The organism is Cytobacillus dafuensis, from assembly GCF_007995155.1.
Lineage (GTDB): Bacteria > Bacillota > Bacilli > Bacillales > Cytobacillaceae > Cytobacillus > Cytobacillus dafuensis.
The window spans coordinates 1,727,321-1,958,006 of sequence record NZ_CP042593.1 but is presented as its reverse complement, the minus strand read 5'-3'; the positions used below and the strand labels follow the sequence as shown (position 1 = coordinate 1,958,006).

Annotated in this window: 221 protein-coding genes, 2 tRNA genes, 1 pseudogene, 1 riboswitch and 2 other annotated features (2 of these 227 cut by a window edge); of the genes and pseudogenes, 68 read left to right on the top strand and 156 right to left on the bottom strand. The window is 35.5% G+C overall.

Going from position 1 to position 230,686, the window contains the following annotated elements; translation table 11 throughout:
- Positions 1-177, bottom strand: partial view of a patatin-like phospholipase family protein gene (locus tag FSZ17_RS09270; protein ID WP_057769618.1) — the beginning only. Its footprint begins 612 nt before the window's first position; only the first 177 of its 789 coding nucleotides appear in the window; the start codon lies at positions 175-177; its stop codon lies beyond the left edge, outside the window.
- 352 nt (positions 178-529) lie between these two features.
- On the opposite strand from FSZ17_RS09270, the gene ylbJ reads away from it, so the two are divergent.
- Positions 530-1,744 (top strand): sporulation integral membrane protein YlbJ, encoded by a 1,215-nt coding sequence (gene ylbJ / locus FSZ17_RS09265; protein ID WP_057769616.1) that lies wholly within the window; start codon positions 530-532, stop codon positions 1,742-1,744.
- A gap of 57 nt (positions 1,745-1,801) precedes the next feature.
- On the opposite strand, the gene coaD is transcribed toward ylbJ, so the two are convergent.
- The 3 genes from coaD to FSZ17_RS09250 all read right to left on the bottom strand — a co-directional run bounded on the left by coaD (position 1,802) and on the right by FSZ17_RS09250 (position 4,632).
- Positions 1,802-2,284, bottom strand: coding sequence for a pantetheine-phosphate adenylyltransferase (gene coaD / locus FSZ17_RS09260; RefSeq protein WP_057769613.1), 483 nt, complete (start codon positions 2,282-2,284; stop codon positions 1,802-1,804).
- An 11-nt stretch (positions 2,285-2,295) separates the two neighbouring features.
- Complete coding sequence (gene rsmD / locus FSZ17_RS09255; protein WP_057769611.1) at positions 2,296-2,844, bottom strand: 16S rRNA (guanine(966)-N(2))-methyltransferase RsmD; 549 nt, start codon at positions 2,842-2,844, stop codon at positions 2,296-2,298.
- 366 nt (positions 2,845-3,210) lie between these two features.
- The gene (locus tag FSZ17_RS09250) at positions 3,211-4,632 is read right to left on the bottom strand and encodes a stalk domain-containing protein (protein ID WP_057769608.1); all 1,422 of its coding nucleotides are present in this window, start codon (positions 4,630-4,632) and stop codon (positions 3,211-3,213) included.
- A 227-nt stretch (positions 4,633-4,859) separates the two neighbouring features.
- Between FSZ17_RS09250 and FSZ17_RS09245 the strand changes: the two genes are divergently transcribed.
- Positions 4,860-5,249, top strand: a complete 390-nt coding sequence (locus FSZ17_RS09245) for a DUF7147 family protein (RefSeq protein WP_057769606.1) — start codon at positions 4,860-4,862, stop codon at positions 5,247-5,249.
- A 29-nt stretch (positions 5,250-5,278) separates the two neighbouring features.
- Here FSZ17_RS09245 and FSZ17_RS09240 read toward each other — a convergent pair whose 3' ends face one another.
- The 5 genes from FSZ17_RS09240 to FSZ17_RS09220 form a co-directional block, all read right to left on the bottom strand.
- Positions 5,279-5,554 carry a YlbG family protein gene (locus tag FSZ17_RS09240; protein ID WP_057769604.1) on the bottom strand — a complete coding sequence of 92 codons (276 nt, stop codon included), beginning with the start codon at positions 5,552-5,554 and terminating at the stop codon, positions 5,279-5,281.
- Between the two features lie 150 nt (positions 5,555-5,704).
- Positions 5,705-6,148, bottom strand: coding sequence for a YlbF/YmcA family competence regulator (locus tag FSZ17_RS09235; protein ID WP_057769602.1), 444 nt, complete (start codon positions 6,146-6,148; stop codon positions 5,705-5,707).
- A 53-nt stretch (positions 6,149-6,201) separates the two neighbouring features.
- Positions 6,202-6,633, bottom strand: coding sequence for a hypothetical protein (locus FSZ17_RS09230; protein WP_057769600.1), 432 nt, complete (start codon positions 6,631-6,633; stop codon positions 6,202-6,204).
- 152 nt (positions 6,634-6,785) lie between these two features.
- Positions 6,786-7,025: a YlbE-like family protein gene (locus tag FSZ17_RS09225; protein ID WP_057769598.1), complete on the bottom strand. Its 240-nt coding sequence runs from the start codon at positions 7,023-7,025 to the stop codon at positions 6,786-6,788.
- A 21-nt stretch (positions 7,026-7,046) separates the two neighbouring features.
- Positions 7,047-7,448: a YlbD family protein gene (locus FSZ17_RS09220; RefSeq protein ID WP_057769597.1), complete on the bottom strand. Its 402-nt coding sequence runs from the start codon at positions 7,446-7,448 to the stop codon at positions 7,047-7,049.
- A gap of 166 nt (positions 7,449-7,614) precedes the next feature.
- Between FSZ17_RS09220 and FSZ17_RS09215 the strand changes: the two genes are divergently transcribed.
- Together FSZ17_RS09215 and FSZ17_RS09210 are read left to right on the top strand one after the other, a co-directional pair.
- The gene (locus tag FSZ17_RS09215) at positions 7,615-8,106 is read left to right on the top strand and encodes a PaaI family thioesterase (protein ID WP_057769595.1); all 492 of its coding nucleotides are present in this window, start codon (positions 7,615-7,617) and stop codon (positions 8,104-8,106) included.
- A gap of 15 nt (positions 8,107-8,121) precedes the next feature.
- Positions 8,122-8,478 carry a hypothetical protein gene (locus FSZ17_RS09210; RefSeq protein WP_057769594.1) on the top strand — a complete coding sequence of 119 codons (357 nt, stop codon included), beginning with the start codon at positions 8,122-8,124 and terminating at the stop codon, positions 8,476-8,478.
- A gap of 58 nt (positions 8,479-8,536) precedes the next feature.
- On the opposite strand, the gene FSZ17_RS09205 is transcribed toward FSZ17_RS09210, so the two are convergent.
- From FSZ17_RS09205 to FSZ17_RS09195, 3 genes are all read right to left on the bottom strand, one after another.
- The gene (locus FSZ17_RS09205; RefSeq protein ID WP_082625182.1) at positions 8,537-9,607 is read right to left on the bottom strand and encodes a CAP domain-containing protein; all 1,071 of its coding nucleotides are present in this window, start codon (positions 9,605-9,607) and stop codon (positions 8,537-8,539) included.
- Between the two features lie 266 nt (positions 9,608-9,873).
- Entirely contained in the window at positions 9,874-10,305 is a 432-nt protein-coding gene (locus FSZ17_RS09200; protein ID WP_057769590.1) for a CBS domain-containing protein, read from the bottom strand.
- 4 nt (positions 10,306-10,309) lie between these two features.
- Positions 10,310-10,957, bottom strand: a complete 648-nt coding sequence (locus tag FSZ17_RS09195; protein ID WP_228460310.1) for a CAP domain-containing protein — start codon at positions 10,955-10,957, stop codon at positions 10,310-10,312.
- Between the two features lie 243 nt (positions 10,958-11,200).
- On the opposite strand from FSZ17_RS09195, the gene FSZ17_RS09190 reads away from it, so the two are divergent.
- Positions 11,201-11,560 (top strand): YugN family protein, encoded by a 360-nt coding sequence (locus FSZ17_RS09190; RefSeq protein ID WP_057769587.1) that lies wholly within the window; start codon positions 11,201-11,203, stop codon positions 11,558-11,560.
- Between the two features lie 392 nt (positions 11,561-11,952).
- Here the strand turns inward: FSZ17_RS09190 and FSZ17_RS09185 are convergent, their stop codons facing one another.
- From FSZ17_RS09185 to cyoE, 7 genes are all read right to left on the bottom strand, one after another.
- A complete protein-coding gene (locus FSZ17_RS09185; protein ID WP_057769586.1) occupies positions 11,953-12,420 on the bottom strand; it encodes a DUF420 domain-containing protein in 468 nt (155 codons plus the stop codon).
- A 502-nt stretch (positions 12,421-12,922) separates the two neighbouring features.
- Positions 12,923-13,828 carry a cytochrome c oxidase assembly factor CtaG gene (ctaG, locus tag FSZ17_RS09175; protein WP_057769582.1) on the bottom strand — a complete coding sequence of 302 codons (906 nt, stop codon included), beginning with the start codon at positions 13,826-13,828 and terminating at the stop codon, positions 12,923-12,925.
- A gap of 171 nt (positions 13,829-13,999) precedes the next feature.
- Complete coding sequence (ctaF, locus tag FSZ17_RS09170; RefSeq protein WP_057769580.1) at positions 14,000-14,335, bottom strand: cytochrome c oxidase subunit IVB; 336 nt, start codon at positions 14,333-14,335, stop codon at positions 14,000-14,002.
- 4 nt (positions 14,336-14,339) lie between these two features.
- Complete coding sequence (locus FSZ17_RS09165) at positions 14,340-14,969, bottom strand: cytochrome (ubi)quinol oxidase subunit III (protein ID WP_057769577.1); 630 nt, start codon at positions 14,967-14,969, stop codon at positions 14,340-14,342.
- Positions 14,969-16,843 (bottom strand): cytochrome c oxidase subunit I, encoded by a 1,875-nt coding sequence (gene ctaD, locus FSZ17_RS09160; RefSeq protein WP_057769576.1) that lies wholly within the window; start codon positions 16,841-16,843, stop codon positions 14,969-14,971. The genes FSZ17_RS09165 and ctaD overlap by 1 nt, the downstream gene beginning before the upstream one ends.
- A gap of 26 nt (positions 16,844-16,869) precedes the next feature.
- A complete protein-coding gene (gene coxB / locus FSZ17_RS09155) occupies positions 16,870-17,943 on the bottom strand; it encodes a cytochrome c oxidase subunit II (protein ID WP_057769574.1) in 1,074 nt (357 codons plus the stop codon).
- A 238-nt stretch (positions 17,944-18,181) separates the two neighbouring features.
- Positions 18,182-19,120 carry a heme o synthase gene (cyoE, locus tag FSZ17_RS09150; RefSeq protein ID WP_057769572.1) on the bottom strand — a complete coding sequence of 313 codons (939 nt, stop codon included), beginning with the start codon at positions 19,118-19,120 and terminating at the stop codon, positions 18,182-18,184.
- A gap of 639 nt (positions 19,121-19,759) precedes the next feature.
- Between cyoE and FSZ17_RS09145 the strand changes: the two genes are divergently transcribed.
- Positions 19,760-20,737, top strand: coding sequence for a COX15/CtaA family protein (locus FSZ17_RS09145; protein WP_057769570.1), 978 nt, complete (start codon positions 19,760-19,762; stop codon positions 20,735-20,737).
- Positions 20,738-20,964: 227 nt separating this feature from the next.
- Here FSZ17_RS09145 and pyc read toward each other — a convergent pair whose 3' ends face one another.
- From pyc to glsA, 4 genes are all read right to left on the bottom strand, one after another.
- Positions 20,965-24,426, bottom strand: a complete 3,462-nt coding sequence (gene pyc, locus FSZ17_RS09140; protein ID WP_057770655.1) for a pyruvate carboxylase — start codon at positions 24,424-24,426, stop codon at positions 20,965-20,967.
- Positions 24,427-24,595: 169 nt separating this feature from the next.
- Positions 24,596-25,798 carry an FtsW/RodA/SpoVE family cell cycle protein gene (locus tag FSZ17_RS09135; protein WP_057769567.1) on the bottom strand — a complete coding sequence of 401 codons (1,203 nt, stop codon included), beginning with the start codon at positions 25,796-25,798 and terminating at the stop codon, positions 24,596-24,598.
- Between the two features lie 389 nt (positions 25,799-26,187).
- The gene (locus FSZ17_RS09130; protein WP_057769566.1) at positions 26,188-26,469 is read right to left on the bottom strand and encodes an Fpa/YlaN family protein; all 282 of its coding nucleotides are present in this window, start codon (positions 26,467-26,469) and stop codon (positions 26,188-26,190) included.
- 93 nt (positions 26,470-26,562) lie between these two features.
- Positions 26,563-27,492, bottom strand: a complete 930-nt coding sequence (gene glsA, locus FSZ17_RS09125) for a glutaminase A (RefSeq protein ID WP_057769564.1) — start codon at positions 27,490-27,492, stop codon at positions 26,563-26,565.
- A 131-nt stretch (positions 27,493-27,623) separates the two neighbouring features.
- On the opposite strand from glsA, the gene FSZ17_RS09120 reads away from it, so the two are divergent.
- Positions 27,624-28,121 carry a hypothetical protein gene (locus FSZ17_RS09120; RefSeq protein WP_057769562.1) on the top strand — a complete coding sequence of 166 codons (498 nt, stop codon included), beginning with the start codon at positions 27,624-27,626 and terminating at the stop codon, positions 28,119-28,121.
- 55 nt (positions 28,122-28,176) lie between these two features.
- On the opposite strand, the gene FSZ17_RS09115 is transcribed toward FSZ17_RS09120, so the two are convergent.
- The gene (locus FSZ17_RS09115; RefSeq protein ID WP_057769560.1) at positions 28,177-29,505 is read right to left on the bottom strand and encodes a PhoH family protein; all 1,329 of its coding nucleotides are present in this window, start codon (positions 29,503-29,505) and stop codon (positions 28,177-28,179) included.
- Between the two features lie 195 nt (positions 29,506-29,700).
- Here FSZ17_RS09115 and FSZ17_RS09110 point away from each other — a divergent pair, with 195 nt between their 5' ends.
- Complete coding sequence (locus FSZ17_RS09110; protein ID WP_057769558.1) at positions 29,701-30,297, top strand: YhcN/YlaJ family sporulation lipoprotein; 597 nt, start codon at positions 29,701-29,703, stop codon at positions 30,295-30,297.
- A gap of 48 nt (positions 30,298-30,345) precedes the next feature.
- Here the strand turns inward: FSZ17_RS09110 and FSZ17_RS09105 are convergent, their stop codons facing one another.
- Positions 30,346-30,801 (bottom strand): pyridoxamine 5'-phosphate oxidase family protein, encoded by a 456-nt coding sequence (locus tag FSZ17_RS09105; protein WP_057769556.1) that lies wholly within the window; start codon positions 30,799-30,801, stop codon positions 30,346-30,348.
- 185 nt (positions 30,802-30,986) lie between these two features.
- On the opposite strand from FSZ17_RS09105, the gene FSZ17_RS09100 reads away from it, so the two are divergent.
- Positions 30,987-31,187: a YlaI family protein gene (locus FSZ17_RS09100; protein WP_057769554.1), complete on the top strand. Its 201-nt coding sequence runs from the start codon at positions 30,987-30,989 to the stop codon at positions 31,185-31,187.
- Between the two features lie 73 nt (positions 31,188-31,260).
- Here the strand turns inward: FSZ17_RS09100 and FSZ17_RS09095 are convergent, their stop codons facing one another.
- Genes FSZ17_RS09095 through typA form a run of 3 tightly spaced genes read right to left on the bottom strand, consistent with a single transcriptional unit; the run spans position 31,261 to position 33,754 of the window.
- The gene (locus FSZ17_RS09095; RefSeq protein WP_057769552.1) at positions 31,261-31,551 is read right to left on the bottom strand and encodes a hypothetical protein; all 291 of its coding nucleotides are present in this window, start codon (positions 31,549-31,551) and stop codon (positions 31,261-31,263) included.
- A gap of 15 nt (positions 31,552-31,566) precedes the next feature.
- Complete coding sequence (locus tag FSZ17_RS09090) at positions 31,567-31,887, bottom strand: YlaH-like family protein (RefSeq protein WP_057769550.1); 321 nt, start codon at positions 31,885-31,887, stop codon at positions 31,567-31,569.
- 28 nt (positions 31,888-31,915) lie between these two features.
- The gene (gene typA, locus FSZ17_RS09085) at positions 31,916-33,754 is read right to left on the bottom strand and encodes a translational GTPase TypA (protein ID WP_057769548.1); all 1,839 of its coding nucleotides are present in this window, start codon (positions 33,752-33,754) and stop codon (positions 31,916-31,918) included.
- A 180-nt stretch (positions 33,755-33,934) separates the two neighbouring features.
- Between typA and FSZ17_RS09080 the strand changes: the two genes are divergently transcribed.
- Positions 33,935-34,120: a YlaF family protein gene (locus tag FSZ17_RS09080; protein WP_057769546.1), complete on the top strand. Its 186-nt coding sequence runs from the start codon at positions 33,935-33,937 to the stop codon at positions 34,118-34,120.
- Between the two features lie 46 nt (positions 34,121-34,166).
- Here FSZ17_RS09080 and FSZ17_RS09075 read toward each other — a convergent pair whose 3' ends face one another.
- Positions 34,167-34,967, bottom strand: coding sequence for an inositol monophosphatase family protein (locus FSZ17_RS09075; protein ID WP_057769544.1), 801 nt, complete (start codon positions 34,965-34,967; stop codon positions 34,167-34,169).
- A 416-nt stretch (positions 34,968-35,383) separates the two neighbouring features.
- On the bottom strand, positions 35,384-35,578 hold the full coding sequence (locus FSZ17_RS09070; RefSeq protein WP_057769542.1) for a hypothetical protein: 195 nt from the start codon (positions 35,576-35,578) through the stop codon (positions 35,384-35,386).
- Positions 35,579-35,781: 203 nt separating this feature from the next.
- On the opposite strand from FSZ17_RS09070, the gene FSZ17_RS09065 reads away from it, so the two are divergent.
- The gene (locus FSZ17_RS09065; RefSeq protein ID WP_057769540.1) at positions 35,782-36,402 is read left to right on the top strand and encodes a YktB family protein; all 621 of its coding nucleotides are present in this window, start codon (positions 35,782-35,784) and stop codon (positions 36,400-36,402) included.
- Between the two features lie 161 nt (positions 36,403-36,563).
- Here the strand turns inward: FSZ17_RS09065 and FSZ17_RS09060 are convergent, their stop codons facing one another.
- Complete coding sequence (locus FSZ17_RS09060) at positions 36,564-36,836, bottom strand: UPF0223 family protein (protein ID WP_057769538.1); 273 nt, start codon at positions 36,834-36,836, stop codon at positions 36,564-36,566.
- A gap of 39 nt (positions 36,837-36,875) precedes the next feature.
- Positions 36,876-37,835 carry an NAD(P)H-dependent flavin oxidoreductase gene (locus FSZ17_RS09055; RefSeq protein ID WP_057769536.1) on the bottom strand — a complete coding sequence of 320 codons (960 nt, stop codon included), beginning with the start codon at positions 37,833-37,835 and terminating at the stop codon, positions 36,876-36,878.
- A 493-nt stretch (positions 37,836-38,328) separates the two neighbouring features.
- Between FSZ17_RS09055 and FSZ17_RS09050 the strand changes: the two genes are divergently transcribed.
- Positions 38,329-39,798 carry an aminotransferase class I/II-fold pyridoxal phosphate-dependent enzyme gene (locus tag FSZ17_RS09050; RefSeq protein WP_057769534.1) on the top strand — a complete coding sequence of 490 codons (1,470 nt, stop codon included), beginning with the start codon at positions 38,329-38,331 and terminating at the stop codon, positions 39,796-39,798.
- A 188-nt stretch (positions 39,799-39,986) separates the two neighbouring features.
- On the opposite strand, the gene FSZ17_RS09045 is transcribed toward FSZ17_RS09050, so the two are convergent.
- A complete protein-coding gene (locus tag FSZ17_RS09045; protein ID WP_057769532.1) occupies positions 39,987-40,127 on the bottom strand; it encodes a GapA-binding peptide SR1P in 141 nt (46 codons plus the stop codon).
- A gap of 251 nt (positions 40,128-40,378) precedes the next feature.
- A complete protein-coding gene (locus FSZ17_RS09040) occupies positions 40,379-40,678 on the bottom strand; it encodes a DUF3055 domain-containing protein (RefSeq protein WP_057769530.1) in 300 nt (99 codons plus the stop codon).
- A 157-nt stretch (positions 40,679-40,835) separates the two neighbouring features.
- Between FSZ17_RS09040 and FSZ17_RS09035 the strand changes: the two genes are divergently transcribed.
- Positions 40,836-41,270, top strand: a complete 435-nt coding sequence (locus FSZ17_RS09035; RefSeq protein ID WP_185150711.1) for a DUF1885 family protein — start codon at positions 40,836-40,838, stop codon at positions 41,268-41,270.
- 87 nt (positions 41,271-41,357) lie between these two features.
- Positions 41,358-41,699: a hypothetical protein gene (locus FSZ17_RS09030; RefSeq protein ID WP_057769526.1), complete on the top strand. Its 342-nt coding sequence runs from the start codon at positions 41,358-41,360 to the stop codon at positions 41,697-41,699.
- Positions 41,700-41,737: 38 nt separating this feature from the next.
- Here FSZ17_RS09030 and FSZ17_RS09025 read toward each other — a convergent pair whose 3' ends face one another.
- The 6 genes from FSZ17_RS09025 to FSZ17_RS09000 all read right to left on the bottom strand — a co-directional run bounded on the left by FSZ17_RS09025 (position 41,738) and on the right by FSZ17_RS09000 (position 48,570).
- Positions 41,738-41,980, bottom strand: coding sequence for a hypothetical protein (locus FSZ17_RS09025; protein ID WP_057769524.1), 243 nt, complete (start codon positions 41,978-41,980; stop codon positions 41,738-41,740).
- A 249-nt stretch (positions 41,981-42,229) separates the two neighbouring features.
- Positions 42,230-43,639: a dihydrolipoyl dehydrogenase gene (lpdA, locus tag FSZ17_RS09020; protein WP_057769522.1), complete on the bottom strand. Its 1,410-nt coding sequence runs from the start codon at positions 43,637-43,639 to the stop codon at positions 42,230-42,232.
- A 4-nt stretch (positions 43,640-43,643) separates the two neighbouring features.
- Complete coding sequence (locus tag FSZ17_RS09015; protein WP_057769520.1) at positions 43,644-44,945, bottom strand: dihydrolipoamide acetyltransferase family protein; 1,302 nt, start codon at positions 44,943-44,945, stop codon at positions 43,644-43,646.
- Between the two features lie 136 nt (positions 44,946-45,081).
- Positions 45,082-46,059 carry an alpha-ketoacid dehydrogenase subunit beta gene (locus FSZ17_RS09010; RefSeq protein ID WP_057769518.1) on the bottom strand — a complete coding sequence of 326 codons (978 nt, stop codon included), beginning with the start codon at positions 46,057-46,059 and terminating at the stop codon, positions 45,082-45,084.
- 3 nt (positions 46,060-46,062) lie between these two features.
- Positions 46,063-47,178, bottom strand: coding sequence for a pyruvate dehydrogenase (acetyl-transferring) E1 component subunit alpha (pdhA, locus tag FSZ17_RS09005; RefSeq protein WP_057769517.1), 1,116 nt, complete (start codon positions 47,176-47,178; stop codon positions 46,063-46,065).
- A 723-nt stretch (positions 47,179-47,901) separates the two neighbouring features.
- Positions 47,902-48,570: a YkyA family protein gene (locus tag FSZ17_RS09000; protein WP_057769515.1), complete on the bottom strand. Its 669-nt coding sequence runs from the start codon at positions 48,568-48,570 to the stop codon at positions 47,902-47,904.
- Between the two features lie 227 nt (positions 48,571-48,797).
- Between FSZ17_RS09000 and FSZ17_RS08995 the strand changes: the two genes are divergently transcribed.
- Both FSZ17_RS08995 and def read left to right on the top strand, forming a co-directional pair.
- Positions 48,798-48,935, top strand: a complete 138-nt coding sequence (locus tag FSZ17_RS08995; protein ID WP_082625180.1) for a YjcZ family sporulation protein — start codon at positions 48,798-48,800, stop codon at positions 48,933-48,935.
- A gap of 206 nt (positions 48,936-49,141) precedes the next feature.
- Complete coding sequence (gene def, locus FSZ17_RS08990) at positions 49,142-49,696, top strand: peptide deformylase (RefSeq protein WP_057769513.1); 555 nt, start codon at positions 49,142-49,144, stop codon at positions 49,694-49,696.
- 141 nt (positions 49,697-49,837) lie between these two features.
- On the opposite strand, the gene FSZ17_RS08985 is transcribed toward def, so the two are convergent.
- Positions 49,838-50,608: a Cof-type HAD-IIB family hydrolase gene (locus tag FSZ17_RS08985; protein ID WP_057770653.1), complete on the bottom strand. Its 771-nt coding sequence runs from the start codon at positions 50,606-50,608 to the stop codon at positions 49,838-49,840.
- Between the two features lie 484 nt (positions 50,609-51,092).
- Between FSZ17_RS08985 and FSZ17_RS08980 the strand changes: the two genes are divergently transcribed.
- Both FSZ17_RS08980 and rnjA read left to right on the top strand, forming a co-directional pair.
- Positions 51,093-51,305: a DNA-dependent RNA polymerase subunit epsilon gene (locus tag FSZ17_RS08980; protein ID WP_057769511.1), complete on the top strand. Its 213-nt coding sequence runs from the start codon at positions 51,093-51,095 to the stop codon at positions 51,303-51,305.
- Positions 51,306-51,308: 3 nt separating this feature from the next.
- Positions 51,309-52,976, top strand: a complete 1,668-nt coding sequence (gene rnjA, locus FSZ17_RS08975) for a ribonuclease J1 (RefSeq protein WP_057769509.1) — start codon at positions 51,309-51,311, stop codon at positions 52,974-52,976.
- Between the two features lie 47 nt (positions 52,977-53,023).
- Here rnjA and FSZ17_RS08970 read toward each other — a convergent pair whose 3' ends face one another.
- The 13 genes from FSZ17_RS08970 to FSZ17_RS08905 form a co-directional block, all read right to left on the bottom strand.
- Positions 53,024-53,683, bottom strand: a complete 660-nt coding sequence (locus tag FSZ17_RS08970; RefSeq protein ID WP_057769507.1) for a potassium channel family protein — start codon at positions 53,681-53,683, stop codon at positions 53,024-53,026.
- A 96-nt stretch (positions 53,684-53,779) separates the two neighbouring features.
- Positions 53,780-55,630, bottom strand: a complete 1,851-nt coding sequence (gene asnB / locus FSZ17_RS08965) for an asparagine synthase (glutamine-hydrolyzing) (protein ID WP_057769505.1) — start codon at positions 55,628-55,630, stop codon at positions 53,780-53,782.
- A 56-nt stretch (positions 55,631-55,686) separates the two neighbouring features.
- Positions 55,687-57,024, bottom strand: a complete 1,338-nt coding sequence (gene glnA, locus FSZ17_RS08960) for a type I glutamate--ammonia ligase (RefSeq protein ID WP_057769502.1) — start codon at positions 57,022-57,024, stop codon at positions 55,687-55,689.
- 107 nt (positions 57,025-57,131) lie between these two features.
- Complete coding sequence (gene dapF / locus FSZ17_RS08955; protein ID WP_057769500.1) at positions 57,132-57,980, bottom strand: diaminopimelate epimerase; 849 nt, start codon at positions 57,978-57,980, stop codon at positions 57,132-57,134.
- A 13-nt stretch (positions 57,981-57,993) separates the two neighbouring features.
- Positions 57,994-59,232, bottom strand: coding sequence for an LL-diaminopimelate aminotransferase (locus FSZ17_RS08950; RefSeq protein WP_057769498.1), 1,239 nt, complete (start codon positions 59,230-59,232; stop codon positions 57,994-57,996).
- A 626-nt stretch (positions 59,233-59,858) separates the two neighbouring features.
- Entirely contained in the window at positions 59,859-60,647 is a 789-nt protein-coding gene (locus tag FSZ17_RS08945) for a helix-turn-helix domain-containing protein (RefSeq protein WP_057769496.1), read from the bottom strand.
- A 362-nt stretch (positions 60,648-61,009) separates the two neighbouring features.
- A complete protein-coding gene (locus tag FSZ17_RS08940; protein ID WP_057769495.1) occupies positions 61,010-62,830 on the bottom strand; it encodes an ABC transporter ATP-binding protein in 1,821 nt (606 codons plus the stop codon).
- Positions 62,831-62,841: 11 nt separating this feature from the next.
- Positions 62,842-64,596 (bottom strand): ABC transporter ATP-binding protein, encoded by a 1,755-nt coding sequence (locus FSZ17_RS08935; protein ID WP_057769493.1) that lies wholly within the window; start codon positions 64,594-64,596, stop codon positions 62,842-62,844.
- Between the two features lie 422 nt (positions 64,597-65,018).
- Positions 65,019-65,474 (bottom strand): TlpA family protein disulfide reductase, encoded by a 456-nt coding sequence (locus tag FSZ17_RS08925; RefSeq protein ID WP_057769491.1) that lies wholly within the window; start codon positions 65,472-65,474, stop codon positions 65,019-65,021.
- 90 nt (positions 65,475-65,564) lie between these two features.
- Positions 65,565-66,113 (bottom strand): peroxiredoxin, encoded by a 549-nt coding sequence (locus FSZ17_RS08920; RefSeq protein ID WP_057769488.1) that lies wholly within the window; start codon positions 66,111-66,113, stop codon positions 65,565-65,567.
- 303 nt (positions 66,114-66,416) lie between these two features.
- Complete coding sequence (locus FSZ17_RS08915; protein ID WP_057769487.1) at positions 66,417-67,322, bottom strand: transcriptional regulator CcpC; 906 nt, start codon at positions 67,320-67,322, stop codon at positions 66,417-66,419.
- Positions 67,323-67,500: 178 nt separating this feature from the next.
- Positions 67,501-67,947, bottom strand: a complete 447-nt coding sequence (gene cbpB, locus FSZ17_RS08910; RefSeq protein WP_057769486.1) for a cyclic-di-AMP-binding protein CbpB — start codon at positions 67,945-67,947, stop codon at positions 67,501-67,503.
- 842 nt (positions 67,948-68,789) lie between these two features.
- Complete coding sequence (locus FSZ17_RS08905; RefSeq protein ID WP_057773972.1) at positions 68,790-69,026, bottom strand: YkuJ family protein; 237 nt, start codon at positions 69,024-69,026, stop codon at positions 68,790-68,792.
- Between the two features lie 243 nt (positions 69,027-69,269).
- Between FSZ17_RS08905 and FSZ17_RS08900 the strand changes: the two genes are divergently transcribed.
- On the top strand, positions 69,270-69,506 hold the full coding sequence (locus FSZ17_RS08900) for a glutaredoxin family protein (RefSeq protein ID WP_057773974.1): 237 nt from the start codon (positions 69,270-69,272) through the stop codon (positions 69,504-69,506).
- A 68-nt stretch (positions 69,507-69,574) separates the two neighbouring features.
- Here FSZ17_RS08900 and FSZ17_RS08895 read toward each other — a convergent pair whose 3' ends face one another.
- From FSZ17_RS08895 to fadH, 5 genes are all read right to left on the bottom strand, one after another.
- The gene (locus FSZ17_RS08895) at positions 69,575-70,219 is read right to left on the bottom strand and encodes a DUF3993 domain-containing protein (RefSeq protein ID WP_057773976.1); all 645 of its coding nucleotides are present in this window, start codon (positions 70,217-70,219) and stop codon (positions 69,575-69,577) included.
- A gap of 484 nt (positions 70,220-70,703) precedes the next feature.
- Positions 70,704-71,921, bottom strand: a complete 1,218-nt coding sequence (locus FSZ17_RS08890) for an EAL domain-containing protein (RefSeq protein ID WP_057773977.1) — start codon at positions 71,919-71,921, stop codon at positions 70,704-70,706.
- A gap of 272 nt (positions 71,922-72,193) precedes the next feature.
- Positions 72,194-73,609 (bottom strand): aspartate ammonia-lyase, encoded by a 1,416-nt coding sequence (gene aspA / locus FSZ17_RS08885; protein ID WP_407643427.1) that lies wholly within the window; start codon positions 73,607-73,609, stop codon positions 72,194-72,196.
- 452 nt (positions 73,610-74,061) lie between these two features.
- The gene (gene lysS, locus FSZ17_RS08880) at positions 74,062-75,522 is read right to left on the bottom strand and encodes a lysine--tRNA ligase (RefSeq protein WP_057773981.1); all 1,461 of its coding nucleotides are present in this window, start codon (positions 75,520-75,522) and stop codon (positions 74,062-74,064) included.
- Between the two features lie 97 nt (positions 75,523-75,619).
- Positions 75,620-75,885: a binding site (T-box leader), on the bottom strand.
- Positions 75,886-76,127: 242 nt separating this feature from the next.
- Positions 76,128-76,892 (bottom strand): 2,4-dienoyl-CoA reductase, encoded by a 765-nt coding sequence (gene fadH, locus FSZ17_RS08875; RefSeq protein ID WP_057773982.1) that lies wholly within the window; start codon positions 76,890-76,892, stop codon positions 76,128-76,130.
- 194 nt (positions 76,893-77,086) lie between these two features.
- Here fadH and FSZ17_RS08870 point away from each other — a divergent pair, with 194 nt between their 5' ends.
- Positions 77,087-77,953, top strand: coding sequence for a metallophosphoesterase (locus FSZ17_RS08870; RefSeq protein WP_057773984.1), 867 nt, complete (start codon positions 77,087-77,089; stop codon positions 77,951-77,953).
- A gap of 99 nt (positions 77,954-78,052) precedes the next feature.
- Here the strand turns inward: FSZ17_RS08870 and FSZ17_RS08865 are convergent, their stop codons facing one another.
- Positions 78,053-80,152 (bottom strand): EAL domain-containing protein, encoded by a 2,100-nt coding sequence (locus FSZ17_RS08865; RefSeq protein WP_057773986.1) that lies wholly within the window; start codon positions 80,150-80,152, stop codon positions 78,053-78,055.
- Positions 80,153-80,454: 302 nt separating this feature from the next.
- Between FSZ17_RS08865 and FSZ17_RS08860 the strand changes: the two genes are divergently transcribed.
- A complete protein-coding gene (locus FSZ17_RS08860; protein WP_228460341.1) occupies positions 80,455-80,919 on the top strand; it encodes a YkyB family protein in 465 nt (154 codons plus the stop codon).
- Between the two features lie 55 nt (positions 80,920-80,974).
- On the opposite strand, the gene FSZ17_RS08855 is transcribed toward FSZ17_RS08860, so the two are convergent.
- From FSZ17_RS08855 to FSZ17_RS08845, 3 genes are all read right to left on the bottom strand, one after another.
- Entirely contained in the window at positions 80,975-81,880 is a 906-nt protein-coding gene (locus FSZ17_RS08855) for a chemotaxis protein (protein WP_057773990.1), read from the bottom strand.
- 491 nt (positions 81,881-82,371) lie between these two features.
- Positions 82,372-82,845: a DinB family protein gene (locus tag FSZ17_RS08850; protein ID WP_057773992.1), complete on the bottom strand. Its 474-nt coding sequence runs from the start codon at positions 82,843-82,845 to the stop codon at positions 82,372-82,374.
- A gap of 39 nt (positions 82,846-82,884) precedes the next feature.
- Entirely contained in the window at positions 82,885-83,421 is a 537-nt protein-coding gene (locus FSZ17_RS08845) for an RDD family protein (RefSeq protein ID WP_057773993.1), read from the bottom strand.
- 372 nt (positions 83,422-83,793) lie between these two features.
- Here FSZ17_RS08845 and FSZ17_RS08840 point away from each other — a divergent pair, with 372 nt between their 5' ends.
- Positions 83,794-83,997, top strand: a complete 204-nt coding sequence (locus tag FSZ17_RS08840; RefSeq protein ID WP_057773996.1) for a hypothetical protein — start codon at positions 83,794-83,796, stop codon at positions 83,995-83,997.
- A 59-nt stretch (positions 83,998-84,056) separates the two neighbouring features.
- Here FSZ17_RS08840 and FSZ17_RS23345 read toward each other — a convergent pair whose 3' ends face one another.
- The 3 genes from FSZ17_RS23345 to FSZ17_RS08830 all read right to left on the bottom strand — a co-directional run bounded on the left by FSZ17_RS23345 (position 84,057) and on the right by FSZ17_RS08830 (position 85,895).
- A complete protein-coding gene (locus tag FSZ17_RS23345; RefSeq protein ID WP_185150684.1) occupies positions 84,057-84,233 on the bottom strand; it encodes a hypothetical protein in 177 nt (58 codons plus the stop codon).
- A 59-nt stretch (positions 84,234-84,292) separates the two neighbouring features.
- The gene (locus FSZ17_RS08835) at positions 84,293-85,171 is read right to left on the bottom strand and encodes an NAD(P)-dependent oxidoreductase (RefSeq protein ID WP_082625315.1); all 879 of its coding nucleotides are present in this window, start codon (positions 85,169-85,171) and stop codon (positions 84,293-84,295) included.
- 259 nt (positions 85,172-85,430) lie between these two features.
- Positions 85,431-85,895, bottom strand: a complete 465-nt coding sequence (locus FSZ17_RS08830; RefSeq protein ID WP_057773998.1) for a hypothetical protein — start codon at positions 85,893-85,895, stop codon at positions 85,431-85,433.
- A 223-nt stretch (positions 85,896-86,118) separates the two neighbouring features.
- Here FSZ17_RS08830 and FSZ17_RS08825 point away from each other — a divergent pair, with 223 nt between their 5' ends.
- Positions 86,119-86,502 carry a PilZ domain-containing protein gene (locus FSZ17_RS08825; RefSeq protein WP_057774000.1) on the top strand — a complete coding sequence of 128 codons (384 nt, stop codon included), beginning with the start codon at positions 86,119-86,121 and terminating at the stop codon, positions 86,500-86,502.
- 145 nt (positions 86,503-86,647) lie between these two features.
- On the opposite strand, the gene FSZ17_RS08820 is transcribed toward FSZ17_RS08825, so the two are convergent.
- Both FSZ17_RS08820 and FSZ17_RS08815 read right to left on the bottom strand, forming a co-directional pair.
- Positions 86,648-87,022: a cbb3-type cytochrome c oxidase subunit I gene (locus FSZ17_RS08820; protein WP_057774002.1), complete on the bottom strand. Its 375-nt coding sequence runs from the start codon at positions 87,020-87,022 to the stop codon at positions 86,648-86,650.
- A 152-nt stretch (positions 87,023-87,174) separates the two neighbouring features.
- A complete protein-coding gene (locus FSZ17_RS08815) occupies positions 87,175-87,369 on the bottom strand; it encodes a hypothetical protein (protein WP_057774004.1) in 195 nt (64 codons plus the stop codon).
- 191 nt (positions 87,370-87,560) lie between these two features.
- Here FSZ17_RS08815 and FSZ17_RS08810 point away from each other — a divergent pair, with 191 nt between their 5' ends.
- Entirely contained in the window at positions 87,561-87,749 is a 189-nt protein-coding gene (locus FSZ17_RS08810; protein WP_057774006.1) for a YkvS family protein, read from the top strand.
- Positions 87,750-87,959: 210 nt separating this feature from the next.
- Here FSZ17_RS08810 and FSZ17_RS23685 read toward each other — a convergent pair whose 3' ends face one another.
- Positions 87,960-88,070 carry a DUF6254 family protein gene (locus FSZ17_RS23685; protein ID WP_228460309.1) on the bottom strand — a complete coding sequence of 37 codons (111 nt, stop codon included), beginning with the start codon at positions 88,068-88,070 and terminating at the stop codon, positions 87,960-87,962.
- Positions 88,071-88,224: 154 nt separating this feature from the next.
- On the opposite strand from FSZ17_RS23685, the gene FSZ17_RS08805 reads away from it, so the two are divergent.
- Positions 88,225-88,836, top strand: coding sequence for a CPBP family intramembrane glutamic endopeptidase (locus FSZ17_RS08805; protein ID WP_057774009.1), 612 nt, complete (start codon positions 88,225-88,227; stop codon positions 88,834-88,836).
- A gap of 159 nt (positions 88,837-88,995) precedes the next feature.
- Positions 88,996-89,682, top strand: a complete 687-nt coding sequence (locus tag FSZ17_RS08800) for a DUF8580 domain-containing lipoprotein (protein WP_057774010.1) — start codon at positions 88,996-88,998, stop codon at positions 89,680-89,682.
- Between the two features lie 42 nt (positions 89,683-89,724).
- Here FSZ17_RS08800 and FSZ17_RS08795 read toward each other — a convergent pair whose 3' ends face one another.
- Positions 89,725-90,768, bottom strand: a complete 1,044-nt coding sequence (locus FSZ17_RS08795) for a YkvI family membrane protein (RefSeq protein ID WP_057774012.1) — start codon at positions 90,766-90,768, stop codon at positions 89,725-89,727.
- Between the two features lie 220 nt (positions 90,769-90,988).
- On the opposite strand from FSZ17_RS08795, the gene FSZ17_RS08790 reads away from it, so the two are divergent.
- Positions 90,989-93,136, top strand: coding sequence for an ATP-dependent Clp protease ATP-binding subunit (locus tag FSZ17_RS08790; RefSeq protein WP_057774014.1), 2,148 nt, complete (start codon positions 90,989-90,991; stop codon positions 93,134-93,136).
- A 48-nt stretch (positions 93,137-93,184) separates the two neighbouring features.
- Here the strand turns inward: FSZ17_RS08790 and FSZ17_RS08785 are convergent, their stop codons facing one another.
- Together FSZ17_RS08785 and FSZ17_RS08780 are read right to left on the bottom strand one after the other, a co-directional pair.
- Positions 93,185-94,879: a M3 family oligoendopeptidase gene (locus FSZ17_RS08785; RefSeq protein WP_057774016.1), complete on the bottom strand. Its 1,695-nt coding sequence runs from the start codon at positions 94,877-94,879 to the stop codon at positions 93,185-93,187.
- Positions 94,880-95,005: 126 nt separating this feature from the next.
- Complete coding sequence (locus FSZ17_RS08780) at positions 95,006-95,455, bottom strand: MarR family winged helix-turn-helix transcriptional regulator (RefSeq protein ID WP_057774809.1); 450 nt, start codon at positions 95,453-95,455, stop codon at positions 95,006-95,008.
- A 201-nt stretch (positions 95,456-95,656) separates the two neighbouring features.
- Here FSZ17_RS08780 and FSZ17_RS08775 point away from each other — a divergent pair, with 201 nt between their 5' ends.
- Positions 95,657-97,156 (top strand): ATP-binding protein, encoded by a 1,500-nt coding sequence (locus tag FSZ17_RS08775; protein ID WP_057774017.1) that lies wholly within the window; start codon positions 95,657-95,659, stop codon positions 97,154-97,156.
- A gap of 30 nt (positions 97,157-97,186) precedes the next feature.
- Here the strand turns inward: FSZ17_RS08775 and FSZ17_RS08770 are convergent, their stop codons facing one another.
- Positions 97,187-98,176 (bottom strand): phosphotransferase enzyme family protein, encoded by a 990-nt coding sequence (locus FSZ17_RS08770; RefSeq protein WP_057774018.1) that lies wholly within the window; start codon positions 98,174-98,176, stop codon positions 97,187-97,189.
- A gap of 189 nt (positions 98,177-98,365) precedes the next feature.
- Here FSZ17_RS08770 and FSZ17_RS08765 point away from each other — a divergent pair, with 189 nt between their 5' ends.
- Together FSZ17_RS08765 and FSZ17_RS08760 are read left to right on the top strand one after the other, a co-directional pair.
- On the top strand, positions 98,366-99,598 hold the full coding sequence (locus FSZ17_RS08765; RefSeq protein ID WP_057774020.1) for an MFS transporter: 1,233 nt from the start codon (positions 98,366-98,368) through the stop codon (positions 99,596-99,598).
- Positions 99,599-100,138: 540 nt separating this feature from the next.
- Positions 100,139-100,483: a hypothetical protein gene (locus FSZ17_RS08760; protein WP_057774022.1), complete on the top strand. Its 345-nt coding sequence runs from the start codon at positions 100,139-100,141 to the stop codon at positions 100,481-100,483.
- A 186-nt stretch (positions 100,484-100,669) separates the two neighbouring features.
- On the opposite strand, the gene FSZ17_RS08755 is transcribed toward FSZ17_RS08760, so the two are convergent.
- The 8 genes from FSZ17_RS08755 to FSZ17_RS08720 form a co-directional block, all read right to left on the bottom strand.
- A complete protein-coding gene (locus FSZ17_RS08755) occupies positions 100,670-100,954 on the bottom strand; it encodes a ferredoxin family protein (protein WP_057774024.1) in 285 nt (94 codons plus the stop codon).
- Complete coding sequence (locus FSZ17_RS08750) at positions 100,954-102,249, bottom strand: FAD-dependent oxidoreductase (protein WP_057774026.1); 1,296 nt, start codon at positions 102,247-102,249, stop codon at positions 100,954-100,956. The genes FSZ17_RS08755 and FSZ17_RS08750 overlap by 1 nt, the downstream gene beginning before the upstream one ends.
- A complete protein-coding gene (locus FSZ17_RS08745) occupies positions 102,242-103,270 on the bottom strand; it encodes an electron transfer flavoprotein subunit alpha/FixB family protein (RefSeq protein WP_057774028.1) in 1,029 nt (342 codons plus the stop codon). The genes FSZ17_RS08750 and FSZ17_RS08745 overlap by 8 nt, the downstream gene beginning before the upstream one ends.
- A gap of 31 nt (positions 103,271-103,301) precedes the next feature.
- Positions 103,302-104,123: an electron transfer flavoprotein subunit beta/FixA family protein gene (locus FSZ17_RS08740; RefSeq protein ID WP_057774030.1), complete on the bottom strand. Its 822-nt coding sequence runs from the start codon at positions 104,121-104,123 to the stop codon at positions 103,302-103,304.
- Between the two features lie 472 nt (positions 104,124-104,595).
- Positions 104,596-106,440, bottom strand: a complete 1,845-nt coding sequence (locus tag FSZ17_RS08735; RefSeq protein ID WP_057774032.1) for a PAS domain S-box protein — start codon at positions 106,438-106,440, stop codon at positions 104,596-104,598.
- A gap of 181 nt (positions 106,441-106,621) precedes the next feature.
- Positions 106,622-108,418 carry a methyl-accepting chemotaxis protein gene (locus FSZ17_RS08730; protein ID WP_057774034.1) on the bottom strand — a complete coding sequence of 599 codons (1,797 nt, stop codon included), beginning with the start codon at positions 108,416-108,418 and terminating at the stop codon, positions 106,622-106,624.
- A gap of 390 nt (positions 108,419-108,808) precedes the next feature.
- Positions 108,809-111,103, bottom strand: a complete 2,295-nt coding sequence (locus FSZ17_RS08725; protein WP_057774036.1) for a thiamine pyrophosphate-dependent enzyme — start codon at positions 111,101-111,103, stop codon at positions 108,809-108,811.
- Complete coding sequence (locus FSZ17_RS08720; RefSeq protein ID WP_057774038.1) at positions 111,103-112,116, bottom strand: 2-oxoacid:acceptor oxidoreductase family protein; 1,014 nt, start codon at positions 112,114-112,116, stop codon at positions 111,103-111,105. Before FSZ17_RS08720 ends, FSZ17_RS08725 begins: the two co-directional genes overlap by 1 nt.
- 370 nt (positions 112,117-112,486) lie before the next feature.
- On the opposite strand from FSZ17_RS08720, the gene FSZ17_RS08715 reads away from it, so the two are divergent.
- Both FSZ17_RS08715 and FSZ17_RS08710 read left to right on the top strand, forming a co-directional pair.
- Positions 112,487-113,527, top strand: coding sequence for an acyltransferase family protein (locus tag FSZ17_RS08715; protein WP_057774041.1), 1,041 nt, complete (start codon positions 112,487-112,489; stop codon positions 113,525-113,527).
- Between the two features lie 94 nt (positions 113,528-113,621).
- Positions 113,622-113,695 (top strand) — tRNA-Arg (locus tag FSZ17_RS08710).
- Positions 113,696-113,954: 259 nt separating this feature from the next.
- Here the strand turns inward: FSZ17_RS08710 and FSZ17_RS23340 are convergent.
- Entirely contained in the window at positions 113,955-114,095 is a 141-nt protein-coding gene (locus FSZ17_RS23340) for a hypothetical protein (RefSeq protein ID WP_156416252.1), read from the bottom strand.
- A gap of 617 nt (positions 114,096-114,712) precedes the next feature.
- Here FSZ17_RS23340 and FSZ17_RS08705 point away from each other — a divergent pair.
- The 3 genes from FSZ17_RS08705 (at position 114,713) to FSZ17_RS08695 (ending at position 116,697) form a co-directional block, all read left to right on the top strand.
- Positions 114,713-115,222 (top strand): GNAT family N-acetyltransferase, encoded by a 510-nt coding sequence (locus FSZ17_RS08705; protein ID WP_057774042.1) that lies wholly within the window; start codon positions 114,713-114,715, stop codon positions 115,220-115,222.
- A gap of 237 nt (positions 115,223-115,459) precedes the next feature.
- Positions 115,460-115,795, top strand: coding sequence for a L,D-transpeptidase (locus FSZ17_RS08700; RefSeq protein ID WP_057774044.1), 336 nt, complete (start codon positions 115,460-115,462; stop codon positions 115,793-115,795).
- A 398-nt stretch (positions 115,796-116,193) separates the two neighbouring features.
- Positions 116,194-116,697 (top strand): GNAT family N-acetyltransferase, encoded by a 504-nt coding sequence (locus FSZ17_RS08695; RefSeq protein WP_057774045.1) that lies wholly within the window; start codon positions 116,194-116,196, stop codon positions 116,695-116,697.
- 54 nt (positions 116,698-116,751) lie between these two features.
- Here FSZ17_RS08695 and FSZ17_RS08690 read toward each other — a convergent pair whose 3' ends face one another.
- From FSZ17_RS08690 to FSZ17_RS08680, 3 genes are read right to left on the bottom strand one after another with little or no spacing between them, the layout of a single operon-like run.
- On the bottom strand, positions 116,752-117,471 hold the full coding sequence (locus FSZ17_RS08690; RefSeq protein WP_057774048.1) for a LutC/YkgG family protein: 720 nt from the start codon (positions 117,469-117,471) through the stop codon (positions 116,752-116,754).
- Positions 117,472-117,474: 3 nt separating this feature from the next.
- Complete coding sequence (locus FSZ17_RS08685; protein ID WP_057774812.1) at positions 117,475-118,899, bottom strand: LutB/LldF family L-lactate oxidation iron-sulfur protein; 1,425 nt, start codon at positions 118,897-118,899, stop codon at positions 117,475-117,477.
- 42 nt (positions 118,900-118,941) lie between these two features.
- Complete coding sequence (locus tag FSZ17_RS08680) at positions 118,942-119,658, bottom strand: (Fe-S)-binding protein (RefSeq protein WP_057774049.1); 717 nt, start codon at positions 119,656-119,658, stop codon at positions 118,942-118,944.
- Between the two features lie 204 nt (positions 119,659-119,862).
- Between FSZ17_RS08680 and FSZ17_RS08675 the strand changes: the two genes are divergently transcribed.
- Entirely contained in the window at positions 119,863-121,623 is a 1,761-nt protein-coding gene (locus FSZ17_RS08675) for a B12-binding domain-containing radical SAM protein (protein ID WP_057774051.1), read from the top strand.
- 27 nt (positions 121,624-121,650) lie between these two features.
- On the opposite strand, the gene FSZ17_RS23335 is transcribed toward FSZ17_RS08675, so the two are convergent.
- Positions 121,651-121,791: a hypothetical protein gene (locus FSZ17_RS23335; protein WP_185150681.1), complete on the bottom strand. Its 141-nt coding sequence runs from the start codon at positions 121,789-121,791 to the stop codon at positions 121,651-121,653.
- A complete protein-coding gene (locus FSZ17_RS23330; protein ID WP_185150680.1) occupies positions 121,788-121,952 on the bottom strand; it encodes a hypothetical protein in 165 nt (54 codons plus the stop codon). The genes FSZ17_RS23335 and FSZ17_RS23330 overlap by 4 nt, the downstream gene beginning before the upstream one ends.
- A gap of 170 nt (positions 121,953-122,122) precedes the next feature.
- Between FSZ17_RS23330 and FSZ17_RS08670 the strand changes: the two genes are divergently transcribed.
- Positions 122,123-122,473 (top strand): DUF3905 domain-containing protein, encoded by a 351-nt coding sequence (locus FSZ17_RS08670; protein WP_057774053.1) that lies wholly within the window; start codon positions 122,123-122,125, stop codon positions 122,471-122,473.
- A 135-nt stretch (positions 122,474-122,608) separates the two neighbouring features.
- Here FSZ17_RS08670 and FSZ17_RS08665 read toward each other — a convergent pair whose 3' ends face one another.
- A complete protein-coding gene (locus FSZ17_RS08665) occupies positions 122,609-123,976 on the bottom strand; it encodes a TrkH family potassium uptake protein (RefSeq protein ID WP_057774055.1) in 1,368 nt (455 codons plus the stop codon).
- A gap of 209 nt (positions 123,977-124,185) precedes the next feature.
- Between FSZ17_RS08665 and FSZ17_RS08660 the strand changes: the two genes are divergently transcribed.
- The gene (locus FSZ17_RS08660; RefSeq protein WP_057774058.1) at positions 124,186-124,386 is read left to right on the top strand and encodes an alpha/beta-type small acid-soluble spore protein; all 201 of its coding nucleotides are present in this window, start codon (positions 124,186-124,188) and stop codon (positions 124,384-124,386) included.
- Positions 124,387-124,433: 47 nt separating this feature from the next.
- On the opposite strand, the gene FSZ17_RS08655 is transcribed toward FSZ17_RS08660, so the two are convergent.
- The 6 genes from FSZ17_RS08655 to FSZ17_RS08630 form a co-directional block, all read right to left on the bottom strand.
- Positions 124,434-125,618, bottom strand: coding sequence for an anti-sigma factor domain-containing protein (locus FSZ17_RS08655; RefSeq protein WP_057774060.1), 1,185 nt, complete (start codon positions 125,616-125,618; stop codon positions 124,434-124,436).
- Entirely contained in the window at positions 125,615-126,361 is a 747-nt protein-coding gene (gene sigI, locus FSZ17_RS08650) for an RNA polymerase sigma factor SigI (protein WP_057774062.1), read from the bottom strand. Before sigI ends, FSZ17_RS08655 begins: the two co-directional genes overlap by 4 nt.
- A 124-nt stretch (positions 126,362-126,485) precedes the next feature.
- Positions 126,486-127,763, bottom strand: coding sequence for a DUF5667 domain-containing protein (locus tag FSZ17_RS08645; RefSeq protein ID WP_057774063.1), 1,278 nt, complete (start codon positions 127,761-127,763; stop codon positions 126,486-126,488).
- A 155-nt stretch (positions 127,764-127,918) separates the two neighbouring features.
- Positions 127,919-131,194, bottom strand: a complete 3,276-nt coding sequence (locus FSZ17_RS08640; protein WP_057774065.1) for an efflux RND transporter permease subunit — start codon at positions 131,192-131,194, stop codon at positions 127,919-127,921.
- Positions 131,195-131,461: 267 nt separating this feature from the next.
- Positions 131,462-132,859 carry a Na+/H+ antiporter NhaC gene (gene nhaC / locus FSZ17_RS08635; RefSeq protein ID WP_057774068.1) on the bottom strand — a complete coding sequence of 466 codons (1,398 nt, stop codon included), beginning with the start codon at positions 132,857-132,859 and terminating at the stop codon, positions 131,462-131,464.
- A 266-nt stretch (positions 132,860-133,125) separates the two neighbouring features.
- Positions 133,126-134,706, bottom strand: coding sequence for a peptide chain release factor 3 (locus tag FSZ17_RS08630; RefSeq protein ID WP_057774070.1), 1,581 nt, complete (start codon positions 134,704-134,706; stop codon positions 133,126-133,128).
- A gap of 271 nt (positions 134,707-134,977) precedes the next feature.
- Between FSZ17_RS08630 and FSZ17_RS08625 the strand changes: the two genes are divergently transcribed.
- Positions 134,978-135,385: a YkvA family protein gene (locus FSZ17_RS08625; RefSeq protein ID WP_228460308.1), complete on the top strand. Its 408-nt coding sequence runs from the start codon at positions 134,978-134,980 to the stop codon at positions 135,383-135,385.
- 183 nt (positions 135,386-135,568) lie between these two features.
- Here FSZ17_RS08625 and FSZ17_RS08620 read toward each other — a convergent pair whose 3' ends face one another.
- Entirely contained in the window at positions 135,569-136,168 is a 600-nt protein-coding gene (locus tag FSZ17_RS08620) for a cell wall hydrolase (protein WP_057774074.1), read from the bottom strand.
- 311 nt (positions 136,169-136,479) lie between these two features.
- On the opposite strand from FSZ17_RS08620, the gene FSZ17_RS08615 reads away from it, so the two are divergent.
- Positions 136,480-136,821, top strand: coding sequence for a hypothetical protein (locus FSZ17_RS08615; protein ID WP_057774076.1), 342 nt, complete (start codon positions 136,480-136,482; stop codon positions 136,819-136,821).
- A gap of 59 nt (positions 136,822-136,880) precedes the next feature.
- Here FSZ17_RS08615 and FSZ17_RS08610 read toward each other — a convergent pair whose 3' ends face one another.
- Both FSZ17_RS08610 and FSZ17_RS08605 read right to left on the bottom strand, forming a co-directional pair.
- Positions 136,881-137,492, bottom strand: coding sequence for a hypothetical protein (locus FSZ17_RS08610; RefSeq protein WP_057774078.1), 612 nt, complete (start codon positions 137,490-137,492; stop codon positions 136,881-136,883).
- Positions 137,476-138,003 (bottom strand): RNA polymerase sigma factor, encoded by a 528-nt coding sequence (locus FSZ17_RS08605; RefSeq protein WP_057774080.1) that lies wholly within the window; start codon positions 138,001-138,003, stop codon positions 137,476-137,478. The genes FSZ17_RS08610 and FSZ17_RS08605 overlap by 17 nt, the downstream gene beginning before the upstream one ends.
- Before the next feature lie 815 nt (positions 138,004-138,818).
- Between FSZ17_RS08605 and FSZ17_RS08600 the strand changes: the two genes are divergently transcribed.
- On the top strand, positions 138,819-143,174 hold the full coding sequence (locus FSZ17_RS08600) for a S8 family peptidase (protein ID WP_057774082.1): 4,356 nt from the start codon (positions 138,819-138,821) through the stop codon (positions 143,172-143,174).
- A gap of 141 nt (positions 143,175-143,315) precedes the next feature.
- On the opposite strand, the gene FSZ17_RS08595 is transcribed toward FSZ17_RS08600, so the two are convergent.
- The 5 genes from FSZ17_RS08595 to FSZ17_RS23900 all read right to left on the bottom strand — a co-directional run bounded on the left by FSZ17_RS08595 (position 143,316) and on the right by FSZ17_RS23900 (position 146,388).
- Positions 143,316-143,444 carry a YjcZ family sporulation protein gene (locus tag FSZ17_RS08595; protein ID WP_146846428.1) on the bottom strand — a complete coding sequence of 43 codons (129 nt, stop codon included), beginning with the start codon at positions 143,442-143,444 and terminating at the stop codon, positions 143,316-143,318.
- A gap of 38 nt (positions 143,445-143,482) precedes the next feature.
- Positions 143,483-143,596, bottom strand: coding sequence for a YjcZ family sporulation protein (locus tag FSZ17_RS08590; protein ID WP_082625316.1), 114 nt, complete (start codon positions 143,594-143,596; stop codon positions 143,483-143,485).
- 585 nt (positions 143,597-144,181) lie between these two features.
- Positions 144,182-145,711, bottom strand: coding sequence for a flotillin lipid rafts scaffold protein FloT (locus tag FSZ17_RS08585; RefSeq protein ID WP_057774086.1), 1,530 nt, complete (start codon positions 145,709-145,711; stop codon positions 144,182-144,184).
- A 15-nt stretch (positions 145,712-145,726) separates the two neighbouring features.
- Positions 145,727-146,251, bottom strand: coding sequence for an NfeD family membrane protein (locus FSZ17_RS08580; protein ID WP_057774088.1), 525 nt, complete (start codon positions 146,249-146,251; stop codon positions 145,727-145,729).
- Between the two features lie 2 nt (positions 146,252-146,253).
- The gene (locus FSZ17_RS23900) at positions 146,254-146,388 is read right to left on the bottom strand and encodes a hypothetical protein (RefSeq protein WP_267128900.1); all 135 of its coding nucleotides are present in this window, start codon (positions 146,386-146,388) and stop codon (positions 146,254-146,256) included.
- Positions 146,389-146,593: 205 nt separating this feature from the next.
- Here FSZ17_RS23900 and FSZ17_RS08575 point away from each other — a divergent pair, with 205 nt between their 5' ends.
- Positions 146,594-146,899: a hypothetical protein gene (locus FSZ17_RS08575; RefSeq protein ID WP_057774090.1), complete on the top strand. Its 306-nt coding sequence runs from the start codon at positions 146,594-146,596 to the stop codon at positions 146,897-146,899.
- 207 nt (positions 146,900-147,106) lie between these two features.
- Here the strand turns inward: FSZ17_RS08575 and FSZ17_RS08570 are convergent, their stop codons facing one another.
- Positions 147,107-147,868, bottom strand: a complete 762-nt coding sequence (locus tag FSZ17_RS08570; RefSeq protein ID WP_057774093.1) for a hypothetical protein — start codon at positions 147,866-147,868, stop codon at positions 147,107-147,109.
- 185 nt (positions 147,869-148,053) lie between these two features.
- On the opposite strand from FSZ17_RS08570, the gene FSZ17_RS08565 reads away from it, so the two are divergent.
- From FSZ17_RS08565 to FSZ17_RS08555, 3 genes are all read left to right on the top strand, one after another.
- Entirely contained in the window at positions 148,054-148,290 is a 237-nt protein-coding gene (locus FSZ17_RS08565) for a helix-turn-helix domain-containing protein (protein WP_057774815.1), read from the top strand.
- Between the two features lie 154 nt (positions 148,291-148,444).
- Entirely contained in the window at positions 148,445-148,810 is a 366-nt protein-coding gene (locus FSZ17_RS08560) for a hypothetical protein (RefSeq protein WP_057774095.1), read from the top strand.
- Positions 148,811-148,931: 121 nt separating this feature from the next.
- Entirely contained in the window at positions 148,932-149,126 is a 195-nt protein-coding gene (locus FSZ17_RS08555; protein WP_057774096.1) for an alpha/beta-type small acid-soluble spore protein, read from the top strand.
- A gap of 386 nt (positions 149,127-149,512) precedes the next feature.
- Here FSZ17_RS08555 and FSZ17_RS08550 read toward each other — a convergent pair whose 3' ends face one another.
- Positions 149,513-150,910, bottom strand: a complete 1,398-nt coding sequence (locus FSZ17_RS08550; protein ID WP_057774099.1) for an FMN-binding glutamate synthase family protein — start codon at positions 150,908-150,910, stop codon at positions 149,513-149,515.
- A 158-nt stretch (positions 150,911-151,068) separates the two neighbouring features.
- Between FSZ17_RS08550 and FSZ17_RS08545 the strand changes: the two genes are divergently transcribed.
- The 5 genes from FSZ17_RS08545 (at position 151,069) to FSZ17_RS08525 (ending at position 156,182) form a co-directional block, all read left to right on the top strand.
- Entirely contained in the window at positions 151,069-151,818 is a 750-nt protein-coding gene (locus FSZ17_RS08545; RefSeq protein ID WP_057774101.1) for a YqjF family protein, read from the top strand.
- Positions 151,819-151,969: 151 nt separating this feature from the next.
- Positions 151,970-153,508 (top strand): spore germination protein, encoded by a 1,539-nt coding sequence (locus tag FSZ17_RS08540; RefSeq protein ID WP_057774818.1) that lies wholly within the window; start codon positions 151,970-151,972, stop codon positions 153,506-153,508.
- A gap of 28 nt (positions 153,509-153,536) precedes the next feature.
- On the top strand, positions 153,537-154,748 hold the full coding sequence (locus FSZ17_RS08535; RefSeq protein WP_057774102.1) for a Ger(x)C family spore germination protein: 1,212 nt from the start codon (positions 153,537-153,539) through the stop codon (positions 154,746-154,748).
- Entirely contained in the window at positions 154,748-154,969 is a 222-nt protein-coding gene (locus tag FSZ17_RS08530; RefSeq protein WP_057774103.1) for a hypothetical protein, read from the top strand. The genes FSZ17_RS08535 and FSZ17_RS08530 overlap by 1 nt, the downstream gene beginning before the upstream one ends.
- Before the next feature lie 103 nt (positions 154,970-155,072).
- Positions 155,073-156,182 carry a GerAB/ArcD/ProY family transporter gene (locus FSZ17_RS08525; protein WP_057774105.1) on the top strand — a complete coding sequence of 370 codons (1,110 nt, stop codon included), beginning with the start codon at positions 155,073-155,075 and terminating at the stop codon, positions 156,180-156,182.
- A 141-nt stretch (positions 156,183-156,323) separates the two neighbouring features.
- On the opposite strand, the gene FSZ17_RS08520 is transcribed toward FSZ17_RS08525, so the two are convergent.
- Complete coding sequence (locus FSZ17_RS08520; RefSeq protein ID WP_322107603.1) at positions 156,324-157,463, bottom strand: amidohydrolase; 1,140 nt, start codon at positions 157,461-157,463, stop codon at positions 156,324-156,326.
- A 151-nt stretch (positions 157,464-157,614) separates the two neighbouring features.
- On the opposite strand from FSZ17_RS08520, the gene pepT reads away from it, so the two are divergent.
- Positions 157,615-158,850 carry a peptidase T gene (pepT, locus tag FSZ17_RS08515; protein ID WP_057774107.1) on the top strand — a complete coding sequence of 412 codons (1,236 nt, stop codon included), beginning with the start codon at positions 157,615-157,617 and terminating at the stop codon, positions 158,848-158,850.
- 89 nt (positions 158,851-158,939) lie between these two features.
- Here the strand turns inward: pepT and FSZ17_RS08510 are convergent, their stop codons facing one another.
- The 4 genes from FSZ17_RS08510 to FSZ17_RS08495 all read right to left on the bottom strand — a co-directional run bounded on the left by FSZ17_RS08510 (position 158,940) and on the right by FSZ17_RS08495 (position 163,594).
- Positions 158,940-160,121, bottom strand: a complete 1,182-nt coding sequence (locus tag FSZ17_RS08510; RefSeq protein WP_057774109.1) for an NAD(P)/FAD-dependent oxidoreductase — start codon at positions 160,119-160,121, stop codon at positions 158,940-158,942.
- 40 nt (positions 160,122-160,161) lie between these two features.
- Complete coding sequence (locus FSZ17_RS08505; protein ID WP_057774111.1) at positions 160,162-160,605, bottom strand: helical membrane plugin domain-containing protein; 444 nt, start codon at positions 160,603-160,605, stop codon at positions 160,162-160,164.
- 353 nt (positions 160,606-160,958) lie between these two features.
- Positions 160,959-162,245 carry an MFS transporter gene (locus FSZ17_RS08500; protein WP_057774113.1) on the bottom strand — a complete coding sequence of 429 codons (1,287 nt, stop codon included), beginning with the start codon at positions 162,243-162,245 and terminating at the stop codon, positions 160,959-160,961.
- Positions 162,245-163,594 carry an alkaline phosphatase family protein gene (locus FSZ17_RS08495; protein ID WP_057774115.1) on the bottom strand — a complete coding sequence of 450 codons (1,350 nt, stop codon included), beginning with the start codon at positions 163,592-163,594 and terminating at the stop codon, positions 162,245-162,247. Before FSZ17_RS08495 ends, FSZ17_RS08500 begins: the two co-directional genes overlap by 1 nt.
- Positions 163,595-163,783: 189 nt before the next feature.
- Here FSZ17_RS08495 and FSZ17_RS08490 point away from each other — a divergent pair, with 189 nt between their 5' ends.
- The gene (locus FSZ17_RS08490) at positions 163,784-164,608 is read left to right on the top strand and encodes an aldo/keto reductase (protein WP_057774117.1); all 825 of its coding nucleotides are present in this window, start codon (positions 163,784-163,786) and stop codon (positions 164,606-164,608) included.
- Between the two features lie 117 nt (positions 164,609-164,725).
- On the opposite strand, the gene FSZ17_RS08485 is transcribed toward FSZ17_RS08490, so the two are convergent.
- From FSZ17_RS08485 to pdxR, 6 genes and pseudogenes are all read right to left on the bottom strand, one after another.
- Positions 164,726-167,758 (bottom strand): efflux RND transporter permease subunit, encoded by a 3,033-nt coding sequence (locus tag FSZ17_RS08485; RefSeq protein WP_057774118.1) that lies wholly within the window; start codon positions 167,756-167,758, stop codon positions 164,726-164,728.
- A 528-nt stretch (positions 167,759-168,286) separates the two neighbouring features.
- A complete protein-coding gene (locus tag FSZ17_RS08480; protein ID WP_057774120.1) occupies positions 168,287-169,021 on the bottom strand; it encodes an amino acid ABC transporter ATP-binding protein in 735 nt (244 codons plus the stop codon).
- An 18-nt stretch (positions 169,022-169,039) separates the two neighbouring features.
- Positions 169,040-169,807: an amino acid ABC transporter permease gene (locus tag FSZ17_RS08475; RefSeq protein ID WP_057774122.1), complete on the bottom strand. Its 768-nt coding sequence runs from the start codon at positions 169,805-169,807 to the stop codon at positions 169,040-169,042.
- Between the two features lie 64 nt (positions 169,808-169,871).
- Positions 169,872-170,720: a transporter substrate-binding domain-containing protein gene (locus FSZ17_RS08470; RefSeq protein WP_057774124.1), complete on the bottom strand. Its 849-nt coding sequence runs from the start codon at positions 170,718-170,720 to the stop codon at positions 169,872-169,874.
- A gap of 182 nt (positions 170,721-170,902) precedes the next feature.
- Positions 170,903-171,084: riboswitch (Lysine riboswitch) on the bottom strand.
- A gap of 157 nt (positions 171,085-171,241) precedes the next feature.
- A pseudogene (locus FSZ17_RS23680) lies at positions 171,242-171,348 on the bottom strand (hypothetical protein); the annotation flags it as partial.
- Positions 171,349-171,637: 289 nt separating this feature from the next.
- The gene (gene pdxR / locus FSZ17_RS08465; RefSeq protein ID WP_057774126.1) at positions 171,638-173,095 is read right to left on the bottom strand and encodes a MocR-like pyridoxine biosynthesis transcription factor PdxR; all 1,458 of its coding nucleotides are present in this window, start codon (positions 173,093-173,095) and stop codon (positions 171,638-171,640) included.
- 782 nt (positions 173,096-173,877) lie between these two features.
- Between pdxR and qoxA the strand changes: the two genes are divergently transcribed.
- From qoxA to qoxD, 4 genes are all read left to right on the top strand, one after another.
- Positions 173,878-174,789: a cytochrome aa3 quinol oxidase subunit II gene (qoxA, locus tag FSZ17_RS08455; RefSeq protein WP_057774129.1), complete on the top strand. Its 912-nt coding sequence runs from the start codon at positions 173,878-173,880 to the stop codon at positions 174,787-174,789.
- Between the two features lie 68 nt (positions 174,790-174,857).
- Positions 174,858-176,798 (top strand): cytochrome aa3 quinol oxidase subunit I, encoded by a 1,941-nt coding sequence (qoxB, locus tag FSZ17_RS08450; protein WP_057774131.1) that lies wholly within the window; start codon positions 174,858-174,860, stop codon positions 176,796-176,798.
- Between the two features lie 3 nt (positions 176,799-176,801).
- The gene (locus FSZ17_RS08445; protein ID WP_057774133.1) at positions 176,802-177,398 is read left to right on the top strand and encodes a cytochrome (ubi)quinol oxidase subunit III; all 597 of its coding nucleotides are present in this window, start codon (positions 176,802-176,804) and stop codon (positions 177,396-177,398) included.
- 2 nt (positions 177,399-177,400) lie between these two features.
- Entirely contained in the window at positions 177,401-177,685 is a 285-nt protein-coding gene (gene qoxD / locus FSZ17_RS08440) for a cytochrome aa3 quinol oxidase subunit IV (RefSeq protein ID WP_057774135.1), read from the top strand.
- Between the two features lie 36 nt (positions 177,686-177,721).
- Here qoxD and FSZ17_RS08435 read toward each other — a convergent pair whose 3' ends face one another.
- The 7 genes from FSZ17_RS08435 to FSZ17_RS08405 all read right to left on the bottom strand — a co-directional run bounded on the left by FSZ17_RS08435 (position 177,722) and on the right by FSZ17_RS08405 (position 183,709).
- Positions 177,722-177,967, bottom strand: coding sequence for a hypothetical protein (locus FSZ17_RS08435; RefSeq protein WP_057774137.1), 246 nt, complete (start codon positions 177,965-177,967; stop codon positions 177,722-177,724).
- A gap of 223 nt (positions 177,968-178,190) precedes the next feature.
- Positions 178,191-178,262: transfer RNA gene (locus FSZ17_RS08430), tRNA-Val, on the bottom strand.
- Between the two features lie 56 nt (positions 178,263-178,318).
- Complete coding sequence (locus FSZ17_RS08425) at positions 178,319-179,023, bottom strand: hypothetical protein (protein ID WP_146846426.1); 705 nt, start codon at positions 179,021-179,023, stop codon at positions 178,319-178,321.
- A gap of 5 nt (positions 179,024-179,028) precedes the next feature.
- Positions 179,029-179,844, bottom strand: a complete 816-nt coding sequence (locus tag FSZ17_RS08420; protein WP_057774141.1) for an ATP-binding cassette domain-containing protein — start codon at positions 179,842-179,844, stop codon at positions 179,029-179,031.
- Between the two features lie 114 nt (positions 179,845-179,958).
- The gene (locus tag FSZ17_RS08415; protein WP_057774143.1) at positions 179,959-181,917 is read right to left on the bottom strand and encodes a TRAP transporter permease; all 1,959 of its coding nucleotides are present in this window, start codon (positions 181,915-181,917) and stop codon (positions 179,959-179,961) included.
- Positions 181,904-182,503: a DUF1850 domain-containing protein gene (locus FSZ17_RS08410; RefSeq protein WP_228460307.1), complete on the bottom strand. Its 600-nt coding sequence runs from the start codon at positions 182,501-182,503 to the stop codon at positions 181,904-181,906. Before FSZ17_RS08410 ends, FSZ17_RS08415 begins: the two co-directional genes overlap by 14 nt.
- A gap of 192 nt (positions 182,504-182,695) precedes the next feature.
- A complete protein-coding gene (locus FSZ17_RS08405) occupies positions 182,696-183,709 on the bottom strand; it encodes a TAXI family TRAP transporter solute-binding subunit (protein WP_057774145.1) in 1,014 nt (337 codons plus the stop codon).
- Positions 183,710-184,104: 395 nt separating this feature from the next.
- Between FSZ17_RS08405 and FSZ17_RS08400 the strand changes: the two genes are divergently transcribed.
- The 3 genes from FSZ17_RS08400 to FSZ17_RS08390 all read left to right on the top strand — a co-directional run bounded on the left by FSZ17_RS08400 (position 184,105) and on the right by FSZ17_RS08390 (position 186,071).
- The gene (locus FSZ17_RS08400; RefSeq protein WP_057774148.1) at positions 184,105-184,830 is read left to right on the top strand and encodes an alpha/beta hydrolase; all 726 of its coding nucleotides are present in this window, start codon (positions 184,105-184,107) and stop codon (positions 184,828-184,830) included.
- Between the two features lie 299 nt (positions 184,831-185,129).
- Positions 185,130-185,642, top strand: coding sequence for a YjcG family protein (locus FSZ17_RS08395; protein ID WP_057774149.1), 513 nt, complete (start codon positions 185,130-185,132; stop codon positions 185,640-185,642).
- A 6-nt stretch (positions 185,643-185,648) separates the two neighbouring features.
- Complete coding sequence (locus tag FSZ17_RS08390) at positions 185,649-186,071, top strand: GNAT family N-acetyltransferase (RefSeq protein ID WP_057774151.1); 423 nt, start codon at positions 185,649-185,651, stop codon at positions 186,069-186,071.
- A gap of 231 nt (positions 186,072-186,302) precedes the next feature.
- Here FSZ17_RS08390 and FSZ17_RS08385 read toward each other — a convergent pair whose 3' ends face one another.
- Positions 186,303-186,578 carry a hypothetical protein gene (locus tag FSZ17_RS08385; RefSeq protein ID WP_057774153.1) on the bottom strand — a complete coding sequence of 92 codons (276 nt, stop codon included), beginning with the start codon at positions 186,576-186,578 and terminating at the stop codon, positions 186,303-186,305.
- Between the two features lie 155 nt (positions 186,579-186,733).
- Here FSZ17_RS08385 and FSZ17_RS08380 point away from each other — a divergent pair, with 155 nt between their 5' ends.
- Entirely contained in the window at positions 186,734-189,031 is a 2,298-nt protein-coding gene (locus FSZ17_RS08380) for a UvrD-helicase domain-containing protein (protein ID WP_057774156.1), read from the top strand.
- A gap of 325 nt (positions 189,032-189,356) precedes the next feature.
- Here the strand turns inward: FSZ17_RS08380 and FSZ17_RS08375 are convergent, their stop codons facing one another.
- From FSZ17_RS08375 to FSZ17_RS08350, 6 genes are all read right to left on the bottom strand, one after another.
- Complete coding sequence (locus FSZ17_RS08375) at positions 189,357-189,611, bottom strand: sporulation-specific transcription regulator SpoVIF (protein WP_057774827.1); 255 nt, start codon at positions 189,609-189,611, stop codon at positions 189,357-189,359.
- Between the two features lie 149 nt (positions 189,612-189,760).
- Entirely contained in the window at positions 189,761-190,117 is a 357-nt protein-coding gene (spoVAE, locus tag FSZ17_RS08370) for a stage V sporulation protein AE (RefSeq protein ID WP_057774158.1), read from the bottom strand.
- A gap of 19 nt (positions 190,118-190,136) precedes the next feature.
- Positions 190,137-191,153 carry a stage V sporulation protein AD gene (spoVAD, locus tag FSZ17_RS08365; RefSeq protein ID WP_057774160.1) on the bottom strand — a complete coding sequence of 339 codons (1,017 nt, stop codon included), beginning with the start codon at positions 191,151-191,153 and terminating at the stop codon, positions 190,137-190,139.
- On the bottom strand, positions 191,153-191,629 hold the full coding sequence (spoVAC, locus tag FSZ17_RS08360; protein WP_057774162.1) for a stage V sporulation protein AC: 477 nt from the start codon (positions 191,627-191,629) through the stop codon (positions 191,153-191,155). The genes spoVAD and spoVAC overlap by 1 nt, the downstream gene beginning before the upstream one ends.
- Before the next feature lie 15 nt (positions 191,630-191,644).
- Positions 191,645-192,118, bottom strand: coding sequence for a sporulation protein (locus FSZ17_RS08355; RefSeq protein WP_057774164.1), 474 nt, complete (start codon positions 192,116-192,118; stop codon positions 191,645-191,647).
- A 405-nt stretch (positions 192,119-192,523) separates the two neighbouring features.
- Entirely contained in the window at positions 192,524-192,880 is a 357-nt protein-coding gene (locus tag FSZ17_RS08350; RefSeq protein ID WP_057774166.1) for a DUF1360 domain-containing protein, read from the bottom strand.
- Between the two features lie 129 nt (positions 192,881-193,009).
- Between FSZ17_RS08350 and FSZ17_RS08345 the strand changes: the two genes are divergently transcribed.
- A complete protein-coding gene (locus FSZ17_RS08345; protein WP_057774168.1) occupies positions 193,010-193,516 on the top strand; it encodes a CotY/CotZ family spore coat protein in 507 nt (168 codons plus the stop codon).
- 104 nt (positions 193,517-193,620) lie between these two features.
- Here FSZ17_RS08345 and FSZ17_RS08340 read toward each other — a convergent pair whose 3' ends face one another.
- From FSZ17_RS08340 to mgtE, 4 genes are all read right to left on the bottom strand, one after another.
- A complete protein-coding gene (locus FSZ17_RS08340; protein ID WP_057774170.1) occupies positions 193,621-194,190 on the bottom strand; it encodes a CotO family spore coat protein in 570 nt (189 codons plus the stop codon).
- A 135-nt stretch (positions 194,191-194,325) separates the two neighbouring features.
- Positions 194,326-195,096 (bottom strand): enoyl-ACP reductase FabI, encoded by a 771-nt coding sequence (gene fabI / locus FSZ17_RS08335; protein ID WP_057774172.1) that lies wholly within the window; start codon positions 195,094-195,096, stop codon positions 194,326-194,328.
- A 134-nt stretch (positions 195,097-195,230) separates the two neighbouring features.
- Entirely contained in the window at positions 195,231-197,093 is a 1,863-nt protein-coding gene (locus FSZ17_RS08330) for a monovalent cation:proton antiporter family protein (RefSeq protein WP_057774174.1), read from the bottom strand.
- A 76-nt stretch (positions 197,094-197,169) separates the two neighbouring features.
- Positions 197,170-198,513, bottom strand: coding sequence for a magnesium transporter (mgtE, locus tag FSZ17_RS08325; protein WP_407643443.1), 1,344 nt, complete (start codon positions 198,511-198,513; stop codon positions 197,170-197,172).
- 506 nt (positions 198,514-199,019) lie between these two features.
- Between mgtE and prpE the strand changes: the two genes are divergently transcribed.
- Positions 199,020-199,754 (top strand): bis(5'-nucleosyl)-tetraphosphatase PrpE, encoded by a 735-nt coding sequence (gene prpE, locus FSZ17_RS08320; RefSeq protein WP_057774178.1) that lies wholly within the window; start codon positions 199,020-199,022, stop codon positions 199,752-199,754.
- A 69-nt stretch (positions 199,755-199,823) separates the two neighbouring features.
- On the opposite strand, the gene FSZ17_RS08315 is transcribed toward prpE, so the two are convergent.
- From FSZ17_RS08315 to FSZ17_RS08300, 4 genes are all read right to left on the bottom strand, one after another.
- Positions 199,824-200,708, bottom strand: a complete 885-nt coding sequence (locus FSZ17_RS08315; RefSeq protein WP_057774179.1) for an RluA family pseudouridine synthase — start codon at positions 200,706-200,708, stop codon at positions 199,824-199,826.
- A gap of 21 nt (positions 200,709-200,729) precedes the next feature.
- A complete protein-coding gene (locus FSZ17_RS08310) occupies positions 200,730-201,524 on the bottom strand; it encodes an NAD kinase (RefSeq protein ID WP_057774181.1) in 795 nt (264 codons plus the stop codon).
- Between the two features lie 41 nt (positions 201,525-201,565).
- The gene (locus FSZ17_RS08305) at positions 201,566-202,195 is read right to left on the bottom strand and encodes a GTP diphosphokinase (protein WP_057774183.1); all 630 of its coding nucleotides are present in this window, start codon (positions 202,193-202,195) and stop codon (positions 201,566-201,568) included.
- A 97-nt stretch (positions 202,196-202,292) separates the two neighbouring features.
- On the bottom strand, positions 202,293-202,667 hold the full coding sequence (locus FSZ17_RS08300; protein WP_228460306.1) for a UPF0738 family protein: 375 nt from the start codon (positions 202,665-202,667) through the stop codon (positions 202,293-202,295).
- Positions 202,668-202,836: 169 nt separating this feature from the next.
- Between FSZ17_RS08300 and FSZ17_RS08295 the strand changes: the two genes are divergently transcribed.
- The 4 genes from FSZ17_RS08295 (at position 202,837) to FSZ17_RS08280 (ending at position 205,732) form a co-directional block, all read left to right on the top strand.
- Positions 202,837-203,427, top strand: coding sequence for a CYTH domain-containing protein (locus FSZ17_RS08295; protein WP_057774186.1), 591 nt, complete (start codon positions 202,837-202,839; stop codon positions 203,425-203,427).
- Positions 203,428-203,442: 15 nt separating this feature from the next.
- Positions 203,443-204,081, top strand: coding sequence for a lytic transglycosylase domain-containing protein (locus FSZ17_RS08290; RefSeq protein WP_057774188.1), 639 nt, complete (start codon positions 203,443-203,445; stop codon positions 204,079-204,081).
- Between the two features lie 359 nt (positions 204,082-204,440).
- Positions 204,441-204,848 (top strand): globin domain-containing protein, encoded by a 408-nt coding sequence (locus FSZ17_RS08285; protein ID WP_057774190.1) that lies wholly within the window; start codon positions 204,441-204,443, stop codon positions 204,846-204,848.
- A complete protein-coding gene (locus tag FSZ17_RS08280) occupies positions 204,845-205,732 on the top strand; it encodes a ClpXP adapter SpxH family protein (protein ID WP_057774192.1) in 888 nt (295 codons plus the stop codon). Before FSZ17_RS08285 ends, FSZ17_RS08280 begins: the two co-directional genes overlap by 4 nt.
- A 483-nt stretch (positions 205,733-206,215) precedes the next feature.
- On the opposite strand, the gene pepF is transcribed toward FSZ17_RS08280, so the two are convergent.
- From pepF to FSZ17_RS08250, 6 genes are all read right to left on the bottom strand, one after another.
- Complete coding sequence (gene pepF, locus FSZ17_RS08275; protein ID WP_057774194.1) at positions 206,216-208,033, bottom strand: oligoendopeptidase F; 1,818 nt, start codon at positions 208,031-208,033, stop codon at positions 206,216-206,218.
- A 367-nt stretch (positions 208,034-208,400) separates the two neighbouring features.
- Positions 208,401-209,594, bottom strand: coding sequence for a competence protein CoiA (locus FSZ17_RS08270; RefSeq protein WP_057774196.1), 1,194 nt, complete (start codon positions 209,592-209,594; stop codon positions 208,401-208,403).
- A gap of 352 nt (positions 209,595-209,946) precedes the next feature.
- Positions 209,947-211,464 carry a cardiolipin synthase gene (gene cls / locus FSZ17_RS08265; RefSeq protein ID WP_057774830.1) on the bottom strand — a complete coding sequence of 506 codons (1,518 nt, stop codon included), beginning with the start codon at positions 211,462-211,464 and terminating at the stop codon, positions 209,947-209,949.
- Between the two features lie 103 nt (positions 211,465-211,567).
- Complete coding sequence (mecA, locus tag FSZ17_RS08260; protein WP_057774198.1) at positions 211,568-212,233, bottom strand: adaptor protein MecA; 666 nt, start codon at positions 212,231-212,233, stop codon at positions 211,568-211,570.
- A gap of 260 nt (positions 212,234-212,493) precedes the next feature.
- The gene (gene spxA, locus FSZ17_RS08255; protein ID WP_057774200.1) at positions 212,494-212,889 is read right to left on the bottom strand and encodes a transcriptional regulator SpxA; all 396 of its coding nucleotides are present in this window, start codon (positions 212,887-212,889) and stop codon (positions 212,494-212,496) included.
- Positions 212,890-213,329: 440 nt separating this feature from the next.
- Positions 213,330-213,908: a GNAT family N-acetyltransferase gene (locus tag FSZ17_RS08250; RefSeq protein WP_057774202.1), complete on the bottom strand. Its 579-nt coding sequence runs from the start codon at positions 213,906-213,908 to the stop codon at positions 213,330-213,332.
- A 161-nt stretch (positions 213,909-214,069) separates the two neighbouring features.
- Here FSZ17_RS08250 and FSZ17_RS08245 point away from each other — a divergent pair, with 161 nt between their 5' ends.
- Entirely contained in the window at positions 214,070-214,255 is a 186-nt protein-coding gene (locus FSZ17_RS08245) for a hypothetical protein (RefSeq protein ID WP_057774204.1), read from the top strand.
- Between the two features lie 285 nt (positions 214,256-214,540).
- Here FSZ17_RS08245 and FSZ17_RS08240 read toward each other — a convergent pair whose 3' ends face one another.
- The 5 genes from FSZ17_RS08240 to FSZ17_RS08220 form a co-directional block, all read right to left on the bottom strand.
- Positions 214,541-215,476, bottom strand: a complete 936-nt coding sequence (locus FSZ17_RS08240; protein ID WP_057774205.1) for an ABC transporter ATP-binding protein — start codon at positions 215,474-215,476, stop codon at positions 214,541-214,543.
- Between the two features lie 2 nt (positions 215,477-215,478).
- The gene (locus tag FSZ17_RS08235) at positions 215,479-216,546 is read right to left on the bottom strand and encodes an ABC transporter ATP-binding protein (protein ID WP_057774207.1); all 1,068 of its coding nucleotides are present in this window, start codon (positions 216,544-216,546) and stop codon (positions 215,479-215,481) included.
- 12 nt (positions 216,547-216,558) lie between these two features.
- Positions 216,559-217,476: an ABC transporter permease gene (locus FSZ17_RS08230; protein ID WP_057774209.1), complete on the bottom strand. Its 918-nt coding sequence runs from the start codon at positions 217,474-217,476 to the stop codon at positions 216,559-216,561.
- A gap of 3 nt (positions 217,477-217,479) precedes the next feature.
- A complete protein-coding gene (locus tag FSZ17_RS08225) occupies positions 217,480-218,415 on the bottom strand; it encodes an ABC transporter permease (protein ID WP_057774211.1) in 936 nt (311 codons plus the stop codon).
- A gap of 92 nt (positions 218,416-218,507) precedes the next feature.
- Positions 218,508-220,154, bottom strand: a complete 1,647-nt coding sequence (locus tag FSZ17_RS08220; RefSeq protein WP_057774213.1) for a peptide ABC transporter substrate-binding protein — start codon at positions 220,152-220,154, stop codon at positions 218,508-218,510.
- 604 nt (positions 220,155-220,758) lie between these two features.
- Positions 220,759-220,972 (top strand) — a binding site (T-box leader).
- Positions 220,973-221,094: 122 nt separating this feature from the next.
- On the opposite strand from FSZ17_RS08220, the gene trpS reads away from it, so the two are divergent.
- Entirely contained in the window at positions 221,095-222,084 is a 990-nt protein-coding gene (trpS, locus tag FSZ17_RS08215) for a tryptophan--tRNA ligase (protein ID WP_057774215.1), read from the top strand.
- A 114-nt stretch (positions 222,085-222,198) separates the two neighbouring features.
- Here the strand turns inward: trpS and FSZ17_RS08210 are convergent, their stop codons facing one another.
- The 8 genes from FSZ17_RS08210 to fabF form a co-directional block, all read right to left on the bottom strand.
- A complete protein-coding gene (locus FSZ17_RS08210) occupies positions 222,199-222,945 on the bottom strand; it encodes a YjbA family protein (RefSeq protein WP_057774217.1) in 747 nt (248 codons plus the stop codon).
- 279 nt (positions 222,946-223,224) lie between these two features.
- Positions 223,225-224,124, bottom strand: a complete 900-nt coding sequence (gene opp4C, locus FSZ17_RS08205) for an oligopeptide ABC transporter permease (protein ID WP_057774833.1) — start codon at positions 224,122-224,124, stop codon at positions 223,225-223,227.
- Between the two features lie 28 nt (positions 224,125-224,152).
- Positions 224,153-225,103 carry an ABC transporter permease gene (locus FSZ17_RS08200; RefSeq protein WP_057774219.1) on the bottom strand — a complete coding sequence of 317 codons (951 nt, stop codon included), beginning with the start codon at positions 225,101-225,103 and terminating at the stop codon, positions 224,153-224,155.
- Positions 225,104-225,258: 155 nt separating this feature from the next.
- Positions 225,259-226,929 carry a peptide-binding protein gene (locus tag FSZ17_RS08195; RefSeq protein WP_057774221.1) on the bottom strand — a complete coding sequence of 557 codons (1,671 nt, stop codon included), beginning with the start codon at positions 226,927-226,929 and terminating at the stop codon, positions 225,259-225,261.
- A gap of 142 nt (positions 226,930-227,071) precedes the next feature.
- A complete protein-coding gene (locus FSZ17_RS08190; protein WP_057774836.1) occupies positions 227,072-228,070 on the bottom strand; it encodes an ABC transporter ATP-binding protein in 999 nt (332 codons plus the stop codon).
- A 20-nt stretch (positions 228,071-228,090) separates the two neighbouring features.
- The gene (locus tag FSZ17_RS08185; protein WP_057774223.1) at positions 228,091-229,074 is read right to left on the bottom strand and encodes an ABC transporter ATP-binding protein; all 984 of its coding nucleotides are present in this window, start codon (positions 229,072-229,074) and stop codon (positions 228,091-228,093) included.
- A gap of 321 nt (positions 229,075-229,395) precedes the next feature.
- Entirely contained in the window at positions 229,396-230,235 is an 840-nt protein-coding gene (locus FSZ17_RS08180; protein ID WP_228460305.1) for a DUF2268 domain-containing putative Zn-dependent protease, read from the bottom strand.
- A 126-nt stretch (positions 230,236-230,361) separates the two neighbouring features.
- Positions 230,362-230,686 carry the 3' end of a beta-ketoacyl-ACP synthase II gene (gene fabF, locus FSZ17_RS08175; protein WP_057774226.1) on the bottom strand. Its footprint extends 914 nt past the window's final position, so the window shows 325 of its 1,239 coding nt (coding positions 915-1,239); the start codon falls outside the window, past its right edge — the gene reads right to left on this strand; the stop codon is at positions 230,362-230,364.

Below are 230,686 nucleotides of genomic sequence, written 5' to 3'. Positions count from 1 at the left end.
AAGACGATCAATATTAAGACCTGCTCCATAAAAACAGCCGACCATTGCCCCCATACTGCTGCCAGCGATTAAATCAATTGGAATTCCTTCTTCTTTCAATATCCTAATAACCCCTAAATGAGCGAAGCCGCGAGCTCCACCTGATCCGAGTGCCAATCCTATTCTCGGCCGCTGCAAAAAGAATTCCTCCTTCCAATCCATAGTACATATTTTTTATCTGCCTATTCAAATTTTAAATAATACTCCATGTAAGTAAGTAACTAGATGTATATCTAATTGCTGATACTTTATCATGTTTCAATCTTATGGTCTATTTTAATATTCTATGAGTATATTGATTTATAGAGGACAAGGCTGACAAGTAGTGCAGATATTAATGCAGATATTAATGGCATTATTACTATTCACCTTTTTACAATATTTATTAACATATGCAGTTCGAAAATTACATAAATGGTGCATTTCATATTTATGTATTTTCGTTAAGCTGACAAAAAAGCTAGTTCATCTTTTGAGGGAGGCTTTGCCTGTGTTTCGTTCCAAATTAAAAACAATCATTCTTGCACTTTCCGTTACGATGATGGCTATTGCACTCATATCTTTTCCTCAAGAGTCAGTTGATGCTTCAATTAGAGGTTTAAATATGTGGTGGGAAATTGTATTTCCTTCCCTGCTACCTTTTTTCATCGTTTCAGAAATGCTAATTGGATTCGGAGTAGTAAGGTTTATAGGTGTTCTTCTCGAACCACTTATGCGCCCTTTATTCAGAGTTCCAGGAGTAGGAGGATTTGTCTGGGCCATGGGGATGGCATCTGGATACCCAGCAGGTGCAAAATTAACAGCAAGACTAAGACAAGAAAACCAAATAACAAAAACGGAAGCTGAACGCTTGGTTTCCTTTACAAATTGCTCTAATCCATTATTCATTTTTGGAGCTGTTTCTGTTGGCTTCTTTAATAATGCTAAACTAGGAATTATTCTTGCATTAGCTCATTATCTTGGCAATTTTACCGTAGGACTTACAATGAGATTTTATGGACAAAACAAAGGAACTATTAATCAAGGAAAAAAAAGAACACCATCTTTTAAACAAGCATTGTCAGTTCTCCACCGTACAAGAATTAATGATAATCGTCCAATTGGAAAACTGCTTGGCGATGCGGTTATGTCTTCCATTCGAACATTGCTTATGATTGGAGGATTTATTATTCTATTTTCTGTTATAAATAAATTATTATTTCACCTCGGAATTACTGCTTTTTTAGCGAGTGGATTAGAAGTTATATTATTAGCTTTTCACTTACCTGTTGAATTAAGCACCCCCTTTATTTCGGGAATTTTCGAAATAACACTTGGCAGTCAAATGACTAGCCAAGTTCAAGAAGCCACATTAATGCAGCAAGCAGTCATTACTAGTTTCATATTAGCTTTCAGTGGGTTTAGTGTTCAAGCGCAAGTAGCAAGTATACTTGCCCAAACAGATATTGATTTTAAACCATTCTTTATTGCTAGAATCTTTCATGGTTTATTTGCAGCAATCTATACAGCTATCCTCTGGAATCCAGTTTTCGAGCGTTTTTATAATTCTGAGCAGCCATCTAAGGCGATCCCTGTTTCCTTAATAGGTGAAGATTCTTGGCTGCAAAAATGGTTTGCTGTCTTGACCGAGATTGGTCCTCTTATTACAATTTTTGCATTATTAGCCTATACCATTTTACTTGCCAGGAAAGATAGCAAGTACTAACATCTGTAATTGGTTATTATAAAATAAATAAACGAGCACAAATTGTGCTCGTTCGTTTTAATCCTGAAATTTATTTTTCAATGCCTTTTCAACAGTTGGAGGCACTAGCTCAGAAATTTTACCATTATATTTAGCAACTTCTTTTACAATACTAGAGCTTAAGAAAGAGTATTGGTTATTAGTCATAATAAAAAAGGTTTCAATTGTATCATTTAATACTCGATTCATTGATGTAATTTGCATTTCATATTCAAAATCAGAAACTGCTCTAAGCCCACGAATAATGGCACTTGCTTTCACATTGCTTGCATAATCGACAAGCAAGCCTTGAAAAGATGCAACAGTAACATTTGGAATCTCCTTTGTTACATCCTTTATCAACTCTAATCTTTCGTCTACAGTGAATAGCGGATTTTTTGAAGAATTGTTTAGTACAACAACATGAATTTGATCAAAAACCTTGGCCCCTCTTCGAATGATATCTACATGTCCGTATGTAATCGGGTCAAAACTCCCAGGGCAAACCGCGATACCGCCCATAAAAATCCCCCTTAAAATTTATATATGGTAATAGCAATTATTCCATATGTCTCGTGTTTTTGTTTGAACAATTTCCCCACATTATCAGGCAACTGTATTTCAGAGCCATGCTCACAAACGATAGTACCATATTCACTAAGCAGGTTATGTTCGTTTATTATTTCGAGAAGCTTTAAAAGCTGCTGCTTTTTATAGGGAGGATCCAAAAAAATAATATCAAAAGTTAGTTCCCTTTTTATTAAAGCTTTAATCGCTCTTTCTGCTTCATTTCGATAAACTTCAACTTTTTCCTCAATTTCACAAGTTTTTGCATTTTCATGAATAGTCTGAATCGCTTTACCATCCTTATCCACAAAAATAACCTTATCTACACCCCTACTTAATGCCTCGATTCCGAGACCACCACTTCCGGCAAAAAGATCTAGTCCCATTCCACCGTCAAAATAAGGTCCAATAATATTGAAGATGGCTTCTTTCACTTTATCTGTGGTTGGCCTAGTTGAATTACCTGGTACTGCCTTTAATATTTTCCCTTTCATTGTTCCAGAAACTACTCTCATTTTAATCACCACTTACTTTAGAACAGAATCATTTTTTCCTTCCTATCCTATCATAATTATTTCCCAATCGCCAACTTGTTTTACCTCGTATTTTCCTAACTCAAACTAAAATATTTGAATTTCATAATTCGGATTCTATTGATGGAAAAAATTATCCTTAATCGTGTATATCCAAAACTATTGTGGAGATAATGTTAGTAACAGCATCTATTCGAGGATGTTGTTGCCAACCGCGGAGAAGACTTACGTTTCCCCATAAGTTCTTCCTCCGGTTTCTCCTCTCCCTTTGCCTTCTATCCTATAAATGGATATAGAAGGACCCTGCAGAATTCTGCAGGGTTTTTTAATTTCCAGCTTATTTATGTTTTACAAAGAAATATTAATTTCTTCGTTGCCTACTTCTATATTTACCTTAAATAATGTTTCAATCCACTCTTTATTCATATAAATATTACCATTTATATTTAATAATGGACTTTCTAATAAACCATAATCCTCTTCATTATAAATAAAAATGTTTTGGTTCAAAAAGAATCTATAGCTGTTTCTCCCTTTTGCTAAAAAAATCGTCTCTTTATCAGATAGAACTTGCACATCATATCCAAGAGCTTCCATTGTTTGAACAAATGGAAATAGTCTCTTTTCTTGGTCAATAACAACCTCAATCCCCTTTTCCTCTTTACCAGATACGATAACTTTTCTAAAATCATAAAAGTAGAGAGGAATAATAGAGTCTGTCCTTTCTCCATTGGATATAAAAAACTTTGATTTCCATCCTTTTAGCTCGCTTAAGTAATGATCTAATTGTTTCAGAGTTAACATTTCTGAACATTCGCTAGCTTTTTTAAAAAAAGAATTTAATTCCTCTTCAGAAAGTTTATTACCCAATTCTTCCAGTATTGCTTTACCCTTTGTAGTCTTTGCTGCTTCATTAATCGTATATGAAGTAAAAACATCTATTATCCAGTATTGGTCCTTAGAAATATCTTTAAATTTTTTCTCGAAATAATAATTGATTAATTTTTGTTTAAGTTCATCTTCATTTGTATTAGGGCTTACTATCATGATTCCTTTTCCGTTTTCTTCATGATATTGGTCAGTAAAAACAACAGAAACAAAAGGAAATCCTTTTAAGCTTTTTATTTCTTGAAAATGATTCATATTTTCTAATCCTTGGCTGCCATATAAAAAAACCTTCTCCATTTCACTCTGCTTCTTTTGAATTGGTTTAGGCTGCCAATACAAGGAAGATGGGATTCCAATTCCGTCAAAATAATAATAATCGATTAAATCCATTTCCTTGTATCCCTTTATCGGGGCACCAGCTATCCAAGTCCCTCCCCTTCTCGCCTTATCGATAATTTCTATTGAAGAGCTAGTTATAGCCAGATCAGGTATGTTTGTCACCCATTCATTTAATAAAAAGGCAGAACCATTCGTTTGTACGGGTATCGTGTATTCAAATACTAACTGATTTTGATTCGCTTTAAAGGTATTAGGATTTTCATCCCCCGAATCACATGCTTTCCCTTCTTTATCCTTACAAGACCAATGGAAAAGCGAATCCGGCTTTGAAACCTTATATTCCTTTCCTGACGTAAGCCCAATTATTTTTTGAGAAATTTGCAGTTCCTTTTCATTAGAATGAACAGTAATTTCTTGAATTGCTCTTTCCGTAGATTCATTATTTAAGTTATTTTGCTTAGAATAGGCTTTCCATTGCCATAACAACATTCCCCCAATGAATGTTGTCATGGCAATCAATACAAGTATAATTGATTTCCACATTGGCATTCACCTTCACTATCAATCTAACATTACCATATCAAATCCTTCGACAACAGTCACATAAATTTTGCAAAAACAGACAAAAAATCGCTATTTATTTACAAAATGGTGATTTTTTATATCGTTATTCCTATTTAATATGCTTCAATTTCTTCTTTGGAAATGATAAAGTATGGATGGATAGTAACATGGTATATATTTCCCTTTTTAAAAGGAGGAGCTTTTACTTGATTCAACGATTTATCGAGCTTGGGGAAGGCTATTCAGATATTTATGAATTGATTGAGATTGCAAAGTCAAACAAACATCGCCTTTCTCACATGGTGGCTTTTCACACAATCATTGAAAATAAAAATATGACTTCCCTTGCAGTCATTTTAAACCCCAATTTACCTAGTAGCTTTCAGCCACTATATGTTTGCAGGGAAGGAATTCCAAATCCCAATTTTTCACCTAATAAGAGGTATGATTTATTTGCATCTGCAGCATTAGATCTCAATAAGAAAGTTATCCAAATCGATATTAAACCATCAACACATTTTGCAGATAAAGAATTATTTTATCAATATTTAATCGGAATATTAAGACTGAACCATTATATTCCTCCTTTACAATAAAAAGATGAGAGGTTTTTCCTCTCATCTTTTTATATTCCCATTTTATAATCGTATTCTTTTGCCTTATCAGGTTTTGAATTCTCAAATTCCATTTTTAAAAATGGCTTGTAGGATGGCTCAACCATTTTAACAAATGAATAAGTACTAATTTTAGACATTATTTCGTCAGTATCAACAAGATCACAATATAAAACCACATATTTCAGTCGTTTAGAAACATAATGAACATTCCCAAATCGTCTTAACATTTTTGCCTGTTTTAATGAATAAAGCCAGACAATAATACCTTGCCGTTGACCCAGCATATTTTCTTCCCCTTCAACACAATCATTTTCATTAGTCTATCATATAAAAACAATAATTTTCAATGAACTTTAAAAAGATCATTATCAGAATAATGAGTTATATTAATATGCGGTAAAAAACAGCATGGAAAGCAATCCCATGCCATATTATTAAGAACACCCACAGCTGCCTCCAGTTCCACAGCCCCCTCCACAGCTAGATAAACTATCAAAAAAGGGATTTCCAGTTGGAACCTTTATTTGCTTTGAAACTGAGCGGCCTATTAAAATGCTCACTTCATCTAAAATACTTTGTAGTTCATTTTCAGCCTTTCTAAATTCAGCAACATGCACATCCATATCCATTTCTCTCTTTAATTCTCGGATCGATTTCATCACTGTTTTATATTCTGGATGGTATTTCCCGAATCGCTGTACTTCTTCATATTGCTCTTTTATTTTAATAAAGGAGCTTATTTTACGTTGTGTTTCATTGCTGCTCTTTAATCTATTTAAGCAATGGCGGTAATAATCCGCCTCTACTGAGTTTATTATCATATTCGCAATTTGATCAGCTGTATCTAATATTTCGAAACTTTCAGTTGTTGTAAGCAAAGTTACGCTCACCTCCAACTCTTATTTTACCATGAAACAATGGAATTCTAAAGCTATGGAATCGTTACATAAAGTTCTTTATTCATGATTGGAGATGAATTATTCCCTTTTACAACCTCTAGTTTTAAACGATGTGTCCCTGATGATAGGTCTTTAACAATGAATGCTGCCGTTGAGATTTCCTCTCTTTTTTTTCCATCAATATATAATATTATTTTTCCTTTATCTGATGAATTTGATTCTCTGAAGGATACGCCGTTTACAATACATTCAATTAGAACATCCTTCCCCGTGACTTGATGCTTCACAAAAAATCGTGAATGAATAGTAGCTGCAGTACCAATAACTGGTATTTCATTATTAAGATTAGTAAAATGAATATGTTGAGCGACAATTTTCGTTTCTGGCTTAGGCTTGTCCCTATGACAGCCCGAAACTGTCAGCAGCATGGATGAAATTATATATAAATAAGCGAAATATTTCATTTGCCATCTCTCCTTATCCGTAAAATACACTATTGTAGTAAATATTGTTTACCTTGCTTGCAAATTTTACTCAATATGAATAGATACGTTTGAATAAATATGTACATTATTAATAAATAAAAAAGCTCTCTCATATGAAGAGAAAGCTTTCGTTAAGATTTTGTATTCATTGCTTGAAACATACTCATCATCATAGAGGCCATTTGCACACCATTTGTGAACTTCTCAACCTTATGAGGTATTGTTTTCCTATAGTAATTTAATGAAGTAACTTCAAGTGCTTGAAGATCATATGGATTGCGTGACAACCTTCGATACCACTGGGGCTGCTCTCTAATAAACATCTTTAATTCTTTATTTCTTTCAAGATAATCAATAATTTCTCTTCTCATAGTTACATTTCTTCTCCTTTCCTAATCTTTGTTAAACACAAAAGGATTTGAAGGCTTCGGATCTATACTTTTTGGCTGATTGATGGGACTTCCCCCTTGAAATTGTGAAATAACTCCTTGAACTGCTGATAACGCCTTGCTTACATTTTGAATATAGCCCTGCATTTGGTTTGGATCCATTTTCTTTATTGAACCCATAATATTTGTCATCCAGTCTGATTTATTTTCTTCAGAAAGCGTTTCTTCTTGGTTCTCACTTTTGAAAGAATCCCATCTAGAGTCACCCTCTCCAAGCAAGTACCAATCTTCATATAATTCCTGCCAAGTATGCTTGCCTGATCTTACTTCTTGAATAATTTTTGGATTATTTTTGACAAACCCCTTAAATTGCTCAATAGATGGATGAAGCTTCTTCTTAGTCATTTGCTCTCTTCACCTCGGTTTGTTACAAATGCCTATAACATTTTATGAAGGTTTAGGAAAAAGGTGATATTTACTTGCTTGAACTAAAATAAAATCCCAAATTTAAAAATGGTGTTTTTAATGGTACTATTAATGCAGACTATTTCTGAAAGGTGAAATCAAAAAAATGAATAAGCATCTTAATGAGCTTTTTAAAGCGTGTATAGAAAATGCAACAGAAGAAGAATTAGAAGTACTTACTAGCGTTCTTTCTGGATTTCAAAAAAAACAAAAACAAATAAACAGTTCTTACATAGGGGGGTTACTTCATATGGAAAGAACGATTCATGATGAGATCTGTGAATTAACTGTGCCGCTTAGCCCTCTTCTTCATAATTCTTTAGGAATCGTCCATGGAGGAATGACAGCAACTGTTATTGATTCTGCCATGGGAACATTAGCTAACAGCTTGCTTCCAGACGGCTTTAGTGCTGTTACAACACAACTTAATATTCATTACTTATCTATTGGAAATGGGGAGTTTCTACAGTGTAAAGCTCATATTGATCATAAAGGAACTAAGACAATGGTCATTTCTGCAGATGTATATCGATCTGATAAAAAGAAAATAGCTCAAGCAACAGGCAGCTTCTTTATTATTAAGAAAAAAAACCAATAATTTGGTGATGTGGATATGGTTACTGCTATTGTTATTCCTTTAATTTGTATTTATTTTTTCTGGCTTAGCAAAAAGGAAATGCGTGAAAGTCATCAAAAGTGGTTACTATTAAAGAATGTTTCTGAAGAGGCAATGATTTCAGGTGAAATTGTGCATATTGGCGGACAAAAACAGAGATTTTCCTATAATCGTTTTGTTTATGTACTTGAACTAACCATCCAATCTGAACTAAAAAAATGGAAAGTAAAAAAAATAATCCCCATAGAAAAGAATTTTTCAATTCCTGATTTAAAAACAGGGGCATTCGTCCAGATTTATGGTAATTGGAAAAAAGATTATTTCGTTGTAAGCAGAATTCAAAATAAGAATTAAAATAGAGCTTGTACAATATATGTACAAGCTCATTATAGTAATATAAGAATTTATAAGATCATTCCTGCCATTTTTCAATAAAATTTTGCGTATAATGCTTTTTATACACACCAACCCCAAGGTGAGTAAATTGTTCATTTAGTAAACTTTCCCTATGGCCCTTACTATTCAGCCAGCCTTCAACCACAGCAGGTGCATCTATATAGTTTGCTGCAATGTTTTCGCCTGCAATTTGATAAAATACACTTCCTGCTTCTAAACGATCTGATAGATCACCGAATTCTTCTGATATGTGAGAGAAATTCTTACTATCAAACATATCTTTACTATGAGCTAATGCTACAGCTGCTGTTTGTTCATCCCATTCTAAAGGATTTAAATCGTTTCTCACACGGATAACATTTGTAATATCAAGTATCTGCCTTTCCTTCCCTCTCTCTACTTCTTCATCATTAATTGGTAATTCATCATTTTCCTCTAGCAAATCGCCTCTATAAACCATTTCATAAGGGTGCTGCTTTATTAAAGTTGCGGCATCTAAAAGCCTAATACTTGATAAAGTTCCACTAAATTTATCTAAGTAGAGCTGAGCAAAAATATCACCAATCTTAATAAGAGGACGAGTATTCAAATCATCCTCGGATAATTCAAATTTATAAGAGCTATTGTCATAGTCAATACTAATCGTTGTTTCAAATAAAGTGGCAGAATATATATCTGCGATTGGCTGTCCAATCTTAAAAGGAGGAATATGACTTTCTGATCCGGTAGCGTAAATAGTTACTATTTTATCATCAATTACCCCAACCTGAACATAATTATTATGACTTAATGGATAAATCCACCATTCATATCCATAAAGAGATGGGTCCTTTCTTGTCGGATTTCCCATAATATTAATTAAATGATTGGTTGACTTCCCAATAAAACTAATTAAACCTTCATCGGGCATTTTGATCGTTACCGCATTAAGCAATGAATCATTATCCTCAAGATCATTGTCCACTTTTGGATTTGAAACAACCTCATCTATTAATACTTCTTCTTTTTTCTGCGTTCCAATATTAAAGTATAGACCAATTATAAGTAAACTTGAGATACTTATTAAAATTCGAATAAGATTCCTCAGAATTCTGCCTCCTTTCTATCATTTTATTATATATATATGATCACTTCTTAATATTAGTATATCATTATCAAAATTCTTTTTAATAGAAAGAGCAGAAAATTCTAATAAGTTTTCACCTTGACATTTTAATAATAAAGTCGAAAGAACTAAATTCTACTACTTCAATTATACATAAAAAGAACACCAGGAAGGTGTTCTTTTTATGTATAATTGTATTTTCATGTCGCAAAAGATTCTAGGTTTAACGAATAACAAAACATTTTACATTAATGATGAATTTGATTGTTTGCCTCTGAAATATCTGAAAGAGCCTCTCCTGCTTTTTCATCCGTTAATTTATGAAGTGCAAAATCACCAAGTGATACGATTCCTATTAATTTCTCACCATCAACTACTGGTAAGCGCCGAATTTGATGCTTTGCCATTAGACTAGCAGCTTCATGTGCATCAGTATCTTTAGTAACGGTAATGAGATCCTTACTCATAATATCTTCAACCTTTGAAGAAGGGGGATTCTTATCTGCAACACATCGTATAACGATATCACGATCTGTTATCATTCCGACAACCTTTTCATTATCCACGATTGGAATTGCTCCAACATTTAATTCCTTCATTTTCACAGCTACTTCATACACATTATCTAATAAAGAGCAACAATCAACATCATTAGTCATAATATCTCGGATTTTATCCATTTACCTAATTTCCTCCTTCAATTCTTTGAACAATAAGAATGGTCCAATAGTGGCCGTGAATGCCACCTTCTGCATAGCCAATACCAATATGAGTAGCCATATTGTCTAATACATTTGCTTTGTTCACGGTAGAATTCATCCAAGAAAGGTGTATTTCTTCAGCAGATAAATAACCGGCCCCAATATTTTCTTTTACTTTCTTGAATGGAATCTGAAATGCCTTTAACATTAATGTAGAATCCCCATATGTTGGTGAATTATGCGAAACATATTCTTTTTTCAGCATATCAATGGATTTCTGTCTAGCAAGATAGGATAAAGTTGGGTCAATAATTAATGGCTTTAATCCATAAGTCTGTCTTTCCCTATTAGTTAGCATTAATAGCTTTTGTTCTTTCTGATTAAGAGTTATTTCTTCTCTTGAAACTTGATTACTAGGAATTATTATTGTTTGTCCCGGAAATATTAGATCTGGGTTTTTAACTTGGGGATTACTTTTAATGATACTTTCAAGATTTAAATTGTGATTTAATGCTATTTTCCAAAGTGTATCTCCTTTAATTACGAAATATGTAGACTTTGCTGAAGCACTATTTGCAATAGATAAAAACAGTAAGAAACCAATAATACATGGGACTCTCCTTTTCATCATTCCCTCCTTTTACTCTCTATATTATGGTTTCCAAAATCACTGAAAACTTGAATCCTTTTTAAATCAATATTTTTCATAAACAAAATGTTTAATAAATTTCACATAACGCGCTGCCTTTCTTTCATGAATCCGTTGCATCTTATCCTTAATTCAACTATTATTAGATTTGGATAGCTATTGTTAAGAATTCACATTATTTAACTGTTTACAGTTAATAATGGACTGTTTTTAGGAGGGACAAACATGAAATTTGAAAATACGGGGATTGAAAAGAAAAAAGCAGATTTAGTTCGATTAGATGAAGTAATGCTTTCCAAAGGGCTAGTTCGTGAAGGCCAATGGGATTATGAAAGAGTTACATATGATCGCAAATTTCAATTGAAAGAAGGCATTTACTATTTAAGAGTATTTGGCTATGCTGCTGAAGGAGAGGTAGATACTCATAAAGCAACGATTCAATTAATGACACCAGTATTAGGAAAATATTATTACCCTCATGGTGTTGAATATGGTGAGGATGAAGTTTTCCCGAAAACACTTGTAAGCCAATGTGAAAAAATTCTAGGAGAACTTAACTCAGAAATTGAAAACTTTGCGAAATAAATTAGAAAAGCGTAAGCGCCTTGCTCAGCCCCGACAAGCATAAGACAGGCCGACGGGAAAGTTGTTCTTTAACTTTCTTGGCGGACTGGCTTATGACCTCGAGGGGGTAGGCGCTGGAGCTAGACAATTCTCAAACTCGAAAAAGTTATACTTTCTTATTATAAAATACAAGCCAAGCCTAATTGAAATTCTTTAAAGGCTCGGCTTGTTTTTTTACGTATTAGAAAAACTTGGCGTTCGCCAAGTCCTTTTTGGCGAATGTCTTAGTTTTTCTTATGCGATCTTATTAGCAGATATTTAATTAAAAACACACTTTACTTTAGTACTTTAATAATCTTAAACTTTCCTATTAGCTAAAAAAGAATGCCGCTTTTTAACACGGCATCCTTTTATTAAAAACCTAAAATTGCTTTAATAAGTGAAGTTGTTTCTCCACCTTGATAGAATACATATAACAATAGATAAACTAAAACACCTGTAATTGCAGTAAAAAACCAAATAATACTAGTGATTGGTCCTAATTTTCTATGTTTAGCTAGATTGTTTTTATAGCCTGTAATTAGAGTTACAATCCCAAACACTGCTCCCGTAGTTGCTAAAGTTATATGAAAGATTAGAAAAATTGTATAAAATATTTTAATATCATCGGGTCCACCAAACGATGTGTTTCCAATAAAAACAGTTCTGCTTGCATAAATAACAAAGAATATGATAGCAAATACTGCAGCGAACATCATTGTTTTCTTATGAGCTTCTATTTTTCTTTGTCGAATCTGTCCCCATCCGATTGCAACTGTAATGGCACTTAAAACAATAAAAAATGTACTTATTGTTGGTAAAATTGGCAACGTAAAATTCATAAAATAACTCCCTCTTTCATCTATTCTCATACACATCATTTTATCGAACAATATAAAGGTGCTATAAACAAGAATGATGCACAAATTTTATTCTATTAGAGAACAATAATTTTAGCAATAAACAAAGCTCTTTTTTTGTAAATGTTCCTAAATTGTTCAAATAAAATATAAAAAATGTGATATTTTATATAGCACATCTAATTTTTGGGGGTCATAAAATAGCTATATTAAACTTTCCAGTTGATTTCCGCTGCAGGCACTTAGCGATCGCGGGCGGTCCGGAAGCCTCCTCGTCGCTATCGCTCTTGCCGGGTCTCCCTTTGACTCGCTTCTCCCGCAGGACGTTGAATAATCTCTCCCGAATAAACACCGCGCGAAGGAAATGCGAATGCATTTTCGAGGATCTCTCCTTTCGCTCCAATCAACAACAATATAGTATAATCAACTCTGAGCTTTAACACAGCTATATAAAAAAACTCATCCTTTTGGGATGAGGTTCCTATTAATCAATTGGCTGAGGATTTATTTGATACTGCTTATCAATTTCCTTCTGTTCTTCTTGTTCCTTACGATACCAGCTAAAGAATATTTTGGCTAATGCAACACCATACACTACTTCTTGAATGATTTTCATTATAATTCCGCCAAGCTGTTGATCGTATACCACCGAAAGAGAGCTGAACATTTCAGGTCCACTTAAGGTTAATCCAGAAAGCGTAGCTGCTGGAACACAAAGTTCTAAAGATTTTGACCAAGCTTCAGGATCTGAGTACGTAGCATATAGAGGAACATCTGCAAAAATGATTAATCCACAGGCCGGCAATAACAGCGCACCACCAGCAAAAATATATCCAACCTTTTTTAAGCCGTTAAAAGATTTATTTTCCTCGACCTCATTAATGAGAGGCCACCAAAAAATAATTGACATTAAAAATAATAAACTCGTATATCCTGCATGTAGATACATGTCCGTTTTTACATAGTCAAAAACTATTGGAATATGATAAATGGAGAAAATCACATTAAATAGAATCAATGCTATGATTGGTTTAGTTAGAAAAGAAAAAATCTTTTTAAATGCATTGTTTTTTAGAAGTGAACGCCAAATCCATGGGGGAATCCCTAAAATAAAAAATTGTGGAATAACTAAGCAAAGAATCGCCATTTGAATCATATGTGCATAAAACATCAGATGACCCATTAAGTCAATAGGTGAACCCTTCACAATATATAATACAATAATCCCTAAGGAAAAATAGATTCCTTGCCTAATCGTTAATGGTTCACTATTTGAAAATTTCTTTCTATACTTAACGGTTAACAGAAAAAAAACTATGAGAATCAATGATAAGACAATAAAAAATAATGGGCTCCATAATGCTCGAAAACCAAAAATTTGTATAGCCATTGCATAATCCCCCCTACTTTATTACCAAATGAATTTACATTAAAAATACTGTAAAATGCATTGAATTCATTCTATTATACACTTTTCCATGTATTGATAAGGAATTTAAATATTGCTAATATTCCGCTTACATAAAAAGAAAACCGGCTAAACAGCCGATTTTCCTATTTTTTACCACCAAATAATTGTCATATAGCAAAGAATTGTCACGAAACCAACAACTATGCCAGAGTACATGAACAATTTTGGTGCTTCGTGTCCTTCGTTGCTCATGTGCATGAAATAATAAAGCTGAAAAATTACTTGAACAACAGCAAGAATTAAAATAAACGGAACAATAAACCATCCTGAAAAACCTTCATATGCTACTGCAACGAATGCAACTAATGTTAAGAAAATCATTAAAGCAAATGAAATAACTTGATGTTTCATCTCTTCAGCATTCTTTTTACGGCGATATTCAATGTCTACCCGAGGGTTACCTGAATTTAATTGTTCATTTGTCATCAGTTTATCCCACCATTCCCATTAAATACACTACTGTAAAGATAAATACCCAAACTACGTCAATAAAGTGCCAATAAAGACTCGCAACATAAAATTTCGGAGCATTGTAAAGGTTCAATCCACGTTTACTGTTTCGAATCACTAAAGCAAGGATCCAAGCTAAACCAAAAGCAACGTGAGCCCCGTGGAATCCAACTAATGTATAGAATGCAGATCCGAATGCACTACTTTTAAATGTATGACCAAATTCATGCACATAATGATTGAACTCGTAAATTTCTAAACCTAAGAAAGATAATCCAAGCATAACTGTAATCACAAGCCATATTTGCATTTTCTTAAAATTAAAGTTTTTCATATGATACATAGCATATACACTCGTTAAAGAACTTGTTAAAAGGATCATTGTCATCGTAAAAACAAGTGGAATCTCAAATAGATCTTTAGCAAGTGGCATATCACTATTAGGAACTGAATCCTTTAAAGCAAGATAGGTTGCAAAGAGAGAGGCGAAAAGAACCGTCTCTCCTCCTAAGAATAACCAAAAACCTACAAATTTATTTTTACCCTCGAGGGTTTGTTTTTCAGGCGAAGCAGGCCATTTTTCTAATGTCATTTTTTCTTCTGCGTGCATTATGCCTTAACCCCCTTATCATTATCATCAATTAAATCTTCTTTATGAATATGATAGCCATGATCATCTCTTAGAGAACGAGCAAGCATTGAACCAAAGGTAATAGCCAATCCTAGTATTATTACTGGAATACCCCAAGTAATTCCTTCATCACCATGATACATTACACCAAATGCAGCGATAAAGAGTCCTAATGAGATCATAAAAGGAACAAATGAATTATTAGGCATATGAATATCACCTAATGGTTCAGCAGGCACCATGCCTTTTTTACCTTCCATTTTCTCGATCCAGTATGCATCAAGTCCACGAACAAGTGGTAACTGTTTAAAGTTATAAAACGGTGGTGGTGATGAGATTGCCCATTCAAGTGTACGGCCATCACCCCAAGGATCATTGCCAACCTTTTCATTTTTCACGCTTGTCATAATAATATTAATCAATAATACAATTACCCCAGCAGCCATGAATAATGCACCAATCGTACTCACAAAGTTTCCTGTATCAAGACCTTGACCAGGGAGGTATGTGAAAATACGTCTTGGCATTCCCCATAATCCAAGGAAATGCTGAATAAAGAATGTCAGATGGAATCCAATGAAAAATAATACGAATGTAATTTTTCCTAAAAATTCATTTAACATTGTTCCAAACATTTTCGGCCAATAGTAATGTGTGGCAGCAAATAAAGAGAATACAACTCCACCTACAATAACATAGTGGAAGTGAGCAACAACGAAATAAGTATCATGATATTGGTAATCTGCTGCTGCAGCTCCAAGCATAACCCCTGTTACTCCCCCCATAAGAAATGATGGGATGAAGGCAACTCCCCAAAGCATTGGCGTTGTAAATTTTATACTTCCGCCCCATAACGTAAATAGCCAGTTAAATATTTTAATACCTGTTGGGACGGCAATTGCCATCGTTGCTACTGCAAAAATAGCGTTAGCAATTGGTCCTAATCCTGTTGTAAACATATGGTGCGCCCACACCATGAATCCTAAGAAACCAATTAATACGGTCGCAAACACCATTGAAGAATATCCGAAAAGTCTTTTTCTTGAGAATACGGCAAATATCTCAGAGAAAATACCAAAAGCAGGTAAAATCAAAATATATACCTCTGGATGTCCAAATATCCAGAAAAAGTGTTCCCAAATTATTGTGTTTCCACCCATAGAAGCATCAAAGAAGTTAGAACCGAACAAACGGTCAAACATCATTAAGAAGATACTTACAGTTAATGGAGGGAAAGCAAAAAGAATTAAAGATGATGCAACGAATGTTGTCCATGTAAATAACGGCATCCGCATATAAGTCATTCCAGGAGCACGCATATTAATGATCGTAACAAGGAAGTTAATTCCTCCCATCAGCGTACCAAAACCTGAAATCTGCAACCCTAGTACATAAAAATCTATTCCGTGTCCTTCTGATGCAAGTGATAATGAAGCATATGAAGTCCAACCAGCATCTGGAGCACCGCCTAAAAACCATGAAAGGTTTAAGAATACTCCCCCAAAGAAGAATAACCAAAACCCTAAGGAGTTTAGGAAAGGGAATGCAACGTCACGCGCACCAATTTGGAGTGGCATAACAGCATTCATAAATCCTAGCAAAAGTGGCATCGCTGCCAAGAAAATCATTGTTGTTCCGTGCATGGTTAACATTTCATTGAATAAACCAGCACTAACAAAATCATTATTTGGTTTAATAAGCTGAATACGGATAATCATAGCCTCTATCCCACCAAGGATAAAGAAGAATCCACCAGCAAAAAGATAAAGGTGTGCAATTTTCTTATGATCTACAGTTGTAAGATACTCCCAAATAACTGCACCGAACCCTCTTTTTTGAGCAATGGTACTCACAATTTTACCTCCCTTTTGCAATTACACTATTTCCCTTGTACTTTTAAGCCCATTAAGTATTCTGTTAAGGCATCAAGCTGTTCTGGAGTAAGTTCACCATAAGTTCCAGACATTTTGTTTCCTGGCTTATACTTCTCAGGATCAGATAACCAATTCTTTAAATCCTGTTCAGAATGATCTAAAACACCAGCAATCTTTTCACGTTCACCAAATGTCGTTAAGTTTGGTGCTTGTCTAGCTGCTTCAGGAGTTGTGTTAGCAGGAGTAACAGCATGGCATCCGATACAGCTTTGATTAAAGATTTCTTGACCTTGACTAGCTAAATCAGAAGTTGCCTTCTTTGGTTCTTTAACACTTTGCATATCACTTACCCACTGATCAAAATCATCTCGAGAAATTGCTTTCACCTTAAAATCCATCAGGGCATGTGAAGGACCGCAAAGCTCAGCACATTTCCCATAAAACAGATTATTTACTTCATCTGATTTTTTCTCATCAAATTCTAGCCAAAATTTATTAACGTTTTCTGTATTCGTGTCCATTTTTCCACCTATTGCTGGAATCCAGAACGAATGTTTAACATCTGAAGCAATAAGGTTGAAATATACTTTTTCACCTGTTGGGACTACAAGAGTCTGGCTTGTTAGGATTTCTTCATTAGGGTATTCAAATTCCCACCAATACAGATTTGCACGTACGTTTACTACTAGTGCATCTGTTTTTCCATCAGCATTCTTCTTATCCATAGCAGAAACATCAGCAAATTTGAAAGTTGCCATAACTGTTGGAACTGCAAGAACAAGTACTAATAAAATTGGAATTACGGTCCAAATAATTTCTAATGCGTGACTTCCTTCTACTTGCTTTGGTATTTTTTCATCCTTACGACGGAATTTCACCATAACAATTATAAAAATCACTGCTACTACTGCAATTACCCCTAACATGATTGCAGTACTTAGAACCATTAAATCATATTGATCTTGTGCTACTTCGCCAGCAGGCTGTAACGTAGATAAATTCGGTTTTCCACAAGCAGAAAGAATGAGCGTCAAAATTGAAAACAAGACTAAATGACGCCATTTTGCAAGCCTTTTCATAGCTTAATCAAACCCCTCTTTCGTATAGTTTCTTTTTGCATTGTTTGATCGAAAAAATTATTTATAAATTCTTTCTAAAATTTAGGAAAAGAAAGAAATTCCTAACAAAATTCGTTATGTAGTGCAAACATTCAGTTAAATATATATATAATTCACCTATCTATTTATCTAAGGATGGACAAGGGTTGAAATATTGATTATTCTTTCCTTCACAATCGTTGCCCATCCCTTAATAAATTTAAATAAGTGTGATAATTACCATAGCTACAAACATAATCGTCAGATATTGTAGAGAGTATACAAACATTAAAGTTGCCCACTTAATATCATCATTAAATTTTCTAGCATAAATACCTGTTACAACCCACCCAATATTTAACAAAGATGCAAGAATTAAAAATGTCATTCCTAATTCAGGAAGTAAAAATGGGAGAGGGAATAATGCTGCTATCCACAAATAAATTGAAATTTTTGTTCTTCTAAACCCTTTTACAACTGGAAGCATTGGTATATTTGCAGATCGGTATTCCTCAGCCCTTCTCATAGCAAGCGCATAAAAATGTGGAGGTTGCCATGCAAACATAATTAAAAATAATGCCCAAGCCATTACATCCAGATTTGCGTCTACTGCTGCCCACCCAATAAGTGGTGGAACTGCTCCAGAAATACTACCAATAATAGTATTAGAAACATATCTCCGTTTCGACCAAATCGTATAAAGAACGATATAACTAAATACGCCAATTAACCCTATTAATGCAGCAGTTACAGTTGTTAACAGAAGAAATATCGTACCTGCTACTATTAGTAAAGCACTTAACATCGCTACTCTAATTGGAGAAACCTTTCCAGTTACTGTTGGTCTATTCTTAGTTCTTTCCATAAATGGATCAATATCACGATCAATATAATTGTTTAGCGAACATGATCCCGCGATTACTAAAGACGACCCAATCACAGTATAAAATACAACATCTAAATTATTTAAAAAGCCCTGACCTGTAAAATGAAGTGCAAGCCACAGTCCTGTGAACGTAGTAATTAGATTGGAATTTACAATCCCAATCTTAATTAAGGACAAAAAATCCTTCCACACTGTTGTCCTCGACACGTCATTTTGTAGGCTTTCATCGCTTTTTTTAATCCCAGCATTAATGAAGGCCCTTGAGTTAGACATACTATTTCCTCCTTTATCCCTTATCACAAATACGACAATAACACTAAAATCAATATAAAGCACCCTAGCTAACTATGCTATATTTGCAATAAAAAACGAAGAGTCTTTTTATAAATATTACACCGATTGAAAATAGTACACCTGTGGTTTTCTACTATTTCAATCGTAATAATACTATTAACAAAAAATATTTAAAAAACAATCTTCCTCTGTATATTAAATCACACTTTTACCTCTTTTTGTGAATTTTTTTCGAATAAATTATGAATAATTTGTGTCATAGTATTTTTTTTCTTAAAGAATTGTTGTTTTTCTGCCATAATATAAGCTATGAATGTACTATCAGTTCATCCAAACTATCTATAATTAATAATTATTTCTTTTTTCAATGTTAAGAATAGAAATTTAAAAATTTTTACAATCAAATCATTTAACACTATTGGTACAGTGAATACCATAATAATTATTGTAAAAATATTTTCTTACATAAATAATTAGAATAGAATCTCATGTTACACTGTTCTTTTCTTCTATTTTTCGATATGATGGAATCGGAATATTTAGATAGGCATTTTTATTATACAAGTCAATAAATTTGAATTACAATTTAATGAATTTTTTAGGAGAAGGTGAAAGATTTTGCAACGAACATTAAAATGGTTCGCTGTTTTTACGACAATTGGAATGTTATTCATATTGTTGGGCGGAGCACTTGTTACAAAAACTGACTCAGGAATGGGCTGTGGAAGATCCTGGCCACTGTGCAATGGGGAGTTGCTTCCAAAAGACATTACACCCGAATTAATTATTGAACTAGCTCATCGGGTTGTCTCTGGTTCTGTCGGCATTATGGTGCTAATACTTTCAATATGGACATGGCGTTCAATTGGACATATTAGAGAAACTAAGTTTTTATCCATTACCTCATTTTTATTCCTAGTCCTTCAAGGATTAATAGGAGCCGCAGCTGTAATTTGGGGGCAATCTGATTTTGTTCTTGCACTTCATTTTGGCATTTCATTAATTTCATTTGCCTCTGTACTGCTACTTACACTTCTAATATTCGAAGTTGATAAAAAATTCGATGCAGAAAAAGTAATATTGGATCAGAGAATGAAAAAGCATATAATTGGAGTTTCCATTTATAGCTATTTTGTAGTTTATACAGGTGCTCTTGTTCGTCATGTTAATGCAAGTTTAGTCTGTAGAGATTGGCCACTCTGTATAAATGGCACTTTTTCACTTCCAAGTAATATGTATGAGTGGGTACAAATGGGACATCGCGCAGCAGCAGGCTTAATTTTTATTTGGATTGGATACATTACCCTTCTTGCGATAAAGTACTATAAAAATCAAAAAGTCATTTATTGGGGATGGATTATATCCTTTATATTAGTATCTCTTCAAGTGATTGCAGGAGCTTTCATTGTTATTTCAAAATTGAATTTGTATATTGCTCTTGCCCATGCCTTTTTTATTTCATGTTTATTCGGTGTATTAAGCTACCTAATATTACTTACATCAAGAAGTAAAAAAAACGCACAATTATTAAATGAGGAAAATGAGTTAAGCGAAGAAAATAAAATACAATCCTCTCCTCCAGTTTCAGCACAGTAAAATAATGCTTAATTTCAGTTTAAACGGTAAAATGTTGAACATTTCATTAGAGAAACTAAGGCTTTCGCCAAGTCCATTTTGGAGAATGCCTTAGTTTTCTTATGCGATCTTATCAGGATATATATAGTTAAACACACACTTTACTTTAGTATTTAATAAACTTAAACTTTCTTATTAGCCTAGCAAAAAAAGTTGCAGCCTATTGCTGCAACTTTTTTATTAACCATTTATTTTGTTAATTCGATTAATAAATCTCCTGTTTGAATTGCTTCGCCGTTTGCAACAAATAAATCTTTAATTATGCCAGAGAAAGGTGCTTGGACAGTTGTTTCCATTTTCATTGCTTCTGTAATCATTAAATGATCACCTTTTTCCACTTTCTCGCCTTTCTCTACCAATATCTTTATAACAGTTCCTGGCATGGAAGCGCCAATATGATTTTCATTGTGGGGATCAGCCTTTATTTTTGAAGCAACGGTAGATTTAATGTTTTCGTCTTTGATGACAACTTCTCTCGGTTGACCATTTAATTCAAAATATACTACTCGATTGCCATCGGCTTGTGGCTGCCCGATGGAAACTAGCTTCACTATTAAAGTTTTTCCTGTTTCAATTTCTATTTCTATTTCCTCTCCTAGTCTCATTCCAAATAGGAAGGTCGGAGTATCTAAAACTGAAACATCTCCAAATTGCTCTACCGTTTTCACATATTCCATAAAAACCTTCGGATATAGAGCATATGCTAGCTTATCAAAGCTTGTCACTTGTCTTCCTAACTCTTTATAAAGCTTTTCTCCCAATTTCTCAAAATCCACATTTTGTAATAGTTCTCCAGGGCGGACAGTGATAGGTTCTTTGTTTTTCAAAATAACCTTTTGAAGCTCTTTTGGAAAGCCGCCGTATGGTTGTCCTAGATACCCTTCAAATAGCTCTACAACGGAATCTGGAAAATCAAGTGAATTTCCTTTACTAATAACATCTTCTTCCGTTAATTGATTTTGAACCATATAAAGAGCCATGTCTCCTACAACTTTTGAAGATGGAGTTACTTTAACAATATCTCCAAACATTTGGTTTACACGAGAATACATTTCCTTAACATCATCCCATTTTTCACCAAGACCTACACCCTTTGCTTGCTGCTGAAGATTGCTATATTGCCCCCCAGGCATTTCATGCTGGTATACTTCAGAATGCGGTGACATCATACCACTTTCAAAATCTTGATAAAATTTCCTGACATCTTCCCAATAATAGGATAATTGTTCTAGGGCATTAATATTAATATTTGGCTTTCGATCTGTTCCCTCTAATGCATAATATAAAGAGTTGGCACTCGGCTGTGACGTTAACCCCGCCATTGAGCTTAACGCAACATCAACGATATCTACTCCAGCCTCAATTGCTTTTGCATACGTATATATCCCATTTCCACTTGTATCATGTGTATGGAGATGGATTGGAATGTTGATCGAGTCTTTAAGCTCTGAAACTAATCGATATGCTGCTTGTGGCTTTAACAAACCGGCCATATCCTTAATCCCCAAAATATGTGCACCTTGAGCTTCGAGTTCTTTAGCCAAACTTTTATAATAATTAATATCATATTTTGTTTTTGTTGGGTCAGAAATATCACCTGTATAACAAATCGCAGCCTCTGCTATCTTCCCTGTCTGCCTAACTGCTTCAATTGCTATTTCCATTCCCTTAACCCAGTTCAAGCTATCAAAAATTCTAAAAACATCAATTCCTGCATGCGCTGACATTTCTACAAACTCTCGAATTACATTATCTGGATAGTTCTTATATCCAACTGCGTTAGAGCCTCTTAAAAGCATTTGGAAAAGAACATTTGGCATTTTTTCTCTTAAGTCAATTAGTCTTTCCCACGGATCCTCTTTTAAAAAACGATATGCGACATCAAACGTAGCTCCTCCCCACATTTCAAAGGAAAACATTTCAGGCAAAAGCTTAGCAGTAGGCTCTGCAATTTTTTTAATGTCATTTGTTCTTACTCGAGTCGCGAGTAATGACTGATGAGCATCTCGAAAGGTGGTATCTGTCAGAAGCACTTCTTTTTGTTCTTTTACCCATTTTACAAGTCCTTCTGCTCCATACTGATCAAGGATTTGTTTCGTACCATTTTGATTGTCGATAATACTATTTATTTTCGGTAATCTAGGCATGTCAAATACAGGTCTCTTTTTCTTTTCAATTCCTGGAAATCCGTTAACAGTAACATTTCCAATGTAGGAGAGCATTTTTGTTCCACGGTCTTTCCGTATAGGGAATAAGAATAATTCCGGTGTCTGATCAATAAAGGATGTATCGTATTCACCTTTTAAAAACTTTTGATGCTTAACTACATTTTCAAGAAATGGAATATTTGTTTTTATTCCACGAATTCTAAACTCCTGGAGATTTCGAACCATTTTCGAAGCAGACTGTTCAAATGTCATGGCATGTGTAGATAATTTGACAAGTAATGAATCATAGAAAGGCGTTATAACCGCGCCCTGGAAGCCATTTCCAGCATCAAGACGAACACCGAAGCCTCCACCTGAACGGTACGCCATGATCTTACCTGTATCAGGCATAAAGTTATTTAGGGGATCCTCCGTTGTAACACGAGACTGAATTGCATATCCATTCACACGGATTTTGTCTTGTGTAGGAATTCCGATCACTTCTCCATGAAGGGCATGTCCTTCGGCAACAAGGATTTGAGTTTGAACGATATCTACACCTGTTACCATTTCAGTTATTGTATGTTCTACTTGCACACGAGGGTTTACTTCAATGAAATAGTATTTATCACCAGAAACTAAAAATTCAACTGTTCCCGCATTGATATAATCCACATTTTTCATTAATCTAACTGCTGCATCACAAATAGCATCTCGTAAATTTTCCGAAATTGAAACACAAGGGGCTACTTCCACTACCTTTTGATGACGGCGTTGAACAGAACAATCCCTCTCATAGAGATGAATGATATTCCCATTTTTATCTCCAATAATTTGCACTTCTATATGCTTAGGTCTCTCAATAAACTTCTCAACATAAACCTCGTCACTTCCAAAAGCTGCTTTCGCTTCCGATTTTGCACGGTCATAAGCTTCTTTTACATCATCTAGATTTTTGACGATTCGCATTCCCCTACCGCCACCACCAAGAGAAGCTTTAATAATAATAGGGAAATCATGATTTTTACCGAAATTAATGATATCTTCTAATCCTTTAACTGGCCCATTACTTCCTGGAATAATTGGAATCTCAGCAAGCTGTGCTTGGGTTCTGGCTTTCACCTTGTCACCAAACATTTCTAAATGTCTGGATTCCGGTCCAATAAAAATAATGCCTTCTTCTTCGCATCGTTTTGCAAAATGAATATTTTCAGACAAAAATCCATAGCCTGGATGAATTGCATCAACTTCACTGTTTTTGGCAATTTGAATAATACCTTCAATGTCTAAGTAAGCATCGATCGGTTTTTTTCCTTCACCAACCAAATATGCTTCATCAGCCTTATATCGATGAAAAGCGCCGGTATCTTCCTTAGAATATATGGCTACTGTACGGATATTTAATTCTGTACATGCTCGAAATACACGGATGGCTATCTCGCCTCTGTTCGCTACTAACACTTTGTTGATGCGTCTACTCAAGAAAAAACACCTCGTCTTCATATTATTTTGATTTTTCTGGAAAATCAAGACATGCGACGGCCAGTGACGACCCGTTCGCAAAATACAATGAATCTCTCTTGTTACAATTGTCATGTCTTATATCAAATGAATAATATCATTTGATTATCCCAGGATTTCTTTATTAAAAAGCGCAGTGGAGACTGGACACTTATTTACGAGAATTATAAACTTTCCCCGAAAACGTCTGAATTTGTTCAGGTGGATCATTTTCAATATTTCTTTTATATTTTTGTTCATATTTTACAAACATAGATACATTTACGAGTATCCCCATCGCAAGTGATAGCTGCAGAAATGATGAACCCCCATAGCTTACGAATGGAAGCGGCACCCCAGTAAGCGGGATTAATCCTGATATCCCAGCAAGATTGATAAAGGTTTGAATTCCAATCATACTAGATATCCCAATTGCTAATAGACTACCAAAAGGATCTTTACATTTTAAAGCAATGTATAAGCCACGAAGGACAATATATCCAAGGAGCAGTAAAACAAAACAAACTCCAAATGCTCCAAGCTCTTCAGCAATAACTGCCATAATAAAGTCAGTATGTGCTTCAGGCAAGTAACCAAGTTTCTGAACACTATTGCCTAGCCCTAACCCTTTTAGCCCTCCAGAACCTAATGCATAATAAGAATTGACGAGATGATATCCAAATTCAGTATCAAATGGATTAGCAAATGCTTCAAATCGTCCCATTCTCACGTCAGAAAAAATTTCGTCTTTCATGATTAATAAAAGCGGTGCCACGATCAAAATTCCAATGGAACATAGCTTAAAGATATTTTTATAATTCATTCCTGATGCAAAAATGATCATAGCTGCGATCAAAAAGATAATTGCAGCTGTTCCAAAATCCGGCTGGATTGCTACCAATAAGCATACTAGAAACAAATAAACTAGTGGAGGTACAACTCCTTTATTGAACTCATTGATATATGATTGTTTCTTTGCATAAACCGCTGACAAATAGATAATGACTGTGAGCTTAACAAATTCAGCAGGCTGTAGACTTCTGCTTCCTACTTTAAACCAGCTTAATGCATTATTTGTAGCATGTCCAAATACAAAGACAGCAAATAAGCCAAATAACGAAAGAAAAACCATAGGAACGAGAATCTTGTTCCTTAACAAGGCTTTATAAGGAAAAATTGCCATGATAACAAAAGCAATTGCACCTAAAATAAGATGAACCTTTTGCTTATTATAAAAATGATCACTTTCATAGCCATATAACTGTACAGAGGTAACCATACTTGCACTAAAAATCATAATAAGCCCAAAAACTGACAATAGCGCTACTGCAATAATTAATGAATAATCATATGATTTTAAGATTTTTTTTAACATCTAGCCTCTTCCCTTAACTTCTATGTAGATTTATTTATTCGACTAAAGCATTAAAATATCCTGCACGGAAGATATAGAAAAGTTATATTAAATGTAACACACTATTTATTTAATATCCACAATTATGTCATACTAATTAATTTTATTATGACACATTATCAACTTCTCTTATTTTTTCGAACAGAATATATATGTAAATTCATTTAATAGCTAAAAAAACTCAAACAATCATTAATGAATGTTTGAGTTTTTATTTAACTGTCTAGCTATAGCGCCTCCTAAGACATACAGGACGTAATAGTGCCGACAATTCGACAAGTCTATGAAACCTTCGTTATTGATACTACTCAGGAAGAATCTTGTTCCGAAGGCTCAAGCGCTTTTTTATTTTATTTTCTTACTGACGCATCATGCAGAATAGATAACTCTTTTTCTAATTTATCTAGAATAGCCTTTCCATCCTTCTCATCAATCAAGCCGAGGCGGACAGCAAAATCTATTTCTCGAGACAATCCAAACATTTGTGTGTCAAGTACCTCTTCATATAAAGGACACTGTGGCATTGTAAGATTGTCCATCTGCACTTTAATTAATTTTAATATTTTATCAGCATCTGCCTTTAATAGGGCATTTGCTTTTTCTTTATGATCTATTATCATTTCAGAAGCCAACTTTCAATCCCCCCGATTCCGAGCGATCATCTTATCTATAAATTTTATACTTATAATAAGAAAAAAGCAAGAATAATAAGGATTTCACAGGAATTAAAAAATACTAAAATCATACTGTTGAGCAAGAATTTCAAGTAGTTTTATACCTGCTATACTATTTCCTTTTTTATCGAGTGATGGTCCAAAAATACCAATCCCGAATTTCTCGGGTACCACAGCAAGAATACCTCCTGCTACACCACTTTTAGCAGGGATCCCAACCTTAATTGCAAATTCACCAGATGCGTTGTACATTCCACATGTGACCATGAAGGTTTTACAAATTCTTGCGATATGTATCGGAATCAATCTTTCCCCAGTTTCTGGATCTAGTCCATTTAATGCAAAAACAGCACCAATTCTCGCAAGTTCAAAACAATTCATTTCAATGGCACATTGCTTCGTATAAACCATCATTAAATCCTCAATGTCTCCATCAATCACATTATGCTGTTTCATAAAATAGCAAAGTGATCGATTAAGCCAAGCTGTCTTTAGCTCTGATGTTGCAACCTCAGCGTCATAAGAAAGGTTCTTTTTATTAGATAAACATTTGACAAAACTAATGATTCGATTCCATTTTTCTGCATCGCTTTCCCCTCTTATCATATTTGTAACTGCAAGTGCTCCAGCATTTATCATCGGATTAAGCGGTTTTGAAGGTATCGAGGTTTCAAGCTTGGAAATCGAATTAAAGGGATCTCCAGTCGGCTCCATCCCGACCCTTTCAAATACATACTCAACCCCTCTATCTTGAAGGGCCAAGGCAAGAACTAACACCTTTAAAATACTTTGCAATGTAAAATTTTTCAGATAGCTTCCTGCGTATAAGCAATTATTATTGGCTTCGTAAATCGCTACTGCTAAATCATTTTTAGTTGCTTTTGCTAATGCGGGGATATAATCGGCAACCACTCCTGCCTCAGTTAAAGGACGTACCTCATCAATAATATTTTGTAAATCTTTATTTGATTGGCAAGTCAAAGAATTCCCTCCGATATATTTGTTTACAGGAATTCTAGCATGCAGAGCAATATATGACAATTCCATTAATAATCTGTATACTAAACATTGTAGTTAATGATTTTTTTGCGCCTTTTTTAGGAGGAGTTTTAATGGAAAATATTATTTCAATAAGTGGTAATGCTAAATATTCAATAACTTTAGATCCGGGAGTGTGGATTTTTGATGACCGGAGAGTTGATTTAGATTCATTTTTTAATACTAATACAGCGCAAGTTGATGAGTTAGATGAGTATACTAAGTCCATTTCTAAGCATTGGGATAGAGAAATTATGGAGGGTGCTGTATTTCCGCCGACATTAAAAACTGAAAAAAAATTCGAAAAGGAAAAGGTGTTAACAGGAACATTTGGAATTCCATTGAAACCTTTTTTACAAAACGCTGAACCAGACAAAAGCGCTGAAACACTTACAATTGTTTCAGATGATGGAGAAGAACATGTACCTCTTAGTGAAGCTAGGAGTTTTATATTAGGTTTTTCTTTGAAAGGAAAGCCTTTAAGAGAAGATGGGCCTGTCCATGTTTATTTTGGAGATGGACGTAATAAAGATAATCCAATAAAAAGGGTAAGAGCATTTATAATAAAATAATTCCGATGAAGGGCGATATTTTTTATCGCCCTTTCTTTTATCACTTAAACATCTTTTACAAAAGATCGGCAGCTAATTGTGCAAGTCCAGATCTTTCCCCTTTTATCAATTTAATATGTCCTGAAATCGTTTGATCCTTAAATCTCTCCACAACGTATGTTAACCCATTATTATAAGCATCCAAATAGGGATGATCAATTTGCTCCGGATCACCCATTAAGACAATTTTACTCCCTTCTCCGACTCGAGTAAGAATTGTTTTTACCTCGTGTTTCGTTAAATTTTGGGCTTCATCAATAATAATATATTGATCAGGTATACTTCTACCTCTAATATAGGTCAATGCTTCCACTTCAATGGAACCCATTCCTGCTAAAATCGCTTCTAATTCCCCAGGCTTCTTTGTATTAAATAAATATTCTAGATTATCAAAGATAGGCTGCATCCATGGCCTTAGCTTTTCTTCCTTTTCTCCGGGAAGAAAACCAATATCTTTTCCAACAGGAACTATCGGCCTAGCAACAAGAAGTTTTTTATAATGCCCATAGTCCTCCGTTTGCAATAGTCCTGAAGCCAAAGCGATTAATGTTTTTCCTGTACCGGCCTTACCTGTTAATGTTACTAACGGTAGGTCTTTCCTTAATAATAGCTCCATTGCAATGGTTTGCTGAACATTACGTGGCTTTATACCCCAAATTTGATCATTGTCAAAAATCAGTTTTTTTATTTTTTTTCTAGATTTATCAACAAAACCAATTGCAGATGCTGACGATCCTAGCTCATCCTTCATAATTAGAAATTGATTTGGATAAACAGTGAAGGATGAAACGTCAGACACTGGAAGCTCTCCTTTTTCGTAAAAACGGTTTAAAGCATCTTGTGATATATAGGCTTCCATAAAACCTGTATACTGATGGTCATTCTCAACGACTCTATCACTCAAAAAATCCTCGCTTAATAGACCAATGGCATCCGCTTTAACTCGAACCAGAGCATCTTTACTGACTAATATTACAGTTCGGCCATTTTCCTTTGTTTCTTCTTCCAATGAAAGATTTTTTGCTACTGCTAATATTCTGTTGTCATTTGTTTTTTCAATAAAAATATCTTGGAGCTGCTGGAATGAACGGTGGTTTAATTCAATTCGCAAGCTTCCCCCATTTTCAAGAGGGATTTTTTCATGAAGTTTGCCTGTTCCTCTAAAGCTGTCAATCAGCCGTGATACTTGTCTTGCATTCCTGCCAATCTCGTCCATATACCGTTTCTTTGAATCAACTTCTTCTAGTACAACGGCTGGAATAACCACTTCATTTTCTTCGAATGAGAAAATCGAATAAGGGTCCTGTAACAAGACGTTGGTATCTAACACATATATTTTACTCAATCTTTTGCCTCCTGCTCTTTATAGGTCTAAAAAACAGTGGAACGAATAGAACTTTGCTTAAATATATGTTTTTCGGTATAAAGATAGACGAAGTTTTGCACAATAAACGGTAAAGAACCCTTTAAAAATACTGATATTTACACAATCAATTATATGAACTGCAAATATCAGTTCAAGTTTAGGAGATGGTAAAATTTGACTAAATGGCTATCTTTAGTATTGATTGTCTTTTTAACAAGCTGTGGGCTTAATAATAATCAAGTTCAGGAAAATACAAATGAAAATGTTGTTCATGTAAAAAACAGTGCTATACAGGAAGTGGACAGAACTTCAGGACAACAAATATCAAAACGATTGGTACAGCTTGCATCAAGCATTCCAAATGTAAATGATGCTACTGCAGTTGTCTTAGGAAAGTATGCCATAGTAGGAATTGATGTTAATGCGAATCTCGAAAGATCTGAAGTCGGGTCCATTAAATATTCAGTCGCTGAAAGTTTAAAAAATGATCCTTATGGTGCAAGAGCCATCATCATAGCAGATCCTGATTTAAATGCACGACTAAGAGAAATATCAGAAGATATCCAAAACGGAAAACCGATTCAAGGTATTATGAATGAATTAGCAGATATTTCAGGGAGGCTAATGCCAGAAATACCAGCTGATATAATTGAACCAACTCCTAAAAATGCAACAGAAGAACCGAAAAAGAAATTAAATAATAAGGATGAACAAAAACTGGAAAAACAACAAGATACACAGTCTAATTATTATAAGGATAAACATGAATAATTTGTAGCTAAATAAATGCTATTCAAGTAAACGCTTAGCCCAACAGGACTAAGCGTTTTTTATAGCAGCCATTACTTGTTTATCTAAACGAGCAGCAGCTTCCTTATCATATGTTTTATCATATTGTGGTTCGGATACGATTTTTGAGCCGTAAAACATAACATCGCGAACCTCTTTTATCGCTACTTCAATAAGTGCCAACTTCAAAGGCACTCCCTCTAGTTTCTCTGCTTTAACTGAAGCATTTCCGCTAATAGAATATGTAGATTCATTCGCAATCATATTAATGACAACTTTATTATTCGCCTTTATGTTCTGAACAATTCGAGAGCGATTATCTACAGCAAAATAAATAATTTCCTCATTTTTAGCGAATACCCATGAAATTGCACTTACATTTGGACCGCCAAATTCAAAGTCAATCGTTGCTAGAGTACAAAAATGTTCCTGCTGTAGCCTATCCAATAAAGCATTGATTAATTTTGGTTCTACTTGATTTGCCATTATTATACCTCCTTTATAGAATTATCATATTATGACCGACCTTAACTTTCAACTTATTCATTTTTATTGAAAGTCAGTCGATATGAATCGTTACATAATATATAATTAAACAATAACAAGAAAAAAATGAATTTATGTTCAAAATATTTAAAAAGACTAATATTAATGATAATAGAGGTGTCAATATGAGAGTAAAATGTGTTCTATGTGATAAAATCGAATCGATTGAAGATGAGTCCCTTCAAGCAAAAAGGCTACGAAATCGCCCAATCCATACTTATATGTGCAAGGATTGCCAGGCAAGAATAACGACTAAAACCCAAAAAAGAATTGAAACCGGAAACTTTAAACTATTCCAAAGCAAAGTGAAAGAAGAGGAATGGTGATATACTTTGCGCTACAAAAAAGGCCGCTCATTTAATAATATGAGCGGCTTTTCTATATAAAACAGAAAGAATCTTAGTCTTCAGGGTAATTCACATATTTTTCAGGCTCTAAATTGATTTGATTTAACATGACTTCAATTAGCTCTCTAGGGAATCGTGATTTTTTTCTCTCCCCGTTCTGATCAAAATGAACATAGTACATGATTTCATCTTTTTCTATTTCAATATTAGATAATCGATGTTCATCAATAAGCATCGCTTCAAACATTTTTTCAGTTTCAGAAGCGGCAGTGTCGCTAGGACGTTCATCCGTAACAATTTTAATGGTTAGCCAATTGTATAAAGCATCCTGCAAAGATTTCATGAAACCATCTCCAAGTTAAATCTCTTTTCCCTCTTGCTTTTTTGACTGATGAAGACGGATTTTGTAGACTACTAAAATTAATGCAGCCACAACTAATCCTTCAGTAATCGGAAGGAACACTGCGAAAAAAGTTAATATTGTACATCCTAATAATAGAAAAAGATAAATAATTATTGATTTTCCAATTGGCAGTTTTGGTGCAAACCCTAGCTTAAAAACAATAATACATAAAACGACAATCGTTAAATAAAGAAGCCACATACCCAATGTTGAGTTTTCTTGTACTTTAAATAGAGCGGCGAAAAAAGACAGATGCTCATTTATATCAACACCCATTTTCTCCCTCCTTTTTAATGATCATTTCTTAGCTCATTTCAGCATATTTTTTCTTCTTAGCCAATCTCTCACGTTCGTTTTTATCAAGAATTTTTTTACGTAAACGGATAGATTCAGGTGTAACTTCGCAATACTCATCTTCATTTAAATATTCTAAAGCTTCCTCAAGAGTCATAATGCGAGGCTTTTTCATAGTTGTTGTTTGATCTTTCGTAGCAGACCGGACATTGGTTGCTTGTTTTACTTTTGTAATATTTACAGTAAGATCATTTTCACGATTATGCTCACCAACAACCATACCCTCATAGATCTCTGTACCTGGTTCAACGAAAATTGTTCCGCGATCCTCTACTTGCATAATACCATAAGTTGAAGCTTTACCACTCTCCATTGAGACAAGTACACCTTGGCGTCTTCCTCCAACTTGTCCCTGTGTCATTGGCTGGTAGCTATCAAACGAGTGGTTAATGATTCCGTATCCACGAGTTAAAGTTAGAAATTCAGTCGTGTATCCGATTAATCCACGTGCAGGTACATTAAAAATCAAGCGAACTTGCCCGGTTCCATTATTGATCATATCAAGCATTTCACCTTTTCGGGCGCCGATTGATTCCATAATAGCTCCTGTATGTTCCTCAGGTACATCGATTTGTACTCTCTCAACAGGTTCACAGCGTACTCCATCAATTTCCCTTACAATTACTTCTGGCTTAGAAACTTGAAGTTCATAACCTTCGCGGCGCATATTCTCAATTAAAATTGATAAATGCAATTCTCCACGTCCAGAAACAATCCATGCATCCGGGGAATCTGTATTATCAACTCGTAGACTAACGTCTGTTTGCAGTTGAGCTCGTAATCTCTCTTCAACCTTTCTGGCAGTTAAATATTTTCCTTCTCTACCAGCAAATGGACTGTTATTAACAAGGAAGGTCATTTGTAATGTTGGTTCGTCAATTCGAAGAATCGGCAATGCTTCTTGGTGTTCAACTGGACATACAGTCTCACCAACATTAATATCTTCCATGCCTGATAAAGCGATTAAATCCCCAGCACGTGCTTCTTCAATTTCTTGGCGCTTTAGTCCAAAGAACCCAAAAATTTTCGTAACACGAAATTGCTTAACTGTACCATCTAGTTTCATTAATGCGACTTGTTGTCCAACCTGAATAGTGCCTCGGAAAACTCTTCCAATCCCAATTCTACCAACATAATCATTATAATCAAGTAAAGCTACTTGGAATTGTAAAGGTTCTTCACGATTATCTACTGGAGCAGGTATATTGTTCACGATTGCATCATAAAGTGCCTGCATGTTCTCATCTTGTTTAGTTGGATCAGTACTTGCAGTACCATTAATTCCTGATGCATAAATAACTGGGAATTCTAACTGCTCCTCATTCGCTTCTAGCTCGATAAATAAATCAATTACCTCATCAATTACTTCCTCAGGTCGAGCAAAATCACGATCAATTTTGTTTACAACGACAATTGGGGTTAAATTTTGCTCTAATGCTTTTTTAAGAACGAAGCGGGTTTGTGGCATACAGCCTTCATATGCATCCACAATAAGTAATACTCCGTCAACCATCTTCATAATTCGTTCAACTTCGCCACCGAAATCAGCATGTCCTGGTGTATCAAGAATGTTAATTCTTGTATCCTTATATTGAATCGCAGTGTTTTTTGCTAAAATCGTAATTCCGCGTTCTCTTTCAATGTCATTAGAATCCATCGCACGCTCTTCTACATGCTCGTTTGATCTAAATGTCCCAGCCTGTTTCAGAAGCTGATCAACCATTGTTGTTTTACCATGATCGACGTGAGCGATAATGGCAATATTACGTATATCTTCTCTTAATTTCAAGGAAGTTCCTCCTACCTATATTTAGGGAATATTATCAAATTTAAAAATTGCTTATCTACAACTGAGATATTATAACACAAATAAAGTGGAAACCTAATAGCTTTTTGTGTAAAATAATAAAGCATTGTAAAATTTTTTTTAATTAACTTAGTACACACCCAGAATGGGAGGTTACATATTATGAAAAAAATAAAGTGGCCATTATTAGCTTTTGCGATTGCTGCTGCACTATGCATCATGGGAATCGGCATTGCTATTGCAGAAGAAAGTATGATTGGGATATTAGGATCAATTATCGCATTAGTTCTAGTGATGGGGTTTGGCTTTAAAACAAAAAAGAAAATGAGGGAAAATGGATTACTATAATAAAGAAAAAGAAAACCGTTTTTAAGCGACGGTTTTCTTTTTAACTTTACCATTTTCCATTTTTTAAATACTTTTCCAATATTTCTTGATGAAGTCCTGGCCTCGAAATGAAAACTGAATTATTTTTTAAAAGATTTAATGGTTCACCCTTCAAGGTTGTCGCCACCCCGCCTAATTCTTCTACCATAATAATTCCTGCTGCAATATCCCATGGTGCAAGACGTAAAGTAATGTAAGCATCTAGTCTGTTCGAAACAATATAAGCCATTTCCAATGCAGCAGATCCGTATGAACGTGTTCCCCGCGCATGCTTAACAAGTGGAGATAACATAGAAGGGTCAATTCGCGTATTTTCTGTAACCCATGTAGCGTTCATCCCAATTATTGCTTCTGAAACATTTACTTCCTTAAGAGGAGGAAGTAATAATTCATTCAAATATACACCATGCCCTTTTTGACAATGGTATAGCTCATTATGAACGACATCATAGATCAGACCAATTTTTCCCATTCCATCCTTATAAATACCAATAGAGATGGCAAAATTCCTTTGCTGATGAACAAAGTTCATTGTTCCGTCAATAGGGTCAATAATCCAAACAATTCCTTCGAGATTACTTAACTCATCACCGAAACCCTCTTCACCTAGAATTTTATGTTCTGGGTAAAGCTCTCTTATTTTCCCAATAAAATATTGTTCCGTTTTTTTATCAATGTCGGTCACTAAATCGTTCGCATTTGTTTTTGTTTGAATAACTAAAGTTTTACTGAAGGAATGTTTAATTTTTTCCCCAGCTTCTTTTATCCATTCCCTAGCATTCTGATTTATTTCTGACCAATTTGTCATCTTTCAGCCCTCCGAAGATACACTTAACATTCTTATTTTCCTATTATTCACAGTAAAATTCAAATTTACAATTAGATAAAGTGAAACTTCCATCAGTGGGGGGGTTTTTCATCCCCCAGTGATGGTTAGTTGAACCAATCACGCTCAAAACGCCACGTCCTGTGGCTATCGCCTGACTAGGACATCCTGTCCGTCGTCGGGCTTTTACGGGCAGTTGTCCCCCACCTATCTTCCCCGCTTCTCTCTCAATCTTGAGGTGGGGATCTTACTGCCCGTTAATGCGGGATAAACATGGCTAAAATAATAAACGAACCCCTAATTTCAACAAGGAGTTCGTTTGCTATTGGCTAAGTCTTTTATTTATATACATTTTCTGAAAGCTTTCTCCTTTTACCTCTTCATTTTAGAACAATCGATTAAAGTGCATGTAGTTTTAGCAGCTCTTGCCTAATTCCTTCAAGCTTTTGTTTACTTTTCATTTTTAAATCTTCATTTTGTTCATTCATAGCATCAAATAATGTAGCAAGTTCATAATCAAGTTCTAACCGGAGAACGGCTGTCCTTTCTCTTTCTACTTCCTTATTCTTTACTGAATTCATTAGCTGTTTCATAGATCATACACCCCTTCACCCAAAAATATAAATTAAAAATTTCTGATTATTTTTACTATATAATATGAGGAATTTAGAACATATGCAACAAATATGTGTGATTACCTAATTTTACAACTTATTTTCCATGAAAATGCAAGATTGTTTTTGTTTTTACTACCTTATGCTACAATATTTCACATAGGTTTTAGGAGGTTAATGATATGACATTTTCGGGTTTTACTCATACAGATTTTGATGTTTTTAAAATTAACGGACTTGATGAACGAATGGAGGCATTAATCACTCATATTAGGCCAAAGCTAGAAGGATTAGGACATTACTTTGCTCCAATTCTGTCCCTCGAGACTGAGGATGAAATATTTCCTCATGTAGCAAAGCATGCACGTCGGACAATAAACCCTCCTCAGGATACTTGGGTTGCCTTTGCAAGTAGCCGAAGAGGCTATAAAATGCTTCCCCATTTTCAAATTGGTTTATGGGAAACACATGTATTTATCTGGTTTGCGCTCATTTATGAGGCACCTAATAAAGAGATATTTGGTAAGGAATTAGAAGCAAATATAAATAAAATATATAAACAAACACCAAAGAATTTTGTTTGGTCAGTTGATCACACAAAACCAGAGGCATCGGTACATGGAAATTTATCAAAGGAAGAGCTTCGTTCAATGTTTGTTCGCTTACAAAAGGTAAAAAAAGCAGAAATTTTATGTGGCTTACATCTTTCAAAGGAAGATGCCATTCTTATGACACCTGAGAATTTTCTAGAACAAGCTGAATCTGTTTTTAAAACTTTATTAACGTTATACAAACTGGCCTAAATCTGTAAATAAAACCTTCTATTTGCATTAGGCTTTATTTACTTTATTTTGTTCTTCTGAGAATGAGCACCCTCCTCTATGCGTTTGCAATAGTGGGATTTTCTAATCAGGTAGGGTATAATCCCCACCTGATTAAACCAATGTAGAGAGTTCAATTTTAATCATTTCATTTTTATTGTTTTACCTGTTTCTGTCTCCTTTACAGCCTTTAAGATCCTATAAGAAGATAATCCGCTTACTTCTTCAAACTCATCACAAATCTTTCGTTCTTGAGCTTTACCTGGGACAATTTCTTTAAATCTTCTATAAGCTTCGAGAAATTTTTCTCGATCAACGCCTTTTCCATATGCCTCTTCAATTTGTTGAAAGTAATGAATGACATCAATAATTTCTTCTGTAGTCCAATCATGCTCAATCGGGTATTGGTATTCCATAATAAATCACCTCTTAATTCTTCACTTATGTAATTCACTTTAATTTGCCCACCTATTACGGATGCTTTCACTTTCAGCTATCATTCGATCAAAAAGTTCCTGAACCGTTGGGACATCTTTAATTAACCCCATAACTTGTCCTGCCCAAGCAAACCCCTCCTCCGCCTTGCCATTATGAATATAATTCTTATTAGCCTTCCCGCTAATAAAGTCTTTTAATTGTTCGTAGCCCCCATTTCCTTTCTCAATTTCTAATATTTGATCAGTCCATGAATTAGATATTACTCTTGCGGGAGCACCTATCGATCTTTTAATAACAACTGTATCATTTTCATTCCCTTCAACAAGTTGTTTTTTATAAACATCTGATGCATGGATACATTCCTTCGTAGCTATGAATCTTGTACCCATTTCAATCCCCTCAGCCCCTAAGCTTAAAGCAGCCATTAGCCCTCTTCCATCCCCAATTCCACCAGAAGCAATTACAGGGATCGAAACAGCATCTACGACTTGAGGTGTTAAAACAAAAGTACCAATATCATCTCTTCCTAAATGGCCTCCTCCTTCTTGACCGACAACCATAACCGCATCCGCACCAAGCTCTTCAGCTTTTACTGCCTGCCTTTTTGCAGCTACTAATACAAGCTTCTTAACATTTACTCCTTTTAATTGATCAAATATTGGTGCAGGATTCCCCCCAGTCATCGTGATAACAGGGACCTCTTCGTCGATGGCAACTTCTAAATAATGAGAAAAAGCTCTCCCATGCTGTCCTATTGCAAAATTTACACCATATGGTTTACTAGTCAATATTTTTACTCTTTTAATTTCTTCTCTCAATGCTTCAGGGCTTTCAAGTGACATTGCCGTTACTTGCCCTAATCCTCCAGCATTTGATACTGCAGCTGCTAAATCTGAGTAAGCGAGATGAGCAAGCCCTCCTTGAATAATTGGGTATTCGATATTTAATAATTCCGTTATCCTAGTATTCCATTTCATTTTATAGTCCTCCTCAACCATTCATCTCCTACATACTTCTATTTTAATGTTATATTTTCCTGTTTACATCTAAAACTAATAAAGTGAAACTTCCCTCAGTGGGAGTTTTTCGACGCACAGGACGTGCTAGTGCCGACGTTGCCATAGGACGTGGCGTACTTAGTCGGCTTTCATCCCTCACTGATGGTTAGTTGCGGCCCACAGGAAGTGGGTCACACAGACGATGCCACACGATGTGGCGCTTTTAGTCTGTGTTCATTTTATGGGCCAATACGGGAAGTTGATCCCCACTTAGGTTTCTTTGATTCTCTCGCAAACTTGAAGTGGGGGTCTTACTGTCCGTTAATCTGCGATAAAAATTCACTTTATTTGACGGAAAAAATTGTACTTTCGTATGTATCGAATTTTCTATGCAAGGATAAATAAAAGTGCTATAATTCAAATGTTTTATGACCTTTTTTGACAAAAAAATTTAAAGAGGTGTGGAAATAAATTGTCACAATTCGAAACACCGTTATTTAGCGGATTACTGGAACATGCAAAAAAAAATCCAATCCAATTTCATATACCTGGGCATAAAAAAGGAAACGGAATCGATCCTGAATTTAGAGAGTATATAGGAAATAATGCTCTTGCAATTGACCTTATTAATATAGGACCCCTTGATGATCTTCATCAGCCTAAGGGAATTATTAAACAGGCTCAGGATTTGGCTGCAGAAGCGTTTGGAGCAGACAGGACATTCTTCTCTGTTCAAGGAACTAGTGGAGCAATAATGACTATGGTAATGGCAGTTTGTGGTCCTGGTGAAAAAATAATCGTTCCCAGAAATGTTCATAAATCTGTTATGTCTGCTATAGTTTTTTCTGGAGCAACCCCGATCTTTATCCATCCAGAAATAGACGAAAATCTTGGAATTTCTCATGGGATAACGACTGACTCTGTAGCCAGGGCCCTTGAACAGCATCCTGATGCAAAAGGAGTTCTTGTTATTAACCCAACATATTTCGGGATTTCTGCTGATTTAAAAAAGATCGTTGAAGTTGCCCATTCCTATAATGTCCCTGTTTTAGTTGACGAGGCTCATGGAGCTCATATTCATTTTCATGATGATTTACCTATGTCAGCCATGCAAGCAGGTGCAGACTTAGCCGCAACAAGTGTTCATAAGCTTGGTGGTTCCATGACACAAAGCTCAATCTTAAATATGAAGGGAAATCTTGTTTCAGCTAAAAGAGTGCAATCCATTCTTAGCATGTTGACCACTACTTCAACATCATATTTATTGCTGGCCTCTCTAGATGTAGCAAGAAAGCGTCTCGCAACAGAAGGTAAAGAGTTAATCGACAAATCGATTATGCTTGCTCAATCCATTCGCAGACGAATTAATGAAATTGAGAATATTTATTGTGTCGGAGATGAAATATTGGAAACGGATGCTGCACATGGCTTTGATCCTACAAAATTAATAATATCAGTGAAGGATTTAGGATTAAATGGATTTGATGTAGAAAAGTGGCTCCGCGAAAACTATAATATCGAAGTTGAAATGTCCGATCTATATAATATCCTTTGCATCATTACGCCTGGAGATACAGATTATGAAGCAGATATGTTAATTAAGGCACTTACAGAGTTATCTGCTGCAAGACATGGACTCATCGAAAAGCTAGAAACACAAGTGTTATTGCCGGACATTCCAGTATTATCACTTTCTCCACGAGATGCCTTTTATGCAGAGACAGAACTTGTGCCCTTTGATGAATCTGAAGGGAGAATCATTGCTGAATTTATTATGGTATATCCTCCTGGTATCCCTATTTTCATACCTGGAGAAATCATTACACAAGAAAATCTTCGTTATATAAAAACAAATATGGATGCTGGGCTTCCTGTCCAAGGTCCTGAAGATTATGATTTTAAATTTCTTCGTGTCATAAAAGAATTCAAAGCAATAAGATAAAGAAAACTCACAATTGGCGAGCCTTGGAAAGGCGAAGACAGAGGGGTAGTTGCACTTATACTTAATTCCTAAAATCGGCAACTACGTCGAATCATTTCTGCGCTGCCAATTTATACTTTCTTAAAGTGTAAAAAGGAAAAGCCTTCCCAATTGGGAAGGCTCTTTAATATTTTATATAGAATAGAATATTATTTATTTGCTTCTCGCATATGTTTTTTATGCTCTCCATCACAGGAAGTACATTCACACTTGGAATATAAAACTGTTACTTTTTCATCCTCGAAATAATCTATCGTAGAATTACACGCTTGGCATACAATTGTACCCATCTTTCATTCTCCTTTGTATATAAAATAGCATGAAAACGCTTTAATAATCTTAATTACATAATAATATAACATAATTATTTTTTCAAGGATAAATTGTATAACCTATTAGAAACTTTATTTTCAAAATATACATATTCGACAAGTTTCTTCTTTCTTTTAGTATGACACAATAACTAAAATGCTACGAAGCTTTTATTTCTACATTATTTTTTTACACATATGTACAGCAGGCAAAATACTGCCTGCTTTAATTATTCATACTGAGTTTGAAAACTGGATCCAGGAATGGCAATTTTGAAGAATTCACATAAGTCTTCCACTTGCTTTCGATTATCCATCTTAAAGGCTTTTTGTAAATATTCTATGTCTTCGAGGTCCTTAGGATCGAGGAGTGTTGAGCGGCTAGTTTGCATACAGACGACTAGAGGTTTTCCGAAAAATAAATTGGTATAAACAATCCCAAAATCATATCTTGTTTGTTCAGTTGTAAAGCCAACGAATCGAACCTTTACATTTTCGTGCTCATCATAGAGCTTTTCAAAAAGATCCATTTGACTCCTCCTTATTTTAATATTTAGAATATTATTATAATTCACTATTTAGAATTTTACAAGGATTTTATGAAAATTCTTTGTTTAAGTTGTCATACGATTTTGATCAATGCTAGAATGGAATGGATAATATATAAGGAATATGGGGGGATGGATGATGGCAAACAATGCATACATAAAACTTGTGCCTTCATCAAATAAAGAAAGCATAACGACTGATGAAGTTAAAGAACTATTTCAATACTATAAAGAAACAACCTCAAAAACGGGTGACCAAGTTGATTGGAAGTACAATGAACCTGCCTTTCCATATGAAATAAAAGAAACACATGAGGGCAAAAATAAGTGGTTCTACCTTCATTCAAACAATGATCGTTACAATACAATTCTACTTGGAATCGATCAAGAAATAATCCGTGATGAAGATGGTTCTGAACGTCAACAATCATATATTCAATTAACTTTACCTGAAACAGCTACTTTTGGGGATAAAGGCAAAGCCAATGAATTCAGTCGATATTTAGCCAAAAAGCTACAAGGAGAACTGCACTTATTTAACGGAAGAATCATGTACTTTTATCCAAGAAAATAAAGCAGAAGAACAGCAAAGTGCTGTTCTTCTGCTTCATTTCATACTGCTATACACTTTTCAAAGAAAAATTTTATGAGGTGGATATTTTTGTTAAGAAAAAAACTGCTTATTTTTGGGATTATAAGCCTAGCAATTACTATTATGTCTCCTTTTATGTTTTATTCCTATATTGAGAAAAAACCTAATTCTCTGCAACAAAATATTACATTCGGTGGACCATTTCCTTTTGCTGAACAAATGGTTACTCTTCCTGCAGATAAAAAATTATATCCATTAGAAGTAAAATTCGAGTCTCCTTTTGAAAAGCAAACAAAATATAAAGCTACCCCTTTTCTTTTTTCTTTTATTTGCTTTTATTTATTTTTGTTTGCACTATATAGTATCGTTACGAGATTTTTCATTAGCAGAGAAATAAAAGAGCCAGAATAATGGCTCTTTTTGTCTTTTTCATCCCCTCCTACCACGAATCACCCACCCATTAAAGACATTGTAAAGTGGAATGAACCATACAAGGATAGACTTAGAGCCGTAACAAAAAATGTTTTTCTCACTGATTTCATGATGAAGTTTCCAATGATGATGGCTAAATATAAAAATACGAAAAACATCAGCACTTTAAACATTAGCTGATCATATTTTGATAACCATTCAATAAAGGTGTAGCCACTCCAAATAATAAGCTGTAGAAGAAGCACGGTATATACCTTCATGATCTCACCACCAGATTCTAAATATCCATAAAGCAAATTTCATTTGAGTCTTTAATTAGTAATTCTTAATAGTCCTGTTTTATGTAATATATGTAGAATATACCATTCTTATTTTTCAATTCTATAACAAATCTGTGACAAGCCATGTTTCCTAATTATTTATGATAAAACACTTATTAAAATGCAAAAAACTGGTTTTTCTTTTAGCAAAAAAAAAGCCCCTTTCCAATTGGAAAAGGACTTTTCATTCTACTTAACAATATGAATTGGAGTACCTAGAGCAACTTCAGCAGCTTCCATTGTAATTTCGCCTAATGTTGGATGTGCATGGATCGTCATCGCTAAGTCTTCAGCTGTCATACCTGCTTCAATAGCAAGGCCTAGCTCAGAGATCATATCAGAAGCACTTGCACCCGCAATTTGTGCACCTATGACCAAGCCATCTTCTTTTCGAGTTATGAGCTTCACGAAGCCGTCAGTTGCATCTAATGCAAGAGCACGACCGTTTGCTGCAAATGGGAATTTTGCTGCAGTCACTTCGATTCCCTCTTCCTTGGCTTGTTGCTCTGTATATCCTACAGAAGCAAGCTCAGGATCAGAGAAAACAACTGCCGGGATACCTAAATAGTCGATTTCTGAATGATGTCCAGAAATAACCTCAGCCGCAATTTTACCCTCATAGGATGCTTTATGTGCAAGCGGAGGCCCTTCAATAACATCCCCAATGGCAAAAATATTACTAATATTTGTACGACACTGCTTATCAGTTTTAATAATTCCACGATCTGTCATCTCAATTCCAACTTGCTCTAATCCAAGCTCATCGGTATTTGGACGACGGCCAACCATGACGAAAACATAATCAGCTTCAATTGACTTTTCTTCGCCTTTTACCTCATATTTTACAATAACGCCATTCTCATTTTCCTCTACACCTTTTGCAAGTGCTTTTGTAATGATTTCAGCGCCCTTTTTCTTAAGGTTTCGTTTTACAAGAGCGGACATTTGCTTTTCGAAGCCACCAAGTATTTCATCTGTACCCTCTAGGATCGTCACTTGAGTTCCAAAATTAGCATATGCTCCACCTAATTCTGTACCAATATATCCACCGCCAATGACAACAATTCTTTCAGGTATTTCCTGTAGGGAAAGAGCACCTGTCGAATCAAGAACACGTTTTGAATACTTAAATGCAGGGATTTCAATTGGTCTAGAGCCTGTAGCGATGATGGCATTTTTAAAGTTATAAGTTTGTGCTGAATTTTCATCCATAACGCGAAGTGTATTTGCATCAACAAAATAAGCTTCACCGCGGACTATTTCAACCTTATTGCCTTTTAATAATCCTTCAACACCGCCTGTTAATTTCTTTACTACTCCACTTTTCCATTCCTGAACCTTTGAAAAATCGACAGTTACATTCTCAGCTGTAATCCCGATTGAATCAGAATGCTTAGCGGTTTCATAACGGTGCCCAGCAGCAATTAATGCCTTTGATGGAATACATCCAACATTTAAACAAACACCGCCTAAATTAGCTTTTTCTACGATGGTTACTTTTTGGCCAAGCTGTGCTGCACGAATAGCAGCTACATACCCTCCAGGGCCTGAGCCTATGACAAGTGTATCAGTTTCGATCGGGAAATCTCCAACTACCATTTTTCTACGCCTCCATTAGCAAAAGTTCTGGATCGTTCAGTAAACGCTTAATATGATTCAACGCATTTTGCGCTGTAGCACCATCAATTATACGATGATCAAAGCTTAATGACAATGCAAGTACTGGTGCTGCTACAATTTCTCCATCTCTTACAATTGGCTTTTCAGCAATACGGCCAATCCCTAGTATCGCTACTTCTGGATGATTAATAACTGGAGTAAACCATTGTCCGCCTGCTGAGCCAATATTCGTGATTGTGCATGAAGCTCCTTTCATTTCTTCAGGAGCAAGCTTACCCTCACGCGCTTTCGAAGCCAATTCGTTGATTTCATTTGAAATGGCAAAAGTTGATTTTCGATCAGCATCTTTAATAACAGGAACTAGTAGACCTTTATCTGTATCTGCTGCAATTCCAATATTGTAATAATGTTTTTGGATGATTTCAGATGCAGCATCATCAATCGATGTATTCAATACTGGGAATTCACGTAAAGCACTTGTTAAAGCTTTTACCACATACGGAAGGAAAGTTAGCTTAATTCCCTTACTAGCGGCAATTTCTTTAAACTTTTTACGATGTGCTACAAGTTTAGTCACATCGATTTCATCCATTAATGTAACATGCGGGGCTGTATGTTTCGAATTTACCATCGCTTTTGCGATTGCTTTACGGATACCACTCATTTTTTCACGAGTTTCTGGATATTGCCCTTCTGGAATAGCTTTTACAGCTGCAGGTGCTGCTGTTTTTTCTTGTGGTGCACTTACTTCTTGCTCTATTGCTGTTTCCGTTTGAATTTGTGTTCCACCATTAACAAAGGCATCTATATCCTTTTTCAAAATACGGCCATTATTCCCGCTTCCTGAAATCTGCCTAATATCAATCCCTTTATCACGTGCATATTTACGAACAGAAGGCATAGCAATGATTCTGCGGTCAACATCTAAATTTGATTGCGTTTTATCCATATTACTTTCAGAAGCTTCTTCTTTTTTCTCAGGCGCTTGAGTTTGTGGTTCTTGTTGCTCCTCATGCTCGTCGCCCTTAAACTTTAGGTTTTCATATCCAGGCGCATCAAATGTAATTAGAACCTGTCCTACAGTTGCAACTGTTCCTTCTCCTACTAAAATTTCTTCTACTGTTCCTGCAACAGGCGAAGGAATTTCTACAACAGCTTTATCATTTTGTACTTCACATAAAACGTCATCTTCTTGGATCTTATCTCCTGGCTTTACAAACCATTTAACAATTTCACCTTCATGGATCCCCTCACCTATGTCAGGCAATTTAAATTGAAATGACACTTGGAATCATCCTCCTAAGCTAGACTAAATGAGAAAGGACGGAAATCGGAAAAAGAAATCGAAAAAATATAATTGATCTCCTTTCATACCCTATTCTCCGCCTTTCAACACTTTAATAAAGTTACTTTTAACCAAATTAGAAAGTTAACACTTTTTTACCTGTTTCAATAATATCCTTATAATTTGGAAGCCATACTGTTTCAGCTTGTGGGAACGCGAATACTGTGTCAGGTGCTGCCACACGAAGAACAGGAGCTTCTAGACTTAAGATTGCACGGTCATTAATTTCCGCAACTACATTAGCTGCGATTCCAGCTTGCTTTTGTGCTTCTTGTACAACAATAGCGCGACCAGTTTTTTCTACTGACGCAATGATTGTTTCGATATCAATTGGAGATACTGTACGTAAATCAATAACTTCTGCAGAATAACCTTCCTTTTCTAGCTCTTCAGCAGCTTTTAATGCTTCATGAACCATAGCTCCATAAGTAATAATTGAAAGATCAGAACCTTCTCGTTTTACTTCTGCTTTTCCAAGCGGAATAGTATATTCTCCTTCAGGTACCTCTTGACGGAAGGAGCGGTATAATTTCATATGTTCTAAGAAAATAACAGGATCATTATCTCGAATACTTGAAATTAGCAATCCTTTAGCATCATAAGGCGTTGATGGAATGACAACCTTTAATCCCGGTTGTTGTGCCATTAACCCCTCCAAACTGTCTGCGTGCATCTCAGGAGTATGTACTCCTCCACCGAACGGTGAGCGAATTGTTACTGGTGCATTGTATCTACCGCCTGAACGGTAACGCATACGAGCGAGCTGTCCAGAAATGGAATCCATGACTTCATATACAAAGCCGAAGAATTGTATTTCAGGAACAGGACGGAAGCCTTGTAAGCTAAGACCAACCGCAAGTCCACCGATTCCAGATTCAGCAAGAGGAGTATCAAATACGCGATCTTCGCCGAATTCAGTCTGAAGGCCTTCGGTTGCACGGAATACACCACCGTTTACGCCTACATCTTCACCGAATACTAATACATTCGGATCGTTTCGCAATTCTGTACGTAATGCATCAGTAATTGCTTGAATCATAGTCATTTGCGCCATGGCTTACTTCGACTCCTTTTCTTTATAAATTTCATATTGTTCTTTTAAGTTATAAGGCATTTCTTCATGCATAATTGATATTAAATCAGTTACCTTTTGCTTTGGTGTATCATCAGCCTGTTTAATTGCTACTTTAATATCTTCTTTTGCCTTTTCAATTGTTTCATTTTCCATTTCTTCATTCCAAACTCCTTTATCTTCCAAGAACTTACGGAATCGGACAAGTGGGTCTTTCTTTTCCCATTCATTATCAAGATCGGTTGTACGATAGCGAGTAGGATCATCACCAGCCATCGTATGAGGACCGTAACGATAGGTTAATGTTTCAATTAGGGTAGGACCTTCTCCATTGATTGCGCGTTCACGAGCTTCACGAACTGCAACATAAACCGCAAGCGGATCCATTCCATCAACTTGAATACCCGGAATCCCTGCTGCTACAGCTTTTTGAGCAAGTGTCTTCGCAGCTGACTGTAATGAAACAGGAGTAGATATAGCAAATCTATTATTTTGAACAATGAAAATAGCCGGAGCTTTAAAGGCACCTGCAAAGTTAATTCCTTCGTAGAAATCCCCTTGAGATGTTCCTCCGTCACCAGTATAAGTAATTGTCACTGCCTTTGCACCGCGTTTTTTCATTCCAAGTGCAACACCAGCAGCTTGAATAAATTGGGCTCCAATTATGATTTGTGGAGCAATTACATTGACACCTTCTGGAATATTTCCGCCCTCAAAATGGCCTCTTGACCAAAGAAAGGCTTGAGATAATGGCAGTCCATGCCAAATCATTTGTGGAACATCACGGTACCCAGGAAGAATGAAGTCTTCCTTTTCTAGGGCAAATTGAGAAGCCAGCTGAGATGCTTCTTGTCCTGCTGTAGGTGCATAGAAGCCTAGTCTCCCTTGTCTATTCAATGAAATTGAACGCTGATCAAGAATACGTGTATATACCATTCGACGCATTAATTCCTGTAACTGCTCATCGCTTAAATCCGGCATAGCGGATTCATTTACAACCTTACCTTCCTCATTCAGAATTTGGAATGTCTGAAATTGTTCTTCAACTCTTTCAAGCTGCATTTTGGCATCAATTTGTGCCATTTTTGTTTTAGAAGCCATGTGAATCACCCTTTCCTTTCTTTAAAAAGACGTTTATTAATATAAGTTAAGTACAAATCTATGTTGCCCAATCTTAAGTTAAAATAGAAAATCTTTATTTCATGAAATTCCCATTATAAAACGTCTGTTTTTGATTATCCATTTCTATCTTATTCTGTATCAATTAAATTTGCAACCAGATTGATACACAATCATTTGAATGATTTTAAGTTTAATCCACCAAATCCCTATCGTCAACCCCTTTATATTACGTTTTTACATCATTTTCACAATATTAATATATTTTCTCTTTTTTATAACTGTATTACAAAATACATAAAACTGTTCTATAAGAAAATGAAAATATATATAGATGTGTTATAACACATATTGAATATTCTTAATCATCATTATATTAGTAAAGTCAATTATTTTAATAAATATTAGGATATGTTAAACTTCCCTGTTGATTTCCGCCGCAGGCACTTAGCGATCGCGGGCGGTCGGGGAGCCTCCTCGTCGAAGAGCACTCCTGCGGGGTCTCCCATAAACACGCATTTCCCGTAGGACGTTGAATAATCTTCCCCTAATAAACACCGCTCGAAGGAAATACGAATGCATTTACGAGGTTCTCGTGCCTTCCGCTCCAATCAACAACAAAATAGCTTTTTTAACACTAGCTTTAACACATCAAAATATTAAATAAAAAAGAGCAACATTCATAGAGAATGTCGCTCTTTCAAATTATTCCTTTAGATTTACATCAAGCCCCGATTCTTTATAGAAGGATAATTTCATCTCGTTATATTGCTTAGTTTTATCGTTAAATTTTTCATTTGCTTCTAAAACTTTACCATATTCTTCATTTATTTTCGTAATTTGATCCTCTAACTGGTCTAATTGGATATTTTCATTTTTAAACATTGCATATAACTCTTTATCCAATTCAATTGCTTTTGAATAGTCTAGATATAATTCATCGTGAATTTTATATCTTTCAGTCATAGTTTCGTATAACTGAAGTGATTTTTCCTTAAGAGATGGATTTTTTAAGTCTTTAATGATAGGTTTTAATTCTTTAAATTCTTTTTCAGAGGCTCTAATACTTTCCTCTTCCTTCTCTATATGTTTTTTTCGTTGATCAACAATCGCGGATGCTTCATTTGATAGTTTGGTAATTTCTTCAAATTGCTTCATACCAAGAGAAATAATTTTATCATAAATTTCCTTTTCTTTTTTCTCTAATTCGACAAGAGGAACTTGCTGTGCTTCAAATGCTTCTTCAGACGCAACTACATTTTCCAGTACTTCATACATTTTTTCGACTGGTGTCTGTTGTTTTAGGCAACCTGTTAAAAATACTGCTCCAGCAATACAAACGAATAATATATAGCTTTTTCGGATTACCAACACATTGAAACCTCCTTAAATATAACAATTTTACTATATCTTTTGCTTAATCATTTGACAATACATGTGAGGTTTGTCCATTAATAAAATCTATTCAAAACACTTTTCATTTATGACTTAGGCAGAGGCCTACACAAATTAATCGATATTTACATAGGCTATATTAATCGTCCGGTACGAGACAAAATGTGAAGTGGACGATAATCTAACTTTTAGGGAGGTTATCCTTCGTGTACGGATATGGTGGATACGGATTTGGCTGTGGTTATCCAGGATTTGTAGGCGGAGCTTGCTTTGGCAGAGGCTTTGCATTAATTGTAGTATTGTTCATTCTTCTTATCATTGTTGGCTGCTCATGCTTGAGATAGGTTGTTTTCTGAGAAGGTACAAAATGTGCCTTCTCTTTTATTAACTTTTTACATATACTCTGATAGACTATTAAGAAAAGAAAAGCACTAGAGCCATGAAGTTTGACACAACTATGTAAATGCCATAGTAAAAAAATTGGAATTAACACCAAAGTTTCCAGTCTATTCTTTTATAATATATATTAATCACAGGAGTGAATGATCCAATGTTAACAATGAATGATATTATCCGTGATGGTCACCCAACACTTAGAAACGTTGCAAAGGAAGTTCCCCTTCCGCCATCAATTGAAGATATACAAATTTTAGAAAGCTTATTGGAATATGTTATTAACAGTCAAAATCCTGAGGTTGCTGAAAAATATGGTCTTCGACCTGGTATTGGTTTAGCAGCTCCGCAAATAAATGTTGCAAAAAGAATGATTGCAGTCCATTTACACGATGAAAAAGGGGTTCTTCACAGTTACGCTTTGTTTAATCCAAAAATCAAAAGTCATTCAGTCGAAAAGACCTATATATTGGCCGGAGAAGGTTGTTTATCAGTTGATGAAGCAATTCCTGGATATGTTCCAAGATATTCACGAATAACCGTTCAAGGTACAAGTATTGATGGCTCTGAAGTTAAGCTGAGATTAAAAGGCATGCTTGCAATTGTATTCCAACACGAAATTGATCATCTAAACGGAATCATGTTCTATGATCATATTAATCAAAACGACCCATTTAAGCCTATTGAAGATGCAGTACCGATTGACAGATAGGAGATTAAAGGTTGTCCCATAAGGTGTCTGGCATCCACTTAATACACTATATCTAGAATTCCACCCTCTTATTAATTCTAGATATAATTTGTGGTGCCTGACACCTTTTCTTTTGGGACAGCCCCCTTCATTTGGAAACACTTATATTAATGCTAAATCTTTTAATCCATTCCAAATTCCATCATGATCAACAGAAGTTGTTGTTCGGTTAGCTGCTTTTTTAACCACATCTAGAGCATTTCCCATAGCAACTCCAGTTCCAACCGCTTGAAGCATTTCAATATCGTTCAAGCCATCACCAAATGCATAAACGTCCTCCATATTAAAGCCAAGTCGATTGATCATCGTTTTAATTCCTTCTGCCTTTGATCCTCCAGCAGGTAAAACATCTGTTGAATACTTATGCCAGCGAATAAAATGGAAGTTCGGAAAATCCTTTCGATAAACAAAATCCTCTTTCTCTTCAAAAAATAAAAGTGCTTGAAAGATTTCATTGGTTTTATAGAAATCAGAATCTAAAGCTGGATAAGGAAATTTTAAGCTTCCGATACTTTCTTCTATTAAATCATTTTCCAAAACGGATGATTTCATTGATTTTTCATTTAAAAATACTAAAGGGTTGTTTTTCTTTTTTGAATAATTCACTAATCTCTCAACTTCCCCTGTTGGCAAAGAGTTTTTGTAAATAACTTCATTTTCAAAAACAACATATTGACCGTTAAAGCTAACAAAGGATTCAATTTCAAGCTCTTCTCGTAATCTTTCAAACATAAATGGAGCTCGGCCTGTAGCAATAGCAACATATACACCATTTTTCTTTAATTGTTCTACTGCTTTTCTTGTATTATCAGGCAGCTTTTTTTCACTATCTAATAAAGTCCCATCTATATCAAAAAATACGATTTTTTTCATTGGTAATTCCCAACCTTTCTTCATTCAGAAAACTAAGCTTAAACTTTTCTCAAAATGCTCCCCACATTATAACAGATGCTAGTACAAAATAAAAAAAACCATAATTATCCACGGAAGATTATCTCATTTCGTCATATAATAAAAATAAAAACAGTATTTATTCTTTAAACACCCCCTTGTTCGCTTTTACTTTGGACAAGTATCGTTTAAAATAGAATGTAAGGAGTTGATCCACGATGTTAAAGAAGCTAAGAAAGAAGCTTTTAAAACAGTGGAGAGATATGCTTCGAAAAAAATCAATTGCTTAAAATTCTTTTGGGCCCTTCATGCTTGAGAAGGGCTCCTTCCTTATTATCATTTGAATTACCTTAAGAAGCCCTATTTACATAAAATGTATAATTCATCTTAAATAAGAAAAAACATGAAAAACATGTTATTTTTATATATAATAGAAAAAGTTATTCGGAATAAGGAGAGATATTAGATGATATTTAAAGTTTTTTATCAAGAGTCAATCAAGGAAGTACCAGTACGGGAAAAAACACAAACAATTTATATGGAAGCAGAATCCGAAAGGGATGTACGGCTTAAATTAGCAGATAGACCATATAATATTGAGTTTATTGCAGAGCTTAAAGGGGATTTTTTAGAATTTGAAAAACAACGAGAAGACTTTAATGTATTGGAGATTAGATAAATTATGAAATTTGTTAAGAACGATCAAACAGCCGTTTTCGCCCTTGGTGGATTAGGAGAAATCGGAAAGAATACGTATGCTGTTCAATTCCAAGATGAGATCATCTTAATTGATGCTGGGATCAAATTCCCCGAGGATGAACTACTGGGAATTGATTATGTAATTCCTGACTACACTTATTTAGTAAAAAATGAAGAAAAAATTAAAGGTCTATTTATTACGCACGGACATGAAGATCACATAGGGGGAATTCCATACCTTTTACGGGAAGTAAATATCCCTATTTACGGCGGAAAACTTGCTCTCGGCTTACTTCGTAATAAATTAGAAGAACATGGTTTACTAAGACAAACGAAAATGCATGAAATAAAAGAAGATGATGTAATTAAATTTAGAAAAACATCAGTTACTTTTTTCCGAACAACGCATAGTATTCCAGATTCATATGGGATTGTTGTTAAAACTCCTCCAGGACAAATTGTGCATACAGGTGATTTTAAGTTTGATTTCACCCCTGTCGGGGAACCAGCAAACTTAACAAAAATGGCTGAGATAGGTAAGGAAGGCGTTCTTTGTTTATTGTCAGACAGTACAAATAGTGAAATCCCTGAGTTTACAATGTCGGAGCGGAGAGTCGGGGAAAGTATTCATGACATATTCCGCAAAGTCGAAGGCCGAGTTATTTTTGCTACATTTGCTTCAAATATCCATAGGCTTCAGCAAGTAACTGAAGCAGCTGTATTAAATGGCAGAAAGATTGCCGTTTTCGGCCGCAGTATGGAAGCAGCTATTAATATCGGACAAGAGCTTGGCTATATTCAGGCGCCAAAAGAAACATTTATCGAGGCCCAACAAATCAATCGCTTGCCTGCAAACCAAGTCACAATCCTTTGTACTGGAAGTCAAGGAGAGCCGATGGCAGCACTATCTAGAATTGCTAATGGAACACACCGTCAAATTCAAATCAATCCTGGGGATACGGTTGTATTTTCATCATCTCCTATTCCAGGAAATACAATTAGTGTTAGCAGAACGATTGATATGCTTTCCCGTGCAGGAGCAGAAGTTATTTATGGCAAGTTAAGTGATATTCATACATCTGGCCATGGCGGTCAGGAAGAACAAAAATTAATGCTTCGACTAATAAAGCCAAAATTCTTTATGCCAATCCACGGAGAATATAGAATGCAAAAAATGCACTCAAAATTAGCTGTAGACTGTGGTGTGATGGAAGAAAACTGCTTTATCATGGATAACGGTGAAGTGCTCGCATTAAGCGAAGATTCTGCACAAATTGCAGGTAAAATCCCTTCTGGCTCTGTTTATATTGACGGTAGCGGGATTGGTGATATCGGTAATATCGTCTTAAGAGACCGCCGTATTCTTTCTGAAGAAGGACTAGTGGTTGTTGTAGTCAGCATTAATATGAAGGATTTCAAAATCGCTGCAGGGCCTGATCTCATCTCACGTGGGTTCGTCTATATGAGAGAATCAGGAGATTTAATTAATGATGCTCAAGCACTAATTACAAAGCATTTGAGCAAAGTAATGGAAAGAAGAACAACACAATGGTCAGAAATTAAAAATGAAATCACTGATACTCTTGCTCCATTCCTATATGAAAAAACTAAACGCCGTCCAATGATTTTACCAATCATTATGGAAGTGTAAACATAAAAAAGGCTGTAAATCCCAAATGTGATTTACAGCCTTTTTAGTTATCCCATTACCTTTTTCTCAAATCGAACAATATCTACGTCTGCTCCGATGACAATTAAAATATCATTTGTTTGGATTTCTTCATGTGCAAGTGGGGAAACAATAATATCATTTCTTCTCTTTATAGCTACAATATTAATTCCATATTTCGCTCGGATGTCTAGATCGATAAGTGTATGTCCACTGAGCTTCTCATTTGCAACGATTTCAACAATACTATGCTCATCTGAAAGCTCAAGATAATCTAATACATTATTTGAGGAAATATTATGAGCAATTCTTCGGCCCATGTCTCGCTCTGGATGAACTACATGGTCTGCCCCAATTTTTCTTAAAACCTTTTCATGATAATCATTTTGAGCTTTAACAGTAATTTTATTAACTCCTAATTCCTTTAATATTAAAGTCGTTAATATACTTGCCTGAATATTATCACCAATTGCTACAATGACATGGTCAAAGTTTCTAATTCCTAGGCTTTTAATAACTGATTCATCCGTCGTATCTCCAACGACAGCATGGGAGGCAATCATAGAAAATTCATTCACGCGATCCTCATCAACATCTATTGCCATGACCTCCATGCCTTCTTCAGCAAGTGCACGGCAGATACTTCCACCAAAACGTCCAAGCCCAATCACAGCAAATTCCTTTTTCACCAATCATTCCTCCAGATAATTACAAACTAAATAATTTAGATTATATTGTATCACAATGATTGAAATAATCTAGTTCCCAGAATAGCATGCCTCATTTCAGTTGTCTATTATGTTAATATTATATTTTTCTAGCCAAGTGTTAATTTGTATGAGATGAGCAATTAGTTGAGGGCCTGTCATTAATTGACCAAACCAAGGTGCTTTAAATGAGGAACCATCTGAATTAATGATGTCTTTAATTTTTTGTTTGGATATTATTTCGAGAATCGGAGAATTTTTGTTGTCTATAACAGTATTTAACATTTCACTAACAATCTTCAAATATTTTGGGTTGTGCGTTTTAGGGTACGGACTTTTTTTCCGATATAGAACATCATTTGGAAGTATTCCTTCCAAGGATTTTCGTAATAATCCTTTTTCCCTTCCATTTAGCATTTTTAATTCCCACGGAATGTTCCAAGCATATTCAACAAGGCGATGGTCAGCAAATGGCACACGGACTTCTAAGCTAGCCCCCATACTCATTCGATCTTTTCTTTCTAAAAGAGTTGTCATAAACCAGACCATGTTTAAATAAAACATTTCCCGACGACGTGCTTCTAATCTACTTTCTTCTTCTAAATGAGGAACTTCATTGATTGTTTCTAAATATCTCCCATTCACATACCCTTTCAGATCTAGCCTCTTTTGCCATTCTGGAAGTAAAAGCTCCTCTCTCGCTTCCAGAGAATTCATCCATGGAAACATAGCATCTTCTAACGATTCCTCTTTATAAAACCAAGGATACCCTCCAAAAATCTCATCAGCACATTCACCAGACAAAGCAACTGTAAAATCCTGTTTTATTTGTTCACAGAACCATAATAAGGAGGAATCCACGTCAGCCATCCCAGGTAAATCCCTCAATAAGATTGCATCTTTTAAGTAGCTGGCTAATTGATTAGTATCTATTACTGCTGAATGATGAATGGAGCCTATATACTGACTCATTTTTTGAATCCATGGTCCATCTTGATCAGGCTGAAATGCGCTCGCCTTGAAATATTGACTATTATGCTCATAATCAATTGAGTACGTATGAAGAGAGCCTCTACTCTCCTTTTTAAAAAAATCAGAAGCTAACGCACTAATTGCACTAGAATCCACTCCTCCAGATAAAAACGTACAAACTGGGACATCTGCAATCAATTGGCGTTCCACAGCATCCTTCACAAGAAACCTTATGTGCTCAACTGTTTCTGCATACGAATGATGATGTTTTCTACTTTCAACATTCCAGTAGCGCCATATCTTCAACCCTTTTCGATCATAATGAAGTGCATGAGCAGGCCGAAGCTCTTTGATTCCTCTAAAAACACCAAGTCCAGGGGTCCTAGAAGGGCCTAGCCCAAAAATCTCCTGAAGCCCTTCTCTATCCACTTCTGACTTAATATTCGGATGTGCCAATATCGCTTTAAGTTCAGATCCAAATAGAAGTGAGCCGTCTTCTTCTTTGTAAAAAAGCGGTTTGACCCCAAGCCGATCTCTAGCAATAAAGAGCTTTTCCTTTTGCATATCCCAAACAGCAAATGCAAATATCCCATTCAAATACTCTACGCATTGCTCCCCCCACTCTATATAAGAAGTCAAAAGGACTTCCGTATCAGAATGTGATTGAAAGGAATATCCTTTTTTCACCAGTTCCTTGCGAATTTCTTCTGTATTATAAAGTTCGCCATTGTATACGATTGTGTATGTTTGCCCGTTTTTTCCTCTTGTCATGGGTTGTGCACCACCGGCAGGGTCGACAACAATAAGCCTTTTATGACCGAATATAGCATGTAAAGAGCTCCAAATATTGGATGAATCAGGCCCTCGCCTTGATAATGTATTCGTCATTTTTTCCACGATGAATTCTTTCTGAGTTAAATCTTGATGCCAACTAATCCACCCTGTTATTCCACACACGTATATCACACGCTTTCTTCATATATTTACGGAAAACAAATTTTCATGGCAAGTTTTTAATATTGTAAAATATACTGCTCACGCTCCCAAGGATGGACTTGCGTACGGAACATATCCCACTCGATTTCCTTTGCTTTTACAAAGTGATCAAACAAATGGTTTCCTAAAGCTTTCATGATTACTTCATCAGTTTTTAAATTTTCGAGCGCTTGTGCTAGTGTAGAAGGTAAATCGACAATTCCATTTTCTTCTCTCTCTTTTTTTGACATCACATATATGTTTCGATCGACAGTTTCTGGAGGAGTTAATTTATTTTTTATCCCATCTAATCCTGCTGCTAAAAGAACAGCCATTGCTAAATACGGGTTTGCAGCTGGATCCACACTGCGGACCTCAACTCTAGTACTTAAACCCCTTGATGCTGGAATACGAATAAGCGGACTTCTGTTTCTTGCGGACCAAGCAACATAACAGGGAGCTTCATAGCCTGGCACTAAACGTTTGTAGGAATTGACGGTAGGATTTGTTATAGCAGTAAAATTGGGGGCATGCTTTAAAATACCTGCAATAAATTGTCTTGCAGTCTCACTCAGTTCTAATTTCCCGTTTTTATCATAAAAAGTATTTTCCTCATTTTTGAACAAGGATAGGTTGCTGTGCATACCTGAACCATTTACACCAAATAATGGCTTTGGCATAAAAGTAGCATGCAGCCCATGTTTACGGGCAATCGTTTTTACGACCAGCTTGAAGGTTTGAATATCATCACAAGCCTTGAGGGCATTCTGATATTTAAAATCAATTTCATGCTGACCTGGGGCAACTTCATGATGGGAAGCCTCAATTTCAAAGCCCATTTCCTCCAGTTCCAGAACAATATCTCTTCGACAGTTTTCCCCTAGGTCAGTTGGGGCTAAATCAAAATATCCACCTTGATCATTCAATTCTAGCGTTGGATCTCCTTTTTCATTCAGCTTAAACAAGAAGAATTCTGGCTCTGGCCCAACATTAAAATCAGTAAAACCCTTTTCCTTCATTTCGTTTAATATTCGTTTGAGATTACTGCGAGGATCGCCTTCAAATGGAGTACCATCAGGATGGTAAATATCACATATAAAACGGGCTACTTTTCCTTTTTCTGCTGTCCATGTGAATATAACAAATGTATCTAAATCAGGATATAAGTACATATCAGACTCTTCAATTCGTACAAATCCTTCAATTGATGATCCATCAAACATCATTTTATTATCTAACGCTTTTGGCAGCTGACTTACGGGAATTTCGACATTTTTAATAATTCCAAATAAATCAGTAAACTGTAATCGAATATAACGGACATTATGTTCTTTTACCATTTGAATAATTTTCTCTGTTTTTTTTACAGCTCCCATTTTATTTTCCTCCATTTTTTAATCTGAATTTACTTATTGTTCACATTTGATTACTCGGAAAAAAGATATTACTATTCATAGTTAGGGACTAATTTTCTATTTCAATGCTATAATTGCAATTCTCCATGACAAATGTATTCGGCCCCGCCATTTTTCCATACATGATCATTATGATCCCAAGTAATCGTCAAATCTCCTCCTGGAAGGTGAACGGTTATCGGGACATTCTTATCTACTACGTTATTAATTACAGCTGCAACAACTGCTGCACAAGCACCAGTTCCGCATGCCATGGTTATTCCAGAACCTCTTTCCCAAACTCGATATTGTATCTCTTGACGGTTTATTACTTGAACAACACCTACATTCACACGTTCAGGGAATAGAGGTGAGTGTTCAATTTGTGGTCCGATCTCTTCTAAGGGAACTTCCATAACATCATCGACAATCATTATTGCGTGAGGATTCCCCATCGATAAACAAGTTAATCTATATACAGAATCTTCAATTTGAAATGGCTCATTAACGGCATAGGCTAATGGGTCTCCTGCCATAGGAATTAACCCTTTAGCCATCTGCGGCTTGCCCATGTCTACCGTTACTTGCTGGACAGTTTTCTTATCATCAAAACCCACCGTGACGGTTACAATCCCACCCAAAGTTTCAATAGTAAAACTAGGATTTGTTGTATACATATGATCAAATAGGTATTTGGCTGTACAACGCAATCCATTGCCACAGTTTTTTGCTTCCGACCCATCTGCATTAAAAATCCTCATTTTAAAGTCTGCCATTAATGATGGGCAAATCAAAATTATGCCATCTGAACCAATTCCAAAGTTAACATTTGAAACTTTTTTAGATAGCTCTGCAAAATCCAGATTCTCAAATGAATGCTCTAATAAATTTATAAAAATGTAATTATTCCCTAATCCATGCATTTTCGTGAACTCCATGTTAACACTCCTCTCAATATATAAATTTGCTCTTGCTTAATCTCGATTTGATTTCTTCTATAACATCCATTTCCGCTTGTAATCCATCCGCCTGAAATGTAACAGAAAATCTAACATATGAACCTGCATCATCCCATGGGACAGTAGAAATTAAATGTTCCTTAATTAAATAATTGCTAAATTCCTCAGCAGTATGAAAATCTGGGCCACCTACTACTGCTTTCGGTGCTTTTGTATATAAGAAAAAAGATCCTTTAGACTTTTCAGCATAAATGCCACATTCTCTTAATGCCTTTGACAATAATTCCTGCCGCCTTGAATATTTAGCAGAGGTTCGTTCCGTAACTTCAGGATGAGAGAGAGCATAAGCTGCTGCTTTTTGAATTGCCATGAATTGACCTGAATCATTATTGTCTTTTACGGTAGCAAATGCATTGATGAGCTTTGAATTTCCAGCAATAAACCCTATCCGCCATCCGGTCATATTGAAGGATTTTGATAATGAATGAAGCTCTATTCCAACGTCCTTTGCTCCTGGAACTGAGAGAAAGCTAAGCGGTTTTTCATCGTCAAAAACGAGGGCTGCATAGGCAGCATCATGGACAACAATTATTTTATTTTTCTTAGCGAATTGAACAACTTCTTCAAAAAATTCTGCATTAGCAATTGCACCTGTTGGATTATTCGGGTAATTCAAATATAGGAGCTTTGCTTTTTGTAAAACACTATTATTAATTTTATCTAGTTCTGGCAAGAATGAATTTTCTTCTGAGATTGGTAAATGAACAATTTCTCCTCCATAGTATTTTGTAAGTGTCGCTAATACTGGATAGCTAGGCGATGGCATTAGCGTAATATCACCAGGATTTATGAAGGCTGCTGGCAGCATGGCTAAAGCAGATTTCGAGCCAATCACATGGTTTATTTCAGTTTCGGGATCAAGCCCTTTTACATGGAAGACCCTTTCCATATACTTTGATGCTGCTTGATTAAATTCAATTAGCCCATTATCAGCATAAAAACGATTTTCAGGCTTATTTGCTTCTATCGCTAATATTTTTACAACTTCTTCGTCTGCCATAGAATCAGGTTCACCGACTCCTAAATCTATCAATTGAATATGTGGATTTGCGAGAATGGCTGCTCTTTTTGCCCTTTTAATTTTCTCAAATTTAAAGATTTCTTGAGTTAATCCAAAATTAGAACCTCCTATTCGATCAGCAAATAACTGTTGAATATAATCATTTGACATAATAATTCCTCCTATAATATAGCGAAGAGCTTATAGCTTCCTTTCTATCTTTAGCAAATCTTAATTAATTCTATCCCCTAATATTTTTATATTTATCGCAGATTAACGGGCAGTAAGACCCCCACTTCAAGGATCCGCGTATGCAAAGAAGAGTAAGTGGGGGGTCAACTGCCCGTAAATGCCCGTAAAAAGAACACAGACTAAAAGCGCCACATCGTGTGGCAACGTCTGCGTGACCCACTTCCTGTGGGCCGCAACTAACCATCAGTGGGGGATGAAGGCCGATTAAGAACGCCACGTCCTGTGGCAACTTCGGCACTAGCACGTCCTGTGCGTCGAAAAACCCCCACTGATGGAAGTTTCACTTTATCGAACTTTATCGCCGCTTCTTTACTCGATATAATAATTGTTTTTAATCATATCACTTTATTTTTTTATTTTATTTAGACTTTTCCTTTAAATATTTTCACTTTTCTTATACTCTTAACGATCATGATTATCCGCACACAACCTTGTATGTAAAATGTCGATGGTTTTATTTATACTCAGAAAAAGTAATAAACACAAAATCGCCAGGTAAGAATGAACCTGACGATTCGTTTAGTTTTAACTTATAATTGCATTGATTATCGAATTTGGGAGGGTTTTTTTCCTGTATATTTTTTAAATTGCCTGCTAAAAAAATGGAGACTATTATAGCCGAGGGCTTCTGCAGCCTCTGTCACTGTCATACCGGTGTAATAAAGCAAATGCTCAGCTCGTTCAATTCGCATACGAATTATATAAGAGCGAACAGTTTGACCAATAATTTGTTTAAACTTTTGAGAAAAATAGGGTGGAGAAAGATTTGCACGAGCTGCAAGACTTTCTATAGTATGTGGATCACTTGGATGCTGTTGAATATAATTAGCACTTTCCTGTATCGTTTCAAGCAAGCTGTTACTCTCATTAGACATTTGACTTTCTGGAACTTGCTCTTCTCTCAATAAATGGATCATCAATTGCTTTAAGATTAACTTTGCTTCGATTTCTGCACCAAAAGTTTTTACTAAAAACAAACGAACATAACGAGTTAATAAAGATTCAAAAATAATGCGATTTTGAACGATTCGATATTCCTGAGGTATTAATTGAGGTAATTCTTTTAGGTCAAAATGAATATATGATAGAACAAGTGGTTTTTGGGGATTATGCTTTGCAGTCGTTTCATCTCCTGGCTTAAAGAGAAAACAACTCCCTTTCTGAACATTATACGGTTTTCCATTTAAAACAACTGTTCCTTCCCCGCTCCATACATAAAATAAATCATAATTCGGAAGGGGTTTATCACGTTTTCTCCATTGCCAGTTAGGCTCACAATGAATAGTTGCAAAAGCTGGTTTCAAAATAAAATGATCTGGATTCAAATGCAGCATTTATATCCCCACTTCCATCATTCAGAATTTAATCTTATATTAATCTGAAAATGTCTTTCTAGGCAACTGTGGGATATTATTTTGAAATTATATGTAAAGGGGAGTCTCAATGTCATAAACTTGGCAAACGAGACTCCCCATTCTTATTTATCGCAGATTAACGGGCTATAAGACCCCCACTTCAAGAAGATGAGTTAAGAAAAAATTTCTAAGTGGGGGATCAACAGCCCGTAAAGGCCCGACGACGGACACGATGACCTAGTCAGGCGAAAGCCACAGGACGTGGCGTTTTGAGCGTGATTGGTTCAACTAACAATCAGTGAGGGATGAAAGACCCCCCCTCCACTGATTGAAGTTTCACTTTATCCTGCACTCAACATATTGAATTGAGCCTTTACGAGTTGAAAATATTCTCCTTGAAGGTCCATTAATTCATCATGATTTCCTTGTTCTATGATTTTACCATGGTCAAGGACAAAAATATTATCTGCTTCACGTATGGTAGATAGACGATGCGCTATGATAATAGCAGTACGGCCGTTTAATAGCGTCTTTAATGCTTTTTGGATTTTGACCTCTGTTTCAGTATCAATGCTCGCTGTCGCTTCATCAAGAATTAAGATTCGCGGGTCAGCAAGCAGTGCTCTAGCAAAGGAAAGGAGCTGTCTCTCTCCAACAGAAAGAATATTCCCTCGTTCCTCTACCTCCGTTTCATAACCGTTTGGCAGATTTTCTATAAATACATGTGCTCCAATTGCTATCGCAGCCTCCATTACTTCTTCATCACTAGCATCTGGTCGACCGAAACGTATATTGTCTTTAATGGTACCAGAAAAAATAAAGGTATCCTGTAAGACAACACTAATTTGATTTCTAAGGCTTGCTAAGGTCACATCTCGTAAATCATTCCCATCAATTTTAACCTTGCCTGCCGTTGGGTCATAAAACCTGTTAATTAAGTTCGCAATAGTCGTCTTCCCCGAACCTGTATGACCAACTAATGCAACCGTCTGCCCTGCTTGCATTTCCAAATTAATCTTGCGCAATGCTGGGCGTCTCTCATCATATGAAAATTCAACATCTTCAAAATCAATCTTTCCAATAATATTATCCAATTGGATAGCATCCTTTTTCTCATCCACATTTGGCTTTTCATCCAAGAATTCAAATATTCTTTCAGATGAGGCCATACCCATTAATAATTGATTATAAACCGTACCTAAACGAGAAATCGGCTCCCAGAACATGCCAAGATAAAAGGCGAAAGAAACAAAATAACCTATTGATATTGTTTTTTCTTGGATTAAACTTGCTCCATACCAGATTAGTACAGCTGTCCCAAGTGCATTTGTTAATTCGACTAAAGGTCTGAACATCGCGTTTTTCTGTGAGGCTATTCGCCAGCTTTCAAAATTTTCAGTGTTTATACCATCAAAAAATGTCATATTTTCTTTTTCTTGTGTAAAGGATTGAGTTACCCTTATGCCTTGAATACTTTCATTCAAATGAGAATTTAATTTAGACTGTTTTAATCGAACAAGCTGCCATGATCGCCGAATATTTCTCCTTAATGAGGTAGAAATAAAGAACATAATCGGCAATATTATCATAATGGCTAATGTCAGCTGGGGACTTAATGAGAATAATATGATAAAAATACCAACAAGAAGAATCATATCCATTAATAAATTGATGACCCCATTTGTAAATAACTCTTGGAGAGAATTAATATCATTCATGATTCGTACTAGAATGGAGCCAGCCGAGCGCTGATCAAAGAAGCGATGAGATAGTGTTTGAACATGGGTAAATAAGTGCTTTCTTAAATCATAAATAACACTTTGACCAAGGATATTCATCCATTTAATCCGAAAATAATTGGCAACATAGTTTATTAAATATAGAAATGCAATTAATGCAACTAAAATCGCAAGGAGCTTTCCATCCTTTTCAAATAGTGCCTTATCAAGGGTATATACTCCTATTAAAATCGGTATAAGTAATTTAACGCCTGTATTGAGTAAGACCATCATAATGGATAAAGGGAGGAGCCCTTTTCGATAAGGCTTCATATAGCTGAATAGCCTTAACATTTGCTTCCAGTTAAAAGGCTTTTCAATTACCTCATCCGATGAGTATTGAAACCTTGATAATACTTTGTCACTTACTGTCTTCTTTTTCATCCTTTCACCTCCTACCCTGCATGGGTTCCAATCACTCTGCCAATATCTCGATATTGAATATCGTAAATACGCTGATACGGACCGTTTTGTTTTAATAAAATATCGTGAACTCCTCTTTCGACGATATGCCCATTTTCAAGAACAAGAATTTCATCAGCATGCTTTAGTGAAGAAATCCTGTGAGCAATTATAAATGTCGTTCTTCCATGCATGACTTCCTTTAAAGACTTTTGGATTTGGAATTCTGTCTCCATATCAACAGCACTTGTCGCATCATCTAATATTAAAATACTTGGATTAATACAAAATGCTCTAGCAATGGCAATGCGCTGCTTTTGTCCTCCAGAAAGTCCCATACCTCTTTCACCAAGCATGGTGTCGTAATCATCTGGAAGCTCCATTATGAAGTCATGGGCTTGAGCTCTCTTGGCAGCATCAATGATATCTTCCATAGTTGCATTCGGTTTGCCATAAGAGATGTTTGCTTTTATGGAGGATGAGAATAAAAATGATTCTTGAAGGACAAAGCCGATATTACTTCTTAAGGAATGTAATGTAAATTCTTCGACATTTTTACCATCCATTCTTACTTCCCCATCAACAGGCTCGTAAAATCTTGTCATTACCTGAGTTAAGGAAGTTTTTCCTGAACCTGTGGATCCAATTAGTCCGATTACCTTTCCAGGATGTGCATGGAAATTAATATTATAAAGGGCATCCTTATCCTCTTCCGAATATCTGAGAGTCACATTACGAAATTCCACCTCTCCTTTTAAGCGTTCCGCTTTAATGGCTGATGGTTTATCTTCGATCTCATTTTCCGCTTCAAGAATTTCTAATAATCTTTCTCCAGATGCTTTCGATTGTGAAAATAGATTGACAATAAAACCGAGGTTCATGATTGGCCACATGATATACCAGACTAAGCTATAAAAAGCTACTAGTTCTCCTAAAAATAGGTCACCGATCATCACTAGGTATCCACCATAAGCTAATAAAAAGACCACACTTAAATTACCTAAAAATTCCATTAAAGGGAAAAACTTAGCCCATATATCAGCTGTAAATATATATTTTTCTTTGTAATCACCATTTGAATTATTGAATTTATCAATCTCGAAATCTTCTCTCGATAAGGATTTAACAGTATTGATGCCACTAATATTTTCCTGTACCTTTGTATTTAATTTTCCAAAGGATTTTCGAATACTTCTAAACGCTGGATGTACCGCTTTATCAAATTTAAAAGTAACGACTGCAAGAAAAGGTAAAGTAATTAATGTAACAATTGTTAGTGAAATGGAGTAGTAAAACATGACAGAAAAGCTAATGCCAATTAAGAGGATAAAGCGAATCAACTCGGAAAAACCTATCGATAAAAAGAAGCGAAACCCTTCGACATCAGCAGTTAATCGTGACATCAAGTCACCTGTTTTTGCCTTGTCATAATATCGGAAAGGTAAATATTGAAGTTTATTATAAAGAGCATTTCTTAGTTTATAAACAGATGTAATCCCAAAGAGATCACCGGTATATTGATGAATAAATGTCGCTACCCCTTTAATGATCATTATTCCGATAAATCCTAAAGCTAGATAAGGAATCCACTCATATTTTCCTCCGTATATTACCTCATCTATCGTAATTTGGAGAATCATTGGATAGACTACCGTTATTGCTGTTGCAATTAGTAAAAAAGCGATTGACCAAAAAAAATAACCTTTATATGGCCAATAATAAATTTTTAATTTTCTAAATATCCCCAAGCTGTTTCCCCCTTCACCCTATTGCTAAAATATTTTTTAATTTTTGGCTATGTTAAACTTCCCTGTTGATTTCCGCTGCAGGCACTTAGCGATCGCGGGCGGTCCGGAAGCCTCCTCGTCGAAGAGCGCTCCTGCGGGGTCTCCCTTTGACTCGCTCTCCCGCAGGACGTGGAATAATCTTCCCCGAATAAACACCGCACGAAGGAAATGCGAATGCATTTTCGAGGATCTCGCGCCTTCCGCTCCAATCAACAACAGAATAGTATTTTCAACACTGAGATTTAACACAGCGTAATTATTAAAGCGTAATATTAAATATAACGGTTTTCGAAATATAATTCTACCCTTTTTGTTAGAATTTTTTGTTTTTTATGAAATTTTTTCTAATGCAAAAAAAAGACCAAGCTAGGCTTGATCTTTTTTTATTCAGCTTTATTCATTTCATCTAATACACGATTTACGCGCTTTTCTAACATTTTCATACCGCTTCCACCTGCTTGGAAGTGACGAAGATTGCCATCTTTATCAAATACATAATAAGCTGGAACATATTGATTTTCAAACGCTTCATTTAGCTTATGCTCACTGTCGACGTATATTGGCTGCGAGATTTCATGCTCTGCTGCGACCTGTTTAATCAATTCAATATTAAGATCGTCCTCAGAGCGAGGCATATGAACGGCAATTACATTTAACTTATCCTTATAATCATCTCGGAATTTGTTAACCTGTGGCATTGCTTCCTTGCATAAATGACAGCTAACAGACCAGAAATGAATTAAAGTTGGCTTTTCACCTACAAGCTGCTCTCTTGTAACTTCTCCATTTAACCATTCAGTAGCGCCTGTAAGTTCAGGCATAGATTCACGTAATTTCATTATTTATCCCCCTTAAGTAAGGCTATTGTTGTAAGAATCATTACTTTAAGAAAAGACCTAACTAACGTTAGGCCTTTTCAAAAATTTTAATTATACATTTAATGTATTTTGTCCTGGTTTCCAGTTTGCAGGGCAAAGTCCACCAGTTTGAAGAGCCTGTAGAACACGTAATGTTTCATCAACGTCACGGCCAATATTGTTATGATTAACAACTGAATACATTAATTCGCCTTCTGGGCTAATGATGTATAGTCCACGAAGTGCAATACCTTCTTCTTCGATAAGGACACCATAATCGCGAGATACAATATGGTTAGTATCTGCAGCAAGTGGATATTTCAAATCACCAAGACCATTGTTCTTGCGATCAGTATTAATCCAAGCTAGGTGTGTATGAATAGTATCAGTAGATACTCCAATTACTTCTGCATCAAGGTCTTCAAACTCATCGTAACGATCTGAAAGAGCAGTGATTTCAGTTGGACATACAAATGTGAAGTCCATTGGATAGAAGAAAAGAACAGTCCACTTATCATTTTTCATATTTTCTTCAAGACTAACTTTTCCAAACTCCTTGTTTGCTAATACTGCATCCATTTCAAAACGTGGTGCTTGTTTACCTACCATACGTTCTGGCATATGTAATCCCTCCATTAACTTATTCAAATGAGAATTTATTATATAATTTCTCATTTGAGTTTTTGTTCACAAATACAATTATAGACTCATAAATATTTTAAGTCAATATTAAATTGTAATTAATTTAATTAAACATCAATTATAATTAATTAATGCTTACTTAATAAAAAGAAATCCATTACATGTTTTGCCCTTTATTTGAAAAATTTAATCAAAATAAAGCCCAGAGTTAGTAATAGTTTTTTCATTTCCAGTTTATCAAAGTAGTTATGCAGAATAAAACAATATGCTTCCTACTCTATATTAAAGTAAAGAGTCCATTCCTCTATTCTTCTCGTCGCGGATAAATTCCTTTATTAATTCAACAAAGGCCTGAACTTGCTTTAGCTGAAATGCAGATTCATACCCAAGGAGCCAGGTATCACGCTTTAGCGGGAGATTATTTTCATCTAACAATGGGATTTTAAAGATATTCTTTTCGACTCCATTTAGTGTTATTTCAGGTAAAATCGCATATCCAATTCCATTGAAAGTCATTTGCTTACATGTTTCGATCTGATCAACGACTATCGTTCTCTTAGGTGGTGTCTTGAATTTTCTTAGCCACCAGTCTTGAATTTCCTGATAATAATTTGAATCACTTTTAAACTGGATAAATGGCCTGTCCGTGTTAAGAATTTGCTCAGGACTTGTGATTTCAGTATCTACTAAGCAGAGCGGATCCTCGAATAGATGAATTTTTACCCCTTTCCAATCAGGTGTTCCTCGAATGATTCCAATATGAACATGATCCTCATATAATGTTTTTAAAATTTCACTGCTCCATCCTGTCAAAAGAGAAATTTTTGCTTGTGGGTAACGGGTTACATATTGTTTAAGTACTTGTGGCAGCCAATTTTGCCCAACAATAGAAGCAACCGCAATCTTTAATGTTCCATACACCTCAGCATTCAAAGCATGAATAGATTCTTTAACCTTTTCTTCTTTAGTAATTACTTCGTTAATAAATTTAATAACTAACTCTCCAGCAGGAGTTAATGATAGTCCCTTTTGAGAGCGGACAAACAGCTTTTCGCCCCACTCCTTTTCAATCGTTTGTAAGCGTTGTGATAATGCAGGCTGTGAGACAAACAGCCTTTCAGCAGCTTTTCTCATATTCATTTCCTGTGCTAGAACTGAAAGAAAGTGAAACTCTGAGAGAGAAGACATTCAATCCCTCCATTTTAGTCTTTTCTTTAACTATAACGTACAAATTAATAAATTTCATTTTTTATCAATTAGAAAATGCATATTCGCTTTGTTCTCATTCCCTTTAGAAAAAAAGACTCTGTCTTAATCGACAGAGCCTTTGCTTTTATTAGTGCCCCTATTCAGGGAGCAAAAGAAATTAATTTTTATTTAACTTACGTTTATGCTTATTTAACTCAATTAATACTGTCCTGCGTGTAAATATCCCTTCGAAATAACCATCCTCATTTTCAACACACAAGAAAGGATTATCAATGAGAAAAGGAATCGAATCTTGAATGGATGCATTGATATTTAATCTTGGAATTTTTCTGTTCATAACTTCTTCTACACGTTTTTTCTCAAGCTGTTCAAATTCAATTCTTTCAAGGCCTAGAATAGAGTCCATAATAATCGGGGTGCTTATTAAGCCATGAAGTTTATAATACGGATCTAGTACAGGAATGGCCGTGTAGCCACTTTTGGTTAACACTAATAAAGCATGTTCTAGATTATTGCCTACTTGAACATGTGCAACCCGTTCCGATGGTATCATAAAATTACGAATATTATTATCTAAATATTCCCCGCTGTGAAGACTAATCATCGCCGTAACTCCTCAATAGTAATATTATCTATTTTAGTTTATCACAGTTTTCGGTTCGGTGCCCATATTAACTTTTAACCCTTGCTCGTGTGAATGTCCTTCATTTCAAAATGACAATGAGGACATGTAAAAATTACATTTTGATTCGATTGGGCAGTTAAAACTAAAGAAATTTCTGTCTCGATTAAACATTGTGGACATTTTACGGTTGGTTGCATAAATTCTCACCTCAATACTTATACTTTACCATTTTTGAAGGAGAATTCATTAGAAAAACTTGGCGTTCGCCAAGTCCTTATGGCGAATGCCTTAGTTTTTCTTATGCGATCTTATTAGCAGATATTTAATTAAAAACACTCTCTTCTTTAGCACGTTAATAAACTTGAACTTTCCTATTAGCTTAGAAAAACTTGGCGTTCGCCAAGTCCTTATGGCGAATGCCTTAGTTTTTCTTATGCGATCTTATTTGCAGATATTTAATTAAAAACACTCTCTTCTTTAGCACGTTAATAAACTTGAACTTTCCTATTAGCTTAGAAAAACTTGGCGTTCGCCAAGTCCTTATGGCGAATGCCTTAGTTTTTCTTATGCGATCTTATTTGCAGATATTTAATTGAAAACACTCTCTTCTTTAGCACGTTAATAAACTTGAACTTTCCTATTAGCTTAGAAAAACTTGGCATTCGTCGAGTCCTTTGGCGAATGCCATAGTTTTTCTTATGCGATCTTATTTGCAGATATTTAATTGAAAACACACTTTACTTTAGTACGTTAATAAATTTAAACTTCCCATTAGCTTTAGCTAAAAAAAAAAAGGAACCATTACGGCTCCTATATATGTTCTATTGAATTAAATCAAATATCTCAATCGTGATCATATCGATATTGTCAAATTGATATCTTTTTGGTTTTTCCTTATCAAAATAAACTTCTAACTCAAACATTTCACTTTTTGGCTGATAAGTAACCTGACATTTCCTTTCTCCATTTACCTCGAAAAATCTTTGCATCGGCTCCCCACCGATTGATTGTTCCTGTAAATTTTTTAAGCGTGTTAATATTCCTTGAAGCTGTGACATGCTCCCTCTCCTTTCACAAAAACCTAAATTCTTAACAATAGGTTTCTCTTTTGGCATGTTTCTATCCTTAAGGATTAAATTCAGAAAATTCAACGAAAAATCCCTTTCATACCAATATTAACAGCATAAATTAATGGTGCTCTTTTGTACAAGAAAAAAATAATTAAATAAGTAATTTTTTTTGAGATTGAAATATTTTTTTCTTTTCCCTATCATAAAAAGAAGTGAAAGTGAGGAGATTACATGTTAAATATTACTATTTATACACAACCAGATTGTCCACCATGTGAAATTACAAAAAAATTCTTAACCGAATATGGATTTCATTTTGAAGTTAAAAATATTAAAACTGATGCTAAAGCGAAAAGGGATTTAGTCCATAAATATCAATCCTATTCCACCCCAACAATTGTAATTGATGAAACGGTCATTACAGGCTTTGATCTCGAAAAATTAAAAGAAGCCTTGAACATTGAATAATAAAAAAACTTGGCGATTGCCAAGTTTTTCCCATTATTGGATTTATTTAAAGATAAAACCTTTTTTAGTTAATAAAGGATATCCATAAAAAATATAGGATTCAAACGGATATAAGAATAGCCCCATATATACGGAATACTCAGAATATCTTTCTGAAAAAAACGTCCTTTGGATGATCCATTTAATGTATGTTTTAGTTTATTTATTCCATTAGATTGCTGAATAATTTGCTCAGGTATGTTATCGTAATAGATTGCAGCGACCTTCCAGCTATTATCGTTTTTTTCAAGCGATACCCCTTCATAATGGTTATTGTATGAAACGGGTCCTTCATCATTTTCGCTAAAAAACTCAATCACATATATTTTTTCATGATCCCAAACAACCTTCGTTTTATCAGAATAGGAGAAAAAGGGAATATAAAGTAGAGGGAAATCTGTCCCATAAGTAATATATCGATCATCTACTAAATGAAGATTTTCATTTAAAAAGAGTGTTTGATATTCTTTTGTTAAAAATGGAGACAATAATTCATTAATCTCTTCCATCGTTCTTGGTTGTTCACCTATATCCACCTGTGCCTGAAACGCTGCTTGTACAAAGTTTATTACCTCATTTTCATTAGAAAAATCTGATCCCGCCTTAATTTTTAACGGAAAAATCATTGATATAACAACCAAATACGACAAAAAACGAAAGACATTTTTCTTCATTTCACCCTCCCTTTCCTTTTCCTAGCTAATAATTATCATTTTACCAACAAACTATTTTGACATATAGATAATATCGTTCGTAAAATAACTGCAGATTTTGACAATAGAACTGTCATTAAATGTTGCAGAAGAAAAATATTTAAGATAAATCAACAAATTTTATCATTTTTTGATTAGAAAAGCGCAAGCGCCTTCAGAACAATCAAAGTTCAGATTGTTCTTGCGATGATTATTCGGAGGAGCTTTCCTTAATGCTCACCCCCGACAAGCATAAGACAGGTCTACAGGAAAGTTGTTCTTTAACTTTCTTGGCGGACTGACTTATGACCTCGAGGTCGACAAAAGTGCGACGTCCTGTCGCATTGTCGACACTAGTACGTCCTGTACGTCGGGGGTAGGCGCTGGAGCTAGACAATTCTCAAATTCAAAAAAGATATTCTTTATTCATATAAAAAAAAGGCCTCGAATTGAGACCTTCCATACACTATAATAAACCATCACGTTCATACAAATAGTTATAAGTTATATCCACAAACAAATAATCATTTGAGTTTAATGGATATGAAAAAGTTCGAATCGTTTCTCCTGTTTCCATATCAGTGTATAAATCAGATAGTATTCCTTTCTTTTCCTTTCTCATCTTCATAATATTTTCTAGAAAATATGGGCGCCAGCTCCAGTTTTTATGTAAATACTCGTGCTGAATTTGCCAACCACTTTCTTGTTTAAAAATATTAGCAGATTTTTGAAAACCATTTTCATCACAAATATATAAACGGAAAGCAACATCATCAAGATAGAGGGAAAGGACTTTAATTAGCTCTTCATATTCCAGTAATTTACGATTTTTGACTTGAAGATATTGATGAAGCATTTCATTAAATTCCTCTGTAACAAGGTACAATGCTTCAAGTTTCTTCTTCTCATAAGAAATAAATTGATAGCATTTATCTTTTAACTTTTCTTTCTGCACATCCCGATCTACGAAGTCCTCTGCTGGTCTATGCAAATAATAGCCTTGATAATATCTTCCCCCATTCCTCCAAGCAAATTGTAGCTGATACACCATTTCGATATTTTTAAAAAGCAAGGTAGCTCCAATCTTTCTTGCTAATAAGGATAGCGAAAATAAAATATCATGAAGTACATGTGCTGTAGCCTGAGAACGGAGCTCATTCAAATCTACCTTTAATATATTAGGTGAAATTTGGCCTATTCTATCTAATTGGCTTCTTTCATTCCCGCTATTATCAATCGCTATTTTAATACCATACGTTCGTATATAGTTTAATAAGTGATCTAATTGCTCTACATCGCCATTATAAACTCGTTCTGTTGATTCTAATACAATTCGATCTAGCTTAATACCTTTCTCTTTAAATTCATGCAATATGGCTAAAAATGATTCAGCATTATCAAACATTAATAAATCAGCATCTTTATTAATAAATAAAAGAATATCTTCCTCAAGGGATAAAGATTTTTCCAATGCTTTTTTTAACACAGTGTGATCAACTTCAAGTCTATATTCTTCCGGAATACTTTCGTCAAGAAAAAAAGGTCCTAAACTAACGATCCCATTCTCACTTCTATATCTTCCTAAAATCTCGTAGCCTATGACTCGATGTTCATCAGCACTGAATATCGGTTGAAAGAACGGAAATACATTATCCAGATCTGTAAGGATTTCCAGTGCATCCATACTCTTTTCCCTCCTGATATTTTTAGACAAGTACAAGAGCCTTTAAAACAATCTAAATTGGATTGTTTCGGAAATGAATTTCCGAGTAGTTTTTCCTTAGTGCTCAGTCTTAGGCATAGCATGAGACGAGCCTCCCAAAAATGTGTGTACATTCTTTTCTGGAAGGTTTGACCGTAATAAAAAGTAATGTTTTTTTATTCTACTATAAATAAGATACCGATATTCCTACCGGTATCTATTAATAAATTTTCAATTACGTGGCTTTTTGACTTTTACTTTTCAAGTAAAGATGCTCCTGCGATTCCTGGCTTTGTCATCTCGTACGGATCCAAAATAAGATCTAGTTCTTCTTCACTAAGAACATCGTATTGCAAACATAATTCACGAATTGACTTTCCGTTTATGATTGATTCTCTTGCTATGTCGGAAGCGACATTATAACCAATATGTGGATTTACTGCAGTTAATAAACCTACACTTTTTTCGACATAGTCTTTTAGACGATCCACATTGGCTGTAATGCCGGAAACACAGAAGTCAGTAAACACACGGAAACCATTGTTCATAATAGAAATCGATTGCAATAAATTAAATAATAGTACAGGCTCCATTACATTTAACTCGAATTGTCCAGCTTCTGATGCGAGAGAAATTGTATGATCATTTCCAATAACCTGAAAAGCAATTTGATTAATAACTTCAGGCATAACAGGGTTTACTTTTCCAGGCATTATTGATGAACCTGGCTGTCTAGATGGTAAATTGATTTCATACAATCCTGCTCTAGGGCCAGAAGCCATTAATCGAAGGTCATTAGCGATTTTCGACATATTAACCATACATATTTTCAAAGCAGCAGATACTTCAGTATATGTATCAGTATTTTGTGTTGCATCAACTAGGTTCTTTGCTGGTACAACTGGAATTCCAGAAATTTCAGCTAAATATTGAACAACTTTTTCTATATAACGAGGATCAGCATTTAGCCCTGTTCCCACTGCAGTTGCTCCCATATTAACTTCTAATAAATTTTCCTTCGAATTTTCAATTCTTTTGATATCGCGTTCAATTACATTTGTATATGCTCGAAATTCTTGACCTAATCGAATAGGTACTGCATCTTGCAAATGAGTTCTGCCCATTTTAATAACAGAATCAAACTCGATTGCCTTTTCATTGAAGGCATCCTTCATTTTATTCATTGTATTGATTAATGATTCAAGAGCTCTATATACAGCAAGATGTATTGCTGTTGGAAATGCATCATTTGTCGATTGTGCCATATTCACATCAATATTAGGATTTAAATGAAAGTATTCGCCTTTTTCTTTCCCTAATAGCTCTAACCCTCTATTCGCAATTACTTCATTCGTATTCATGTTAATCGATGTTCCTGCTCCACCTTGGATTGGATCAACAATGAAATGATCATGCCATTTTCCAGAAATAATCTCATCGGCTGCCTCACAAATTACATTTGCTTTGCCTTTATATAATCGACCAATATCAGAATTGGCAAGGGCAGCAGCTTTTTTCACAATGGCCATCGCGATGATAAAATCCTTGTTTAATTTATAGCCTGTTATGGGAAAATTCTCTACAGCTCTTAAAGTCTGTATCCCATAATATGCTTCAATAGGAACATGTTTTTCTCCTAAAAAATCCTTTTCAACTCGAAATGAACTCACCATAAACACTCCTAATTACATTAATGAATGAATGAGAAGTTAACAGCTCCCCACGGCTATAGTATACTACTAATTCTGAACTTTTTCCGTTAGTTTTTCATTTACTTATAATTTTTGAATAGTAAAAAAATACTAAAATTTTCTCAATACTTTTTCAGTTTCTTTAGTAATGAACATTAAAAAAACCCACGAAACAAGTTAAGGGGTTCCGTTTAGGGAGAGAAAACCTTGAATCACAACTGAATTAGGTATAGAAATAACAATGTAATTAGCACTGCATCTAGCACTGTATTTAAACAGTGAAAACCCCAGATCCTAATGGTTCTGGGGTTTTGAATCTGTATGAATTACTTATTCCATTAAAGGTCCCTTACGGAATAAAGGATTGTATGATCAATTAGGTAGTATTATCAGGGTTGCACATTTCCTTATGATAAGAATATATAGTGCTACTATAACTTTTTCGTTAAAGGGAATAATGTACATTCTTTAATTGAATCACTATCCGTTAGTATCATTAATAACCTTTCAATTCCAAATCCCCATCCAGAAATAGGAGGCATCCCATATTCCATAGCTGTTAAATAATCTTCATCCATCTCCATAGCTTCTAAATCCCCATTGCTTTTTAAAATGGCTTGATCTTCCAATCTTTTTCTTTGTTCAATTGGATCAACAAGTTCAGAATAAGCATTAATAATTTCTGCACCGTTTACGACTAATTGGAAACGGTCAGTAAGAGTTTGATCCCCATCATTAGCTCTAGCGAGTGGTGATAAATCAATAGGATGTTGGATTAAAAATGTTGGTTTTACAAGTTGAGGTCGGCACGTTTTTATATAAAGTAAATCAATGAAACTACCTCTTCCTATAGAATTAATTTCAGAATGATCTAGGTCAATATTTCTTTTTTTCGTTTCTTGCAATAAATCTTTTACGTTAGGATAAAGGTTTATATCTATTCCTGTTTCATTGAAAATTAAATCCCTGAAGGAGATAACTTCCCATTCAAGTGAAAAGTCAATAGTTTGTCCTTTTATTGTAATAGTCGTGGTATTAAAAGTTTGCCTTAGAATATACAATATCATCTCACGCATTAATTTCATTGTATCTTCATAATTCCAGTATGCTGCGTATCCTTCGACCATAGTAAATTCTTGAAGATGTTGAGGACTTATCCCTTCGTTCCTAAAGCACTTTGCAAATTCAAATACTTTCGTAAAACCACCTACGATTAGCCTTTTCAAATAAGTTTCCGGAGCAATCCGTAAGTTTAATTCAGTATCCAAAGAATTATGATAAGTCCTAAAAGGTTTCGCAATTGCACCCGAGGAAGTATGTTGTAACACTGGCGTTTCTACTTCCAGGAATTCTTGATCCTCAAAAAATCTACGAATCGCCCGTACCATTTTGCTCCTAGACAGTAATCGATTTTGTGTGTCTTTTGTCATCATTAAATCTAAGTAACGCTGTCTATATCGAAGTTCAATATTGCTTAAGCCGTGCCATTTTTCTGGAAGACTTCGCAATGCTTTCCCAAGAAAAACATAGCTTTCGATACGTAATGTTTTTTCTTCCGTCTTGGTAGTATACATCCGACCTGCCACGCCAATAAAATCTCCTATATCTAATAAATCATTAAATTGTTCAAACGGTATCTGGCCAACCTCATCCCTTTTTAAAAGAAGTTGTAAACTGCCTTGAATGTTTGAAATGGTAATGAAAATTAATTTGTTGAAATTTCTAATACTCATTATTCTTCCCGCTACTCGGACACCAGAAGTACCGTCTTCAAGCTGAGAGGCTTCAAAAAGTTCATAATTAGTGGAAAACCTTTCTGGGTATACTGAAATCCCCTGCGATTTTAATGTCTCTAATTTCTTAATTCTACCCTCTGTTTGTTCATTAATCATACATTTCACTCCATTCTTTTAGCTTTTTATAAGTTTATAAATTAATGGATTGTTCCTTGTAAACAACAAAAAAACTCTCACCCCCAAGATTATTCATCTTGAGGACGAGAGTTTATAGCTCCGTGGTACCACCTCAGTTTATTGATATGTCACCATATCAACCTTTTCGGGTACGGCAATTTAAATTATTGATTATACCCTATCTCTATAACGGGAGATCCCGTCGCAACATCATTAAGAAAAATCTTAAATCCGTGCGAAGCTCCAAGTCTTTTTTCATTAAGACTATTATTACTCCTTTTCACCTACCGGAGCTCTCTGAAAATAATTAATCAAAATTACTCTTCTCTTCATAGCCGATTATTACGTATTGAAAATTAAGAATATTTTACAATTAATAAATTGATAAGTCAAATTCGATTATGAATTTAATCTGACTTGTTCCACTGCCCTTTAATGGAATAACTGATATTTCCTTATTACATAAACAGCTGCAATTGTGTCCGAAAATTAAAAAACAAACCGTATGGTGTGCTCGAAGAAATTCCTCCTCTTACCTAAGATATAGAATATCTTCAATTGAATATGCCTTATCATTTTCAAAATTAGAATGGAAATTGATTCAACCATTGTCCTCCATCCATTGTAATACATTCTCCATTGATATAAGCTGCATGATTGGATAATAAAAAATAAGCTAATTCGGCTATTTCCTCTGGTTTTCCAAGTCTTCCTAATGGAACACTATTGATTGTTCGAATTGCCGCCTCTTCAGATTCCCATAGTCTATCAGCACCACCAGTACGCTCTATTGGACCAGGCGCAATAGCATTTACTCTTATTCCGTATTTTCTTCCCCATTCTACCGCTAAGGTTCTTGTCATTGACAATACACCAGCTTTTGCTGCAGCGGAATGAATGACACCAGCACCCGCATCCCATGCATATGTAGCAACCATATTAATTATACTTCCCTTAATTCCATTTTCAATCCAATATTTTCCGACTTCACTTGAGCAATAAAATGTCCCATTCAAGACAATATTTATGACCGAATTCCAACCATTTGCACTTAGTTTTTCAGCTGGACAAATAAAATTACCCGCAGCATTATTAATAAGATGATCTATACGCCCAAATGTACGAATGGTTTCTGCAACCATATGCTTAACATGCTCTATTTCTCTTACATCCATTTGAACTGTCAACACTTGTCCTGAATATGTTTCAATCTCTTTTTTTGCTTCCTCTAAGCGTTCAATTGTTCTTCCAGTTATGACGACTGATGCATTTGCTTCGGCAAAACGCTTTGCCATGTATTTTCCCATGCCGCTTGAACCGCCAGTAACAATGACAACTTTACCTTTCATGATTTTCGCCCCCTATTATGAATGACTATTCATTTCTTATTTTACCATTTTTTCGTGAATATTCGAACAATTATTTTTATTATCATAAAAAAGATTTTACTTTCATAAAAAATCTATAATACTTACCCTTCTTTTTAGGTTCAGAGTTTGATAGTATTATAAGGTATTTATTAATAGATAGGTTGGTAATAACTATGGCAAAAAAAGTGACTAGAAGATCCTTTTTAAAAAGAGTATTCGGCTCGCTTTTTACAGTGGCTGGGGTAGGAGCTGGAGGCTATTATTATGCTGGTCACATTGAGCCGATGCTTTTAGATATAAACCATCATACAATAGTTAAGAAATCAATCCCCAAAAGCTTTAATGACTTCAAAATCGTTCAGTTCAGTGATACGCATTTAGGCTTCCAGTATGATAGACAGCAATTAATTGAGCTTATCGAAAAAATAAATAAATTAAAGCCTGATATTATTTTCTTTACTGGTGATTTAATGGATGCACCAAATAAGTATCAAGAAGGAAATCAATTAATTCCTTTGCTCAAAAAACTTTATGCACCTTTCGGTAAATTTGCTATTTATGGAAATCACGATCATGGAGGATATGGATCAAATATTTATAAATCGATTATGGAACAAGCAGAGTTCAAGCTGCTGCAAAATAGCAATCAGAAAATTACACTACTAGATGGAAGTGCTATTTATATAATTGGAATTGACGACGCAATGCTTGGTAAACCTGATCTCATGACTGCATTAAATGGAGTTCCAGAAGATTCTTTCAAAATTCTCTTATCTCATGCCCCTGATTTAGCTGACGAGGCGAAAGAATTCAATATTCAGTTACAGTTAAGCGGCCATAGCCATGGAGGACAAGTAAAGATTCCATTTATCGGTGCTCTCGTTAAACCTCCATTTGCAGAAATATATCATGAAGGCTTTTACGAAATTGGAGATACACCACTGACTCTATATGTCAACAGAGGTATTGGCACCACGCGTTTGCCCTTTAGATTTCTATCTAAGCCTGAGCTAACTGTTTTTACACTATTGTCTGAATAGAGGGAAAATCAAATAATAATTATATGTAAAAATAACTGAATTTAAAAACCACATCCATTCATAGATGTGGTTTTGCTGCTTTTTATTGTATTTTTTTTATTATCTAATATAGTTTTTTTCAATTTCCTTTGCTGGTAGCGGTTTCGAGTACAAAAAACCTTGTGCTTTAAAGCAGTTAGCAGTCCTTAAAAATTTTGCCTGCTCTTCCGTTTCAACACCTTCAGCAATGACTTCCATTCCTAAGCTTTTCCCTAGATGTATGATCGTTGTTGTGATTGCTGCATCTTTTTCGTTAGATAATATATCTCTAACAAATGATTGATCAATTTTCAAAACATCAATTGGAAATTTCTTTAAATAATTCAATGATGAATAGCCCGTACCAAAATCATCAACAGATATGGATACTCCAAGTTCTTTTAATCCAGATAGAATAGGAGCTGTGTCCTTTGTATCCTGCATGGCCCCCTCAGTAATTTCAATCTCTAATAAATTTGGTTTAATACAATGTTTTTCTATGGACTGTTGAATTATACTAAGTAAACTATGTTGTTGAAATTGTTTTGGTGAGATATTAATTGCTATCCTATACTCCTCAGTTCCTTTTTCTGACCAATCGCGAATCTGTTTACATGCAGTGTCAATTACCCAATTACCAATTGGAATGATTAAACCAGTATCCTCAGCTAACGGAATAAAATCTGATGGAGGGATATTACCAATCGTAGTATTGTTCCAACGTAGCAACGCTTCAAAACTATTTATTTTCCTTGTCGTTAAATCGACCTGAGGCTGATAGTGAAGCGACAATTCTTCACGCTCAATAGCTTTTCTTAAAAGAGTTTCCAGTTCTACCACATTCTTAAATATGGAATTCATATCAGAACGGTAAAATTGGAAATGGGCTTTTCCTTTTTCTTTTACTCGGAATAATGCCTCATCTGCATTTTTGATTAGAGTCTCGGCATCCCTGCCATCGTTAGGAAACATGCTAATACCAATACTCGGTGAAATATAGTATTCTTGTGAGCTCAAATAAAATGAACTCGAAAATTTCAATAATATATTTCGAGCAAATCTACTCGCTTTTTGCCGGTCTGTTTCAGGCAGAAGGATTATGAATTCGTCTCCTCCTTGACGGTATGCTGTGCAATTGTTAGGACTAATTTCAGAAAGTCTTTCAGCCACTTTAATTAATATTTTATCACCCAAAATATGACCTAAAGTATCATTTAAATATTTAAACCGATCTAAATCAATCGAAAGGAGTGCGAATTCTCTTTTAGCATTTTTTGCTTCTGAAATATTGTCTTCCAGATCTCTCAATAAAGCTCTTCTATTTAATAACCCTGTAAGCTGGTCATGAAATGCCATAAACTTTATAGTTTCGGCATTTTTTGATTGCTCAGAAATGTCACGAATGATCACATAAATGCCAACTATTTCAGAATTAATAACAATAGGTGCTGTCTTAACATGAATAGTTATATTATTACCCTTCCTATGAGTAAATCGGCAGTCAAGAGATTCACTTGGAAAGCCATACTTTGTCTTTAGAAAAAGTTCTTTAAAATCTTCCACTTCTTGATCGGGAATTAAATCAAAGATTGAACGATTGGTCAGCTGCTTACCAGTAAAACCAGTAAATATGCTTGCAGCAGGGTTTACCTCAAGAATGATTCCTTTTAAACTAACAGTTAAAATGCCGTCTAAATTATGGTCCACTATGGAACGAAATTTTTGCTCGCTCTCCATTAAGCGTTTCTTTTCAATTAAAGTACTTGTAATATCCCTTGTGACCGAAACGACGTAGTGAACCTCATTATTTTCATTCAACACAGGAGTTAAAAATGATTCACCAACAATCTTACTACCATCAGGTAAAGAAATTTCATCAAAAAATTTCACCGTTTCTTTAGATTCAATAATTTTTTCATATTCCTTCTGTAAAGGATAAGCGATCTCGAATGGAAGAACTTCTTCAAGCGTTTTTCCGATGAAGTCAAATGTTAAATTTGCATGCTTTAATCCTGGCTCATTTGCAAATAGATAACTAAATTTTTTTCCTGCTTCAACCTTCATAATAAAGACCATATCTTTAATATGATTAAGAATAATTTCAAAGATAATTCCTTCAATCTTCTTTGATGTATGAATAATATTTAATTCAGTCGTTAATAGTTCCTGTAACTTTTCCATCTAATCATCCTTATACGAAATCAGCCCCATAAGAACTATCCCATGATATAATTTTCAAAAGGTGCTTTGAATGATTTCCAAATTTAGAGTACTTTTTACAAACAATACGTATTATTTACAAATTTCCCCTATTGTTTTTTTATTATAATATAAAATGAATAAAAAGGCATAGATTGATTGATTTATTTAACAAAAGCAAGAGGAAAATGAACTACCTCTTCTATTCTGTTTTCAATTTTGGAATAATAGGGTTATAATATTGATATACCTCAACATTTTTGAAAGGAGTCTTACTATTGAATTTGGAAAGGAACGATCATCCTCATTATCTACGCCCGACGGTTGAAAACCTCTCACAAGCAATCTTCACCGTTAATCGCCATGCAAAAACGGCGCCAAACCCAAAGTTTTTATATAAACTAAAGCAAGATGCTTTACAAAAACTGATTAAAGAAGGAAAAGCAAAAAAAGTGGGGCTTCACTTCTCAAGTAATCCGAAATTTAGTCAGCAGCAATCTGATGTTCTTGTTGAATGTGGGGACTATTTATTTCATTTACCACCTTCTAAAGCTGATTTCGAGAAATTGCCACATTTAGGAAGATTAAATGAACATGTTCGGAATCCAAAAGCCTCACTCTCCCTAAACCAAGCAAAAAAACTTTTAATGTTTTATACAGGATTAAAAGAAAACCAAGAACAACCTGAACATAAGAAACGCCAATATGAAAAACCCGTTTTTAAAAAGCTGGGAGAAAGCTATTTTTAAAACGGTTTAATGAAAAAAGCTAGATACCCTCGGGTAACTAGCTTTTTTCCATGTATTAAAGAGCAATTTTATCGATTAATAATACGAGTTCTGCTATTTCTGGTTTACTTACTTGGGCATCAGCCCCCACCATTTGTCCTTTATGTCGAAGATCGTCTGTGATTAAGGAAGAGAAAATGATTACAGGAATTTTTGATAATTCGCTATTATTCTTAATCCTTTTCGTTAAGTGATGACCATCCATTTGTGGCATCTCGATATCAGTAATAATTAGCTGCACCTCTTGCTCAATTGTCTTGCCTGACTGAACGATATTCTCCAAATAATGTAATGCATCTCGGCCATTTTCGAAAAACTCAACACTTTGAAAGCCCGCTTCCTTTAATGTATCATGTAATAATTTTCGTAATAATGGTGAGTCTTCTGCCACGACAAGTCGTTTATTTGAGCGTTCACGTTTTCCCAGCTTCTGAACCTGTTGAACATTTATTCCTGTTTCCGGATTTATCTCTACAACAATCTTTTCAAAATCCAATAATAAAATCATTTCTCCATGAAGCTTTATCACACCGATGATTTGACTTTCGGGTCCTTGGTACATCTCTGATGGCTTTTCAATCTGATCCCATGAAATTCGATGTATTTGTGTTACACTATGTACATGAAAAACAATTTTCTGCTTATTAAACTCAGCTACAATAAATTTGTCCAAATGAGGATTTTCTGATGGAGGGAAACCAAGTGCTGTTGCTACATTAACAACTGGCAATACTTCTCCTCGCAGTTCAATAATTCCTTCGACATTTTTATGTGCATGCGGTACTTGAATAATTTGGACAGGGTTGATAATTTCCTTTACCTTAATAACATTAATCCCAAACTTATTCTTCCCAATTCCAAATTCAACAATTTCTAATTCATTTGTACCACTTTCTAATAATATCCCTCTTTTTTGTTCCACTACAATTTCGCCCTTCCTATTTATGAAATGATCATATATACCTATTACTATATCATGAATGAATATTTTTGCTAAAATCATTTTGAAAGATTTGGTGAAATATTTTTAGTTATTTTATATCATACTATGATAAACTTCCCTGTTGATTTCCACTGCAGGCACTCACTTTCCGCGGGCGGTCCGGAAGCCTCCTCGTCGAAGAGCGCTCCTGCGGGGTCTCCCTTTGACTCGCTTCTCCCGCAGGACATTGAATATACTTCTTAGAATACTCACCGCACGAAGAAAATGCGTTAGCATTTTCGAGGAGTCTCGCGCCTTCCGCTCCAATCAACAACAAAATAGCATTATCAACACTGAGCTTTAACTCTTCCTAATATGAAAGAGTGTGTATTGGATAACTATTATTAAATTTAAAAAAGCAAGCGGGATGCTTGCTTTTTTATTTTCACTTTGTATTCAGAAATGTAGTAATGTCTTTACTTTCTAGTGGTTTATTTCTTCGCTGCGATTGTTTCAATAGATTGCATCACTTGTTTTTGATGGTGAATATCATGTTCTACAAAATCTTTAAAATAATCTTTAATTGATAACGCATGATCCCCAATGAAAAAGGATGTTTCGAGCTTTTCTTCTGACATTTCACTTAGCATAGACATAAATTGATTTCTGATCTTTAGCAGTTCATCAATCAATTCATCCTTTGAAACTTTCATAGCATATTCTTCTGCTTTATCATTTACCGATTGAAAGTCTGGAAACCGTTCAAGCCTTGCGCCCTCCTCGAAATAAGGAAAGCGTTTCTCTAAAGAATATTTATCCCATAAGAGAAGATGCGATATGACTGCACCTACTGACCATTTTCCTTCATCTAGAGGCTGTGACCAATTCCCATTTTCTAATTGCTTTAAGGACAGTAACCATTCAGAAAATGTCTCGTAATGGTTTCTGATTTCTTGTATTTTCATATTTCTCAAACCTCCCATTAAGGAAAATAGGTGAAAATATTAATTTTTTACAACAACTGTCCCTGCAATGAGATCATGAAGTGCTTGCTTTTTTTCTGTAAATGCCGCAATTATAAAACCGATCAGTAAGATTCCTGATAAAAAAGCTAATGATAAATATCTTCCTAATGCTCTCCAGAAAGAAATACGATTGCCGTTTAAATCCGTAACTTTTAAACCCAAAAGTTTTTTTCCAACAGTCGCCTGCCATTTTGATGAATGCAGTCCTGCATAATAAGCAATAACTCCTGCCATATTAATTAAAAATGCTATTGCAAATGCCCCCAAATATGATCCAAGTAATGCTAAAGCTTGCTCTTCAGATATATCTGCATAAGGATCTGCTAGAATTAACTCAAAAGCACCAAATGCCCCAAAAAAGAGAGTAAAAATGAGCAACGTAATGATCCCTAATGGAATTCCAAGTATAATAGAATCAATTAAATATGCTGCAAAGCGAAGCCAGAATCCACCGTATTCCTTTTTTTCTTCATAGTCCCCTTCGCCATAGGAGTTTTTCTCTAAAATTGTTTCCACTGTAATACCTCCAAAGTGTAAAAAAGTAATAAAAATATAATAAAAGCGGTAAAAAGAGTAATAAATATACGATCTTTTTACTATAAACACTTCTACTATTATACTTAATAATTTTGAATATTTAACATTACTATAATACTATTTTATTGGATTTTATGAAAAAATAAGGTAAATTTCCAGGATTGACAAATTATCATTTTTATACTTAATTTCCTAGTAAATGCGAAATAAATAATCCAATTTAAAAATGATCTTTTTGTGAACGTTTTCACAAAATGTAGACAGACTTATAAATACTGAATACAATTAAGCTGTAAACGGAAAACAATTTACGATGGGTTTCAAAATAATTTAAAGAGGTGCGATTAACCGATGAAGGGCACAGCAATCCTTTACCAGGAAAATCAAAAAGTAACCGTAATTGAAAATGTGGAATATTCTGTTTTCGAAGAGATTAAAGCTCAGTGTGGATGTAGCCATTGTAACTGTAAGATTGAAAATAAAGTAATTAACTTTGGATCCGTTTCTCCTGTTTTCTGGCATGAAGAGGAAGTTGACTGGGATTATGGATATTAAATTATAATAAATAGATTATCTAATTTATTAAAAGGTGAGCATTTTAGCTCACCTTTTTTCTATCCTTTATATTCCCCAATGTTCTTTCCAGATTTTTCTTTTTTCGCTTTATCTTTATGAATCTTATTCGTGTCGGCACTTCCGAACTCATGAGCAAATTCTGAATCCAGTACGGCCGAATCAAACCCTTTTTTATTCTTTTGTTCTGCATCATTTTTTTTCGTTCTCTTTGCCATTTGTATACCCCCTTTAATCATTCATCATTATTATTGTTTTATGGGGGCTGCGTTATTCGTTATTTTTCCCAATATTTATATAGCGCTTGTGTACCGCTATTTTCTTCGCCTGTTTCAGCAAGGTCTGTATACATTTTTTGGGCAAGAGCTAACCCCGGAGTTTCCATCCCCATATCTTTCGCCTCTTGCAGGGCAATATTCATATCTTTAATAAAATGCTTTATGTAAAATCCAGGCTCAAAATTATCGTTTATCATCCTTGGTGCCAAATTGGATAAAGACCAACTGCCAGCAGCACCTGATGAAATACTCTTGAGTACAGTTTCTGCGTTTAGTCCAGCTTTTTCAGCATATACAATCGCCTCGCAAACACCAATCATATTACTGGCGATTGCAATTTGATTACACATTTTTGTGTGCTGACCAGACCCTGGTTTACCCTGATAAACAATATTCGTTCCAAGTAGACCTAATATTGGCAACATTTCTTTGAAGCATGCTTCATCTCCCCCAACCATGATAGAGAGCTTCGCCTCTCTTGCTCCAATATCCCCACCTGAAACTGGAGCATCTAGAGCAAACATTTCTTTTTTTCTTGCTTCCTCGTGAATTTTTTTTGCAAGAGTTGGAGTTGACGTAGTCATATCAATGACATAAGTATTTTTTCTACCATTTGTAATGACCCCATTCTCGCCTAAATAGACCTCTTCAACATCAGCAGGATAACCTACCATTGTAATAATAACATTTGCCTTTTCGGCAATTTCCTTTGGAGAATTCGTCCACTCTGCTCCTTTGGCAATTAAATCTTCCGCTTTTGTTCTTGTTCGAGAATAGATAACTAATGGATACCCAGCATGAAGGAGATGTCCGGCCATACTATTCCCCATCACTCCCGTACCAATAAAACCAATGACCGTATTTTCAAGTAATTGCAACTCCAAAATCCCCTCTCAAAAATAATATTACCTACCTAAAAAATAATTCTTTCTCATAATGCAAAGAAGTCTGAATAATATCTTTAATTCTAGCACTCTTATTTATATTTTTGTATTCATTATTCTGTAATACTCAATTCTTCTTTAATGGTGATGCTCGTCATGGCAGCAAAATAAATAGAAAAACGTAGCTTTCACCAAGTTTTACGGTAAATGCATTAGTTTTTCTATGAGAAACTAGCTCACATTGATTGGTTTGTTAAAACTGTGTAGAAAAATTTGTTAAAAACGTCTTTGCAATTACTTCATTATCATTAAAAACTTCAACAGATACAGCTTCCTCATTTATAATCATGTCTTTAATTTCAAACACATGCAAATCCTTCAACAATGGAATTGGCTCCATATAGATGAAATTTTCTTTATCACTATTTACTTCAATATATTCTCCTTCAAAATTAGCATTGGCGCCGTAAATAATTTCATTTGTCCCTAGTGCAGAAGCAAGCTTCACGTTATGTATAGACACTTTAACTTTGTACATTTCCTCTCCACTTAAAATTTTGTCATTAATTTTAAACCTAAATTGAAGCTCATTGTTTTTCGTCAGCAGGGCATCAGCATATCTATCTACAATTGAATGATTTTTGCTAACTTGTATACATCCAGTTAATGATAGTGAAAATAGGATACAGTATATTACATTAGTCCTTCTACGATGCATTGTAGTTTCCTCCTTTTTCCTACCATTGCCTTTTTCTAATATTTATAAACAATTGAAAACTAAATAGAAACTTAATTTGTCTTATCTGCACCTATATGAATTGAATTTAATAGTTTTTACATTATAATAAATATATAGTTGAATTTTCCATATAAAATCTAAATTCATAAAATTCAGATAAACAAGCAAATAAATCTAATTCTATTTATTGGAGAGTATAGAAATGAGATATAAACGTGAAGAGGCATTTCGCTTCCAATTTCGGGAACCGCTTAATGGTTCCCTAAAAATAATTAGTATAAATGGTCAAAGGGAAAATTTTTTTAGCGATTCGATTGAAATTATGGATGTTAGTCCCAATGGTCTAAAATTCAAAACTCCATTAAATCTATCTATAGATGATAATAAATATTTTCTAGAGGTTACATTTATCATTGAAGGCAGAAACATTCGACTATTAGGAGTTCCAGCTTGGAAAAAAACGGAGGGTTCTTTTTTTGCCTACGGCTTTAATGGAATTAAAGATGAGTATACGAAGCAGGAAATTATTCATGCATTAAAAGAGTACTCTAAAAGGGTATACGACGAGCAAAAGAATCGGAAATAGGATAGAAATAAAGGGTTGTCCCAAAAGCAAAGATGTCAGGCACCACGAACAATATCTAGTATCAATAAGCGAGCGAGATTCTAGATAAATTGTATGATGTGGATGCCAGACACCTTTTGGGACAACCCCGTTTCTTCAGAATCGATTATTTATTTGGTTTAAGATTTTTCAATATATTATAAACAAAAATTAAAATACTGATACTAGTTATAGTAGCGCCAATGGCTGTTCCTTTTTGCATTACACCATTCTCTGTCGTGATTAAAATGGCTAAAGATAACATCATGATTGGCAAGCCAATATTATGAAGCCAGAAATGCCATTTCCCTAGTTTTGAAGCTGCAAGATTCGGAAATAAATGATAAAGTATCCCTGCTAATGTTAATGAAGTCCATCCAAGTAGATTAATGTGAACATGCACTGGTGTTAAGATATAGGAATGAGAACTTGACATATAATACCCCAGTAAAATCCCTATTGCAAAATAAATGGATGAAATTTTTATTAGTCTGATTCCCACCTTTAATCCCTCCTCTCTAAATGTCATAATGTTGTTAAAGAATATGTGCATAAAACCTCTTTTAGAATATAGGGCTTTTTCAATTTCATAAATTATTTTTATGAAGAAAAGACACTTGAGGCATTCTCAAGTGTCTTTCTATAAGGCAAATATTAACTTCTGGGATTCTCTAAATATTGGTAAATAATATCCCCTCCACGCTGTGCAATACCCCGAAAATGCCTGAAATCATCCCTCTTAACGATCACACTGCGAATTTGAAGAAAATCTGACTTTGTTACGTAGTATTCCGTCAATTCACCACTTTTTAACTTTTCAAGAATCTCTTGGAAATGCTCTTCTTCCATCTTCATACTCCTACACTAAAATATTTTTATTCATAATGATTAGTTTAAATGAATATTGCTCAAGTTGCCATAAAGTTGATAAATATAGGCAAATTCGTGAAATAATAACATATTTCTTTACGAAATATAAAATTTAGTGCAAACTGTTAGTAATCTTTTAATTTAATCTTTATAAAAAAGGAGCGAGATATTTGAAAAGGGCAGAAGTAGGAAATGTAATTGAATTTCGCGATGGATTAAAAGGTATTGTCGAAAAAGTAAACGAAAACTCTGTTATCGTCGATCTATCCTATATGGGTAATTATCGTGATCTAGATTTAGAACAAAGGACCGTTGTTAATCATAAAAACTATAAAGTTATTAAAGAATCAGTATTGTAAAAATACCCTAAACAGAAATAATAACATATAAAAAGCAGCATATCGCTGCTTTTTATATGTTATTATTCATTTTTTAAACATTACATGTAATTCCAATAAAGTGAAACTTCCATCAGTGGGGGTTGGTTTTCTTTCATCCCCCACTTAGGTTTCTTTAATCCTGTCGCAAACTTGAAGTGGGGGTCTTACTGCCCGTTAATCTGCGATAAATTATTCTTTTTCTTGAGAAAGCTCTTTTAATGATTTTACTTTTCCATGTGGGTTCTGATCCTGCTTTCTTACCGACCATGCACGCTCTTTTTCTCGTTTTGATTTTGTCACAATATCCCTCCTTTCTTTTCAAAACTTAGGATAATCAATTTTGTACATTTTATTTCAAAACAACAGGAAAGTAATTGGTAAGGAAATCTTTTCGTTACAATTCTAGAGCTCTTTTGTTAGAATAGAATTGTTTGTTAGAAAGGAGTTTATACGCTTGAAAAATTTAACAACCGATTTTCGCTTGTTAATCGGACTTTTACTCGCGCATTTACTTATGTTTTTCACTTTTCAGGATAAGGCTGTTTTTTGGTACATCTTTTCAGCTACCATGTTAATTTTAATTAGTTACTCCATACTTAATGAAGAATTGGAGGATAGATCCTCTTTTATGTCTTATATTTTGTATGGGATTCTCTCAGGATTTATACTATTTGGGGTATTTTGGATTGGTTACAATCTAATTGAATTGTTAAATCTCCCATTGATTAATAACATTTCAAAATTATATGGGCGCCTTTCACCAACTTTACTTTGGCACTACATTGTCCTTATGTTAATTATTATCCCTGGAGAAGAAATTTTTTGGCGTGGGTTTGTTCAAAAAAGAATCTTAAAATACATAAATATCCCTTCAGGAATCATTCTTTCGTCGATTTTATATGCATCAGTACATTTTTACTCGTCTCAATGGATTCTTGCTTTTGCTGCATTCGTTGCAGGCCTTTTCTGGGGATGGCTATATGCATGGAAACAAAGCATGCCACTAATCATCGTGTCTCATCTGATTTTTGATTTACTCCTATTTGTTTTCCTGCCCTTTAGTTAATAGGTACCATTTACTAAAATAGGATTTATTAATCATTTCTTATAATATGTTGAAGGTTAAAATGAGAAATGGTAATGTATGAATAATAATGTAACTCCATTTTTTTTATTTCGTCAAATTAATTACAAAGCTAATTGCAACTAAGGGAGGAATAACTAAATGAAATTATTGACAAAATGGATGCTCATTTTTGGATTACTTAGTTTAATCCTTGCAGGCTGCGGAACGAGTGAAAATGCTAATGACAAAACAAACGGATCCAAAACTGCCCAGAATGAAAATCAAGATTCGCAAAAGCACGATGAACATGAAACTGACAATGGACAAGGTGTAGAAGAAACAAATAACACGGAACAAAATAATGAGGAAAAAGGAACCGATCGGATCCTTGAACAAAATCTACAATATAAAATAAATGATGAAATGAAAGAAGAAACTGCTTTTCTAAAATCTAGCGACAATATGCCTTACTCCATGTATGTGTTACCAGGATTTGAATTAACAGCTGAGGAACCTAATAAAGATGTCCTATATCTATCAGAAAATGATCATATCTTTATGCGTATTGAACTCCTCCCTGCTGATACTGATTGGAAAACATTAGAGGATGGTACAAAGACACAGCTACAATCAGTAAATGATGATGTTCAAACAATTGAAGCACCAAGTGATGATTTCTTTAAAGACACGATCGCTATGGAAGCTAGCAATGATGAAGATGTAATAACCGCATATTTAATCAAAAGTAAGGAACAGCCAATAAAATTAACCATTTTTACGAAAAAGGATTTAAATTATAAAGATGCATTCCTGCAAATGGGAAAAACGATTTTGAAAGAAAAGTAAATTACTATAGCTAAAAAAGATCTGGCCGGTGCCAGATCTTTTTTAGTATCCCTCATCCAAAGGCTTCATCCATAGTAATACAATAAAAGCAATGCTTAAGTATCCAAATATCGGGTATAAGTAAGCTAATAATGTGCCATAATTTATTAAACTAATGAAGTAACAAATAACAAAAATGAAGCTAACCGTGATAATACTTGGGAGTGCGATATATTTCCTCACTTGTCGTTCAATTCCGAATACATTTCCAATCACAGATGTGAAAATTTCACCATATATAACGAACACATATATCCAAAAAAATGAAGAAGCAACCGTTCTCATAATTACTGCCATAGGAATTTGATAAGATTCAAGATTAGGGAGCATTACTAACGTAAAATGGCTTGAAATAAGAATAATTGTTAAAGCTCCCCCTCCCAAAATTCCTCCCCACCTAATTGTTTGATCATCCTTAATTTCAGTTGCTATTGGAACTAAAACAGCCTGAGCTAAGCTTAAATTCATAGCAGCATATGAAAATGGTGCCACAACTGCCTTCCATCCGTCTTCAGCAAATGGAATAAACAACACTTGATCTGCAAAGTTAGGGAGTGAAATAGAAATAATCATTAGAAGAATACTAAAAGCAATCATCATCGGGACAACAAATGTATTGACTGCAAAAATACCTTTTGTCCCTAATATCATAACTAAAATGGAGAGGCCGATTGTAAAAAATATTCCAGTGTATTTTGATAATCCAATTTGTTCTTCAAATACTGCTCCTGCCCCGGAAAGCATCACAGCACATACTCCAAGCAGCATCAAGAGCATTAATAGATTGATAACTGAACCAAAGAGCCTTCCAAATAAGTATTCATTCAGTTCTTGATAAGATGTTGCTTGAATTCGAGCTGCAATCCTCATTAATTTTGAACCAAGAAAAATAAATATGTAACCGCTCATTAATATTGAAATGAATCCAATAAATCCAAAGCGAGAGAAAAACTCAACTATTTCACGACCGGTTGCAAATCCAGCCCCAACTACTGTTCCTACATATACTGCAGCAATTTGAAAGGCTGCCCCCCAGTTTGTTTTCACTTGATCTCCTCCTTCCCTTTCAATATATGAATCAATTTCTAATCTAAGACGAGCTATTTATGAAGTCATGTAATATGGCTAATTTTATAAGGATAGGGATAAACCTAAATTTTCCTATAATATTTTAAACAAAACACTTGAAAGTCAAAAAAGGTCAAAGTATAATGAATTCAAAGGTCAAATATAGTCAAAGTCAAAGTAAAGTACAGGAGGTAGTAATATGCTTTGTCAAAAATGTCAACAAAAAGAAGCTAATGTACAATTGAAAGTAAATATAAACGGAAATGAAAAAAACCTTATCCTTTGTCAAAGCTGTTATCAACATGAAAAAGCAAAAATTGGTTCCTCCTTTGGTTCAAAAGGATTAACAGATATTAATCAATTTCCATTTGATGAATTATTCAAACATGTTGAATCAAGTAAGCAACCTTTTCAAAAACAATCATTTACACAAAATACTGAACATAAAAAATCTGGTGGATTTATAGATCAATTCGGCAGAAATCTAACTCAATTAGCAAGTGCTGGACTCATTGATCCTGTTATAGGAAGAGATGAGGAGGTATACCGTGTCATTGAAATTTTAAATCGAAGAAATAAAAATAACCCTGTATTAATTGGTGAACCTGGCGTAGGTAAAACAGCAATAGCCGAAGGACTTGCTACGATGATTTCAGAGGGGAAAGTACCGAAAAAGCTTCTCAATAAAGATGTTTACTTGTTAGATGTTGCTTCGCTAGTAGCAAACACTGGAATAAGAGGCCAATTTGAAGAAAGAATGAAACAATTAATAAGTGAATTACAAGAAAGAAAAAACATTATTCTATTTATTGATGAAATTCACCTTCTTGTTGGTGCTGGTTCAGCAGAAGGATCAATGGACGCAGGTAATATTCTAAAACCAGCATTAGCTAGAGGTGAACTGCAATTAGTTGGTGCAACAACTTTAAAGGAATACCGTCAAATTGAAAAAGATCCAGCACTTGAACGCCGCTTTCAGCCTGTTTATGTACAAGAGCCAACAGAAGATGAAGCTTTTGAAATTCTTAGAGGCCTAAAGTCTAAATATGAAGACTATCATGAGGTTTCTATTTCGGAAGAAGCAATTAAAGCATGTGTTCAATTATCAAGCCGTTATATCCATGATCGCTATCTCCCAGATAAAGCAATTGATTTAATGGATGAAGCGGGATCTAAAATGAATTTAAAATCAGACTATACACCTTTCGAGCAGATTAATAGCCGCTTAGAGGAAATTAGCAAACAAAAAGAAAAAGTATTAAAAGCGGAAAATTATGAAGCAGCAGCAAAGCTTCGTGAAGAAGAAATTAAGCTAGAAAAAGCACTTAACACGAATAATCTCTCTTCACGCCCTATCGTCGAAGTCCATCATATTCAAGAAATAATTGAGAAGAAAACTGGAATCCCAGTCGGCAAGCTCATTGAAAATGAGCAGGTAAAACTAAAGAATCTTGAGGCAAACCTATCTCAAAAGGTTATTGGACAAGATGAGGCTGTAGAAAAGATCGCTAAGGCCATTCGCAGAAGCAGAGCTGGACTTAAGGCGAAAAGTCGTCCAATTGGTTCATTTCTATTCGTTGGACCAACTGGTGTTGGTAAAACCGAATTATCAAAAACCCTTGCGCAAGAATTATTTGGCTCAAAAGAAGCAATGATTCGTCTTGATATGAGTGAATATATGGAAAAGCACAGTGTCTCAAAAATCATCGGCTCTCCTCCTGGGTATGTTGGCCACGAAGAAGCAGGTCAATTAACTGAAAAGGTGCGCCGTAACCCATATAGCATTATTTTGCTTGATGAAATTGAAAAGGCACACCCTGATGTTCTGCATATATTTCTACAAATCTTAGAGGATGGGCGCTTGACTGATAGCCAAGGCCGAACAATTAGCTTTAATGATACAGTCATTATTATGACAAGTAATGCAGGTGTTCAGAATAATAAAATTCACGTTGGTTTTGAAACAAATGATGTGTTGAAGGAAGCAAGCATTTTAGATTCACTTGGTTCTTTCTTTAAACCAGAGTTTTTAAACCGTTTTGATAGTATAATTGAGTTTAAATCCCTTGAAAAAGGACATTTACTTGAGATTGTCGAGATTATGCTTAATGACCTGCAAGAAAATCTATCAGGGCAAAATATGAATCTTACCATTTCTGACCAAGTAAAAGAAAAACTTGCAGAAATCGGATATCATCCAGCGTTTGGAGCTCGACCTTTAAGAAGAGTCATTCAAGATCAGCTTGAAGATAAGCTAGCAGATTTCATTATCGATCATTCAGATAATCCTGAACTACAGGCAAGATTAGAAAATGAGGAAATTATAATTAGTATGAAAAGTAAATAGTGGAACAAAAAAGGACCGGAAATGAACCGGTCCTTCCATATAAATTAATTACAAGCTCTTATCATTAACGGCGTTTAGCCAGCTTTCAATTTCTCCTACAACTGACTCAACACAGCCATCCTCAAATGGAGAAATTAAATTTGCTTTAGCAACCAATCCTGTAAATGCCTTGCTGCCTCCTAAACTGCAAAGATGCACATAATCTTTCCATGCTTCCTCTTGATTTTCTCTTGAACGCTTCCAAAATTGGAACGCGCAAATCTGTGCCAGTGTGTAATCAATATAATAAAAAGGCGAATTATAAATATGAGCTTGACGCTGCCAGAAGCCGCCATTTTCTAAATACTCATTACCATCATAGTCTTTATGCGGTAAATATTTCTTTTCTATATCTCTCCAAGCTTGTTTTCGTTCTCTAGGAGTAGCTGTAGGATTTTCATAAACCCAATGCTGGAATTCATCAACTGATACACCGTAAGGCAAGAACAATAATGCACCGCTTAGATGAGTAAACTTATATTTATCTGTATCTTCTTTAAAGAATTTTTCCATCCAAGGCCATGTAAAAAATTCCATACTCATTGAATGAATTTCACATGCTTCATAGGTTGGCCAATAATATTCAGGAATTTCATAATTGCGGCTAGAATAAACCTGGAATGCGTGTCCTGCCTCATGGGTAAGAACATCTATATCACCTGAAGTCCCATTAAAGTTTGAAAAAATAAATGGAGACTTGTAATTTTCTATGTATGAACAATAACCGCCACCTGCTTTCCCTTTCTTAGCAACAAGATCCATGAGCTGCTCATCTCGCATATAAGAGAAAAATTCCCCAGTTTCTTTTGAAAGTTCATCATACATAGTCTGACCATTTTCGATAATCCAATCCGGGCTTCCTTTAGGCACAGCATTACCAGATTTAAAATTAAAGCCTTCATCATAATATTTAAGCTGTTCGACTCCAATGCGCTCTCTTTGACGCTCCTTCAGCTTTGTTGCAATCGGAACGATAAATTCTTTTACTTGATCTCGGAAATTGGAAACCATTTCAGCATTGTAATCTGTTCGCTGCATCCGTAAATACGCTAGCTCAACAAAATTTTTGTAACCTAATTTATGAGCAATTTCAGTTCTAACTTTGACCAATTCATCATAGATTCTGTCAAGCTCATGCTCATTTTCAGCAAAAAATCCGAATCGTGCTTCACTAGCTTTTTTACGTATTTCTCTATCAGTTGACTCTGTAAAGGGTTCCATTTGTGCTAGAGTGCGTTCTTCCCCTTCAAAATCAATTTTGGCTGATGCAATTAACTTTGTATATTCAGATGAAAGCTTATTTTCATTTTGCAATAACGGTACAATCTCGGGAGAAAAGACTTTTAATTGTGCTTCCGCTAAGGCAAAAAGCTGTTTTCCCCACTTCTCCTCAAGCTCAGAGCGAAAGTCAGAATTCACAAGTGCTTCATAATATTTCGTTACAAGTCCTTCCACCTCTGGTTGAATTTCATCCATATAATCCTGTTCAGCTTTATAAAATTCATCATTTGTATCCACAGAATGGCGGATATAACAAAGATTGAACATTGTTCCTACATCATTACGCAAATCATTGATTTCATTCATAGCTGAATTCTGCTCTTCAGAAGATTTTGCATCTTTAAACTTTTCCAATGCATTTTCAAACTTCTTGCTTAAGTCTTCTAAATTTGGACGAGAATATGAATAATTTTCAAAACTCACTCCAATTCCCCCTTTTTATTAACTTCCTTTAAGGCACTTTATTATTTCGACAATAATATATATAAATCCTCTAAATAATATGACGATCCATTTGGATCGTCATATTATTAGGTATATTAATTTGAATTAGTTGATATGTCTGTTAATCTGTGATAACCCAAGTTTCTTTAACAGATTTATTGCTGTATCCTTTTCTTCCTCAGATAGCTCCGACATTAACGAATCAATTTGCTTTTCATGGTCAGGAAAGATTTCCTCGATAAAGGCTTTACCTGCTTCTGTAATTTGCCCGTAAGTAACCCTTCTATCTTTCGGACATGCTGCTCTTCTTATAAACCCTTTTTGCTCCAATTTGTCTACAACATAAGTAATACTGCCACTTGCTAACAATATTTTTCCACCAATTTGCTGTAAGGGCTGGTCTCCTTTATGATAAAGAAGCTCAAGAACTGCAAATTCAGTTGGGTTAAGCCCATATGTTTGAATAAGTTTATTAACATTCTCATTAATAGATCGGTATGATCTTGAAAGTACAATAAATAATTTTAATGATTGTTTTATTTGTTCAGAACTCACTATTATCCAATCCTTTTTTAAATATAAATTATCTTGAAATCTAAGTAAATTATAAAAAATCAATCGTTTAATGTCAATTTCCATCCTATTTCCACATTATTGGAAAATATTTTTTGTATTTTGCATATAGTAATGAGCTTCATCTGGTTTAAAATGGTATACTATATTCTAAATTAATTATCTCAAACGGAGTCAAAATTGATGAATAGTAGAAAAAGTAATTATCTTTTATATATTATCGTTGTCATCATCCCGATATTCATTGCATTTATTTACCATATGTATGATGAATTTAATCGCGATTTTAATCAGCGAAAAGAAAAAGCCATATGGATAGCCACCATACACCAAAAAAGCTGGGATCAGTTTATTTCCGAAACCGTAACAACGCTTGACATTCTCGCACTAACTGCTGAAACAGAATTAGATTCAATTGAAAAGCTTTATCCTCTCTTGAAAAAAGCCCACGGCAAAGATCCAAGATACGGGGGAATCTATTTACTTGATCCAGAAGGAAAAGTTATTACGGGTTCAAACTCTCTATTAACCAATACTAATTTATCAAACCAAGAATATATTAAGGAAATTACTCGTACAAAAGATATCGTTATTTCCAATAATCTAGAAACATTAAAAAATGGTCAAAAAGTTATTGGGATAGGAGAACCTGTTTTAAATGATGAGGGACAATTAGTATCAATCATTATCGCCCATTTAAGAATTGATTATGTACAAAACATAATGAGATTATTAACTCCAGATACAAAGCTTTCAGTTATTAATCAAAATGGATCGGTCATTATGGACATTAATATGAATGGCTCTACTAAATTCTCTCAAAAAAATTCTATCTCCTTACCATTTGATCGACTTCCATGGAGTATTAAGGTAGAAATCCCGAATAGAGATATGGGTAAAATTATAAAAACGGTTTCCCTCGTAATGGTTCGTTTTATATTTATTTGCCACATAATGTTTTTATTGATTAAGTATCTCATGCTTAGAAAACAAACAGCAAGAGAGAAAAAGGAAAATGAACTTCAGAAGCTAGAGCTTGTTGGAACTTTGGCAGCAAGTACGGCACACGAAATCCGGAATCCTTTAACAGGAATAAAAGGGTTAGTTCAGCTTTTAAGTGAAAAATATACGAATACAGACGATCAATATTATTTCTCTGTCATCAATGATGAAATAAGCAGAATAAATGAAATCGTTAGTGAGTTTCTTATACTTGGAAAACCGACAGCACAGAAAACTGAAATCATTGATACTAGAAAAATAATAATAGATTTAGAGCCACTCATTATATCAGAAGCTAATTTAAATAATGTTCAATACGAGTCATCTCTTCCATGTTCACCTATTTATGTAGATTGTACGAAAGATCAGCTGAAACAAGTACTTCTTAATATTACGAAAAATGCATTAGAATCTATGCCAGAAGGTGGCAAGCTATCCATTTCACTCATTGAACTGCCCTATAGATGCCAAATCCAAGTATCAGACACAGGTTCTGGTATTCCTGAAGGAGAAATCGAAAAAATATTCCAGCCTTTCTATACTTCTAAAGATTTAGGTACAGGACTCGGTCTCGTTGTTTGTAAAAGGATCCTTCAATCATTTGGTGGGGAAATTCAAATTGCAAGTAAAGTAAATAAGGGAACAATTGTAGATATTTTTCTACCGACTAAAGAAAAATAAATAAAAGAGCCGTTTTGGCTCTTTTATTTATTATAAATGGACGATTGGTTTTTTCTGTTCAATCCTGACTTTAATCTCTTCAAGCATTTGCTTCACGCGCTCATTTCGATCCTCAGGAGCTATTTTTTTGTTAAGAGCTGAATATAAAGTAATGTCCCTTAGCATAAGAAATAACGGCAATTGCTGCTCAATGTCCTGTGGAAGCGAATTTTCTGTTTTGTATCCTTCAATAAATGATGAATAGAAAAATTCCCCAAACTCATTTCTTCTTTCTGTTTCACTTGCTGAAAACCCAGATAAAGTTGAATAATATAGCGGAATTGCAATATCTGACACAAACCATTGGTAACAGCAATCATCAAAATCAAATACATAAATGCTTTTGCCATCATAAAAAAAGTTTCCCCAATGGATATCTGAATGAATAAGACCATAGTTATCTTTGTTTTTCCGTAATTTATTAATTTGTTCAAAAAGTTCCTTGGCATTTTGAATAGCAACTTTGTCTTCAGCAGGAAAATATTTTTCTACATCTAGTAGCTCATCCTCATTCCAATGATACCTTTCCTTGATATTTGGAGACGGTACGTATGTTTTAGTTACGGCATGCATTTTACCTATCGTTTTTCCCCAAACATAAAATAACTGTTCATTAAAAAGTTCGTCTTTTATCTTTACTTGTTCACCTGAGACTTTAGAAAAAAGAGTCGCGTAAAAAATCGACCCATCCATTGCCGAAATGGACTCCACATACTTTCCATTATTAGATTGAAATGCCATCGAGATATTTAATCTTTGACTGGACAAGTACTGGATCCAATCAATTTCTGCGAGAAGATTTTCAAGCTCCCGATGTGTGCTATGTGTCAATCGCAATATAAATGTACAATCGTTCTTATTAACCTCGTAAACATAATTCTCAAAATCCCCCAGTAATTTATACCCTTCTTCTAACGAATAAACATGTAAAAAATGATTTATTATTTCTTTCGTAAGTAATATCTCAACTGTTTTTTCCATTAGTACCCCCCAGAAAATAAATTAATCTGGTCAGCTGACCAATTTGATTGAAAAGTCTAAATTTTATCATTTTTATTGTACAATAAATGATGAATAGAAAAAACCATTTGATATCCTTCATCATCTAGTATTATATTTATTTAGTAATACTAAATTTATTAAAACATTATTTCCAAAGGAGTCCTGATAATGAGTAACACAGCAGCAGCGGCCCAGACAATTTCAAGAAGCAATGAAACGTCTTTTAAAATATTGATCATCATAGGCCTCTGTCATTTATTGAATGATTCAATCCAAGCGATTATCCCTGCAATGTTTCCAATTTTGGAAAACTCAATGGGCCTTTCCTTCACTCAGCTTGGAATTATTGGATTTGCACTAAATATTGTTGCTTCAGTCTTACAGCCAATTGTCGGTATGGCAACTGATAAAAAACCAATGCCCTATGCTTTACCAATTGGATTAACTTCCAGCATGATTGGTGTACTTGGATTAGCATTAGCTCCAAGCTTCGAATATATCGTGATATCAGTTGTATTCATTGGACTAGGATCAGCTGTATTTCATCCTGAAGGCTCCAGGGTAGCATATATGGCAGCTGGTTCTAAGCGCGGACTTGCCCAGTCCATATACCAAGTAGGGGGAAATAGCGGACAGGCAATGGCACCTCTTATTACTGCATTAATCCTTGTACCTCTTGGCCAAATAGGAGCAGCATGGTTCACGGGTGTTGCTGCTATTGCTGTAGGGCTTTTAACTTATATTGCCATTTGGTACGCTAGAAATCTTCGAATTGAGCAAAGCATGCTTAATAAAAAAAGTAAATCAACCATCGAAAATCAAAAGGGACTAGCAAAAGGTGTAAAATTTGCTCTCGTTCTTATATTGGTTCTAATTTTTGCGCGATCTTGGTACATTTCTGGCATGACAAATTATTATGCTTTTTACACGATTGAGAATTACTCTTTTTCTATAACGCAAGCACAAATCTTTTTATTCGCCTTTTTAGTCGCAGGTGCTCTTGGAACTTTTTTTGGGGGCCCGCTTGCAGATCGATTTGGAAAAAAACGAGTCATCTTCCTTTCGATGATTGTTTCTGCTCCATTAACAATTTTGATTCCCTTTGTACCACCCACAGCAGCATTTTGCTTACTCACAGTAACAGGTTTTATTCTTATGTCTAGCTTCTCAGTAACAGTGGTATACGCCCAAGAGCTAGTTCCAGGTAAAATTGGTACAATGGCTGGATTAACAGTTGGTCTTGCATTTGGGATGGGAGCAATTGGGGCGATGGTAATCGGCCGTTTAGCAGATATAATTGGTATTACAGACACAATGATACTAACTGCTTTTTTACCGCTAATCGGGCTACTAACACTCCTTCTCCCTTCTGATCAAAAACTAAATGAGTGGAATCAATAAGAAACTGTGGAGCCTCATTTAATGGGGCTCCCTTTTCTTTATAAGTTTTGGCTGTGTTAATGCATAGTGTTGATAATGCTATTTTGGCTAATAGGAAATTTTAAGTTTATTAAAGTACTAAAGTAAAGTGTGTTTTTAATTAAATATCTGCTAATAAGATCGCATAAGAAAAACTAAGACATTCGCCAAAAAGGACTTGGCGAACGCCGAGTTTTTCTAATTGTTGATTGGAGCGGAAGGCGCGAGGTCCTCGAAAATGCATTCGCATTTCCTTCGTGTGGTGTTTATTCGGGGAAGATTATTCAATGTCCTGCGGGAGAAGCAAGTCATAGGGGGACCCCGCAGGAGCGCTCTTCGACGAGGAGGCTTCCTGACCGCCCGCGAACGCTATGTGCCTGCAACGGAAATCAACAGGGCAGTTTGATATAGCCTAAGCTTAAATAAATATTTATTAAATATTATGAAAATAAATAATCGAATACCATATAATAAATACATGAACTAAATAAATTCATTTCAAATAGATTGGAGGGTGAAAATATGTGTCCGCCCAATTATAAAGATTTTTATCAAAAGGCATTAGTTCCAATTGGCACTAACGATTACAAGTGTCTTAATGATTTAGAAGAGGTTGATAAACTTAAACATTCTCATTGGCTTATTGCCCTTGAAGGAGAAATCCGGAACCCAGATAAAGAATATTACACATGGAAGATTACGATTTATCCATCAGATTCTAATGGAAGCTTTACTTGGAATACCTTCTACTATTCATCTCCGATCTTTGATTCCTTCCATCTTGCATATGAACATGCAAAAAACTTAGAAAAACACAGTGTGAACGACAAGTTATTTTCTACAAAAATACGAGGAAGCGCAAGTTAAATCTCCCACTTTACACCTTTTGCTTTTCCCTTTTTATCCCCATATGTGAAAATACATACAAATTCAACTTAGAGAATTAACGCAACTCTTTACGAATAAGTAAAGACGATGCTTATTCGTGCACCGTCTTAATGGATTCATTTATTTTTCAATTCTTTTTAGTAGGAAAAAATCAATGAACCTTTATTATGCCAGCCTAAAAACAATCCCATGTCCGCCCTTCGGATACTCCCATTTAATATTTTGATAAGGACAGCCAATCCGGCAGCTACCACATTCATGACATCCTTCGTATCCAACCTGCATTCTTAACCCTTCCCATTTGTATACCTCGGCTGGGCAAAAAATCGTACATATTTTATCAGGACATTTTGTCATGCAAATATCGTGGTCTAGAACGGTTAAATGCGACTTCGTATCTGCTTTAAAACGAATTAAATATTGCTTTTCTTCAATATTCTTCGTTGACATTATTTCACCGCCTTCCATGCACGATACATGTCTTGAATAACCTTTAATCTGCCACGTTCTCCAGTAATGCTGCGCATAATTTGTTTTTGCTTATCCTTTTTAGAAGTTCCGTCTACAGTAAAGAATTTACTGGCGGCACGATTGATCATCGGAACATACTCATTAAAATATTGTGGATAATGCTCAAATACATGTGCGGCATCTTTATATTTTTCTAAATCCTTCATAATAAAGCTATCATATAGGGCTTCCCTGTATTTATTCAAACTGGACTCGCTAAAGTCATTTCGTTTTTTTGCATCAATAATGGCTTCAGCTGCCATTTTTCCAGATTTCATAGCCATATTCGAACCTTCTCGATGGATGGCATTTACTAACTGTGCAGCATCTCCAACTAATAAAACCCCATTACCTGCAACCTTTGGAACGGAATGATACCCTCCTTCTGGAATAAGGTGGGCTAAATACTCAAGAGATTCTCCACCTTCCATAAGCGGCCTAACCATTGGATGAGTCTTCAAATAATCTAAAAGATCGTATGGCTTGAGTTTTGCTTTTATCATACTTGAAAGTGTCGTTCCTACTCCGATATTAATGCTTTCTTTATTTGTATAAATAAAAGCTGTTCCTAAATTTCCTTTCGTTGAGTCTCCAAATATTTCAATTGTACAGCCCTGGTTCTCCTCCAAATTAAAGCGATCATTTATTTTGTCTTTTGAGAGATTGATTACTTCCATTACGGTTAGGGCTACTTCGTCCGGCCTAAATTCCTTATGAAAACCAAGCTGTTTTCCAAGGAGGGAGTTTACCCCATCAGCCAATACGACAACATCAGCATATACTTCTCCATCTGGGCGATCCGTTCTAACTCCGACTACTTTCCCATTTTCCACAATACATTCGAGGACAACTGTTTCATTTACAAGCAATACACCTTGTTCGACTCCTTTTTTCGCAAACCATTGGTCGAAAGGAGCACGGAGAACTGTGAAGTTATTATAAGGCTCCATCCCCCATTCAAGCCCTTTATAGCCAAAGGTAACAGCAGATTCTTTGTCCATCATCCAAAAGCGCTGCTCAATAACGGGTCTTTCTAATGGAGCTTCTTTCCAAAACTCAGGTATAATTTCCTCCATTTGCTGCCTATAGAGTACACCGCCCATTACATTTTTGCAGCCTGGATATTCTCCCCTCTCAATTTGTAATACTTTCAATCCATTTTTTGCACATGTATAAGCACATGATGTACCTGCAGGGCCCGCTCCAACTACAATGACATCAAATTTTTCAGACATAACTAACTTCACCACCCTTTTCTTTCTGCATCACCTTGAACTGCTCAATTAATTTTGGGACTATTTCTATTGCATCTCCTACAATTCCATAGGTGGCGACATCGAAAATCGGTGCATTTGGATCTTTGTTAATCGCAATGATAAACTCAGAATTTTTCATACCGACAATATGTTGGATAGCACCCGAGATACCTATCGCAAAATATATTTTTGGGGTAATCGTTTCCCCGGTTTGCCCGACTTGTTGCTCATGTGGAAGCCACCCCGCCTCAACGACGTCCCTTGTCCCACCAACTGTTGCTCCAATTGTTTCAGCTAATTCATGAATAAGCTGAAATCCTTGTAAATCTCCCATTCCTTTTCCACCTGCAACCACTACATGTGCATCAGTTAATCGTGCTTTTTTTGTGATGTCTTTCACAATTTTAAGCACTTTCGTTCGCATATCTTCTTCTTGTAAGAAAATTTCCTCTTCTATTATTTTTCCAACTCTACTATTATCCTTTTCTAGTGCTTTCATCACTTTTGGACGAACAGTGGCCATTTGTGGGCGATGTTTTTTACATAATATTGTGGCCATAATATTTCCGCCGAATGCAGGTCTGCTTGCTTCAAGCAATCTATTATCCAAATCTACATCAAGCATCGTTGTATCTGCTGTTAAGCCTGTGCTCAAATCTGTGGCAACCGCGCTTGCAAGGTCCTTCCCATTCGGAGTTGCCCCGTAAAGAAATATTTCTGGCTTAAATTTTTCAGCTAATTGAATAACACCCTTCATATATGACTCTGTACGATAATCCTTTAGTACGGGGTGGTCAACTACAAATACTTGATCTGCCCCATAAGAAATGATTTCAGGACATAATCCCTTCACATCATGCCCTAATAATACTCCAGATAATGGAACTGAAAGCTTGTCAGCAAGCTTCCTCCCAGCTCCCAAAAGTTCTAAAGACACTCCTTCAATTTCTCCTTCGTTCTGTTCAATAAAGACCCAAACTCCCCGATAATCCTCAAACATTTAGCCCACTCCTTTGCCATTAAAAAATAGGTTAATGATTAGCGAATAATAATTCCTTTTTGTCTTCTAATAAAGCGATTAATTGAGCGACTTGTTCGTCTGCATTTCCATCCAGCTTCATACCGCCTTCTGGCTTTGGAGGAGTGAACATTTTTCCTACAATTGTTGGAGAGCCTTTAAGCCCTAGTTGTGGACGATCGACATTTTCAAGATCATTAACAGTCCATATGATTGGTTCGTACCTAGCGGCTTTAATCATGTTTGGCATTGGAGAATATTCGATTTCATTAATTTCTTTGCCAACTGTCAGTAAACAAGGATATTGAGCTTCAATCAGCTGATATCCATTCGCAATTTTTCTTTTCAGGAGCACTGTTTTCTCTTTTTCGTTAAATTCTGTTACTTCAATTACATTCGTTATTGGTGGTATATCCATTCTCCTTGCAATTCCTGGACCTACTTGTCCAGTATCCCCATCAATAGCATGAAGCCCGCAAATAACGAGATCTATTTGTTGTTCCTTCGAGATTCGTTCCAATGCCTTTGATAATGCATAACTTGTTGCTAGTGTATCTGCACCAGCAAATGCCCTGTCCGAAATTAAATACCCTCTATCAGCTCCAATTTCAATGCTTTTCTTTATAACTGCAGTCGCTTGCGGGGGACCCATTGATAAAACTGATATCGTGCCCTCTCCAATCATTTTCTTAATCTTGACTGCTTCTTGCACTGCATGTGCGTCATATGGATTTAAAATTGCAGGTGCGCTTCTTCGATCAAGTGTGTTCGTTTTGGGATTAATTTTTATTATTTTTGTATCTGGTACTTGCTTCACACAAACGACAATATGCATAAATGATTTTCCCTCCTTATCCTTGAAAACGCTTTCCTTTTTTGTATATAAAAAAGCTATGTATTAACGATATATGAATCGCAACACATGCATAGTACTAACAATTTCGGAAAATAATCTTCCATTTATAGATTATATATTTCTTTAAGAATAACTATTGATTTAAGAATTGTTCATGTTGAGAAAGTAATGTTTATTCTAGAATTGTTTTTCGGTCAGGGGCATTGAGGCAAAAAGTAGAAGTAAATACTAGGATTATATTATTCTAATAAATATTTTATTCAAAATAATCGGAAATATCTGTGATAAAGCTCACAAGTTTGTTTTTGATCTTAATTGAATTTTATAATTGTCATCTCTTACTATTATGGAGAAAAATATTGACCGTTTCTTTGTTTCAACACAAAAACCCCTTTGACGAAGATGGGCGCCATTGGGGGTATTTTTAGTAAGAATATATTAGATGTATCGGTCATTTTCTCTCTTTTTTCCTTAATGGTAAATAAATATGAAAATTTGTCCCAACTCCTAATTCACTTTCAACCTCAATCGTCCCTGCATGCTCTTCTACAATTTTATAGGTTACCATTAAACCTAAACCAGTCCCTCTTTCTTTAGTTGTATAAAATGGTTGTCCTAGCTTATTGATTTTATCCTTTGGAATTCCACAGCCTTCATCTTGAATGGAGATATGAATTCTTTCATCAGAGGCAGAATTCATAGTAATTGTGACAAAGCCTCCTTTTGGCATAACTTCAATCGCATTTTTTATAAGATTGATAAACACCTTTTTCATTTGATTTTGTTCACAATAGATAGGTGGTAAATCTTTCTCATAATATGTTTGAAATTGAACATTATGTAAGACCGCTTGGGCACTTAAAAACTTTACTGTTTCTTCCATTATCTGGGTAATATCTCTTTCAATAAACTTAACTGCTTGAGGCTTTGCTAAAATCAAAAATTCATTTATGATTGAATCGATTCTTTGCAATTCAGATGTAATAATATTAAAGTACATAGAATAATCCTCTTCTATGTTATCTTCTAATAATTGAATAAAACCTTTAAGAGCAGTCATAGGATTTCGGATTTCGTGGGCTATTCCAGCTGCAAGCTCACCAATAACATGCAATGTATCTGATTTTCGCAGTTTGACATCCATCTCTAATTTTTCAGTTATATCTTTAAATGTTATTAAACTAAACTCTGAGAAAACATTATGCTTAGCTGCAAATTCAATAAATTTTGTTTCATCTGATCTTAAAGTTACTTCTACTGTCCCTGTTGCTTTGCCTTTTCTTATTAAATCAGTTGAATAAAGTTGAATTTCATCATCACTTAATTGAAACTCTCTTAAAATTTCAGTAAATGAATGACCAACCAAGTCTTTTTTTAGATTTTTTAACAATTTTTCTCCAGCTTGGTTGATATCTACTATTTTAAAATCATTATTCAAAATAATGATCCCCTCTATGGCTCCTTCAAACACTTTACGAAATTTTAATTCACTTTCCCTTAGCTCTTTTTCCATTCTGCGAGTGTCACTAACATTCCGTAAAATGGTCAAATGATATCCTTCTACTGCATGTAACTTTGTAGTAAATTCTAAAGACTTTTTTTGACCATTTGGCATAAGAAACACAAGTTCGTCTCTAATCGCTCCACATTCAAAAAGATTTTTATACATTTTCTTAAATTTATCATCTTTAGAATAGATATAATCATTGATATTTTTCGATACAAGGTCGTCGTAGCTGCTTTCAAAAATCTTGCAGGCCGACTCATTTGCATTAACAATTTTCCCTTTCTCTGTCCAAAAAATAATTCCATCGAGAGCCTCAGCGAATAAATCCTTATACAACTCCTCATTTTTTCTTACTTTTTGCTCTAACTTCCTCTTTTCTGTTATATCTCGAAAAATAGATAAAAAAAGGGTATCCTTTTGTAAAGTACTTGTTGTGAACTCAAAATAAGAGAGGCTATCCTTAACTAAAATCGGAAGAACTCCCCTTACGCTGTTTTTTTCTTTTAATATTTTTGCTTGCATATCTAACTTAAAATGCATTTCAAATGGCACTAACTTTTCCAATGTTAATCCAATCAAGTCGTGTCGATTCCTATGCACACTTGTACAAAAAGAGGGATTTACTTCAAGAATCCTTCCCGATTCATCAAATATGACCATTCCATCTGCTGCATTAAAAAAAATCCCTTCAATAAGTTCACCATTTAGAAAGTTTGAATTGCTCTTGTATATAGATTTTTTTTCAAGATCATCTGCATCATACCTGTTGAGTTTCTTATTAAAAGTCACTTCTCTATACCCTCCCTATTGGGATTTACACTATACATAATTCTACAAAATAATTGGATTTCCTTTCTAGAAAAGGAAAATAATAAATCGTCGTCCTTTCATATTTATTCGTTCATATAGAATGAAAAGATAACGAAAAGGTGTCCCTCATATTTCAAAGGACACCTAAGCTAAAAAATAATTACAGTTTAAATTTAGAAATCATTTCATTTAATTTGTCAGCTTGTACTGATAAGGATTGGGCATTTTCAGAGATTTCTTCTATTGAAATGTTGGTTTGCGACATACTTGCACTCGTTTGCTCGATGCCAGCAGCTGACTCCTCTGAAATAGAGGCAATAATTTCAATCGACTGATTCATAAGTGAGGAACCTTCAGAAACCTTTTCTAGATTTAATGATATTTCATTCACATTATCCGTCATCAAATTAATAGCTTGATATATTTTATTAAATGTTTCACTGGTTGATTGAATTTGGTCTGTTCCTTTTTCCACTTGAGTATAGCCTTCTTTTAAAGAGGCAACCACATTATTCGATTCATTTTGGATGCCTTTCACAATAGTCGTAATATCAGCAACAGAATGAGATACTTGCTCAGCTAGCTTTCTTACTTCATCCGCTACAACTGCAAATCCTCTGCCATGTTCACCTGCTCTTGCTGCCTCAATGGCTGCATTCAAAGCAAGCAAATTCGTTTGATTTGCGATATCGTGAATGACTTGAACCAGCTTAGAAATTAGCTTTGTCTGTTCATCTAGGCCATTCACTCGATCAACGGATGTTTGCATAATTTCATTTATTATAGTCATTTGCTCTTGAGATTCTCTCATCAGAGATACACCATTTTTTGTCATGGTTAATACTTCATTTGAGGTGTTTTTAATCATAAATCCGCTTTCGGTTGCTTTTTGGACCTTTACTAAGTAATCGTCCATCATACTAGCTAACCCTGTGGTCGAATCCGCCTGTTCAGTTGCTCCTACTGAAAGCTCTTGCATAGTTGAAGCTCCTTGCTGACTTGCAGCACTCACTTCATTTGCAGCATTATTTAATTCTCCACTCTTTTCCGTTACAAAACTAGAAACAGCAGAAATTTCCTGAATCATAGCCTGAAGTCTTTCTTTCATTGCATTCGTTGCCTTGCTTAATTCAGCAATTTCGTCTGTACCCTCATATTTGACTGATTCGACACTTAAATTTCCTATTGCAACTTCATTTGAAAGATGTACTATTTGCCCAAGTTTGTTTGAAATGATTTTCCCAATGACTAGAATACTAGCAATACCTAATGCAGCCGAAATGACTATAGATATGACAAGTACAACTAATGTAAGAGTTATTTCTGATTTAGCTGAATTTACTGCACTTCTTTGCTCTTTTATCAACATATCACTTAAGCTTTCTAGCTTATCGACAGTTTCCGAAATAATTTTATCTGCTTTCAATTTCCCAAGCCGGTATTCTCTTTCATGCTGAAGCTTAACATTAGTCTTGATCGTAAAATGAAACAGATTAGTAATTTCTTTATCATTTTTAATAATCTCAGAAAATAATTTTTTCGTTTCTGAAGTTGATAAGGTAGGTTGAATACTTTTCTTTAATTGATTAAATTCCTTAGATAATTCATCATAAGTCCTTAAATGCTTTGGATTTGAATCTATAATATAGTTCCCAATAGCACTTCCTTTTTGATGAAAAATAGCAGTTGCTTCTGAGATCATGATGGCCTTTTCACCGGTATCCTCAACTGTTTCCATTTTGGAATTAGCAATCGTTAATAGTACAAATGTAATCAAGGTAGACATAGTAAAGAGTCCAATCGTTACAAATAATGCGACTCCGTATTTTTGACCAAGCTTTAATTTCTTCCATACAGGAATATTAGCGAAAAAATTTACTAATCTATTTTCCTTTTTTGGTTTGTCCTTTTTCTTTTTACCTACCTTTTTAAATCGTGTTTTTTTTACCCCTTTCATACTAGGTACGCCTCCTTTGTCCAACCATAGTTGCCTAATAATAAGCCAAAAGTTATGTAAAATATAAAACATTTTTACTATTGCATTATTTTATTATAATGCAAATTATTTAACTTTTGAAGGAATAGTTTTCATTTGTGGGAAAATTATAATAAATAATATATTTATATCCATTTTTTAATAAAAGGCTATGATAATATTCCCTGTTGATTTCCGCTGCAGGAGTCTCGCGCCTTCCGCTCCAATCAACAACAAAATAGCATTATCATCACTAAACTTTAAAACTGCCTAATAAAATAAAAAAGAGCAAAGTACAAATATTGCACTTTGCTCTTTTAAAAAAATGAAACATTATTTAATCATACTCTAAGAAAAATGAAAGAAATTTACTTACAAATATGGATTCTCATGCTTGGCAAGCAGACGCTGCCAACGATTTTCGATTTCTTCTTCTAATTCTGTAAGCATTTCACGATTTTCTTCTTTTAACAAATGTTTTGTCTTCCCCATATATTTCAGCCATTCAGGCAGTGCGACTTTCTTCTTTTTCTCAACTGGATTATAAGTGATCGTTGTTAAACCTTCCTCAACCTCGTAGAGTGGGAAGAAGCATGTATTTACAGCAGCCTCAATAATTTTCTCACCATACCGATCCTCTGATTTCCAGTTTAATGGACAGGTAATAAGAATCTTCCCATATACTGTTCCTACATTATGTGCATACCACTGCGCTTTCGCAGCTTTTTTTATTAAATCCTGTGGGAAAGCCTCTGCTCCAGTAAAAACGTACGGAATATTCGTTGAAGCCATTATTTGTGCAGTATCCTTATGATGAAATGATTTTCCCTTTTGCGCACGTCCAACATTACTAGTACTAGTCATATGACCTTTTGGAGTAGAATAGGACAATTGTGACCCTGTATTCATATATCCTTCATTATCATACTCAAGCATAATTAGTTTGTGATTCCTTAAAGCCGTTCCTATACTTGAGCCCATACCGATATCCATTCCACCGTCGCCTGTGATCATAACAAATGTAGCATCGTCAGAGACATCGATTTCTCCACGTTCCTTTAATTCAAAAAAGGCTTCAACTGTTCCAGATAGTGTAGCAGCTCCATTTTGGAACAAATTATGAATCATTGTTTGTTTATGTGAGGAATAAGGATATGAAGTAGTTGTTACATATGCACATCCAGTTTGGAATAGTATAACGACATCTCCTTCAATTCCTTTAAAAAATAACTCAAGCCCAGTAAAAATACCACACCCAGGGCATGCTCCATGTCCAGAAGCTAAACGCTTTGGTTTTGTAGTTAGGGAACGCAATGGTGGAATCTTCACCTTTAATTTTTTTGTTTCCGGATCCTTCTCTACATGGATTAAGCCAGAATTATATACATCTCCATGCTGGGGAGAAATGACGGGCTTCAATGCCTGATCTTTGTTTCCCGGCACATGACCATAATAATCAAATGGCCTATTTGCATATCCTTTTTTCATTGCATCTATTGCTTCGTGAAAGAAATGTTCTGCATCATCTGCATAAAAGTCCTTCCCGCCAAGACCAAACACTCTGCTCAAAACGATTGTTTTATTCTCTTTATCATCTTGTAATACCGACTTTACTTCATGAGTTAGATTTGGGCCGTTTCCACCATAAGAATCTGCTCTTTCACCAATAAGCAATGCATTTACATTCTTTAATGCTTCACGGATTTCTTGAGCAGGGAATGGCCGGATTATATTTGGACTAATGACACCAGCTTTTATCCCTTGTTCTCTAAGTTGGTCCACGACATCCTTAGCTGTTTCTGCAGCAGAATTCAATAAGAATAAAGCAACCTCAGCATCTTCCATTTTATATAGATCAAGTACAGGATATTCACGGCCAGAAATTTTCGAGTATTCCGCTGCTACTTCCTTAAAGACTTCACCTGCAGCATACATCGCTTCTGATTGTTGGTAATGATTATTTATTAAATCTTCGCCATTCATATGTGCGCCTATTGTTACAGGCCTTTTCGGGTCCCTTGCAAAATGATAATCAGTCGGACATTCACCAACAAATTGCTGAACAATTTCACGATCCTTGAAATATTTTACCTTTCTTTTTTGATGAGATGTAAAGAAGCCATCATAAGCAACCATTACAGGCAATCGAACTTTTGCATGCTCCGCAATTTTCAACGCCATAATATTCATGTCATACACGGCTTGCGGTGTTCGTGCTGTCAATATAACCCAACCGGTATTTAATGCAAAATACAAATCAGAATGATCTCCACGAATATCTAATGGTCCACTGATAGAACGGGTAACTAGGTTCATGACCATTGGGAAACGTGTTCCAGATTGAACGGGAAGCTGCTCAATCATGTACATGAGTCCATTTGCACTCGTTGCATTAAAGACCCTTGCACCAGTTGCAGCAGCACCATAACAAATTCCTGCAGATCCGTGTTCCCCATCTGCTGGGATTAACTTAATATTATGTTCTCCTCTTGCTTTCATTTGATCTAAATATTGAGCAACTTCTGTTGAAGGCGTTATAGGGAAATAGCCCATGATATGATAATTTATTTGTGCAGCAGCCATTGCCGCCATTTCGTTGCCGCTTTCAAAAGTTGTCAGCTGCTCTGCGCTTTTTAATACTTTTAGTTCTTCTTCCACCATTGCCATTATGAAATACCTCCTACTATATAAGGAAAGCTTTGTTTGACCCAGTGTGATTCAGCATAGCCAATGGATTCTCGCAATTCACTTAATGCAGCCGTTGGACAAGCTTCAACACACTTCAAACAGCCTTTGCAGTATTGATAATCTATTCCTTTTAGGAACATTTGCTTTCTTCCCCGTTTGTCTTCTCCTTCTTCCCATACAAAACAATAATCTGGACAAACGGTATCACATGCTGCACAGTTAATACATTGTTCTTGTTCGAACTTAGGAAGAAACCCTTGTCTCGAACCGCTAAGATCCTTCAAAATGCTATTTGCCTGAGCAGTAATAACGCCGCCAATTTCCTGGGTTTCATATCCTAGTAGTGGCAATGGACGCGAAAATTCCTTTCCAATGGCATCTTCAGGTGTTTCATATGTTTTAAATTGAACTTCGTTATATCCACGTTCAAAGGTTCTAATATTTGGTTCTACTAGATGTGGATATTTCTTTTCAAATGTGCTGCGGATTACATTCTTCATTGATTCTGGGTCAAGGAAGTCACAAATCCGGAATAACGCCCCGAGCATAGCTGTATTTACTTTTGTTTTCTCTTCGACAGCAATTTGCAATGCATCAACGATTGCTAACGTGCCATATTCTAATTTCAAATCTTTTTTAATATCATCAAAACTCCTAATTGAATTGACTAATAGAATTCCATCCGGCATAAGGCCGCTAACTACATCGACAGTTTTATATAATGCTTCGTGAAAAACACCGATCACATGAGGCTGCTCGATTGGGCTATGTGCGCGTATTTCTACATCATTATCACAAAAGCGGATAAAGCTTTTCACAGGAGAACCTTTTTTTTCAGATCCATAGGAAGAAAAGTTTGATCCGTTTAGGCCAAGCCCTAATACACCAGCTTCCGCCAGCATTTTCCCAGCCAAATTGGCACCTAGTCCACCAATTGACTCCAGTCTAATTTCAAAAAATCCAAGTTCATTTTTCTTAGGTAAAATTGACATATTCACCCTCCCAATATTCTTCATGTCTTTTGCTAATTTGAAAAAAGCTTTCTAATTGTGTTTACATTCCCCCTAAAAGTTATTGTATTTGAAAGGTTTATTAACTGCTGTGACAAAAGTCAAACATTTCATCATTTATGATTGGAACAGAATTATATTTCTTTCTAAAACCCAATTAAATAAACTCTGAAAACGCATACACAATTATATAACAGATGTTTTTATGTATTATAACAGTAAGATAAAGTATACTAATTGCTTTTTTTGGAAATTCATCCTTTCATTCACATGTATTTATTGGTTTTATTCATGATAGGGTGGGTGTATAATAAAAAAATCTTTTTAGGGGGTCTAAAAAGAGGAGGAAGACATGCAAAAGCGTGAATATTATTTTGATAACGCAAAATTTATTTTAATTTTTTTAGTTGTATTTGGACATTTTCTACGGTCTTATATTTCAGAAAATGAGACTGTTTATACATTATATAAGCTGATTTACACCTTTCATATGCCTGCATTTATTTTAATATCAGGCTTTTTTGCTAAAGGCTTTAATAAGCAAGGTTATATAGCGAAAATATCGAAAAAGTTAATCCTTCCTTATATCATATTTCAGGTTATATATTCATTTTTTTATTATTTTCTATACAATGAGTCGTCTATTGAGGTTGATCCACTAACACCACATTGGTCCTTATGGTTTTTGATTAGTTTATTTTCCTGGAATATAATGCTTATTCTATTTACAAAAATAAAGCCCATCATCTCAATCATTGTCGCTTTTGCTATTGGATTAATTGTTGGATATGCTGATTGGATTACTGAATTTTTAAGCTTATCAAGAACTTTTGTGTTTTTCCCGCTTTTTTTAATTGGCTACTATTTAAAGAAAGAGCATTTTTCTTTAATCGTGTTACCTAAAGCAAAGATTGCTTCAATATCCATTTTTATTATCGTTTTTACTGGTTTTTATTTATTTCCGGATATGAATCATGAATGGCTCCTTGGATCGAAACCCTATTCAGAGATGGGGGTAGATTCCATTGCGGCAGTTTTTGCACGGCTTGCCTTCTATATATTAAGCCTAATAATGGTCTTTAGTTTTTTCTCTCTTGTTCCAAGGAAACAATATTTCTTTACAACTGTAGGTAAGAATACTCTTTATGTTTATTTACTTCATGGGTTCTTTGTACGTCTTTTTAGGGAAAGCAATATACAAAACTATTTTACTGAGCCAAAAAACTTTCTTTTGCTAGCAGGAATCTCTTTAGTTCTCACCTTGCTATTATCGAGCAAAATGACCATTCCATTTGCACAGCCGTTAATCGAATTAAGTACATCAAAGCTCAAAAATTTGCAGAGAAGAGCAGCTACTATTTTTAAGTATTATAGAAAAAAGCTATTAAACTAAAGCTAAGGGCGATTGGCATGTCCGTTCGCCCCTTTTCATTCGAAACAATTGACTGCACTGGAAAATTGGGTTTATAATGAAAATCTAATGTAATGTCCCAGTAGCTCAGTAGGATAGAGCGACAGCCTCCTAAGCTGTAGGTCGTAGGTTCGATTCCTATCTGGGACGTCAAAATAGAAAGTCGTCAATTCCTTGGTAAATAAGGATTGGCGACTTTTTTAATTCCGAAACAAATGTTCCTATCTACATCACCTGCCACCTCCGATATTTGAGTTGTTTTGGGCAAAAGAAAAAGCACCCCGATGGATGCTAATTACTTATTACGGAAACAGGTAAAAACGTAAATAATATTAAAATCAGTATGCATTTTTTAATCACGAAAAGATCTCCTTCCACCTTACTATTCGATAAAAGAAGACATGTTCCATCAAATGATTAATTTAAGTTTCTTCTTTATTGGGATACTATAACATTCATCACAAACACCGTTATTATCTATAAATTCATTCTCATCTGTTATCTCTATGCTGCAATTCGAGCAAATCCATTTTTCAATAACTTGCTCCATTGCCTCATCTCCTTTTTACATACATAATTCGGGAGATTTAAGCAAATTCCTGCAACAATTTTGTTAATTTCTCCTAATAACTCCACGAACCCGCCTGTAAGTCATATTTTTGGAGAAACATAATAATTCAATTGAACATTATTACTCCACCAATAATTTACATTTAATGCTATCCAATATTTACTATTTAAGTTAGGATAGTATTGAGGTGACATAATGCTCTATTTAATTTGTTTAATTTCAGGTGTACTATTGGGTTTATTTCTTTTTGGACTGCCTGGTATTCTAATAGGAGCGATTTTTGGAATTCTTGCTATCATTGCTTGCCAACTGGAATTAATTTTTCATATTCTTAAAAAACAAAATTCTTCAAGCATTGGACCTAAAAAATAGGTCTTTTTTTATGAAACTAAATACAAAATCTGTTTCCTTGTCCTATGTATCTCCATACCACCTTAGCTTCTTTCAATTCCCCAACAATAAACAACGTACAAGACTGACGCTTTGATAACCTTCCTGAAAGTACTTCACTATCCTTAAAGTTTAAGATAAAATGAAGCATATGAAAAATAGGATTTCTAGCAATAATAAAATCCTGAAAGGCTGGTGGATTTCCTTTGAAAATTCTTGAAACTGAAAGACTTATCCTACGCTTACAAACAACTGATGATGCAGCATTTATTTTAGAGCTTTTAAATGACCCCTCATGGCTGCAATTTATAGGCGATCGCGGTGTGAGAACTCTTGAAGACGCACGGGCTTATATTTTGAATGGAGCGGTTCGCTCGTATGAACAATTCGGATTCTGTTTCTATTTGGTGGAGCGAAAGGAAGATCATGTTCCGATTGGAATCTGTGGTCTTGTAAAAAGAGATACATTGGAAGATGTCGATCTTGGATATGCCTTTCTGCCAAAGTATTGGGGAAAAGGATATGCCTATGAAGCAGCCTCTTCTGTAATGGCATATGCAAAAGATACTCTGGGGTTAAATCGCATTGTGGCGATCACCGCTCAAGACAATCACGCTTCTGCCAAACTGCTTGAAAAAGTGGGATTACAGTTTGAACGACTGATTCAGCTCCCTAATGATTCTGAAGAACTTAAGCTATTTGCATTTGAAGCTTAAAAGCCCTTACTCATTGAGTAAGGGTCTTTTTCTATTTGCAAAACTCTTTAGATTTACCCACCAGCTCTTTATTTAAGAATTCGTAAAAAAGTCTTTGTTCTCATCCTTTTCGATGAGTTTTTCTAAGTATTTATTACAATAATTTGTCCAATCATGCACCAACTATATTATCAATCCCTGTCATTAACAATTGCCAGTATTCATCATACAATGATCAAAAATATGGAGTTGATCTTCATGGCGAGATGGATTGACGTATCTACTTCAAAACATCAATTAAAGCTTTTTGATGGAAATAGGCTAATAAAAACTTACCCCATTGCAGTAGGAAAAATACTATCACCAACACCTTCAGGGACATACAAAATCATCAATAAACAACCTAATCCCGGCGGACCATTTGGTGTGCTGTGGATGGGATTGTCACAACCTCATTACGGTATACACGGAACAAATAACCCAGCATCAATTGGAAAGGATGTCTCACATGGATGTATTAGAATGTTTAATCAAGATGTTCTAGATTTATCTTCTAAAGTTCCGGTTGGTACTAGTGTTTATATTCATAGATGACTTTTTTAATTTCACCACCTTTCCTTCAAAGTTTGAGTCAAATGTATAAATCTTTTATTATCTTTTTGAATATATTATTAATAAAAATTTTGGAGTTGATTATATGGAATTAGTCGTTTGGATAGCTATTTTTATTGGTTCATATTTTGGAATTACTAATTCAACATGTAAAAAGAATAAAAAAACACCTTTTCAAAAATAAAGTAAATACCTTCAACTCATATATTGCCGCACACAAATCTTCTCTGGACAAAGAAGCCCATTCAAGTCCAGCTTCTTTTTTTCTTTTTTCAAATCCTCAGTCTAATAAACATGGTCTACACAAAAAATCCCCATTGTATTCTTGTTATATTTTGGGATATATTTAAAATGACTATTATTTATGAGTAGGTGAATGAATGGAAATAATATATGAAACTAAACGTCTATGTTTATGTGTTTTTGATGACATTCATCTGGATTCCGTTAAAGAGTTTTGGGGTGATGAAGAAGTTATGACCCTATGTAATGGATCTTCCCCACATAATGTTTTACTTCAAGTAATGAATGGCTATCGCAAATGCCATTATGCAAACGCTCTTTCTGTATATGCTGTATTAGACAAAGAAGCTAATGAAATTATTGGGGCTGCAGGTTTTAACATCACAGGTCCTTTAGACAATGTTGAATTAATTTATCATTTTAGTAAGAAATCTTGGGGAAAGGGTTTTGCCACAGAAGCAGCAAATGCTTGTTTAGTTCTTGCCAAAAACCATGGTAAAGTTCGCTTGATTACCGCATCTGCTGATCCTCAAAATAAAGGTTCATTAAAAATACTAGAAAAAATCGGTTTTACATATAAAGGGACAAAATGGTTTGAAGATACTGAACAAGAAGAGCCTTATTACGAATATAAAGTTTAGCCATAACTCTATTTTCCAAGTAGATTCTTAATCTACTTTTTTATTTAAATTACTTTATACATCCTCTACAACGACATAAGCAGCTTTCACTGGCCCATGTACTCCGACAACTAAGTTCATTTCAATATCTGCCGAGTTGCTTGGACCTGTAATGAAATTTATGCAGGAGGAAAGATGCTCACCTTTTTTTATTTTGTCCCTTATGAGTCTAGCTGCCTGAGTCATACGAGGGACAGTAGAGCTTTTTGGAATAATTATAACTGACGCTAAAGGTAAGAAATTAATGCTTCTTCCTCTATCCTTACTACTGAAAAGGACTGATGTTCCTGATTCGGCTAAAGTAATGTCACTAATAGTTATCCCTATGCTTGCCTTCTCTGCATTTTTGATATTCACATCATCTTTAGTGGAGTCCCACTCATAAATGTCGATATTTTCATTCGGCCAAATTTGATTAAAAAGAGGTGAAAGTCCATATTCTTCAAATCGAGGGTCCTTCCCTCTTACAATCGATCCTCCGCCAAACTCAATTACAATATTATTTAATACTTCTGATAACCCTGTTTTATTGGTAACAAAAATGTCTGTGTGAATGCTTTTACATTGCTTTATTAGTACCTCAAGTAATTCATCTGTGCTTGCACCCTTTAAGACTGTATCCTGTGGATGAAAGCTCCATATTGGCCTTTCTACAGCTTTAGCCACTTGATTTCTCCCTAAACGTTGAGCAATTTTATGAAGGAATACATCTCTGTTTTGAACTTCCCCACTCACTGCTTATTTCCCCCCTTTATCGCGATTATTAAACCAGTCTCGAAATCTTTCTTTATTTGGCGCTGGAAAGTCGCGAATTTCCGTCCAAGCCTTTAGCGGACCTGGTCCTTTAGAAATTTTATCTCCAACAGTAAAGGGATTCATCGCAGTTGGTGCAAGCTTTGATCCAATTTTATATATTGATGCTGATGCTGCCCCAAGGCCAAAGGCTTTCATAGCCATTTTTTCTGAGATTGGCGCTTTTCCCTCCCGCTCGACGATTACTTGTCGGTGTTTATGAAGTAGCTCGTGTAATGGAATTTTCACAGGGCATGCCTCTGTACAGGCGCCACATAATGTCGAGGCATAAGGTAGCTCCTTATAATCTTCATACCCTCCTAATAATGGAGATAACACCGCTCCGATAGGCCCAGAGTAAATAGATCCATAAGAATGTCCGCCAACATGACGGTATACTGGACAAACATTCACACAAGCTGCACATCGAATGCATTGCAGAATGGAATGAAATTCACCACCAAGTATTTTAGACCGTCCATTATCCACGATTACTAGATGAAAATCTTCAGGACCATCTATTTCCCCTTCACACCTAGGTCCAGTCAAAACTGTGATATAGCTTGTAAGCTTTTGACCAACCGCACTCCTTGTTAATAAGCTTACGAGAACTTCCATTTCCTCAAATGTTGGAACAAGTCTTTCCATCCCCATAACAGTAATTTGCGTTTTCGGCAGAGCTGTCACAAGATCTGCATTCCCTTCATTTGTTACTAATGTAATTGAACCTGTTTCCGCTACTGCAAAATTGCAGCCTGTAATCCCTACATCAGCTGCCAAAAACTCCTTCCGAAGCATTTTCCGGGCATGTGCTGCTAATTCTTCTGGTTTCTCTGTTTTTTCATAGCTTAATTTTTTTGAGAAAACATCCCTAATTTGCTCTTTATTCTTATGAATTGCAGGGGCAACTATATGGGAAGGTGGATCATGATCATCAAGCTGTAAAATGTATTCTCCTAAATCGGTTTCTATCACTTCACAACCTATTTCCTCTAGGCAGGCATTTAAATGAATTTCTTCGGTAACCATTGACTTTGATTTCACGATCTTGTGCGCGTTTTTCTTTTCAATAACATCTCGAATATATTGTCTTGCTTCTTCTGTTGTTTCCGCAAAAAATACATGTCCACCTCTATTCGTCACATTCTCACTTAACTGAAATAAATAGAAATCTAAGTTATCAAGAACATGCTGCCTGATTTCTTCTCCAAGTGAGCGCCATTCCTCCCAGTTTCCTAGCTCCTCAGCAGCCAAAAGCCGCCTAGTTTGAAGCCTTTCTTGACCTAAAGAAACAGCTCCTCTCATAAAGGCATTGTTAATTCCAGCATCGACTCTCTCATTAAAATGATCATTGCCTATTTTCATAGCCACCATTTTGACCCCCTTTATGAAAAAATTTAGTTTTCATCCTTCTTAACGGCTATTTAGCACTTCAGCAATATGCATTACTTTAATAGGTTTTTCTTTCCGATCGATACGTCCCCCAATGTTCATTAGGCAACCTCCATCAGCACCTATTAAGAAATCGGCCTTCGTTTCTTCTACATGATGAACCTTTTCATCTACCATTTGCTCAGATATTTGTGCCATTTTCACAGAGAATGTTCCTCCAAACCCACAGCAATAATGCTTACCAGGCAGTTCAGTGAATTCAAGCCCTTCTACATGACTTAATAGTTTCATTGGTGCCTCTTTCACCCCTAATAATCTCGTCATATGACAGGAGGTATGGAAGGTAGCTCTCCCTTCTAATCGTGCTCCAACATCTTCAACTTTCATGACATCAACGATAAATTGTGTTAATTCATATGTTTTTTCTGAAAGTGCCTTCGCCTTTTGTTCCCATATCGGGTCTCCTTTGAAAATTTGGGGATATTCATGTAACATATAAGCGCACGATCCTGATGGTGCAACGACATACTCTGAATCTTTGAAAGCCTCAATCATTCTCTTCATCGCTTCCATTGATTCCTTTACATAGCCGCTATTAAAGCTAGGCTGGCCACAGCAAACCTGTGATTCTGGAAAATCAATCTCGCATCCAAGCCGTTCTAATACTTCCACAGTTGCTTTTCCAACCTTACTTTGGAACATATCGACTAAACACGTAGCAAATAGGCTTACTTTCATATGGCAACCTTCTCCCTATATAAATTTCTTCTCGTTGATATTTTTGAATATTCTTTATTTTATTCTAATTTTTCTTAATAATCAATTAAAGGAAGATTTCACTTTGTTTTGCATCGTGTTGCATGGTTTCTCTTCTATCAATTTGGTCAACAATACGTTATAATAGTATGTTGTTGTTTCATTACTCTTAAAGGAGTTTCAAAAATGAAGATTATTTGCTCGACATTGAATGCTAAATATATTCATACAAATATTGCGATTCGTTATTTAAAAGCTTATGCCAAGCCAGATTTTGATATTGAACTTACCGAATATACGATTAAAGATCCTGTTATGAATATTGTGACAGATTTAATACAAAAAAAGCCTGATGTGATTGGTTTTAGCTGTTATATCTGGAATATGGAAGAAACGATTAAAGTGATCAATATGATCAAAAAGATAAACCCAGCTATCCAAATCATAGTAGGAGGACCTGAGGTATCTTACGATGTTTTAGAATGGATGGAAAAGGTCAAAGATTTTGACTTTATTGTTATTGGCGAAGGGGAAGAAACATTCAAGCAATTGCTTACTGAGCTTAGCGGAGAATTAAAGCTGGAAAATGTTCATGGCATTGCTTTTCGCGAAGATAGCCAAATAAAAATAAATCCTCAGCGCAACAAGCTGGATCTTCGTGAGCTGCCTTCTCCTTTCAGATTTGAAGAGGATATTCCTCACCTTTCAAAGCGGGTTACTTATATCGAGACTAGCCGCGGCTGCCCTTTTAGCTGCCAGTTCTGCCTTTCATCTATTGAAGTAGGCGTCCGATACTTTGATCGGGAAAAAATTAAAGAGGATATTCGCTATTTAATGCAAAATGGAGCGAAAACCATTAAGTTTGTCGACCGTACATTTAATATTAGCAGAAGCTATGCCATGGAAATGTTTCAATTTCTTATTGATGAACATTTGCCAGGTACTGTATTCCAATTTGAGATTACCGCTGATATTATGCGGCCAGAGGTTATTGAGTTTTTAAATAATGAAGCCCCTGCTGGCTTATTCCGATTCGAAATTGGAGTTCAATCTACAAATGATTACACGAATGAGCTGGTAATGAGAAAACAGAACTTCGAAAAGCTTACTCGAACAGTCACAATGGTGAAAAATGGAGGGAAAATCGATCAGCATCTCGATCTAATCGCTGGACTTCCTGAAGAAGATTATCATTCCTTTAGAAAGACATTCAATGATGTATTTGCTATGAGACCTGAAGAGCTGCAGCTTGGCTTCCTAAAGCTTTTGAGAGGAACAGGACTTCGCTTACGGGCTGAACAACATAAATACATTTATATGGACCATTCACCATACGAAATGCTGGGGAATAATGTACTTTCATTCGATGATATTATCCGTATAAAACAAGTTGAGGATGTTCTAGAAAAATATTGGAATGATCATCGAATGGATTTTACCATCGAATATCTTGTAACAGAAACATTCCCATCTCCATTTGATTTCTTTCAGGATTTCGGCAGCTTTTGGGAAGAAAAAGGCTGGTCAAGAATTGGCCACCAATTAGAGGATCTATTCAAACGCCTTTATGAATTTCTTCAAGATAAAAATATTGCCAGCTTAAATATTGCTGAAGGACTAATGAAGTATGATTATCTTTCTAGGCAAAAATATAAGCCAAGAAAGCCATGGTGGGGATCCTCTTCTAGTTATGAAAAATCACAAAGGTCTTCTATCTATCAGAATATCTTAAAAAACCCTTCACGATTGGGTCCTGAGTTTCTAAAACTAGAGCTTAATGAAAAGGAATTATACAAACACACATTAATTGAAAAGCTTTCATTTAATTTGGATAAATACCTGACTACCGGAGAGATCGAAAAAAAGGATACAACCATCCTAATCTATTTTGATCCCTCAAATGAAAAAACAGCTATTTTCTCGGCAGATGACAAATGGAGTGAATAAATAAAACCGGCAAAGAAGCCGGTTTTTTTATTTTTTATTCTTCCTCTTTCCTTTATCCTCATTCATAAATGGAACCTCGTATTGCTTACTCGCATTTATGTCTCCAAATTCCATTCCTATTTCAAGATTTGCCGTTTCTTTTGCCTTCATGTTTTTATTTTTTTTCATTTAGATCTCCCCTTTCTTCCCTGCTTAGAATTACGGTTTGCCCCTTTCATCGGATTTTCTCCTTGACTAAATTCTGCAGAGAATTCCGTTTCCTGTAAATTCTTCTTCGGGGTTTTTGTATATTTTTCTACTGCATCAAATTGGGCTTTTCTCTTAGCCATTTTTTGCATCCTCCTAAAGAAATGATTCCATCTTATTTTCTACCCACTAGCATTATTTATTCATTCATTACTCTTCCTAAAAATTTAAATTGATCATACTCATAAAATGAGTCTTAAAACAAAACCTAGTAGTATATTTTGACAAGCCACATAGAAAGGAAGGAACACATTTGAAAAAGAAAAAGGAAGTTAAGTTAACAAAATTAGGAATAGATGAAACCCTTCCACATCAAATTGAAGCTCCAAGCTTCAAGGGAACAGGTATTCAAATGAAGCCACCTTTCGAAAACTCTCAAGGAGTCGTAATTGGTGACAGCTTCTACGCTTCTGAAAATTCCCCATTGGAAAATTGGAGTGATGAAACTGATCCATCCATTATGTCAGGTGATGAATGGGTGCATCCGACTAATGATATTGGCTGGAATACAACTGAGAACAAAGAATTATTGGAACAAAAAAAACGTCCACAAGCAAGCCCTTTTATGCACCCTACACATGATGTTAGTAAAGGAACTGATTAAGAAGCATTTTTCAAAAATTAGAGGTTAGAAATTAGAATTGATGGAAGTTCTAATCAAAAAATCCGGAATCGCCACTTCGATCCCGGATTTTTTGATATTATGATTTCATTAATAAAAACTATTGTATCGTAATACTTATCCTGTAATCACTCGTTCTTTTGGATAATGATAATTTGCTTTCTTTTCTTTTCCTCCAATAATAAACAAGAAGGAAGTTAATCCGATTCTGCCGATAAACATCAAAATCATTAATATACATTTTCCAAAAACACTAAGATCTGGTGTGATCCCCATTGATAAGCCTGTAGTACCAAAAGCAGAGCAAACCTCAAGGACTATGGCAATAAGATCATGCTGACCGTCAGAAATGCATAATAGGACTACAGAGGTAAAACACATCACGATAGCCAAAAGCGTAATAGCTAATGATTTTAAAATATCATCTTGATGAAGCTCTCTATTAAAAATTTTGATATCACGATTTCCTTTAGCAAAGTGATAAATAAATAATATGTTTAAAGCAAAAGTTGTTGTACGAATACCACCTCCTACAGAACTTGGAGAGGCACCGATAAACATGAGAATACTCAAAACCAATAATGTTGGCATTGAAAATTCACTGATATCCATAGTTGAAAGTCCAGCACTTCTTGTTGATGCTGATTGAAAAAATGCGTAGAAAAAGCTTTTATGCCATGTCATTCCTTTAAAATAATGCTGAAATTCTAATATCAAAATTAGCACTGTCCCTAAGATAAGGAGACCAGCATATGTGATGGTTGTTATTTTTGTAAACAAAGAAAAGCGAAATTGGACTTCCTCCATATCAGTTTTCTTTCTAAATAAATATTCCTTAACTTCAATTAAGACAGGGAAACCAATAGCTCCTAGTATGATTAATATAATATTAATTAATTGGACAAAATAATCACCAGCAAATGGAACAAGGGATGCTCCTCTAATATCCATTCCAGCGTTTGTTGTCGCACTAACAGAAGCAAATAATCCATGAAGAAATGCTTCTTCCCATGTTGGATAATATTTCAAAAAATGAAAACCTAAGATGAGTGCACCAACCAACTCAATAAGCAGCATAATTTTAATAATTTCTCTAATCAAATGAACTAGTCCGGATAATGTGATTTGATTATGATCAGCCATAATTAGACGGCGGCTTCTCAGGCCAATTTTTCTGCCAAATAACATCCAAAAAAAGGTACCAAGCGCCATAATTCCAAGACCACCAAATTGCAATATGGCCATAATAACAAAATAACCAAATATACTATATGTTTGTGATATATCAACTACTGTCAAACCTGTAACACTCACAGCGCTAACAGCAGTAAATACAGTATCAATAAAATCAATTTCCACTCCTGGCTTATGTACGTAAGGTATGCTTAAAAGCAATACTGAAACCGTTACTGCAAGTAAATAATAACTTGTAATTACTTGAGCCGGAGATAATTTACCTAATCTGACTCTTACCTTTCTCCACATGAATTACAATTCCCTTCATTTTTTTCATATCCTCTATCATAATGAAAATCTCTACTTTATGAAAGACATATAAGCTTTTTTTCGTTAAGCATATGTTAAAAATGCTGCTTAAGGAAAAATATTTCCACTTATTAAATGGCCATTTTTAATCATACTACATTTACAGAGAAAAATATCCTCTGTTATAAAATTGATTGGAGATGAAAAAAATGGCAAATAGCACAAATAAGCTATTAGTTCCTGGAATAGAGCAATATCTAGATCAAGTTAAATATGAAATTGCCCAAGAGTTTGGTGTCCATTTAGGTTCTGATACTGTCTCTCGTGCCAATGGTTCAGTAGGCGGAGAAATTACAAAGAGATTAGTTAAGCAAGCGCAAGCACAAATGAATGGTATTAATAATAAATAAATGAAAAAAAGTGCCTCATGCGGCACTTTTTTTCATCTCAACTTACGTTAATCGTCATTATCTTGATGATTTTGTTTTTGATTTTGTTTTTCTTCCTTTATTTTTTGCTTTTCAATTTGTTTATTTTCTTTTTTAATTTCTTTTTGTTTTTCTATTCCTTCTTTTTCTATATGCTGTTCCTTTTTATCATTTTCTTTTTCCATTTGTTTTTCTCTTTCTTTATTTTCTTTCTCTATTTGCTTATTTCGTTCTTTGTTTTCATTCTCTATTTGCTTTTTACTTTCTCTATTTTCCTTCTCTGTTTGCTTATGTCTTTCCCTAATTACTGTTTCAATTTTTTTTTCTCTTTCTCTATTTTCTTTCTCTATTTGCTTATCCTTTTCTCTAATTTCCTTCTCTGTTTGCTTATGCATTTCTCTATTATCTTTCTCTTCTTGCTTTTCGTTTTCCCTGATTTCGTTCGCTCTCTGCTGATCGCTTACTTCATTTTTCAACACTTTTTGTTTTGCTTTTTCTTCCTTGACTTTGTTTTCTTTTTCTAATCGCATTTCTTTTTCTTTATTTTCTTTCTCTTTATAAAGGCCCATTGTAAGCCCCATATCGTTCGCTTTATTCCTTTCTTCAATTGAGCCATTAACAATTTTTAATTCTAGGTTTTCATTTTTTAATTCATTTCTAATTTCAGCAATTTCTTTCTCCCACTGCTGATTTTCTTCTTTCTGTTGACCCTTTTTTTCATAAGCTGTACCAATCACGATTTCATGATTATTTTTTGTGTAACCGCGCGCTTTAATTTCTTGAAAAATTTCATTTGTTAATTCATGGATATCTTTCTTTTTCCAATCATGTAATTGATTAACTATTTCTTTTCCATCTTCATTATATGGAAGGATTTCAACGACTTGGAACTTTTTATTGACACCAAGTTCAATACTTGGGTTAATATCGATTGACATATAGGCGTATACCTTATTATTACCGAAGAAAGGGAGTAATGTTACACTCACTAACATGAATATTAAAGCAGCTGCAAAAGCAGTTTTTGCTTTAAAGCTATTGAAAATAGAAAAAAATGATTGCTTTTTTGTTTCCTCTTGATTGATTGGAAAAAAATCAATTTCCTGCCCAATTCGATAATCTCTATCAAGCTTTCGAGCACGTAGAAATTCACCATCTGGGGTTATCAGCGTCAAAAAACGTTCATTTACTTCCATAATTATTCCTGTTTTCACGTTTCCAGCACCCCTTTGATATAATCCTTTAAATATACATAATCGCTAATTAATATTAGGGAAATGGCAATTATGTACTTTCTATTTCTTTCTATCGTCTTTCTGCTTAGCGAAACATGGTCTTCAAGCTGTTTTATAGGAAGTCTTTTCTTTTCAAGTAAAACCTGTTTAAGTTCTTCATTTTCACAAATGATTCTAGCTATGTTCATTGCATTTTTTCTAGCATCTGCATGCTTAGGCGATTGTTCAATCAAATCTGAAAAGGATAAATTATATTGGCGGAGTAATTCAGTAAATTGAAGAATTTCTTCTCTGCGCAGTTCTTCTTCTGTCTTCTTATTATATTGTTCTATGGAGAGTTCGTTTTCAATTGTGGTGGCAATTTGATCCTCATCACCTTGACTTACATCAATGTCTAATTTAAGATTCTGGTATTTTACTTGCTTTCGTATATAATCAATAACCCTTCTCTTAATAATTACTTCAGCAAAGCTAATTAATGAGCTCCCTTTATCATGACTGTATTTTTGAATAGCTTCATTAAAAGCAATAAGGCCAATGCTAAATTCATCGTCAGATTCATGTATGTATCTTTTGCATACTGAAGAGACGGTTTTAGCAATAAATGGCTTGTATGATTGGATTAGGTCATTTTGTAGTGCAGAATCACCCTGCTGTATTAAAATAACTGTTTCTTCTAGTGTTTTTTTTCTCTTTTTTGCAACAAACAAAAAACTTAGCATTTGCTCACCTCTTCATCCAACACATTATACCATACGATATTTAGTTAGATTTTTTAAGGGTATGCTAATTTTTTTGGAAAGAAAGCCTATGACAGGCTTTCTTTCCTATTTTTCTAGATGGTAATTATTTGTTATCTTTATTTCCTTTTTCTTCATGATTCACTTGTTTTTCATCATGAGTAGGAGCTTTTTTCTCTTTTTGGATCTCTTTTTGGATCTCTTTTTGGATCTCTTTCTGCTGCTTTACAGTGTTCTTTGATTCCTTCCACTCACGTTTTGCTTCTTCACGTTCTTGTTTTTCTTCAATTCGTTGCTGCTTTTCCTGCAATTTTGCTGCTTCTTTTGCTTGCTTTGTTTCGACTTTTTCTAACTCTTTTGCCTGTTTAGCTTCTTCCTTTGCCGCTTCTCTTGCTTTCTTATTTTCTTCTCTAGCTTGAGCAGCCTTTTCTTTATTTTCTTTCTTTTCCTCTTTTACTTCACTTTTTGTTTCCTTCTTTTCCTTATTATCAACTTCCGAATCAGTTGATGTTTTATCTAAGTTCTCATTATCCAAAGATGGAATATCTTCTTTGTCTTCATCCTTTTCAGGCTCTTGATTGCTTCCATACTTTTTATCCAATTTCTCTATCTTTTTTTCTAATTTAGCATAGCTCTTATCAATATTCTTTTGTAATGCGGCTTTAGCGACTGGATTTTTCACTTTTTCCATTGCAGCCTTAAGAGCAATAATATTTTGAGAAATGATTTCGTTTATCTCATCAATCGCTTCTTCATCAGTATCCTTATCTTCAGTATCTTTATCTTCAGTATCTTTTTCTTCATCAGCGACTTCATCTTTTGATTGATCATTACCGGCAATTTCCTGATCTTTTGAAGATGATCCCTCAGTATTTCCATCTTCATTTTCTTGCTTAGAATCTTTATTCTCATCAGCGATTTGATCCGCATCTTCCATATTTTCAAGGGCTTTTTTAATAACTTTTATCGCTTCATCCTCTTTGCCTTCAGCAAAAAGGGCCTCCGCTTCCGCTAAACGCTCTGACGCAAATTTTGCTAATAGCTCTGCTTCCTTTTCTTGATCAAATGTTAGAGCCAATTTTATTTTTTCTAAAGAAATTTTAGCAAAATAGAAAAAGCTTCCAGGCACAAGAGATGGTGCTTCTTTATCGCTTTCTTCTTGCTGTACTAATGATTCTTTCACATCTGAAGAATCAACTTTAGCTGATACATCTGTTGATGTACTCGAAGGAGCTACTTTTTGTAAATCGACAGTTTCATATTTTTCTTGATTATTTTCTTCTGCTGAAGCAATTGTAGTTGAAAAAGTGAATCCTCCTGCAATAACTAATGCTAAAGTGCTTTTTGCGATTTTGTTCATTTCTTTGTTAGATAAAAACTTCAAATTTTTCACCTCGTTATTTTTTACAAGCGGCCGCTTTGTTCATTACATCTGTACGGATAAAAATCAGAGGTTTTGGGGGTGAATATAAAAAAAGTTATTAAAATTAAAAAACCCCCACTAAATGTAGAGGGGGTAAGATTCAATATATCTATGGACTACTTATCTGAAGGATGGTGATTATTCTTATCCTGATCATCGTCTTTAACAAGTTTTAACAGTTCTTCGAGCATTTGAGCCATTTCATTTCTGCTGAAATTACGAGAGTCTTGTGCTGGAGGCATTGGATTCTCAATATCTTCCTCTTTAACTGATTCTACACGTTCTTCTAATAAATAGGCTGGTATCAAATGACCCTCTGGTGTAGCATACATTCTATTCATTCTTCGTGTATCTTTATCGAATAAACTATATACAACCGGAATAACAAATAAGGTTAAGAAAGTGCTACTAATTAATCCTCCAATTACTGTAATTCCCATTGGCTGATTGATCTCTGTTCCTTCCCCAATTCCAAGCGCAAGGGGAATAAGCCCTAGAATTGTCGTTAAAGCAGTCATTAGAATTGGCCTAGCACGGTCTTTAACTGATGTAATAATCGCATCATATATTTTAAGACCATTATCTTTCCTTTGATTGATATAGTCTACAATAACAATTGCATTGTTTACCACGATTCCTGCTAGGACAATAATACCTATAATCGCTGTAATCCCTATTGGAGTTCTTGTTGCTGTAAGAGCAATTGAAACACCAATTACCATCAGTGGAACAGTAATCATAATAACAAATGGATATTTTAATGATTCAAATTGAGCCGCCATTACGAGATAAATGAAAATAATCGCTAATACAAACGCCATAATCATATCATCAATAGATGACTCTAATAGCTCTCGGTCACCACTAAAAACTATTTCTGTATCATCTGGTAAATTAAGATCTGCAATTTTTTCGTCCACTTCCTTAGAAATAGCTCCTAAATTTGTGGTTGATTTATATTTCAATGTAAATTGCACAGCATTTTGTTGATTAATACGTTGAATTCTTACTGGACCTTCACCTTGTTCAATATTTGTAACTTGATCTAGAGAAATATAACTACCATCTGGTTTTTTTATTAGTAATGTTTTTAGTTTTTCAAGGTTCTGCGTAACAGTTTGATCATATTCTACCAAAACTCCATAAATATTTGATTGATCATCAACCAACTGTGTAGCCTTATTTCCACGAGTAACATCATTCACGATCATAGCGATCTGCGCTGGGGCAAGGCCGTGTTCGAATGCTTTATCCCGATCGACTGTAATCTGAATCTCTTCCACAGTATCGATTAGATCAGTTGACAACTCTGTTACATCATCAATATTTTGTAGTTCCTGATAAATTTTTTCTACTTGCTTATTCAATCTGCCCTTATCCGTATCTCTTACACTAAAAGTAAGAGTATTTGGAGCAGTCCCTGAAGAAGAATGCATATTAAAGGAAACTTCTGCACTTTGATTTGTATTTTTAGCTGTTCTTTCCAGTTTCTTCTTAACATCATCTACAAATTCAATTGTAGATCTTTCCCTTTTATCTAACTCTTTCATTTTCACATATATCTCTGCACTATTAGCATTTTTTGATCCACGAAACGAACCTTCCTGGGTCGTACCAATAAGACTGACATAAGTCTCGATGTCCTCTTCAGCTTGTAGCTTTTGCTCCATTGCAGTAATAACCTTTTCCGTTTCAGTTAAGGCAGATCCGTTTTCTAATTCAACTCGAATTGTGAAGAATCCTTCGTCCGTATTAGGGAGAAATTGTGTACCTACTGTCGTTAATCCATATGCACCGACTCCAAGAAGTAGTAATGCGATGATAATAACAGCAGCCCGGTGACGTAATGACCATTTTATTGATTTTTCAAGTGAAAGCATCCATCTTGATTGTTGTCTTTTTTCTTCTAAGTTTTTCCTCGGCGCCTTCAATAATCGGCTAGCAAGCATCGGAACAACCGTTAGAGCAACTACTAATGAAGCAAATAAACTAAAAGATATTGTTAATGCGAATTCAGTAAATAACTCCCCAATAATACCTGTGATAAAGACAACAGGTATGAAAACAGCAACTGTTGTTAATGTTGAAGCTGTTATCGCAGTGCCAACCTCCTTGGTACCGTCTATAGCCGCTGTTTTTGAATCCTTCCCCATATTTAAATGACGATTTATATTTTCAATCACAACAATTGCATTATCAACAAGCATTCCGATCCCGAGAGCAAGGCCGCCCAAAGTCATGATATTAAGAGTAAAATCAGAAAAGTACATTAACACAAATGTAAAAATAACAGAATATGGAATTGAGATTCCGATAATTAGTGGACTTTTCACATTTCTTAGGAAGAAAAAAAGGACAACCATGGCAAAAAGACCGCCAAGGATTAAAGAATTGGAAATATTCCCAATAGCAAGCTGGATATAATCACCCTGATCAAACAAAATATCATACTCAATATCTTTGAATTTCTCTTTTTCTAGAAGTTTATCCAATTGATACTTAAACTCCTTTGAGACCTCTGCTGTATTTGCATCAGATTGTTGAAGTACACTTAGTAAAACTGAGGGTGATTGATTTGTTCTTGTAATGGTTCTGTCATCCTGATTCACCATTTCAACTCTACTAACATCTTGAAGAGAAATTTTCTCCCCATTAACTGGGTTAACAGTTACAGTTAAATTTTTTAGAGTATCAACCGAATCAATGGTACTTATAATTCTTGTTGTCAACTCTTTTCCATTCGTTAAAATGGCATCACCAGGCAATGAAACATTATGAGCTTGAATGATATTAACGATATCCTCTTGACTTAGTTGGTAATCCTTTAGTTTGTCTTGATCAAGCTCTACACGAACCTCTTTAATAGCTGTCCCCGAAAGGTTTACACTTGCAACGCCGTTAACCTTTGTAAGCTCCAGTTTCAGCTGATCTGCAATTTGTCTTAATGCTTGTTTGTCCTCATCTCCACTTAGTGATAATTGAATGATCGGAAATTGTGATGGATCAAATTTTAAGAAACGCGGTCTTTCCACTCCATCAGGCATTGAAGTTTGATCCAACCGCTGAATTACTTCGTTTTGAATTTCATCAATGTCCGTCGTCCAAGAAAACTCCAGCAGAATGAGATTAGCACTTTCTTGAGAAGAGCTAGTCATTGTTTTAATTCCTGGTAGAGTAGCAAGATTAGCCTCCAAAGGCTTCGTCACTTTCTCAACTACTTCCTCAGGACTTGCCCCTGGATAGGAAGTTACAATAACCCCCACTGGAGGATTAATATCTGGAATAAGCTTCATTGGAATATTTAGGAGAGAAACAATTCCTAATATAAGAACTAAAAACATAGTAACCAAAGTGAAAATCGGTCTATTTATTGAAAAACTGCTTATTTTCATTCAAGATTCTCCTTTCGAAAATTTGATTGGCTTATGTAGATGTCGAATTATGTATAAAGTAATCCTCCTATTTCTATTTTCGACTTCTGTTCATTAGAAGGCGATATTTTCTTATAATCCCAATTATTTCAATACACTCTTACTATATTAGAGGCCATTTGCTGATGCAAGCATTCACACATAAGAAAATGTGGCAATCACATGGATTAATAATACTTAGCGTTCATCAATTCATTTAGCCGAAAAAAAAAGGAGAAAAAGCAGCCATCAAACAGCTGCTTTTTCTCCTTTTTTCGTAATGGTAAAGCCTGTAATTCCATAAACTATTGTTAGTATAGGCGATAGAAGACAGAAAAATGTGTATGGTAAATAATCAATTGTTTCGACTCCCAAAACCCCTGTCAAAAATACACCACATACTCCCCAAGGCACTAGAGGGTTAATAACAGTTCCCGCATCCTCTAATACTCGTGAAAGATTTTTCGGATGCAATCCTGCTTTATCATATGATTCTTGAAATGTATTCCCTGTCAATAATATTGAAAGATATTGTTCTCCGAGAAGGAAGTTGATTCCTATTGCCGTTCCTGCAGTGGAGGCAATCAAGGCTGGAACCTTTTGCAAAAACTTTTTCATTCCTTCTAGTAATGAAGGGATAATTCCCAATTTAAAAAGCAGTCCCCCCATAGAAAGAGCTAACAGGACTAATGAAATGGAAAAAAACATACTTTCCATTCCACCCCTTGATAAAAGTGAATCCACCTCTTTTACGCCAGTATTTGATGTAAAGCCATCAAATAATAGGTTCAACATTTTGTTTATTCCAAAATCCTTTTGAACAAAGAAACCAATCAGTAACGCGGATAAAATACTCGCTGATAGGGTGATCATGGCAGAAACTTTTTTTATAGCCAAATATGTTAATAATAGAAAAGGGATAAGTGAATACCAATGAACATACCCCTGATCAATAAGAGTATTCTTTAGAATTTCTATCTTAGAAAAATCAGATGCAGCTTCATCTGGTGATAAAATGGCAAAAAGGATAAAAGAAATAATGAAAGCAGGTCCAGTAGTCCATGCCATATTTTTAATATGTTCAAATAAATCCACCTTTACAATCATTGAGGCAAGGTTCGTTGTATCTGAAAGTGGAGACATTTTATCTCCAAAAAAGGCTCCTGAAATAACAGCTCCTGCAGTCAATGCTTCTGACAAGCCGAGAGCTGTCGAAACACTCATAAATGCAACGCCAATCGTCGCTGCTGTTGTAAGTGAACTCCCCACACTCACACCAATGATAGATGATACAACAAAGGCAATAGCATAAAAGAATTTCCCATTCACTACGTCTAATGCAAGGTAAATAAAAGTGGGGATCGTTCCGCTTGCCATCCAGCTGCTAATTAACATACCGATAAAGAAAAAGATAAGCACTGCCCCGAGGCCAGATTTCGCACCATCTGTTAAACCTTCCTCCAATTCCTTTATACTCACCTTCTTTAATAAACCTAGTCCTAGTAAAAACATAATTGAAATGACAATGGGAATATGAGGCACAACACCACCAAAAATCATTGCTGTGCCAATGCCACCCAAAAGGACTATTGTAATAAGTAAAGCCTCCATCGGCTTAAAAGTAAAATTTAATTGTTCCTGCTTCATGAAGCCACCCTTTCATTTGCTTTGCAGGGATATTACATTGAAAAAATAAAATTTATCAAATCCTGCTATCGTACTTAAACGCTTTTTCGCGTTAAAGCAAAAAGATATAATATTAATATAGTATTCTTTGAATTCTATGTCAAGAACTATTTGGGTTTTAATAGAAAAAGATTGAAATTTACTTGTTTAATTTAAACAAAAAAAATATAAAAACGGTTCCCCTGAAGGAAACCGTTTTTATATTTGAGAACAAAAATTGGATTAGCTTAATACTCTGAATCCATTGGATTATATAATTTTACATCTGGATTTTTTTCTTGGAACCAACGCAGGGCGAAATCATTTTCAAATAAAAATACTTTCTTATCAAAACGATCATGTACAAGAAGACTTCTTGCACTTGAAAGGTTTTCATTTACTTCATCGCCTTCTACCCAACGGACTATTTTGGAACCGATTCTTTCCATTATTACTTCCGTATTGTATTCATTTTTCATGCGATGCTCGAATACCTCAAATTGCAGCTGTCCAACAGCTCCAAGTAGCAAGTCCTCTGTTTTAACAGTCTTATAAAGCTGAATTGCCCCCTCTTGAACAAGCTGTTGAATTCCTTTATGAAAATGCTTTTGCTTCATAACATTTTTCGCATAAACTTTTACAAAGAGCTCGGGGGTAAACTGTGGTAGACGATCAAATTGGAAATTATCTTTTCCAGATGTAAGAGTATCCCCAATTTGATATGTTCCTGTATCGTATATTCCTATAATATCTCCACTAACTGCTTCATCAACAGTACTGCGATCATCAGCCATAAACTGAGTAGATTGTGCAAGCTTGATTTGCTTGCCAATTCTCGGAATGTTCACAGACATTCCTCTTTCAAACCGACCTGAACAAATTCTTAAGAATGCGATTCTATCCCTATGAGCTGGATTCATATTTGCTTGAATTTTGAAAATAAATCCTGAAAATGCCTCAGATAGAGGATCAATTTTACCTACAGTAGAATTTCGAGATTGTGGTGGCGGAGCAAACTGTAAATACGATTCTAAAAAAGTCTGAACCCCAAAATTCGTTAAGGCACTTCCGAAGAAGACAGGCGTTAACTCTCCATTTTTCACCTTATCAACTGAAAACTCATTTCCCGCCTCATTTAAAAGCATAATCTCTTCTAAGGTTTGATCATAAAGTCCGGAATCCTTTAGTTTATGGTCACCTTCAATTTCCCCATCTTCATTTAAGGAAATAAAGCGACTTTCTTCATCAACACGAAATTGTTCAATTCGCTTATTGAAACGATCATATATTCCAAGAAACTCCTTACCCATCCCTATCGGCCAGTTCATTGGATATGATTCAATTTCCATTACTTCTTCAAGCTCAGCAAGCAGTTCTAAAGGAGTTCTTCCTTGCCTGTCAAGTTTGTTAATAAAGGTAAAAATCGGAATTCCCCTCATGCGGCAAACTTTAAAGAGCTTTAATGTTTGCTCCTCGATTCCCTTCGCTGAATCAATAATCATAACAGCACTATCAACAGCTGTTAAAGTACGATAAGTATCCTCACTAAAATCTTGGTGACCTGGTGTATCAAGTATATTTACTCTTGAACCATTGTAATCGAATTGCATGACACTGGAAGTAACTGAGATTCCACGCTGCTTCTCAATTTCCATCCAGTCACTGGTCGCATATTTCCCTGTTTTCTTCCCTTTGACAGTACCTGCATCTCGAATAGCTCCCCCGAATAAAAGCAGCTTCTCTGTTAAGGTTGTTTTCCCTGCATCCGGGTGGGATATGATTGCAAATGTCCTACGTGATAATACTTCATCTTTAAAATTCGTTCCCATCTTGTTTCCTCACTGACTATCAAATTTAATCATAACTTTAATTTTATCTCGCTGAAAAACAGATTGCAAGGCTATTTCATTTATAAGTAATTCGAAGATCATTACGATCAGATTGCACTTTCAGCCGTTTTTGTTCCATGGACCTACTCTGTCATTACAAAGAATGAAGAACAAGTAACGATTTTTTTAGCGTATTAGTAAAAAATAATATGTGTTTCGATTATAATTTGTAAATAATAGTGTTAGGAAATTTATTAAAGGGGTGAGAAAAATGGAGGAAAAAAATTATGGTAAATCAGGCTATAAGATTTTTAAATCAGCTGCAAAGGATTATGCTAATCATCCAGAAAAAACAGCGAGCCTTATAAAGAAAACAATCAGAAAAGCAAACAAAAATAAAACATCTCTAAAAAATATATGGGGAAATTTCCACCTTCTCATTGATTTAATAAAAGCATGGTCTAATGGTGATTATAAAAATATTTCTAAGAAGTCGATCGTTTTCATCATTGCTTCGATATTATATTTTGTTTCTCCAATAGATATTGTTCCTGACTTTATTGTTGGCTTTGGTATATTAGATGATGCTGCAGTCTTATCATTTGCGATAAAACAACTTTCGAGTGAATTGGAAAAATTTAAGGAATGGAAGAAAAGCGAACCAATAAATTTAAAATGATTATGTGAAATCTTTACTTATAGTAGGGAAATTGCCCCTTTTCTGTTAATAAAAAAATGGAGGGTGTCCTAAAAGCAAAGGTGTCAGGCACCACGAACAATATCTAGTATCAGTAAACGAGTGAGATTCTAGATAAATTGTATGATGTGGATGCCTGACACCTTATGGGACAACCGCTAGGCATTACTTTGCGAATTGATGATTGCCAATGACCATTGTAGCTGTTCTTGTGCTAAGCCAAGTATTGCTTACTTTATCAGGATTATAAAAGTAGACTGAATCATTTCCCTGACCTTGCAGGGCAAGTGCCTCCATTACTGCTTTTTGTGCTTCCTGATCTGCTGGCTCGTTGATCGACCCATTATCTACTGGTTCAAACTGTCTTTCTTCATAAATTACATCTTTGATCGTATCCGGGAAACGATCATCTTCTACTCGGTTTAATACGACTAATGCAACAGCTACCTTTCCCTCATATGGTTCTCCCTTTGCTTCTGCATGAACTAGTCTTGCAAGAAGATCCTTTTCTTCGTTTGTAATAGACTTTGGTAGTATGAGCTTTTCACCTGGATAAATTTTATCCGTTTTTTTATGGTTAATCTTTTTTAGTTCAAGCTCAGAAACTCCATACTTCATCCCAATTTTTAAAAGAGAATCATCTTTTTTTACAGTATATATATCAACATTATCTAATGTTTCCGCATAAGTGCGATGATTATTTGATTGACCAAATTGGAATGAGAGCATTATGATACCTGCTATAAAAGCTGCAAGCATTTTCATCTTATCTCCTCCTATATTTACGGTTTGTCAGTGTACCAATGATTTAGTTGGTTACTTTCAGATCGTTGAATTTACGATCAACTGCCTTGTCAACATATTTAACCGTAACATAGATCAGCAATACACTCCACACCTCAATCTTTACCATGGATTTCGAGGAATTAATAGGAAGAATTCCTCACTATTTTTATTCAGAATATTCACAATAGATAGTAAGAACCATGATAATATAAGCGTTATGAATCATTTAATAATTGGAAAAATAAGTTATTCTATTAATGTAATTTAGTAATATTTTTAGGGGGATAAAAATGAAAAGGTCCGTTTTTATGTTGCTTGTTTTCCTATTAGCAATCACTAATCAAGCCTTTGCATCACCGAAAAATAACGTTCAAACGAATGATGAGAAAGTTGAGGTTGCCGAAATAACCGAAGTAACTGATGTAAATGAAGTCACGGTGGAAACGGAGTTAGAACAAATCCTTAAACTAGATCTTGAATGGTCGGGAGAATTATCAAATAGTCTTGATGAAGATAATTCGTCAAATGCCGATAAACTCTGCTGGGTATGTACAAAATTAATAGTTAGTGAAGATCCAAAGTACTATGTATGTGTTGATGGATATTGGAGTAAATATTGCATTATTAAATAAAAGGAAAATCGGCTTAGCCTATCGCTTTGCCGATTTTTTAAGGATTTTAATTAGCGGTGTTATTTTGGCTTTTCAATATTATGATGTAATGAATTTACATACTTAAAAAATACTTCGCTTTTTTCCTTTGAAACATAATAATATTCATCTTCGCTCAGTTCTTTTATATATAAATCTCCTTCTTCTTCCCAAACCTTTATTTTCAATATTTCAGGCCCCTCTAGTGTGAGCATCAAGTCATAAGATGGATCAAATACTGGTTTGATAGTACTTTTTTCTGCATTTTTTATCATATCAAAAACCATTTTACTCCAATTATCATCATTTATTATATAAATATTTTTCTGTCTCTCCTCTTTAACTGGTATAAAAGAAGTTTCCGACTTCGAAAAAGCTAAACCCATTTGGACAATTTCTTTCCCTTCAATACTCGTTTTCAAATTAGCACCACTATTGAGGTTCGTTTCGGTAAAAATGATAAACACAAATAGAAAGCACGCTGCGAGCGAGACAATACCTGTTAAAATTTTCGGAAGTAATAGCCTCTTAGTTTCAGTCTCTCTTCTTTTCTCAAGCATAATTTTTTGAAAGGTTTGCTGTTTTTGCCGGCTTGAACGAGGAATTTCATTCAAATCCTGAAATGACAGCTCACATTCAGATGACCTCTTCATTGCTTTCCCGCCTTTTCATTAATTCTTTTTTTAATGCTGCTATGGCTCTTGTCGTAGTAATTTTTACTTTGTTTTCATTCCAGTTTAATATTTCAGCTGTTTCTTTTATGGATAGCTCTTTGATTTTCCTTAGAATTAGTACTTCCTGATAGCTAAGTTTTAATTTACATATTGCCTCGTATAAAATGGTCGTCGCTTCACCTTTCATAACAATCTCTATAGGCGTCTGTTGATCAGACTCAAATTGGTACTTTTCTATCGAAAAAAACTTTAACAAACGTTTTTTCCGTAAATAATCGATCGTCACATTTCTGGAAATACGAAAGAGCCATGTGAATAATTGAGATTCGCCATTAAATTGATTGATATTTTTATAAGCCTTAATAAAGGTATCCTGAGTTAAATCTTCAGCCACCTCTCTGTCATTAACTAGGAGAAAGATAAAACCGTAAATTTTATCGCTATATTCATTGTATAGTTGTTCAAAAGCCTCTGAAGAAACTTTTTTCATTTCGCCCGCTCCCCTCAAGCATATTGTTAGACGAATTAGTTTGAAAAAGGAAACACATTATGTACAGTTATTTTGAGAAATATCTAACTCCAAAAGTAAAAATTCATCAGTGACACATATAAGGAAATCCGGCTTTAATTGTCCCAAAGTATTTACTCAATTCTTATGTAATATTGTCTACAATACCAATCATTAGAAATACTTTCCAGTACCATTTTTCCTTATATTCTTGCATGTGCAGAGGTGTCTATTTCCATTTTCCTATACTTTCTCGGAATGTAGGAAAATGGACTCTTTTTTTAGAAATTTTTGTAAATAATCCTTTAAGTCTGTTACTTTTATCTTTTTACTTATTATTCTCTATTTTCCAAAAAGTTACATAACTTTTTTACTATTTCTATTTAATAATTTCAAATGTATTTTTTATTAGGCCAAAATACTTAGTGTCTAAAGATCCCTTCCCTTTTCACCATGTGACTTTTATGAAAATATACCTCTACATCCCTTCTTCTTATTTTTTCAAAAATCATTATTCAAATAATGGCTTTCTATTGTAAATAGAGCATTTTTAGCTAAGTAGATTGATATTTCCCTGAATCTTTTAGACTATATGACTTTTTTACTTCTAATTCATTCCTATCATTTTAATCTAGCACACTTTTTCTTCGTGAATATTCGACAACTTTCTTTTTTTTCATTAGGTAAAGTTTCTATTAACAAAGGGGTTTCTTTTTACCCCAACTGGAGGTGGTTATTTTCTAACAGGGGATAGCATTAAATGTTTGTATTTATCAAACTGATGAGGAGGAATTTTTTTGAAGAAAAAAAGAAAAGTAAGTTTCCGTTGGCAACCTATCATGTTGATCGCATTTTTGATTCTCCCACTCATGTTTCCAAATATGGGGCATGCACAAACAAATAATTCACCGCACACCTCTTTAAAAAAATCATCAACTGAATCAACCAAAAACAAAATTAGCAGCAGATTACAAGATGAATTCGATAAGCAAGATCAAGTCACTTTCTTAATTAAATTTAAGGAACAAGCTGATCCTGCAGCAGCAGCAAAAAATGCTGAAAAAAATGCATTAAATCAAAACCTTACTCCTGCAAAAACAAAATACATGAAGCGATCAGCAGTCCTTTCCTCACTAAGATCAGCTGCTATTGAAACACAAGGCTCTGTAGCAGACTTCCTCCAAAAGCAGGAAAAAGAAGGTAAAGCAAAAGAAATCCAATCCTTCTACATTGTTAATGCTATCGCAGTTACAGCAACGAAAGATGTTATGGAACAAGTTGCTGCCTTCCCAGAAGTAGAAAAAGTACTTCCAAACGAAATTAGACAACTTCATATCCCTGAGAAAGTTGCAGAAAAACCATCTATGCAGCTTGGAAAAGAACCTAAAGCTAATACAAACTCGATTGAATGGAATATCGAACGAGTTGGTGCTCCAGCTGTTTGGGAAATGGGTATAGATGGTTCAGGTACAGTTGTAGCTTCTATTGATTCAGGTGTACAGTGGGATCACCCAGCATTGAAAGAAAAATATCGTGGCTATAATCCAGCCAATCCAAATTCTCCTTCACATGAATTCAACTGGTTAGATGCAACAGCAGGAAGATCAGCCCCATATGACGATCACGGACATGGAACACATACAACGGGAACAATGGTCGGTTCTGAGCCAAATGGGGCTAACCAAATCGGAGTTGCTCCTGGTGCGAAATGGATTGCCGTAAAAGCGTTTACAGCTAATGGGGGAACCGATGCAGACTTACTAGAAGCTGGAGAATGGATTTTAGCACCAAAGGATGCTGCTGGAAATCCTCATCCTGAAAAGGCACCAGATGTTGTGAATAACTCTTGGGGTGGAGGGCCAGGTCTTGATGAATGGTATCGTCCAATGGTTCAAGCTTGGAAGGCTGCAGAAATCTTCCCAGAATTCTCTGCTGGAAACACTAGAGCAGGAAATCCTGGCGGACCAGGCTCCATTGCCAACCCTGCTAACTATCCAGAATCCTTTGCTACAGGAGCAACTGATATCAATAATGGATTAGGAAGCTTCTCCCTTCAAGGTCCATCACCATATGGAGAAATCAAGCCTGATATTGCTGCACCAGGTGTAAATATACGTTCATCTGTCCCAGGAAGCAACTATGAAGGCGGCTGGAATGGTACTTCAATGGCTGGACCACATGTTACTGCAGTTGCAGCTATGCTTCGCCAAGTTGACTCCAGCCTAACCGTGGATGAAATCGAAGAAATTTTAATGAACACAGCTACACCGTTAACAAACGGAACATATCCTGAATCACCAAATAATGGCTTCGGATCTGGTCTCGTTAATGCTTTCGATGCTGTTTCATCTGTTATTTCCGGTCTTGGAAAAATCAAAGGCCAAGTGGCGAAGGAAGGAAATGACAGTGAAGCACCTCGAGTAGAACATCAAGCACCTCAAGAAACATACGCAGGAATGGACCTGCCTCTAGAATTGAAGGCAACTGACAATGTTAGTGTATTGAATGTTGTCCTCGAATACTTAAAAGCAGACGGCAGCTGGGCAGCTGTTCAAGCAAGTAGAATGTCTGGAGATTTCCGAGATGGAACCTATAAGGCTGTAATCCCTGGAGAGGATATTGTTGCTCCATCTTTATCATACAAATGGAAAGTCAATGATTTCGGAGGAAACGAAGTTGTAACAGATACGTACAGAGTTTCCGTAAAGCCTGGAATCACAATCGGATATTCTCAAGATTTTGAATCGAATCCAATTGGTTGGACATCATATGGGGCAAATAACAGCTGGCAATGGGGAGTTCCAACTTCTGGACCTGGTAATGCAGCTTCTGGAGAAAAAGTATATGCGACAAATCTTTCAGGAAATTATGATAGCAGAGCGAACATGACATTACTAATGCCGCCAATTGACCTGCCAGAGGGAAATGCATTCTTACAATTTAAACAATGGCATAACCTTGAAAGAAATTATGATTATGGCCATGTCTTCGTTTCTACTGATATGGTAAATTGGACGCAAAAACTTCGTGTTAATGATATTACTTCTGGCTGGATAAATGGCCAAGTAGATTTAAGTGAATATGCCGGCCAAAGAATCTATGTTGGTTTTAACGTAACAACTGACGGTTCTGTAGTTAGACCAGGCTGGTACATTGATGATGTACGTTTGGCTAACACTCCTCTTCAGGCATCTAATAATGCACAGCTTGATATTACAAAACCAGATACTGCTACAAATGACTCTAAAGACACTTTAAAGGATGAAAAAGTAGATCCAAACAAAATTGTACCTGCGAAGGATGCAATTGCGAAGAATGAAGGCAGCCAAAAACAGGCTTTACCTGCTCTTCTTCCATTAACAGCTGAAGTAAGTATTTTAGAATCAGGAAGATCTGTATTCACAAAGCCTCAAGATGGATCATATGAATTTACACATGCATCTGGAAACTTTACTGTTCAAGCGGAAGCATACGGCTATCGCTCTCAATCTCAGACTGTAAATATTCCGCAAGATGGTGAAGTTACTGCTAACTTTGTACTCGAACCAATTCCTCAAGGAACAGTTACTGGTACCGTTACAAACAAGGCTACGGGTGAACCAATTGCAAATGCAACGCTTCTTTTAGTTGAGGATGCAGCTGTTCAACCGGTAGAAACAAATGCAAACGGTCAATATTCATTAACAGCCTATGAAGGTACCTATACATTAAAAGTAATGGCACCGTCTTACTATAGTCAAGAAATCGAAATTACAATTAGTGAAGGCTCAATAGAACAAAATGTACAGTTAAAGCCATTTATCGGATACCCTGGTGAAATTGGCTATGATGACGGAACAGCCGAAAATGCACGTGCATTCTATGATGCCGGCAATGGCTGGGCTGTTAAAATGTCGCTGGCAGCAGGACATAAAAGTGCCATGGTTACTGGTGGATTATTCCGTTTCTGGGATACTGCATGGCCAGTTCCAGGCGGTACTGCATTCAAGGTTGAAGTATATGATGCAAGCGGTCCAGATGGAGCTCCTGGTAAGAAACTTGCCGGACCATTCGATGCAACCGCTCTAAGGAACGGTGAATGGACACATGTTGATTTAAGCGAACACGGTATCATGGTAAACGGTGATTTCTACATGGTTTACATCCAAAGCGTACCAAATCCAAATGCTCCTGGCTTAGGAACAGATGAGGACGGAACAAATGCGAAGCGAAGCTGGCAGCTTGTCGGAGGAGCCTGGTCCCCATCACCTGTGGCAGAAGGAAACTATATGATCCGTTCCACTGTCAATTATGAAGTGACAGCACCAGTTATTACTTCACCTAAAGACGGATCTTATACTAATGAAGGAAAAGTAACAGTTGAAGGTACTTCTACACCTAAGACAACGATCAAGCTCTTCAATAAAGGTGAAGAAATTGCCACTACAGAAACAACTGATGCGGGAACATTCTCTTCAGAGGTTACATTAACAGAAGGGGAGAATGTCTTAACGGCAAAAGTGACTACAGATTTAGGATCAACTGATGCTTCTAATCCTGTAAAAGTCATTTTTGACCAAACGAATCCTGAGCTAGAAATTACCTCACCAGAAGATAAGTCCAAAACGAACAAGGAAACAGTAACAGTTGAAGGAACGGTTTCTGATGAGCATTTAGACTCTGTTAAAGTAAATGGACAAAAGGCAAATATTAAAGATGGCAAATACTCTCTTCGTATCATTCTAAATGAAGGTGAAAACATTATCTCAGTAGTAGCTCAAGATAAAGCTGGAAATACAGTGGAGAAAACAGTAACGATTCATGCTACTTACACAGCCCCAGCTATAGAAAATCTTGTTCCAAAAGTAGATAAAGAACTGAAGAAGGGTGAGTCTGTAAAAATTGAATTTGACAGTGCACCTGGGCTCAAAGCAACCTTTGCCATAAGAATGCCATTAACAAATGCCGGAGATCTTGCTAATGCAACAGAGCTACCTATGACGGAAACTTCTCCAGGACATTATGTTGGTTACTATACAGCCACATCAAATGTAAAAGCAGCTGGAGCTGAGATCGAAGTGAAAGTAACTGATGATTTTGGCAATGAAACACGTAAAGTTGCTGAAGGAAAACTGTATATTAACGAGAAGAAAAAGAAGGAAAATAATAAATAAGACGATAATAAAAAAAAAGCAGAAAACCGAGATAGTCTTATTTAGTAATTTTCGTCAGGCCCATTTTCCATAATGGGTCTGTTTTTTTACTAAAAAGAAAAAAGCAGGAAAGCTTTCCCTCCTGCTTCAATAATTAATTATCTAAAAACTAAAACAAGCTGCGCCTACGATAATAAGAAGTATAAACAATACAACAATTAACGCAAAACCTCCGCCAAAGCCGCATGCTCCGAAACCGCAGCCGCCATAACCATAGCCGCCATACCACATAATCCTATTCCTCCTAACATTTTTAAAATTTTGTACTACTAAAAACCACCGTATCCACCGTAACCCCAAGATGCGCCAATGATGATTAACAAGATAAACAATACAACTAGTAGAGCGAAACCTCCACCTATTCCGCAGCATCCATCTGACATATCCAAATACCTCCTTTGTTTGGTTCTATATATCCTATTCAATAAAGGAAGATTGTGCGATAGACGAACACACAATTTTTGGGTTCTTTCATTAGTACAAGCTTATAGGAAAAGCGCAAGCGTCTTCGGAACAAACCGCTTCTATAATTCAAAAAAGTTATTTAAACTTCCTTGTTGATTTTCGCTGCAGGCACATAGCGATTCCGGGTGGTCGGAAGCCTCCTCGTCGAAGAGCGCTCCAGCGGGGTCTCCCTTTGACTCGCTTTTTCCACAGGACATTGAGAATAAACTTCCTAGAGTAATCACCACACGAAGGAAATGCGAATGCATTTCCGAGGATCTCGCGCCTGCAGCGAGAATCAACAATTAGAAAAACTCGGCGTTATCCAAGTCCTTTTTGGTGAATGTCTTAGTTTTTCTTATGCGATCTTATTAGCAGATATTTAATTAAAAACACACTTTACTTTAGTACTTTAATAAACTTAAAATTTCCTATTAGCCAAAATAGCATTTTCAATACTAAGCTTTAACACAGCCATTTTAATAAAAATGGCGCCAATTATATATTTGGCGCCATTCAGGGGATTATTCGTCTTTTCCGTCTACTACTTTTTTATGCTTTATTTCTTCTGTTAGCTCGTTAATACTTTGACGAACATTACCTTTTCCGGAGAAATTTTCTAACAATTCCTTTAAGTCAATTCCAGAAGATGCTTTTAAGCTTTCCTGCATCGTTGACATAAGATTTGTTGCATAGCCAGTTATTTTATTTGCTCCACCATTTGTTCCGTCACTTCCAGTATCGACCACTGTTATCTTATCAATATTAGAAAGCGGGCTTGCCACTTGCTTCGCATATTCTGGTAGCATTTTCAATACCATGTCCATAATAGCTGCCTGGCCATACTGTTCAAATGCCTCTGCAATTTTCCGCTTCGCCTCAGCTTCCGCTAGACCTTTTAGACGAATAATATCAGCTTCTGATTCCCCTTGTGCACGCTGAGATTCTGCTTTCGCTAAACCATCCACTCTAACTCTCTCTGCTTCAGCACGAGCTTGAGACTCGATACGATATTTATTAGCATCCGCTTCCGCAAATTGCTTTTTCTTTTCCGCTTCAGCTGCCTGCTCAACAGCATATCGATCAGCATCCGCCTTCTTTTTAACTTCAGAATCGTATTGACGTTCTCTTCTTAATATCTCTTTTTCCTCTAGTTCAATTTGTTTTTGACGCTCAATAATTTTAATTTGCATTTCCTGCTCAGTTACTTCCTGTTTGGAACGCGCCGTTTCGAGATCATAGGCTTGGTCAGCACGAGCCTTTGCGACATCTTGCTCCCTGCGATAATCCGCCATTTTCATTTGGTTTTCTTTTTCTGCTTCTGCGATTTCTGTTGCTCTTTCAAGCTCTGCCTTTTGGGCATCTTTATCAGCTTCAGCACGTTTAATGCGTGTTTCTTTCTCTGCTTCAGCAGTAGCTATATCTGCATCCCGTTTTACTTGAGCAATTCTCGGTTTACCTAATGAATCTAAATAGCCGTTTTTATCACGAACATCTTTAATGGTAAATGAGACGATAATAAGTCCCATTTTTGCAAGATCCTGAGATGCAACCCTTTGAACCTCTTGAGAAAATTTATCCCTATTTTTGTAGATTTCTTCTACTGTCATCGAACCTAATATCGATCTCAAATGACCTTCAAGTACCTCTTTCGCTTCATTTTCTCGGTCTTCCTTCGATTTTCCAAGAAACTGTTCAGCCGCGGTTGCAATTTCTCCAATTGAACCGCCAATTTTTATAATGGCTGTTCCATCCGCCATAACCGGAACACCCTGCTCCGTATAAACCTCTGGTGTGGAGACTTCTAGTTTACTAGATAATAAGCTTAAAGGCTCCGATTGCTGGAATACAGGTAGGACAAACGTACCTCCTCCGCGAATTATTTTTATTTTATTCCCAGATTCATCTACATGTACATTTTTACTTCCTAAATAGCTCCCTGTTACGATTAAAGCTTCGTCGGGACCTACCGTTTTATACTTTGTAATAAAGATTCCTAATAAAGCAATTACTAAAAATGCAACAATTCCAATCACTATCCATATTGTGAGCATATACTCTCCTCCGATCTAATATTGGTTATGTGGCACCACATACAGAACACCATCTTTAACATCGATCACAAGAACTTTTTTTCCTTCCTCAATCTCTTTATTTTCAAAACTAGTAGCGGGCTTGGAGATCCTACCGCTAATGCTATCAATCAAAACCTCACCAAATCCATTCTCAGGTATCGGGATGATTACCGCCCCTATTCTTCCTTTTAAAGAATCCTCTGTATATACAAGTGATTCTTCTGCATTTGCTAATGGTATAAGTACAAAAACATTAAGTAAGGTGTCTAATATCAATGAGGCAATGCTAGAGATGACAATAATCAGGATACTGCTGAGACCTGTGAAAGCTTCAAGTAAATAGCCGATGGCAGACATAAAGGTTAAAAAAGCAAGAACTAGTACAGGATTAAGAAATCCCGTCGCTTCTGATATTCCCTCAACAACATCTCCTAAAAATAGGTAAAGGATTATTAAACTTCCTGAAATGATTAGCGTATATAGATAAATAGTCTGAATTGGAATTCCGAATAATTCCATCACTAACCAATCCTTTTCCTCATATTGTACAAAATGCAGTTTGAATTCACTTTTTGATTACATTCATCAATATAAAATATCTTTTTAACATACTGAATCCCATTACTTGGTATCCTACTTTTTTCAATGACACTCATCTATATTCCCCCCTTATTAAAATTCTTTTATTTCTGCCACAATATATTTACGATTAAAATGTAAAAATGTTTCAAATTTTAAATTTTTTATATTTATTTCTTCCTAAATATTGTAATAAGTGGTCTATTTCTGTCATTTATTTTAAAGTTCGTGCATACGATACTCAAGGATTATATAAATTTTTGGAGGTAGTAAAGAGTCATTATGACAAGGTCAGAAAGGCATATCGAAAGACAAAGGCCTTCTTTCAAAAAAAGGTTATTCATTTTCTTATTCATTTGTATTTCTACTTTTGCTGTATTATCTTTTTATTTAAAAAGCATCATTAAAATAGAGGCTCCCCAAAAAGATCTTGGACAAAAAGTTATCATTCAACTTCCATCTGGAAACCATATATATACTTACGAGAATTTAATTGTAAAAGAAAATGGACGGCTTTATTACAAAGGAGAGAGGAACACACTTGACTTAACAGGCGGGATTATCCTTTATGAAGAATGGGATGATTAAAAGAGCTCTGCACAATCATGCAGAGCTTTTCCGTATTATGATTATTAGCAACATCCATAAGGATAAGGTGGATAAGGTGGATAATATGGGGAATAAAGGTACCCGAAACCACCTCCTAGTGCTGCACCTAAAGCTAATCCCCATAAAAATGGAATACAAAATCCAAAAAATGGTCTTCCAAATTAAAACCCAAACCATAGATGTCAATTAAAAATGATTATAAGTTCGATCCGTTAAAAACAATGGCTGTCTTGTAAACTGTGATAAGTATCGAGAATTTAATCTGCTATACTGTGAAATTAAATAAGCTGATCTTGTTGCGTTTTTTTTTCTTAATTTGTTTAATTCTTGAATCATCCCTTCTTCGCTCCTAATCCCAATCCCATGACCAAAATACAATCCATTTCCCAAATAGAACGCATTCTCTCCTGACCACACAGGATGATCATAATCAGGGTTATTAAAATAGACGACATCTCCTGGAATAAAATCTCTGCCTTCCCTAGTAATGATGCCTAAATCCCTATCATAGTTCCAAGCCCAGACAAGCAGTCGTTGGAATAGCATATTGAAAAAGCTTGTTGAAATCGAATTGAGCACAGCTTTATAATAAATAATGACAATAGCAGTCGTACATTCAAATGCATATTCCTTACCATTTTCAAAAATATCCTTTATTGCATCTGAAGGTAATACAGATGGGTCAAGCAAATAACCATATCTAGTTTTCTTCCATATACGCGGGTTAAATTTTGATGTCACAAATGGGGCAAATGCTACTTGACTTTCATTAAGTTTTCTTGCAGTTAGGATAATGTTTTCCCTTAATTTTAAATCAAAGAGCAATTCATGAAGAGAATGATATCGGTGAACTTCCGGGCTATCCTCTAAGGCGATAAAAATCTCTCTTTGAACCCCATGAAACCGATTTGTAGCTGGCTTCGCCCCATAATCTTCTATATAAATCATTCTTCTCCCTACTTCCAATAGGTTCTTAGTTTACCTTATGGGTTTTCTTGTAGGTGTGTTCCATTTTCCTATATTTAACTTTCTATTTTGCCAATATTTAGTACTAACAATTTACTTTACAAAAGGAGCCCTTCAATGCTAAGTTTAAAAATAAAGTGATTTACCAAGGGGGTATGAGTATGCGAATGAATAAAGAAATTATTAAATTCATACGAAAAAGCTATGAGATGAATCAGCGTGATTTCGCAAAGATTGTCAGTTGCAGCTTCTCACTTATCGCCTTAGTAGAAGTCGGTAAAAGAAGTGTAACAGCCAATCTTGAAAACAAAATAAAAACAGCTTTTGATTTAGATGATCAACAGCTACAATCAATCGCTTCTTTCGTATCTGAAATCAGTAAAGGAGTACCACCCTTTATGTAAAAAGCCGTTTAACTCTCTCTGCAACGCTTTGCATGATCACCATTTCACCTTCTATTGCATGACCATGGCTTAGTTAGGCAATGGCCGTGTCACTCCGCAGCAGCCTACATAGATTATAGGGAAACATTACCATGAATAAAGGAGATATGTCCCTATGCATCCTAATGATTATTATTATGGATTAGCTCCACACCAGTACGGATCTTACATGCCATCTCAGGTCACTAATCCACATGAGCAAAATGATCTTTACAGGCAACAACCGCAGCAGATTCGGGAATTGGAAAAAAGGGTTAACACCCTTGAGAGGCAAAATGAAGAGCAGATTAGAGAAATAACGAGATTAAATAATGAAATTCGACGACTAAATCAAGAAATTATCCGAATAAATCAGGAAATAAAAAGATTAAATCAAAACGATGAACGCACTTTTAGAAGATTAAATCGACTAAATCAAAGACTAAGAGTAGTAGAAAACCGATTAACCATTCCATTTCAAGCGACTGAAGATGGCTTTTGATCTGACCAAAATGAAGTCATTATCATAATAACTATTTGAATCAATCCTCTCATAAACGGTTAAGTTAAATTTGAGCAATTAAATAAATTGCTCAAAATAATCGTGGTGGGAGTGATGTATCATGGCAAGAAACAAACTTTTAGTACCCGGTGCTGAGAATGTTCTAGATCAAATGAAGAATGAAATCGCGGGAGAGTTTGGAGTTCAACTTGGTGCTGATACAACCGCACGAGCAAATGGTTCTGTCGGAGGCGAAATGACGAAACGTCTAGTAGCCATGGGACAGGAACAACTAAAAAATCAGCAGGGACAGTAAGCTGATTATTGTGAAGGGGACCTTTTTTCGAGGGTCCCCTTCCACTTTAAGAATAAAGTGAAACTTCCATCAGTGGGGGTTTTTCGACGCACAGGACGTGCTAGTGCCGACGTTGCCACAGGACGTGGCGTTCTTAGTCGGCCTTCATCCCCCACTGATGGTTCGTTGCGGCCCACAGGAAGAGGGTCACACAGACGTTGCCACACGATGTGGCGCTTTTAGTCTGTGTTCATTTTACGGGCATTTACGGGCAGTTGATCCCCCACTTACTCTTCTTTACATACGCGAATCCTTGAAGTGGGGGTCTTACTGCCCGTTAATCTGCGATAAGTATATTTTCTTTAGTCCGCATATATACCGCACGACCATAAGGAGCTTGTGCTTTTCTAATTTTCCCAAGGCTCAAATGAGAATGGAATTCCAATCATTTTCGCAGTCAATTCATCGTAAGAAACTAAATCCTTTTTAGATAACTCCTTTAATGAGCGTTTACCCATTGCTCTTAAAGCCATTTTCATCTCTTCAGTACTAGAGGTTAAGAATTTTTCTGCCGTTTTTACTCCAGTTTCTTTGTCAAATTGATCCTTGAATTTCCCTTGATTCCAAACAACTTGTGTTGGCGGTTCAAAAGGGAGTGCATTTAATACTTGATGATGTGAAACAACAAATAACATAGCAGAACCAACATAAACTGCATCAGCACCAAGGGCAAGAACCTTTAAAAAATGTCCAGGTGTAAATAAACCTCCTGAAGCGATTAAACTAATCTGCCCTTTCATTTTCCTTTTTTCTAAATGTTTACTAGCTCGGAAGATAGCATGCAAAGTCGGAATTCCAAAGTCATCTGAAAGAATAGGAGCAGCTCCAAGTGTCGCCGCTTGTCCTCCATCAATTGCAATATAATCTATACCCATCTCAATTACATGGTCAATATCTTCTTCAATTTTTCCCCCTGCCCCCATTTTTACACCAATGGGTACTCCTCCAGATATTTGTCTAAGCTCATCAACAAGTCCTTTTAAATCCTTTAAGGTTTGATTTTCAAAAAAATTATCATAAATAACAGCCGTTTCATTCTCTTTGAGACCCATGATTTCACGAGCACGACCTGTTAAATTATCTGGCGAAATTCTTCCGCCTACAGCAAATAATGCACCTTGCCCAAGCTTAATTTCAATTGCATTTGCCCGCTTAAATAAATTTTCTTCTTTTGACCATTCAGTTTTGGAAAACTGAACAATATAATTCCCTGCTGCATTTAATTCTTCTGGCATGATTCCCCCTTCTCCAGAATTAATGGCTGTACCGGTATTATTCGCAGCTTCTGCCAAAGAAAGCCTTACTTCCTCGCTAAGTGCAATTCCATAGGCCATTCCGCTTATCATAAGTGGAATTTTTATTTTCATTGGCTTTTTTGCTTTTGGTCCAATTGTTACCTTCACATCTACATCTTCATCTCCACTAATGGCAAATGGTGTTGTCTGCGCAGGGATAAATGTAATCGGGTCTAAATGTGGCCACTTCTTTGATGAACCAAGTGGACGATGAAGGACATCTCCACTTTCTGCCCGCAAGCTATTTTCCAGCATATTTTGAATACCCAAATGTCTGAGACCCGGCATTAACTCCATAATATTTTCTTGATAACTGTCGGTTAATATAATTTTACCCATCTTTTTTACAATTTTTTTCATTATCCAACGCCAGCCAACAAGAGTAAATAACATAAAGACAAATATTATTACAACCATAGCAAAAGTAATATATGTTAAAATGTTTGTCATTTTTCCTCTCCAATTGCTTATTAATTAATGATTTTATTAATCCTTATTATTACCAAATAAGGAAAGTTCTATTATTCAATAGATTCCTCCACAGTATTATTTTTTCATTTGAAGAAAAGACTATAGAAAATGTGGAATTTGAAAAGGAGATCATTTTAATGAAATTAATAAATGATACCGCTCACCGCCCTTTTCTATTACCTTCAAAAAATTGGATAATGCGTCAAGCTTGGCGGAATCTATTGTTTATTCATTGGCCAATTTCTCCTGAAATAATTCGGGAGCATATACACCCTTCTTTACATATTGACACCTTTGGCGGAGTTGCATGGCTGGGTATCGTAGTATTCAAAATGGAAGGCATCTATCCACGTGGTTTTCCACCAATATCCATTCTCCCGCCATTTCCAGAAATCAATGTACGCACATATGTTCAACACAATGGGAAACCGGGAGTTTATTTCTTGTCTCTTGATGTTAGTGACTTGGCGTCCTACACATTAGCAAAAAGATGGTTTCACTTACCTTATCACTCTGCGAATATTTCTGTTCAAGAAAAGGAGCCTAGTTTTCATTTCGAAAGTATTCGAAAAAAAAACCAAAAAAATCCTATTCTTTGTAAAGGAACATATACTTCTCTTCCAGAGGTTTATTTTCCGAAAGAAGGAACGCTGGATCATTGGCTTACAGAGAGATATTGTCTTTTTAGTACAAATAAAAAAGGAAGCGTCTTTTGCGCTGAAATACATCATCGTCCCTGGCCCTTACAAAAAGCGAATTCAGAAATTTATAAGAATAACCTGTTTTCACCATTTAAAATTGACCTTGCTGGAGTACAATCCATCTCTCACTTTTCAAAAGGTGTAGATTCACTTATTTGGAATATCAAAAAACAACCTTCTAAATGAGTTTAAAGGATATTACATCCACAAAGCGATATTTAGGATGTCCTGTATAAAATATCCTATATGAAGAATCATAGAAATAGGAGTTCGATTCATCCATAAAAATTGGGGGAACAAAAGCGTGATTCGTAATATAAAAAAATTATTAAGGAATATGAATGAAAGGCAGAAACAAATACAAAAGAATCTCCAGGATCCTAAGCCAGAGAGTTCCCTTAATTTTAGTTATCATCAAAATGTCGAAGCACTTCGTTCCATCTACAATAATTGTTCAGATGTCTTTTTTCGAGAGTTTTTACTTCTAGGAAAAAAGAAAGCAATGATTATTTATATTGAAGGACTTTCAGACACTATAGGAATCGAAAAACACGTGCTTTCCCCTCTTATGAATGAAACAGCACATGAAACACTAACGGTCAATGAAATGATTGAACACAAACTAATAATCTCAAAATGGAATTCAGTCTATTCCTTGAATGAGTGCATTGAATCAATATCCTCTGGGAATCCAATTCTTCTCTGTGAAGGAGAAAATAGTGGTTTTTCTTTAGGATTATCCAAATGGGAAAAACGCAGTATAGAAGAACCAGAGGCTGAAGCATCAGTTAGAGGGCCACGTGAAGGATTTATCGAATCAATTGGAGTTAATATCTCATTATTAAGAAGAATTATTAAAAGTCCGGCACTTAAGATCAAAACCATGAAAATAGGAACTTATACAAAAACAACAATTGGACTTGCGTATGTTGAAGGAATAGCCAATATGACTCTTATCGAAGAAGTTACGAATAGGCTTAATCGGATTAACATCGATGGAATCTTGGATAGTGAGTATATTGAAGAAATGATTGAGGACAACCCTTACTCACCATTTCCTCAAATCTTGTCAACTGAGCGACCTGATATTGCATGTGCAAATTTACTAGAGGGGAGACTGGTCATTTTAGTTGAGGGTACTCCTTTTACTTTAATTGCTCCTATTTCGTTTTTTTCATTACTCCAATCACAGGAAGATTATTATCAACGCTTTATGATAAGCACTTTTATTCGTTGGCTGCGCTATGTATTCCTTGGAGTTTCTCTTTTGCTTCCTTCTTTTTACGTAGCTGTTACAACATTTCATCAAGAAATGGTGCCATCCGCATTGCTTCTGAGTATAGCAGCCGCCAGAGAAACTGTCCCTTTTCCAGCTATAATAGAGGTTTTGATCATGGAAATAACGTTTGAAGCGTTGCGTGAGGCAGGAGTTCGATTACCAAAACAGGTTGGAGCCGCTGTCAGCATAGTGGGTGCATTAGTAATTGGTCAAGCTGCCGTACAAGCTGGATTGGTTTCCGCACCGATGGTCATTGTTGTAGCGATAACCGGAATCGCTTCTTTTATGATTCCTCGCTATGTAGCCGGAATCGCTATTAGATTAATCCGTTTTCCAATTATTTTTCTTGCTGGGACATTAGGATTACTTGGGATAATGATGGGAATCCTTGCTATTTTTATTCACCTATGCAGTTTACGTTCCTTCGGTGAGCCATATTTAGCACCACTTGCGCCATTAAAAGTAAGGGAATTAAAAGATGTGCTGTGGAGATCCCCTTTATGGATGATGGATACTCGGCCTCGCTTAACTGGTGAGGCCAACCTATATAAACAACCCTCTGTTCAGAAACCTGGTCCAAATAAAGGAGGAGATTAGGAGAATTTACGAAAGTAGGGAATCAACAATGCCTAAAAGGAGGAGTCATTTCAAAAAAAAATTTCTTATTTTCATCTCCTTTAGCGGATCATTATTTTTATTAAGTGGTTGTTGGGACAGGTGGGAAACTAATGACATAGCAATTGTAACGGCAACTGCAATTGATAAAAAGGAAGATAATCAAATTGAACTAAGCCTTCAAATTTTTATACCTAGAGCATTTGGTATGAGCAGTAGCCCAGGCGGAGCATCTGGAGGAGGAACCGGCGGGGAGCTTACTTTTGTCATTTCCCAAAAAGGAGTCAATATGGCAGATGCAATCTCAAAGCTACAAGCCGAACTGCCTCGTAAAATTTTTTGGGGTCAATGTAAGGTGTTTATTTTTGGCGAAAAGATAGCAAAAGAAGGAATACAAGAACATTTAGATTTCCTTCTTCGTCATCCACAGCCAAGAGAAAGAGCATATATGTTTGTTAGTAAAGGAAAAGCAAAACATATTCTTGAACTTCAATCAAAACTTGAAAGAAGTTCAGCGGAAGCAATGAGAGAACTTGTTGATTTAGAGATTGGATTAAAAGTCACATTGAAAGATTTGAACGAAATGCTGACTAGCGAAGCGCAAGCTGCTGCCCTTCCATACCTTAAGACCATGACAGAAAAAGGAAAAAAGAAGTCCTTTCAATTCCCTAAAATTTTTGGATCAGCAGTAATTAAAAAAGACCAAATGATTGGATATATTTCTCAGAGGGAAACGAGAGGAATCCTATGGTTAAGGGATGAAATAAAGGGCTATACAGTTACCTTTGAACCTGAAGGAAAAAAGGGGAATGTCTCTTTAAATCCAGTAACTGCCAAGGTGGATTTGATCCCACAAATCAATGGTGAAAACTGGAGTATGATTGTAAAAATCCAAACTGAAGGAACTGTAATACAAAACAATTCGAGCTTAGATATTTCAAAATTAAGTAATTTAAAAGTAGTTGAAAAAGCATATCAAGATGGAATAAGAAAACGAGTCGAATTTGTATTAGTGAAAGTACAGAATGAACTGAGAACTGATATTGTCGGTTTTGCAAAGGAATTTCATCGAAAATATCCAAAACAGTGGAGGAAGGTAGAAAACCGTTGGGATGAAGTGTTTCCAGAGATAAAAATAAAATACGATATTAAAGCTCATATACGCAAAGAGGGATATATTAATAAGCCAATGAAATTAAGAATCGAAGAGGAGAAAGAATAATGAAATGGGGGAGCTTTCTTGCAACAGCTTTTATCATTTTGATCATCATTTTGTTGCAATGGCCAAAAATGAAACCAAAGCCAAAAGTGGAGAAAAGTGCATTCATCGTGCTTCTCCTTATTGCGTTACTCCTATCTATGTTCAATCTTCCTTATATAAGCGGTCCAGCTAAGTGGATTGAATATGTCTTCAAACCTTTCGGGGAAATTTTAGAAAAATAATTTTATAACGGTAACAAGGAATTATGATGAAAAACTTCAAGTTTTCATCCCAGCAGATAGCGATGTTTACATACCCGGCAATTATCGTAAAAGGAGATAGCTAATGAATACGGTCAAAATTTCGTCTCTTCAGATGGCGATGTTAATGTACCCAACAATTGTTGCTACCGCTATTCTTTCAGTACCAAGTATAACAGCGACTTATGCGAAACAAGACCTTTGGATTTCACCTATTTTTGCGTCCATTATAGGATTTTTAACGGTCTATATTTCTGTTAGTTTACATAATCATTTTCCGGAGAAAACAGTTATTCAATTTAGTGAACAGATTATTGGTCGAATTCCAGGAAAGATTCTCGGACTTGTCTTCTTATTTTTTTATATCCACTCTGCTGGAGATATTACTAGAGCATATGCTGAATTTATCGTTAGCTCTTTTCTTTTTCAAACACCGATAATTGTAGTAATTGTTACAATGGTACTCCTTTGTGCTTTTGCCGTGTATGGAGGTTTAGAGGTATTAGGACGTATATCACAGTTGCTTTTCCCTCTTTTTTTCGTACCACTATTATTATTAATACTATTATTGAGCCCTGATTTCGAGATAGGAAATATATTTCCAATTTTAGAAAAAGGGATCATTCCTCCAATCAAGGGTGCCATAGTGCCAAGCGGATGGTTCTCAGAAATTTTTATGATTATTTTTTTCCTGCCTTTTTTAACTGATAAGAAAAAAGGCAGGAAATACGGAGTATTAACAGTTTTAGCTGTAATGATAACATTAGTTGTTGTGAACTTAATCGTTTTGTTTATCTTAGGAACTACTACTTCTTCAAAGAGTTACCCACTGATGAATATTAGCCGGTATGTTAGTATTGCGGATTTTTTTGAAAATCTTGAATCAGTCACAATGGCTATTTGGATTTTAGGAACATTTGTAAAGATTTCTGTGTTTTTCTACGTTGTTGTTTTAGGTACGGCTCAGTGGCTAAATATTGAGGACTATCGGCCAATTGTCTGGCCAATTGGAATTTTGATCGTAGAATTTAGTTTTTGGGCAGTCCCTAGTTCAATGGCCTTTATTCATTATGAAATCACAGCATTCCCTTTTTATTCGGTTACTATTCAAACGATTATTCCCCTGTTATTATTAGGAATTGCATTTTTTAAAAATAGAAATAGAAAAAAGGAATCAAATTCAGTCTATAAATAATTTGTTTTTTCTTATCTATTGATTTTAAAAAAACACCTGAATAGAAATACAATATCTCCTAATAGGATGTAAAAAAGACCTCATTGTGTAAGGAAAAGAGGTCTTTATAAGTGTTTTATTATGAATTCTTGAAATCAAATTTTACCATTTCTCCTGATCTGCTTCTAACAAAAGACTTGTTAATATTTTCGTTCCGTACACCAAGGCTCCTTGATTAAAATTCATTTTTGGATGATGAAGGCCTGGCTTTAGATCACATCCTAGACCAATCATTGTAGCTGAAATTTCCGGTTTTTTTAACGAATAAAAGTGGAAATCCTCCGCTCCTGGAGAAGGGCATTCTTGAACATAATTTTCTTCCCCAAGGATAGAAGTAATGGCTTTTTTCCCAAGCTCCATTGCTTTAGGATTGCGTACAGCTGCGGGTGAATATTCCCCAAGACTTGACTCAATCACTGTTTCTGTCAGTTCAGAGATTTTCTTTATCGTTTGTTCTGCTTTTAATATAAGCTTGTTCATCGTTTCATTCGTTTCAGCTCTTAAATCGAATGTAAAATGAACCGTTTCCGGAATTAAATTCGATGCCTCACCACCGTGCAGCTCTGTTATCTTGATAGAGTACTTATGTGCATCCTTCAATTGGATCTGACGAATAGCCTGAATTAAGAAAGCAGCTGCTTCAAGCGGGTTATTTCCTTCCTCTGGTCTTGCCGCATGTGCTGGAACACCCTTTATTACACCTTGAATAGTTGCCGTAGATCCATGAAGAATGACAGGTGCAGCCTTTTTAAAAGGAATTTCTATAGCTGGTCGTACATGAATCCCTCCAAGAAATTTAACATTTTCTAATGCACCTGCTTCAATCATTTTCAGTGCCCCTTCCGCTTTTTCTTCAGCAGGCTGGAAAATAACACGAACAGTATGTTTGAATGAGTGCTCCGAATTCGCTATGGCGAGCGCCGTAAAAAGGGCCATAGTACTATGTCCATCATGACCACATGAATGATTTGCACGAACCTTTCCATCCACTTCCTGAACTAATGCATCCATATCTGCACGAAGGGCGATGACATCATTTAATTCTCCCTTCATCTCTACAACCAAACCAAAATGATCTTCAAACGTTCTTACATTTAACCCAGCTCGAATTAGTTTCTCTCGAATATAGGCAGATGTTTTTTCCTCCTGCCAGCTTGGTTCTGCAAGCTGATGAAGCTCTTGATAGGTTTGTAGAATTTGTTCTCGGTTATGTTCAATAAATTGAATCGGATCTTGTTTCACTATGTATATCCCCTTCGCAGAAAAAATTTTGATAATTTCGATTTGAATATTCAATAATTATATAACAACTTCGATTTGGAATGTCAATTTTTCAACGGTTTTGAAAACTATGATAAAATGAAAAAAACACCATTTAAAGGAGTTGTGGAAATTGAAAAATGAAATCATTGAAAGATTAACCACTTACGTAAAAATCGACACACAATCTAATGAAGAAAATGAAACATGTCCTTCAACGCAAGGTCAAATTATATTGGCAAATTTACTAGTCGAGGAACTAAAGTCAATCGGAATGGAAGAAGTAACAATTGATGAAAATGGATATGTGATGGCGACTCTTCCTGCCAATACAGACAAAACAGTACCAACGATTGGATTTTTAGCCCATCTAGATACAGCGACTGATTTTACTGGTGCAAATGTCAAACCACAAATCCATGAAAAGTATGATGGAAATGACATTACCTTAAATAACGAGTTACATATTGTTCTCTCACCAAAAGATTTTCCAAGCTTAATCCAATATAAAGGTCACACAATCATTACCACAGATGGCACAACTCTTCTTGGAGCTGACAACAAAGCTGGGATTGCTGAAATTATGACCGCAATGACATACCTTATTAACCATCCAGAGATAAAGCATGGAAAAATTAGAGTTGCTTTTACACCAGATGAAGAGATTGGAAGAGGTCCGCATAAATTTGATGTTGCAGCCTTTAATGCAAAATATGCATATACAGTAGACGGCGGCCCACTCGGAGAACTCGAATATGAAAGCTTTAATGCCGCAGCTGCTAAAATTACTATTAAAGGGAATAATATTCACCCTGGAACAGCGAAAGGAAAAATGGTCAACTCTGCAAAAATAGCAATGGAATTCAATGCTAAGCTGCCATTCGAAGAGGCACCTGAACATACAGAAGGCTATGAAGGCTTTTATCATTTAAGCTCTGTAAGCGGAGATGTGGAGGAAACAAAGCTCAGTTATATTATTCGTGATTTTGATAAGGATAACTTCCTTGCAAGAAAAACAAAAATAGAAGAAATCGTTCAGGAACTGAAAGAAAAATATGGTCATGACAATATTCGTCTTGAAATGAAGGATCAGTATTACAATATGAGAGAGAAAATTGAACCAGTCAAGAAAATTGTAGACATTGCCTATGAAGCGATGATGAAATTAGACATTAAGCCAATTATCAAACCAATACGTGGAGGAACAGACGGCTCACAGCTTTCATATATGGGACTTCCAACACCAAACATTTTCACTGGCGGCGAAAATTACCATGGAAAGTATGAGTATATTTCTGTTGATAATATGGTGAAAGCTACAGAAGTGATTGTTAATATCATTAGACTGTTCGAGGAAAAGGGAGAGTAAAGGACTGTCAGATCCTTTCTAATCGTGCAGTATATTATATGCAAAAAGACCTTCGCATTTAATACGAAGGTCTTTTTATCATATACCTATTAGTAAGCCAAACTAAACAAACCTTTAATATGTGTCAAGTAGCGCACATGACTTGCTTCCTTCATTAGGGAAGCTGGTAATCCTTTAAGTGATGTACCATTAGCTCCGATAGAAGCAACGCTATCTTTACGGCCAAGACTTGCAAGTGTACCTGAATTTACAGGAGCAAACTTTTCAAATGCTTTGTCTTGAAGATATGCAAATAGGTTGTAGCCAACTAGTTCGCCCATTTGCCAAGCGTTCTGTGCTGTTGGTGCATAAGGACGACCGCCATCTTCAGGGAATGCAACAGCACTATCACCAACAACAAACACATCAGGGTGAGTTGTTGATTGAAGGAATTCATTAACTGTTGCACGGCCACGATCGCAAGCAAGTCCTGACTGTTCAACAATAGGAAGAGCTTGGATACCGCCTGTCCAGACGAAAGTATTCGCAATGATTTTCGTACCGTCTTTAAGATCAATTTCATTGCCGCTTACATTTGTGACAGGAAGACCAGTTAAGAATTCTACTCCACGAGCTTCTAAGCTAGTCGTTGCACGTTCAATTAAATGATCTGGTAAGACAGGAAGAATTTTCGGACCTGCTTCAACAAGCTTGATCTTCAATTCTTTTGGGTCAACACCAAAGCTCTTAGCAACTTTAGTCATGTTATCAACAATTTCGCCAACTAACTCTACGCCAGTTAAGCCGCCACCGCCAATAACAATGGTTGCATCTGCTTCATTTCTCGTTTTTGCGTATTCACGAATTCTGCCAACAATATGATTGTAAATATTATTTGCATCATTAACTGATTTTAATACCATGCTGTTTTCTTCAAGCCCTGGAATACCAAAGTAACCAGTTTTACTTCCTAAACCAACAACAAGTGCATCATAAGTTAAAGTAGAACCATCATTAAGCTTTACCTCTTTTTTATCTACAGAAAAAGAGTCTACCGTAGCAATTTTCAGGTCGATATCCTTACCTTTGAAAAGTTTTTCTAAAGGCATAGAGATAGCTTTTTCAGAAATTGTTCCACCTGCTAGACGGTGAAGTTCAGTAATGATTTGGTGTGTTGGGTATTGGTTTACTACAGTTACATAAGCTTCTTCTCTATTTAAATATTGACGAACAGTTAAAGCTGAAAGAAGTCCGCCATAACCTGCACCTAAGATAACAATATGTTTTGACATGATTTATCCCGTCCTTACTAGTTGTATTAAAAGAACAATACTATTTTTGACTATTTTTTTCTTCTGCGATTTGCAGATAAGCATTTACGAAACGGAAAAGCTTCTGTGCTTGCGGATCTTTTAGCATTTTTAAAATACCGAAAAGACCAATCACTTCATGGCTTTCTTCCGCACGGTCCTTAGCTTCAATAGCTGTAGCTGCAATATTTTTCACAGTATCTTTAACTGGATCTACCATTTCTTTGATAGCGCCAATTGTATCATTCTTTAATACGTCATCAGTAGCAACTGATTGAGCAAAGTCATATGACTTATTTAAGATCGAAACAAGCTCAGTTAATTTAGGGAGTTGTTCTACTAATGTTGTTAAGGATTCCTGTACCTCAGGTTTTAATAGCTGATCAAGTAATTCTTGTCTTTCCTGATTAAATGACACATCAAGATTTTCTTGTTCTGGCCTTGGTTGAGTAAGCGTTGCAGTCATATCCTCTTCCCCTTTACAAGTAAATAATAATTTATTAAAAAACTATTAACTGAAGGGTGATTTTAATTTGTGTGATATTTCACAAAAGTAAATAAAAAAACTCTAAAACATAATATATCAGCAAATTTATTAATTTAATGTTCAATTAAACTAAAAAATTTACCCCTTCAGTTACCCCTCAATTACTATACGCTTATTTAAATGTAATTTCAATTTAAATTTTTATATTATCATCACTTATAAGGTATTAATGGGGTGATTGATAGAAATTACTTTTTTTGATGACTGAAGGGTTCACTTTCTCCCTGAAAATAAAAAGTCTGCAATCCCTATATAGAGAATGCAGACTTAACTTACCTGCTAATTTGATTCGCAGCAGATTGCTCCGCAGAGAACACGACATGATTTGGAACCCGCCAGAGAATGAAAGCGCCAAAGACAAATAATACGATCAAGCTAAAGACTCCGCTGCTCGTATTTCCTGTTAGTTGAGCTGTTACACCCATTAGCGTGGGGCCGGCTATTGCTGCAATCTTTCCGAAAATATTGTAAAAGCCAAAGAATTCATTGGAAGATTCTTTTGGAATAAGCTTAGCAAAATAGGAACGACTTAAAGCTTGAATTCCACCTTGAACTGTTGCCACAAGCATAGCTAAAATCCAAAAGTCTATGGCTGTTTTTAAGAAATAGGCGTAAATACAAATAATTATATATACAATGATGGCCACAAAGATCATTTTCTTTTCACTAAATTTCTGACCTAGCTTACTAAACATAATCGTGAATGGCGCTGCCACAACTTGGACTAAAAACAATACGATTAACAATGTTGAAGCACTAATGCCTAAGTCTGATCCATAAGCAGTAGACATAGTTAAAATCGTATGAACACCATCAATGTAAAAGAAATAAGCAAGTAAGAATAGAAATAGTGCACGATATGCTTTAATATTTTTCAAAGTGGTAAACAGTTTTTTAAAGCTTGTTGCAACAGGATTAGAGACTCGCTCTACATAGTATTTCTGCTCCACATTTTTTAACATCGGGATTGTGAAAAGTCCCCACCATAGAGCTGTAATCACAAATGCAATTTGACTTGCAATCCCTACAGATAATGGGATGATTTCTTGCTGAGCCAAAATAATTATTGCAATTGAAATGATAAATGGGATTGTACTCCCAATATAACCAAGCGCAAATCCATTTGAAGAGATGCGGTTCATTCGATCTTCACTCGTTACGTCTACTAAAAAAGCATCATAAAAAATATTTGCTCCTGCAAACCCAACGGAAGTAAAAACAAAAAATCCTAACAATATTAACCATTGATCATTTGGTACAACCGCTAATAGAAGTGTAAAAATAACTCCTAATGACGCAAAAAAAGTAAAAAATCTCTTTTTAAAGCCTCTAAAATCAGCAATTGTACCAAGCAATGGAGCCAATATGGAAACGATCAGTGTAGCAAATGAGTTTGCATAACCCCAGTAGGCTGTTGATGTAGTTGCAGAAATTCCGGCTTCTGTTGCTGCAGATTTAAAATATAAAGGAAAAATAGCAGTAACGACAACAATAGAATATGCGGAATTTGCCCAATCATAAAAGGCCCAGCTTCGTTCAGGTTTAGTCATTTTCCCCATTATACTACCCCCTTTGTTAAATTATTTTTTGTATCAATAGTTAAAAAATCCGCGATAACTTCTCCATCCGTTTGCCCTAAATCCAACCCTAGTATTCTTGCTAATGTTGGACCAATATCAATAAGACGCATAGATGGAATAACTTCATTTTGCCGAATCCCTCTGCCAGTGGCTAGAAAAATTGTCTTGTATTCCTGTTTTTCAGGCGAATAGCCGTGTGAAGCAAAAGTGTATTTTTTGCCAGGCAGAACATCTTCATTCGTAATATGATGAATATAATCACCAAGATGCTCATCATGAAAATAAAATCCATGCCTTGCCTCAATCATAAAAGCACAAGCCGGATCTGCTCCTTTTTTACCAGCCTCCTCTCCTGTTATCATGCTCTCAATTCCATTGCTAGGATCTACTATTAAATCCTCTAGTATGCTCCTTACAAAAAGATTTGTTTCAACATCATCTTTGTTTTTTAAATAAATATATGCAGAGCCGTCACAGCTTTTGCAATATGCCTTCCAATCAATAATTTTTCCATTTACATTTACTGAAATTAAGTTCTTCTCCTTAAATAAAACGTTTAACTGCACGGCTTTATTCTCATCGAGAGCACTATGATCACCAAGCACTACAATGGTTGTGTCAGAAAGTCTTCCACATTCCTCAAGAGCATTTAATATACGTCCAAGCCTTATATCATGGCGATGAATGGCTTTAATTGCTTCATCAGAAAATACACCATGGTAATGGCGCTGAGTATCCAAATCAGTAAAATGAACAAGTAATAAATTGGGGCTTCTCGTTAAAATCGTGTGAACAGCTGACTCTAACACAAAGTCATCTAATTCAGGCTGACTTAAACCATTTCGAATATGACCAAAACGATTATTAAGCTCCCATTGATAGTAAGGTGTTCCACTCAAAAGCGAAACGAGGATTTGATTTTGCCATTTCCTATTTGGAAAAATTTCCGGTAGATTATATTGTATACTTTTTGCTTTCCCAGTAACTGGCCAAAGAAGAGCGGCGGTTGTGAGATTTGCTTTACTAGCCTCATCATATAAAGTTGTACCTTTTATGGAGCTTCGATACCAGTTCCAATCCGGTGAAGCTACCCCAGGCTGCAAAAGAGTATTATTTATTATCCCATGGTTTTTGGGGTATTTCCCAGTAATAATGGTTGTATGACAAGGGTATGTTAAAGACGGATAAATCGTATCTACATGCCGAGAATATGAACCATTCTGCAAGACTCGCTGGAAATTTGGTAGTGTACGAAGAAGTTCAAAATCTAATGCAGACAGACAATCAAAAGAGATAATGACCATGTTTTTAGTAAGTGCTTTATTCATCAAAATCCTCCATTGAAAATAAATCCTTATTTACATTGTACACTTTATGGGTAGAGTAATAGTATTATTTTTTCGTAAATAATTAATTTTTCAATTTCTTTCGTCTTTTAATAATTTGATTATTGATTTGTGTATTGTTATCCTAATTAAAGATTTACTTAGAAAATTTAATGATAGGAGCAATGCCAAATGAATTTTGTTGTTTTAAATAATGGTTTAAAAATGCCTCAGCTTGGTTTCGGTGTTTGGCGAGTGGAAGATGAAAAAGCAGAATTTGCTGTTGCAAAAGCACTTGAAGTTGGCTATAGATCCATTGATACGGCAATGATATACAATAACGAAAATGGTGTCGGGAATGCAATAAAAAAATCATCTATTCCACGTGAGGAAATTTTCATAACAACAAAGGTGTGGAATAGTGACCAAGGCTATGAAAATACATTGAAAGCGTATGAGGAAAGCCTAGAAAGACTTGGACTTGAATATGTTGATTTATATTTGGTTCACTGGCCAACTCCTCAATATGATCAATATGTTGAAACTTACAAAGCACTGGAGAAGCTTTATCATGATGGACGAGTAAAAGCCATTGGCGTTTGCAATTTTGATATTGATCATCTTGAACGTCTTTTACAGGAATGTGATGTGAAGCCAGTATTAAATCAAATTGAATGCCATCCATATCTTGTTCAAACCGAATTAAAAGAGTTCTGTGCCAAACATGATATCTTTATAGAAGCTTGGAGTCCTTTACAACAAGGCGGCGAGGTATTGAACCATGAGGTCATCCAAAAAATCGCTGAACAACATAATAAGACAACAGCACAGGTTGTCTTACGCTGGCACCTGCAAAATAATACAATCGTTATTCCTAAATCCGTAACACCAGTACGTATTGAAGAGAATTTTAATGTATTTGATTTTGAACTTACAGCAGAAGAAATAACTGAGATCAATAGGCTTGACCGTAATGAACGAAAAGGTCCAAATCCTAGTGAATTCAATTTGAGATAAGTAGATTTTCTTCCAAAAAGGAAGGCCAGACCCAATCTTCGATGAAATTCGATTTGGGTCTGGCCTTTTTTACTCTAATTTATTTGGATTTTCATTAACTCATGAAAAGAATTATTTTTATAAAGATATATTTTGACCAGTAGATTGGTTTGCCCGCTGTTTCTTAGATTTTCTAAAATAAAGCAGCTCATAAATACAAGGGATGACGATTAGTGTTAGCAGTGTTGCCATGGCTAGACCGCCAATGACAACTACTGCTAGGCTTTGTGAGACTAAGCTTCCGGTTTCTGTTTCTTTCAATAATAGTGGAAGCATTGCACAGATTGTGGCAATCGCAGTCATGAAGATCGGCCTCATTCTTGTGTCTGTTGCTTCTACAAGCGCTTCTCTAATCGTCATTTTTTGTTCATTTTGTTTAACACGATCTAAAAGAACAATGGCATTTGTCACTACAATTCCAATGAGCATCAGTGCCCCAAGAAGTGCTGTTATATCTACAGATATTCCGCTTATAACAATTCCTAAAATTGCTCCGATTGCCGCAAGTGGCAGAGAGCAAAGAATAGCTATTGGTGCTTTTATTGACTTAAAGGTAATAACCATGATTAAAAAGACGATTCCAATGGAAACAAGCATAGTAAGAAATAAATCTGTAAAATCATTTGCCTGCTGGGCACTTGCCCCTCCAACAAGTACTTCTACGTTATCTGGCAGCTTCATTCCTTTTTGATCCTTTTTATCACCGAATATCACAAGATTCACTTTTTGTGATATTTCTGATAGTTTAGCTGGATCTACTGAAGCTGTTACACGAATGAAAGTTTCTCCATCTTTATGGAATTGGTTTGTTGAACGCTCTTCCTCTTGTAATGATGCAATTGACGATACTGGAACAAGGCCTGTATCCGTCATGACTGGAATTTTGCCAAGGTCTTCTGTTGTTTTCGTGTCAAAAACGGGTTCTAGAAAGACTGGTGTTTGTTTATCATCCAAGCTGATTGTCCCAATTGGTGTTTGATTTATCATCACACCAAGTTGCCTAGCTATTTGTTCAGTATTTCCTTTCTTAGGGTCAACTGTAAAGGAAAAAACGGTTTTCTTTTCATCTTGATTGGTTGTTACTTCTTCAACTCCGTCAATTTTTTCCACTTTCTCTTTAATATGATTCGCTGTTTTTTCAAGATCTGATATATTTTCCCCCGTCACATCTATCGTAATATTGGTACTAGCTCCCCCCATCATGAAAGAAGCGGCCATTACGTCTAACTGAGCGTCAGGGTATTGATCCTTTTTCTTTTCTACCTCTTCTATTATTTTATCTGTATTAGCATGATCCTTTAACAAAATACTAAAGGTCGCTTCTGTAGGTGAACCTACATACCCAAATCGAGCTGCTTCAGCGGGAGATCCCACTTGTGAAATAACGTAATTGACGTCATCCATTTCTCTTATCGATGTTTCAAGTTCAATTGTTTTTTCCTTTACATTTTCAATAGGTGTATCATTTGGGTAACTTAGTGTGGCAACAACATAGTCAGCTGAAGAGTTGTCAACCGCACCCTTAGGAATGACGAAGTATGTTCCAATAGAACCTACAAAAAGAAGGAATGCAATTGAAAATACTATCCATTTATGATTTAAAGACCAAGTGACGATCTTAGGAAATCTAACTGCTGGTTTATGCTCAGGAAGTTTTGTATTCTTCAATAATCCAGCACTCATTAACGGAACAACAGTTAAAGCAACAATTAATGAAGCAAGCAAGGAATAAGTGACCGTTAATGCGAACGGCAGTAGAAATTCCTGAAGGCCACCATTCAACAAACTCATAGGTAAGAACACAGCAACTGTCGTTAATGTAGAGGAAGTAATCGCTACTCCTACTTGTTTCGTTGCATCGATGATCATTTGAACAGAGAATTTCTCTGTCTGCATTTTTCGGAAAATATTTTCAATAACAACAATACTATCATCAACTAGACGTCCAACAGCAACTGCGACTCCGCCAAGCGTTAAAATATTCAATGTGATGCCAGACCATGACAACAAGAATAATGTAAAGCAAAGGGATAACGGAATTGAAACAATGGTAATAAAAGTCGACCGGATATTTCTCAAAAATACCATAATGACAATAGTTGCAAATAATGCGCCAAGAAGGACTTCTTTTATCATTGTTTGGACCGAAGTCTCCACCATATCAGCAGATGATATGTACACGACTGATTCCTGCTGATCATATAATTTATTTATTTCCTTTGTTACTCTTTCAACCTCTTTACTTATTGACACAGCATTCGATTTGCTGTCCTTTGTGATACTAATATCTAGACTTTCTTTCCCATTAAAACGGCTAATGAAATTCGCATTCTTTGTTTCATCAATCGTTGCAATATCTCCAAGCGTAACATTTGGAGCTACGATTAAACCTTTAAGTTTATCTAAACTAGTTACATCACCAAACACCTTAATATTGCTTGTTTTTCCATCAATTATTTTTTCTCCGATGGCTAAGGCTGAATTTTGCCCTTGAAGAACGCCCATAACAGCTTGAAGTGAAACTTGTTTTTCCGCTAATTTTTCATTATCAATTTTGACGGAAATGACGGAATCTGTTATCCCATAGACATCAACACTGGATACCCCTTTAATATCTTGATATAATGGCTGGAGTTTTTCCTGAACTAATGCCATATTTTCTGAAGTCATTCCATCTTTAAACGTTACAGCTATATTTGCAATGGGAATCATAGAAGTATTGAGCTGTGAAACGGTTGGCTTTGATATGTATGGAGGTAAATTTACGTTATTTAATGCATCTTGAACTTCTTGTTTTGCTTGCTTCATATCGGATCCAGCTTCAAAAAATATATCAATTTTTGAAAATCCGTCCCCTGTTGTAGAGTAGACAGATTTTTTTCCATTCACACCAGTAACTGCTCGTTCAACCGGAATAGTTACCTCAGATTCCATCGTTTTCGAATCCGTCCCTTGACCCATGGCAATTATGGTTACTTGCGGATTATCAGCAGTTGGCAAAAACTCCATAGGCAGTCTAAAATAACTTACAACTCCAATAACTAAAATTAATATGGTCATTAATGTAACAGCAGCTTTATTGCCAAATGCCCACTTTGTTATGAAAGACATTCTTTGTTTCTCCTCTCAAAAATAAAATTATTACCGAAAATCCTTACCATAAATTTCCTTAAACCCCAATAAATATTATTAATTTTATAAAAAATTAACAATTTTACATTTATTTCATTAATATCCCTCATTTCTACCATTTCCTTTGCATCTTCATTTTAGAAAAAATGGAATTTAATTGCATTGATCTACAGGATTATATTTTTCTAAGACTTGAGGTGTATTGACTTTTGTCTGGATCAAAGTAATGCTCCCTTCTATTCCGAATATCTCAATAAAGTGAAACTTCCATCAGTGGGGTTTTTTGATCCCCCACTGATAGTTAGTTGAACCAATCGGGCTTTTACGGGCAGTTGTCCCCCACCTATCTTCCTCGCTTCTCTCGCAATCTTGAGGTGGGGGGGCTTACTGCCCGTTAATGCGGGATACAACAATAAAGACCTATATACCTTAAAATTAATAAGGTAATAGGCCTTTTCTCAATTCATATAAGCAAGTAAATTTTTTAACAACTAAAACCACTTACTCCTAATTCAATGTCCTCTTCAAAAACTCCCTTGTACGTTCCTGGGTCGGCTGATTAAAGATTTGCTCTGGGCTACCTTCCTCGGCAATTACGCCCTTGTCCATAAAGACAACACGATCCGATACTTCCTTAGCAAACCCCATTTCGTGGGTGACGATTAACATCGTGAGACCGCTATCTGCAAGTTCCTTCATGACCTTCAGAACTTCTCCTACCATCTCAGGATCTAGGGCAGATGTTGGTTCGTCGAACAGCATAACATCTGGTTCCATGGAAAGTGCACGTGCAATAGCGACACGCTGCTTCTGTCCACCTGATAATTGCTTTGGCTTTGCGTTCACATATTGATCCATTCCAACAACTTTCAAATATTTCATCGCGACTTTTTCTGCTTCTTGGCGGGAACGCTTTAGTACTTTCATTTGGCCGACGGTACAATTCTTTAAAACATTGTGGTTATTAAATAAATTAAATTGTTGGAACACCATTCCTAACTTTGTACGGTACGCGGAGATGTCATGCTTATTATCCAAAATATTTTCTCCGTTATAAATGATTTGGCCGCCGCTCGGTTTTTCTAATAAATTTACACATCGCAGAAGAGTTGATTTCCCTGACCCTGAAGAGCCGATGATACAGACAACCTCGCCCTTATTTACCGAAAAATTAATGTCCTTCAACACTTCATGCGTACCAAAAGCTTTATTTAAATGTTGAATTTCAATAACTACTTCCATTCTTTTGCCCTCCTTCGCCTAATGATTATTCTTTTTTCGCAGCAAGTCCTCCGGTGTCTCTACTTGCATTTGATTGGCATACATCGTGTAATTCTCCGGTCCATCTATTCTCTTTTCGATGTAACGCAGAATTCTTGTTACCGTAAAGGTCATTATAAAGTAAAGAATACATGCTACGAAAAATGATTCGAAATATCTGAAGTTGTTACCTGCGATTGATTTTGTTTGGAAAAATAATTCAGAGACCGAAATGACATTAAGCACTGAAGTATCCTTTATATTGATAACGAATTCATTGCCTGTTGCTGGTAAAATATTTCGGATGGCTTGTGGCAAGACAACATTCTTCATCGTTTGAAAATGGTTCATCCCTATTGCTTGTGCTGCTTCATATTGTCCTTTATCAATAGAAAGAATACCACCTCGGATGATTTCTGACATATATGCCCCTGTATTAATTGATACGATTAGGAATGCAGCGTTTAATCGATCCATATCAAAACCGAAAGCTAAAGCAGACCCATAATAAATAACCATTGCTTGGACAATCATAGGAGTTCCACGGAATATTTCGATATAAATAGAAAGTATTGCATTAATCACTTTAAGAAAGATTCTCTTTGCCCCACTATCTGGTGTAGGAATGGTTCGGATTACGCCAATTAATAAACCGATGATAAAGCCTAATATCGTACCAACCATTGCAATTAAAAGCGTTACACCAGCACCACGAAGGAACATTGGCCAATTATTTGTAATGATTTCAACTACCCACTCAAAACTCATAGTTCTCCCCCTTTAAGAAAAGCGAAACCGACTGCATGAAGATGCACCCGGTTTCACATAATCATTAATTGGCTGCTGGTTGATTTTTAATAGCAGCATCCATAATGCTTGTACGTTCATCCTCAGAGATGCCTGCCAAGATTTTATTGATTTCTTCCGTTAAGTCACTGCCCTTTGCAACACCTACTGCAATTGCAGTATCATCATCTGATGTTTTAAAGCCATCTTTAAATTCAATCATCTTAAAGTTTTCGTTAGCAGATTCAGCACTTACTCCTTCTGGACGTTCAGATACATATCCATCAATAACTCCTGATTCAAGCGCAACCCTCATTGCTGGGAAGTTATCCATAGCAGGCTGTTTGTTCACACCGTCAATTTGATCGATGACTGAATAGTGGAAAGTATTTAATTGAGCAGACACTTTTGCACCATTAAAATCTTGGATAGATGTAGCTCCATCATATTTTCCGCCTTTTTTAACAACCATAACTAAATTCGATTTATAGTAGACGTCTGAAAAGTCAATCGTCTTTTTACGTTCAGCTGTTGGCGACATTCCTGCAATAATAGCGTCAATTTTTCCAGAAGTCAGAGCCGGGACTAGGCCATCCCACTCAGTCTTCACGATCACTAATTCTTTTCCTAAACCGTCAGCGATTTTTTTTGCGATTTCTACATCGTATCCACCTGCATATTCTGCACTTCCGTCAATTTTTACGCCGCCATTTGCTTCATCCATTTGTGTCCAGTTGAATGGAGCATATCCAGCTTCAAGCCCCACTTTAAATGTTCCATTTTCAGACTCTCCTGCACCACCTGTTTTTTCAGAATCCTTGCTTGTACCACATCCTGCCAAAAGTAAAATCATAGATAAAGACATTACTATTAAAAATGATAATTTTCTCCTCATGAAGCTTCTCCCCTTTTGTTATGATAGTTTAATATATTTCTATAATCGGAAAGGTATGCATGCCACCCAATTATAAAAGTCCCATTATTCAATTTATTCGGGAAATTTACATAATAAAAAGAGACCTGAGGTAAACTCAGGTCTCGTATTATACATTTGCCCTTAAGTCCTCTTCTTTCCCTAAATGAGATAGCACAACTCAATAAACCGGGATGTTTATTGAGACAGTCCTGCAGTTCTTAACTGCAGACCCAGCAAGCAATACAGAGAATATTACAAGCTTCGGCGACATTTCCTTCTCAATAGCATCATAGCTTCTCAAGCTCCGCTAAAGACTGTTAAATATCGCGCCTCTACCTCACTAGTAAAAAGTGAGGTCTTATTAAATTGTTACATGTAGTCTACAATAATCGATATAATCTGTCAACATTCTATAAGGAAAAAGTCACAGAAAATCATTATTTTAATATTATATTAATTTAATGTTCTTTTATCACGCGAATTGTTTTTAATTCAGTATCTCATGCACCTTGAACTGGAAGACCGGCTTCAATATTTGTTCTTGTATACATTACGAAATTATTACACCAGGGATAAAGATCGGAATCCCAGGAGGATAAACCATAACACTTTTAAAATATAGGCTATGTTAAACTTCCCTGTTGATTTCCGCTGCAGTCACTTAGCGATCGCGGGCGGTCCGGAAGCCTGCTCGTAGCTATCTCTACTGCTGGGTCACCCTTTGACTCGCTTCTCCCGCAGGACATTGAATAAGCTTCCTAGAATGATCACCGCACGAAGGAAATGCGTTAGCATTTTCGAGGAACTCGCGCCTGCAGCAAGAATCAACAACAAAAATAGCATTATCAACACTGAGCTTTAACAAAGCTAAAATATAAAAAAGGATCATGAAATTTTCATGATCCTCCGATTAAATAATTATTATTTACTGCATTAAGTGCTTCGGTAAACCTCTTTATTCCTTCATTTATAGATTCTTCATTTTCCCTTGCAAAGGTAAAGCGGACGAATCCCTTTTTGGATCCCATTGTAGTTCCGGGTACATAGATAACCCCTCTTTTGATTGACTCTTCCAGCAATTGTACTTCATTAAAATCTTTATTCAACTTGCACCAAATATGGATTCCACCCTGCGGTATATAAAAGTCAACTTGATCCTTTAAATAAAATCTAAGGCTCTTGACAATTTGATCCCTTCGCTTCTCTAACTGTTTGACTAATTTCTTGATATGAAAATGAAATTCTTCCGATTCCAAAAAATCATTAGAAATCCATTGAGTAAAGCTAGCATGCCCGAAATCTATTTGCTGTTTCGCATCGGATAATCTTTCAATAACTGGTCTTGGTCCAATTATCCAACCAATTCGCAGCCCTGAAGCAACGATTTTCGATAAAGAGCTAATATATAAAACATTTCCGTTGAGATCCATTGATTTTAGAGTTGAGATCTCTTCTCCTGAAAAGGACGTTAAACTATATGGATCATCTTCAACAACAGGAATCCCATATTCAGAAGATATTTCCAAAACTGTTTTCCGCCGATTTTTGTGAAGTAAAGCTCCTGTTGGATTTTGAAAAATCGGATTTAAAAATATCATCCGAATTCGATGTTTTTTATGTAATGACACCAAATCATTAGGGTTTATTCCATCTTTATCTACTGGTAAATAATATATTTTGAGCCCTGCCGATTTAAATATAGGGAGATTATAATGGTAGGATGGCTCTTCAATAGCAATTGCATCTCCCGGTTTTAACAGACATTGAACGACTAAATGTAAGGCTTGTTGGGCTCCCGATGTAATAAGTATTGATGAAGGATTTGTATCAATTCTTCGAAATTGTTTAACGTGTTTTGTAATGGTCTCTCTTAATACTACATTTCCTTGTGGATGGTCATATCCTAAGCTTCCAATAAAAGACCTAGTAGAAGTAATCTTTCTTAAGGAATCCAATGGAAAAAGATCCTCCGATAATTCCCCGCTTGCTAAATCAATCAGTTTATGCTCTACCATTTCTTTGCGAATTTTTTGTGTAACAGGTAAATTGGGCAAAAAGGATCCAGCCTTAATATACCTGTTCCAGCTCGGTATACGTTTCCTCGTAATTCCCCATATATCTTTGCTAATGGTCGTACCGCTTCCTCTAGTTCTTTGTACGAGCCCATTGGATTCCAACTCGTCATACGCGGCAACAACTGTGCTTCTATTGATGTTAAGCTCTTTAGCTAAGTATCTTTCAGAAGGTAATGGTTTATCAGGTGGAAAAGTACCATCTGCTATGCCATTTTCGATATATTCTGCAAGCTGTTTATATATAGCTTTTTTCGCTTTTCGATCTGGTTTCCAGTCCATTTACTACATTCCTCACTACTTTGTTTAGCCCTAATACTAATTATTGTATTCATATTTCTTTATTTATTCAAACTTAGGAAAGTTCATTTTTCCAATATTACCTATTGCACTATTACTTCTCTAGGTTAAATGACAGTATCGGTGTTAAGCAAAAAAAGTAATATATACTCCAAGAGCAATTATTGCAAGGATGATAATTACACCATAAATTAAAGATAAATTAATATTATTTCTTCTTGTTGAGCTGCTATAATTTTCGTCGCCATTACGAGTGACTAATAGAGTTAAGACAATTGATATGAATAAGATACAGAAAACCAAAGCAAACATAATCTTCATGTTACACCTCTTAAGACATTTTAGATTCTAACTAAAATTATACTAGGATAAAAAAATATCAATAAAAAAGTAAAATCAATTGAGATATTTTTAATCTTCAAAGAATTTTTTTTGTTGGGTAAACTATTAATCTTTTAGGATACTATTTTTTCTAAATAATAATAGTATACGATATGTCTCACAATTAAATACCATCCATTTTGTCAGAAATTTAACCAACCACTTTTGTAAAAGTGACTTGTTAAACGATTCTTTATTTTAAAAGAAAAGGCTGATGTACCAATATTTACAAGCGTATTTTTGAACATTTTGTGACACCAATCACATTTCCTTGCCTTTCAGAATTAGAGCGACTAATATATAAATCGACTGTGAATCATGAAACATGCTAAATCATTATTTCGCTATGAAACTACAAAATAAAATATGGAAGGGGTTATTCCATGAGAAAAAAATGGTCTTTTTTATCAATAGTTTTCACTATTGTCACTATGTTAACAGGATGCGAACCGCTATTGGTTTTGGATCCTAAAGGGCCCCAAGCTGAAAGGCAAGCAAGTGACATCATGTTATCGATTGGAATTATGTCGATAATTGTCCTAGCTGTCTTCGCTATTTTAATTATTATGCTAGTAAAATATCGTGCTTCAAAGCAAAGAGATGATTATGAACCACCTCACATTGAAGGAAATATATGGATTGAAGTCATTTGTGTGGGGATTCCCGTTTTAATAGTCGCTTACCTTTCCTTTGTTTCCGTTCAAAGTAACAATATCGTTGAGTCAGCACCGAAAGGGTATGAAGATAAAGAGCCATTAATTGTATATGCTTCAACATCTAATTGGAAGTGGCATTTTAGTTACCCTGAAGAGAATATCGAAACAGTTAATTACTTGTATATTCCTACAGATCGAGCACTTGAATTTAAACTCTATTCATACGGCCCAATCACGAGCTTCTGGATTCCTCAGCTTGGTGGACAAAAATACGCAATGTCTGACATGGTCAATACATTACATTTAGCAGCTGATGTTCCAGGTGAATATATGGGACGAAATGCCAACTTTAGTGGAAAAGGATTTGCTGAAAATACCTTCAATGTCAAAGCGATGCCTGAAAGTGAATTTGATGATTGGGTAGATGAAGTGAAGAAAACAGCGGAACCTCTTACTGAAGAGAAATTCGATGAATTATTAAAACCAGGTCATGTTGGGCAGTCCACATACACTGGAACTCACTTAGAATTCATGCCTCCTCCAGAAGGTGAAAATGGTGGACATAATCACGGATCATCTAATTCAGAAAAATCTGCAGATGATTCACATGAAGAACATTCTAATCACCAACATCATTAGGTTTATCTTACGTTAAAACAAAAAGCTAGTTTTATATATCAAGAATTCCTGAAAGGAGTCACAAATGTATGGATTACTTTGATCGATTTGCCGTACCACATACAAGTCCTGCTATTTATGCATCGATGGTTGCCATTGGACTTACAGTTATCGCAATTATCGCTGGCTTGACCTATTTTAAAAAATGGGGCTATTTATGGCGTGAATGGTTAACAACAGTTGACCATAAACGTATTGGTATTATGTATTTAATATCTGCATTATTAATGCTATTCCGCGGTGGAGTAGATGCAATTATGATGCGTGCTCAACTAGCAGTGCCTGAAAACACGCTGTTAGATGCTCAGCACTATAATGAAATATTCACTACCCATGGAGTCGTTATGATTATCTTTATGGCCATGCCATTCATTATGGCCTTCATGAACTTCGTAGTTCCATTACAAATTGGAGCTCGTGATGTAGCGTTCCCGCGATTAAATGCAATTAGCTTCTGGTTATTCTTCACTGGAGCGATGTTGTTGAATATCTCTTTCGTCATTGGTGGTTCTCCAGATGCAGGTTGGACTTCTTATTTTCCACTTGCAGGAAATGAATTTAGTGAATCTGTAGGAACAAACTATTATATGATTGCTCTTCAGATTTCTGGTCTGGGTACATTAATGACAGGGATTAACTTTATAACTACTATTTTAAAAATGAGAGCACCAGGCATGACACTAATGAAAATGCCAATGTTCACATGGTCTGCTTTAGTTACGAACGCTATTATCGTTTTTGCTTTCCCTGTATTAACTGTAGCACTTCTTATGGGCACGATGGATCGTTTATTTGCTACAAACTTCTTTACTACAGGAAATGGCGGTATGGATATGCTTTGGGCGAACTTCTTCTGGGTTTGGGGACATCCTGAAGTGTACATCTTAATTCTGCCGGCATTTGGTATTTATAGTGAGATTATCTCAACCTTTTCACGCCGTAATCTATATGGTTATAAATCAATGGTCGGCTCAATGGTTATAATCTCTCTATTATCATTCTTAGTTTGGACACACCATTTCTTTACAATGGGTCAAGGGGCTCTAACGAATAGTATTTTCTCTATTACTACAATGGCGATTGCTGTTCCAACGGGAGTTAAAATATTCAACTGGTTATTTACACTTTATAAAGGTAAAATCGTTATTACCACTCCAATGCTTTATTCATTATTGTTCATTCCGATTTTCACAATCGGTGGGGTTACTGGGGTAATGCTTGGAATGTCAGCTGCCGACTACCAATACCATAATACGATGTTTTTAGTCGCTCACTTCCACATGGTTATTATTCCTGGTGTCGTGTTCGCTATGCTTGCTGGTCTCCATTACTACTGGCCAAAAATGTTTGGTTACATGTTGAATGAGAAAATTGGTAAAGCAGGGGCATGGGTTATCTCCATGAGCACTCTTTTAGCATTCATGCCAATGTTTTTCACTGGTTTAGATGGTCAAGCACGTCGTATGTACACTTACTCTGAATCAACTGGATTTGGATTTTTGAATATGCTTTCGTTCATTGGAGCACTTGGACTTGCTATAGGTTTCTGTTTAATCGTGTACAATGTTTACTACAGCACTCGTTACGCTTCAAGAGATATTGGTTCAGATCCGTGGGATGCACGTTCTCTTGAGTGGGCTACACATAGTCCAGTACCAGAATATAACTTTGCTATTACGCCTCAAGTTAATTCATCTGAAACATTTTGGGATGCTAAGAAAAATGGTCATAAACTATTCACAGGTGAATATGAAAAAATTCATATGCCAAATAACACCGGTGTTCCTTTCATTATGGGATGTATATTCTTTGCATGGGGATTCTCATTTGTATTCGGAATGTGGATTCCTGTCATCATATCAACAATTGGGATTTTTGCTTGTATGGCTCTTCGTTCCTTTGAGAAAGATCACGGTCGTTACATCTCTGTCAATGAAATTAAAAAAACTGAAACATCGCGAGGTGCTTAATTAATGAAAATAGATAACTCGCTGCCTCTTGAGTATAGTACAGGGCAAAACCAAATAAATATTTTAGGATTCTGGATTTTTCTTGGTGCCGAAATTATGCTTTTTGGTACCCTTTTCGCCGCATATTTCACATTAGTCAATCGTACAGGTAGCGGTCCTTCTGGAGCAGATATTTTTGAAATAGCGCCAGTACTGATTGAAACATTTGTACTTTTAACTAGTAGTTTTACGATTGGATTAGCAATCCATGCTATGCGTCTCGGTAAAAAGAAGGCCATGCTGGCGTTTTTTGGGATTACCCTTCTTCTTGGTCTAGGATTCTTAAGCGTCGAGATTTTCGAGTTTAATCACTTTTATCACGTAGGTGCAGGACTACAAACTAGTGCATTTACAGCGATCCTATTAACAACATTAGGGACTCATGGAGCGCACGTTACATTTGGTTTATTTTGGGGATTATCCATCGTCCTTCAAGTTAGAAAGCGTGGATTGACTCCTGAAACTGCCAATAAATCTTTCATTTTCTCACTTTATTGGCATTTCCTAGACGTTGTTTGGATCTTCATTTTCAGCTTCATCTACATGAAAGGACTGATGTAAACATGAGTGAATTATTCCCGTTTAAACAAGTTATGGGTTTTGTATTTTCACTAATCCTTACAGCAGTAGCTCTTATGGTTTACTTCTTAGACATGCCATTCACAACAGGCATGACGGTTCTTCTAATTACAGCATTTATACAAGCGGCTCTACAACTAGTTGTATTTATGCACGCTGGGGAAACTGGAGATAGAGGGTCAATCTACACGAACCTATATTACGCCATTTTCATAGCACTAGCTACCGTTTTTGGTACACTGCTTACTATGATTTGGGGTTATATTTAAAAAGATGTCTTAAAAGGAGCGTCCAACATGGCGCTCCTATTTTATTTTCATTGGAGCAATGGCAATTCCTTTATCCATTTTCTCAAGCATCTCTTCCGTCGCCACAAAAAACACACCCATTAAAAAGATGAAAATAGCTCCCATCACTGTTCCAATGCCAATTGGAGTTAATACACTTGAACCTCTTTCAAAAATACCAAGTAAGAATGTAATGATTCCAATTGTCAGTACGATTCCACCTACATATTTTATTGTATTTAATAATTTCGCTTTCGATTTCATATCACTTAACCTCCTTTACATATATTATCTAACTAAGTTCACTAAATTGTCAAATTATTTCGTTATTTTTTCTTCTAGGTATTGACATTTTTAAAATCTATATTTTTATCTATTTTCATGCTCTCACTTCCAGCTTAGGATTTTGTAACTTCCCCTCATTTTTTAAAATTATCCAAGCATACAAAAAGGGCACATTTCATATTTGAAATGTGCCCTAAACTTATGATCTGAGAGGGATTTGAACCCCCGACCCCTACCCTGTCAAGGTAGTGTTCTCCCGCTGAACTATCAGATCCAATATTAAGTACATATTTAATTATATGTAAATAACGGAAAAAGTCAATAATTATTTTACTGCTCCTTTTTCAAAAAAAGCAAAATGGCCATCATTATTCCTATAATTAAGTAAAGGAGCACATGTAATGTATCAAACCAAAACACTTGATTAGCAATCAACTGATCTCCTGCGCTCATATAGTCAATCACTTCAAACACCGGTGGAAAAACCCATAAGCCCCATTTCAATAATGAAACCGCCTCAATCAATGATTTTGAAGCAAGGGATACGACTAAGAAAAAGACAGCAGAGAGCCACGAATATTTCTTCATCGCAAAGGTTGTGGCTGAAAAAAGTGTACCTATTAAAATACCAAACATCCCGAATATAATATGACTATAGAAAGTCATTGCATAAAGGCTAACCGTCATACTTCCTTTGAAACTACCGGCTAAAATAGGATAAAAAATCGCAAAAAATGCGAGAGGAATCATGAAAGCTAGAACTGCAAACCATTTTCCTATAAGGTATTTTTGCTTTCCCCCAACATGTGTAAAAAGAATATGCTTTTCACTATCTTCTTCCATCGTAAATATTGCCATGGCAATCCAAGTCATTATCATGTAAAGGGCAATTGATGATGCACCATAGCTGCTTAAAATCGGAACGTTCTTATAGGCATATAATATAAATACCCACGTTAAATAAACGATAACGGGGGGAATAAATTTCAATGAACGAATAAAGCTGATTAATTGGTAACGGACAAAAGTTGACAACACTACTACCTCTTCTCTCTTAACTCTAAAATGAGAAAATCTTGCTCTAGGAGCTTTTTTAGTAATTTATTTGATTCCTCGGCCAGAACCATCATTTCAATAATGTTCTCTTCAATCCATTCAAAACTAATACAAGGTAGTCCGGAGACTTGTATTTGATTAGAGATCACCGCTTTTATAACCATTATTTTTTCTTTTTTAGTCATCACACTATCATCAACAATTCTACCATTCTTAATCATTAGCACTCGGTCCGCTAACCGATCAATTAGCATGGATTCGTGAACTGTAAAAATAATCGTATTATTTCCCCTCTTTGACTCTAACTGATTTAGCAATTCCAGCTGTGCCTGCTCATCTAATCCCGTCAACGGCTCGTCCAGTAATAATAATTCTGGGTCCATAAGCAAAGCCTGAATAATACCAGCTTTCTGCTTTGTTCCTTTTGAGCAATTTTTTAAAGGTGTATGTAAGAATTCTTCAATCTCAAAACTTTTCGCATAGGCTGTGATTTGTTTCGACAACTCATCGCCTTGACTTCCAGACATTTTTCCCATTAATAATAAATATTCCTGCATTTTAAAACAGATATTTTCCGGGAAGTGCTCTGGCACATAGGCTGTTTTAATGTTCGCTCGTTTTATTTCGCCACTAGATTGCTCAAAGATTCCTCCAATGAGCTTTAAAAGGCTGCTTTTTCCCGACCCGTTATGACCGATAATGGCAATCCTTTCCCCTTGTTTAACACTTATTGAAATATCTTGTAATAATAAGTTTCCATTCATTTGTTTCCCTGCAACATTTGCTTCAAATATATTCATAAAAAACCCTCTAGTTTTTTCTTTATTTTACCATTAGCTCTTCAGTAGTTCATCTAAAATCCTAGTTATGAAAAAACAGAAAAAGGAAGCACCCTTTTCTGGTGCTTCCTTTCATTATAAAGCAGTTTGTTGTTGCTTTGTCATATTATTACGCTTGAAAATAAACTGTAAAGCAATCACAGTGACAAATAAACCTATTCCGATAATATCTGTAATTCCATTTGGATCAATTAACAGAAGTCCACCAGCTAATGCGAGAATTCTCTCATACCATACTAGTTTTCTAAACCAATATCCGATTACCCCTGCTCCAATCGCTGTCATACCGGCTAATGCTGTACAAACCACCCAAATTAAGGTATACCAATTTGTATCAATCATTAATAGTTCCGGAGAAAGGACAAACATATATGGAATGATAAAGGCTGCTATGGCTAGCTTCGCTGAGCTGACCCCGGTCTTTATCGGATCGCCCCCAGATACCCCTGCGGCAGCAAATGCTGCTAAAGCAACTGGTGGTGTAATATCTGCAATGATACCGAAGTAGAATACGAATAAATGTGCAGGTAGATCTGGAACACCTAATAGAATGATAGCTGGTGCTGCAATCGTTGATGTAATAACATAGTTTGCTGTTGTAGGTGAGCCCATTCCTAGAACAAGAGCAGCTAACATTGTTAACATTAATGTTGGAATTAGTGCACCTCCGGCAAGATCAAGCAAGCCGTTAGCAAGCTTTAACCCTAAGCCTGTTTTAGTTACTACCCCAACGATTATTCCAGCTGCTGCTGTAGCTGAAGCTACACCTAGAGCAGTACGGGCACCTTCTACAAGTGCGTCAATAGCATCCTTAAAGCTGATTCGTGTTTCTTTTCGGATCGCACTCACTGCGATTGTGATGACAATCGACCATAATGCAGCACGAATAACACTCATTCCGCTCATTAGTAGAATAATAACACCAAGAATCGGTAAGAGTAAGTAAATATTCTTTAATACTTCTTTACGATCTGGCATTTCTTCGTCTTTCAATCCACTTAACCCTACTCGCTTCGCTTCAAAGTGGGTCATAATCCAAATACCTGTGAAATATAGCAATGCTGGAATTGCTGCAGCTTTTGCAATTTCCCAGTAAGTAATACCGCCAATAAATTCTACCATTAAGAATGCAGCAGCACCCATTACTGGAGGCATAAGCTGTCCGCCCGTTGAAGCTGCTGCCTCTACGCCGCCAGCAAATTCTTTCTTATAGCCTAGCTTTTTCATCATTGGGATCGTAAATGATCCTGATGTAACTACGTTTGCGACAGAGCTTCCACTTATTGTTCCTTGTAAAGCACTGGAGAAAATAGCTACTTTTGCAGGTCCTCCGATTCTCTTTCCTGCTATTGACAAGGCTAAGTCATTGAAATACTGTCCAACCCCAGTTTTAACAAGAAATGATCCAAACAGTAGGAATAAGAAAATAAAAGTCGAAGATACCCCTAAAGGCGTACCGAGAATCCCTTCTGTCGTATAAAACATCGTTTGCACAAGTCTTTCCAAATCTAACCCACGATGGGCTAGGAAGCCTGGCATATAAGGTCCATAGACTGCGTAAGCTATAAAGAGACCCGCAATAATTGTTATCGGAAGGCCAACTGCTCTGCGAGTAGCTTCCAATACGAGGATGATCGCCATTAAACCAATAATAAAGTCGAGAGTCGTTAGTCTGCCGACCCTCATAACAAGCTCGTCAATCATAAGCGGCCAGTATGCTCCGACTGCTACAGATGCAAGTGAAAGTATATAATCATACCAAGCTGGCTTATTCTTAACACCGCGATCTTTTTTTCTAGCAGGGAATAATAAGAAAATGAGTGCCAGTGCAAATCCTAAATGAATGGATCTTTGCAGCTGGGCAGTAAGCATTCCAAAAACAGCCGTGTAAAGCTGGAATAAAGAAAATGATAATAAACCAATAAAAACAACCTTTCCCATTATTCCTTTGAGTTTTCTCGTTCCAGCTTCTGGGTCATATTTTTCAAGTAATTCCTGTTGTTCTTCTTGAGATAATGTTTCATGTTGACTCAAGGATGTTCACTCCTTTCAATTGCTGAAAAATATTGATTTTTTTGAATTTAATTCTGATCCATGTTCCTGGTTCAATATATCTAGACAGCTGATACTCTTCATTTTTAAAAATAACTCTGTGGTTTGCTCTAACTTTTCCGACACGAAGGTCAAATGAAGGAAAAATACGATTCATATTTTTCAAAAAATATTTTCCATCTTTTTGTTCAAAAATCTCGCCTTCTGAAGCATTCTCTGGCATTCCGATCGAATAATCTTCATACATTAGCTCATATTGCTGAATATGACCTTTTTCTGTTATCTTATAGCTTTCTACCACATCAGATAAATGAATAGAATGAGTATATTTGATTTTAAATGTCTCTTCCTTTGAAAAAGGGATATAGGCAAGTGGTCTTCCAGAATCCTGAAATTCAAAAACTAGTGCTTGCCTAAATGGAATGAAAAATATTATTGCAATGGATGAAATGATGAGGAACAGCAGAAAGATAAGTTTTCTGACTGACTTTCTTTTTTCCACATTGATCCCGCCTAAAAGTGTAAAAATAAAGGGAATCGGTGAAACGACGATTGCATATCGTATCACATCTGACCTCTACTAAAAGAGGAATAAACATTGTAAAGCAATCATTATTCTAATAGAAACATAGATACCGAAGAAAAGTAATATTTTCACTTAACTTATAATATGTACCACACACTCTGCGAAAAGAGAATTTGACCGGCAGTTTTACCTACATGAGAGGTTAATGCTACCGGTCAACCTTCTTCCATCTAATTATTGAGCTTTAACGCCTTTTTCATCGAAATATTTTTGCGCACCAGGGTGTACATCAATTCCAACACCAGTTAAAGCATTTTCTACCTTAATTAATTTCCCTTTAGCATGAGTAACTTTATCTAAATTTTCGAAAATAGCTTTTGTAATTTCATAAACTACTTCGTCTGATAAATCATTGCTAGCAACAAGCATTGCTTGAACAGCTACTGTTAAAACAGGATCAGCTAGCTTGTATGTTCCAGCTGGAATTTCTTCTTTTGCATAGTATGGATATTTTTCAACTAGTGCATCGATTTTATCTTGAGCGATTGGAACGATGACTACATCTTCAGTTGCAGAAAGTCCTTCAACAGCACCAGTAGGAGTTCCAGCTGTTACGAATGCAGCATCGATTGTTCCATCTTGAATTCCTGCAGTTGACTCATCAAATGAAAGGTCCTGCTTCTTAATATCATCGAAAGTGATTCCGTGTACTTCAAGAATTTGCTCAGCATTTGCAGCTGTCCCAGAGCCTGGTGCACCAACAGATACCTTTTTGCCTTTTAAATCCTCTACAGATTTAATACCTGATTTAGCAGTCGTTACAATTTGGATTGTTTCAGGATAAAGTGTACCAATTGCACTTACATTATCAATGGATTCACCTTCAAACATTAGTTTTCCATCTTTTGCATAGGAAGCAATATCCGTTTGAGTAAATGCAATTTCAGCATCTCCAGCTTTTAAAGTGGTCATATTCTCTGCTGATGCACCTGAAGTTTCAGCATTTGCCTTTATACCTGTTTCATCAGTAACGATATCGGCAAATGATCCGCCAAGCGGGAAGTATGTTCCGCCAGTTCCACCTGTTAAGATGCTAATGTATTCTGGTTTTTCAGCAGTAGAATCTCCACTCTTACCGCCATCTGTTTTTTCTCCGTCTACTTCCTTTGAACCACCGCCACAAGCAGCTAGAATCATAGAAAGCGCTAACAGTAATACTGTCGCAAGAAGAAAACTCTTCTTTTTCATAAAATTTCCCCCTTTTTATACATTCCAAGTTTTCAGAATATATTCTATCACATTACTAAACATAATTGTCAATAACTACTCTAATTAACTTTTATTTCCCAATAATATTAATACATAGAACGTATCGTAAGAATAAGCGTATTCATTGATATTTAACTCTATTAGATCGCTATCCAATATCCTAAAAAAATAATTAGATTAATTTTATTTTTCAGCATGTTTTTCAAAAAAATAACCATATTATAACAGACATCCTAATATTTGATCAGTCAACTACTATGCCTAAAGATCCCTATCAATTAGATAACAATTTTTTAAACTTGAAAAAAGCTTTTCCACTATTCATATGTTAAAATAACAAGAAAAGCTTTACATATTATACGGAGGAGACAGCTATGGAAAACACTAGAGGAACAATTAAAGATTTTACATTTTCAAGCAAAGAATTAGGGGAGGATATCGAGCTTCTCGTCTACTTACCAGCGACATATACACCTTTATATAAATATTCCATCATCATTGCCATGGACGGAAAGGATTACTTTCAGTTAGGGAGAATTGGCCGTACTGCAGATGAATTATTAGAAAAACAAGAAATTGAAAATATTATAGTGGTTGGAGTTCCTTATAAAAACATTGAGGATCGCAGAAGAAAGTACCATCCGGATGGTGAGCAGCATCAAGCGTTCATCCGCTTCCTTGCGCATGAACTTGTACCATATTTAGATCAAGAATACCCTACTTATCAAATGGGAATGGGACGAGCATTATTAGGAGATTCTCTAGCTGCTACTGTATCATTAATGACTGCGATGCAGTATCCACATACTTTTGGAAAAGTTTTACTGCAATCACCAATGGTGGATGAAAAAGTAATGAATGCAGTTGAAGAATTTAGTCAGCCTCATCTATTAACTATTTATCATGTAATTGGCAAAGAAGAAACAAATGTTAAAACAACACTTAAAGTTGAAAAGGATTTTCTAACGCCAAATCGCGAGCTCTCGAAGTTGTTTGTTGATAAAAAATTCCCATATTTCTACGACGAATTCGATGGAGATCACACTTGGACTCATTGGCAGCCAGATCTTAAACGTGCATTGAAAAAAATGTTTTCTTAATATTTGATTTAGCCTGAGGGTCAATTTGGTTTTTAGTTCAATAAGCATAGAAACCATTCCCTCAGGCGAATATAAGTTTTTTGAAATAACAAAACGATCAAATATAATAAATGAAAATTTTCCCCTTGACGAAAACAATATTTTATTTTCAAGCCTTTATGCTCATTTTTTATTGATTTCCCCAATAAAATGAGTTTACTATACTTTATATTTAGAAAATTTGTTATAATAATAAAAATCTTTACAGTCTGTTCCTTTCTAATACTATTATCTCAAATAATAAATATGGAGGTCATAATATGAAATTGGGTATTGTTATTTTCCCATCGAAAAAAATACAGGATTTTGCAAATTCGTATCGAAAACGGTATGATCCAAATTATACGTTAATTCCTCCACATCTAACATTAAAATCTGCATTCAAAGCAACTGAAGAAGAAATTAAACAGTTAACTGCAACATTAGACAAAATATCAAACCACTTCCAGCCTTTTCAAATAAAATCAACAAAAATCAGTTCATTCAAGCCTGTTAATAATGTAATTTATTTAAAAATTGAAGAATCGGAGGAATTGAACGGTCTTCAAAAAGAAATAAACGAGAAAATTTCAGAAGAAGTATTAGAATATGCATTTGTCCCTCATATTACAGTTGGACAAAAACTTTCAAATGATGAACACTCAGATGTATATGGTTCTTTAAGCTTAAATCAATTTAACTACGAAGACACAGTAGATCGGTTCCATCTACTCTATCAGCTTGATAATGGCTCATGGACCGTTTATGAAACATTTCGTCTAGGAAGGGATTAATGAGGGATGATTGTAAAAATCGTATCAAATGAGCATGAACTTCAAGATGCTTTTTCTATCCGAAAAATCGTATTTATAGATGAACAACAAGTTCCAGAGGAAGAAGAAATTGACCAGTATGAAGGTTCTTCTTTTCACTTTGTTGCCTATGAAGGTGTCACGCCGATTGGAGCTGGAAGATTCCGATCTATTGAAGGCATTGGAAAAGTAGAAAGAATTTGTGTCTTGAAGGAACACCGAAAATCCGGTGCCGGAAAAGCTATTATGGAAGAAATTGAAAATTTCGCTAAAAAAGAAGGATTTCATAAATTAAAACTGAACGCTCAGACACACGCAATTCCGTTTTATAGTGGATTAAGTTACGAAATTGTTTCTGAAGAGTTTTTAGATGCTGGAATTCCTCACAGAACTATGCAAAAAAGGGTATAAAAAAAGCTTCTGTCATTTTAGACAGAAGTTTAATGCTGTTGACAAACGCTCGCTTTCTTCGTTACTCACCTTCCTGCGGTGCTCATTACCCATCCATGGTAACTCCGCTCCTCGTAAGGCTTCGTGCCTCGAAAGACAAGCGTTTTCAATCAGCCTTAAAAAGTATTTAATTATACATTCTCTACACTCTGAGGCTTCTGTCATTTTAGACAGAAGTTTTTTTAACTAATGCTATGCAAAAGTATTAAAATATCTGCCCTTCCCTGTTATTTCTCCAAATACCCTTTCTATTGCACCATTTTCCAAATGGCTGTGATGATTTTCTCTTGGGAGTTTTTTCGGTACTGTGGAAAAATGCGGTCGATTTTTTTGCTCATATTCAGGAGGATTTGTAGTTGGTTTAATTGGTAGGATTGGTACAAATCGATATGGATCATACCTTTTGGAGATATCCCTCTCCGCATACTGGTTATATTCATAAAGTGTAACTGGTGCGATTAAGCCCATGGTCACTTCACCCCCTTTTAAAAAACTATATATATGATAGATATACGAGAATGACATAAGGTTTTTGTACCATTTTTAGAGAAAATCTTTTGTAAGTACCGTTGATTTGATATGATAGAGTTTGTCTAACGAAAGGCAAAGAAGAGGAAAAAATGATGAAAACTACGATGCTACATAATAAAATGATTCATCTTGATAGAATTGATAGAGAAACGTTTCAATCCATTTATGAAAATGGAAAAAAGGGACTACTCGTTTGTCCTGAATGTGGTGAAAAGGTTAGGTTCTACATTGGAATTGAAAAAGAGCCTCACTTTTATCATATTATGGATAAAGACACGAAATGCAGAGATTCTACTATGATCGAATCTTCTCCTTCCCATGAAGAATACTCGGAATTCAATGGATTTAGAATGCCCGTATCTCGTACCATTACATCTGTGAAGGAATCAGAAATAACTTATAAAAATGCACAAGCTGTTAAAAATATCCCTCCATTCACTCCGATTAAACAATTGGATACCACCTATTCTAATAAGTACATACAGGATCTGTGGGATTCAGGTATCATGCTTGATTTCGCTCAATCGGATGCTGTTTCCTGTATCGATGGCCCCCTCCTAGTACTTGCTGGAGCAGGCAGCGGGAAAACAAGAGTGTTAACAACGAGAACGGCCTATATGATATGTGAAAGAAAAATTGATCCTAAATCGATTATGCTGGTAACTTTTACAGCAAAAGCAGCTGCTGAAATGAAAAAAAGACTAATCATGTATCCTCAAATGGGCCAAAAAAGTATTCAGCAAATTGTAACTGGCACTTTCCATAGCATTTTTTATCGAATTTTAGTCTTCCATAATCCAGAAAAATGGGCTTCTCACAAACTACTAAGCAAAGGCTGGCAGCGAGAGCAGCTAATCAAGCAAGTAGGCAGATCATTAAATATAGATGAAAAGGAATTTGCTATCGATCTTGCACTCCAACAAATTAGCTATTGGAAAAATTCGCTTATCCCTCCATTAAAGGTTAAGCCTGAATCAGCTTGGGAAGAGCGTGTTGCCCTATTATATGAACAATACGAACAACTTAAAGATAACGAAGGATACTTTGATTTCGATGATATGCTTGTAGGCTGTTATATACTATTTCAAAACGAGCCATCTGTTCTGAAAAAATACCAAGATCGCTTTCAATATTTATTAATTGATGAGTTTCAAGATATTAATAAAGTGCAGTACGAACTTATGAAAATGATATCAGCAAAATCGAGAAATATATGTGCTGTAGGTGATGATGATCAATCTATCTATGCATTTCGAGGCAGCGACCCGAAATACCTTCTAGATTTTGAAAAAGATTTTCCAGGTGCTAATATTATGAAGTTAAATCAAAACTATCGTTCGGCTCATGAAATTGTTTCAACAGCTAATCAAGTAATTGTACAAAATAAACTTCGGCACAGTAAGAAAATGAATGCTCAATTTTCAGGTGAAAAACTGCCAATCCTCTTTTATCCTTATGATGAGGAAGAAGAAGCAACCTCAATTGTAACTGACATTCAAGAAAAAATTGCACTTGGCTTTGAACCACAAAATTTTGCAATTCTTTTCAGGACAAATTCAGGAAGTCGTGCAGTATTCGAACGCTTAGCTAATTCAAGCCTCCCTTTTAAAATTGAACAGGATGCTGAGTCCTTTTATGACCGATTTATTGTAAAAAGTATGCTTTCTTTCTTACAATTATCCATCAATGAAGAGGACCAAAATGCGATTAAAAATATTCTCCCTGCCTTATTTGTTAAGCAGACGGCAATGAAGGATTTGATTGCTGAAAGTATTTTAAAGGACTGTTCTTTGCTTGAATGTTTGAAATACATTAAAACAGGATTTTCTTTTCAAGAGCAAAAATTAAGAAAGGTCATTCCAGTCATCCGATCCATATCAAAATTATCTCCTCAAACAGCCATTACGAACATAGAAAAAGAGCTTGGCTACCAGGACTTTATTAAAAAACGTGGTAATGAAGGAAATAAAATGGAAAGGGGTTCTGATGATCTAAAGGATCTTAAGGTGGCAGCAAAAAATTTCACAACGATCCAAGAGTTTTTAGACCATGTTGAACACATGAGAGCTATGAATAATGAAATAAAGCAAATGAGTAAAAAAAATCAACATGCGATTACATTAAGTACAATACATCGAGCTAAAGGACTCGAATATAAGGTTGTATATATTATTGGGGCTAATGAAGGAACCCTCCCCCATGAATATGCTTTAGAATCGTATCGTAACGGAGATTATTCTCCAATGGAAGAGGAACGGCGGCTTATGTATGTTGCGATGACAAGGGCTATGGAGTATTTATACATTTCAATCCCTGAAAAAAATCGCGGCAAAAAATCCAATCCTTCAAGATTTCTAACACCCATTACAAATATTCATAGGATTAAATAAAGTGAAACTTCCATCAGTGGGGGTTTTTCGACGCACAGGACGTGCTAGTGCCGACGTTGCCACAGGACGTGGCGTTCTTAGTCGGCTTTCATCCCCCACTGAGCTTAGTTGCGGCCCACAGGAAGTGGGTCAAACAGACGTTGCCACACGATGTGGCACTTTTAGTCTGTGTTCATTTTCCGGGCCTTTACGGGCAGTTGCCCCCCACTTAGGTTTCTTTAATACTCTCTCAACCTTGTAGTGGGGGGTCATACTGCCCGTTAATCTGCGATAAACAACAAGGGCCTGGTTATTAATCTCACCAGGTCCTTCTTAATAAATTTCATTATTTTTTATTTATCATTTGTGAAATCGTTCCAAAATCAAGCTGTTTGCCTTCAGTGACAATTGACTCGACAATTTTATCCTCTGTTTCTTTTGATACTTCGCGATTGGCAATTTGTGATACTCTCCGAATAACACTTCTAACTGTTTTTTCATCTTTAAAGTTTGCATTCTGTAAAGAGCTTGCTAAATCAAAAACATCCTTCATATTAACGCCTGTTTTCTTTTCAATATTTTTGAAGAAATTATTATCCATACTTTTTGTCACGCCCCTTCCTAAACTACTTTATATAGTATGAACATGGGCAAAAAAGGTGAATGAGTCAGACGCTTTTTCCATTTTTTTTAAAAACGGCAGATTTTCTTTTACGATTTCCTAAGCAGAAGCTCTATGTAATAATTTTTTTATCCTTTTGGTCTAAAAAGCAATGCACCAATAAAACCAAAAATGATTGCAGCTGATATTCCAGAGCTTGTAACTTCAAACATTCCAGTTAGTACACCTACAATCCCATGCTGCTCCGCTTCTTGCAACGCCCCATGAACAAGAGAGTTACCAAAACTTGTAATCGGAATCGTAGCCCCTGCCCCAGCAAAATCTATTAAGGGCTCATAAAGTCCAAAGCCGTCTAATACTGCACCAATAACAACTAGTAGGCTTAAGGTGTGTCCTGGTGTTAATTTCGCAACATCAAACAATAATTGACCAAATACACAAATGAGACCCCCAACAATAAATGCCCATATAAACATTGGCAGCATGTTCCTATCCCCCATTCAATTAGTTATTCATTTCAATGGATACAGCATGAGCAATACATGGAATCGTTTCGTTTTGCTGAAAGGTAAGCGGTGACAAAAGGGCACCAGTTGCTACGACAAGTATTCTTTTGTAAGCTCCTTGCTTCATTTGATTCAATAAATGTCCATATAATACAGTTGAGGAGCACCCAGCTCCGCTCCCACCCGCATTTACGGGCTGATCCTCTTTAAAGATCATTAATCCACAATCTTGAAATTTTCCCTTATCAATTTGAAGTCCAGCGTTTGTTAATAATTCATATGTTGTATTATGACCAATTTCACCTAAATCTCCTGTGACAATGAGATCATAATAAGAAGGATCTACTTGCATATCTTTAAAATGAGCGGTAATCGTATCAGCCGCAGCTGGGGCCATGGCCCCTCCCATATTAAATGGATCTGTTAACCCCATATCTACAACCTTACCAATAGTCGCTGAAGTTGTAACAGGTAAATTTCGGCTTCCTACATTTTCTTTAATGATTGCAACACCTGCACCTGTAATCGTCCATTGGGCAGTCGGCGGCTTCTGTCCCCCATACTCAGTTGGATATCTAAACTGCTTTTCAACTGCTGCATTGTGGCTTGATGCACCTGTAAGAATATATTTTGCCCCTTGATTATTAATAATGAAAGATGCAAGGGCAAGTCCCTCCATTGAAGTAGAACAAGCCCCGAAAATTCCAAAGTATGGAATCTGATTTGTTCTTGCACTAAGGCTTGTTGGGGTAATTTGATTAATTAAGTCCCCTGCTATAAAAAAATGAATATCCTCCTCCAAAATATTTTCTTTTTTTAATGCAATTTGACAAGCTTCTTCTATTAATATTCGATGTGCCTTCTCATAGGAATCCTGTCCCATCCATAGATCATCGTGAAGAATATCAAAATCCTCAGCAAGCCTGCCATTTGCCTCAAAAGGACCTCCAGAAACTCCAGTTGCAGCGATTACAGGGCGATTTTGAAATACCCAGGATTGCTTTCCTTTTAGCATTACAAAACCCCCCATTGAATTAAGATTGTTTTGATTAAAGCGACCACAAATGCTGAAAATACACCAAATAGGATGACGGAACCTGCGAGTTTGAACATATTCCCACCTACTCCTAGTACAAATCCTTCTGTACGATGCTCAATAGCTGCAGAAATTACCGCATTTCCAAAGCCCGTTACAGGTACAGCTGTACCTGCTCCGCCAAATTGAGCTAAATGATCATATATTCCAAATCCTGTTAACAACATTGAAAGAAATACCATCGTCGCTACCGTAGGGTTCCCTGCAGTTTGTTCTGTGAAATTAAAGAAGTATATATAAAAATATGTAATAGCTTGTCCAACCGTACAAATGAGGCCACCAACCCAAAAGGCTCTAATACAGTTTTTAAGAATGGGCCTTTTAATCTCATGTTTCTGTTGAAGTACTTGATATTTTTGTTGCTCAGGTGTCAAATTCTTTTTATCCTTCCCCATTAAGGTTCTCCTTTCTTATGTCAACTCTTGCTTTAGCTTTATTATTTTCTTTAACTCTTTATTTGCTTTTTCTTGAGAAAAATTAGGATCCTTCATTTTTTCATTTAACTTAACTGCCTCGAGAAAAATTTTATAATCACTGGAAACGGTAAAGTTCTCATCTGGGTATTTTTTCTCTAGCATTTCATTCACTTTTTTCTCAATCTTTTTCATTTGAAATCGATAAAAATGTTTTACTTTGTAAGCGACTAGCGTGTCTTTTTTCCCTTTTACAACTGCTACATCATATAGCTCCTTCATGGACGCAATATCATGTTTGACGCTCTCCACAAAATCAAGGTTTTCTTTCGTGTTTTTTTCTAGTAAGGCAGGACTAGGATCCGTTGTTTTAATCAGAGCAAGCTCACTATCCTTTGAATCTTCACCAAGACCACAACCAGTTAATCCTAATAATAATATTGGAGTCATCAAGAAATGTTTTATCCTCATAAACGGTCCCTTCTCTAAATAAAATCATTGTTTCTAAATAAAAATATTCATGCTCTCACGTAAAAGTATTTCTGTAAGTATATTGTCCTCGAAAACCTGTGAAATTATGAATAAACGGATAAGTACAACAAAAACCAAATAATGTAAATAAAAAAAACCGGGGTCTCCGGCAGTAATTTAAGTATTCTTTTTTGATTTCTTTCCACATCCACACCCTTTTTTCTTCTTAGGTGATTGCTGCTTTGGACTTTTCAGCGGCTGTGAATTTTCCTTTAACATAAAGTTATCCTCCTTTTTATTATTTCTGTAAAACTACTCCTTTATTTAATATATGAATAACGGATTAGCTTGTGTAAAGAAGCCGCCTATTTAAGTTTTTTTTGCAATATATTCATACGGACTAATTTATTCATTTAACAATTTTTGGACAATTGTTTCGATTATCGCTGCTAGACCTGCAACGGACAAAACGATCATTATTGGGACAGCAATTGTATAAAAGAAAAAATATAATAAATACAAAATAATAGAAGTCCACACACCAGTACACCAATAACAGCTAAGCAATTCTCCGAAAAATCCACGAATGCCCCTATCTTTCGGAATGATATATACTTCCATATCACCTACTTCATTCTTTTCTTCTCTTTCATCAAAAAATGGCCTTCTAATAAATTCAGTAATTTTGTCATATACCATTAACCTGGTAAGGCGAAAGCTTGCTAAAGCTAAAATCATAAGTTCCATAAATGATAAATCCAAATTTATTACACCCACCTTAAAAAAACACCTATTTTTTTATAAAACAAGGCGTTTGTCCGTTACCCATAGGGCACTTCAGCAATATGTTATTAGTGTAGTATCACAAGAATTAAACAAGGAGGAAATAAAATGGGTTGTGGAAAAAAAGACGACTTCAAAGGCAATAGCAATAGCTGTGTATGTGAAGTAGTTCGTGCGATAAAAAATATTCAGGATAATGCAGAAGAAGTATGTGAATGTCCTTCTAACTGTTTTCTAGAACCTCTTGGAGCTATCTCACCTACTTCTAACAGAAAAAATTCTCACCCAGATACTCGTGTTTTTGTTTTAAAGACAGCAGATGGTTCGCCATTCCATGCGTTCTTCAAAGGAAATGACCATGCATGTGTCTCTATCTTCTTCCGCGTAGAAGATGTATTTGACAACTGCTGTGCAGTGCTTCGAGTTCTAGAACCAATACATCGGAAACCTGGACCAGATAGAACGGTGAATTTAGCGGATGATTGCTGCATTGATTTGAAAAAAGTCTGTGAAGTTGACCATTTCCGTAGTACAAATGACTGTGTAACAGTTGATTTGAAATGCTTCTGCGCTGTTCAATGTATCGCCGACGTCGATTTAGATATCTGTGAGTAAAAATGAATCTATAAAAGAAGCCAGTCGTTCATATACGGCTGGCATTTTTTTTAAACAAAGAAGTTCATTCTACATAGCCGCCAATTTGCTAAATTTTTTGGATATTATCTTCTAAACCCTACCATTCTTATTTCTTTTAATGCTTGAATTTCAATGGATTTACTTTTCCCATCAAGAAGTTTTATTTCTATTGTTTCATCGTTTTTGCCTACGAAAATTCCTCTCCAAGAATTCTCTTCTGTTTCAAAAATACAAGGAACAGGCGGCATTTGCTTCGGAAACTCTTTTAAATAATCAATCCGCTCTAAATTATTCATTTCTTTAAAGCTTTTGAGTCGTTTAAAAGAAGGAGTAAGCTTCATCTTAGGCTTAGATTCAAATGAAGAAGAGTTAATATTTTTTTCTTCAATAGAATCAATCACTTCCTGAACCATTTCACTATCCTTGATCACCATTTCAGCTTTTTTTAACTCACTTACTTCTATTTCGCTACTAAAACTCTCTTCCTTTGACGAAGGGAGATTTGTATTTTCTTCTATTGAATAAGCGGCGGGCATTGTTAATTTGTTTTCAGCTCTTTTACTTGAATAGATTTCCTGCATATTTCCTACTGGTAATTGTATTACAGGCTGTTGAATATAAAATAAGGGAGCTTTTTGTTTCTTTTTTAGCATCTTCCTCAACCTCCACATACAAATGGGTTCACACTATATGTATGCAGAACATAGGAATTCGTTTCCATCAACTATAGAAAATTAAAAACAAAAACCGCTTCACGATCCGGAAGCGGCTTAAAAATTTCTTCAAAATTAAAGAATATGAAATCCTGAATCAACGTGAATATTTTCTCCAGTAATACCACGTGACAAATCACTGAATAAGAAAACAGCTGTATCTCCAACCTCTTCTGGAGTTGTTGTTCTACGAAGAGGAGAGCGTTCTTCGATTTCCTTTAAGATAGAGTTGAAATCACTAACTCCTTTTGCAGAAAGCGTGCGAATTGGACCTGCTGAGATGGAATTGACACGGATACCCTCTTTTCCTAGGTCGCTCGCTAAGTATTTTACACTTGCATCAAGGGAAGCTTTTGCAACACCCATAACATTATAGTTTTTGATTGCACGTTCGCCACCAAGATATGTTAAGGTAACAATGCTTCCACCCTCTGTCATTAAATCCTTTGCTACCTTTGCAACAGCAGTTAATGAATAAGAACTGATATTGTGAGCTAGTAAAAAGCCATCTCGCGTTGTATTCATATAATCGCCCTGCAATTCTTCCTTATTAGCAAAAGCAATACAATGTGCAAGACCATGTATCGTTCCAGCCTGCTCTTTAATCTCTGCAAAGCATTTTTTAATATCTTCGTCACATGTTACATCACATGGCAAAACAAGTGAATTGGCATCTTCTAGAGATTCAGCTAATTCACGTACACTATTCTCCAGACGCTCGCCTGCATATGTAAAAATTAATTGTGCACCAGCAAGATGAAGCGATCTCGCAATTCCCCATGCAATACTTCTTTTATTCGCAACACCCATTACAACATAAGTTTTTCCTTTTAATGAAAGAGTCATATCAAAAGCCTCCTAAATTATCACATGTTATTAGTACCTAGTACTAATTTTACTATAAATCATAAAAAAAGAAAAGGAGGTTATTTAAAAAGGTCAAACCCAGCTCTCATGATAATAGCTGATTTGACCTTTTTTTAACAGTTTTCACAAAACTCAAGTTCCCTTTTCAATTCATCAACATATTCTTTCGTACCAGTAACGATCAGCCTATCATTCATTTGAAGCTCTGTATCCCCATGAGGAACAATTGAGTCATGACCTCTGAAAATTCTTACAAAAATAACATCCCCTGTAAAAGGAAACTCCCTTAAAGTCATCCCTTGAAATTGATTATTTAATAATTCAATTTCATACAAAGCATGTTCTTGATTGGTTAATATGTCCATGATGCTTGGGGATTCAATTAATGCTCTGAGCAATGTTTTCTGTGACAGTAGTACAGAGAACACTTCTATATCAAATTCTTTCATATTTTCCTGTAAATCAGGGCTTTCAAGCCGGCAAATGACACGCTCAACACCTTTTCCTTTAAAAGCAATTGCTAGCGCTGCATTTAATTCTTCATCACCAGTAGAGATGACCATGATATCTGATTTATATAATTCCTTCTCTTCAAGATTTTCGAAAGAATAATTATCTAATTCGATAATTTCGAATAAGGAATCTGCGATATTTTTATCTGACTTCTCCTGTTTTTTATGATATAGAGTCGCTTCAAAATGGCTTGAGTTGAGTTCTCGATAAACAGGCAGCGTCAACTGATTTGCGCCAATAAAAGCTACCTTCAATTTCTTCTCTGCATTAGCCTCTCTTGGAAAAAGCTTTTTAAAAACTACAGGTGTAAAAACACTCGTAATAACCGCAACAAGAATTAATGTTCCACTCATTTCAGCTGTTATAACGCCTAATCTTTCTCCTATTGTTGCAGATGCAATAACGAGTGACAATGTAGAGGTTAATAAAAAACCGGAAGCAATAACGGTTTTTATGTCATACCATCTCTTTAGGAAATAAACAGGAATTAACTTGGACAAAAGTAATCCAATAAGTAAAAGCGGAATGAGCATTAATAATTTTTTATCACTCAATAAGGACCAAATGTTTAAATCTACTCCAACCATAACAAAGAATATCGGGATAAAAAAACCGTAGCCAAACGAATCTAGCTTATGGACCATCTCTTGATTCAGTGCTAGTAGAGAAACAAGAACACCTGCTAGAAAAGCACCTAAAATATTTTCTGCACCGACTGATTCAGATAGGGCTACGAGAAAGATAATAAGTGTAAATACGGCTCTTGTTCCAATTTGAACAGTACCCGCCCGCATAGATTCAATAAATTTACGATTTTTAAACCTTCTACCGATAAAATAGAGAAGCACTCCTGCTGCAAAAAGGATAAGCAGCAGCCATACGTTTCCTTCACCGCTATCATATAATGAAACAAATACAGCCAATAAAATCATCGTAACAAGATCGGCGATAACTGCAACTAACAAGATGATTTGACCAATGGCGGTTTTCATAAGATGAGCTTCTTTTAAAGTAGGGACAACAACCCCTAATGATATTGTAGATATTATTAACATCATTAAAAATGCATTGTCAATAAATCCAGCCCATACAAACAAATAAGATAAGCCTAATGAAATAATAAATATGCCTGCAAAAATAATTGACGAAACCAAAAAGGAATTCGGTTCTAATTTTCCGCTTGACAGCATCTCGCGCTTTTTATTGCCGGTAAACGCAGAAAAGTCAATTTCTAAGCCACTTAGAAACATTAGAAAAATAAAACCTAATGTACTTAGGGTTTCAAGCCACATATCTGGATGTACAATATCGAATCCGCTTTTACCTATTACTAGACCCATTAATATTTCAGCCACAACAACAGGGATAAAATTCAGTTTAAAACGATACAATATAATTGGTGTTAAAAAAGCAATGATAATAACAATGACAAGAGAAGCAACAGAAACTCCATGTTCTTCCATCAAATTCCTCCCTTTTTAGCATTGTTAACAACAAGAAAGAAATACGGCTTGCCGTCTGCGAGTGGGGCCTGACAGTCTACTTTGGTAAAAAGTTCATAAATAAATTTGCGATGCTAAAGTAAATTAAAATACTGATAATATCATTGATTGTTGTGATAAATGGACCCGATGCAACCGCTGGATCAATTTTGAATTTATGCATAGCTAATGGAATAATGGCTCCAGCTAAAGTTGCAATAATCAAAGTACAAAAAATCGAAATCCCAACTAGAATTCCCAGAAATATATTACCTTTCCAAATAAAAATGGTGATCGTAACAAGAATTCCACATATCGTCCCTGTAATTAGCCCTGTACCAGCTTCCCTAAGAATTAATTTGAGTCTGCTTTCTTTTTCTAAATCACCAGTCGCGATTCCACGGACAACAACCGCTAACGCTTGTGTACCAGTATTACCAGCCATGCCAGCAATTAGTGTAATAAACGCACCTAAAATAGCCGCTTTTTCTAATGTCGCTTCGAATCGCGCAGCAAGGCTTGCTGTTCCCATCCCAAGATATAGTAAGATTATCAACCATGGCAGACGCTTTTTTGCAGCCGATAAAGGACTGCGGTCGATCGTATCCATGTCTGAAACGGCAGCAAGCTTCGAGTAGTCATCTGATGCTTCTTCCGCCATGACATCCATTACGTCATCAACAGTAATAATTCCTAAAAGATGGTTTTGAAAATCAACAACTGGCAGTGCAAGAAAATTATAATCCTTAATTTTTCTAGCAACTTCTTCCTGGTCATCTCCTACAGATACGGAAACAATACGATCATTCGTAATTTCTGAAATCATTGTATCATCATCATTAACAATTAAATCTCTTAGCGAAATAACCCCAGCTAATCTTTTTTCATCATCTAAAACATAAATATAATAAATGGTTTCTGCTTTTGGTGCTTCATTTTTTAGAATATACATCGCAGATCGGACCGTTTGATTAGCAGAAATCGATATGAAATCTGTTGTCATAATACTTCCGGCTGTATATTCCTCATAGTGAAGAAGTTCTTTTATTTCCTGTGCTGCCTCTTCATCCATGATCGTTAAATAGCTGACAACCTGATCTTTTTCAAGTTCATTTAAGACGTCAACTGCATCATCAACGTACATTTTAGAAATCATTTCAGCTGCATAATTTGGAGTCATTTCTGCAAGAACATCTTGATAGTTATCGTCACCCATTTCTAGATTCTCAAACAATGTTGCCATCTCTTCAGGAGAAAGATAATGATAAATCCTTTCCCGTGTTTCCTCATCCAATTCCTTAAAAAATGAAGCTTGATCATAAGGGTGTAAATCTAAAAATTCATCTCGAAATTTTTCCATATCTTCATTTTGTAAAGAATCGATTAATAATTTCCTATCCATATGATGGGCATCCTTTTCATTCACTGCCTCTTCCATCATCATTACCTCCTCTCTCACAAGTACAATACCTCATAATACTAGCAAATCTTAAATTAATTGTCGCTCCATTTTATTATTCTTTTCTAAACATCTGTTCCTTCTGATTAAATAAAGTGAAACTTCCATCAGCGGGGGTTCTCTTTCATCCCCCACTAATGGTTAGTTGAACCAATCACGCTCAAAACGCCACGTCCTGTGGCTTTCGCCTGACTAGGACACATCGTGTCCGTCGTCGGGCCTTCACGGGCAGTTGACCCCCACTTAGGTTTCTTTGATTCTCTCACAAACTTGAAGTGGGGGTCTTACTGCCCGTTAATCTGCGATAAACTTAGGATAAAACATTTATAAATTGTTATGATAATAAAAAATGCACAAACTCCTTGACTTGAATCTTGAAGAACAAGGGAATTTTACAATAGTACATAAATTTTGTTCCATTTTCTATTAACGAATAAAGGAGTATTTTAATGAAGCTTGATATTATCGGTGATATCCATGGCTGCTTTGATGAATTTCAGGAACTCACCCTTCAACTTGGCTATGATTGGGGAAAGGGATATCCCATTCATCCAGATACTAGAAAATTAGCCTATGTAGGTGATTTAACGGATCGGGGGCCCCAATCACTAAAGGTAACTGAAATCGTTTGTAAGCTTGTCAAAGAATCATTAGCCTATTACGTACCAGGTAACCATTGCAATAAGCTTTATCGTTTCTTTTTAGGGAATAAGGTACAGCTGACCCATGGCTTAGAAACAACAGCTTCTGAGTATGATTCATTGGATGAAAAAAGCAAACACACAATCCGTAAAAATTATATGAAACTATATGAAAATGCGTCTCTTTATGAGGTTTTAGATGATGGAAAGCTAGTTATTGCCCATGCAGGCATTCGCCAAGACTATATTGGTCAATACTCTGCGAAAGTCAAAACCTTTGTTCTTTATGGGGATATAACTGGAGAAAAAAATCCAGACGGCTCTCCGGTTCGTCGTGACTGGGCTAAGCAATACAGGGGGGATGCAATAATTGTATATGGACATACTCCTGTAAAGGAAGTTCGAATCGTTAATAATACGTATAATATCGATACAGGAGCCGTTTTCGGCAATAAATTAACCGCTCTAAAGTATCCTGAGATGGAATTCGTATCAGTTTCATCAAGTATGCCGTTTGTGGAGGAGAAGTTTCGTAAATTTTAATATAAACAATGTGACTTAATAATTTGAGTACAAAGAGAGAAAAGCCGGGATGACCGGCTTTTGTTTGTTTCAAAGCAATTGCATCATATCAATTGGCAATTCTTGCTTGAAAAATAAATTTTTCTCTAAAAATGGATGATAAAACGAAAGCATACAGCAATGCAAGGCCTGTCGAGTAATCAAGTCTGCATTTCCCCCATATAGGTTGTCACCAATTAAGGGATACCCTAGATGAGACAAATGAACACGGATTTGATGGGTACGTCCCGTCTCAAGCTTCAATCTTAAATGGGTAAATAAAGCCAAACGGCGAATTACCTTAAAGCGTGTACAAGCATACTGCCCAGTTAGACTGACTTCTCTTTCAATAATACTGTCACTTTTTCGAGCAATTGGCTGCTCGATTACACCTTGATCTGCTACTATGATGCCCTCAGCTAATGCTTCGTACTCCCTATTTATTGTACCGTGTCTTTGCTGCTCACTTAAAAGATGATGAACATGACGATGTTTGGCTACAAGAACAATTCCAGACGTATCACGATCAAGTCTTGTCACAATATGTGTTGTAGCCTTTAACCCAATTTGTTCGTAATAACCGATTAGAGCATTTGCTAGGCTGCCCGTTGGATGCTCCCTTGAAGGAATCGTACTCATACCTGCTTGTTTATTCACAACGATTACATAATCATCTTCATACAAAATATCTAATGGAATTTTCTCGCCTTTTACTCCTTCACTCGGCATTTCCTCAGGGAACTTAATAACTAAAACGTCACCTCGTTTTAGAGTGTATCTTACCGTTTCTTCTTTATCATTTACGGAAATACTACCACCTTTAAATTTAATATCCGTCAAAGCCGTTTTTGAAATTTCCTTTTCTTTCAAAAAGTCTTTAATGAGTTTATTTTCATCATTGGAGGTAATTTTCCACTTCAATTGAAATCTTGACATCCGATCATATTCACCTTTTCATTAATCCGCAACGAATGAGTCATGGACTCTTTTCCAGAATGGAAATGGACGGAAGCGCGCGAATCGGATTTTTTCATCGGCCACTCGGAATTGAATAGATTTCACATCCTTATGGAGCAGAGTTAGATGATCGATCGTAATTTGAAAGTCTGGCTGGTTCACCGGCTTAAGCATACAAGTATGGTGAGCTGGAAGAACGAGCGGAGATCCGACTGTCCGGAAGACTTTATTATTGATAGAAGCCATTTCAGCAATTTGAATGGCAGATAGGGATGGATGCAAAATCGCTCCTCCTAATGCTTTATTATAAGCAGTACTTCCAGAAGGAGTTGAAACGCAAAGTCCATCTCCTCTAAACCGTTCAAAATGTTGACTTCGAATTTCTACATCCATAACAAGGGTAGCGTCTACTGCTTTTACAGTGGATTCATTCAAAGCTAGATATCTAGTTTCTCTACCTCCATGCTGGTATCTAATAATAACCTCAAGCAGGGGGTATTCACTTACCTGAAAGGGAGTCTTGGCGATAGCAATGACAAGCTTCTCAATTTCTTCTGGTACCCAATCCGCATAAAACCCAAGATGTCCTGTATGAATCCCGACAAAAGCCGTTTTGTCCAGACGACCAGTATAGCGGTGAAAGGCGTACAATAAAGTACCATCCCCGCCAATAGAGACGACAATATCAGGCTGCTCTTCATCATAAATAAGATCAAAATCCAATAAATAAGTTTTCATTTTATGCATGAGTGCATTTGATTTATTATCGCCTTTTGAGGTAATGGCAAATTTCATCGTACTTGAGCTCCTTTTGAATTATTGCTGTGATTAATGTATTATTCCTGCTGGTGTTCTTTATTTCTCGTAAAGAAGGCCTGTGCATCCTGGATTTCTCCACGAATAAGTGACATCTCTTCATCAAGCCTAAAAGCCGCTTCAGCTGCCCTTTGAAGTCTCATCTGAATATCTTCAGGGAACTGTCCTTTATATTTATAATTTAAAGAATGCTCGATTGTTGCCCAAAAATTCATCGCTAAAGTGCGAATTTGAATTTCTACTAAAATCTTCTTTTCCCCTTTTATCGTTTGGACTGGGTATCGAATGACTACATGATAAGAGCGGTAGCCGCTAACCTTTTTATGAGAAATGTAATCTCTTTCTTCTACAATCTCAAAGTCATTACGATTTCTTAGCAACTCAACTACCATTTTAATATCATCCACGAACTGGCACATCATCCGTAAACCTGCAATATCCTGCATCTCGGTCACTAGCTTATCTAATGGAATGCCTTTTTGATTTGCCTTATCCAAAATACTTGCAATCGGCTTGACCCTTCCAGTAACAAATTCTATTGGAGAATGAGTTGCATCTTGTTCAAATTGTTTTCTCATTCCCTTTAACTTAATCTTTAGTTCCTCGACCGCCTGTTTATATGGAGCTAAAAATTGATCCCAATTCTTCACGTCATACAACACCTCATCTTAGAAAAGCGCAAGCGCCTTCGAAACAATCAAAGGACGATTGTTCTTGCAATAATTATTCGCAATCTTATCAATTAGCTTAGAAAGTACTTTCTACTTTTTCGACCATTGACTCTCCGTAATTACTATTTCCCTTTATATTCTCAATCAAATAGCTTAATTCCTCAATAAACCCTGGAAGATGCTTACGTTCCTGTCGATCACTCAAAAATACTGACATATTTAAGTCAATGGCCCTCTTTAGCTGAACCCAAATAGTATCAGGAATTGATACATATAAATAATCATCATTCTGATCTGTTATGTAAATAAACGAAAGGTTATCCGAATCAACTAACATTTGCTCCATAGGTATTATATCTTTTATGGAGAGACCATCTTCCGCTACAAGTTCAACCTCATTTAGATTCTCATTATATACAATATCAATAATTAACATTTTCTTTTTCATCATTTCAACCTCCAAACTCTTTATTTATTTTATCGCAGATTTAATTATCAAGCCAACTAAAATTGCCTTGTCCTTGAAAAAGCTGTGATGATTTGCCCAGATTATTGCATTGCGACAAGTTGGTAATAAAGAGATAATAAGAGTATTGGCCATATTGAAAGGATGAAGAATTTTGTCTCAAAACCTAGAAATTGAGTTTAAAAATATCATTACTAAACAGGAATTCGAAAAGTTAAAAAACTATTTTCAATTAAATAATGATCTCTTTTTCACACAAGAAAATCATTATTTTGATACTAGTGAATTTGCTTTAAAGCAACGAGGCTGCGCACTAAGAATTAGGCTAAAAGATTTTAAATATGAACTTACATTAAAGCAGCCTTATCAAGATGGGCTTTTAGAAACGAATGAATGGATTGATCCTGCATCTGTAGAAAAAATGTTTCAAACGGGAGAAATAATAAATAAGCCAATTCGAAGCCTAATAGAAAAAATGAATATCGATCCAAGTCATATTCAATATTTTGGTTCATTAACAACAAATCGAGCTGAACGAGAATATGAGAACGGATTAATTGTCTTGGACCATAGTTACTATTTAAATATAGAAGATTTTGAGATAGAATATGAAGTAAGTAACAGACAAGAAGGGCAAAGTACCTTTTTTACTTTACTCAAACAGTTAAATATACCTATACGTGAAACCGATAATAAAATTAAGCGCTTTTACAATGAAAAATATAATCAGCAAACTCACTTTTAAAGGAGAAGCACGATCATGAATGTTGAGCAATTGAAAGTAATGCTTGAACTGCAAGCATTAAAAAACTTTAGCAGCTCTTCAGCATCTGGAGAGAAAAATCCATTATTTCAGAAGCTGTTAATGGGTTTATTAGAAAATCAAACTCTTCCTTCAGAAACCATTCAAGATGAATCTGCAATGGTAGACGAAGATTTTGACTTTAATTTAAATAAACCACTTCAGACACTGAATGGACCAGCTTTACCTCCTGCAAGTATGACAAAGATTTCAGGATCTAATCAAAATTTTGATGAAATAATAGAGCAAGCCTCAGAGCTATACCAGATACCGACCAAGCTGTTAAAGTCCGTTATCAAGCAAGAATCGAACTTTAATCCTAATGCTATTAGTCATGCTGGGGCATCAGGTCTTATGCAGCTTATGCCGGAAACAGCAAAATCCCTTGGGGTTAAAAACATTTTTGATCCAAAAGAAAACATTTTTGGCGGTGCGAAATATTTACGTCAAATGCTTAATAAATATGATGGAAATATTGATTTAGCATTAGCTGCCTATAATGCTGGACCTGGAAATGTGGATAAGCATGGTGGCATTCCTCCTTTTAGAGAAACAAAGAACTATGTACAAAAAATAAAAAATTCCTATTTAGCATAAAAAAACGGAAGCATCTTGGGAAAATCAAAGAACAGATTGTTTCTTCGATATGTTTTCGCCGAAGCTCAAATAATTTTTTTACCAAGGGCAGTCCTATAAGGTGTCTGGCATCCACTTAATGCACTATATCTAGAATCCGACTAACTTTTTGATTCTAGATATTGTTCGTGGAGCCTGACACCTTTGCTTTTGGGACAGCCTTTTTTTGCTGCTGAAAATAGCTTATTTAAGCCTTCATGAATTTTTATAGAGCTATTTGTTTGAGATATAAATCGCACATTGATAGAATGTAAGAGATTCCAGATTATTTGAAGCTGGAGAAATTGATTAATATAATGTATATAAGGGAGAATTTATTAATGGTCGAGAAAATGCATACACCTTTCGACGCGATCGGAGAGGAAGCACTTCATCTTCTTGTAGAAAAATTTTATCATCGCGTGGGGCAACATCCTGATCTCGCTCCAATTTTTCCAAGTGATTTAACGGAAACAGCCAGAAAGCAAAAACAATTTTTGACTCAGTATCTAGGAGGACCACCTTTATATACATCTGAGCATGGCCATCCCATGCTACGTGCCCGACATATGCCTTTTGAAATAACAGAGACTAGAGCAAGAGCATGGCTTTTATGTATGAAAGAAGCAATGGATGAAGTTGGACTTGATGGGCAAGTTAGAGAAGACTTTTATTCCAGACTCTTTTTAACAGCACAGCATATGATTAACACATCTGAAAATGAATTGATGAAAGGTGAGAACTTGTGAACAATCAGGAATCATTCGAATTAAAGTCTACATCACCTCATTGTCATGGCAGTGAGAAAAAGCCGCTTGAATTGTACATGTTCATTGACCCTCTTTGTCCAGATTGCTGGGCTCTAGAACCCATTATCAAAAAGCTTATGATTGAGTATGGGCGATATTTTACCATTAAACATGTCTTAAGTGGAAGACTGGCAACATTAAATATCGGCAGAAAGCAAAGCTATGATAGCATTGCTGAGCTTTGGGAAAAAACCGCGAGCCGCTCTGGAATGTCCTGTGATGGCAGTCTTTGGTTTGAAAATCCAATTTCTTCTCCTCATCTTGCTTCTGTTGCAATAAAGGCAGCTGAATTACAAGGAAGAAGAGCTGGAATCCGCTTTTTAAGAAAATTACAAGAAGTATTATTTCTAGAAAAGCAAAATGTATCTAGCTTTGAAGTTTTAAAGGAATGTGCCATAAGTATTGGTTTAGATGTAGCAGAATTTATTAATGATATCCATTCTGATAGTGCCGGAAAAGCTTTACAATGTGATTTAAAAATCACTTCTGAAATGGATGTTCACGAAATTCCTACACTCGTCTTTTTTAATGAAAATATTGAAGATGAAGGTATAAAAATTACAGGGTATTATCCATATGAAGTTTATGTACAAATTTTAGAAGAAATGCTTATGGAAAAGCCAGAACGATCCTCACCACCACCTTTAGAATTATTTCTACAACATTTTAAATTTGTTGCATCAAAAGAAATTGCTGTCGTTTATAATATGTCCTTAAATGAAGTAGACCTGGAAATGAAGAAGTTGCAATTAAAACAAGTAGTAGAACAGATCCCAGTAAAATATGGCGTTTTTTGGAAATATAATCCTTCCGAACTGACTTGAACTTATTTTTAATTCATAAATAGAAAGACCATGCTAAATTAAATAGCATGGTCTTTCTTCTATACACGAAAAAAAAGGGGATGGGAGAAATTTTTCACGGTCAAACAAGGGGTAAGTGTTTGTTTGTGATCAACTTCATGACTGTAATATAACATGAAAAAATATCACAAACAATAAGTTTGTGTGTTATTTCACAATATTGTCAAATACAAAACATATCAGCAGGAAAAATGAATATAATGATGTAAAGTATTCATTTCGGAGGATATTCAAGTGCATAGGCTTCCTTTTATTCTTATGCTAATCTTTATTGTTTTCTCCTTTATTCTAAATTTCTTTGCACTAATGGACATTTTTCCAATCATAATAAGTTCTCCTCTTTTGTTTCTTTCACTTTTGATTTTTATGATATCAGTGAATGACAGGAAAAAATTTAAGGGATATTAAAGGGAGAACGGAATTAATTCCATTCTCCCCTTTTTCTTACCCTAACAGTTTTTCCATTTCATCAAGCTTTTCTTCAAATACTTTACACGCATCCTCAATTGCCTTAGAGCTTGTCATATCGACTCCAGCTTTCTTTAACACTTCAATTGGGTAATCAGAGCTGCCAGATTTCAAGAACTCAATATAACGATCAACTGCAGGCTGCCCTTCTTCTAAAATTTGTTTACTTAATGCAGTTGCTGCACTAAAGCCAGTTGCATATTGATAAACATAATAGTTGTAATAGAAATGAGGAATTCTAGACCACTCTAAACCAATTTCTTCATCAATAACAAGATTCTCTTCACCAAAATACTTCTTATTGAGCTCATAATAGTCATTTGTTAATGCTTCAGCGGTTATAGCTTCATTATTTTGTGCCTTTTGATGGATCATATGCTCAAATTCCGCAAACATCGTTTGGCGGAAAACTGTACCTCTAAAGCCTTCTAGGTAATGGTTTAGTAAAAATAGTCTCTTTTTATCGTCATCAATTGTTTTCAATAAATAATCGTTTAAAAGTGATTCATTGCATGTTGATGCAACCTCAGCAACGAAAATAGAATAATTTCCATATGGATAAGGTTGAAACTTTCGTGTGTAATAGCTATGCACGGAATGACCAAATTCATGAGCAAGTGTGAAAAGATTATTAACATTATCCTGCCAATTCATTAGTATGAATGGATTTGTTCCATAAGCACCTGATGAATATGCTCCGCTTCGCTTCCCTTTATTTTCATGAACATCTACCCATCGGTTTTCAAAGCCTTCTTTTAACACATTTAAATAATCCTCACCCAGTGGTGCCAAACCTTTTAGTATAATATCCTTCGCTTCTTCATATTTAATTTCCATTTTGACATCTTTTACAAGAGGCGTATAAAGATCGTACATGTGAAGTTCTTGTATACCGAGTACTTTTTTGCGAAGTTTTATATATCGGTGCAATAAATGTAAATGATCATTAACTGTTTTTACAAGGTTATCATACACCGATTCAGGAATATCGTTTGCCGATAATGCTGAATGGCGTGCTGATTGATAGTTCCTAATTTTTGCATTGAAATTATTCTTTTTTACGTTTCCGCCTAATGTACTTGCAAATGTATTGCGAAATTTTCCGTATGTGTCATATACAGCTTTGAAAGCATCATGCCGTACTCTTTGGTCATCACTTTCAAGGAATCGACTGTAGCGACCATGAGTAACTTCTACTTCCTCTCCATTCTCATCCTTAATAGTGGGGAATTCAAGATCAGCATTATTTAGCATTCCAAATGTATTGCTTGAAGCATCAAATACTTCAGAAGCTTGAGCAAGTAATGCCTCCTGTTCAGCTGATAACACATGTGGACGCTGAAGATTAATTTCCTCTAATGACTGCTTATATAGCTTTAGCTCATTATTTTCTTCTAGAAATCCATTAATCTTCTCTTCATCTACAGCTAGAATTTCTGGCACAATATAGGCTAAACCGCTTGCTGCCTGTGCGTATAAATTTTTTATCCGACTATCCATCCCTTGGTAAAAAGAATTCGTCGTGTCTTGATCATATCTCATATGAGCATATGTATAGAGCTTACCAAGGCGTTCTAAAAGATGATCTTGATATTGAAGTGCTTCGAATAATAAATCAGCACTTTCCCCAAGCTTGCTCTGAAATTCTTTTGCACCTGGAATTAATCCGTTCACATCATTATATTCTTTTTCCCAAGCCTCATCGTTCGAAAATATATCCTCAAGCCTCCATGTATCCTCAACTGCGATTTCACTTCTGCTAGGAAGTTTTTTAACTGCTGTTTCGTTTCCCATTCCTTCATCCTCCAATAAACAATTTCGACTTTCGAATAAATCATACATATTTATTCGATTTTTTACGTTAATTTCCTTCTATATTCATACAATTTTTTATTTCCTCTTTATCATACCCAAGCTTTTAATGTAATACTATTGCCCAATAAGGTGAAACTTCCATAAGTGGGGGTTTTCTTTCATCCCCCACTTATGGTTAGTTGAACCAATCACGCTCAAAACGCCACGTCCTGTGGCTTTCGCCTGACTAGGACATCGTGTCCGTTGTCGGGCCTTTACGGGCAGTTGATCCCCCACTTAGGTTTCTTTGATTCTCTCGCAACCTTGAAGCGGGGTCTTACTGCCCGTTAATCTGCGATAAAGATCGTTATTTTAAGTTTTCCATTATTATTTTTCCATATTTCTGATAAAATTCTCTTTCCATTTCAACTTGCTTCACTTGATTATCTTGTATTGTTATTGGAATATCTTTTTTGAAAAAATCGTGATTTACATTATCCAATCTATTTGTTTTTACGAGCAAATCAATATACTCTTTAACAGCTGCGAATACATCACCATTTCGATTTAGAGGAAGATTTCTTATTTTTACATCCTTTTTACTCACTCTTCTAAAAAATGAACGATGGATTTCATGTAGAGAAAAGCACTGTTTATGGCTTAGTAAGTCCATATACAAATAACTTTGCCACACGATAGCTGGTGTTTCAATTAAGGGTGCATGTTTAACAGGTAATCCAATTTCTGGCGGGAGAAGAGAAGGTATTAATGAATGAGTATATAGCTCTTGGAGAAATTTATTCTGATGAGATCCGTAGAGGGATAAAGTGATATTTTTCGCTTTTCTAATTTCTCTTTGCCAATCCTCAATATTAAATAACCGGCTACAATTAGGTTGAATTAAATTAGCTAGGGAGGCAGTGTTTATATCCATAACAGAAAATTGGGCAATAGAATTTTTTACTGAAATGGGTAGGATATGATTTACGATAATGAGGGTATTCGTGACGGGGCAAAATGCGGGTAGTATCCATTTTTCTGAATCGTTCTTTGATAAAAATAAATAATCAAAACCTGTTAGCTCTGTTCGATAATTCCCTTTTCGTTTAATATTTTTCCCTGCCATGATCCATATAGGTAAAATTTCTGCTTTATAATAATTTTCCGTTCTTTTGACAAACAATTCTTCTGGAATAACCGAGCATTGAAATTCAATGGCATAATGGACTCCATTGTGCATGAATCCAACATCCGGACGCTGGGATATCTCTTTATAAAATGGCTCAAGTTGAGGTGTAAGTCCAAGTGAATTCAGCCATTCAAACAATCTGAGCTTCCCCTTTAAATGATATTCTGATTCTCTCTCATAACTTTCAGAGCAACTGGCATCTTTCTTATGAGCAAAATGCGGTATTCTTTTGGAGCCGATTTTAAGAATGACTTCTTCTTCGCATTCTGGACAATAAAAGCTTTCCTTTTTCCTTATTTCTTTTAATCTCTCACCGTTTCGAATACTTGTTAAACTAAACCAATCACCATGCTTTGTTTTTGAAACAAGCAAAAAATCATCTCCTTTCATACGATGTGTATTTCGTCATAAACAATGATAATCCTTTATTTTGTCGAACAATTAATTTCAAAAGTATTATTACTAATAATAAAGAAAGGCTGTTTTCGTAAAGTTTGTTGTTTTTAATGCAATTTTTATTTAACTATCTGAGTTGATTGGAGCGGAGGGCACTTGACTCCTGCGGGAATGGAGGGAAGCGTGAGACCCCACAGGCCTTAGCGCCGAGGAGGCTCACGTCTCTCCCCGCGGAAAGCAAGTGACCGCAGCGGAAATCAACGGGCAAAATTTGAAAGTATGCGAAAAGAGCCTAAAGAAAAAACCTAGCCTGTTTTAGACTAGGTTTCTATAAGAATGGCGAAAAAAGCCTTGACGTAGATTCGATAATCCGATAACCAATATGTCTTTCCTTAAAATGCTCTAAATCAATTTGCTTGGAATTTTGAAGATCATTCATATATTCATGTACAAGCTTTTGTGTACTTCTTGTCCGATATAAGAATGCATTTACCTCAAAATTTAAATGAAAGCTTCTCATATCCATATTTGACGTTCCAATTGATGCTAGCTCTTCATCCACGATGATAATTTTGCTGTGCATAAATCCTTTTTCATACTCATAGATTTTTACACCAGCTTCTAACATTTCAGGAAAATAGGAACGTGATGCATAAAAGACAATTTTCTTATCTGGTCTTTGCGGCATTAACAGCTTGACATCTATTCCACTAAGGGCTGCAATTTTTAATGCAGAGAAGATATCTTCATCCGGAATAAAATACGGAGATGCAATCCAAACTGATTTTTGGGCTGAAGTGATCATAGAAAAGAAAATATTCTTTATGACGCTCCATTCAGTATCTGGACCTCCAGCAATTAACTGAACTCCGCCATGATTGTTTTCTTCCAAATCTGGAGATAAATAATCTGCAGTTAATATATTTTGGTCTGTCATATAATACCAATCTTGAAGGAAAATAAGCTGAAGGGTTCTAACTGCTTCCCCTTTCATTTCCATATGAGTATCTCTCCAGAAGCCAAAGCTTTCATCTCTGCCTAAATATTCATCACCTATGTTTAAGCCCCCTACAAATCCTACGCTTCCATCAATGACAATGATTTTACGATGATTTCGGAAATTAATTTTACTGCTAAGAAAAGGAAGGCGAACAGGGCCAAACGGAACAATTTCTACCCCAGCTTGCCTTAGTTCAACAATAAAGTTCTTCGACAGCTGAAAAGACCCTACCGCATCATATAGGAATCTCACCTTTACTCCTTCTTTTGCTTTTTGAATTAAGATGTCCTTTATTTCTTGACCAATTTCGTCATGTCGAACAATATAATATTCTAAGTGTATATGATGGCTTGCTTTTTTTAATGCTTCTAATATTTGTTGGAAGGTCTCGTCTCCATTTGTTAAAACCTTCGTTTGTGTGGCAAATGAAATTGGACTATTCCCTAAATTCTGTGCCAAATAAAACAGCTTCCGCTGATGGTCTGCCATTTGAGATATTTTTTCCTCATTTGAAGGATCTATTTCGCCTTCTACTCTTAAAAAAGCCTGTTTATCAAGAAAATATTTACGTCTATACATTTTTTCTTTCCGATAATTTCGGCCAAATAAAAGGTAGAAAATAAACCCTACTAAAGGTAAACTCCCTAAAACAACGATCCATGTTAATGTTTGTGCGGGATGGCGATTTTCAAGGAAAATGACAAAACCAATAAAAATCACCGACAATGACATTAAAATACTAAAAAATCCTAAATAATCCCCTGTTAACATGGTAAAATGGTCGTAAAGAAAAATTATTCCGGCCATTAAAAAGATAAAAATAATAATTCTGACTGTATTTTTCACACTTTCACCTGCCATAGCGGCAACCCTTATGATTTTCTTTGAGTCGATTTGAATCGTTTCATTATCCATAGAAAATCCGATTTCAACACTGAAATCGGATTTTCTAATTAAAATAACTTCTTAATTTTTCAAATACATCCTCAGCGATGATTAAGTTTCCATATTCCTCAACACGATGAATCGTTACTTGAGTTTCAATTCCATATTCCAATAATAACGATAATAAATTATCAATATCCTCTTCAGCAAATAGCTCTTCTGGAAATTCGACAAATAGATAATATTTTCCCTCAAAAGAAAATAATTTGGTTGGAATATTGTCTAATCCATGTTGTTTTGATAATAAGATGACGTCTTCAAAATCCTTAAATGTCAAAAGGAAGTCAAGATTTTCCTCATAATCTAATTCATTATCCTCTGATTCAGGATTGAAATGCTGATCTAACAGCTCTTCAATACGTTCATCGACAGGTATATCTTTTAATTTTTCATTTGGAATAGGCAACTCGAATTTGTTTCCATCCTTAGAAAGCTGAGCCTTCGTAACCAATATCTCTAATCCTTTATCTAGAGCTTGAACCTGTATCCATAGAGGTCCTTCCACAGTGAATTCCTCTTCATCGTGGACCTCCTCCATCATTTCCCAAAAAAGCTCCTCGCTTCGTTCGCGGTTATACCAAATTTCATCGCGCTCAAAGCCTCGTTCTTCTATATCAACGTAAGAAATATAAAACTTTACTGTGTTGTCATTGATTCTTTCTATTTCCATTTTACACCTCTCCCTTCTGGAGTTGGTTGAAGGGACAAATATACCCTTATTAATTCATATCTGTTATCTATGATTCCATATAAATGACAGTATATTCCTTAAATTGAGAAGGTAATTTATATTGTACCTTGTACTTTTATTTTATGACAAAATGACAATAAAGGGAATTAAAATGTCACAACTTTTAAAAAACCATTATTTGCCTATTCGGATTTCCAGATTTAAAAAGACCTTCTTCCAAAGAAAGAAGGTCTCTTTTTTTAATTAACTAAGCGCTGAGCTTCACGAAGTTGAAATGTACGAACTTTCCTTGGAAGAAATCTTCGAATTTCATCTTCATTATAACCTACTTGTAGCCTCTTCTCATCAATAATGATTGGACGGCGAAGTAAGCCAGGATTTTTTTTGATTAACTCAAATAAATCTTGAAGTGGCATAGATTCCAAATTTACATCAAGTTTTTGGAAAATCTTAGAACGCGTAGATATAATCTCATCCGTACCATCTTCCGTCATACGTAGAATGGCTTTTATTTCATCGATTGTCAAAGGCTCAGAAAATATATTTCTTTCTTTATAGGCAATATCATGTTCTTCCAACCATAACTTTGCTTTTCTGCATGAAGTACAACTTGGTGAAGTGTATAATGTAACCATTTTACAAATTCACTCCCTTAAAATTTAGACATATAATCAAATCTTTTGATTTTTATTTGTTTAAATATGAACATATGAGCTAATCTTAAATTAAAATTACTATAAATAAGTAATTTTATATTCATGATTATACACCAAGAAAATCAGTTTTGGTATATCTTTTTAAAATAGATTAAAGCCTTAAATATTCATTAAACAAATGATAATTCTGGCAACTCTAGTATATAAGACGAATGAAACCATGAAAAGTTTCATTAAATCTTTATTATTTTTTTGATTCACAAATTGTTCACAATATAGTTGACATCCTTTTTAATTTTAGAGCACCTTTTTATGAAAGAGTCCATCACCTTTTTTTTATAAAATATCTAACTCTTCATTTTTTTATATCCTTTTTTTTCTCAATTATTATCATGTTATTGAAAAAAAGATAAAAACCCTTATGATAGTTGATCTAAAATATTTTGATTATTACTGTCTTCTTCATAGGTGAGCACTTCCTCAACAGGCTGATAAGCTTCGCCATAAAAATGGACATCACGATAAGTATGTATAGATTCATAAGTTTTTTTCATTGCCGTAAATATTAATTCTTCACTTTCATTATTTGGTGCCCAATAAAGTATTTCCATTTCATTTATTTCTTTAGTAGCAAGAGAACGTCTCTTATATCCAATTGCCTGCGCATGCTCAAATCCTTCTCGTTTATAAAAATGGAGTCTTTTTTCTGTATCGGTGTCTTCATAATTAATAGGCTCAACTTCTAAAATAATTGGTTTTTCCTTTTTCTTCAGCTTATCAATCAATTTATGTCCTAATCCTTGGCCCCTTGATTCTTTCGAGACGAATAAATAATCTATAAAAATAAAATAATCAAACTCGGCATACATGAGAACATGATAAGGTCCTTCATCTTTTTGATAAATCCCTGGCTGTTCCTTTAATAATGTCTCCATATGTTCTTTTGATTTCATTTCTTCAATTGGAAAATATTGATTTAATTTTTCATACCAGTGCATAGATGACTTCTCCTTCTTCATCCAGTATTAAAAAGTTCTTATTAATAAAGTATTTCGCTGATTCCCCCTTTTAATACATGATAACTTCTAATACAATAGGGATATGGGGATAGCTTCTGAATCACAATTTTTTTTGTGAAATAAGGAAAGTGGGGGTTAAGATGAAAGAATACATATTTGATCTTACGGTTGTTGCATTGCTAATTATTGGCCTAACAGCAACATTGGGTGTTTTTACAAATGGTCTTGGTGAAAGGCTATTTGGTGGTAAAAAGAAAAATGAATTTGTTGATCAATCTGCAAGATATCAAACTGGTTGGAAATATGTTGGCGGAAAAAAGAAATAAAATTGAATTAAACCAAAGAGACTGGAATATAACAGTCTCTTTTTCTTTGTAAAAATGAAACCGACGACATTTCCAATACTCAGAAAAGTAATATTAGTAGAAATTTTTATAGAAATTTCTTTTTGGATAGTGTATGATGTTAAAAGAGTAATACGTTATCGCACAAAAGTATAGAATTGTTTTTTCAACATGGATCAACCTCTTCAAATACTAAAGAAAAAGAAGTTTTTCTTCATTATTCGATCCCAAAATGAAAAAACGATCTCATTCAAGAGATCGTTTTTATTATTTAACATATTGTGCTTTATATTGATTTGCTTCCTTTTCTGAACAATAAACAAAATGCCCTGGAGCAATTTCACGCATTTCAACCTTGTCATTTTCACTGTAATTGTGAACCTTTGGATCATAGGATTTACGCTTGCGTGTTCGTTCAGTATCAGGATCTGGAAGTGGAATGGCTGATAAAAGCGATTGGGTATATGGGTGAATTGGATTTTTATATAAATCTTCTGCTGTTGCAAGCTCAACTAGCTTACCAAAGTACATTACCCCAATTCGATCACTAATATACTTAACCATGGATAAGTCATGGGCAATAAAGAGATAGGTTAACCCTTTTTCACGCTGTAGCTTTTTCATCAAGTTAACAACCTGAGCCTGAATAGAAACGTCTAGTGCAGAAATCGGCTCATCCGCAATGATGAAATCAGGTTCAACAGCAAGTGCACGTGCAATGCCGATACGCTGTCTTTGGCCACCAGAGAACTCATGCGGGTAACGGTTAGCATGCTCTTTATTTAAACCGACTGTTTCCAATAGTTCATAAACTCTTCCCATTCGATCTGTTTTGCTATTCGCTAAACCGTGAATATCAATGCCTTCAGCAATAATATCCGCTACTGTCATACGCGGGTTAAGTGAAGCATAAGGGTCTTGGAAAATCATTTGCATTTTACGATTGAATTTCTTTAATTCTTTAGATGATTTCTTGCCATGTACGTCTTCCCCGTTGAAAAGGACTTGGCCGTCAGTCGCATCATATAGTCTAATAATTGTCCGTCCAGTTGTCGATTTTCCACATCCCGATTCACCAACAAGGCCGAGTGTTTCACCTTTATAAATATCAAAAGAAATTCCATCAACAGCTTTTACCATATTCGGCTTTCCAATATTGAAATGCTGTTTTAAATTTTTTATTTCTAATAATTTTTCAGCCATGTTTAGTTACCCTCCTTTACAAGTACTGGTTGCTTGAACGCAGAGGATAATTGACGCATCCGTTTTTTAACTGAATCTGGAGGCTCTACCTTTGGTGCATCCGGATGAAGAAGCCATGTTTTTGCAAAATGTGTTTCAGAAATTTGGTACATTGGCGGCTCTTCTTCAAAGTCAATTGCCAAAGCATAATTATTTCTCGCTGCAAATGCATCTCCCTTTGGAGGATTAGTTAAGTCTGGCGGTGTTCCAGGGATCGCAGCAAGCTCTGCTTTGTCATCGTTGTCTAAGCTTGGCATGGATGCAAGAAGCCCCCATGTGTAAGGATGACGTGGATCATAGAAGATTTCATCAACTGTACCCATTTCAACAATTTGTCCAGCGTACATAACAGCTACACGATCTGCAACATTTGCTACAACACCTAGATCATGAGTAATAAAGATAATGGAAGTATCCATTTTGTTCTGTAAATCTTTCATTAAATCAAGAATTTGTGCTTGAATCGTTACATCAAGAGCTGTTGTTGGCTCATCAGCAATTAATAGCTTTGGATTTGCAGCTAACGCTATGGCAATCATTACACGCTGTCTCATTCCACCTGAAAATTCATGCGGATATTGATTTACGCGCCTTTCAGGCATTGGAATACCAACAAGACTAAGCAGTTCTACCGCACGAGCTTTCGCAGCCTGCTTTGACATATTTTGGTGTTTTATCAGAACTTCCATAATCTGATAACCCACTTTCATCGTAGGATTCAAAGATGTCATTGGGTCTTGGAAAATCATACTAATTTCTTTTCCTCGGATTTTCTCCATTTGTTTATCCGTCTTTGGAACAATATCTTCTCCGTTAAAAAGAATTTGACCGCCTGTAATTTTACCAGGTGGCATTGGAATTAATTTCATGATCGTCTGAGAAGTAACACTCTTACCTGATCCTGATTCGCCAACAATGGCAAGTGTCTCACCCTTATGAAGGTCAAAGCTTACACCACGAACTGCTTTTACGGATCCTCCATATGTTTGGAATGAGACTTCTAAATCTTTTACTTCGAGAATTTTTTCCATAATCTCACTCCCTTATTTACGAAGTCTTGGGTCCAGAGCATCACGTAATCCGTCTCCAACTACATTAAATGCAAAAATAGTTACACAGATAAATGTTGCTGGGAAGAATAAACGCCAAGGATAGTAGCGTAGTGCTGGAAGTCCGTCACTAGCCATTGAACCCCAGCTGGCAAGAGGCGGAGTTAATCCTAACCCTAAATAACTTAAAAAAGATTCTGTAAAAATTGCACTTGGGATTGTTAAAGTCATGGTAACAAGAATTGGAGCCATTGCATTTGGAATTAAATGCCTTGCCATAATTCTGCTAGTATTTGCACCTAAAGTTTTGGAAGCAAGAACATATTCTTGATTTTTTAATGATAATACTTGACCACGTACAATCCGTGACATATTGATCCATCCTGTAATTGTCATGGCAAGAATCATAGTTCCAAGCCCTTGGCCTAATACAACCATTAATAAGATAACAAGTAATAAATAAGGTACACCGTAGAGAACGTCCGCAAAACGCATCATCATTTCATCAGTACGACCGCCTTTATAGCCAGCAATACCACCCCATAGTACCCCTATGAATAAATCAATTAACGCAGCAGCAACACCGATAAAAATTGAAATTCGAGCACCTTCCCAAGTACGTGTGAAAACATCACGCCCCAGATCGTCAGTACCAAACCAATGTTCGGATGAAGGAGGTTGATTTTTATTTGCTAAATCATTCGTACTATAATCATATCCTGATAGATGCGGTCCAATGATCGCCATAATGATTAATAGAACTAGTAGGACTAATCCAACCAAAGCGAGCTTATTTTTTCGGAAGCGGATAAAAACGTCTTTCCAGAACGAAAGACTAGGCTTTGAAATTTTTTCAGCGTCTGAATATTTTGCTCCAACGAGTTGAAATTTATCTTTCGAAATCTGCATGATTCATTACTCTCCTTTCTTCCCACCGGCAAGTTTAATACGTGGGTCGATGAATCCGTATGCTATGTCAACAAGGAGAATAGATACGAGCAATAGAATACTATAGAAAACGGTTACTCCCATTATTACCGTATAATCACGATTATTAATACTTGTAACAAAGTGAGCACCTAGGCCAGGAATCCCAAAAATTCTTTCAATTACAAAGCTTCCTGTTAAAATTCCAGCTGTTAATGGGCCCATATAAGTGACAACCGGTAAAAGTGCATTTCGTATTGCGTGTTTAACCGTTATTACTCCTCTACTTAATCCTTTTGCTTTTGCTGTTTTAATATAATCATTACTTAAAACTTCCAGCATACTTGAACGAGTTAAACGAGCGATAAATGCCATTGGAGTTGCAGCCAGCGCTAGTGCAGGAAGAATGGTATGCATGAATGTTTCCCAACGTGCTACTGGGAATAGCCCCATTTTGATGGCAAGGAAATATTGCAAAAAGGTTGCCATGATAAAGGATGGAACAGAAATTCCTAATACTGCTATAATCATAGCCGTGTAATCAGGCCATCTATTATGCTTTAATGCGGCGATAATTCCTAGAAGTATTCCAAAAGAAACAGCTAGTAGTAAAGCCTCTGCCCCAAGCATGGCCGATACTGGGAAGCCTTCATTGATTAAGTCATTAACTGTTTGAGATTTATATTTAAATGACGGACCAAAATCCCAGTTTAATATTCTTACAAGATAATCCCAATATTGAGCATACCACGGCTGATCTAAACCAAAGTGAGCATTTAAATTCGCTTCAATTTCGGGAGGCAGCTTTTTCTCAGAAGTAAACGGGTTTCCTGGTGCAATGCGCATGAAAAAAAACGTTGCTGTCACAATTAACCACAAGGAAATGATCATGTACAGCAAGCGCTTTCCAATATATTTCACCATTGTAAAACACCTCCAATTAATACATCTCTAAAGCAGAAACGAAGGTATACAGGAGGTCCTCCCCCCTATATACCTTTCGTCTTCAAGATTTTTTATTCAAAATGTGCCCATTTGTATTGAACTTCACCAAGACCAGTTACAACAACATCTTTTAAGTTGTCAACTTTAACCCAGTTTTGAGTATAGAAGTAGATTGGCATTACTGGCATATCATCCATTAATACTTTCTCTGCATCTTTAAGGATTTGTTGACGAGCTTCTGGATCACCTTCAGTAGCAGATTTAGCTAGTAAGTCTTGGAACTCTTTGCTTTCCCATCCTGTATCATTGTTACCGCCATCAGCATCACGGTACATTTCAAGGAAGTTAATAGCATCGTTAAAGTCACCTAACCAACCCATACGTCCAACTTGATAATCAAGTGAATGCATTTTATCGATAAATACTGCCCATTCTGAGTTTTCAAGTGTTACTTCAACACCAAGGTTCGTTTTCCACATATCTTGGATTGCTTGTGCAATCTTTTGATGTCCTTCAGACGTATTGTAAGAAAGAGAAATAGGAGGTAGTTCAGAAACATCTTTAAGACCCATTTCTTCTAAACCTTTTTGTAAATATTCTTTTGCTTTTTCAACATCGTTATCAGGGAAATAGCCTTTTTCGCTCTCAGGGAACATAGATGGCGGTACAATTGCCATTGCTGGAAGCTGTTCACCTTGAGCAACGTTGTCAATAATTTCTTGACGGTTAATTGCATGTGCAAATGCTTTACGGATATTTACGTTATTGAACGGCTCAACAGTTGTGTTGAATTTGTAGTTATAAATACCTGCGATTGATTGAGTTGTTAAACGACCTTCGTCTTTAAGAGCTTGCATTGCATCTGTCGGTAATGTGCCTGTTGGAGAACCTGCCCAATCAAGTTCGCCATTATCAAGCATTGATAACTCTGTGTTTGGATCGTTAATCATAACCATTTCAATTGAAGTTAATTTTACTGTATCAGCATCCCAGTATTTTTCATTCTTTTCTAGGACGATTTTATCACTATGAGACCATTCCTTCATTACGAAAGGTCCGTTAGAAGTGTAGTTTTCACCAGCATCATTTGCCCAGTCTTTATTTGCTTCAGCAATTTTGCTGTTGATTGGAAGATAAGTATAGAAAGCAGTCAACTCTAGGAAGAATGGAGTTGGGTTTTCAAGTGTAACTTCAAGTGTTTTGTCGTCTACAACTTTAATTCCAACATCATCCAATGAACCTTCACCACTGTTTGCAGCTTGTCCACCTTTAATATAATAAAGTTGGTATGCATACTCAGATTGGTTATTTGGATCTAAAGCCCATTTCCAAGCATATTCAAAGTCTTTAGCAGTTACTGGATCACCATTTGACCACTGTGCATCACGAAGTGTAAATGTATAAACTGTTTGATCATCTGAAACCTCGATTTTTTCTGCTGCAGCCTCATGTGGCTTACCATCAGCTTCAATACGAGTTAAACCTTCGAAGGTTTGACGAAGAACTGTTCCAGAAGTAGAATCTTTCGCTAGTCCTGGATGTAAAGATGGTGGCTCAGTATTGATATTTACTCGTAATTCTTGCGGTACATCAGACTTTCCTGCGTCTTTTTCTCCGCCTTTTTCACCGCTGTCAGCATTGTCTTTGCCGCCGCAAGCTGCAAGGAACATGCTAAGTACTAACAACATGCTAAAAAAGATCGATAATCTTTTCTTCACGGTTTCAACCCCCTGTGTATTTTTTCACCAAACAGTTACTTTAGAATTGTCACCATACAAATACAAGTGTACGCTCCGGGTATATTGCTTAAATAGTCTGTCAATTTAGGATAAAAAAATGACATACAAACATTAGATTAAAAAAAAGAAAGTTGTTATTCTCTTAATAGAAAGATTATCCGTTCTATTCTGATAATTAATCAGATTATATGTATGAATCTTTCTTTCTATGATAGTTTACAACCTGCTTTTCTAGTATAGTAATACACCTCAAAGTTATACTGTAAATCTATTGTAATTTTTGTCACAATTTCGTAAAGAATTTGTTTGTTAGGTTTATTATAATTTCTAAAAAATGATTATGCAAGTAGGTTTTTAAAAGCATTATAGTAATCTAGCAATCACTTTTTCTAGAAATGCCTATGAAATAAGAGTTTTTAGACAAATAAAAAAATATTTTTTTCGCCTATTTTCGACTTTTTTTACAAAATAAGAATAATAATCTTTATTTTAATTTTCCGAAAATAGTTATTTGGTGTTAAACTGTAACTCCACTTGATTTCTCCTCCAAGTTGCTATATTATTACTTTTAATAAAATTAATACAAATGGCTATGAAGAAGAGGAGTATATTTACTTAAGGTTTCAAGAGAGTCTGTGGGTGGTGTGAACAGGTAACCTGGTAAATAGAATGGACTTTTGAGCTATCTAGTTTATAGACGTCACCTCACGTTATAGAGGGTCCATGGCTTTTGTATGGAACAGAGTGACTCATTTTTTGAGTAATTAGGGTGGCAACGCGGACCATTCGTCCCTATTTTTTAGGACGAATGGTCTTTTTTGCGTTTACTTTTAAAGGTACTTTATTTGTCTATTGCTAAACATCAACTGCTCTCTATTCTAAGGCGACAGCCGCTTTTCTTAATTAAAGGAGGAAAATTATGAAAACTATTTTTTCAGGCATTCAGCCTAGTGGCACCATAACTCTGGGGAACTATATCGGTGCTCTAAAACAGTTTGTTGAGCTGCAAAATGAATACAATTGTTATTTTTGCATTGTTGATCAGCATGCCATCACAGTGCCTCAAGATCGACTTGAGCTTAGGAAGAATATTCGCAGTCTAGCTGCACTTTATTTAGCAGTAGGAATAGACCCAGAAAAAGTTACTTTATTTATTCAATCTGAGGTCCCTGCACATGCACAAGCAGGATGGATGATGCAATGCATTTCCTATATCGGCGAGCTCGAAAGAATGACACAATTTAAAGATAAATCTGCTGGTAGAGAAGCTGTTTCGGCTGCATTATTAACTTATCCGCCATTAATGGTTGCCGATATTCTTTTATATAGTACCGACCTTGTCCCGGTTGGAGAAGATCAAAAACAGCATCTTGAATTAACTCGGGATTTAGCTGAGCGATTCAATAAAAAATATAGTGAAATCTTCATCATTCCTGAAATTCGAATCCCTAAAGTTGGTGCGCGTATTATGTCTTTGCAAGAACCAACAAAAAAAATGAGCAAATCAGATCCAAATAAAAAAGCATCGATTACTCTTTTAGATGATATTAAGCAAATCGAAAAGAAAATAAAAAGTGCAGTTACAGATTCAGAGGGAATCGTCAAGTATGATACAGAAAACAAACCAGGTGTCTCTAATCTTCTTTCTATCTATTCAATTTTTTCTGGAAAAGAAATTACCGATATTGAAAAAATGTATGAAGGAAAGGGATATGGAGATTTTAAAGCGGATTTAGCAGAAATTGTAGTTAATGAAATCAAACCAATTCAAGAAAAATATTTTGAGCTCATGGAATCAAGCGAGCTTGATGACATCCTTGATCAAGGTGCAGAAAAAGCGCAAAAAGTTGCAAATAAAATGTTGAAGAAAATGGAAAACGCCATGGGTCTTGGAAGAAAAAGAAGATAAAAGTGAAAGTAAAAAAAATCTATCGCATACGTGATAGATTTTTTTTGTTAATTAAGGAAAAACACATGATTTTGTAGATTTCCTCTTACTTGATTTAATTTATTAGTGGGATATTTAATTTACTTTTGGGCCATGTTCCATTTCCCATAGCTTCTCAAAAAATGGCTGTCCCTTTATTAAATTTTCGCAAAATTGTTCGTGCTTGCTTGTCCACCCATATTTGCTTTTTTCAAAAAGCTGAAGCCAAGCCTCCTCGATATCCATTTGTTGGATATCTGAATAAAATTCTGGACTCCACTCTGTGTACCAATAACGAACTTCAGCGACATTCTTCGAAGAATACAATTGGTCAAGCGCCATAAACATTAATTGTTTTAGCTGTCTTTCCTTTCTTGTTAGTCCATGCATAAGTTCTGGTGCAGGTGATAAGATATGGAAATCCTTTAATCCCCTTTGATCATTAAACGAATAAAAAACCGATTCATGATTCTCTAGCATTTCATAGGCTAATTGCTCTTGACGAGGGATAAGTCTGCTTTTTCGAATCGGGATATTATAGCCAATTGTATCAACAGCAAGTATTCCATTTCCATCTGAAACAACGAAACAATACTCCATTTGAACACGTTCATGATTTTTCCTTAAATACGCCTTTTGAAAAATATCATCTAAAAGTTGTTGAGGAAGCTCTGATAAATCATTTTCAATGTAATGAAATAAAATGGGATCGATTTTTACTAACGGTACCTGGTCAAGCAGTTCTACTCCATCATCCTTTCGCCACTCATGAAAGTGGCAAACATTGTATCCATTTTCTTCTCCTTCAAACCAGTTCACCCAAACATCATGAAGATATAACATTTATAAACCCCCACTTCAACAAACTATTTGTCACTCAGTATGGGCAGTGGGCAGTAAAATTATTCCTATAATAGAAGTTGAAATAAGAAAAGCGTAAGCGTTTCGGTCACCATTTTGCATCACACATTTCGTGTTTCAAGGGTTATGCTTTATAGAATAAAAAACCTGTGGCTACATGGTTCAGAAAATGATTCCTAAATACGAATCAAATTTTGAACTCATACCCCACAGGTAGTTTTAAATAATGAATTTCTCATGTTAGAAAATTCTTGAAATATTTTATTCAATTGTTTTTGGATCGAGAGCATCCCGAAGTCCGTCTCCAATAAAGTTAAAGGATAATACAGTTAGGAGAATAAGTAACCCTGGGAAAAATGGATACCAAGGCGCTGTTAACATAACCGTGTAGTTTTGAGCATCCTGAAGCATATTTCCCCAGCTTGGAGTCGGAGGTTGAATTCCTAGTCCTAAATAACTTAGTGCCGCCTCTGAAAGAATAACTCCACCAACTAGCAATGTAGCTGATACAATGATCGGACCCATTGCATTAGGCAAAATATGACTAAAGATTATTTTATAAGATTTCGTCCCTATCGTTTTTGATGCGAGAACAAACTCTCTAGATCTTAATGATAGGAACTCCCCCCTCACAAGACGAGCGGTAGACGTCCAGCTTATTAAAGCAAATATAAGAATTAAATTAGCCACACTTGGTTTAAAGATAGTAACGACAGTGATTAATAAAAAGATACTTGGAATAGAAATAACAATATCTACTAATCTCATTAAAATCGCATCAACGATTCCGCCAAAGTATCCTGCAACTGCCCCGACACTCACTCCAATAACAAGTGCACCTGCAACTGAACAGAAACCTACAAGTAAGGATATTCGTCCACCGTAAAGAAGTCTGGTAAAAATATCCCTGCCATAACGGTCAGTGCCAAGCCAATACTCCTTGCTTGGCGGTTTTAGCTTGTCCAATAAACTAATATCCTCAAATTTATATGGTGCGATCCAAGGAGCAAGGACTGCTGACATGATGATAATAAATAATATAATGGATCCTATTACAGCAAGCTTATTTTTCGTAAATTTCTGAAAAAATATCCTCGTTAATGTATCTGGTTTACTTTTTAAATTGGGGTTTAGTCGTAAATCTTTTTGCGATACTTCCATATTGATTTGTGACACTAATAACCCCTCCTTAATATTCAATACGCGGATCGAATATCGCGTACAAAATATCTGCAAGTAAATTTCCAATAACGACAAATACAGCTGAAATTACAGTAAGCGCCATTATAACTGGATAGTCGCGCTGAAAAGCAGAATCAATAAACAATTGACCAAGACCTGGCCATGAAAAAACCTTTTCTGTAATGGCTGCTCCACCAATAAAGGATGGAAGCATTAAACCAAAAAGTGTGATAATTGGAATCATTCCATTGCGTATTCCATGCTTAATTACTACTTTCTTCTCTTTAAAACCTTTTGACATGGCTGTACGTATATAATCCTGCTTCAAAACATCCAACATCGAGGATCTCGTATAGCGTGTTAGTGCTGCCAAATCAGCTGTTGCTAGAACAAATGCCGGGAGAATCAAATGATGAATACGATCCCATAGACTAAACGGTGCATTCAATGTCGCTACTCCACCTGTTGGGAACCAGCCTAGTGTTACAGAGAAAAACATAATTAATATTAAGCCAAACCAAAAGCTTGGTGTTGCAACCCCTAGGAATGACCCGACTGTAAACGTATAATCAAGTGGCGAGTAGGGTCGCATCGCTGAATAAATTCCAATTGGAATTGCAATTAAAACAGTAAGCAAAAACGAAACAGTCATCAATAGTAAAGTATTTGGGAGCCTATTTAGAATTAGCTCACTTACAGGGGTTCCTCGTTTAATTAAAGACTCCCCAAAATCGCCTTTTGCCATATTTCCAAGCCATTTGAAGTATTGAACAGGGATTGGATCGTTCAACCCATATTTTTCTTCAAATTTCTCCTTATCCGATGCCTTCATTTTCGGGTCCATAAGCATGGCAACCGGCCCCCCAGGTGCAGCCTTTATAATGGCAAAGGATAATATGGTAATTCCAAGCAACAAGGGAATAGCCATTAGTGTTCGTCTAAAAATGTATGAGACCATCGTCTATTCTCCCTCTCAATAAATTTTGCGTTTATTAAAATACATGGCTATAAAAAGTAACCTGTAGAATTTTCAGTAATTAATGTAAGAATATTAAGAATAAAAAAGTAAGGGAAGGGTATACAATCCCTTACTTTTCCATGATTAATTATCAATTATTCAGGCTTTAACCACCATTTTTCGATATTGTACATTTGGTCTTTCGGATGGAATTCATAGCCTTCTAGATTCTTAGGCAATGCACGGAATTCTTTCGGATAGTATAAGAATGTATATGGTTGATCTTCAGCAAGAAGCGCTTGGATTTTTCCAATCATTTCTTTACGCTTATTTTTGTCAAGCTCTTTAAGCTGCTCATCCATTAGAACGTCAATTTCTGGATTTGAGTAGCCAGTAAAGTTTAGACCTTTTTCAATTTCTTTCGTATGGAAAATACCACTTGGATCTGGATCAACACCTAAGCTCCAGCCTAAAACGATAGCTTCAAAATTCCATACACCAGGGTCGATATCAGCGATTAAAGAACTGAATTCTACGATTTGTGGCTTAATTTCAATGCCAACTTCTTTCAATTGCTGTTGAAGAATAACTACGATATCTTCACGTACTTTGTTTCCTTGATTCGTTTTAACTTCTACTGAGAATTTCTTACCATCCTTTTCAAGGATGCCGTCAGCACCTGGCTTCCAGCCAGCTTCTTCTAACATTTTCTTCGCTTTTTCTACATCATATTCAAACTTTGGTACATCTGGATTGTAAGCCCAGCTTAATGGACTTTCTGGAACGTGCGCAACCTCACCAAGTCCAGCCATTACATTTTCTACGATTGCTTTACGATCAATTGCATGTGTAATCGCTTGGCGGACTTTTTTGTCCTTGAACTTATCGTCTCGCTGGTTGAAAGCAAGATAAGTATAGGAAAGAGCTAAACCTGATTCTAGACGAAGACCAGCTGCATCAGCAAAGCCTTCTACTGTTGGAACATCAGGCTGTGCAATACCAGGATAATAATCGATGTCACCTGCTTGAAGTTGAGCAAGGATTGCGTTTGCATCTGGAACAAGCTTGTAAGTAACAGAATCTAAATATGGTCGACCATCAAAATAATCATCATTAGCAACAACCTTTACATACTCGCCGTCTTTCCATTCAGAAAATTTAAATGGACCAGAACCAATAGGATTTTTTGTATTAAATTCATGTTCACCCATTTCAGCGATCGGTACATCTTTTAAAATGTGTTCAGGAAGGATTCCAAATCCAAGGCTCACAACAGGGAACTGTACATCTACTTGCTTTAACGTAAATTTAACTGTGTATTGATCAATTTTTTCTACTTTTTCAATGTTTTCGAAATAGGATTTACGTACACCATCATAGTCTGGGCTTAATGGAATGTTGTATGTAAATACAACGTCATCAGCATCTAATGGCTCACCATCATGGAATTTTGCATTTTCAACAATTTTAATTGTGAATTCTTTCCCGTCTTCTGAAGCTTCAAAAGTTTCGGCTAATCCACCTTCAGTAACAGGGTTGAATTCTAAGTCCGAACCCATTAAACTACTAAAAATCATATCTTCAATATCAGAGCTTGAAGCATCATTTGAAAATAAAGAATTGAACATTGTTGGTGCTCCAGTTGAACCGATTACAAGATCTCCACCTTGTACAGGACCTTCATTTTTTACTTCTTCTTTTTCAGTACCTTTTGTTCCATCTTTTGGTGATTCAGTCGTATTTGTTTTTCCTCCGCCGGAGCATGCGGCTAAAAACATCGATAATACTAGCATTAAACTCATTAGCAACCATGCTGGTTTTTTCATTGATTTTCCCCCTTATGTTTATTTGTTAAATCAAAATCCTTTTTTCAGAGAACGCACTACTGAATTCACCGCCCCCCTTCAAAGATTTTTATATACTAAATGCCTTTTTCCATAAAAATGAAGAGCATTTAATAACAGATTGTTAATATAAATGACATGCAACAAAATGATCCTTTTTTAATTCCTTATATTCTGGAACCATTTGACTGCATATTTCCGTTGCTGCAGGGCAACGAGTATGGAAGACACAGCCTTGAGGCGGGTTTGCCGGGCTTGGTAAGTCTCCTTTTAAGATAATTCTTTCTCTAGCCTGTACCCCTTTTTTCTTTGGAACAGGTACAGCGGACATAAGAGCCTGCGTATACGGATGCAGTGGATCTTCATACAAATCTTTTTTACTGGCAAATTCCATCATTTTCCCTAAATACATAACCCCTACCCTGTCGCTAATATGACGGACAACACTTAAGTCATGCGAGATAAACACATATGTTAATCCTAAATCCTCCTGTAAATCCTCCATTAAATTAATAATTTGGGCCTGGATGGATACATCAAGTGCGGAAACAGGCTCATCCGCAATTATTAAATCTGGATTCAGTGCTAGAGCACGTGCTATTCCAATCCTTTGTCTTTGTCCACCTGAAAACTCGTGAGGATAGCGGTTAACGAATAACGGATTAAACCCTACTTTTTCAACTAGTTCGTTAAGCTTTTCCATCCTTTCTTTTTGCCCATATAAACTATGTGTGATCATTGGTTCGGTTAATATAGCTTTCAATGTTTTTCTCGGATTAAGAGAGGCATATGGATCCTGGAAAACCATTTGAATGTCTTTTCGTACTGAGCGACGAAGTTCACCTTCACTCATCTTCGCAATATTCCGGCCCTTAAAGATAATCTCTCCACTAGTTGGTTCGTAAAGCCGGATGAGTGTTCGTCCAGCTGTCGATTTTCCACAGCCAGATTCACCAACGATCCCGATTGTTTCTCCTCTTTTAACGGTAAAGCTTAAACCATCAACAGCTTTAATAGATCCAACAGTCCTCTGTAAAAAGCCTGCTTTTATAGGAAAGTGTTTTTTTAAGTCTTTCACTTCTAATATATAGTCTGATTCTTTTTTGTATGCTTGCTCGTTCATGCCTTCAGCTGTTGTTACGCTCATACTTTTGCCTCCTTATCACCGTGTAAAAAGCAGCGGACTGATCGTGATCCTTTTATTGTAATTAGTGAAGGATCTTCATTTCGACAACGATCAAATGCATGCGGGCAGCGCGGTGCGAAACGGCAGCCTTCCGGGAAGTGCTCTGGTGGTGGAACTGTACCTTCAATAGAATAGAGGCGTTCCACATCGCCATCGAGTGATGGAATGGATCCCATTAATCCTGTGGTATACGGATGTAGAGGTTCATCAAATAAATCATCAACTGATGCCTCCTCCACTACTTGGCCACAATACATAACCACAACCCGATCGGCCACTTCCGAAACAACACCGAGATCATGTGTAATGATTAGGATGGATGTATCAGATTTCTTACTTAAATCTTTCATTAAATCTAGTATTTGAGCTTGAATAGTTACATCGAGTGCAGTGGTTGGCTCATCAGCAATTAGCAGCTTTGGATTACAGCTCATTGCAATCGCAATCATAACGCGCTGTCTCATACCTCCTGAAAGGCGGTGAGGATAATCATCTATAAGCTCTTTCGCCCGAGAAAACCCAACTAATTCAAGCATTTCGATCGCTCGATTTCTAGCTGTACTCTTTGACATTTTTTGGTGATACATGAGAACTTCAATAATCTGCTCACCTATCGTCAAAACAGGATTTAGTGATGTCATTGGTTCTTGAAAGATCATCGATATATCATTTCCACGGATTTTACACATATCATTTTCAGTAAGCTTTACGATGTCTTTTCCATCGAAAAGAATTTCCCCGTCAACAATTTCCCCTGGCGGACTAGGAATTAGACGCATGATTGATAGGGAGGTAATACTTTTTCCAGAACCTGACTCCCCTACAAGTGCTACTGTTTCACCTTTATTTATTTTCAAATCAACACCATCAACGGCAGGTATATTTACTTTCTTCTTCTTAAAATATGTTTTTAAGTTTTTTACTTCTAATAATGCTGTCATAATGCCCTCCGTTCATTTCAAAAATAATGGCTATTTCGCAAATTGTCGCTTTTATATCAGAATCTATTACTCATTAAATCTGAAAAGAGCCTTAATAATATTCGAAAATATCTTTTTACAAAATTATAAAATATTTTCTTAATTGGAATTTATTGATTATTTATCTGTATATTATTACAGAAAGATTACGAATTCAAGAATTTTTTAAAATATTCTAGTTTTTATTAAAAATCAATCTAATTAGAATTTACCAATTATTTAATTTATTTGTCCGCCATCAGTGTAAATAATAGGCTGGATAGATGTACTACCCAGCCTAATTTAAGTATTATTTGAATGATTAATATTTTTTAAGCCCGTTAAAAAGCGTTCAGACGGGAGAAGAAAAGAATCTTTCAATGAAAAATTAGTTTCCTCCTTGTACATGGAAACGATTTCATAACCCGTAGAGTACCCAAGCATTTTTGGGTAATTTTTTTTTCCGAAAAGAATTTCATCATGAAGTTGAGAATTCTGTTTTATCATAAGTTTCGGCTTCAAATACCTTCCCCAAAAATATAAAATATCTTTCCTAGAATAATAATTACACCATTTTGCCTTATACTTTTGCCCGCAGCACTCCTCTACAGCATGCTCAGCAAGCCCTTCCAATATGATTGAATCGAGCAAAGTAAATGCTTCACTATTCTTTTTTTTATGATGAAGCCTGCAAACATGGTGGTATTCATGCACGAAAAGAGCTTCTAGTTCCTTATCATCATCAAATGGTGATATAAAAAGGAACATCTTATCTTGAAAAGCTACACCTGACTTAGTATTATAAGTCTGAGAAAATATGGAAGTTTTTCCCACGATCGGAAAAATGTATATAGGAATATTAGGACCTTTCCATTTTTTTTCGTATTTCCGAAAAATCTTCTCTGCCTTTCCCCAATAATCCCTTCTCTTAAGCGCCTCGAAGCATTCATAGCTTCTTCTATTTGGTTTGTACATTCCAAATTTCTTTAAATAATTATATATCTCAACTGATTTACCCTCTTCCTCTGAAAATACTTTCAATAATCTTTCACAGATCTTAATGGGATTATTGAAATCCTCTTCAAGCCATTTATCCGTTCTAACTACCCCAAAGAATCCTCCCCCCATCCGATTCCCATACATACAAACAAATTCTTTCATTCTAGTTTATGTGGTAATAATTCTTCCGTTCTTGTAGTAAGGCCAAAAAAAGAGGGTTGTCTCTTAGTCGATAAATCGACTTAGAGACAACCCCATCTTATCAGGTTATTATTCGTATTTTTTAAATACAATTGTTGCGTTATGTCCGCCAAATCCTAATGAATTACTTAAAGCCGCTTTTATTTCTTTTTTTCTTGATTCGTTTGGCACATAATCCAAATCACATTCAGGATCTGGTGTTTCATAGTTAATGGTTGGCGGCAATACACCTTCCTTCAAAGCTAAAACTGTAAAAATAGCTTCGACTCCGCCAGCTGCACCAAGAAGGTGGCCAGTCATTGATTTTGTTGAGCTTACCGCAAGTTTATAAGCATGTTCCCCGAATACTTCTTTAATCGCTAAAGTTTCATATTTGTCATTATAATCGGTGCTT

What these genes read in the sequence shown, in the direction of transcription:
- coaD (WP_057769613.1), bottom strand. Translation starts at nt 2,284, where the DNA reads ATGGGCGGTATCGCGGTTTGCCCTGGGAGTTTTGACCCGATTACATAC.
- rsmD (WP_057769611.1), bottom strand. Translation starts at nt 2,844, where the DNA reads ATGAGAGTAGTTTCTGGAACAATGAAAGGGAAAATATTAAAGGCAGTA.
- FSZ17_RS09250 (WP_057769608.1), bottom strand. Translation starts at nt 4,632, where the DNA reads ATGTGGAAATCAATTATACTTGTATTGATTGCCATGACAACATTCATT.
- FSZ17_RS09240 (WP_057769604.1), bottom strand. Translation starts at nt 5,554, where the DNA reads ATGCTGGGTCAACGGCAAGGTATTATTGTCTGGCTTTATTCATTAAAA.
- FSZ17_RS09230 (WP_057769600.1), bottom strand. Translation starts at nt 6,633, where the DNA reads ATGAAATATTTCGCTTATTTATATATAATTTCATCCATGCTGCTGACA.
- FSZ17_RS09225 (WP_057769598.1), bottom strand. Translation starts at nt 7,025, where the DNA reads ATGAGAAGAGAAATTATTGATTATCTTGAAAGAAATAAAGAATTAAAG.
- FSZ17_RS09220 (WP_057769597.1), bottom strand. Translation starts at nt 7,448, where the DNA reads ATGACTAAGAAGAAGCTTCATCCATCTATTGAGCAATTTAAGGGGTTT.
- FSZ17_RS09215 (WP_057769595.1), top strand. Translation starts at nt 7,615, where the DNA reads ATGAATAAGCATCTTAATGAGCTTTTTAAAGCGTGTATAGAAAATGCA.
- FSZ17_RS09210 (WP_057769594.1), top strand. Translation starts at nt 8,122, where the DNA reads ATGGTTACTGCTATTGTTATTCCTTTAATTTGTATTTATTTTTTCTGG.
- FSZ17_RS09200 (WP_057769590.1), bottom strand. Translation starts at nt 10,305, where the DNA reads ATGGATAAAATCCGAGATATTATGACTAATGATGTTGATTGTTGCTCT.
- FSZ17_RS09195 (WP_228460310.1), bottom strand. Translation starts at nt 10,957, where the DNA reads ATGATGAAAAGGAGAGTCCCATGTATTATTGGTTTCTTACTGTTTTTA.
- FSZ17_RS09190 (WP_057769587.1), top strand. Translation starts at nt 11,201, where the DNA reads ATGAAATTTGAAAATACGGGGATTGAAAAGAAAAAAGCAGATTTAGTT.
- FSZ17_RS09185 (WP_057769586.1), bottom strand. Translation starts at nt 12,420, where the DNA reads ATGAATTTTACGTTGCCAATTTTACCAACAATAAGTACATTTTTTATT.
- ctaG (WP_057769582.1), bottom strand. Translation starts at nt 13,828, where the DNA reads ATGGCTATACAAATTTTTGGTTTTCGAGCATTATGGAGCCCATTATTT.
- ctaF (WP_057769580.1), bottom strand. Translation starts at nt 14,335, where the DNA reads ATGACAAATGAACAATTAAATTCAGGTAACCCTCGGGTAGACATTGAA.
- FSZ17_RS09165 (WP_057769577.1), bottom strand. Translation starts at nt 14,969, where the DNA reads ATGCACGCAGAAGAAAAAATGACATTAGAAAAATGGCCTGCTTCGCCT.
- coxB (WP_057769574.1), bottom strand. Translation starts at nt 17,943, where the DNA reads ATGAAAAGGCTTGCAAAATGGCGTCATTTAGTCTTGTTTTCAATTTTG.
- cyoE (WP_057769572.1), bottom strand. Translation starts at nt 19,120, where the DNA reads ATGTCTAACTCAAGGGCCTTCATTAATGCTGGGATTAAAAAAAGCGAT.
- pyc (WP_057770655.1), bottom strand. Translation starts at nt 24,426, where the DNA reads ATGAAGACGAGGTGTTTTTTCTTGAGTAGACGCATCAACAAAGTGTTA.
- FSZ17_RS09135 (WP_057769567.1), bottom strand. Translation starts at nt 25,798, where the DNA reads ATGTTAAAAAAAATCTTAAAATCATATGATTATTCATTAATTATTGCA.
- FSZ17_RS09120 (WP_057769562.1), top strand. Translation starts at nt 27,624, where the DNA reads ATGGAAAATATTATTTCAATAAGTGGTAATGCTAAATATTCAATAACT.
- FSZ17_RS09105 (WP_057769556.1), bottom strand. Translation starts at nt 30,801, where the DNA reads ATGGCAAATCAAGTAGAACCAAAATTAATCAATGCTTTATTGGATAGG.
- FSZ17_RS09100 (WP_057769554.1), top strand. Translation starts at nt 30,987, where the DNA reads ATGAGAGTAAAATGTGTTCTATGTGATAAAATCGAATCGATTGAAGAT.
- FSZ17_RS09095 (WP_057769552.1), bottom strand. Translation starts at nt 31,551, where the DNA reads ATGAAATCTTTGCAGGATGCTTTATACAATTGGCTAACCATTAAAATT.
- FSZ17_RS09090 (WP_057769550.1), bottom strand. Translation starts at nt 31,887, where the DNA reads ATGGGTGTTGATATAAATGAGCATCTGTCTTTTTTCGCCGCTCTATTT.
- FSZ17_RS09080 (WP_057769546.1), top strand. Translation starts at nt 33,935, where the DNA reads ATGAAAAAAATAAAGTGGCCATTATTAGCTTTTGCGATTGCTGCTGCA.
- FSZ17_RS09075 (WP_057769544.1), bottom strand. Translation starts at nt 34,967, where the DNA reads ATGACAAATTGGTCAGAAATAAATCAGAATGCTAGGGAATGGATAAAA.
- FSZ17_RS09070 (WP_057769542.1), bottom strand. Translation starts at nt 35,578, where the DNA reads ATGAAACAGCTAATGAATTCAGTAAAGAATAAGGAAGTAGAAAGAGAA.
- FSZ17_RS09065 (WP_057769540.1), top strand. Translation starts at nt 35,782, where the DNA reads ATGACATTTTCGGGTTTTACTCATACAGATTTTGATGTTTTTAAAATT.
- FSZ17_RS09060 (WP_057769538.1), bottom strand. Translation starts at nt 36,836, where the DNA reads ATGGAATACCAATACCCGATTGAGCATGATTGGACTACAGAAGAAATT.
- FSZ17_RS09055 (WP_057769536.1), bottom strand. Translation starts at nt 37,835, where the DNA reads ATGAAATGGAATACTAGGATAACGGAATTATTAAATATCGAATACCCA.
- FSZ17_RS09045 (WP_057769532.1), bottom strand. Translation starts at nt 40,127, where the DNA reads ATGGGTACAATTGTATGCCAAGCGTGTAATTCTACGATAGATTATTTC.
- FSZ17_RS09040 (WP_057769530.1), bottom strand. Translation starts at nt 40,678, where the DNA reads ATGGATCTTTTTGAAAAGCTCTATGATGAGCACGAAAATGTAAAGGTT.
- FSZ17_RS09035 (WP_185150711.1), top strand. Translation starts at nt 40,836, where the DNA reads ATGGCAAACAATGCATACATAAAACTTGTGCCTTCATCAAATAAAGAA.
- FSZ17_RS09025 (WP_057769524.1), bottom strand. Translation starts at nt 41,980, where the DNA reads ATGAAGGTATATACCGTGCTTCTTCTACAGCTTATTATTTGGAGTGGC.
- lpdA (WP_057769522.1), bottom strand. Translation starts at nt 43,639, where the DNA reads ATGGTAGTTGGAGATTTCCCGATCGAAACTGATACACTTGTCATAGGC.
- FSZ17_RS09010 (WP_057769518.1), bottom strand. Translation starts at nt 46,059, where the DNA reads ATGGCGCAAATGACTATGATTCAAGCAATTACTGATGCATTACGTACA.
- pdhA (WP_057769517.1), bottom strand. Translation starts at nt 47,178, where the DNA reads ATGGCTTCTAAAACAAAAATGGCACAAATTGATGCCAAAATGCAGCTT.
- def (WP_057769513.1), top strand. Translation starts at nt 49,142, where the DNA reads ATGTTAACAATGAATGATATTATCCGTGATGGTCACCCAACACTTAGA.
- FSZ17_RS08985 (WP_057770653.1), bottom strand. Translation starts at nt 50,608, where the DNA reads ATGAAAAAAATCGTATTTTTTGATATAGATGGGACTTTATTAGATAGT.
- FSZ17_RS08980 (WP_057769511.1), top strand. Translation starts at nt 51,093, where the DNA reads ATGATATTTAAAGTTTTTTATCAAGAGTCAATCAAGGAAGTACCAGTA.
- rnjA (WP_057769509.1), top strand. Translation starts at nt 51,309, where the DNA reads ATGAAATTTGTTAAGAACGATCAAACAGCCGTTTTCGCCCTTGGTGGA.
- glnA (WP_057769502.1), bottom strand. Translation starts at nt 57,024, where the DNA reads ATGGGAGCTGTAAAAAAAACAGAGAAAATTATTCAAATGGTAAAAGAA.
- dapF (WP_057769500.1), bottom strand. Translation starts at nt 57,980, where the DNA reads ATGGAGTTCACGAAAATGCATGGATTAGGGAATAATTACATTTTTATA.
- FSZ17_RS08950 (WP_057769498.1), bottom strand. Translation starts at nt 59,232, where the DNA reads ATGTCAAATGATTATATTCAACAGTTATTTGCTGATCGAATAGGAGGT.
- FSZ17_RS08945 (WP_057769496.1), bottom strand. Translation starts at nt 60,647, where the DNA reads ATGCTGCATTTGAATCCAGATCATTTTATTTTGAAACCAGCTTTTGCA.
- FSZ17_RS08940 (WP_057769495.1), bottom strand. Translation starts at nt 62,830, where the DNA reads ATGAAAAAGAAGACAGTAAGTGACAAAGTATTATCAAGGTTTCAATAC.
- FSZ17_RS08925 (WP_057769491.1), bottom strand. Translation starts at nt 65,474, where the DNA reads ATGAAATTACGTGAATCTATGCCTGAACTTACAGGCGCTACTGAATGG.
- FSZ17_RS08920 (WP_057769488.1), bottom strand. Translation starts at nt 66,113, where the DNA reads ATGCCAGAACGTATGGTAGGTAAACAAGCACCACGTTTTGAAATGGAT.
- FSZ17_RS08915 (WP_057769487.1), bottom strand. Translation starts at nt 67,322, where the DNA reads ATGTCTTCTCTCTCAGAGTTTCACTTTCTTTCAGTTCTAGCACAGGAA.
- cbpB (WP_057769486.1), bottom strand. Translation starts at nt 67,947, where the DNA reads ATGATTAGTCTTCACAGCGGGGAATATTTAGATAATAATATTCGTAAT.
- FSZ17_RS08905 (WP_057773972.1), bottom strand. Translation starts at nt 69,026, where the DNA reads ATGTCACAGCTTCAAGGAATATTAACACGCTTAAAAAATTTACAGGAA.
- FSZ17_RS08900 (WP_057773974.1), top strand. Translation starts at nt 69,270, where the DNA reads ATGTTAAATATTACTATTTATACACAACCAGATTGTCCACCATGTGAA.
- FSZ17_RS08895 (WP_057773976.1), bottom strand. Translation starts at nt 70,219, where the DNA reads ATGAAGAAAAATGTCTTTCGTTTTTTGTCGTATTTGGTTGTTATATCA.
- FSZ17_RS08890 (WP_057773977.1), bottom strand. Translation starts at nt 71,921, where the DNA reads ATGGATGCACTGGAAATCCTTACAGATCTGGATAATGTATTTCCGTTC.
- lysS (WP_057773981.1), bottom strand. Translation starts at nt 75,522, where the DNA reads ATGATTAATGAACAAACAGAGGGTAGAATTAAGAAATTAGAGACATTA.
- fadH (WP_057773982.1), bottom strand. Translation starts at nt 76,892, where the DNA reads ATGAAAGGTAAAGTTGTCATTGTTACTGGCGGTTCAAGCGGCATGGGA.
- FSZ17_RS08870 (WP_057773984.1), top strand. Translation starts at nt 77,087, where the DNA reads ATGGCAAAAAAAGTGACTAGAAGATCCTTTTTAAAAAGAGTATTCGGC.
- FSZ17_RS08865 (WP_057773986.1), bottom strand. Translation starts at nt 80,152, where the DNA reads ATGGAAAAGTTACAGGAACTATTAACGACTGAATTAAATATTATTCAT.
- FSZ17_RS08850 (WP_057773992.1), bottom strand. Translation starts at nt 82,845, where the DNA reads ATGAAAATACAAGAAATCAGAAACCATTACGAGACATTTTCTGAATGG.
- FSZ17_RS08840 (WP_057773996.1), top strand. Translation starts at nt 83,794, where the DNA reads ATGAAGGGCACAGCAATCCTTTACCAGGAAAATCAAAAAGTAACCGTA.
- FSZ17_RS23345 (WP_185150684.1), bottom strand. Translation starts at nt 84,233, where the DNA reads ATGGCAAAGAGAACGAAAAAAAATGATGCAGAACAAAAGAATAAAAAA.
- FSZ17_RS08830 (WP_057773998.1), bottom strand. Translation starts at nt 85,895, where the DNA reads ATGCATCGTAGAAGGACTAATGTAATATACTGTATCCTATTTTCACTA.
- FSZ17_RS08825 (WP_057774000.1), top strand. Translation starts at nt 86,119, where the DNA reads ATGAGATATAAACGTGAAGAGGCATTTCGCTTCCAATTTCGGGAACCG.
- FSZ17_RS08815 (WP_057774004.1), bottom strand. Translation starts at nt 87,369, where the DNA reads ATGGAAGAAGAGCATTTCCAAGAGATTCTTGAAAAGTTAAAAAGTGGT.
- FSZ17_RS08800 (WP_057774010.1), top strand. Translation starts at nt 88,996, where the DNA reads ATGAAATTATTGACAAAATGGATGCTCATTTTTGGATTACTTAGTTTA.
- FSZ17_RS08790 (WP_057774014.1), top strand. Translation starts at nt 90,989, where the DNA reads ATGCTTTGTCAAAAATGTCAACAAAAAGAAGCTAATGTACAATTGAAA.
- FSZ17_RS08775 (WP_057774017.1), top strand. Translation starts at nt 95,657, where the DNA reads ATGAATAGTAGAAAAAGTAATTATCTTTTATATATTATCGTTGTCATC.
- FSZ17_RS08770 (WP_057774018.1), bottom strand. Translation starts at nt 98,176, where the DNA reads ATGGAAAAAACAGTTGAGATATTACTTACGAAAGAAATAATAAATCAT.
- FSZ17_RS08765 (WP_057774020.1), top strand. Translation starts at nt 98,366, where the DNA reads ATGAGTAACACAGCAGCAGCGGCCCAGACAATTTCAAGAAGCAATGAA.
- FSZ17_RS08760 (WP_057774022.1), top strand. Translation starts at nt 100,139, where the DNA reads ATGTGTCCGCCCAATTATAAAGATTTTTATCAAAAGGCATTAGTTCCA.
- FSZ17_RS08755 (WP_057774024.1), bottom strand. Translation starts at nt 100,954, where the DNA reads ATGTCAACGAAGAATATTGAAGAAAAGCAATATTTAATTCGTTTTAAA.
- FSZ17_RS08750 (WP_057774026.1), bottom strand. Translation starts at nt 102,249, where the DNA reads ATGTCTGAAAAATTTGATGTCATTGTAGTTGGAGCGGGCCCTGCAGGT.
- FSZ17_RS08745 (WP_057774028.1), bottom strand. Translation starts at nt 103,270, where the DNA reads ATGTTTGAGGATTATCGGGGAGTTTGGGTCTTTATTGAACAGAACGAA.
- FSZ17_RS08740 (WP_057774030.1), bottom strand. Translation starts at nt 104,123, where the DNA reads ATGCATATTGTCGTTTGTGTGAAGCAAGTACCAGATACAAAAATAATA.
- FSZ17_RS08730 (WP_057774034.1), bottom strand. Translation starts at nt 108,418, where the DNA reads ATGAAAGGGGTAAAAAAAACACGATTTAAAAAGGTAGGTAAAAAGAAA.
- FSZ17_RS08725 (WP_057774036.1), bottom strand. Translation starts at nt 111,103, where the DNA reads ATGGCAATGGTGGAAGAAGAACTAAAAGTATTAAAAAGCGCAGAGCAG.
- FSZ17_RS08720 (WP_057774038.1), bottom strand. Translation starts at nt 112,116, where the DNA reads ATGTCAATTTTACCTAAGAAAAATGAACTTGGATTTTTTGAAATTAGA.
- FSZ17_RS08715 (WP_057774041.1), top strand. Translation starts at nt 112,487, where the DNA reads ATGCAAAAGCGTGAATATTATTTTGATAACGCAAAATTTATTTTAATT.
- FSZ17_RS23340 (WP_156416252.1), bottom strand. Translation starts at nt 114,095, where the DNA reads ATGGAGCAAGTTATTGAAAAATGGATTTGCTCGAATTGCAGCATAGAG.
- FSZ17_RS08700 (WP_057774044.1), top strand. Translation starts at nt 115,460, where the DNA reads ATGGCGAGATGGATTGACGTATCTACTTCAAAACATCAATTAAAGCTT.
- FSZ17_RS08695 (WP_057774045.1), top strand. Translation starts at nt 116,194, where the DNA reads ATGGAAATAATATATGAAACTAAACGTCTATGTTTATGTGTTTTTGAT.
- FSZ17_RS08680 (WP_057774049.1), bottom strand. Translation starts at nt 119,658, where the DNA reads ATGAAAGTAAGCCTATTTGCTACGTGTTTAGTCGATATGTTCCAAAGT.
- FSZ17_RS08675 (WP_057774051.1), top strand. Translation starts at nt 119,863, where the DNA reads ATGAAGATTATTTGCTCGACATTGAATGCTAAATATATTCATACAAAT.
- FSZ17_RS23335 (WP_185150681.1), bottom strand. Translation starts at nt 121,791, where the DNA reads ATGAAAAAAAATAAAAACATGAAGGCAAAAGAAACGGCAAATCTTGAA.
- FSZ17_RS23330 (WP_185150680.1), bottom strand. Translation starts at nt 121,952, where the DNA reads ATGGCTAAGAGAAAAGCCCAATTTGATGCAGTAGAAAAATATACAAAA.
- FSZ17_RS08665 (WP_057774055.1), bottom strand. Translation starts at nt 123,976, where the DNA reads ATGTGGAGAAAGGTAAGAGTCAGATTAGGTAAATTATCTCCGGCTCAA.
- FSZ17_RS08660 (WP_057774058.1), top strand. Translation starts at nt 124,186, where the DNA reads ATGGCAAATAGCACAAATAAGCTATTAGTTCCTGGAATAGAGCAATAT.
- sigI (WP_057774062.1), bottom strand. Translation starts at nt 126,361, where the DNA reads ATGCTAAGTTTTTTGTTTGTTGCAAAAAAGAGAAAAAAAACACTAGAA.
- FSZ17_RS08640 (WP_057774065.1), bottom strand. Translation starts at nt 131,194, where the DNA reads ATGAAAATAAGCAGTTTTTCAATAAATAGACCGATTTTCACTTTGGTT.
- nhaC (WP_057774068.1), bottom strand. Translation starts at nt 132,859, where the DNA reads ATGAAGCAGGAACAATTAAATTTTACTTTTAAGCCGATGGAGGCTTTA.
- FSZ17_RS08630 (WP_057774070.1), bottom strand. Translation starts at nt 134,706, where the DNA reads ATGGGAACGAATTTTAAAGATGAAGTATTATCACGTAGGACATTTGCA.
- FSZ17_RS08625 (WP_228460308.1), top strand. Translation starts at nt 134,978, where the DNA reads ATGGAGGAAAAAAATTATGGTAAATCAGGCTATAAGATTTTTAAATCA.
- FSZ17_RS08620 (WP_057774074.1), bottom strand. Translation starts at nt 136,168, where the DNA reads ATGAAAATGCTTGCAGCTTTTATAGCAGGTATCATAATGCTCTCATTC.
- FSZ17_RS08615 (WP_057774076.1), top strand. Translation starts at nt 136,480, where the DNA reads ATGAAAAGGTCCGTTTTTATGTTGCTTGTTTTCCTATTAGCAATCACT.
- FSZ17_RS08610 (WP_057774078.1), bottom strand. Translation starts at nt 137,492, where the DNA reads ATGAAGAGGTCATCTGAATGTGAGCTGTCATTTCAGGATTTGAATGAA.
- FSZ17_RS08605 (WP_057774080.1), bottom strand. Translation starts at nt 138,003, where the DNA reads ATGAAAAAAGTTTCTTCAGAGGCTTTTGAACAACTATACAATGAATAT.
- FSZ17_RS08595 (WP_146846428.1), bottom strand. Translation starts at nt 143,444, where the DNA reads ATGTGGTATGGCGGCTATGGTTATGGCGGCTGCGGTTTCGGAGCATGC.
- FSZ17_RS08590 (WP_082625316.1), bottom strand. Translation starts at nt 143,596, where the DNA reads ATGTCAGATGGATGCTGCGGAATAGGTGGAGGTTTCGCTCTACTAGTT.
- FSZ17_RS08585 (WP_057774086.1), bottom strand. Translation starts at nt 145,711, where the DNA reads ATGCTCACAATATGGATAGTGATTGGAATTGTTGCATTTTTAGTAATT.
- FSZ17_RS08580 (WP_057774088.1), bottom strand. Translation starts at nt 146,251, where the DNA reads ATGGAATTATTCGGAATTCCAATTCAGACTATTTATCTATATACGCTA.
- FSZ17_RS23900 (WP_267128900.1), bottom strand. Translation starts at nt 146,388, where the DNA reads ATGAGTGTCATTGAAAAAAGTAGGATACCAAGTAATGGGATTCAGTAT.
- FSZ17_RS08575 (WP_057774090.1), top strand. Translation starts at nt 146,594, where the DNA reads ATGACAAGGTCAGAAAGGCATATCGAAAGACAAAGGCCTTCTTTCAAA.
- FSZ17_RS08570 (WP_057774093.1), bottom strand. Translation starts at nt 147,868, where the DNA reads ATGATTTATATAGAAGATTATGGGGCGAAGCCAGCTACAAATCGGTTT.
- FSZ17_RS08565 (WP_057774815.1), top strand. Translation starts at nt 148,054, where the DNA reads ATGAATAAAGAAATTATTAAATTCATACGAAAAAGCTATGAGATGAAT.
- FSZ17_RS08560 (WP_057774095.1), top strand. Translation starts at nt 148,445, where the DNA reads ATGCATCCTAATGATTATTATTATGGATTAGCTCCACACCAGTACGGA.
- FSZ17_RS08555 (WP_057774096.1), top strand. Translation starts at nt 148,932, where the DNA reads ATGGCAAGAAACAAACTTTTAGTACCCGGTGCTGAGAATGTTCTAGAT.
- FSZ17_RS08550 (WP_057774099.1), bottom strand. Translation starts at nt 150,910, where the DNA reads ATGACAAACATTTTAACATATATTACTTTTGCTATGGTTGTAATAATA.
- FSZ17_RS08545 (WP_057774101.1), top strand. Translation starts at nt 151,069, where the DNA reads ATGAAATTAATAAATGATACCGCTCACCGCCCTTTTCTATTACCTTCA.
- FSZ17_RS08540 (WP_057774818.1), top strand. Translation starts at nt 151,970, where the DNA reads ATGAATGAAAGGCAGAAACAAATACAAAAGAATCTCCAGGATCCTAAG.
- FSZ17_RS08535 (WP_057774102.1), top strand. Translation starts at nt 153,537, where the DNA reads ATGCCTAAAAGGAGGAGTCATTTCAAAAAAAAATTTCTTATTTTCATC.
- FSZ17_RS08530 (WP_057774103.1), top strand. Translation starts at nt 154,748, where the DNA reads ATGAAATGGGGGAGCTTTCTTGCAACAGCTTTTATCATTTTGATCATC.
- FSZ17_RS08525 (WP_057774105.1), top strand. Translation starts at nt 155,073, where the DNA reads ATGAATACGGTCAAAATTTCGTCTCTTCAGATGGCGATGTTAATGTAC.
- FSZ17_RS08510 (WP_057774109.1), bottom strand. Translation starts at nt 160,121, where the DNA reads ATGTCAAAACATATTGTTATCTTAGGTGCAGGTTATGGCGGACTTCTT.
- FSZ17_RS08505 (WP_057774111.1), bottom strand. Translation starts at nt 160,605, where the DNA reads ATGACTGCAACGCTTACTCAACCAAGGCCAGAACAAGAAAATCTTGAT.
- FSZ17_RS08500 (WP_057774113.1), bottom strand. Translation starts at nt 162,245, where the DNA reads ATGGGGAAAATGACTAAACCTGAACGAAGCTGGGCCTTTTATGATTGG.
- FSZ17_RS08495 (WP_057774115.1), bottom strand. Translation starts at nt 163,594, where the DNA reads ATGAATAAAGCACTTACTAAAAACATGGTCATTATCTCTTTTGATTGT.
- FSZ17_RS08490 (WP_057774117.1), top strand. Translation starts at nt 163,784, where the DNA reads ATGAATTTTGTTGTTTTAAATAATGGTTTAAAAATGCCTCAGCTTGGT.
- FSZ17_RS08485 (WP_057774118.1), bottom strand. Translation starts at nt 167,758, where the DNA reads ATGTCTTTCATAACAAAGTGGGCATTTGGCAATAAAGCTGCTGTTACA.
- FSZ17_RS08480 (WP_057774120.1), bottom strand. Translation starts at nt 169,021, where the DNA reads ATGGAAGTAGTTATTGAAATTCAACATTTAAATAAAGCTTTTGGTACG.
- FSZ17_RS08475 (WP_057774122.1), bottom strand. Translation starts at nt 169,807, where the DNA reads ATGAGTTTTGAGTGGGTAGTTGAAATCATTACAAATAATTGGCCAATG.
- FSZ17_RS08470 (WP_057774124.1), bottom strand. Translation starts at nt 170,720, where the DNA reads ATGAGGAGAAAATTATCATTTTTAATAGTAATGTCTTTATCTATGATT.
- pdxR (WP_057774126.1), bottom strand. Translation starts at nt 173,095, where the DNA reads ATGGACTGGAAACCAGATCGAAAAGCGAAAAAAGCTATATATAAACAG.
- qoxA (WP_057774129.1), top strand. Translation starts at nt 173,878, where the DNA reads ATGAGAAAAAAATGGTCTTTTTTATCAATAGTTTTCACTATTGTCACT.
- qoxB (WP_057774131.1), top strand. Translation starts at nt 174,858, where the DNA reads ATGGATTACTTTGATCGATTTGCCGTACCACATACAAGTCCTGCTATT.
- FSZ17_RS08445 (WP_057774133.1), top strand. Translation starts at nt 176,802, where the DNA reads ATGAAAATAGATAACTCGCTGCCTCTTGAGTATAGTACAGGGCAAAAC.
- qoxD (WP_057774135.1), top strand. Translation starts at nt 177,401, where the DNA reads ATGAGTGAATTATTCCCGTTTAAACAAGTTATGGGTTTTGTATTTTCA.
- FSZ17_RS08435 (WP_057774137.1), bottom strand. Translation starts at nt 177,967, where the DNA reads ATGAAATCGAAAGCGAAATTATTAAATACAATAAAATATGTAGGTGGA.
- FSZ17_RS08420 (WP_057774141.1), bottom strand. Translation starts at nt 179,844, where the DNA reads ATGAATATATTTGAAGCAAATGTTGCAGGGAAACAAATGAATGGAAAC.
- FSZ17_RS08405 (WP_057774145.1), bottom strand. Translation starts at nt 183,709, where the DNA reads ATGAAAAAGAAGAGTTTTCTTCTTGCGACAGTATTACTGTTAGCGCTT.
- FSZ17_RS08400 (WP_057774148.1), top strand. Translation starts at nt 184,105, where the DNA reads ATGGAAAACACTAGAGGAACAATTAAAGATTTTACATTTTCAAGCAAA.
- FSZ17_RS08395 (WP_057774149.1), top strand. Translation starts at nt 185,130, where the DNA reads ATGAAATTGGGTATTGTTATTTTCCCATCGAAAAAAATACAGGATTTT.
- FSZ17_RS08390 (WP_057774151.1), top strand. Translation starts at nt 185,649, where the DNA reads ATGATTGTAAAAATCGTATCAAATGAGCATGAACTTCAAGATGCTTTT.
- FSZ17_RS08385 (WP_057774153.1), bottom strand. Translation starts at nt 186,578, where the DNA reads ATGGGCTTAATCGCACCAGTTACACTTTATGAATATAACCAGTATGCG.
- FSZ17_RS08380 (WP_057774156.1), top strand. Translation starts at nt 186,734, where the DNA reads ATGAAAACTACGATGCTACATAATAAAATGATTCATCTTGATAGAATT.
- FSZ17_RS08375 (WP_057774827.1), bottom strand. Translation starts at nt 189,611, where the DNA reads ATGGATAATAATTTCTTCAAAAATATTGAAAAGAAAACAGGCGTTAAT.
- spoVAE (WP_057774158.1), bottom strand. Translation starts at nt 190,117, where the DNA reads ATGCTGCCAATGTTTATATGGGCATTTATTGTTGGGGGTCTCATTTGT.
- spoVAD (WP_057774160.1), bottom strand. Translation starts at nt 191,153, where the DNA reads ATGCTAAAAGGAAAGCAATCCTGGGTATTTCAAAATCGCCCTGTAATC.
- spoVAC (WP_057774162.1), bottom strand. Translation starts at nt 191,629, where the DNA reads ATGGGGAAGGATAAAAAGAATTTGACACCTGAGCAACAAAAATATCAA.
- FSZ17_RS08355 (WP_057774164.1), bottom strand. Translation starts at nt 192,118, where the DNA reads ATGAGGATAAAACATTTCTTGATGACTCCAATATTATTATTAGGATTA.
- FSZ17_RS08345 (WP_057774168.1), top strand. Translation starts at nt 193,010, where the DNA reads ATGGGTTGTGGAAAAAAAGACGACTTCAAAGGCAATAGCAATAGCTGT.
- FSZ17_RS08340 (WP_057774170.1), bottom strand. Translation starts at nt 194,190, where the DNA reads ATGCTAAAAAAGAAACAAAAAGCTCCCTTATTTTATATTCAACAGCCT.
- fabI (WP_057774172.1), bottom strand. Translation starts at nt 195,096, where the DNA reads ATGACTCTTTCATTAAAAGGAAAAACTTATGTTGTAATGGGTGTTGCG.
- FSZ17_RS08330 (WP_057774174.1), bottom strand. Translation starts at nt 197,093, where the DNA reads ATGGAAGAACATGGAGTTTCTGTTGCTTCTCTTGTCATTGTTATTATC.
- mgtE (WP_407643443.1), bottom strand. Translation starts at nt 198,513, where the DNA reads ATGGATAGGAAATTATTAATCGATTCTTTACAAAATGAAGATATGGAA.
- prpE (WP_057774178.1), top strand. Translation starts at nt 199,020, where the DNA reads ATGAAGCTTGATATTATCGGTGATATCCATGGCTGCTTTGATGAATTT.
- FSZ17_RS08315 (WP_057774179.1), bottom strand. Translation starts at nt 200,708, where the DNA reads ATGTCAAGATTTCAATTGAAGTGGAAAATTACCTCCAATGATGAAAAT.
- FSZ17_RS08310 (WP_057774181.1), bottom strand. Translation starts at nt 201,524, where the DNA reads ATGAAATTTGCCATTACCTCAAAAGGCGATAATAAATCAAATGCACTC.
- FSZ17_RS08300 (WP_228460306.1), bottom strand. Translation starts at nt 202,667, where the DNA reads ATGATGAAAAAGAAAATGTTAATTATTGATATTGTATATAATGAGAAT.
- FSZ17_RS08290 (WP_057774188.1), top strand. Translation starts at nt 203,443, where the DNA reads ATGAATGTTGAGCAATTGAAAGTAATGCTTGAACTGCAAGCATTAAAA.
- FSZ17_RS08285 (WP_057774190.1), top strand. Translation starts at nt 204,441, where the DNA reads ATGGTCGAGAAAATGCATACACCTTTCGACGCGATCGGAGAGGAAGCA.
- pepF (WP_057774194.1), bottom strand. Translation starts at nt 208,033, where the DNA reads ATGGGAAACGAAACAGCAGTTAAAAAACTTCCTAGCAGAAGTGAAATC.
- mecA (WP_057774198.1), bottom strand. Translation starts at nt 212,233, where the DNA reads ATGGAAATAGAAAGAATCAATGACAACACAGTAAAGTTTTATATTTCT.
- spxA (WP_057774200.1), bottom strand. Translation starts at nt 212,889, where the DNA reads ATGGTTACATTATACACTTCACCAAGTTGTACTTCATGCAGAAAAGCA.
- FSZ17_RS08250 (WP_057774202.1), bottom strand. Translation starts at nt 213,908, where the DNA reads ATGCACTGGTATGAAAAATTAAATCAATATTTTCCAATTGAAGAAATG.
- FSZ17_RS08245 (WP_057774204.1), top strand. Translation starts at nt 214,070, where the DNA reads ATGAAAGAATACATATTTGATCTTACGGTTGTTGCATTGCTAATTATT.
- FSZ17_RS08240 (WP_057774205.1), bottom strand. Translation starts at nt 215,476, where the DNA reads ATGGCTGAAAAATTATTAGAAATAAAAAATTTAAAACAGCATTTCAAT.
- FSZ17_RS08235 (WP_057774207.1), bottom strand. Translation starts at nt 216,546, where the DNA reads ATGGAAAAAATTCTCGAAGTAAAAGATTTAGAAGTCTCATTCCAAACA.
- FSZ17_RS08225 (WP_057774211.1), bottom strand. Translation starts at nt 218,415, where the DNA reads ATGGTGAAATATATTGGAAAGCGCTTGCTGTACATGATCATTTCCTTG.
- trpS (WP_057774215.1), top strand. Translation starts at nt 221,095, where the DNA reads ATGAAAACTATTTTTTCAGGCATTCAGCCTAGTGGCACCATAACTCTG.
- FSZ17_RS08210 (WP_057774217.1), bottom strand. Translation starts at nt 222,945, where the DNA reads ATGTTATATCTTCATGATGTTTGGGTGAACTGGTTTGAAGGAGAAGAA.
- opp4C (WP_057774833.1), bottom strand. Translation starts at nt 224,124, where the DNA reads ATGGAAGTATCGCAAAAAGATTTACGACTAAACCCCAATTTAAAAAGT.
- FSZ17_RS08200 (WP_057774219.1), bottom strand. Translation starts at nt 225,103, where the DNA reads ATGGTCTCATACATTTTTAGACGAACACTAATGGCTATTCCCTTGTTG.
- FSZ17_RS08195 (WP_057774221.1), bottom strand. Translation starts at nt 226,929, where the DNA reads ATGAAAAAACCAGCATGGTTGCTAATGAGTTTAATGCTAGTATTATCG.
- FSZ17_RS08190 (WP_057774836.1), bottom strand. Translation starts at nt 228,070, where the DNA reads ATGAACGAGCAAGCATACAAAAAAGAATCAGACTATATATTAGAAGTG.
- FSZ17_RS08185 (WP_057774223.1), bottom strand. Translation starts at nt 229,074, where the DNA reads ATGACAGCATTATTAGAAGTAAAAAACTTAAAAACATATTTTAAGAAG.
- FSZ17_RS08180 (WP_228460305.1), bottom strand. Translation starts at nt 230,235, where the DNA reads ATGTATGGGAATCGGATGGGGGGAGGATTCTTTGGGGTAGTTAGAACG.